Origin of the sequence: Sorangium sp. So ce375 (assembly GCF_051473855.1) — a bacterium.
GTDB lineage: Bacteria > Myxococcota_A > Polyangia > Polyangiales > Polyangiaceae > Sorangium.
This window is the reverse complement of sequence record NZ_CP150335.1, coordinates 10,154,409-10,385,000: the sequence shown is the minus strand read 5'-3', so window position 1 is coordinate 10,385,000 and position 230,592 is coordinate 10,154,409. Positions and strand designations below refer to the sequence as shown.

Here is a 230,592-nt window from a genome sequence, read left to right as displayed (position 1 = left end):
GAGGAGCGGGCTCCGCTAGGTTCCGATTGGACGCACCCACAAGTTTCCGGTGGTGATATCGAGAAGGTCACACCCGATCCCATACCGAACTCGGAAGTTAAGCTTCTTGGAGCCGATGGTACTGCCAGGGCAACCTGGTGGGAGAGTAGGACGCCGCCGGGATTTTCTTCGAACCTGCGCACGGTGAGAGCCGTGCGCAGGTTTTTTTTTGTCCATCGTGGTTCCGGCCTCGAGCGCGTTGTGGCGTCTTCGCCGCGTCGAGGCCGCCGCGGGGGACGTCGGCTGCCGCGGGAAGCGCGTGCGGCGCTGGCCGGCGCCGGTGACGGCGCTCGTCGGAGATCTTCGCTGCCGGCCCCCGACGAGGGTGCTCGTCGGGCAGCGCAGCGAGGGCTGAACTCGCCTGGGACGTTGTGTCTCCGGCGCGCTGCGCACGCCGGAGGCAGAACGTCGATCGGGCTCAAACAACAGCCCTCGCCTCGCTGCCCGACGAGCACCCTCCCCGGGGGCCTACGGTTCGGGACGACGGCTTCGTTGGGGCAGCGTCGGTAGGCGCCGCCTGTGGGGCGAGCTCGTGGGGGCCGCCGTCGGTCGGTAGGCGCCGCCTGTGGGGCGAGCTCGTGGGGGCCGCCGTCGGATTGCGGCTGCTGGGGCAGGGGCGCGAGATCGACGCAGGCGGCGGGGAGTTGCCGTCAGCGCGTAGGGACGAGCACGGCCCTGTACCGTCAGGAGAACGACGGTCAGTGGGGGTGCCCGGCAGGTCGCCTCGGGCCGTAGCTGCGCAGAAGGATGAGCCCCGCGAGGACGAACAGGGCGGCGATCTGGAGCGCGGCCGGGATCTGCTGCAGCCACTCCTCCTCATCGATCCCGAGCGTGGCAAGGAAGAGGCCGAGCAGGCCGCCCAGGGCTTCGCCAGATCGGCTCACAAACGTCGCAGGGCCGCTGGCGACCGCCTCGTGCGAGAGCGCGTGCAAGAGCAGGCCCGCCACAGCGGAGAGCAACCAGGGCTCGATCGCCTCGAGGCGCTCCACGTCGACGAGCCGCGTCGCGAAGGCGCCAACCACCGTGGCGAGCGCAATGCCCGCGAGCGCAACGCTCATGGCGCGCTTGCCGCCAGTTTCGGCCCTCACCTCGAGGACCTGAATGGCCACCACCATGGCGAGCGGCACGGTGTGCGCGGCGATCGCGAGCACGACAGGGAGCGAGAGCTGCCCGACGCGCGAGAGCGACGCGACCGCCGCGCCCTCGCCGAACTGATGCGCGAGCACCGCGGCATACCCCATCGCGAGCGCCGTGGTCGGCGTCTGGTGAGCTCCAGCCTCCCCGAGCAGGACGCGCTCCAGCACCGCCGGCGCCAGGAAGCCACCCGCCGCCGCGAAGAGCGCGAGCCAGCCGATCTCGCCGAGCGCCTCAGGGAGCAGGTGAAGCAGCGCGATCGACGCCGCTCCGACGAGGGCGAACGTCCGCAACGCAGACATCGCGCCCGCGCTCCGGTGACGGAAGACCGCCGCAATTCCGCCCAGCATGACGGCCAACGCAAGGAGCGAGACGCCGAACGCCAGCGACACAGGCGCCCTCCTAGCACGGATTCGGAACGAACCGGTGATGAGCCGAACGCTCTGTGGGGGGCGCTACGAACGCCGGGGGTTGTGCCGTTCCGTGCGGAGGATCAGGTCGCCGACGAGGGCCGTCCAGCCGGTCTGGTGCGAGGCGCCGAGCCCAGCGCCGGTGTCGCCGTGGAAGTACTCGAAGAAAAACAGGCGATCTCGGAATCTAGGATCGCGCTGGAAGAGAGGGTGTTCGCCGTACACAGGGCGGCGCCCGTCGCGGTCGCGCTCGAAGATCGCGATCAGCCGGCGCGCGATCTCGTGCGCTCCGTCGCGGAGGGTGCGAGGGCCGTGGCCGCCGAGCGGAGGGATCGTGAGCACGTCGCCGAAGCCGTGGTCGAGCCGGAGGAGCGAGCGATAGAGCAAGTAACCGAGCGGGAACCAGATCGGGCCGCGCCAGTTGGAGTTGCCGCCCTTCATGCGCGTGATCGACTCGCCCGGCTCGTAGCCGACCGTGTACTGCGCGTCGCAGGGCGTGAGCCCGAGCGAGACGGGCGCGGCCGCGTGCTCCTTGGAGAGCGAGCGCGGGCCGAACGGCGAGAGGAACTTTTCCTCATCGAACAAGTGCGCGAGCACCCGCTCCAGGCGCCCCGGCGTCACCGCGGAGAGCACCTGGCGGCCGTCTGGACGCACGGTGATCGCCTCGGCCAGCGCGGGGTTCTTGCGGAGGAACCACTCGGTCCGGCGCCGGAAGTTCGCGAGCTTGCCGTAGATCTCCGGGGTGATGACGTGCACCGCGCAGAGCGGGATGAGGCCGACGGCCGATCGGATCTTCACGTGCCGCGGCTTTCCTCCGGCGAAGAGGATGTCGAAGTAGAAGCCGTCCTCCTCGGACCACAGCGGCAGCCGGCCGTCCGCCGTGTGATGGAGCGCGTGCGCGATCCGCAAGAAGTGCTCGAAGAACTTGCTGGCCAGATCCTCGTAAGCGGAGTTGTCGAGCGCGAGCTCCAGCGCGATGCGCATGAGGTCGAGGCAGTACATCGCCATCCACGCCGTGGCGTCCGCCTGCTCCAGGCGCATCCCGGGCGCGAGCCGCTCGCTGCGATCGAAGAGAGAGATGTTGTCGAGGCCGAGGAACCCGCCCTCGAAGACGTTGTGCCCCTCGGCGTCGCGCTTGTTGACCCACCAGGCGAAGTTGATGAGGAGCTTGTGGAACACCCGCTCCAGGAACACCCGATCGCCCTCGCCCCGCTGCTTCCGCTCGATCTTGTAGATCTGGTAGGTCGCCCAGGCGTGCACCGGGGGGTTCAGATCCGAGAACTCCCACTCGTAGGCAGGCAGCTGCCCGTTCGGGTGCTGGTACCACTCCTTGACCATCATCTTCAGCTGGGCCTTCGCGAGATCGATGTCGAGCGAGGCCAGCGCGACCGCGTGGAACGCGAGATCCCAGGCCGCGAACCAGGGGTACTCCCACGCGTCGGGCATCGAGAGGACGTCGGCGACGGAGACGTGACGCCAGTGGCTGTTGCGGGCGCTGAGCCGCTCGGGCGGCGGCGCGTGCGCGTCTCCGCGGAGCCATGTGTCGACGTCGTAGTGGTAGAACTGCATCGTCCAGAACAGCCCCGCCGCCGCCTGGCGCTGGATGGCGCGGCGATCGTCGGACAGATCAGGGCCCTGGACGGCGAGATAGTACTCGTCCGCTTCCTTGCGCCGCGTCTCCAGGAGCTCGTCCGCGCCGTCGAAGGGGCACTCCACCGGCTCCGGAGCGAGCCGGAGCAGGATCCGTCGGCTCCCGCCGGCCGGCACATCGAAGCGATGCCAGGTCGCGGCCTTGGTGCCGCGACGCTCGGGGTTCACCCGCGCCTCGTCGCCGTGGACGACCCGGTGATGGAACGCGTCCTTGACGTAGGGTGTCCGCGAAGGGACGCCATAGAGCCGATCGAGGTTCGTCTCGTTGTTGGTGAAGAGCAGCTCCGGGCTGCCTTCGACGTACAGGTGATGCGCGCCGTGCTCGGGGTGCGCCGCGCGCAGCATCACATGACCGGCGTCGGTCTCCATGGCCCGGATCTCCGGGACCGGACCGGGAGGCTCGCTCCAGGACCATGTGTTGCGGAACCAGAGGTGCGGCAGCACGTGGATCGGCGCGGCCTCCGGGCCGCGGTTCACCACGGTGACGACCATCAGGATGTCGCTCGGGCTCCGCTTCGCGTACTCGACGAAGACGTCGAAGTAACGATCCCCCTCGAAGGCGCCGAGATCGGGGAGATCTACCTCGCCCTCCGAGAGGCCGCGGTCGCGCGCGGCGGCGACGAGCGTCTCGTAGGGGAACGGCCGCTGCGGGTACCGGTAGAGATAACGCAGGTAGCTCGAGGTCGGCGTCGCGTCTTCGTAGTAGTAGATCTCCTTGACGTCCTCGCCGTGGTTGCCTTCTGGCCCGGTCAGGCCGAAGGCCCGCTCCTTCAGGATCGGATCCCGCTCGTTCCAGACGGCGACGGCGAGACACAAGATCTGGTGCCGGTCGCAGATGCCGCCGAGCCCGTCCTCGTTCCATCGATAGGCGCGGCTCCGGGCATGATCGTGGGGGAAGTGCGCCCAGGCATCCCCGTCTGCGCTGTAGTCCTCGCGCACCGTCCCCCAGGCCCGCTCCGACAGGTACGGGCCCCAGTGCTTCCAGCGCAGGAGGCGCTCGCGCTCTTCCTCGAGGCGGCGGTGCTCGGCGGTCGGCGCAGCGGGGACGGTCCTCGTCATGCGATCCACGCTAGAGGACGAACACCGAGGCGTCGAGCCCGCGGCCGGCGCGCGGCGGGACGGACGCCGCCGCTACTCGGTGCGCTTGATGATGTGAAACCCGAACGGCGTCTCGACGATCTCGCTCACCTCGCCGACCCTCAAGGCGAAGGCGGCGTCGGAGAAGCCCTTCACCATCATGCCGCGCTCGAACACGCCGAGATCCCCGCCGCGCTCGGCGGCGCCCGGCTCGTCGCTGTACTCGGCGACCACCTCCTCGAAGCTCGCCCCGCCGCGGATCTTGAGCAGCGCTTCCTGCGCTCGCGCGCGCGCCTCGGCGCGCGTGCGGCGGGTGCCCTCGGGCTTGCTCTTCGAGCCCTCGTGCATGACGAGGAGGTGCCGCGCGCCGATCTGCTTGGGCTGACTCGCCACCACCGCGCGCTCCCTCTCGATCGCGGCGTCCTCCTCGGCCGCCCGGATCGGCGCGGAGACCGCGAGGCCGCCGCCGACCCACGACGGCGAGGTGGCCAGCGTCCCGCAGGCGGTCGCGCAGAGGAGCGCGAGGGGAGAGCACGCCGAGAGCGCGTGGACGAGCACGCCGCGGAGGTGAGGGCTACGCATCGGCGCGGAGACTGCCGCGGGAGGAGAGCGCCCGCAACCCTCCCGTCCGCGCGCGCCGCTCAGCGGAGCACCATCACCGGGACGAAGGCCCATCCGCCAGCGGCCACGCTCACCCGGGCGCGCCTTACCTCGCCCCGGACGCCGACGACCACGTCGTGCGTGCCCGCGCGGACGCGGGTCCGCGCGATCGCGACGCGCGCGGGGAGCGTCGACCATCCGCGCGTGTCCGGCGTGTCGAGCGCGGTCAGCGTCGCGCTCGTCAGCAGGCCGACGAGCAGGCCCAGCGGCCCCGAGTCCTCCGCGGCAGCCTCGGTGGCGCCTTGCGCGGCCTCGCCCGCGGCGATGCGGGCGAGGGTCCTCGTGATGGCCGACAGGATGACCGTCCCCTCGCTCTTCTTCCAGGCCGCGCGCACCTGCGCCTCGACGTCGAGCGCCTGATCCATCGGCTGGGAGCGCCCATCCAGCTTCAGCGTGGGGATCGCATAGCCGCCCTTGCCCCGGGCGAGCGTCGGGTAGTTGACCCAGGTCACGAGCCCCTTCGCCGCGAGCTCGCTCGCCCGCGCGCGATCCGTCGGGCTGATGTCGTCGGCCACGAGCGTGAGCGCGAGGCCGATCGGCAGGCGTTGCGGCACCTTCTGCGGGACGCGCCCGAACCCGACGACGACGACGAGCTCGGCCTCGTCGGCCTCGTCGAGCGGCGGCGGCGGCGCCTCGCCCTCGATCAACGCGGCGATGCGGGGCGACCTGGGCTCGCCGCGCGTGAGCGCGCGGAGCGGGCGCCGGAGCGACGGATACGACCCGTGGCGGAGGGCGTCGTCGTAGTGGAGGAGCGCCTCGTCAGGCTGGCCGCTCTTCTCGAAGGCGAGGCCGGCGAGGTAGCTCCCGAGGCCGAGCAGCGCCGTCTCGCCGTCGTGATCGCGCAGGTATCTCTGCATGACCCCGAGGCGGCGAGCCTCGACCCTGGCCCCGCTGAGGTCGCGCTGGGCCAGGTAGTTCATCATGTTGATGGTGTTGATGAGCAGCTTCTCGTAGGCAGGCGCCTTGTACGGGCCCACGTCGTCCGAGAAGAGGTATTTGCCGAGGTCGTGGGCGGCCCCGCGGGACATGTCGAGCAGATCGATCGACTTGTCCGCGGCCCCGAGATCGCGCGCGGACAGCCGGTAGCTGTCCATGCTGAGGAGGATGTTGCCGCGGTCGAGCAAGAGGAGCGCGTTGTCGCCCCGGAGCGCCGGGAGCTCTGCCGCGGTCTCGACCTCGAGCTGCTCGTTCAGCGCGGCCACCGCCTCGGCGGGGGCGCCGCGATCGAGCGCGTGGAGCGCGGTGCGCACGCGGTCCTCGTGTCCGCCGCAGGCGGCCTGCCAGAGGCCGAGGAGCAGCGCGAGAGGAGCCAGGGCCGCACGCTTGCGCCCCGCGAGGCTCGCGTGCCGCCGGCGCATCACTCCTGGATGAGCGCCTTGGTGAAGGCCGCCCTGTTCTGCCAGGCCACCGCGCTCGTGGCGACCTCGATGAGCTGCATGAACATGAAGTACTGGACGCGGCGCTCGTCCTCGGTGCGCTCGTCGGAGGTGAAGACCTTGCCGGTGAGGTAATACTTCGCGCCGAGCTGGCGGTTGTACTCGGCGATGTGGCTCGGATCGAACCCGCCGCCGTGCTGCTTCTCGACCTCCGCGAGCATCTGCTGCTGGCGCTCGACGCTCACCACGGTGACGAGGCTCGCCTTGGCCAGGTACGTCTCGACGTCGGACAGGAGCGCCTGAAGCTGGCTGTCGATGTGCTCGCTCGTCTGGTTCGACAGCGGATAGATGGCGAGCGTGGGCCGCGAGCCGTCGTGCGCCCACGCCTTGGCCACCGGAGAGGCCATCAGCGACGTGAGGTTCTCGTGGAGGAGCTGCTCGATGTCGCGCCTGTCGATTCCCGTGCTCATCGCCGCGTCGTCGAGCCCCTCGACCTGATTGCCGCGCACGTAGGTGGGGCCACAGCCGATGGGAAGAGAGGCGAGCGCGATCGCCGCGAGCAGCGCGGCCGGACGGATGCTGGGCGAAATGGGCATGGACGCTCCGCAGGGGCAGGACGCCCGCATCCTAGCAGGCGAGGTGTGCACGGGAGCCTCGATCAGGCGGAAATCGTGCTCTGCGAGGCGGCGCGCGCGCGGTGCGCGCGGCGAGCGCGGCATGTCAGCAGCGCGGACGTCCTGGCTCGTCTCAGCGCGAGCAGCGCGAGCAGCGCGAGCAGCGCGCGCGCCGACGTGGCCCCGCCGTCGTCGTCGACGAGGGGGCTGTGCGCGCACGAGAGCCAGCGCTCGTCGAGCGGCCGGCGTGAAGGCAAGCGCTCCGCGGCGTCCGACGTCGCGGCCCACCAGGGCGGGTCGTAGTCGCCGATTTCCGCGGCGCGCATCGCCTCGGTGACGAGCCAGTCGCGATGGGCGATCAGCCCTCCGTAGATGGGGTCGGAGCAGCCGGCTGGTCCGCGCGACGTCACGCCGATGATCCGTCCAGCGGCGTCGAGCGCCGGTCCGCCCGAATCGCCGCTGCAGATGCCGCACTCTCCGCGCCACTCGCCCCCGGTGACGCGCTCCTGCGTTCCACACCCGTACCCCACGCACTCGACGCGGAGCCCATCGCGGCGCCTGCGAACGCCGCCGTCTCGCCCTCTGCCCTCCGTGTCGCCGAAGCCCACCGCCGAGTAAACCTCGCTCTCCTCGGGCGGCCGGTCGAGGCGGGGCGCGAGCGGCGTGACCTCGCTTCCTCGGATGGGCGAGGACAGCACGACGAGCGCGATGTCACGCCCGCACACGGCGTTGCCGTCGGGCGGGCTGATCAGCGCGCGGGCGCCGATCCACGGCGCGTCCGCAGCCCACAGGGCCCCGCCGAGCGTGGCGTAGACCTGCGAGGCGTCGACCGGCTCACCGAACGTCGCCGTCCTGCAGGCAATGAGCTTGGGAGCTTCCGCGATGCAGTGCTGCGCCGTGAGCACCAGGTTGGGCGCGATCACGGTGCTCGAGCAGGTCCGCGCGACGCGCCCTCTCCGATCGGTGATGAGGAGCCCCGCGACCGCGCGATCTCCAGCGTCGGGATACCCTCCCTTGATCTCCAGCGCAGCCTCGGCCGCGTCCTCCTCGCGCAGGCCAGGGTCGTCGGCGTCTCCAGCGCAGCCGGCCAGCGCTGCGACGAGGAGGCATCCAGCTCGGGTACACCACGCGGTGCTGTTCCGGCACACGGCCAGCCGCCATTGCACGGCACCTGCCAGCCTGGGCTGTGCACCGCCGCGCTCTGCGAGGTGAGGAGAGGATTGCTTCCGAGGAAGCTCACGCGCGCGCGGAGCAACGCCGCCGCCTGTGGTGAGAGATGCGGTCAGCGCGCCGGTCGGGCTCATGTACAGCGCAGCGCACGACCCCGGCGTCGACGGAGCACAATGCGCTGGGCTGCGAGGTTCGTCGGTGAGGAGGCGTGGTGGGCGCGGGGCCTCGCGCTCCGGGAGGAGCGCTCTCTCGTCGCCGTGGCGAGTCCGTTCGCGACGTCAGCGCGCTGCGGGCGCTCGTTCTCGCCGGCGCACCGGCCGGCGTCGGAGCGTCAGCCGACCACGATGTTCACGATCTTCCCTGCGACGTAGATGAATTTCTTTACCTGCTTGCCCGTCGAGAGGGCGGCGACGCTCTCGAGGCCGAGCGCGGCGGCTCGGGCCTCTTCTTCCGAGGCCGCCTTCGCCAGCATCAGGCGGCCGCGGACCTTGCCGTTCACCTGCACCGGGATCTCCAGGATGTCGTCGACGCAGAAGGCCTCGTCGTACGTGGGCCACGGCTCGTGGCTCAGCGAGCGCTCGTGGCCGGTGAGCCGCCACAGCTCCTCCGCGAGGTGCGGCGCGAACGGCGACACGAGGAGGATCAGCCGGAGCACCGCCTCGCGCGGCGGCGACGGCAGCGAGCTCAGGTGATTCACGAAGACCATCATCGCGGAGATGGCGGTGTTGAACGCCATCGCCTCGATGTCGCCGGTCACCTTCTTGATCGTCCTGTGGAGCTGCCGGGTCGTCGCGTCGTCCATCGCGTCCGAGAGAGGTCGCGTGCACGTCGAGAACACGCGGTCCCGGAACCGGACCACCCCCTGGATCTGCCCTGATTGCCAGGGCTTCACCGCGTCGAGCGGGCCCATGAACATCTCGTACAGGCGCAGCACGTCGGCGCCGTAGGCCCGCACGATGTCGTCGGGGTTGATCACGTTGCCCCGCGACTTCGACATCTTCTCGTTGTCCTCGCCGAGGATCATCCCCTGATGGACGAGCTTCGCGAACGGCTCGGGGTGCTTCACGCGGCCGAGGTCGAAGAGCACCTTGTGCCAGAAGCGCGCGTAGAGGAGGTGCAGCACGCCGTGCTCGGCGCCGCCGACGTAGAGGTCGACGGGCATCCACGCGTCGTACGAGGCCTCCGAGAACGGCTCTGCGTCGTTCTGCGGATCGAGGAAGCGCAGGTAGTACCAGCACGAGCCCGCCCACTGCGGCATCGTGTTCGTCTCGCGCGCGTACCACTTGCCGTCCTTCTGGAAGAAGCGCCAGTCGACGGCGCGCGCCAGCGGGCCCGCGGGGTCGTCGCCAGGGCGGAAGTCGGCGAGCGGCGGCAGCTCGATCGGGAGGCTGGCCTCCTCGACCGCGATCGGCTGATCGTAGCGGATCGTGTGCGCGGCGCCCTGCCTGGGATCGCCGTGCGGATCGGCGAGCTCGACGGGGAAGTAGATGGGGATCGGCTCGCCCCAGTAGCGCTGGCGCGAGAAGACCCAGTCGCGCAGCTTGTAGTTCACCTCGCGCTTGCCTCGCCCGAGCGCCTCGAGGCGCGCGATGACCGCGCGCTTGCACTCCTCCGTCTTGAGCCCGTCGAACTCGCCGCTCCGGACCGCGACGCCCGGGTCGACGTAGGCGGCCTCGAGCTGGTCGTGCAGGGCGCCGTCGGGGCTCACGACCTCGACGATGGGCAGGCCGTAGGCGCGGGCGAAGGAGAAGTCGCGCTCGTCGTGACCCGGCACCGCCATCACGGCGCCGGTGCCGTAGCCGCCGAGCACGTAGTCGGCGACCCAGATCGGCACCTCCGCGCCCGTGATCGGGTGGACGGCGACGAGGCCCGTGTCGACGCCCGTCTTCTCCCTCGCCGCCGCGGCGAGCCGCTCACGATCGCTCTTGCCCGCCGCGGCCGCGACGTACGCGCGCACCGCCTCGCGGCGCTGCTCGGGCGCGCCGCTCTCCGCGCTCGTGAGCCATGTCGTGAGCGGGTGCTCGGGCGCGAGCACGACGTAGGTGACGCCCATCAGCGTGTCGGGGCGGGTCGTGAACACGCTCAGCGGGCCCTTGCCCCATCCCTTGACCTCGAACGTGATGAGCGCGCCCTCCGAGCGGCCGATCCAGGAGCGCTGCATCGCCACCGTCCCTTCGGGCCAGTCGAGGAGGCGGAGATCCTCCACCAGGCGGTCGGCGTAGGCGGTGATGCGGAGCATCCACTGCCGGAGCGGCGTCCGGTAGACCGGGTGCGAGCCGCGCTCGCTCTTGCCGTCGGTCACCTCCTCGTTCGCAAGGACGGTCCCGAGCGCCGGGCACCAGTTGACGCTCACCTCGTCCTGGTACGCGAGGCCCTTCTTGAAGAGCTGGAGGAAGATCCACTGCGTCCAGCGCACGTAGCGCGGATCGGTCGTGGAGAACTCTCGCGACCAGTCGAAGCTGAAGCCCAGCATCTTGAGCTGGCGCTTGAAGGTCGCGATGTTCCGCGCCGTCGTGTCGGCGGGGTGCGTGCCCGTCTCGATGGCGTGCTGCTCCGCCGGCAGGCCGAAGGCGTCCCAGCCCATGACGTGAAGCACGTCGATCCCGCGCATGCGGAAGTAGCGGGACATGATGTCCGTCGCCGTGTACCCCTCGGGGTGGCCGACGTGCAGCCCCGCCCCGGAGGGGTAGGGGAACATGTCGAGCACGTAGCGCTTCTCGCGGGCAGGGTCCGCGCTACGGACGGCGCGGAAGGTCTCGCCTTCCTCCCACGCGCGCTGCCAGCGCGGCTCGACCGCGGCATGATCGTAGCGCGCGGGCTCACGCGGCTCGTTGGGGGAAGGTTCGGTGGAGGCGCGGGGGTCCATCGTCTCGGCGGCCATATCGCGACGTGCCATAGCACTGTGCTGCCGCGGTCGACAGCCGCCCCGCGGCGGCAGAAGCCGGCGCCCTGGCGGCAGCGCCGTCGCCCGTGCGCGGCGCGCCGCGGCCATGTCGAGAGTTCCCGACAAGCGTGGACAGCGCCGCGGTCCGAGCTCTGCCGTCGCAGACGCCCCCGCCCGCGCGGATCGACCGCGCGCGCCGTCTCGCGCTCTGGATACCCGCGCGCGCCGGAGCGTCGCGCGCGCCGCTGGCGATCGCGAGCGCGCCTCGTCCGCGCCGCGGTTGCGGGACGAGCTCGCCGTTCGGAGAGCCGATCCGAGGCGCCCGCCGCTGGCGTCGCTGATCTGCGTCCGCGACGGGCGGCGTGGCCGCGGCGCGGCGCTGCGCGGCCCAGCGCGGCGGCGCCTCGCGGGGCGGGGCGACGCGTCAGAAGGATGGCCGGACGCCGAGACTTGGGGGTAGATTGAGAGCGCTGTTCCGCTTCAGTGTGAGGCGGAGGGGCCGCGTGGGCGGTCCCTCCGAGGCGCGCGGATGACCGACAAACACGTTCCATGGGGAGCCCCCGAGAGTGAGAGGGCGGCGCAGCCAGGCCGGCCGCTCCCGTCTGCGCATGGCTCGGGGATCCCTTTCCGGCCGCTGCCCGTTCCGCCGCTGATGGCGCCCGGGGCCCTGCACCCGCTCTCCGCGCAGTACGCGCTGAGCCCTCATCTTCAGCAGCAGAGCCCGCCCCCGTTCTCGGGGCCGGCGTCGCCGGCGCCTGCGTTCTCGGGGCCGGCGTCGCCGGCGCCTGCGTTCTCGGGGCCGGCGTCGCCGGCGCCTGCGTTCTCGGGGCCGGCGTCGCCGGCGCCTGCGTTCTCGGGGCCGGCGTCGCCGGCGCCTGCGTTCTCGGGGCCAGCTCCCTCCGGTTACACCCAGCCGCCGACGGCGAGCGTCTCCGCGCGCGGAGGGACCCTTCCGCCCGGGATCGTCTCGCAGCAGGACGTGCTGTCGGCCAGCGGCGTCTTTTCTCCGAGCGCGCTCCCGTTCATTTCGGCGCCGCCGCAGTCGGATCCGGTGCCCCCGAGCCAGGCCTTCCAGCCGGCGCCGACCACGGACCGGATGGGCGCGAGCGCGGCGCAGCCTCCTTCTCCGGCAGCGCCGCCAGGGTTTGCGAGCCCCGGCTTCGGCGCTGCTGGTCCCGCCGCGCCGGAGGCCGCGCGCGCGCCGATGCCATCGATGCACGCTGGCCAGCCGCCTCCTCCGGCAGCGCCGTCAGGGGGCGCGAGCCCCGGCTTCGGCGCCGCCAGTCCCGCCGCGCCAGAGGCCGCGCGCGCGCCGATGCCGTCGCTTCACGCCGGTATGTCCGCTCAGGCCGGGCCGCCACCGGCCGCTGCGCCCGCGCCGGCGATGAGCGCAGCGCCCGGCGCGGCCGCGCCCGGCGCGCCCCCGGCGGCCGGCGGGTGGGATGGCGCGGCCATGCCGCAGGTCGAGAGCCCGTGGGCCACCACATCGGCGCGCCTCGAGATGCCGGCGCTCCCGTCGACCTTCGTGCAAGAGCGCCCGGAACCGCAGAAGCCATCCGCCGCCGTCACGCCGCGGCGGCGGGAGGGCGGCAGGACGCTGATCATCGTGCTCAGCGTGATCCTCGCGGTGGCCTTGCTGGCGCTCGTCGGGATCACGCTGTGGCAGAGCATGCGCGGCGGAGGACCGATCGCGATCGACTACAAGGAGCCGCCGCCCACGACCACCGAGACGTCGCCAGAGCCCACCGTGGGCGTGACAGCGGCCCCCAGCGCGCCCGCCGCGCCCCGCCCGGCCGCGCGCCCACGGCCGAGGAGCGACGACATCTACGAAGAGGTCGAGAAGGAAAAGAGCCGGCGCTGAGCCGGAGGGACGGCGCACGGACACGGCGCGCCCAGGCGATTCGTTGGCCCCGCGCCCCGTTCCATGCTGGTGATCGCCCGCGATGGCGACGCCGATCCCGCAGAACCTTGCCCCCTTCTCCCTCGACGAGCTGGCCCGCGCGACCGGCGGGCGCGTGCTGAGGAGCGGGCCGGACGCGCGGGGCATCTCGACCGACAGCCGGACGATCGCGCCCGGAGCGGCGTTCGTCGCGCTCACCGGCGAGAGCTTCGATGGCCACCGGTTCCTCGATGCCGCCGCACAGCGCGGGGCGGCGGCGTTCATCGTGTCCCGGGAGGTGGCTCTGCCGCCCGGAGGAGGCGCGGTGCTCGTGGAGGACGGCCTCGCGGCGCTCGGGGCGCTGGCCAGAGCTCACCGCGAGCGATGGCGGCGGGGCGCCCACCCCGACGGGCCGCGGGCGATCATCGCGATCGGCGGCTCGGCCGGCAAGACGACGACGACGCGGACCATCGCGGCGCTGCTCGCGGGGGTGGGCCGCGGCGAGGTGCACGCGACGGCGGGCAACCTGAACAACGCCATCGGGCTGCCGATGACGCTGCTCGGGCTCGAGGACCGCCATCGCTTCGCCGTCGTCGAGATCGGCACGAACCAGCGCGGAGAAGTCGCGGCCCTCGCGCGGATCGCGAGGCCGGACCTCGCCGTGCTGACGTCGATCGGCGTCGAGCACACCGAGGGGCTCGGCACCCTGGAAGACGTCGCCGCTGAAGAAGGGGATCTGCTCGCCGCCTTGCCGTCCGACGGCGTCGCCTTCGGCAACGGCGACGACGCGAAGGTGGTCGAGCAGCTCGAGCGGTCCGGCGCCGCGCGGCGGATCACCTACGGCTTCGGGGAGCGCGCGCGGATCCGGATCGCGGGGAGGCGGCCGGTCGGGGTGCGCGGCACATCGGTGCGGATCGATCGGGCAGGCGAGGCGCTGGAGCTCGTCGTTCCGCTGCTCGGCGAGGCGGGGGCGCTGGCGGCGGCGGCGGCCGTCGCCGTCGTTGAAGAGGCGGTCGGCGAGCCGCTCTCGACCGAGCGGGCGGCCCGCGCCGCCGTAGGGCTCGCGCCGCCAGGGGACGGGCGGCTGTCCGTCCGCGAGCTGCCGGACGGCACCGTGATCATCGACGACAGCTACAACGCCAACCCGCTGTCGATGCGATCGTCCCTCAGGACGGCCGTCGAGGTGGCCGAGTCGCTCGGGAAGCGGCTCGTGGTGCTGCTCGGCGAGATGCGCGAGCTCGGCGCGCTCGCGGCGGCGGAGCACGACGCGCTCGGCGAGCAGGTCGGCGCCGTGCGCCCCGCCGCGTTGATCGCGGTCGGCGGCGAGGCGGCGCGGATCGCGCGCGCCGCCGAGGCCGCCGGCGTGCGGGCATGGTTCGCCGGGGACGCGGACGCCGCCGCGGCCCGAGCGCTGGAGATCGTCGAGCGCGGCGATCTGGTGCTCGTGAAGGGATCGCGCGGGATCAGGATGGAGCGGATCGTGGAAGCCCTCGCCGCCAGCGCCGCGCGCGGCGCCGGCTCCTCGCCCTCGCCGTGAGCGCGGGGCCGCCGGTCGAGCGCGCTCGGCTCCCGGCGCGCCGCGCCGCGATCACGCGCCGAGCGTAGACCGCGCTTCGGCGACGGACAGGCTGAGCAAGAGCTTCGCCTCCTCGTTGCTGCAGAAGGAGCGCGTGATCATGCGATCGACGTACAGCGTGCCGCGGAGGTGATCGACCTCGTGCTGGAGGATGCGCGCGGGCCAGCCCGACGCTTCCCACCGGACCTCCTTGCCGTCTTCGTCCACGCCGCTCACCTCGACCGAGAGGTCGCGCTCGACCAGCGCCATGTAACCCGGGACGCTCAGGCAACCCTCGAAGAACGTCGCCCGCCCGGTAGCAGCCGCGTCCGGGAGCGGCGGTGCGAGGACCCTCAGCGTCGGGTTGACGATCACCCTGAGCGGGAAGGGCACGCGGCCGCGCTCGGCGCGCTGGCCCGGCGTGAGGCGGGACATGAGCTCCTCGCTGTCTTCGAGCACGATCACCTGCTGGTCGACGCCGATCTGCGGCGCCGCCAGCCCCACGCCGGGCGCCTTGCGCATGACGGAGACCATCGTCGAGACGAGGTGCTTGAGCCGCTTCGTCCCGATCTCCTCGGGCGGGATGGGCGCGGCAGGCTTCCGCAGGACGGCTCTGCCTGCGAGGACGATCGGGGGGAGCTCCATGCCGCCGGGATGAATCGGCGCCCTCGCGAGCGCAAGGGGCGTGAGGCCGGGAGCGCGGTCCATGTGGGGGGCCTCGCGGCGAGGCGCGCATGCGGGTGGATGTCCTCGCGGCGAGGCGCGCGTGAGGGTAGAGGAGCGGCGCCGGGCTCGTTCCGGCGTCGCCATGGCAGCGCCCCCTCCGCTTTCGAAGGCTCGCGTGGACGCCCCGCGCCGGCCGCTCCGCCTCGTCGTCGTGGTCGCGCTCGCGGCGCTGACGATCGCCGCCTTCGCCGCCGTGACGCTGCGGCTGCAGCTCGAGCCGAACGTCGCCTCGCTCCTGCCGGAGCGCGGAGACGCCGCGGCGCTGCGCCGGTACGTGCGCGGGTTCGGGGGCGGCGATCTCGGCGTCGTGATGGTCAAGGGCGACGACCCCGACGAGAACGCCGCCGTGGCCGCGGAGATCGCGCGGGCCCTCGCGGCGCGCCCGACCGTGCAGCGCGCCGCCGATCGGATCGACGTCTCGCGCTCGCTCGATCCGTGGGTCGCCTTCCGGCACGCGGACGCGCGCGTACGAGAGCGGCTCGCGGCCGCGCTGTCGCCCGAGGGGATGCGGGAGCGCCTCGCCGAGACGCGCGCCATGCTGCTCGCGCCGGGCGGCGGCGCCGCGGCCGAGACGATCGCGGCCGACCCGCTGCGGCTCTCGCAGCTCGTCTTCGAGTCCGCGGACGTCGGATCCGGGGTGCGCACGCAGGCCGACGGGGCCTTCGCCACGGACGACGGCAAGGTGCACCTCGTGCTGGTGCAGCCGGCGGGGCAGGCGCTCCGCGGCGCCGACGCGCGGGCGTTCGTCGCAGACGCGAACGCCGTGCTCGTCCCGATCCGCGCCGCGCACCCGCGGCTCACGCTCGGGCTCACCGGCGGGCACGCCATCGCCGCGGCGACCGAGGCGATGCTCACGCGCGACCTCGCCGTCTCGGGGACGCTCTCGATGCTGCTCGCCTCGGTCGTCTTCGCGCTGCTCTTCCGCCGCCTGCGCGCCCTCGCCGCGGTGATGCCGCCGCTCGTGCTCGGGACGCTCTGGACCGCGGGGCTCGCCACGGCGCTGCCGGGCGGGCTCAGCGCGATCGCCGTCGCCTTCATGTCGGTCGTCGTCGGCGTCGGCGTCGACACCGGCGTCCACGTCTACGCCGCGCTGCTCGAGGCGCGGCGCGAGGGGCTCGATCCGGAGGCGGCCGCGCGCGCCGCGACGGCGCGGACCTCCCGCGCGGTGCTCGTCGCCGCCGTCACGGCGGCGGCGGCGTTCGGGGCGCTCGCGCTGTCGGACATCAACGCGCTCCGGCAGCTCGGGCTCCTGTGCGCCGCGGGCGAGGTGCTCACGGCGATCGCCATCGTCCTCGTGACGCCGGCCGTGGGCGCGTGGCTCGAGCGGGGGGCCCCGCCGCCCGAGGCGCCGGCGCGCTGGCCCGACGGCATCTACCGGCTCACCCGTACCCGGGGCCGCGCGCTCGCGCTCGCGGCGCTCGCGGCGCTCCCCATCGCCGCGGTCGCCCTCGGCGCCTCCCCGCCGCTCGCGGCGGCCATCGTCGCGATCAGGCCGGCCGAGCTCGAGCCCCTCAAGGTGCAGCAGGAGATCTTCGACGCGTTCGGCGGGCGGCGAGGGCAGTGGGTGGTGCTCCTCGCGGACGGCGATCAGGAGCGCGCCCGAGCTCGGGCCGACCGGATCGCGGAGCGCCTCGCCTCGATGAAGGCCGACGTGGAGGCCGTCGACGCGCTCACCGCGCTCGCCCCCGCCGCCCCGACGCAGGCCGAGCGGTTCGCCGCGCGCGACGCGCTCGACCTGCCCTCCAAGGCCGACGAGCTCGCGCGCGCGCTCCGCGACACGGGCTTCGCGCCCGAGCGCTTCTCCGCGGTGCTCGACGGGATGCGCGCGCCGCCGCGGCAGGAGGTGGCGCTCTCCGATCTCGAGCGCGGCCCCGCGGCCATCCTGCTCTCGCGCTACCTCGGCGCGGACGGCGGCGAGGCGCTCGTCGCGCTGTACGTGCGGCCTCGCGAGACCGGCTCGGTCGAGCGGATCGAGCGCGCGATCCGCGAGGAGGACCCGAACGCCATGCTCACCGGCTACACCCGGCTCGAGGCGTCGCTCCGCGAGACGCTCGCGCACGACATGCCGAGGATCGGGCTCGTCGCGGGCGCGCTCGTGCTGCTCGCGCTCTCGGCCTCCCTCCGCAGCGCGCGCGACATCGCGCTGGCCGCGCTCGTCGTCGCCTCCGAGATATCCCTCGTCCTCCTGCTGATCCGGGTGCTCGGCATCCCCCTGCACGCGTACGACGCGCTCGTCATCCCGGTGCTGCTCGGGATCACCGTGGACGAGGGCATGTTCCTGCTCCACCGCGCCCGCGGCATCGAGGCGGCGGGCGGCGGCGACGCGGTGATCCGCGAGACGCTGCGCCGCGAGGGGCCGGCGATCGCCGCCACCGCGCTGACCACGGCCGCGGGCTTCTCCGCGCTCGCGTTCTGCGGCTTCGACGGCCTCCGCGATCTGGGCCGGGTCGGCGCGCTCGGCAGCGCGGTAGGCCTCGTCGTCGCGCTCGTCGTGGTACCGGCGGGGCTGCGGCTCTGGCCCCGACCCCACGGACGCGCGTAACATGTCGGCGTTGTCGCCCCGGCGCCTCTTCCTGATCGCTCTCCTCGGGCTCGCGCGTCCCGCTGCGGCGCAGCCGTCTCCTCCGCCCGCCGCGCCGCCGGCCCCCGCCGCGCCGGCGCCGAGGCCTCCGCGCTCGGCCCTGTCTCGCGCCGTCGACACGCTCGTGCGCTCGCTCGACGCCGTGGACGGCCGCGTGCTCGTGGCCGCCGCGCCGCTGGTCTCCGACGCGCCCGCGCCGCGCGGCGCGCAGCTCGTGGCCGCGCTCGCCGCCCACCTCGCCGGCAAGCTCGGCGCCGGCGTCCGGTCGCAGAAGGAGCCGATCCCGCTGCCGCTCGCGCGCGAGGCCGCGCGCGACGACACGGCGCTCGTCCACCTCTCCGTCGAGATCGCGGCGGGGCGGCTGCGCGTCACCGCCGACGTGTACCCGGTGCCGCGCACGGTCTGGGCGCGCATCCGCGATCCGGAGCCGGGGCCCATCGCCCACGCCTACGCCGAGGCGCCGCTCGACGCGGAGATCCGCAGCTTCCTCGCGCCGATCCCGCTCGTCGCCGCCAGGGTCGATCGCGCGAAGAACTTCGAGGGCGACGTGGTCGCGCTCGCGTGCGGCGATCTCGACGCCGACGGGGCGCTCGAGATCCTGAGCGTGAGCCGCCGACGCGTGACGACGCTCCGCATCCGCGGCGGCCGGGTCGTGCCGCTCGCGTCGCGCTCGTGGCCGGACGTCGTCGCCGTCCACCCGTCGCCGCTCCGCGAGCCGCTCGCGTTCGCGACGCTCGTCGAGCGCGCGCGGGACGGCGAGCTCCTGCCGCCTTTCGCCGACGTCGGGCTCACCGATCGCGCGCGCAGCGTCCGCTTCGACGGCGAGCTGCGGGCGCTCGCCGAGCTCCCGGGGCTCTCGATCCCGGACGCGGGCGGCTCGGCCTGCACGACGACGTGGGGCCCGCTCCTCACGGGCCCGCTCGGGCCGTGCGCCCCGGCCGATCCCCCGCCGGCGACCTCGGCGCTCCCCGGCCGGTACGACGCGCTCGCGTCGGCGCAGCTCCTGTCCGCGCGGGGCGAGCCCTTCGCGGTCTGGGCCACGCGCGAGCGCGGCGCGGTCGAGCTCCGGGACAGCGGGGGCCGCCGCAAGGTCGTGGGCAGCGCCGGGGCGCAGCTCGCGGTCGGCGATCTCGATCAGGATGGAGAGCCCGAGCTGCTCGCCAGCCTCGACGTCCTCGATCCGCTCGAGGATGCCGTCGTCGTCTGGTCGTGGCGGCGCCGGGAAGGCGACGCGGCCCGCGCGGCGCCCGAGGAGATCCTGCGCCTGCCCGCGCCGGCGGGGGTGCGCGCCCTCGCGGTCTGTCCGCCCGACGGGGCCGGGCGCGCTCCGTTCGCCGTCGCGACGGCGGACGAGATCTGGGTGGTGCGGTGAGCCGATCGGTCCCGCGCCGCGCCTTCCTCGGCGGCGCTGGCGCGCTGCTCGGCGCGGCCGCCTTGCCGGAGGGCGCCCGCGCGATGGGGCGCACCCCGCTCGGCGGCCGCCTCTCCATGCACCTCCCGTGGCCGACGAGCTCGCTCGACCCGCACGATCTGAACGATCCGGCCGCGGCGCTGTTCGCGTCGGCGATCGCCGACAGCCTCTACGGGCTCGACGCGTCCGGTAACCCGTACCCGACGCTCTCGTCCGCGCTGCCGTCCCGCGAAGGGGATGGCGCCGTCGTGCGCCTGCGCGAGGGGTTGCGCACCGCGCGCCTGCTCAAGCTCGACGGCCGCGACATCGTGAGCTCCGTCGAGCGCGCCCGCGCTCGCGGCGCCGCTGCAGCGCTCGCCGACGTCCCGAGGCCCGAGCGGCACCCGAGGGATCCGCTCGCCGCCGTGTTCCCGCGCGCGGATCCCGCCCGCGTCGCCCGCGCGCTCGCGTCGCCGATGGTCGCGCTCTTGCCGCGCAGCTTCGACCCCGCGGCGCCGGACGGCACAGGCGCGTTCCGGGCCGACGTCGGCCCGGGGCAGATCACGCTGACGCGCAACGACGTCGCCGCGCGCGGCGCCGCCTTCCTCGACACGATCGACGTGATCCGCTCGGAGGACCTGACGACCTCGCTGCGCGCGTTCGAGACCGAGCGCGATGACCTCGGCTGGCTCGGCGCCGGCCTGCACACGAACCGCCGCGGCGCCGTCCGCTTCGATCTGGGCGTCGCCGGATGGATCGTGCTCACGACGGGCGCCGACGCCGGGCTCTTCGGCCAGCCTGGCGTCGCGCAGCGGCTGGTCGACGCGCTGCCGCCCGAGCGCCTCGCGCACCTCGGCCTCGTCGGCCTCCCGAGGGCGCACGGCGATCCCGCGTGGGGAGGGCCTCCGGCGTCGCTGCTCGTGGACGAGTCCGCCGCGCACCTCGTCGAGGTCGCGGAGGCGGTCGCGCCGATCCTCTCCCGGCCTGGGCACGAGGTCACCGCCGAGCCGGTGGCGCGGGCGGAGCTCGGGCGCCGCCGCGCCCGCGGGAAGGCGACGCTCGCGATCGAGCTGGTGCGCTCGCTCGGCCCGGGGCCCCTCGGCGCGCTGCTCGCGCTCGCGACCGCCGACGATCGCAGCCGCGCCCTCGACCTCGCCCGTCACCCGCCCCGCCTCGTGCCCAGCGCCCCCCCGCGCTCGCTCACCGCGACGCTCCGCCTCGGCGTGATCGCCGAGGTCCGGATCGCGGGCGGCGTGCTGCCGGACATCGCGCTCGCCCGCGCCGCCGGCGGCGAGGGCTGGGATCTCGGGGCCACCTTCCGCCGCTCTGCGAGGCGCTGACGGGCGCCCACCTCCCCGGAAGCGAGCCCGACCGACCCCGCGGCAGCTGTTCGGGACGTCCGGGCGGGCCTCGCGGCGATGGGGACCGCTTCGAGCGCTTGCGCGGTGGGGACATTTGGTTACTATCGGCTGGTCACGAACGTCACTGGCACTCGACACGACGCTTCTCTTCTCGGGGATCGCGGATTGATCGCGGACTGGACGACGCAACGTGTGGCGCACCGGGGGCTCCTCCCCAGCGCCGCCCCCCCTCGATCCCCCACGGCTCCATCGGGGCGGCAGGGCACTGTTCGGCACCGAAGCTGACGCATCTCGCAGAGCCGTGAAGTGAATCAGTGTCATGGGTACTCGCCTCTACGTTGGTAATCTCCCCTTCTCCGCCACCAAGGCCTCCGTGCAGGCCGCGTTCGCCCAGAGCGGCGAGGTGACGGATGTCCACATCGTGACCGACCGCGAGAGCGGGCAGTCGCGTGGCTTCGGGTTCGTCACGATGGGCACGCCTGAGCAGGCTCAGCAGGCGATCGAGAACATGAATGGCGCCATGATGGATGGCCGTCCGCTTCGCGTGAACGAGGCGGAGGAGCGGGTCCAGCGCGGCGGTGGTGGCGGCGGCGGCGGTTACGGCGGCGGCGGCGGTGGCGGCTACGGCGGCGGCGGCGGCGGCGGTGGTGGCCGCGGCGGCCGTGGCGGTGGTGGCGGCGGCTACGGCGGCGGCGGCGGTGGCCGCGGTGGCCGTGGTGGTGGTCGCGGCGGCGATCGGTACTGAGCCGAGCTAGGCCGACGTTCCTGCGGCGGCGCCTCTCTCGAGGGGCGCCGCCGTTCTCGTTTGTGCGCCGCCGCTCTGCGGCGACCGTCGCCTCGCGCTCCGAGGCCCCGGTCGATCAGTACTCCGTCGATGCCTCCGCCTCATCGGCCGTCGCGGCGATCTGGCCTGCCTCCGCGGGGCGGAGCACGAGCCTTCCGACGGCCATCGCGATCAGGGCCGAGAGCAGCGACCCGAGCAGGATGGCGAGCTTGGCGACCCCGAGCCTCTGGCCCGTTCCGAACGCGAGCCCCGCGACGAAGATCGCCATCGTGAAGCCGATGCCCGCGACGCAGCCCACGACGAGCACGCCTTGCCACCGGACGCCGCGTGGGAGGTCGGCGAGGCCGAGCTTCGGGCCTCGGCGAGGAACCCTTCCTCGCCGAACCAGGGGTGCACCGGCGTGAGCAGGCCGAGCAGGACCCCCGCGATCGTGGGGTGCACGCCGGCGCTCAGCATGCCGGCCCAAATGACGGCGCCGGGCGCCACGTAGATCGCCGGCGAGCGGACGCCGAAGCGCTGCAGCGCGAGCACGCCCGCGATGCCCAGCGCGACGAGCCCGAAGCCCGCGATCGAGACGCTCGACGAATAGAAGACGGCGATGACCACGATCGCACCGACGTCATCGATGATCGCCAGCGCGAGGAGCAGCACGCGCAGCGCCGCCGGGACGCGCTTGCCGAGCAGCGCCAGCGCGCCGACAGCGAACGCGATGTCCGTCGCCATGGGCACGCCCCACCCGCTGCGCTCTGGCGGGGTCGGGTTCAGCGCGAGGTAGATGAGCGCCGGGAAGAGCATGCCCCCGAGCGCGGCCGCGATGGGCAGCACCGCCCGCTTCAGGACAGAGAGCTCGCCCTGATGGAGCTCGCGCCGGATCTCGAGCCCGACGACGAAGAAGAAGATCGTCATCAGCCCGTCGTTGATCCAGAAATGGAGATCGTGCTCGACCTGGTAGGAGCCGAAGCCGAGGCTCACCGGCGTGTGCCAGAGGCGCTCGTACGAGCCAGCCCAGGGAGAGTTCGCCCACGCGAGGGCCACCGCGGTGACGACGAGCAGGAGGATGCCGCTCGCCGCCTCGATGTGGAGGAACCGCTCGAGGGGCTGGACGATCCAGAGCGCCAGGCGGCGCGCCGGCAACCAGGTCCCGGGCGGAGCGTTGCGGAGGTCCGAGGCGCCCATACGGCGCGCACCGTAGGGCGCCCCACGGCGACCGAGAAGCCGAAATGACCGAAGCTCCGCGCCTCCGGAGCGCGGAGCTTGCTCCTTCGCCTCGCGGGCGTCAGAGAGCGGCACGCTGAACGCCCCTCGCGCTCGGGGCGGGCCGCTCACAGCCGATGCCACATCCCGTCCCCCTGCAGCACAGGCCGTCGCCGCGGGCGATCTCGCTTTACTACTTCGGTATCTTCGCCGTCCTCGGCGTGTACCTGCCGCTGTTCCCGAGCTGGCTGGAGGCGCGGGGGATGCGGGGCCTCGCGATGGGGGCGATCGCGGCGACGCTCCCGGCGATGGGCCTCATCGCGCCGCCGGTGTTCGGCTACATCGCCGACTCGCTCGGCGTGCGGGTGTGGCTGATCCGGGGCGCCTGCGCCGGCGCCTTCGTCGTCTTCGCGCTGCTCGCGCTGTCGTCGGCGCTCGGCGTGTCGCTCGCCTTCGGCGGCCTCTTCGTCGCGGCGCTCGCGTTCTCGTTCTTTCGATCGCCGATGTTCACGATGGCCGACGTCGTCGCGGTGGAGGCGTCCGCGAGCTCCGGGATCGCCTACGGTAGGCTCAGGCTCTGGGGCTCGATCAGCTTCGCGCTGATGGCGATCGCCAGCGGAGCCCTCCTCGATCCGGCGCGGCCGGCCGTGCTTCCGGCCGCGATGGCGGCCTCCCTGCTGGTCGCGTTCGCCCTCTCGTGGGCCCTTCCGGCGCGCGGCGAGACACCCTTCCGGCGATCCGGCCGAAGCGACGACGTCGCCGACGCCGCCTCCGCCGAGCGCTCTCCGGCCGCCGCAGGTTCCGTGCGGCAGCGCGCCCGCGCCCTCCTTCAGAGCCACGATTTCCGCCTGTTCCTCGCGGCGTCGTTCCTGGCCCAGAGCGCCACGTCTTCGTACGACCTCTGCTACACGCTGCACCTGCGCGACATCGGCTTCCCCGAGTCGCTCGTGGGGGTCGCGTGGGCCGTCGGCGTCGCCGGCGAGATCGCGCTCATGGCGTTCTCCGGCCCCCTGCTCAAGCGGTTCGCTCCGCCCACGGTGCTCGCGTTCGCCTTCGCGGGCGCCTCGCTCCGCTGGGCGCTGCTCTCGTACGTGCGCTTCTGGCCCGCGCTGCTGGCCATCCAGCCGCTCCACGCGGTTTCGTTCGGCATGATGTGGGTCGCGTCGCTCGCCTACACGCGGCATCGCTCCCCGCCTCAGATCCTCGCGACAGCGCAGGGGCTCTTCTCGGCCAGCGCGGGCGCCGGATCGGTCGTCGGGATGCTCGTGTGGGGGGAGCTCTACAAGCGCGGCGGTGGCAGCCTCACTTTTGGCGTCGCCTCGATCACGGCGTTGATAGCATTCGTCCTGGCTGTGACCTTCGCGCGATCAACGCGGCGTTCACCGTCAGGGGGCTCAGTTTTCTCTGTCAGCTCCCGGTGCCAGGAGTAACGTTACTTTTTTCCGCCGCACGCGTAGGCGCGCGCGGGCACTACCTGAACGAGGCGAGCATGTGCGGGATCGTCGGATACGTTGGGTCAAAAAAGGCGGCGCCGATCATCGTCGAAGGGCTACGCAAGCTCGAGTACCGGGGCTACGACTCGGCCGGTATTGCCATTCATGACGGCAAGGGCATCGAGATCGTTCGGACGCTCGGCAAGCTGATCAAGCTCAGCGAGGCGCTTGAGAAGCGGACCCTCGACGGCACGACCGGCATCGGCCACACGCGGTGGGCGACGCACGGCCGCCCCAGCGAGGTGAACGCCCACCCGCACTCGGCGGGCCCGGTGGCCGTCGTGCACAACGGCATCATCGAGAACCACGTGGCCGTCCGGCAGCAGCTGGAGAGCCAGGGGGTCAAGTTCCTCTCCGACACGGACACCGAGATCGTCGCTCACCTCGTCCACCGCGAGCTCCAGAAGGGCGCGAAGTCGCTCTTCGAGGCCGTGCGCGGCGCGCTCCGGCAGGTCCACGGCGCCTACGCGATCGCGGTCCTCTCGCGCGATGAGCCCGACGTCATCGTCGCCGCCCGGTACGGCTCGCCGCTCGTCGTCGGCGCCGGTGAGAACGAGATGCTGTGCGGCAGCGACATCCCCGCGCTGCTCGCGCACACCCGCGACATGATCTTCCTCGAGGATGGCGACATCGTCGAGCTGCGGGCGAGCGGCGTCCGCATCGAGACCGTGACCGGGGGCGACAAGGTCGAGCGGCGCGTGAAGCGCATCGACTGGAGCCCCGTCCAGGCGGAGCGCGGCGGCTACAAGCACTTCATGCTGAAGGAGATCCACGAGCAGCCCGACGTCGTCGAGGCCACGCTGCGGGGCAGGATCGATCTCGCCGCCGGCGACGTGCACGCGACCGAGATGGGGGTCACGCCCGAGTTCGCGAAGGAGCTGCGCCGGGTCTACATCGTCGCCTGCGGCACGAGCCACCACGCCGGCATCGCTGGGCGCTACTGGATCGAGCAGCTCGCCAGGGTCCCCACGGTGGTCGAGCTCGCGAGCGAGGTGCGCTACCGCGAGCCGATCTTCTTCCCCGACGATCTCGTGATCGCCATCAGCCAGTCGGGCGAGACCGCCGATACGATCGCGGCGCTCAAGGCGGCGAAGGCGCAGGGCGCCAAGGTGCTGGCGCTCTGCAACGTGCTCGACAGCGCGATCCCGCGCCTGTCCGACGGCGCGCTCTACACGCACGCGGGCCCCGAGATCGGCGTCGCCTCGACCAAGGCCTTCACCACGCAGCTCGCCGCGCTGCTCCTGCTCGCCGTCTATCTCGGCCGCCGCCGCGACTCGCTGTCTCCGGAGCGCGGGCGCGAGATCCTCCAGGCCCTGTGGGAGATCCCGAGCCACATGCGCGAGGTGCTCGGCGACGCCGACTACGTGCACGCCATCGCGAAGCGCCTCGTGCACGCGAAGGACGTCCTCTTCCTCGGGCGCGGCCTCGGCTTCCCCATCGCGCTCGAGGGCGCGCTCAAGCTCAAGGAGATCTCGTACGCCCACGCCGAGGGCTACGCGGCCGGCGAGATGAAGCACGGGCCGATCGCCCTCATCGACGAGGCGCTCCCCGTGATCGTCGTCTGCCCGCGCGACGCGCACTACGACAAGACCTTCTCCAACCTGCAGGAGGTCCGGGCGCGCGAGGGGCAGGTCGTCGCGATCGCCACGAAGGGCGACGAGTCGATCCTCGAGATCGCGCAGCACCACGTCTGGATCCCCAAGGTGCCGGACGAGGTTGGGCCGCTCCTCACCGTGCTCCCGCTCCAGCTCATCGCGTATTACGTCGCCAACCTGAAGGGCAACGACGTCGATCAGCCGCGCAACCTCGCGAAGACGGTCACCGTCGAGTAGCGGCCCTCTCGTGGCGGGGCCGCCCCGGCGCGGCGAGCGGCCCTCCTCTGCGGCGCGCGGCGTCCCTGCGGCGCGCCGCGTCCCTCTGCGGCGCGCCGCGTCCCTCTGCGGCTCGCAGCGCTCCTCTGCGGCGCGGGCGCTCCCGCGCCCCGCCAGCGCGCATGCGCGGGGCCGCGGCTATGCTCCGCGCATGCGCATCCCCGGCAGGACGGAGCGGCGGGTCGTCGCGGCCATCCTCGTGACCGCCCTGATCCCGCTCGTCGCCAGCATCGTCGTCGCCAGGACGGTGATCGCGCGGGTGTCGGCGACGGCCTTCCAGCCCGAGTTTGGCGTCCACCTGGACAGGGCGCTCGGCGTGTATGCCGAGCTGGCCGCCGCCATCAAGCAGGGCATGCGCTCCGAGGCCGACGCGATCGCCGCGGCGGACCCGCTGCGCCAGAGCGCCTTCGCCGGCGACGCGCGGCGCCTCGAGGCCGAGCTCGCGCGCACCATCGCGGCCCACCCCGCGCTGGTCTCCCTCCGCGTCGAGCGCTGCGGCGGCGATCTGGTCGGCGCGCGCGAGCGCGGACGCCCGGTGGACCCGGCGCACGAGAAGACGCTCACGGTCCGGAAGGTGATCGCGCGCGTCTCCGGCCACCCCGCCGAGCCAGGCGATCCCGCGCCCGACGACGACGGCTGCGACGGCGACGCGCGGACCCTCGTCGCGACGTTCGCCGCGCCGAGCGCTCGCTTCGACGAGCTCGACGCGGCGCAGGCGTTCGCGCAGGCGTACCACGCTCTCGAGCGGGAGCACCGGAAGGAGTACCTCGACGAGAGCTACGGCGACGCCTTCGCCGCCCTGCTCGGCGCGACGATCCTCCTCGCGATCCTCGCCGGCGTGCTCGTTGCGCGCCCGGTGGTCGACCGCATCGCGCGGCTCGCGGCGGCGACCCGGCCCGTCGCGGAGGGCGATCTCTCGGTGCGCGTGGGGCTGCAGGGCAACGACGAGGTCGCCGATCTCGGCCGCGCCTTCGATCGCATGCTCGAGGAGCTCGAGGGCAGCCGCGCGCGCATCGAGTTCCTCAAGCGCATGGGCGAGTGGCAGAAGATGGCGCGGCACCTCGCGCACGAGATCAAGAACCCGCTGACCCCGATCCAGCTCGCCGTCGAGGAGTGCCATCGCCGCTATTCGGGCAGCGACCCGGCGTACCAGCGCCTGCTGCAGACGACGCTGGAGGTCGTCGAGGAGGAGGTCGGCACGCTGCGCCGGCTCGTCGGCGAGTTCTCCAATTTCGCGCGGCTCCCGCGGGCAGAGCTCGAGCCGTCGGATCTCGCGGAGTTCCTGCGCGAGCAGGGCGAGCGATTCGCGGTGGTCGAGGAGGCGGGGCGCGAGCACGCCTCGGACGAGGCGCTGCTCGGGCGCGTCGATCTCGAGTTCGACGTGCCGGATGTCCCGATGCCGTCCGCGCTCGATCGCGAGATGCTCCGGCGCGCCCTCGGCAACATCGTGCGCAACGCGGCGCAAGCGCTGCGCGACGCGCAGCGGGCGGCGCACGGCGGAGGAGCCCGAGAGCGCACGGGCGCCGCCGTGTGGGGGAGGGTTCGCGTCTCGGCGCGGAGCGAGGGGCAGAGCCACATCATCGCGATCGATGACGACGGCCCGGGCATCGATCCCGCCGTGCGCGACTCCGTGTTCGATCCGTACGTCACGACGCGGTACGACGGCACGGGGCTCGGCCTGAGCATCGTGAAGAAGATCGTGGTCGATCACGGCGGCACCATCGACGTGCTCGAGTCCCCGCTCGGAGGCGCGCGCTTCGTCATCCGTCTGCCGCGCGCAGGCACGCCGGCGGCGCGCGCCGCGCTCGGGGCCGCGGCCATCGCCGACGCCGATCGCGAGCCTGCGCCCGATGCCGCTGGCCCGCGGCCAGCCGCCCGCGGCGGGCCGGCCGCGCGCGGGGCGGGGTAGGGCTGCGCCGATCCGGGCGCGGCGAGCGGATCCCGCAGCGCAAGAGCTTCGCTGGCGAAACGACGAGCCCTGCCCCGGGAGCGCGCTCCGGGCTGCTGGCGAGGGGCCTCGGTGCTGAAAGCGCACCTCCGGACCGGTCGGTCGTCAGGAGATGCTTGACCAGCCGGCCCCGCTTTGCCATGTTCGCCCGCGGAGAGGTGACCGAGAGGCCGAAGGTGCCTGATTCGAAATCAGGTGTACCTGCAAGGGTACCGCGGGTTCGAATCCCGCTCTCTCCGCTACGCTTGGCTGCTTGCCCCTGTTGAAGCGGGTGGGTCCTGACCGCCCGCTCCCTCGCGTGCGGCGCCGGTCCGGCAGAAGCGGGGCGCGTTGAAGTTGTATCGGGAGAGGTGACCGAGTGGTCGAAGGTGCACGACTGGAAATCGTGTGTACGGCAACGTACCGCGGGTTCGAATCCCGCCCTCTCCGCTGAGCTGAACCGTCGGTCGATTCCTGAGCGTGATGAGCTCCTTCGAGGGAGCCAGCGGGATGTCGGCGGGCGATGAGCGATGAGACCGAGCGGCTGCGCGCTCGACCGCTGTGCCCGTCCGTCGAACCGATGCCGGGGTTTCGGGAGGCGTTGTTTGGCGCCGCGCCCGCGGGCAGCTACGGATGTCTTCGCCGTCGATGCGGCTGAGGACGAGGTTTTGTCCCGGGCGACTTGCCTGCAGCGAGAGCATCGAGGCGAGCGTCCTCTGCCCTCCGAGACCTGGCGAGCTGGATGAGCAGGCAAAAAAGAAATCGCGACGTCACAGCCGAACGTGGCGGACCGAGCCGAACCGAACCGAACCGGAACAGAACGTCGACGAACCCCGCTTGACCAATCCCCGCCGGACGACGACGATGCTCCCCCAGAAGCCTGAGACGCTTGACAGGCGAAGGGCCGCCTTGTAGAAGTGGCGCCCCTTTTTGGCAGGCGCCCTTCCGGAGTTTTTCGCCCAATGAATCCTCAGCCCAAGTCCTTTTCCGCCAAGCCTGCGGAGGCCCACAACGAGCGTACGTGGTGGGTGATCGATGCGGAGGGCAAGCCCCTCGGCCGCCTTGCCAGCCGCATTGCCATGGTGCTCCGTGGCAAGACAAAGCCCACGTTCACGCCGCACGTCGACACCGGCGACTTCGTGATCGTCGTGAACGCCAAGAAGGTCCTTCTGACGGGCCGCAAGCTCCAGCAGAAGAACTACGTGCGGCACAGCGGTGAGCCGGGCGGCTTCCGTTCCGAGTCGTACGGTCACCTGCTCGAGCGCAAGCCGGAGCTCCCCATCCAGAAAGCAGTGAAGGGCATGCTCCCGAAGAATGTGCTCGGGCGTGAGCTCCTCACCAAGCTCAAGGTTTACGCCGGTCCCGACCACCCCCACGCGGCGCAGAAGCCGCAGCCCCTTAGCTACAGCTGAGCAAAGCCATGACGGAAACGAGAACGTACGCCACTGGGAAGCGTAAGACGGCCGTTGCGCGCGTCTTCCTTTCGCCGGGCACCGGCAACATCAAGGTGAATCAGAGGCCCGCCGACGATTACTTCGTCCGCGAGACCTCGCGCATGGTGATGCGTCAGTCGCTCGAGCTGCTCGAGCTGCTCGACCAGTTCGACGTGAACGCGACCGTGGTCGGCGGCGGCCACAGCGCGCAGGCCGAGGCGATGCGGCACGGCATCGCGCGCGCCCTCTGCGAGCTCGATCCGGAGCGCAGGTCGTCGCTCAAGCGCGCGGGCTTCCTCACGCGCGACGCGCGCAAGAAGGAGCGCAAGAAGTACGGCCAGCCCGGCGCCCGCAAGCGCTTCCAGTACTCGAAGCGCTGACACGCCACGGGCTGCCGCCCGTCCAGGCGGACGCCATGGCAAGTTCGTCGAGGACGCGAGGGCTCACCCCTCGGCGTCCTCGGTGCTTTTTGTCTCCCTGACGCCAGCCACGACGGCTTCGAGGAAGGGACAGCGTGTCCTATCGAGCGGACCTCTCGGCCCGCTCGACGTCTTCGCGCGCTCTGATGTCATCGAGCGGAACTCGCGGCCCGCTCGGCGTCTTCGCGTTCGCGCGCTCTGGTGTCATCGAGCGGACCTCGCGGCCCGCTCGGCGTCACATGGCTTCCGGCGGACTCTTGAGATCGGCGCCTTCGATGAGCTCGCCGTCGTCGTCGCCTGCGCCTTCCGGCGGCTTCGCTTCTTGCTCGGTCGGTCCGCTCGGCCCGACATCCGGCGCCGTGGCAACCGTAGCGTCGCTGCCGGTGGCCGCGGGCGGCGGCGAGGGAGGCTCCGCCGCCTCGGGCTTCACCGGTTCGGGCGGCGGCTCGGGCAGCGGGATGGCGTCGAGGCGCTTGTCGAGCGCTTCCTTCGTCGCGGCGAACGCCGCGCGATCGACGCCGGGCATCACGCGCTCGCCATCGAGCTGGAGCGTCTCCGCATCGAAGTACTTGCCGTCCCTCTTTGCGCTGAAGTGAAGGTGCGGTCCTGTCGAGCGGCCCGTCGACCCGACGTAGCCGACGAGCTGGTGGGTACCCACCTTCATGCCGACCTTGATGCCGGGGGCATACCTCGACAGGTGGGCATAGCCGGTGCTGACGCCGTTCGCGTGCGTGACCGTGACGAGGTTGCCGCTGGGACCCGCCGGACCGACCCACTCGACCACGCCGCGATACGCCGAGTACACAGGCGTTCCCATCGGCGCGCCGAAGTCCGTCCCGTTGTGGGGCATCCTCTTCTTCAGCACCGGGTGCATCCGCTGCGGGTTGAACCTCGACGTCACGGGCGCGCCCGGGACCGGCGCGCGCCAGCCGCCGGCGTGCGGCTGCCGGCCGCGCTCATCGAACGTGCCCCGAGCCTCCTGCCCCTTGAAATCGTAGATGCGCACCGGCTTCTCCGCGGGATCCGGCGGCCGGTACTCGAGCGCGACGACCTTCTTGTACCGGGAGAACATCCCGAGCGCCGTCTCTTCGATGGCGATCAGCCGGACCGTGCCCCCCTCCTCGAAGCTCTCCGTCGAGATGCGACCGCTCAGCGCCTCGTCGATCACGTCGAGCACGCCGGGCTCCAGACCCCCCGCCCGGATCGAGTTGGCGAGATCCTTCCCCACGTAGAAGGAGGCGACGACCTCCTCCTCGGCGATCTTCATGTCGAGCGTGGCGCCCGTGAGCCGCCCGGCCGCGTCGTCCCTCGCCTGGTAGATCTCGCTCGCCGAGACCTCGTACTCGAAGGCGCGAACTCGGCGGTTGGAGCGATCCATCGCGACCGTGAACCGGTCTTTGCGGCCGCACTTGTCGAACTTCCGCAGCCCGTCGAAGGCCTTCATGATCCGGTAGATCTGCGCCTTCGGTACGCCCTTCTCGTCGAGGGCCGTGATGAACGACCGGCGCTCCATCACGTCGCTCACCAGGAGCACGGACGGATCCTTCCCGAGCTCGGAGATCCGCCACGGGCCGGGCAGCGGGGTGCGCTGCTTTGTCTTCACCTCGGGCGCTGCAGGAGACCTGGTGGCCTCGTCCGTACCTGCTGCCGAGGTCGCCGGGCTCGCCGCGACAAGCGCGCGCTCGTCGCGCACCGGGACGCCCTGGATCAGCAGAGCGATGAGCGAGGTGAGCGTCGCGAGGCCGAAGATGCCGCCGAAGACCGCGGTCATGCGCGGCGACAGGTGTGGGCCGGCAGGGGGCCGGCCGAGGCCGGGCGGAAGGCGCGGGCCGTCCGTCGAACCCGGGCCCGCGTGGGGGCCGCCGTCCATGAGCGATGGCGTCCGGGGGGGCTGCACGCGCGGATCGCTGCCGCGCGACCAGGGCGCCGATGCGCGCCCGCGCGCAGAAGGAGGAGGGAGCTGCGTCCGCGTCGGCGCCGTCCGCGCGCGCACATCGCTGCTGCGCGACCAGGGGGCGGCCGGAGCTCCCTCGCCCCGGCGATTGCCCGAAAGCGGCGCGGCCAGCGGCGGCGTGGCAGGTCTGCTGGGTGCGTCGAGCGCCTCGTCCGTCACATCCTCGGCTGCGCCGAGGCGCACGATCTCCGCGCGCGGCGGGTCGTGCGGGGTGGCAGCGCCGGGCTCCGCGCGCGGCGGGTCGTGCGGGGTGGCAGCGCCGGGCTCCGCGCGCGGCGGGTCGTGCTGGGCGGCGGCGCCGGGCTCCGGCGCGCTGCCGGCTCCTCCGCTCCGCTCCCCGGCGCGGTCCTCGGCGTCCGGCGCTCCGGATGCCTCGAGCGGGTTCTGGGGTACTGCACTCGGCACGCCGACGTGCGTACCAAGGCATCGACGGGGTTGCAACCGCGGCTGCCTGGCTTCACGCAAGGGTTGCGCGGAAGGCGGATCCCATCGTACGCCGGTCGCGTAAGCTGACAGGCCTCATGGACGACAGGCTGAAGCAGCTTCTGGTTCTCGGCAGGGAGCACTACGAGCGGCGCGAGTACGATCTCGCCGAGCACGCCCTGCGACAGATCCTCGAGAAGACCGACCGCTTCGCTGACGTCTACAACATGCTCGGCGTCATTCTCCACGAACGCGGAGATTTCCTTGCGGCCGAGGCCCACTTCGAGCGCGCGGTGCAGCTCAACGAGCACTACACGGAAGCGCTGCTGAACCTCGCCGTCACCTACAACGACCTCGGCAAGTACGAAGCCGCGCGGCAGGTCTACTCCCGCATCCACCGTGGTGAGGGCCGAGGCGGCGTCCTCGACCCGTTCGCCCGCGGCAAGATCGCCAACATGCACGCCGATCTCGCGCAGGCCTATGCCGACGCGGGGTGCGCGCAGGAAGCGATCGCCGAGCTCACGCGGGCGGTGGAGCTGTGCCCGACGTTCGTGGATCTCCAGCTGCGCCTCGGGACGATGTACCGCGACGCCGGGAATCTGGAGCTCGCTCGCGAGCATTACGCCGCCGCGCGCGACGCGAACCCGAAGTACGCGCCTGCGCGCGTGCTGCTCGGGGTCGCGCTGCTCTCCCTCGGCGCGCCCGATCAGGCGAGCGCCGAGTGGCACGAGGCGCTCGCGATCGATCCCGACAACAGGACGGCGAAGATGTACCTTCGCAATCTGGAGGCGCCGCGGAGCGGGCGCGCCCAGGGTGCCGTATCAGGCGACCCGGCGCCGGCCGCCGCGGCGGGCGGTCCATGGGACGCGCTCGACGACGCGACACCCACGACCGTGAGCGACATCCTGTCCAAGACGACGGCCGATGCAGCGGGTGAGACGGATCGTGCTGCACGGGAAGGCAAACGCTGAACGTTGGCGAAATACTCTCTCCTCCGAGAGGAGGCGCGCCGCGCGTGGCGTGAGCTCCGTGGCAGCGAGCTGTCCGCCGGCCGGACGGCGGTGGCGGTGGCGATCGGCCTGTTCATCGGATCGCAGCCGATCTTCGGCTGCCACACGCCGCTCGTGCTCCTCCTCTGTCTGTGGTTCCGTCTCGATGCGGCGATTGCCTGGGTCGCTGCGAACATCTCCAACCCCTTGTTCGCGCCAGCGCTGCTCACGGCCGAGGTCCAGGTCGGGGCGTACCTTCGCACGGGTCGCTGGCTGCGCCTCCACGAGAAGATGAGCTGGGCGCAAGCGCTGTCCGACTTCCCCGAGTACATGTTCCTCGGCGCCCCGGTGGTCGGGCTCGCGCTCGCCGCCCTCGGCGGCGGCGTGATCTTCGCCGTCGTCGCGCTGAAGCGCCGCCGCGCTCCTTCGCTGCAGAGCAGCAGGATGGAGCCGTATCGGCTCCCGGGGGACGCGCCGCCGTGGGTTCATGCGGTCGAGCGCGTCGCTGGGAGGTACAGCCCGCCTGAGGGCGCCACGCCGGCCCAGCGTACCCGCTTTCACTATGTCCGCTTCAAGCTGCTCGGCGACCCCGTTGCCCGGCTGATCGCCGACATCGCAGGCGACCGCCCCGGCGCGCTCGGTGAGGTCCTCGACATCGGGACCGGAGCTGGCCAGCTGCCGATTCTCCTGCTCGAGCTGGAAAGGGCCGCGCGCGCGCGTGGGTTCGACTGGGACCGAGCCAAGATAGAGGACGCCCGTCGCGCGGCCGGCGGGGGCTCCGGCGCAGCTCTCCCGCGCTCGTCCGATTCGCCCGGTGCGCAGCGCGCAGCCCAAGCCGCCCCTCCGCTGGACGCCGAGTTCTGGTGCGCAGACGCGCGCGAGGCCGAGCTCGGAACTGCAGACACCGTGCTGCTCATCGACCTGCTTCACTACTTCCGCGTGGAGGAGCAGGACGCGATCCTGCGGCGGGCGGCGGCCGCGGTTCGCCCCGGGGGGCGCCTGCTCGTTCGCGAGGCGGACACCGAGCGCGGCTTGAGGAGCTCGATCACGCTCCTCGAGGAGCGCGTCTTCACCGCGCTTCGATTCAACCGGGGCGAGCGTGTGCGCTTCCGTCCTGCTCGAGAGATCGCGGCGCTCCTCGAGCAGCTCGGCTTCGCCTGCGAGATGAGGCCCGCCTGGGGGAAAACGCCCTTCTCGAATGTCCTCATCGTCGGAAGCCGAGCCCAGCGCTGACTCCGAGTCGCCCTTCCCCCAGGAGCTCTCCTCCTCGCCACCGCCACCGCGGTGCCCTCAGCGTCGGCGGTCGTTACCCAGGGTGCCCGATCCAACGTGCGGCCTCTGCTGGGCGCGTTGCCCTGTTGCACGGTCACCACGGATGGTCAGAACCTGTCCAGTACGCTGACGCGTTGGTCTCGCGGCTCCTTTCGGTTCGCGAACCGCGCTATCGGGGGAAGCGATCTCCCGATGGCACAGACCATGCTTGTCCCATGGGGCCAGGCGACGGATCTCCGGTGTCCGTGTCTTGCTCCGATCAACAGCGGCCGATAGATCTCCAAGGGCTCCTCCTGGCCGGGCGTCGGGCTCGCCCACATTGCAAGTTCGCAATATCCGCCTGGGGCGTCCTGTCCAGGTGTCCGTGAAGGTGCGTTGCGCACCGGGCCGGCCGGAGTCCAGTGTGGCTCCGAGGGCGTCCGCGCGGTCGCCGAGGAGGCGCTGGCGGGGCCGAGCGGGTCAGGCGTTCACAGCAACGACGCTCGTGCGCAGCGCCGATCGTGCTCTGCCATGTCGGCAATCCCGACCACCCTCAGGGCTCCACGGAGCGAACACCGCCCGCCCAGATCCCGGTCGGGATGACGGGATTCCTACGCCGCGTCGCGCAAGCGGCGCTCCCTTGCGTTTTTAGAGCCTGCCCCGCTTCACGCCCTGGCGTCCGCTTCAAGGCTGCGTCAGCGCCGCGCGACAGGAGATCCGACGGGCTCTCTGCGACGCGAGACTAGATGTGGTGGTCCTTCGACGCCGCCCTACGAGATATTGGGGTCTCAAGGAGTCGTGACGTCGTCGTCTCTCCCGATCCGACGACGACAAGAGCACGGGCATGGCGGCTCGGTAACCCAGCGTCCTGGGCACCGGCGCGGACGTGTGTGCACAGACGCTGTCGGGGGAGCAGAGCTGCCTGCGTCGAGTCACCGGGCGGATCCGCTCAGCAGCGGTCGGGCGGCAGCTGACGCGCCTTGCGCGCCGATGTCCCCGGCGCGCTACGGAGAGATGATATGGCTTGGCGGGACATCTTGAGGGGCATCGAGCGGCGTGTACGGCTGCGGAGCTTGCTCCGCTCCGATGTGCGACGTCTCCGCGCCTGCCAGGACAGCTCCTGGCTCCCCGCGATTTCCCCTGCTGGGCTTGGAGGAAGGTTGGACGTCGACCTCGGTCGGTTCGGCCTGACCCGCCTGGCGAGCGTCGAGGCTTCCTTCAGCGGGAAAAGTACTTGGTAGCCCGCTTCTCTCCTTTCGACGTGATCTTCTTCTCGACGAGCAGCTTCCGAATCGGGAGGGTCAGCTCCTTCGTGGTGGTGCCCAGATCCTTCGCGATCTGCTCCACGCCCTGGCCGGAGTTGCTCCGGATATGCTCGAGGACCTTCTGGGTCATGGCGGCGAGCTCTTCCTTCGAGCGCTTCTCGCCCTTCTTGCGGGTCGGCTTGGCCGCGCGAGCGGGGCGGCCCGCCGCCTTCTTGACCTCCGCGGGCGGCGGAGGAGCGGCCTTGGCCCGACCCACCTTGCGCGGCGCGGCGGCCGCAGCGACCGGCTGGCCCTCCCCTCGCAAGGCGTCGGCGACGGCCTCGAGAGCCGCTTTGCGGACAAGTCCGCTCAGCTGAGAGACGAATGCATCAACGTGGCTTTTGATCTCGGTTTCGACGTTGCTCATTGGATCTCGCGTCCCATGAATAGCTAGAGTTGTCAACTGCTGAACAGCACCTTGGTTGAAAATAATTCGAGAGGTGTCCCCGTCTCCTCTCAACGCGCGTCAGGAACCCGCGCTCGCCACCTTCCCGTCGGGTCATGGGCCGTCGGGTCATGGGCCGTCGGGTCATGGGGTGCTGGGGCCGACCGGTCGAGCCGGACTCCAGCCACCACGTCTGCCTGGCGGCGTCGCTCCGCGAAGCGAGGCTCCGCCCCAACCCAAGAGGGTGCGATGGACAGCGCCGTGCTCCTCTCTGCACCGCGCTGCAGCTTTCGATGCCGCGCAACGCGCGCCGTGGGCAGCCCCGTAACCGAGGGGAGCCAGCGACATTCCCATGAAGATCTGCTTTCCTGTGCTCCGGACACACGCGCGCCACCGCGCAGCGGCCGAAGCGGGCGCTTGACCGAGGCACCGTGGAGGAGCCCGACCCCCCGGGTGGACCGCTCGCGATGAGGAAAGGTGTCATGGCCGAGGCCGCCGTTCCAGGCGAGCGTCGGTGAGCTGGAGCGGCGGCCTTTCACTTCTGCACTCCGCCCTGCTCTGTCGGCGTAACCGTATGCCCGTGCTCTCGTCTCCCGACCGAGCCGCGCTCCGCGATCGACCGCAACGTGTCGACCGTCGAGCCGCCTTCCCGCCGTGTCGACGCCATGAGGACTACCCCACCCACCTGCCAGGACATCCCCCTGGCTGATCGGCGCGGCGGCCCGACGCGGTTGCGCCCACCCACGTTGCAGCCCGCAGGCCACGTCGCCTCCGGTCTGGCTGCGTCTTTTTGCGGCTGTGCTGGAGCTGCCCAGCTTCCGGCCGAGTCTCCCAAACCGCTCGCCGTGCCCGAGCTCCGACGGCCGCCCCGGCAAGCCGGAAGTCGGCCAGCGGGAAGCCACGAGGCCGCCGCTCCTGCTCAGCCGCTCATCCTGATTCAGGGGGTGACACTCGCGCTGGGCACCAGGGTGACGCTCGCCCGCGTCTCGCTCCCGCGCGAGGGGGCAAAGCTCGCCGCCGCCGCCGAGGGCGACATCGATCCCCGGAGCGGGGCGGCGGTGATGGACGCTGGTGGACAGTTCGTCACTCCTCGGCTGTTCGACGCTCACTCCCACCTCGGGGGCCGCCCGACACCAGGCGCAGCGGCGCACCTGGACGGCTGCGGACGGGAACCAGACACAGGGCCGGTGGCGCCGCGGGCTCAGTTCGCCGATGCCTTCTGGCCCCAGGACCCGGGTATCGAACGGGCAGTCGCTGGTGGTGTTACGACCATACAAGTCCTTTCGGGTTCAGGCAACCTGATTAGATGGTGCGCGGCAACGATGGAGCGCCGGCCGGGCATCTGCCCTCGCAGCTTCCTCCTGGCTTCCTGCCAGGTTCCTCCCAGGTTCCTCCCTGATTCCTGCCAGATGCTCCCCAGACGCTCGCCACCGTGGCGCTCGGCGGGCTGAGAGTGGCTTGCGGGGAGAGCCCGAAGCGCAGCTACGGCGAGGACAAGCGGGCACCGGTGGCCGGTACGGGCAACCTCGCTCTCCAGCGGGCGACCTCTCTCAAGGCCAGGAAGCTCCAGACGGACTGGGCGCGATGGATCGACCGGGAGTCGTGCCGGATTGCGACCGAGGCGAAGACGCCGCCGTCCGCCAGGGCACGAGGCAGGAGCGCTCGACACGCGAGGCCTCTTCCCGCGAAGACCCTACCGTCGGGTCTAGTGCCTGCTCGAGGGCATGTCTCGCGTCGATCCGGGGGCGGCGCGCCATCACCGCAGTCGCATCCGCCGTCTTACTACACGGGCGATCGTGCGACTGGTGACGGCGGTACACCGTGATCGAGTGGCCTCACGTGAGCCGCGCATGCCGCGCGGCTCACGTGATCAGCCTGTGCGCGCGCGCTGCGCGGCTGACGTGAACAAGAGCGCCCGCGCATGCCGCGCGGCTCACGTGATCAGCCTGTGCGCGCATGCCGCGCGGCTCACGTGATCTGCCTGTGCGCGCACGCCGCGCGGCTCACGTGATCAGCCTGTGCGCGCGCGCCGCGCGGCTCACGTGAACAGGCGCGCCCGCGCAGCGTGCGCGGCTCACGTGATCAGCGGGCCCGTGTGTGCGTACCGGTGGCAACACGGCGCGCGCCGGACTCCCGCGCCGCCGCGCGGCGGCGATCGCGGGCAGTCCAGCCGGCGCGTTCGTGTCGCCTTCGCTTCGGCTCGAACATGGCCTCCGCGAACGTCGCGGTCGGGTCGGGCGACCCGCTCGACATCTCGACCTGGGCGTTCCGCCCCGTCGCTTCGAGGCGAGCGGCGCCGGGGCACATGACGGCGCTTTTCTAGATGTAAAGGAGAACCGGCGCGGGACGCGTCGACCGCTCTCCGCCGGAAGAGCCGTGATCGCGGCGCTTGCTGCCGGCGCGCGCGACTTCTAGATCGTTCCGGCCGTGGTCAACCCGAGCGCCAAGCAGGATCCCGAAGCCCTCCTCGCCGCCAAGCTCGCGTCGCTTCCGACGAAGCCGGGCTGCTATCTGTTCATCGACAAGTCCGGCGCCGTCGTCTACGTCGGCAAGGCGAAGAGCCTGCGCTCGCGCGTCCGCAGCTACTTTCAGGAGAGCGGGAGCGACGCCCGGTACTTCATCCCGATACTCCGGAAGATCGTGGCCGATCTGGAGACGGTGGTGACCGCTACCGAGAAGGAAGCGGCCGTACTCGAGAACGAGCTCGTCAAGCAGCACAAGCCGCGGTTCAACGTCAAGCTGCGTGACGACAAGGACTTCCTTTGCCTCAAGCTCGACACCCAGAAGGCGTGGCCGATGCTCGAGACGGTCCGCCGTCCCGCCCCGGACAAGGCGCGCTATTTCGGGCCCTACCACTCGGCGACGAGCGCGCGGCGGACGCTCCACCTCGTCAACAAGCACTTCCAGCTCCGCACCTGCTCCGATGCCGAGATGGCGTCGCGCCGGCGCCCGTGCCTGCAGTACCAGATCAAGCGCTGCCTCGCGCCCTGCGTGATGGATGTGGACCGGGAGCTCTATACGGAGATGGTCCGCTCGGTCGCGCTCTTCCTCGAAGGGCGCCACGACGAGCTCACCGGCGAGCTCACCGCGCGAATGCGGGACGCGTCGCGGGAGCTCGAGTTCGAGCGCGCCGCCATCTACCGCGATCAGCTCCGGGCGGTCGAGGCGGTGCGCGAGGCGCAGCGCGTCGTCTACGTGAAGGACGTCGATCAAGACGTGGTGGGCATCTACCGCGAGGGGACGCTCGTGGAGGTCGAAGTGATCATGGTGCGAAGGGGGCGCGTGACAGACACGCTGTCCTTCTCGCTCCGCAACATGGAGCTGCCGGACGACGAGGTGCTCGGCGGTTTCCTCAACGAGTACTATGGCGTCGCGTCCACCACGATCCCCGATGAGGTCCTCGTGCCGGTGTTGCCAGACGGCGCGGAGGGCGTCGCGGAGTGGCTCGGCGATCGGCGCGGCCGCAAGGTGGCGCTCTTCGTGCCTCAGCGCGGGCCCCGCGTCGATCTGCTCAAGATGGCGAGCGAGAACGCGGCTCACGCGTTCCGCGAGAAGCAGCGGAGCTCCGACGATCTCGAGGCCCGGCTCGAGGAGCTCAGGGAGCGCCTTCGCCTCCCGACGCTCCCACGTCGCATCGAGTGCTGCGACATCTCGCATCTCGGCGGCGGCGACACGGTGGGATCGATCGTGGCGCTCTTCGATGGTCAGCCGGACAAGAAGCGCTACCGCAGCTTCAACGTGAAGAGCGTGGCCGACGGCGACGACTACGCCGCGATGTACGAGGTGCTCTCGCGGCGCTTCCGCCGCGGCAAGGCCGCTCGGTCGGCGAGCTCCGCGTCCGCCGCAGACAGCGAGGCCGCCCTCGGCGCCGGAGGCGCGCCCGAGAGCGACGTGACGGAGGGCGTCGCCGAGGGCGACATGATGGAGAGCGATACGGCGGAGAGCGCTGCACCCGAGATCGATGCGACGGAGGGCGACGCGGCCGAGGAGGACATCGGCTTGACGACAGCGGGCGACGCTCCGGCGGAGACGGAAGAGGAGGAGGTGTCTGCGACCGCGGATCCAGAGATCGCCGGCTCCGGAGACGATGCGACGACGACGAGCGCCGCGGCCGGCGGAGGCGAGTGGGATCTGCCAGATCTGCTCGTGGTCGACGGTGGGCGAGGCCAGCTTCAGGTGGCGCTGTCGGCGGCGCGCGATCTCGGCCTGCACGGGCTCCCGATCGTCGGTCTCGCGAAGGAGCGGGAGACGCAGACAGGCGAGAAGCTCGTCGACCGCGTCTACCTGCCTGGCCAGAAGAACGGTATCCCGCTCCGATCCACGAGCTCCGCCCTCTTCTTCCTGGCGCGCGCGCGCGACGAGGCGCACCGCTTCGCAAACCACGCACGCAAGCGGCTCGGCAAGGCGCGGCGCCTCCGCTCCGAGATCGAGGACATCCCGGGGCTCGGCAGTGCGGTGAGGACGGCGCTCCTCCGGGAGCTCGGTTCCATGGAAGGAGTGCGCCGCGCGACCGACGCTCAGATCCTGGCGGTGACAGGGGTCACCAAGCGCCACCTCTCAGCGCTGCGCAAGGTCATCCCGTCTCCCGATTCCTCGCAGCCCGACGCGCCGGCCGACGACGCTGGCGATCTCTCCAAGGCTCGGGGGCTCACGCGCTGAGCGCGACCGGGCCCGCTCCGCGATGGATCGGTGAAAGATCACGCTGCGACCCGAACAGCGTTCCGGGTTGAGCGCCAAGGCGTTCTCTGCGACGATCCGAAGTCCAGGCGCCCGGCAGCGTTCCGGGCGCACGCGGTCATTTTTCGATCAAGAGCACCACCTGGCACACCGAGCGCTTCTTGCGGACCCGACCTCGTGGGCGGGCCCCGCTCGGCGGGCCCGATTCCCGGCGGGCACTGCCTCGCTACGGGGTTACGCGGCACGTGAGCACCATGGGAGAAGTACGCGCTGGCCACACGCTCGGTCGCTATGAGCTCCTTGTCCCCATTGCGCTCGGGGGCATGGCCTCGGTGTGGGCCGCTCGAACGGGCGGCCAGCTCCCCAGGATCGTCGCCGTCAAGCTGCTGCGCGCCGAGCTGAGCGACGATCCCGACTTCGAGGCGATGTTCCTCGACGAGGCCACCCTGGTCTCGCAGATCCATCACCCGAACGTCGCGGAGACCATCGATGTGGGCGAGGAGGACGGCGTCCTCTATCAGGTGATGGAGCTCATCGACGGCGAGCCGATCAACCTGGTTCTCCGCGAGAGCAAGGCGCGCGGCGGCCTGCCGCTCCCGTTCGCGCTCCGCATCGTGGCCGAGGCGGCCCTCGGACTGCACGCCGCGCACGAGCTGCGCGGCCGCGACGGCAAGCCTGTCGGCCTCGTCCACCGCGACGTCTCGCCGCAAAACATCCTGGTCGGATACGACGGATCGGTGAAGATCCTCGACTTCGGCGTCGCCAAGGCCGCCTCGAACCTGCAGCGAACCCAGGTCGGCCAGCTGAAGGGCAAGTACGCGTACATGTCGCCGGAGCAGGCGGGCAGCGAGCCCATCGATCGGCGCAGCGACGTGTTCACGCTCGGGATCGTCTTCTATCAGCTCGTGACGGGCAAGCACCCCTTCCACGCCGAGAACGATCCTGCGACGGTGCGCCGCATCTGCGACAAGGCGCCGGCCGAGCCGCCGTGGACCCTCGTCCCGTCGCTCCCGGAGGACGTCGGCCGCATCATCATGAGGATGCTCGCGAAGCCGAGGGACGAGCGCTTCGACACGATGGCCGATCTGCGCCGCGCCATCGAGCAGCTGTCGCCCGCGACGCCCATGGCCACCGCCGATGAGCTCGCCGCGCTGATGCAGCAGCTGCTCGGCCCGCGCGGCGAACGGCGGCGTGCCGCGATCCAGGAGGCGATGCAGATCGCGCGCGAGCGCTCGATCGACCCCGACTATCCGCCGCCACGGCAGAGCTCGCCGCGAGCCGCCGCGCCGCCTGGGCGCACGAGCGCCGAGCGCGGCGCGGGCGCGGCCGAGGGCGCTCCGTCGCCCGAGAAGGGCCGCGCGCGGCGCTGGCTCGTCCCTGCGACCCTTGGCCTCGTGGTCCTCGTGGTGCTCGCGGGCGCGCTCCTCCTGCGCTCCTCGCCGCAGAGCGGCCCCCCGCGCCAGCGGGGCTCTCTGCTCGTGCCCAGGGCGGGCTCGATCGAGGAGCCGGTCCTCAGGGCCGCGCGCGCCGCGTCGAAGGCGCCGCGCGGCGGCCTCGACACGACGCGCGCCGGCCCGTAGCGGCGGCGCTCGCCCGCGTTCGCTTGACGGTTCGAGGAACGCTTTTCAAGATGGCCGCCCTCGCATGGATCTTCGCCGCTCGCCGGAGCTCTGGCGGTTCGCCGCGCTTGTGGCGATCTTCGTCACGAGCGGCCTGGTCATCACCTACCTCGTGCTGCCTCCGCCGCTGGACGACGGCCCGAAGCCTCCGCCGGTCCTCCGCGTGGCGCAGGTCCCGGTACCCACGGGCGGCGACGTCGTGGCGAACGCGCTCGACCTCGTGCGCCGCTACGCCACCGGGGAGATCCGGATCGTGCTCCCCGACGGCTCCGCGCGCGCGCTCCGACGCAACGATCTCGGCGTCGAGATCAACCGGGTCCGCCTCGCCGAGTTCGTCCGCGAGGCGCTCCGTCCGGAGAGCGCGCTCCGCCGCGCGCACGAGCGGGCCGGCGAGCGCGACAAGGGCGACGAGGACGCGCCGCTCGACATCCCGATCCCGCTCCTCCTCGACTCCGAGCGGGCGATCAGCAAGCTGCTCGACCTGAAGGTCGAGCTCGACGCGCCCGCGGTCGACGCGTATGTCGACCTCGAGGCGAAGCAGCTCAAGCCCGAGAAGATCGGGTATCGGCTGGACGTCTACGGCACGCTCGCGCGCATCGACGCGGCCCTCCGGGCGGGCCAGGACACCGCGCTGGCCAGCGTCGAGACGATCGCGCCGAAGCTCGTCGCCGAGCAGCTCGGCAACGTCAAGTTCGATCAGGTGCTCGGCTACTTCGAGACGCGCTACGCGACCGGAGGGAGGTCCAAGGAGAGGACGTACAACCTCAGGCTCGCCGCGTCGAAGCTCGACGGCGTGGTCGTCATGCCGGGCGAGATCTTCGACTTCAACGAGACGGTCGGCCCGCGCGACGAGGCGCACGGCTACCGCGTCGCTCCCGTCATCGCCCAGGGAGAGCTCGTCGACGGGCTCGGCGGCGGGACCTGCCAGATCTCGGGCACGCTCCACGGGGCCGCGTTCTTCGCGGGGCTCGAGATCGTCGAGCGCTACCCGCACTCCCGCCCGAGCTACTACATCAAGCTCGGCCTCGACGCGACCGTCGTCTACCCGACGATCAACTACCGCTTCAGGAACCCGTTCGACTTCCCCATCGTGCTCCACGAGACGGTGGCCGGCGGCGTCGTGCGCGCCGAGATCCTCGGGCCCTCGCGCAAGCTCACGGTCACGTACTTCCGTCGCATCGACGGGGTGATCCCGTTCGAGGAGGTGGAGCGCCCGACGCCGAAGCTGCCCGAAGGCACACGGGTGCTCGCCCAGCGCGGCATCCCCGGCTTCAGGACGACGAGCTCGCGGGTCGTCCGCGACGGCGCCTACGCGGTGCGGGAGAAGTGGAGCGACAGCTACCCGCCGACCGCGCAGATCATCCATGTCGGCAGCGGCCCGCGCGATCCCGAGGCCAAGAAGGCCGACGACAATCACCCCGAGTACGTGGCCGACGAGTACCTCGTCGTCACGCAGGGGCCGGACGTCCGAACGCCAGGCGCGACCGGCCCCGAGCCGGGCGGCGGCACCGTCGAGAGCCGCGAGCCCGGGCTCACGGGCGAGCGCGGCTGGACCGATCGCGCGGGGTTCGGCACCTTCCGCGCGAAGGGGGATGAGCGCGCCGAGGGGGAAGGCGGCCGCGCGCGCGGCGAGGACGCACCGCCCGCCGAGGGCACCGCCGTCGCGCAGGCCCCTGGCGCGGCGGCGCCGGAGAGAGATGCTCGCGGCCAGCGGGACCCCGCGGGGGGCGAGGCGAAGGGCGGCAAGGGCAAGAAGCGACGCCAGAACCAGAAGGCGGCGAGCGACGGCGGCTGATCGGGCGGCGCCTTCCGAGGGCGATAGCGGCCGCTCGGCGGCGCTCGCCGAGAGCCGGCCTCGGCGTGCGCCGAACGCCCTCCGCCGGCGCGGCCGTCAGCGAGCGCCGATCGCCCGGCGCACCTCGTGGAGCGTCGGGCTCGCGAGCGCCCGCGCGCGCTGGGCGCCTTCCAAGAGCAGGGCGTCGATGCGGGCCGGGTCGCCCATGAGATCGGCGTACCGGCGCCGCGGCTCCTCGAGCGCGCGGTTCAGCACCTCGAACACGGCCTCTTTCGCCTCGCCCCAGCCGATGCCGCTCTGGTAGCGGCCGCGGAGCGCCTCCGTCTCTTCGGGGGTGGCGAACTCCCGGTAGAGGTGGAAGAGCGGCGAGGTGCTCGGATCCTTCGGCTCGCTCGGCGGCGACGAGTCCGTCTTGTACTTGAAGATCGTCTTGCGCAGCTTCTCCGGCGGCAGGAAGAGCGCGATGATGTTGTCGTAGCTCTTGCTCATCTTGCGGCCGTCGAGGCCCGGGATCACCGCCGTCTCGGCGCTGATGCGCGCCTCGGGCAGGACCAGGGTCGGGCCGTAGATCGCGTTGAACCGCTGCGCGATATCGCGGGCGATCTCGATGTGCTGGACCTGGTCCTTGCCCACCGGCACGACGTTCGTCTTGAACAGGAGGATGTCGGCCGCCATCAGCACCGGATAGCCATAGAGGCCCATGTTGATCCCGGCGTCGAGGTCGTCGCCGTCCTCGGCGCCCGCGGCGCTCGACGCTCCGGCCCGGGACTCCATGTTCTTGGCGACAGCGGCCTTGTAGGCGTGCGCGCGGTTCATGAGCCCCTTCGCCGTGAAGCAGGCGAGGATCCAGCTGAGCTCGAAGATCTCCGGAACGTCGGATTGCCTGTAGAAGACGACCTTCTCGGGATCCAGGCCGAGCGCGAGCCATGTCGCTGCGACCTCGTGGACCAGGCTCCGGAGCTTCTGCGCGTCGTGGATGACGTTGAGCGCGTGATAGTCCGCCACGAAGTAGAGCGCGTTCGACGCGGACCCTGCGAGCGCGAGCGCCGGCTTGATCGCCCCTACGAAGTTGCCGAGGTGCGGCGTTCCTGTGGGCTTGATGCCGGTGAGGACGGTGCTTGCCATCGTTGTCGTGTTCCTCTGGGGGAGCCCATCCCCTTACGCGCTCCGGGCGGGTGATGCTACTGCCGCGCTCCAGAAATTCTGCCGGGTTTCTGGCCGCGCGGGCGCGTTGGCGCGTGTCGGCGGTGTCGGCGCCGCGCGCGCCGTTACCAGCGCTCTTGTAGTCGACGCCGCACGCCGCGCGCCGCGCGCCGCGCGCAGCCCCGGAGCATCCACCCGCGGCGCAGCGTGCCCCGTGCACCGTGGGTGTGGGGTGGGTGTACGGTCGGTGATTTTCATGCCACGGTGGACGGCGGACCGACCCCCGACCCACGTTGGCACCTGCGCCATGTCTGGCCGAACGCCGTCATCTCCCGCACCTTCCCCTGACACCTCGGCTCTGCCGCCCGCTGGCCACGCCCCCACCGGCGCGCGGCCGACCGTCGCGCTCGCCGTCTCCGGCAGCATCGCCGCGTACAAGGCCGCCGAGGTGGCCCGGCTCTTGATCCAGGGCGGCGCGCGCGTGCTCCCGATCATGACGCGCGCGGCGCAGCAGTTCCTCGGGCCGATGACGCTGAGCGGGCTTTGCGGCGAGCCGGTGCGCGACACCATGTGGGACCCGGGCTTCGCGGGCGAGCTGCACGTCGCGCTCGCCGCCGAGGCCGATCTCGTGCTGCTCGCGCCCGCGACCGCCGACGTGCTCGCGCGCCTCGCCGCGGGGCGCGCCGACGATCTCGTGACGGCGCTCGCGCTGTGCGCGAGGGGTCCTGTGCTCGCCGCGCCCGCGATGCACCCCCGCATGTGGGCTCACCCCGCGACGGCGCGGAACGTCGCCACGCTCGAGGCCGACGGGCGCGTGCAGCTCGTCGGCCCGGTCTTCGGCGAGGTCGCCTCGGGCGAGCGCGGCCTCGGGCGCATGGCCGAGCCGGCGGCGATCGCGGCCGCGGCGTTCTCGCGGCTCGCCCCGCGCGACCTCGCGGGGCTCCGCCTCGTCGTCACCGCGGGCCCGACGCTCGAGGACCTCGATCCCGTGCGCTTCCTCGGCAACCGGTCGACGGGAAAGATGGGCTTCGCCGTGGCGGAGCGGGCCGCGGCGCGGGGCGCGCAGGTCACGCTCATCGCCGGCCCCGTGTCGCTCTCCACGCCGGCGGGCGCGCGCCGGGTCGACGTGCGCGGCGCGCTCTCGATGCGCGGCGCGCTCTGGCAGGCGCTCGGCGACGATCTGCGCGCCGCTGACGCGCTGATCATGACGGCCGCCGTGTCCGACTACCGCCCGGCCGAGCAGCACGCGACAAAGCTGAAGCGAACGCCCGATCTCGCGTCGCTCTCGCTCGTGCCGAACCCTGACTTGCTCGCGGAGGTCGGCGCCGCGCGCGCGGGTGGCGAAGGCGGAGCGCCGTCGCCGGTGCTCGTCGGGTTCGCGGTCGAGACGGCCACGGACGAGGGGGTGATCGCGTATGCCCGGCACAAGCTCGCGAGCAAGCGCGTCGACATGATCGTCGCCAACCACGCGGCGGACTCGTTCGGCCGGGACGACAACCGCGCCACCCTCGTGACCCGCGACGCCGCCGACGCGCTCGGCGTGCTGCCCAAGCCGGTGCTCGCGGATCGCATCCTCGACCGGGTCCTGCAGCTGTGTCAGACGAGCCGGGCGAGCGCGCGATGATCCGGGACGAAGACGACGCCGCGGCCCCCGCTGCCGCGCCTCCTCCTGCTGCCGCTGCCTCGGGCGTCCCGGCCTCGCCGCGCGATCCTCGGGCGATCGATCCGCGCGAGCCGCCGCGCTCATCTCGCCGCGAGGCCGCGCTCATCGCGGCGACCGTCACCGTCTGCGTCGCGCTCGCCGTCTCCTTCGCGTTCGCCCCCGCTCGCGCGGGCACGCCTCTCCTGCTCGCGGCGCTCGGCGCGCCCTACGCCGTCCTCACGGCGGTCACCGTGATGTGGCTCCGCCGGCGCGGCGAGCTCCGCGCCGCGCTCCGCCCCCTGTCGGGCGATCTCGCGCGCGGCGCCCTGGTCGCGGCGGGGCTCTACGGCCTCGCCATGGCCGTGCAGCTGTTGCTCGCCCCGCGGGGCTCGCCTCGCGAGGGGTGGGTCCTTCGCCTGTACCTCCACCTCGGCGACCCCGAGGCCGACGCGCGCGTGTTCGTCGGCGCGATCGTCTTCCTCATCGCCGCGCTGGAGGAGATCGTCTGGCGCGGGCTCGTCCTGCGCGCCCTGGAGGGGCCGCTCGACCAGGTCGCCGCGTGGCTGCTGTCGAGCGCGCTGTTCGCCACCGCGCACGCCCCCACGCTCTTCCTGCTCGGCGATCCGGTGGCCGGGCCGAACCCGCTGCTCGTCGTGGCGGGCTTCGGCTGCTCGATCGTGTGGGGTCGCGTGGTGCACCGGACCGGGCGTCTGGCTCCGGCGGTCTTCGCCCACGCGTTCTTCTCGTGGGCGATCGTGAGCTTCCCGATCTGGCGGCCGTGACGGGCTCGCGCCCGGGCCGGGGTCAGCCTTCGAGCTTCGCGAGCTCCTCTTCGGGCACGTCGAAGTCCGCGTAGACGTTCTGCACGTCGTCGTGGTCGTCGAGCGAGTCGACGAGGTTCAGGCAGACCTCGGCGTCGCGGCCTCCGACCTCTTTCTTGGTCTTGGGGACGTAGCCCGCGGAGTTCGACTTCACCGCGATCTTCGCGTCCTCGAGCGCCTTCACGACGGTGTCCATCACGTCGACGCTGGAGAGCACCTGCCACTCCTCTCCCTGGTCGCTGTAGTCGTCGGCGCCTGCGCCCACGGCGGTGTCCATGAGCTGATCCTCGGTCGCCGCGTCCTTCGCGAGGAGGATGATCCCCTTCCGCTCGAAGGCCCACTGCGCGGAGCCGCCGGCGCCGAGCTGCCCGTTGTTCTTCTCGAAGATCTTCCGGATCTCGGCGACGGTGCGGTTCCGGTTGTCGGTCATCGCCTCGCAGAGGAACAGCGTCCCGCCGGGCCCTGTGCCTTCGTAGAGGATCTCCTCGTAGTTCGCGCCCTCGATCTCGCCGGTGCCGCGCTGGATGGCGCGCTTGATCGTGTCGGCGGGCATCGCCTGGCCCTTGGCGTCGTTGATCGCCTTGCGGAGGCGCGGGTTGCCGTTCGGGTCTCCGCCGCCCATGCGCGAGGCGACGGTGATCTCCTTGATGAGCTTGGTGAAGAGCTTGCCGCGCTTCGCGTCGAGCGCGCCCTTCTTGCGCTTGATGGTGGCCCACTTTGAATGGCCGCTCATACCTGTCTGCTCCGTGATGACGGGGCGCTCGCTCGCGGCGCGCGCCCAGGGGGAAGGTTCGGCGCAAGGTGGAGCACCGATCGGTTCGAGCGTAGAAACCGTCAGGGCGCCGGGAGCGCCAAGAGATTGTCGAGCTCTCTTGGCGCTCTCGGCGCCTTTCGGTTCGAACCGTCCGTCGCTCTAGCGGTGCGCCCCGGGGGAGGCAACAACGACGGCGCCCCGGCCGCGCGTATCCCTCCTCACCGGGAGGGCGAGCGCGGCCGGGAGCCCTTGTCGACCTGGGTCTTTGGCTGCCCCCCGGTGGTTCGCTACAGCGCGTAACCGGTCTCGCCGTGCTCCGTGGCGTCGAGGCCCTCGCGCTCGTCGCTCTCGGCCACGCGCAGGCCGATCAGCTTGTCGACAAGCTTGAGCAGCACGAAGGTCACGATCGCGGCGTACAGCCCGACGGCCGCGATGCCGACGAGCTGCGGGACCATCTGCCCCGGGTTGCCGGCGATCACGCCGTCGCGGCCGGCCTCGTTCAGGGCCTTCTCGGCGAAGACGCCGGTGAGGACCGCGCCGAGGAGGCCGCCCACGCCGTGGACGCCGAACGCGTCGAGCGAGTCGTCGTAGCGCAGGCGCTCCTTCGAGACGACCGCCGCATAACACACGACGCCCGCGAGGAGGCCGATGACGACCGCCGCCCAGGGCGCCACGAACCCGGCCGCGGGCGTGATGCCGACGAGCCCGGCCACGATGCCGGACGCCACGCCGAGCGCCGTCGGCTTGCCCCGCTGCGCCCACTCGACGAGGAGCCACGCCGCGCCGCCCGCCGCCGCCGCGAGGTGCGTGTCGAGCAGCGCCAGCGCGGCGAGCCCGCCCGACGTCAGCGCGCTGCCGGCGTTGAAGCCGAACCACCCGAACCACAGGATGCCCGTGCCCGTCAGGGTCATCGTCAGGTTGTGCGGCACGTGCCGCTCGTGCGGATATCCCGTGCGCTTGCCCAGCACGAGCGCACAGATGAGCGCCGAGATGCCCGCCGCGAGGTGAACCACGGTGCCGCCCGCGAAGTCGAGCGCCCCCATCTCGAACAGCCAGCCCTTCTCCGCCCACACCCAGTGCGCCACCGGGTCATAGACGAGCGTCGACCACAGCAGGATGAAGACCAGGTACGCCGAGAACCGCATCCGCTCGGCGAACGCCCCTGCGATGAGCGCGGGCGTGATCACCGCGAACATCATCTGGAAGGCCGCGAACGCGAGGTGCGGCACCGTGCCGCGCTCCGCCGTCGCGATCCCGTGCAGACCGACATAGTCGAACCCGCCGATGAGCCCACCGTGCGAGGTCCCGAACGAGAGCGAGTACCCGATGGCCACCCACTGCACCGAGATCACCGCGAGCGCGGCGAACGAGTGCATGAGCGTCGCGAGCACGTTCTTGCGGCGCACCATGCCGCCGTAGAACAGGGCGAGGCCCGGCGTCATGAAAAGGACGAGGGCTGTTGATGCGAGGAGCCAGGCCGTATCCCCAGTGTCGATCTTCATGGCACCGGGGTAACGTGCCCAATGTTTCAACGACGTTTCGTCGTCGCGGCAGGATGCATTTGACAGGAAGTCAGGAAATTTCTAACGCTCGATCCGGCGGCCCCGGATACCGAATCCAAGCGTTTCGTGATGTCACCTACATCAGGCCGACTGAGGTCCGCGTACCGATAGGACCGGGACTTTCGCGGAGCGCACCACCTTCTGCGCCACGCTGCCGAGCAGCGCTCGCGCGACGGCCCCGCGCCCGTGTGTCCCGATCACGATCATGTCGGCGCCGATCTCTTCCGCGAGGCGGCAGATCTCCTCGTCGGGGACGCCGGCGCGCAGCACGCCCGAGATCTCGACGCCGGACGTATCGCGCCGGCGAGCGAGCACCTGATCGAGGCTCCGTTGCGCCGCATCAGCGATGCGCGCGGCGTCCTCGGCCGAGGGGATCAGGGACGAGCCTTCCGGGAAGCTGTAGACGGGCACGCTGTACACGTGCGCCACGACGAGCTTCGCGGACAGCTTGCGGGCGAGCTCGATCGCCTTGTCGAGGGCGAGCTCGGAGGTCGCGTTGAAGTCATGGGCCAGGAGGAGGGTCTTCATCTTGCTCCGCGGTGCTGGAGGGATCGGGCGGCGCGCCGCCGTCCTTTCGTTCCGGCTTTCGTAGCTCCGGAAGCGGGTCTCCGGTAGGGGGCTCGTCGGAGGCCGCCGGGGCCGGCGGCTGCGGCTTCGACGGCGGCTTCACCCGCTTGAACAGCGCCATCTTCTTCAGCCGGCTGATCTCCTCGAGCTCGCCCCGCTTCACCGCCGCGTTGTGGCGCTCCAGGTCCTTGCCCTTGAGCTCCGCCTCGTCGAGCAGCACGTACTGGACGGTCGCGGCGCGGTCGCCCGGATAGAAATAGGCCTCCTTCCGGTTCGACACGTGCGGTCCCATCTTGCTCGTCGCGCCGACGACGGCGCCGGGCGGGATCGCCTCCACCTGCTGCCGCACCCAGGCGTAGGTCGCCTCCTGATCGGGCGTAAGCTTGCGCGCCACGCGGGAGAAGCCGCCCCTGAACGACGCGTTCTCGACGAGGCCGCCGAACTTCCACGACATCAGCGCGGCCGCCACGACCATGGCGGCGAGCAGCGCGCGGGCGAGTCGCCGCCCGTCGAGCCCGTAGTACGCGGCCGGCGCGGAGCCCTCGACCCGCTTGAGCGCGATCGGCGTCAGCGCGAACGCGATGGGGAAGAGGATCGACGAGTACTGGAAGTGGATCGAGAACACCGCGTCGCGCGAGGCGAGCAGGCAGAACAGGAGCCCGTAGGCGAGCATCCAGCGACCGGGCTTGGCGAGGAAGGGCAGGAAGCAGAGGGGGACGAACAGCTGGAGCAGGAAGAGGATCTTCGGCTCCTCGAGCAGGACCTTGAGGGCGAAGACGGGGTTCGTGAGGAGCGAGACGAGCATGCCGCCGAGCCCGCTCCGGTTCGGCATGAGCTCCTCGTAGTAATAGGCGAACGAATAAGCGTCTTTGCCGGACATGATGATGCCCGCCGACGTCATGAAGAACAGCTTCACGACGACGAAGTAGACGAGGCTCGTCGCGATGGTCACCCGGCCGAGGCGCGTCCTGCCCGGGCGCCGGTCGAAGATGGCGTAGAGCCCGATGAAGCACATCAGCAGGGCGACGTCCTCGCGGCAGAGCAGCAGCACGGCGAGGGTGACCCAGTACAGCCTGTCCCTGCCGGTCTCGTAGAAGTAGAGGAGCCAGACGACGAGCGGCGAGATCAGCGCGAGCGAGTGGAACTCGTACATGTTCGCGCCGTGCAGGGCGGGATAGATGGCCCACACGGCGGCGAGCAGGAGCGCCTTGCCGCGGTGATCGAGCTTGTCGCGCGCGAGCAGGTAGACGGGGACGACGCCGGCGCCGAGCCACGCGGACTGGAGGATGAGGAGGAACTCCGCCCTCGGATAGAGGAGGTAGAGCGGCGAGATCAGGACGAGGATGGGATCGAAGTGCGCGGAGCCGTGGTAACCGGCCCTGAGCCAGGAGCAGCCGAGCGGCCGTCCGTGGATCGACTGGTAGAAGATGTTGTCGTAGTAGCCGAGGTCGGGCGTCCGCGTGTGCAGCGCGTGGTGGTTGGTGATCGCGAGCCGCGAGAAGAAGAAGGCGTAGCCCGCCCACAGCGCGAGCAGCGCGAGCGGCGGGAGCCACCGCGCGGCCGCCGCGAGTGCGCGGCCAGCGGGAGCGCGGGAGCGCGCGCCGTCGAGCTCGGGCGCGTCGTCGAGCCCGGGCGAGCGCCGCCCGCGGCGGCCCCAGGCGTAGACGCCGGCGCCCGTGGCCGCGGCGGCGAGGACGGCGAAGAAGACAGCGGTCTTCGGGCTGTCCTTCTCGATGTTCGGGAGCTTGAGCGCGGCGACGAACGGGAGCGCGAGCAGGGGGATCAGGGCGCGGTTGAGGCGGCCCACCGTGCTCACGAAGTCCCACGAGCGGGTGCGGCGCCGCCGCGCCAGCATCACGAGGAAGTAGGCGAGCCCGACCGCCACGATGGCGGCGGCGGCGCCGCCGGCCATCCAGCGGCGCTCCACCTCGGTCAGCTTGTTCGTGTCGAGCTGCGGGAGCCGGCTCGGGTGGGTGAAGACCCAGGCCGTCACGGCGATGCTCATGCCGTAGAGGATCGGCCACGGCGCCAGGGTCAAGGCGGCCCGCGCGAGCCGCTCGAGGGCGCCGTCGAGCTTGGCGAGCGCGCTGTTCAGCCTGGTGCGATGGTTCTCTAGCATGGGTGAGGCGGGTCCTCGGCTACTTGACCCTACCCCCCGCTGTCAAGGAACGTGGAACATCGCGGAAGGGCGCAGAAGGACGTGGTTCGGCGCGGGGGCGCGGGAAGGGCAGGGCGCCTCGCGCGGCCCGCGGTAGAATGGCGCCATGTCGCACTACCGGGATCATCTCGATGCGGCTCGCGCGCGCATCGAAACCCTCGAAGCCAAGCTGAAGGAGCGGGACGCGGCGCTCGCCGCACGGGACGCGGAGATCGCGGAGATCCGTGCGGAGGTCGAGCGGTTGCGCGGCGGATCGGACGATGATGGGCCGTTCGACGGGCCGCTCGGCCGGGGCGGTGGGCAGCGGGCCCTGCTGGTGGCGCTCGCGGTGTGCAGCTTCGCCACCGCGACGGGCTACGCGATGGTGCGCCCCTCGCACTGCCTGCAGCGCGGCGGGGCGTACCCTGCCTCTGCGGAGGGGATGCCGCGCTCGCACGACTCCTACGACGCCTTGTCGAGCCGGGTCGACGGGGCGCGTGTTCGCGTGGGCAAGGCCGCGGGCGCGGCGCTCGAATACGGCCGTGTCCGGGCGAAGCGCTGCTGGCAGCCGGACGGGCCGAGCGGAGCGGGGAACGTGACCGTGACCTTCGGGCCGAGCGGCGAGGCCCAGGTGGAGCTGGACGGGGCGGCGTTCGCCGGGACCGAGGTGGGCGCGTGCGTGGTCGACGCCTTCCGAGCGGCTGCGGCGCGGGTGCCGGCGTTCGATGGGGAGCCTGTTCGGCTCACCACGCCTATTTCGCTCTAGGTCGTTCCGAGGCGGCCGGCCCGCGGGGAGGGAGCTCGTCGCGCGGGGCACGGACGGGCAGAACTCGCCTGGGGCGTCCTGTGCCCCGTCGTGCTGCGCACGCCGGACACAGGACGTCATCGGGGCTCAAACAACTGCCCGTCCGCACCCCGCGCGACGAGCTCCCTCCCCGCGGGCCTTGGGTGGAGGAAGGGGGGATTCGTGGCGGCGGGGGAGGAACTCGGGCGGCTAGCCGAATCGGGGGGTGGAGGAGGCGGGGGAGGTGGGCGGGGGGGCCAGCTGCCAGCTCACGAAGCCGATGGCGACGACGATGAGGTAGATGACGGCGAAGACCAGGAGGCCGAAGCTGACGCCGTGCTCGGCGGTGAGGCCGAGAGAAGGGAACACGAGGGCGAAGAAGAACTCGCGGACACCCACGCCGGCGATCGAGATCGGCAAGAGACCGAGCAGGTTCGCGATGGCGAGCAGGCAGGTGACGTCGAAGAGCGAGAGCGAGACGCCAAGGGCACGCGCGATCAGGTAGCCCTGCACGAAGTTGACGACGAACGTCGCCACCGTGACCGGGAGCGTGAAGAGGAGCCCGCGCCCGACATGAGCGCGCAGCGCGACGAGGAAGCGGCTCGCCGCGCCGGGGTCCGCGTTCTCCGGTGGATCCTTGGCGATCTTGCGCGAGAAGGCGAGCAGCAGGCGCTCGGCCAGCCCGGGGATGAGCAACACGAGCGGCGCCAGGACCGTGAGCGCGATTCCGCCCCACGTCACCCAGGCCAGGCGGCCGGCGATCACCGCGCTGTAACGGGCGACGCCGACCGCGACGAAGGCGGCGAGCACGTACAGATCACACAGCCTGTCCATCACGACGGTGGCCAGCCCCTCCGCGTACGTCACGCCGAGGTCGTGGCGCAGGTAGCGGATCCGGAGCAGATCGCCGACCCGGCCAGGGGTCAGCATGCCGACGTAGAGCGACGTCGCGTAGGCGCTCCACGCGCGGCGAAGCGGATAAACGATGCCCCGGGCACGGAGCAGCGCGTCCCAGCGGACCACCTTGAGGTGGATGTTGAGGACGTTGAGCACCGCCGCGAGCGCGAGCGGGCCAGCCGATGCCGACACGACCGCGCCGAGCACCGCGTCCCGGTCGTCCATGCGCACGACCACGAGCACGAGCAAGAGCGGGCCAATCAGGCGGACGAAGGCGCGCAGGGCGGTGCGGCGCACGACGGTAAACCCCGGCCGCGCGCTCAGCGCGGCGCCGCGGAGCCGAGGGCCCGGAGAGAGGAGATGCCCCTGGACGCAGGGGTCCCGGACCGATCGACACTGGGCCCGGAGATCACTCGAGCTCCTCGCGGACGGGCGGATCGTCCGCCAGGTGGCGCTGCTGCATCTGGAAGGTGAGGAACTCGCCGATGAAGCCCATCGAGAAGAACTGGATGCCGAGGAGGATCATCAGCACGCCGAGGAGGAGCAGCGGCCGGTCGCCGATCTTGTGCCCGAGCAGCCAGAGGAACGTCAAATACGCGTTGATCGTCACCCCGGTCGCCGCGAAGACCAGGCCGATGAGGCCGAAGAGGTGCATCGGCTTCTTCGAGTAGCGGGTCAGGAACATGACGCTGAGCAGGTCGAAGAACCCGCGCAGGATGCGCTCCAGTCCGTAGCGCGATGAGCCGTACTTGCGGGCGTGGTGGCGCACCGGGATCTCCGTGACGCGGAAGCCCTGCCAGGCGGCGAGCGCCGGGATGTACCGGAAGAGATCGCCGTAGATCGGGATGGTGCGCAGCACCTCGCTACGGTAGGCCTTGAAGCCACAGTTCATGTCGTGGAGCTTCACGCCCGTGACCGAGCGGACGGTCCCGTTGAAGATCCGGGAGAGGATGAGGCGATTCGTGGGGTCGAGCCGGTTGACCTTCCAGCCGACCACGACGTCGAGCCCCTCCTCGACCTTGGCGATGAAGCTCGGCAGATCGGCCGGGTCGTCCTGGAGATCGGCATCCATGGTGACGACCACCGCGCCCCTGGCCTTTCGGAACCCGGCCGTGAGCGCCGTCGCCTTGCCGAAGTTCTTCCGGAGCCGGATCCCCTTCACGACCGGGTTCTCCGCGCGGATCCTGGAGATGACGCTCCAGCTGTCGTCCGTGCTGCCGTCGTCCACGAAGATGAGCTCGTAGGAGAAGCGTCCTTTCAAGGCCTGATCCACCCGCTGCGCGAGCTCGGTCAGGCTCTCCGCCTCGTTCAGCCCCGGGACGACCACCGAGACGTGCGGCGCCGCCGACACGGCCGGCGCGACGGAAGGCGCCATGAGGCTTGGGCGAGGATCAAAGGCAGAGAGCCCGAACGTGACCCGGTCCTCCGGAGCCTCGTGGGGGGCAGGTGTGGGGGGCTGGTCCACAATCACGGCGGCGGAGGATAGCAGAACGTCACGAGAAGGCGCGGTTCCGTCCGAGAAAGCCGCTGCAAGCGCGACGGCAAGAAGGGCAGGACGTGCTGCCGGTCACCGGCATGGAGCAGAAGAAGGCTCTGCCAGGTGCCGGCAGGGGGAGAGGGAAGCGCTGCCGGGTGCCGGCAGGGGGAGAGGGAAGCGCTGCCGGGTGCCGGCAGGGGGAGAGGGAAGCGCTGCCGGGTGCCGGCAGGGGGAGGGGGAAGCGCTGCCAGGTGCCGGCAGGGGGAGAGGGAAGCGCTGCCAGGTGCCGGCAGGGGGAGAGGGAAGCGCTGCCGGGTGCCGGCAGGGGAGCGAGGCGCGTTTTCAGGCGCTGGATGCGCTCAGGCGGGGGCGCTCTCCGGCACGTCGAGCCGTGGCAGCTGCGGCTCCGCCGTGGCCGTGTCGTCCTGCTCGTCGGCCGGGAGGGCGCGCTGCGGGCTCCGCTGGAGCAGCGCGACGAAGGGCGCGTGGAGCGCCTCGAGGAACTCGCGCTGCTTGCCGCTCGGCGTGTGCTCGAGCAGCCAGCTGATCTCGTCGTGGATGGCGTTGAAGGCGGACGTACACGCGGTCATCGCCTCGCGGATGCGCTTCGAGCGCGCGATCGCCCGCTTCTGGCCGGAGCCCCGGCCGAGCCCCCTGGCGAGCGCCGCGGTCGCTTCCTCGATGCGCTTCAGGTACGCGCCGGCGCCGACCTTTTTCACGTCGGCGGAGCGCGGCGCCTTGCTCGCGATGGCGACCTGGTGCCAGCCGAAGTCGACCTCGGCGTCGTACCCGTACTGGGTCTGCTCGGTGCCGGCCCCCGCGAGCAGCGCGCCGCGCAGCCGGATCGCCGCGTCGCGGTGCGCCGGGTCCCTGCCCTCGGCCGCCGACGCCAGGAACAGGTGCAGCGCGCGCTGGGAAGCGTCCCACTCCGCGTCGAGCTCGGTGAGCGCCGCGGCCGACGCGACCCCGAGCGCCTCGTCGAGCGCCGCGATGCTCCAGAGCGCACGCACCTTCCAGACCACCGGCCTCGGCGCTTCGAAGAGCGACGCCGTCGGGACGCGGCTCGGGACGTCGTACCTGTCGATCGAGACACCCTTCCAGGCGCCCTGATCGAGATCCCGCGCGAACGCGCTGAACGCCTTGTCCGTGACGAAGCTGTATCCGTAGGCTGCCATCGTTCTCTTCTCCGATCCTCCCCCAGGAAACCGTGCATTTTAACGAGGCGCGCGCGCTCTCCCGCAAGCGCTTTCCTCCAGGCGCCAGGTCGGGACCGTGCTCGCCGCGCGCCGGAGGAGCGGGGCGCTCGCTCGCGGCGCGCGCCAAGCGCGGGAGCACACGCCGGTGGAGGAGCGCCCCCGGGAAAGGCGGCCGCTCGCTCGCGGCGATCGGGCGCGGGGCGGCCGGCCAGACGACCGCCGTGCACGAGCGTTCGGGGGCGACCCGGGTGTGGTAATCGAGTCGCGTGTGGAGCCGACGGCGCGACGTGCGTGCCGTCGCGCAGCGGAGGCAAGTGACGTGATGGGCGAGAGCAGCGGCGCGCCGCGCGGCGGACACCCCGACGACGAGCGGCTGTTCGGCCCCGACGCAGTCCCGAAGCTGCGCGTCGCCCTCGAGGAGGTGACCTGGCTCCTCGGCCGCGGTTATCCGCTGCGCACCGCGATCCGGACCGCAGGCGACCACCACCAGCTGGCCGCCCGCCAGCGCCTCGCGCTGCAGCGAGCCGCTTGCTCGGACGCGCAGCGGGCGTCGCGCCTCGCGCGCCGCGCGCCGTCCTCGTCGCTCCGGGGCGCGGAGGCGAACATCGACGGCTTCAACCTGATCATCACCCTGGAGGTGGCCCTCGCGGGCGGCCTGCTCGTGCGCGGCGTCGAGGGGGCGCTCCGCGATCTCGCGGGGCTGCGCGGCAGCTACGCGCCGATCGCGGAGACCGACGCGGCCATCGATCGGATCGGCGACGCGCTGTCCGGCGCCGGCGCGGCGCGCGCGCGCTTCCTCCTCGACGCCGCCGTCCCCAGCTCCGGGCGGCTGCGCGCGAGGATCCTGGAGCGGCTCGGCGGCGCGCCCCTCGCGATCGAGGCGACGCTCGTCCCCGATCCTGATCGCCTGCTCGCGGGGGCGACGGGCGTGATCTCGTCCGACAGCGTCGTCCTCGATCGCTGCGTGTGCTGGGTCAACCTCGCGGAGGAGATCGTGGGCGCGCGCGTGCCGGGGGCACGCGTCGTCGATCTCGTCCCACGTGAAGGAGCCGCCGGCGCGTGAGGGCGCAGGGCGTGAGGGCGCCGAGCGCCCGTCACCGGCAAAGCCCGAGCCGCCGCGTCTGCCAGGCCACCTGCGCCGCGAGCCCCTCGCGCAGGGGCACCTGGGGCACGTAGCGGAGCGCCACCTGCGCCGCCGCCGTGTCCGCCCAGGTGCGCCGGACATCCCCGGGCTGCGGCTCTCCCCGCTCGACGCGCACGGGGCCCGCGAGCTCGCCCAGTAGGCCGAGCGCGTCGTTGAGGCTCACCCGTGAGCCGCCGCCGATGTTGAACACGCCGACCGCGCCGCTCTCCATGGCGTCGACGTTGGCCTGCACCGCGTCGCTCACGTACGTGAAGTCGCGCGTCTGCTCGCCGTCGCCGTACACGCGGACCGGCTCGCCCTTCAGCACGGCGGAGATGAAGCGGTGGAACGCCATGTCGGGGCGCTGCCTGGGGCCGTACACCGTGAAGTACCGGAGCGAGATCGTGGGCAGGCCGAAGTTGCGCCGGTACAGCTCGCAGAGCTGCTCGGCCGCGAGCTTCGTCACCCCGTAGGGCGAGTGAGGGGCGGTCCGGCTGGATTCGTGCATGGGCATATCGCCTGTGTCGCCGGAGGGGTCGCCGTAGACGGAGGACGACGAGGCATAGACGAGCTTGCGCACCTGGCCGTGCGCCCTCGCCGCCTCCAGCAGCCGCTGCGTGGCGAGCACGTTGTCGCGCAGGTAGACCTCGAAGCTCTGGCCCCAGCTCGGGCGCACGCCCGCCTGTGCCGCCTGGTGGAAGACGACCTCCCGGCCCGAGAGCAGCGGGCGGAGATCGTCGGTCGCGAGATCGGCCGTCGAGAGCGAGAAGCGCCGCTCGCCGCGCAGCCGTGCCAGGTTCCCCTCCTTGATGTCGCGGGCGTAGTAGTCGGTGAAGCGGTCCACCCCGAGGACATCGTGTCCGAGCTCGATCAACCGCTCCGCCAGGTGGGAGCCGATGAAGCCGGCCACCCCCGTCACCAGACAACGCATCCGCCTCCCGTCCTGGTCCTGCCGCGCCGCGGCCTCGCGTCCTCGTCTTGCCGCGCCGCGGCCTCCGGCGCCGGGCCTGCCGCGTCGCGGCGCGGCGATGCTAGCACCTCGGGCCGTCCGTCGAGTGGGCAGCAGCCGGCCGCGCGACGCCCGCCGCCCCGCTGAGCTCGTCGAGGGCCGACCGGGGTTGAGGGACTGAGTGGGGACCGACCGAGGTTGGGGACCGTCGTCGAGCGACCACCGACCGACCGAGGTTGGGGACCGATGGGGGACCGATCGATCGCCCAGACGCGCGCCCTCCTGCTTCTTGCAAATACGCCCACCTTTCCGATGTGTATTTCTGAATCTGGTTGCGCCTACCCGCCCGGCAGGCGACGCTGGGCGCGCTCGGGCCCCGCGTTTTTTTCTGTCCGAGGCGCGATCGAGACGGGTCGGAAGGCTAGCTGTTGCTTATGGGAATTGTTGTCGAGCGGCTCACGAAGCGGTTCGGTCCGAACAAGGTGGTCGATGACGTCTCGTTCGAGATCGAGAGCGGCGCGCTCGTCGCGCTGCTCGGGCCGAGCGGAGGTGGCAAGAGCACCGTCCTGCGCATCATCGCCGGGCTCGAGAGCCCCGACTCCGGCGAGGTCATCCTGAACGGCAAGAACGCGACGATCACCCGCGTCCAGGACCGCAACATCGGCTTCGTCTTCCAGAGCTACGCGCTGTTCAGGCACATGAGCGTGCGCGACAACATCGGCTTCGGCCTCACGATCCGGAAGCGCCCCCGGAAGGAGATCGCGGCCACCGTCGACGAGCTCCTCAGCCTCGTGCAGCTCGACGGGCTCGGCGGCAGGTTCCCGCACGAGCTGTCCGGCGGCCAGCGGCAGCGCGTCGCGCTGGCGCGCGCCCTCGCGCCAGGCTCGTCGCTGCTCCTGCTCGACGAGCCGTTCGGAGCGCTCGACGCCAAGGTGCGCCTCGAGCTGCGCGAGTGGATCCGGCGGCTCCACAAGGAGCGAGGGATCACCAGCGTCTTCGTGACCCACGACCAGGAAGAGGCGATGGACCTCGCCGATCGGGTCATCGTGCTGCACAAGGGGCGGGTCGAGCAGATCGGCACGCCCGAGGAGATCTACGATCGGCCGGCGACCGAGTTCGTGGCGAGCTTCGTGGGCTCGATCAACGTGCTCAAGGGCGAGGTACGCGACGGCCAGGCGGCGCTCGGGACCCTCGCGGTGCACGCGCCCCCAGGGACCGGCGACGGCGCGAGCGTGCGCGCCTTCGTGCGGCCCCACGACATCGAGGTCCACACCCGGATCGACTCCTCGAAGACGCCCGCGGCCGACGACGCCAGCGTCGCGCGCGTCGAGCGGCTATCGCGGGTCGGGTGGATGGTCAAGGCAGAGCTCCGCCTCTCCGATGGCCAGCCGCTCTCCGTCGAGCTGACAAAGGACCGCGTCGCCGAGCTCGGCCTGTCCGAGGGGGACAGGGTGCTTGTAAACCTCCGAGACGCCAAGATCTTCGTGCAAGATTACTCCATCTAGTCCGCCGGCCGGCGCTCCCGTCGGGCCAGCGGCCATCACGGGAGGCGCCACGTGGCTTCAATCTTCGACGACATCGCGGCGACGATCGGGCGCACCCCCCTCGTCCGCCTGAGCTCCGCGGGCAAGGGGCTGCGTGCCGAGCTGATCGGCAAGATCGAGAGCCGGAACCCCGGCGGCAGCGTCAAGGATCGCATCGGCCTCGCCATGGTCGAGGACGCCGAGCGGCAGGGCAAGCTGAAGGCCGGCAGCGTCCTCGTCGAGCCGACGAGCGGCAACACGGGCCTCGCGCTGGCGATGATCTCGGCGGCCAAGGGCTACCGGCTGATCCTCACGATGCCCGAGACGATGAGCCCGGAGCGGATCGCGCTGCTCCGGGCGTTCGGGGTCGACGTGCTGCTGACGCCCGGCTCGCTCATGGTGCAGGCCGTCGCGCGGGCGCGTCAGATCGTGGAGGAGACGCCCGGCGCGGTGATGCTCCAGCAGTTCGAGAACCCGGCGAACCCCGCCGCGCACCGCGTGACGACCGCGCGAGAGATCTGGGAGGACACGGACGGGACGGTCGACGTCGTCGTCGCCGGCGTGGGGACCGGCGGGACGATCACCGGCGTGGGCGAGGTGCTCAAGCAGAAGAAGCCGGGCGTGAAGATGATCGCGGTCGAGCCCAAGAACGCCGCCGTGTTGAGCGGCGGCCGCGTGGGGGCGCACCTTATCCAGGGCATCGGCGCGGGCTTCGTCCCGAAGATCCTCCGGCGCGAGATCATCGACGAGGTGGTGCCGGTGTCCGAGGACGAGTCCTTCGACGCCGCGCGCCGGCTCGCGAAGACCGAGGGGATCCTCGTCGGCATCTCCGGCGGCGCGGCGATGGCGGCGGCGCTGTCGATCGCGGCGCGCGACGAGATGCAGGGCAAGAGGATCGTGGTGATCCTCCCCGACGGCGGGGAGCGGTACGTCACGTCGCCGCTCTTCAAGGAGCTCGTCGGCTGCGCTCGCGCGGCGAGCTCCCGCTGAGACGCCAGGGCAGGCAGCCGCACGTCGGATCGCCCTCGCTTCGCGCGGCGCGCTCTCGGTTCGTCCGTCGGGCTGATCGGGAGAGGGAAGCTTGGATGGCTGAGGAGCCGGACACGAAGGGCGCATGGGAAGCGCCGCGAGCGGTATTGAAATGAGGGGCGCCGTGAGCGGCGCGATCACTCGATGCGGACGGCGACGAGGACCTTCATCCACACGCCTTCGGGCGGGATCGTCTCCGTGAGATCGGCCTGGCCCTCCCAGTCGACGTGCACCGTGTAATCGCCGCTCTCGTCGTCCTTGAAGAAGAATGGCCGGATGTCGTCGTGATAGACGCGCTCCAGCGGGACGATGCGCTCTCCAGCAGGCATCGGCGCCTTCTTGGCGACCAGGGTCGACTTGCCGTCGACGACGGCCGAGGCGGAGATGCTCTTGATGAAGGTGAGGTCAGGCACGTTGCTGTCGCGCGCTTCCAGCCGGATGTACATGAGCTCGGCCCGGTCGACGGAGTTCGGATCCTCCGAAACAGAGAGCTCGCTCCACCCGGAGAAGGTCGACTGCGAGGTGGGCTTGACGAGGAACTTGGTCTCCACCTCGTGCTCGCCGACGACCGAGGCACAGGCGCTCGCGCCGAGCGAGAGCGCCAGGGTGAGCGCCGCGCCGCTGCGCGCGGGAAGGCAGAGCGAAGCGAGCCCACGGCGACAAGTCCGGATAAGCATGCTCATTCGTGAAACATAGCATGGCGACGTCCGATCGACGCGCGGGGCGCGGCCGGCTATCGTCGTCCGCCGAGGGCGACGAGATGGCGGCGGAATCAGGCGCGGGTATTGACGGCGGGCAGGGCGCGGCGCCCGCCTCCTTCGAGGCGAGGCTCGAGCTCGCCCAGCGGACGAGCGCACGGCTGCGAGAGGCGATCGGGCACGCCGTGGTCGGGCAGGACGAGGTCATCGAGCAGACGCTCTGGGGGATCCTCGCGGGAGGCCACGTCCTCCTCGAGGGGGCGCCCGGGCTGGGCAAGACGCTCCTCGTCAGGACCATCGCCGGGTGCCTGGATCTCGCGTTCTCGCGCATCCAGTTCACCCCGGACCTCATGCCGAGCGACGTGACCGGCACGAACGTGCTCGTCGCGGCGGCCGACGGATCGCGCCACTTCTCGCTGCACAAGGGGCCGATCTTCGGGCAGGTGATCCTGGCCGACGAGATCAACCGGGCGACGCCGAAGACGCAGAGCGCGCTGCTCGAGGCCATGCAGGAGCACGCGTGCACCATCGCGGGCACGCGGTACGCCATGGAGGAGCCGTTCTTCGTGCTGGCCACCGAGAACCCGATCGAGATGGAGGGGACCTACCCGCTGCCGGAGGCGCAGCTCGATCGGTTCCTGCTCAAGGTGCTCGTGCCGAGCCCCACCGAGGACGAGCTGACCGAGATCCTCGCCCGGACCACGGGCCATGATCGCGGGCCGCCGCCGCGGGTGCTCACCCGCGACGAGGTGCTCTCGCTGCGGTCGCTCTGCCGCGACGTCGCGGTCGCCGAGCCCGTCATGCGGTACGCGTCGCGGCTCACGCGGGCGAGCGATCCTGCCGCCGAGGGGGCGCCCGAGATCGTGCGGAGGTCGCTCCGTTTCGGCGCCGGCGTGCGCGGCGCGCAGTCGCTGGTGCTGGCCGCGAAGGCCGTGGCGCTGCTCCAGGGCAGGGCGCACGTCGCCTTCGCCGACGTGCAGCGGGTCGCGAGGCCGGTGCTCCGCCACCGGATGATCCGGTCCTTCGAGGGCGAGGCGGAGGGCATCACGACGGATCAGGTGATCTCGGCGCTGCTCTCCGCGATCGAGGCGCGGCCCGAGGCCGTGGCGCAGGCGATCCGGCGATGAGGCGCGGCGATGACGTGCAGCAGCGGGCGCTCCGGATCGGGTCGCTGTCGCTGACGAGCGGCGCGAAGGGCCTCGCGGGGGCGGCGTGGCTCGCGGCGCTCTCCTCGGCGGGGCCCGCGTCCGCGCAGGCGCCGCTCCCGTCGACCGCGCCGGAGCTCGTCGTCGACGCGGCGCCCGTGCTCGGGACGAGCGGCGGCATGCCCTGGGGATGGAACCAGATCGTCGTCCGCATCAAGAACAACGGCGGCAGGGCGGCCAGAGGCGAGGTCGAGATCGAGTCGAAGCGCTACTCCGATCAGCGCGTCTTCGTCGCGTCGGCGCCGTACGCCGTCGGGGCGGGCGCGTCGGTCGACGTGCGCGTGCCGGTGAACGTGGCGCCCTTCGGCGACGTGCAGGTGCGGGCGCTCGATGAGCGCGGAGCGCCCGTGTACGCGCAGGCGCTGTCGTCGACCTCGCAGCACGCGGTGATGCTGTTCGACGTCAGCGAGAGATCGCTCCTCCGCGGGGGCCTCCACGACGCGCCGGTCGCGCCGCTGTACATATCGCCCGGCCGCTCGCCCGGGGGATCGCCGAACCCCGTCCTGTGGGTCGGGCAACCGCGCTTCGACAGCGCGACCGGCGACCCGCTGCTGCCCGACAGGGCGGCCCTGTACAGCGGGGCGGACGCCGTGCTCATGCGCACCGACACGCTGTCCAGGCTGAGCGGCGCCGAGCTCGAGGCGCTCGCCGGCTACGTGCTCTCCGGCGGCACGCTGGCGCTGTCCGTCGCGCGCCCCGAGGATCTGCGGCACCCGACGCTCGCGGCGTTCGTCGGCGGTGAGGTCGCGCGGGCGGGCGTCGCGCCGCGCACCCTCGAGGAGATCGTGCCGCCCGGCGTCTCCGGCGGCTTGGGCAAGCAGGGCAACGTGCTCGCGCCCGCGCCGAGCGCGAGCCCCGCGGTGGCCGAGACGCTCTCCGGCTGGTCGGGCGGCAACCTGCGCGGGAGCCCGTACGGCAGCTCGGCGTTCTACGGCCTCGGCGAGGTGCACCTGCTCGCGTTCGACCCGACGCGCTCACCCGCGGCCAGCGACCCGTGGGTGAAGATCCGCGTGGCCGATCTCGCTCGCCGCGCCTACGACCGCCGCTCCACGGTCGCCTTCCGCCCGGGGGAGGAGGCGATGGGCGTCGACCTCGATCCGGTGCGGCGGGAGCTCGATCCGAACGAGAGCTCGCGCTGGGCGATCGGGGTCTCCGCGATGCTGCTCTGCATTTATGCGGTGCTCGCCGGTCCGATCAACTTCGCGCGCGCCGCGCGGCAGGGCAGGCCGCTCCGCGCGCTCCGGCACCTGCCGGTGTATGCCGCGGTCACGTTTGCCGTGATCGTCGGCGTGGGCATGCTCGCGAAGGGCGTGCGCGGCAGGGCGCGCCACCTCACGCTGATCGAGGCGGGTGCAGGCATGACGAAGGGGGCGGCGCGCCGGTTCCGGGGCTTCTTCGTCTCCAGCGCGGAGGAGCTCACGGTCCGCACGACCGACGCGAGCGGGGTCATCAGCACGTCGGTGGTCGCCGAGCTCTCGGAGCGGCGCGACCGGCTGCTCGTGGACCGCGACGGGGCCCGGCTGACGAAGGTCGCGGCGCTCCCCTGGCAGACGGTGATCGTGCGCGAGGACGGGGCCGCGTCGCTCGGGGACGGCATCGCGATCGTCGCCGATCCGAGCGGCGACGTCGTCGTGAGCAACCGGAGCGGCCGCGATCTCCGCGGCGGCATCCTGTGGCTGCCGGAGGGCTCGGCCCGCTACTTCGCCCGCATCGGGGACGGGGAGAGGGTCTCGTCGCGCGCGGGGGTCGATCTCGCGGCGCAGAGCGGGGGACAGGGCTGGCTCTCGCACGTGGGCTTCGGGCGGCGGGTCGGCGGCATCGACGTCCACGACCTCGGCGGGAGCCTGCTCGCTCCGCTCCTCGATCCCGACGCCCCGGGGCTCGGCGCCGCGTGGCTGGCCATCGAGGAGGCCGCCGGCGGATCGGTCGACTGGTTCCCGGCCGGCGTGCCCGTGCTGTTCGGCCAGCTCGACGGCGGCGAGGGGCGCGCGCGCGACTCGGGGCTGCGGATCGAGAGCGACCGCGTGCTCGTGCGGGTCGTGGGCTACGGAGGCCGGCCGTGAGCGCGGCGACCGGCGACGCTCCGCCCTCCGGCGCGCAGCTCGAGCGGCCTCGGCCGACGATCCGCGTCCGGCACCTCTCGCACCGCTTCGGCTCGCTCGACGTGCTGAAGGACGTCACGTTCGACGTGGGCCCTGGCGAGATCTTCGGCTTCATCGGGCCGAACGGCGCGGGCAAGACGACGACGATCCGGGTTATGGCGACCCTGCTCGAGCCCATGGCAGGGCGGGTCGAGATCGACGGGGTCGACGTGACGATCGACCCGGCGGCCGTCCGCCGCAGCATCGGGTACATGCCGGATCACGCCGGCGTCTACGACCGGATCACGGTGCGCGAGTACCTCGAGTTCTTCGCGGACGCCTTCCGGGTGCCGTCGCTCGACGTGGTCGACGCCGTCCTGGAGCTGACCGATCTCGGCAAGATCCAGGACCGGATCGTCGCGACGATGTCGAAGGGGATGAAGCAGCGCCTCCAGCTCGGGAGGATCCTGCTGCACGATCCGAAGGTGCTCATCCTGGACGAGCCGGCGAGCGATCTCGATCCGCGCGCGCGCATCGAGATCCGCGATCTCTTGCTCGAGCTCCGGAGCCTGGGGAAGACGATCTTCCTCTCGTCGCACATCCTCACGGAGCTCTCCGACGTGTGCACGTCGATCGGCATCCTCGAGAAGGGCCGCCTCGTCGTCGCGGGGCCGATCGGCGAGATCGCCGCGCGCCTCGAGGCGCTGCGCGCCGCGCAGGCGCACGGGCACGCGCCGCCGCGTTACGCCGCCGTGCCGGGCGCGTACGCGGCGCAGGCGCACGGGCACGCGCCGCCGCCGCACGGGCTCGAGGCGGCGCCGCCAGCCGGCGCGCCGGGGGATCCGGCCGCCGTCGATCGCCCTCGGGCCGGCGGTCCGGCGCCCGGATTCGGGCCGCACGCGGTCACGCCGGAGCACGCCGCCGGGCCGGCGGCCTATCCTGCGCTCTCGCAGATCTCCCGGCGCAAGGTCAAGGTGCGGGTCCTCGGCGATCCCGAGGCAGCGGCCTTGCTGGTCAGGGGCGGGCCGGGGATCGCCGACGTCGAGATCGTCGCGGGGGCCGTGCACGTCGGTTACGTCGGCACGGACGTGAAGATCGCCGAGATCGTCCAGCACCTCGTGCGCAGCGGCGTCGGCGTGATCGGGGTCGAGCCGGAGCGCAACGAGCTCGAGCGGATCTTCCTGGAGGTCACGCAAGGAGAGGTGCAGTGAGCGTGCAGACTGGCACATCGCCGCCCGCCGGTCCGGCGTCGCAGCGGCTCGTCGATCGGGCGCGGCATCGAGTGGGGCGTCTCCTTGGCGAGCCGAACCCGATCTGGATCCGCGAGCTCAAGCAGGCGGCGCGCCTCGCCCGCACGCCGATCATCCTGCTCGTGCTGGCGGTGCTGACCGCGCTGCTCGTGGCCGCCATCGGCGGCATCGCGGCGAGGGAGATCGCGCCAGCGAAGACGGGCGTGATCCTGTTCCAGGTCTTCTTCTCGCTCGCGTACTTCGTGGTGGCGCTGGTCGGGCCCGCGGTCGCCGCGAACAGCATCGCGTCGGAGCGCGAAGGGCGCACCTGGGAGGCGGTGCTCCTGACGGGCATCCCGCCCGGCGAGATCGCGCGAGGCAAGTTCCTCGCCGCTTACACGGCGATCTCGATGTACGTGGTGATGCTCGCGCCGGTCGGGGCGCTGCCGTTCCTGTTCGGCGGGATCACCGCGATGGAGGTGGTGATCGCCTTCCTGTTCCTCTTCCTGATCGCGCTTCTCAGCGTGGCCTTCGGCCTCGCGATCAGCTCGAAGATGGCGAGCCTGCGCGCGGCGATCCTCGTCACGTTGCTGCTCGCGTTCCCGCTGTCGATCAGCCTGTTCGCGGCGGGGGGCTCGGGGCTCTCGTACGCGGCCCACCTGGCCTGGCCGGAGGTGCCCGAAGGGCCGCCCATCTGGCTCCCGATCGCCTACCAGCGCGCGCCTCTCGGCCTCGATTACGTCCTCTTCCTGGTCGTCCTGCCGGTCGCGGCGGTCGTCATGCCCGCGTTGTTCCTGTACCAGGTGACCGTCGCGAACCTCACGAGCGAGAGCGACGATCGCTCCTCCGGCCTGAAGACGTGGTTCGCGGTCTGCGCGCCGGTGACGACCGTCGCGGTCACGGTGCCGGCGCTCTCGGTGGACCCATCCGACCGCGTGCCCGCGATCGTCGCGGGCATCTGCGTGGCGCTCTCGTTTCTGGTCTTCTGCGTGTTCCTCTTCGCCGGCGAGCCGATCGGCCCGTCGCGCCGTGTCGAGGTGCACTGGGCCCGGAGCCGCGCCAGCCGGCTGCGTCGCTTCTTCGGCCCCGGCGTGATGCGCTCGGCGTACCTGCTCCTCGCGGCGGGGGTCCCCGCCATCGCCGCGCTCTGGGTCGTCGGGCACCGGCTGAGCCTCGGCGTGTCCGTGGCGACGCCGGAGATCCACGCGCAGCAGATCCAGCACGTCGCCGTCTACGCGCTGGCCGTCCACGTGTTCCTCGTCGGGCTCGGCGCGTTCCTTCGCGCGCGGATCGCCTCGCCCCTTGTCGCGCGGGCGCTGCTCCTGACGCTGCTCTTCACGATCGCGGTCGGCCCATGGATCGTCGCCGCCATCGCCGGCCTCGTCGCGGAGCTCGACACGAGCGAGAGCGCCCTCCTCGTCGCGGCCCCCTCGCCGTTCTATGCGTTCGTGATGCTCTCCAAGGCCGAGCAGGGCGATTCGGGGGCCGTCATGGCGGCCGGGTACATGGCTGTCGCCGGCTGGGTCGCCGTCGGGCTCGGCCTGCTCGCCGCGGCGCGCTCGCGCTGCGCCGTCGTCCTCTCGCAGCGCGAGGCCGCGTTCGCCGAGACGGACGCGCTCCTCGCCCGGGAAGACGAGGCAGCGCTCGCGGCCGAACAGGCAGCGCCGCCGCACGCGGTCACGCCGGAGCACGCAGAGCCAGCGAGCGCCGCCGACCCCCGCGCCTGAGCCGAGGTCGCGGTCGCGGCGCGCTCAGAAATCGTACGTGTACCTATCTTTGTGTGGAAATTTGGATCGCGACTGGGGAATGCATCAGGATGCGCCTGCGCGCGGATCTGCCGAAATCTTGAGCGCTCCGTGAGGAGCGTGTGACAAGAGCGCTCGCGCGCTCGAGGTCCGGGAGCGAGAGGGGATCTCGATTCCTCGCGTCGTGTGACGACGGCGGCACCACCTCGACCCGCAGGGGATGGCCTTGCCTTCGCACGAAGACTGCCGATGCGCGGCGCCTGAGCTGAGCGACACCTTGCTGGACGGAACGCCGTACCGGCCCGTGCGCCGGCTCGGGCGAGGGGGGATGGGCGAGGTGATCGAGGCCGCGCACGTGGGCCTCGACAAGCCCGTGGTGGTGAAGCTCTTGCACCGTGACCTGAACCGCGAGCCGCGGCTCGTGGAGCGGATGCGCGTCGAGGCGCAATCGCTGGCGCGGCTCGCGCACCCCAACCTGGTGACCGTCACCGACTTCGGGCGGACGGCCGAGGGGCGGACGTTCCTCGTCATGGAGCGGCTCTACGGCCGGACGATGCGCGAGGAGCTCGCGGCGCGCGGCGCGCTGCCGGCGATGGAGGCGCTCGACCTCGTGGCGCAGACGCTCGCGGGCCTCGCCGCGGCGCACGGCGCGGGCATCGTCCACCGCGACGTGAAGCTGGAGAACCTCTTCGTGTGCGACGCGGACGTGCAGGGGCGGCGCGTTGTGAAGGTGCTCGATTTCGGGATCGCCAAGGTGGTCGCTCCGCGCGGCGATGGGCGCGCGCCGGCGCCGTCGCTCTATCAGACGGAGGAGGGGGTGCTCGTCGGAACGCCGCGCTATCTCTCGCCAGAGCAAGCTTGCGGGCTCGCCGTCGACGCCCGCACCGACGTGTATGCAGCCGGCGTGGTGCTCTACACGTTGCTCGCCGGTCGCGATCCGTTCGAGCACGTGAGGCGTGTGCACGAGCTCGTGCGCGCCCACGCGAGCGAGGTCCCCGTGCCGCCGTCGAGCCACGCGCCGCGGCCGGTGCCGCCGGAGCTCGACCGCGCGGTCATGAGGGCGCTCGAGAAGCACCCGGCGCTCCGTTTCCCGGATGCCGCGGCGTTCGCGGCGGAGCTGTCGCGCATCGCCGCGGGGCTCTCGGGAGGGGCGGACCGTGGGGCCGCCGTGCCGTCGGGGTCGTGCTGGCAGCGCACGGCGCCGCTGACGCTGCCTCCGGTCCGGGCGCCGCTGCTCCCACCGACGTTGAACGCGACCGTGGAGGCGTTCGGCCTCACGGCGCCGGACTCGGCCGCGCAGGCCGCCCCAGGATCCGCGCTTCAGCGCGCCCCGGAGGCGTCCCTGGGCAGGGCGCGGCGCGCGCGGCGGCGGCCGGCGCGCCCCGAGGCCAGCTGGGCGGCCATGGGATTGCTGGTGGTGAGCGTGGTGCTCTTCGGCTTCACCCTGGCGTTGCTGCTGAGCTTCGTGGGCTGACGGGGGCACGACGTCGCCGCCGGGGATGCGAGGAACGTCACCCGGAGCGACGAACCCGCTACCATGCGGGCTGTGGGATGGGAGCGCTGGGCGGGAGGGTTCAGCCTGGGAGGCAGCTCAACCTGGGTGCGGGCAGCAGTGGATGCCGGATGGATGCGAACGATCGAGGTCGTGGCACGCGGGAGGTGCGACAGCGTAGCCTTGGACGACACCCGCAGGTTCCAGTGAAGCAACAAGAAGGTAGCCAGGATCGAATTTGCGAGCCGTCGATCCGAGGAGCCGTGCCTCGCGCGCGCTCTTTGTCAGCGACGTCCGCGGCGGTGGAGCCTTCGGGCATCGGGAGCGGACGCCGTAACGCCCGTGACGGTAGCGGTTCCCGGCGCCCGTGCCCTCCATGGCGGGCGCCCTTGCATCGCTCTGGAGGGGGTGGTGACGCTTGGGTGCGTGGTGGTGACGGCTGGGTGGAGTATCTTCGGGGCTATGCCGTGGCCCTGTCCCCGAGCGAGCTCCGAGGTGCCGTGCGCGTGCCAGCGCACGTTCGACGCTGGCCTCCGGCGCCCCCGTGCTTGTCGGAGCGCTGCCATGGCACCCGCCGCGCCGTCTGCAGTGCGGCGGTCGAGGCAGATCTCCTCGGGACCGCGCCCATGACGACGCGGCGTTTGGCACCGAGGGCTCGATGTGCTGCTTCCCACGAGGGGCAGCAGCGCGCCTTTTGCGCGTGGCGAGAGGGGCAGGCATGACCAACAGGAACGCGAACAAGAGCTCGCCAGGGCAGCCGGCGGGTCAGGGCGCCGCGGGTGACGCCGCGCCGCAGCAACCGACGCTGCCGCAGCAGCCGCCGCGCGGATACGACACGCCGAATTTTGCATCGCAAGAGCACCCCTCGCCGACGCAACAGCGGGCGCTCACGCCGGAGCCGCGCCGCAGGCCTGAAGAGGGGAGCGCCGGCCCCGCCGCGCCGCCTCCGGAGCGGGTGGTGCAGTGGGGCGAGCCCAGGCCGAGGCGCCGCCAAGATCGCGAGGCGGGGCCGAGCGACAAGCAGGTGTATGTCCCCCCGGTCACCCTGCCCCCGAACCGAGAGCACCAGGCGATGGATCTGCAGAAGATCCAGGTGGCGCCGTCGCTCTTGAAGGGCGTCGATGAGCGGAACCGGCCGACGATGCGCAGGATCCCCGTGCAGGGGATGCCGGGCGCTCCGCCGGGGATCCCCGATGGACAGAGCGGCGCGCGCCCCGGCGGCGTCCGCGCGGCCCGCGTCGGCGTGGGCAGCGGCGTCTGGCCGCCCCCGGAAGACGAATCGTCCGGGTCGCGCGGCCCGTCGTCTCGGAAGCAGCGGCCGACCGCAGCGGCCGCTCCCCAGCCCGCCGCCGTTTCTCGAGCCGGGCTTCCGCCGACTGCAGCGCGGCACGACTCCGACGCGGTGACCGCCGCCGCCGCCGCCGCGGTGCTTGCGGCGCGCCGCCGCCGGGCCCCGCTGGCGCTCTTCGCGCTGCTCGTGTTTCTGGGGAGCGCGACGGTCGCGGGCTTCTGGGTGTTATGGCGCGCCGCCAATCCGACGGGCGATCAGGACTCGGCGCTGGCCGAGGGGGGCCGCGTTCCCACGCCCGAGCCCACACGCATCGCGACGTCCACGCCGAGCGCGCAGCCCGAGCACCCGCCTCCGGCGGCGATCGAGCCGCCGCCCACCGCGGAGCGCCCGGTCGTCCCCGACGTCACCGACGTTCCGATGGCGCCGCCGATGGCGCCGCCGGGCTCGCCGCCCGCACACTCCGCGGCCATCGCCGCTTCCCGTCCGTCTCCGGCGCGTCCTGCTGCGCCGGTAAGGCGCCCCCCCAGGCCTCTGACCACGCCGGACGACGTCTACGACTTGTCCGTGAGCCCTCCGAGCCCACCACCGGTCCTGCCATCCGCGCCCTCCGCGTCGCCCACAACGCCCCCGGGGACGACCGCTCCCCCGCGTCCGTTCCCCTGAGGCGCGTCGCCTCTCCGGATTGCAATCCTCCCGGCAGCCATCATGCGAAAGCCATTCTTGAAATACCCGTCTCTACTCCTCCTGAGCGCGGCGGTTCTCCTGGGGCCGAGCGCCGCGCTCGCGGCCGGCGAGGCTCGGCTGATGCCCACCTCGCCGACCGACGCGGTGCCCGCGACCTCGCGCGCGGGCGAGCGCGCCGCGCAGCTCTACCGGGAGGGGAACAGGTTCTACGATGAGGCGCGGTTCGCCGAAGCTGAGGCGCGTTATCAGGCGGCGTGGGATCTCCAGCAGAGCTTTGACGTGGCCGGCAATCTCGGGAACGTCGAGCTGGAGGTGAACCAGCCCCGCGAGGCGGCCGAGCATCTCCTGTACGCGCTCAATACCTTTCCGCTCGGCGAGAAGGCCGAGAAGAAGAGCTTCTTGCAGAAGCGGCTCGCCGTCGCCAAGTCGCAGGTCGGCGCGCTTCGCATCAGCGTGAACGTCGACGACGCCGAGGTGCTCATCGACGGCAAGCTCGTCGGGCGTTCGCCCCTCGACGCCCAGGTGTTCGTCGATCCTGGCAAGCGCACGATCGAGGCGCGCCGCGCCGGCGCCAGGACGTCGACGTCGCTGCTCGTGGCGAGGGGCTCGGACCAGAGCATCGCCCTGAGCCTCGATTCGGGCCCGAACATTCCGCTGGTGGTCGCTGGCGGAGCGGTCGGGCTGCTCGGGCTCGCGTCGGGCGTGACCTTCGCGATCCTCTCCACGGCGAAGGGCGAGTCCGCCGCGACGGAGCCGTTCGGCGCGCGGCGCGCCGACCTGCGCGACGCCCAGACCACGCTCGCGAACGTCTCGTTCTGGAGCTTCCTCGGCGGCGGCGTGGTGCTCGCGGGGACGGCCTTGTACGCGTTCACCACGTCGAGCCGCGCGCCGAGCGCGAAGGCCGGGCTCCCCCGGCTGTACGCCGCGCCCATCGTGGGCGCGGAGGCGAACGGCGTGTTGATCGGCGCGAGCTTCTAGCCTGGAGAGCGCTGCGCGCCTTCTCCCCCGGACTCAGCGTGGCTGGAAATAGCGGCCCACCTGCTCGCGGTACTCTTCGGGGACATCGCTGCGATCGACGCCGCCGACCTCCTCGGGACCCACGGCACCGAGCGCGCCCTCGCCTCGCACGTTGGCGGTGTCTCCGGCGCGCCCTGCTGCTCGGCCCGTCACGATCCCCGGCATCGGCCTGCCGTGGTTGAGCCTCGCGCTGGCGCGTGAGCGCAGCTCACCGCCGGCGATCGCGCCGGTCTGGCCTTCGTGGCTGCCCTGTCCGCCGCCCTCGGAGTGACCTGGCTTCGCGGTCTCCTGTTTGCCGGTGTCGCCCCCCGACGGGCCCTGCTGCCCGCCCTGTCCGCGCCCTTGGCCGCCCGACGCCGGGTGGCCTGATCCGCCCGCGATCGGTACGGGGAGCGGCGCCCCCCCGAGCTGCCCCTCGGCCTCGCCCGCCCCGCGTTGCGCGTCGTCGAGCGCTCGTTGGCGCTTCGACTCCTCGCTGCTCGGGCCCCCCTCCTGCGCCATCCGGCGCAGCTGTTCCTCGAGCTGTCGCTGCCCCTCGGGCGCCTCGATCTGCCGTGCGAGCTCGCGCATCTGCTCCTTCGACATGGGCTCCCCGAGCGCGCCTTCGGGGGACTGCGCCGTCCGCTGCTTCAAGCGGTCGGCGAGCCGCTTGCGCTCCTCGGGGCTCAGCGTCTCGAGCGCCTTCTCGAGGCTCCCGGCGAGCCGCCGCGCGTCGCGGCCGCTCCCGGTCCTGCCGAGCTCGCGGAGCGCGTCGCGCCCCTCGTCGTCGAGCGCGTCGCCGAGCGCCTCCGCCAGCTCTTTCAGCGCGTCGGAGCGCTCGCCGCGCTGATCCAGCAGCTTGCGCTGCTCCTCGAGCGCCTTCGCCACGCCGGGCGCGCCGGCCCTCTTGGCGGCTTCGGCAGCGTCCTCGAGCACCTTCCTGGCCCGCTCGCGATCGCCCTGTTCGAGCTTGTTAGCGATCCGCTCCATCTCCTCGTCGAACGCCACGAGATCGCGATCGCCGAGCGCCTTCGCAGCCTGCTTCAGCTGAGGGTCCTCTCCCAGCTTGCCGATCGCCGCCTCCATCCCGTGACGCTGCTCGCCCTCGCCGAGCGATAGCCGCTCGGCCGTGATGGCGTCGCGGAGCCTGCCGATCTCCGCCTGCGCTTCGCGGCGCTCGACGCCGTTCCTCAGCTTTTCGCGGAGCTTCTTCGCGTCGTCTGCGAGCCTCTTCAGCCGCTCCTGCTGCGCCGCGTCCCGAGCGTCGATCTCGGCCAGCTGGACCACCCGTTCCAGCCCGGCGATCTCGGCGAGGCGCACTTGCTCGGCCCCGGGCGGGGGCGCCGCTGCCGCGGGCGCGGGTGGCAGCGGCAGCCAGCTGAGATAGCCGATGGCCGCTGCCGCGAGGGGCGCTCCGGCGTGCCAGCGCCGCCACAGGGGCGCGCGGACCTGCCGGGCGGTCGCGGCGTCGAGGGCCGCCGCCGCGTGGGCGAAGACCACTTCATGGGCTGAAGATGGGCTGGCCCGGGGCGCGCCGTTCGCCGCGTCGTCGGATGCTGCGAGCTCGACGGCCGTAGAGACCGACTCGGCGGAGCCGAGCTTGCCGTCGAGGAACAACGCGACGTTCGGGTCCGACCACTGGCGCCGGCGCGCCGCCGCCGCGCCAGCCACGGCGCCGAGCAGGCCGCCAGCGGCCATCCAGGGGCGCAGCGCGCCGTGCCGCATGTGCCAGGCGGCCGCCGCGCCCGCCGCGCCGAGCACCATCCCAGCGGCCGTGCCGGTGAGCACCAGATCGAGCGCGAGCCGCCGCCGGACGCGGCGAGCCCACCTAGCGAACGCGGCGCTGAACCTCCGCCGGGGAGACGCATCCACCATGGATCGAGGTGTACCTGCGGGCAGACGCGCCGGCCAGCGCCGCCTCAGGGCGCACCGTCAAGCCTTATTGCGGCAGCCCGTGCCGGACCGCGCGCCCTGTGCGAGCGCCTCGCGCGCTGTCGGGGCGACCTGTCGGGCGGCGTCGGGTGCCTTGGGCCACGGCGTGCCGCCGAGGAGCTGCCCTTGGACATATCGCGCGCCCGCCCCTCACCGGACGAAGCACCATTTCAGGTGGAATGACGCGAACTCGAGGCGCGCCGGGACAATGTCCTGGGCAGCACCGAGCAAGTTCAGGCGACAGTCAGCGAAAGAAAACGTGCATTCGTGCGAGTCCTGCGGCGATGTCCGGAGCGTCGCGGGGCAAGAGCCATAGAAAAGCTCATCGCCGACGTACATTGTCATGTTCACGACAGCAGCGTCGCCGCCCTTGCGCTTGCTGCCGAGCAGCTGGAGATTGAGGTAGTAGAAGCCCCTCCGGTCCTTCGACTGATCCACCAGCTCCAGATTGGTTTCGCCATTGATGCGGGAGCAGTCAACGTCCCAGCTGTTATCGAATCTGGAGACAGGCAGCTTGCCGCTATCGCCCGTGTCAAGCGCCAAGCTCTCCCCGTTCACGTTCATGACCGCCATGCCGTACGCTTCAGGAATTTCCGGGCTAGTAACGCACCCGAACGGCGAAAGCGACAGCACGAGGCCTTGGGCGAGGAGGGGTCGGTGCATGGGAGTTCTCCAGCAGCATGGCGGGCGAGAGTATCGCACGAGGTCGACAACCATGAACGCGCGCAATGTGGTTGATCCACGCGCCGTGCCAGATGTCAACCGGAAACGGAGGCCCCTGTTGGCGCCGTGCCACCGGAAACGGAGGCCCCTGTTGGGCCCGTGCTGGCCTGACCGACGTTGCGGTTGACTGTCGGACTGACCGACGTCGGGCACACGTTTTGTGTAATGCGAGAGCATGAGCCAGCCTCGAGCCGTCGTTGCAGGTGCCATGTTTCTCCTTGCACGGCGTGTGTCGCGGTGAACCCTGTGTCCTGGCTTTGAGCTTTGCTGAATTTGATGGCTTGTTGTGTGGTGTGATGGGTGTGATCCGATGTTGAATTTGCCGTTGTGCAGATGGTTGCACGAGGTCGTGCTGGCTGGCCGCGGGGTTGGGTTGGGCTGTCCGGGGTTGTCCTTCCTCCCTGTCCTGGCCGAGGTCGAGCCGTTCGCTCGTTCGCTGTTCCAGGTTGAGCCGAGCAACAGCCGTGAGCGCCTGAGCCAGCTCAGCCAGGAGCTCAGGTCGAGCTGGACAGAGCTGTCGCAGGTCGAGCTGAGCAGAAGCTGTGAGCAGCTGCGCCAGGAGCTAGGAGCTGTCCCAGGTCGAGCCGAGCCTGAGCCAGCCAGGAGGAGCTAGGAGGGGCTAGGAGGAGCTGCAGCGCGGGCGGTCCAAGCGCGAGCGCGCCGTCACTGCGGCACGGGGAGCGCGTTATATGGCTCGGCGAGCCTGCCGACGACGATATCGCGCAGCGTCCTCGCATAATAGATCGAGCCCGATTGCGTGCTCCAAGCGTGTCCCACGATCGTCCCGCTGCTGTTCGCATAGAGGCGCATGACGCCCCTGCCGACACCGGCGTGCCAGGAGCCGTCCGCGTTGAGCCGGGTGTCGGTCGTCCCGTGGCCCGTGGTGCTCGAGTCGAGCACGGCGAGCGCGTACTGGACTGTCCCCGTCACGAACGGATACGTCGCCGCGCGTAGCACCGGAGCGCTCGCCGCGATGGCGACGTGCCCGCTGGCGGTGCTCCCCGCCGGATACTCGATCGCGATGATGTCGCCGGCTTCGATCGCGCCCACCGTCATGATCTGCTCGAAACCGACCTCCTCGATGATCCTGTCGTGGTACAGCGCGGCGTTCGGGCTTGTGCTGCCGAACCACGTGCGGATGTCGTAGGCGGACAGCTGATAGGCCTGCTTGAGGACGTTCGTGACGAACGAAGCGCACAGGCTGCGGCTCTCATACTCCGTAGCTCCTCCGACGCCGGCCCAATACACGTAGCTCGTGCCGCTGCCGTACTCGTTGTTCACCGGTGCGATGTGGGCCACGAGGGTGTCGGCCCAGTAGAAATGGCTGGCCTCCCCGGCCACCTGGCCCTTTGCCGGGCGCGGCGCGAGCAGGCTCAACCCTGTCAGCACGACGGCCGGGAGCGCGCGAACGACGGCTCTCGAGCTCATGCGCTTCAATGCATTCATGATTTCCTCCCGTGTGGAATCGATGGCCCCGCGTAGGCTGGTCATATCCGTGTCGGCGGCACCGCGGGCATCACCGCGGTGCGTCGACAAAGCGAAGTCGCGCACCAAGCCACAGAACATACGCCGAACGAACGATCTCTACAATCACCGGCGCACGGGCCACGCTCTGTACTGCTCGCTCCTGCTCGATCCTTTTCGAACAGGATTCCCCTCCTTTCCGCAGCATGTCTCCTCCGGGCGACCTCCGTGCACGTCTTCGTAGATCCGCACGTCGACGACCACCGCAGGAGCGGCAGGGTGATGGCGCGGTGATCACGGACGGCATGGCGAGGGCGAAGCCGTCGAGACCGACGCGGCGCCCGACATCGACAGGAGGGCGGCGATGTCGCACGGATCGGTCGAGCCCCCAGGGCGGAAGGAGCGCTCGGCGAGAGATCGAGGCGCCTGCGACGCGCGCCAGGAGAGGAGCGCCCCGCCGGCGCAGGCGCGGACCGCCCGCGTCCCGCGCGGATCGCCGGGGCCAAGTTCCGCCGTTTTGTTGACAGATCCGCACAGTTCGATTGGATGGCGGCGTGCCCTCCGCGAAGCGCCTAACGACCGACCTCCACCCCGTCCTGACGCTCGGCGACGCGCTGGAGCACTATTCCACCTGGCCGAGGCCCACTGTGATCGTCTCCGACGGTGCTTACGGCGTCTCAGGTTTTCCCGGCGATCCCCCGACCCACGACGGGCTCGCCGCGTGGTACGCGCCCCACGTCGCCGCGTGGTCGGAGCGCGCCTTGCCGTCCGCCACGCTCTGGTTCTGGGCGACGGAGATCGGCTGGGCGACCGTGCACCCGCTGCTCGAGCAGCACGGATGGGAGTACCGGACCTGCCACGTCTGGGACAAGGGGATCGCCCACATCGCGGGCAACGCGAACACCCGGACGCTGCGCAAGTTCCCCGTGGTGAGCGAGGTGTGCGTGCAGTACGTGCGCAAGGTCCTCCTGGAGAGCAGCGGCGCGCGGCTGCCTCTCAAGGCCTGGCTGCGGCACGAATGGGAGCGCTCGGGCCTGCCGCTGCGCCAGACGAACGAGGCGTGCGGCGTGAAGAACGCCGCCACGAGGAAATACTTCACCCGCTGCCACCTCTGGTATTACCCCCCTGCCTCGGCCTTCGAGCAGATCGCCGCGTTTGCCAACGCGCACGGCCGCCCCGAGGGGCGACCCTACTTCTCGATCGACGGCAAGCGGCCGCTGACGGGCCACGAGTGGTCCAAACTGCGAGCGAAATTCCATTGCGAGGTCGGGGTCACCAACATCTGGAGCGAGCCCGCGGTCCGCGGCCCCGAACGCTTCAAGGAGGAGAGCCGGGCGGTCCACGGCAACCAGAAGCCCCTCAAGCTGCTCGATCGCATCATCCGCGCATCGTCCGACCCGGGCGATGTGGTCTGGGAGCCGTTCGGGGGGCTCTGCTCGGTCGCGGTGGCGGCCTTCGCCGCGGGCAGGCGCTGTTACAGCGCCGAGATCGCGCCCGTGTACCACGCCGTCGCGTCGCGCCGCCTCGCGAAGTGCGCGCCGCAGCCGCGCGCCGAGATCTCGGCCGCCTGACGGTCGGTATCGGCCCCGCTCGTTCGCATGGTAGCCTGCTCCCCGATGGCGACGCCGAAGATCGTGACCGTGGGAGGGGGGACGGGCCATTACACGCTCCTCACGGGTCTGCGTGACCTGAGCGCCCGGATCACGGCGATCGTGACCATGATGGACTCGGGCGGGAGCTCCGGCAGGCTCCGGGACGAGTATGGCCTCCTGCCTCCGGGCGACTTCACGCGTTGCCTCGTCGCCCTGTCCGAGCACCCGGAGGCGCTGAAGGAGCTGCTCGGCCACCGCTTCCGCTCGGGGAGCCTCGGCGGGCACACCCTGCGCAACCTGATATTCACCGCCGTGCAGGAGATCACCGACTCGCTCCCCCTCACGGTCGAGCGACTGCACGAGATCTTCTCGGTCAAGAACCGCGTTCTCCCGGTCACGATGGATCACGTCGATCTCGTGATGCACCTCGAGAACGACAGGACCATCCGCGGGGAAGCGTCGATTGACAACCTCTCCGACATGCTCGATGCGCCGGTGCTCTCGGTCTATCTGGATCCCGAGGCCGTGGCGTATCCAGCGGCGCTCGACGCGATCGCGGACGCCGATCTCATCATCGTCGGGCCGGGAGACCTCTACACGAGCCTCGTTCCGAACCTCCTGGTCAAGGGCGTGCGCGAGGCCATCGCGGCGAGCCGCGCCCGCGCGCTGTTCGTGTGCAACCTGATGACGAAGCCCAACGAGACGCCCGGCTACACGGTCGAGGACTTCGTGGGCACCATCGCCATGTACCTCGGCGAGGCGCGGCTCGACGCGGTGCTGGTCAACGACGTCTGGCCCTCCGAGAGCCTCCAGGAGTACGCCTCCGCCGGCTCCGAGCCGGTCGTCACCTCGCCGGACAAACCGCTCGCCTCCGACCTCCTCGTCCCCGCCGACCTGCTGTTCGGCGGCAAGCTGATCCGCCACGACCCGCACAAGCTCTCGGCCGCCATCGTCTCGCTCGCCCGCCAGCGATCGTGGTGGTGAGCCCCCGGCAGAGCTCCCGCCGCGCCTGGCCCCGCGCGACGCGCGGCACCCGCCGCGCGCTGCCGGGACGCGGCGCCGCCGGGCCGGCCCAGCCGCCTCGGGCCGGCGCGGCCGGGCACGACGATCAGGCCGTATTCGGTGCGTCGTGCAGATAAAAGGGCGTGTTGACGATCACGACGCCCTTGCCGCCACGGAAGAGAAGGAGCCATTTGAGGATCGATGCCGTGTGGTTGTGGAGCAGGTAATGGTACCAGTGTGACTCGACCACCTCCGGCACGACGACCGCCACTTGCCGGTCCGGGTGGGCGTGCGCGAGGGCGGTCACGAAGCGGAGCAGCGGCCTGAAGAGCCGCCGGTAGCGGGAACGCACCACCGCCAGCCGCGGCGCCGGTACCCCCTTCTCCTTCGCGGGCTCCTCCACGAGAGCGTGCCATTCGCCGCTCAGGTCCTCGACGCGAGGATCGTCGAGGAGCACCTGGAGCGCGTAGACCTCGGGCGAGAGCCGGAGCGCGAAGCGGAGCCCCTTCTGCGCCACGAGATCCCAGCGCCGAACCGGGACGACCACGATCGGCGGCGGAGAGGGGGTGAAGTCGAGCGGCGCGTGGGCTCGAACCTCCTCGTCGATGTGCTTGTAGTGCCGTCGCACATTGCAGAAGATGAGAAAGGCCGCCATCACGAGCAGGGTCGAGATCCACGCACCCTCGGCGAACTTCGAGATGATGATGACGACGAGCGTGGCGGCCGTGGCCGTGGCGCCGGTGGCGTTGACGGCGAGGTGAAGCCGGGAGCGCTTGCCGCGGACCCTGCGCCAGTGCGCGGTCATCCCCGCCTGCGACATCGTGAAGGCGAGGAACGCGCCCACCGCGAAGAGCGGGATGAGGGCGTCGGTGATGCCCTGGAAGACGACGAGCAGGAGGGCCGAGAGCCCGGTGAGGACGCCGATGCCGTAGGAGAAGGCCAGGCGCCTGCCGCGGTGGATGAAGGGCTCGGGCAGGAAGCGATCGATCGCGAGGAGCTGACAGAGGCGGGGGAAGTCGGCAAAGCTGGTGTTGGCGGAGAGCATGAGCACCGCCACCACGGCGGCCAGCGTCACGTAGTAGAACGGGCCGCGCCCCACGACCGCGCCCACCATCTGCGAGATGATGCTCTGATAGCCGCTCTTGCCGGGCTCGGTGGCGGTGATGCCGTACGCCCGCGCGAGGAGCGCGATCCCGGCGAGCAGGACGCCGAGCGAGGCGACGATGTACGAGAGCGTCCGGCGCGCCTGCGCGCTGCTCGGCTTGCGAAAGGCAGGGACGCCGTTGCTCACGGCCTCTACGCCGGTCATCGCGGTGCACCCGCTCGCGAAAGAGTGGCAGAGGAGCCCGAGGCTCGCGGTCCCGAGCGCGACCGGCAGCGAGGGCGGCGCGACCACGGGCGGCGGGTGCCCTCCGTGGAGGATCGTCTTCCCGATCCCGATCGCGATCACAGCGAAGAGACAGCCGAGGAACGCGTACGTCGGCGCCAGGAACACGAGGCCCGCGGTGCGGAGCCCGCGCAGGTTGACCGCGGTGAGCAGGGCCAGGACGGCGAGGCAGAGGCCCAGGGTGTGGGGCAGGAGCGCGGGCACGGCGGAGACGAGCGCGCCCACCCCTGCGGAGATGGCGACCGCGACGTTGAGCACGTAGTCGATCAGCAGCGCCGCCGCCGCGACGAGGCCGGCGCGCGTGCCGAGGTTCTCCTTCGCGACGATGTACGAGCCGCCGCCGCTCGGGTACGCGGCGATCGTCTGGCGGTAGGACACGTAGACGATCGCGAGCAGCCCGATGACCAGGGCGCTGAGCGGCACGATGTAGTGGACGCCGAGCACGCCGAGGGGGAGGAGCACGGTGAGCGCGGCCTCGGGGCCGTACGACGCGGAAGCGAGCGCGTCGAGGCCCAGGACCGGGATCCCGGAGAGCGGACCGATCTGTTCCTTCTCCTCTTCATCCGAAGCGAGCCGCCGGCCGAACAGCACCGTCGTCAGTGACATGGGTTCAGGCGATTCACGCAAGGCGTGTGCCGGGAGTGAGCTCGATCGCGCGCGCGAGCGTCGGGCGGAGGCCCGCGCGCACACGACGATCCAGGCGCTCTGTGTGCGCTTCTCAGCGGTGCTGGTCGAGCACGAGCGGCGCCTCGCTGCGCATGGGCGGAGCCAGCCGCATTCGAGGTTTGCACGGAGAGCCTCTCCGCCGACGCGGGGTGATGTCGCGCGAATCGCTCAAGGTGGGATCATTTGCCACGCCCGGCCAAGTTGCCTCATCGCAGGCGGGCGCCCTCGCCTGCGAGCGCGCCCGCCGCTGGAGCAAGCGGCTCGCCTGCTGCCGGATCGGGCCGCGCGGGCTCACCGTGCTGGGCGTCAGCCGCTGCGGCGCTCCCGCTGGTATGTGCTTCGCATGGAGCCGGGAGTTATCGCCACTTCACGGGCTGATCATCTCAGAATGAGGTAGAGCGTTATGACCATCGGTAATGAACAGTACGCTTCGGGCGGGTACAAGAACGGGATTTACGAGGGCGGCTCGCACGAGCCTGGCGCGCACGAGGCTGGCGCGCAGCCGACGCAGGGCGGCGAGGGCGCGGTGAGCCTCGATATGCTGCTCAAGTTCGCCAAGGACATCCACGCCAAGGTCAAGGACGTGCCGTATATCGTTCCGATCGCGATCGGCGGAGCGGCGTTTGCGATCGGTGTGCTCGCCAGCTCGAAGATCCTGCGCCAGCTCACCGTCCTCGCCGGTGGCTACGCGGTCAAGTACGCGATCCAGAACGTTCCCAGGGAGCCGATCATCGACTTTGCGAAGAAGGTCGTGTCCGACTCGTACCGGGCATCGTCGAGGGCCTGAGCCGGGGACGTGCTGCGGCGCACGCGGGGGCGCTCGCCCGCCTGCAGCCGTGCAAGCTCCGGCGGACGCCGGCCTGACCTGTCCCTACCTCCGACGCGCCGATGGCACACCTGCCTCCGCTTCTGGCATCATGAGGGCGGCGGTGCGCACGCGCCGTCAGCGCGGTCGGGAGGACGCTATGGACATCCTGGAGAGCATCGAAGTCCGCTGGTTCCTGCCTGCAGAGGACGCTCGGGCGGCGCGGCTCGGGTCGTGGTTTTCGCGCGCGTTCTCCGAGCCGCCGCGAAAGGACCGCTACCGGCGCCTCCGTCGCGCCGATCTCGGCATCAAGAAGCGCGGCGGCGGGCCGAAGAGCCTGGAGATCAAGCTCCGGGTCTGCGCCTTCGGCTCCGTCCATCTCTCTCCCACGGTGCTGGGCGAGCTGGAGCGGTGGACCAAGCTCTGTGTCGCGTCGACGGACGCCGATGACGGCGAGTGGATGACCGTCACGAAGGAGCGCCGCGTGAGGGTGTTCGGGGTGGTGGGCGGACGCGCCGTCGAGGTGACGGACGGTGAGCGCCCCGGGGCCGGGTGTGCTGTCGAGCTGACACGCGTCGCCCTGGCGGACGGCGAGGGCGAGGCCGCTCCTGCGGCGTGGTCGCTAGGGCTCGAAGCGTTCGGTCCGCCGACGATCCTCCTAGAAGCGCTCTACGCCGTGGGCCGAGCGGTGTTCGTGGAGATGCCCGATCTCCGCCTCACGTCCGGCGAATCGAAGGGGTATCCGGCGTGGCTCGCCGAGCGGTCGGCGGAGCGGTGAGCGCGCTACCGCAGCTTTCCTCCCGCCCCCGGTCGCCCGCGATGCGCGTCTCGTCTCTCTCTTTCATACGTCGTTGTAGATGTCGTCGTCTGTGGTCGGTCGCCGTGGGCCGCTGCGGCAGAGCGCCTGTGCCATACATCCCATCGACGCGAGGACACCTTCCCCCGAGAGCGTCGCGTGCTGTACTCTCCTGCCTCTCTGAATCCCGTGGAGAGGGCTCGCGTGATGACGGCTGCTTCGACTGCCCTATTCGCTGAATTTTTCGCCAGCTGTCCTGAGCTGCTCTTCGTCGCCTCGGCGGCGGGCGGGCTGCTCCACGAGAACGACGCCCTGCGGGCGGTCATCGGCCCGGCGAGCGAGGGGGGCTCGACGCTCGCAGATCTCGCTCACCCGGAGGATCGCGCGGCGCTGCTCGAGGCGTGGGCGAAGCTCGAGCAGACCGGCGAACCTGTCTCCTTCCGCGTCCGCCTCCGCGACGCGCGCGGGGCGCACCGTCCTCTGTTGTGCAACGCGAAGCGCTCGTCCGATCGCAGCGCCGTCTTCGGGTCGCTCCGGGCGACACCCGAGTTTGCCGGGGAGGAGCTGACGATTGTCCGCGACAAGGCGCGCATCCTGGACAGCCTCGTCAATCACGTGGACAAGCTGGCGTTTTGGGCCCTCGACCGCGATGGGATCTGCTTTTATCACGACGGCAAGGCGCTCCCGAACGCGGGGTTCAAGCCCGGGCAGCTCCTGGGGGTCAACTGGATCGAGCTCTATGGGAAGCAGCCAGGAGCGTCCGTCGTCGAGGTGCCAGACGTCGACCACGACATGCACAGCTGGTTCGACGGGACGGTGCGCCGCTTTCGGACGGACACGAACGGTGTCTATTGGGACAACTGGGTCACTCCGCTCCATGACGAGCGCGGCGAGCACGTGTGCGGCTTGCTCGGGTTGTCGTTCGACATCTCGGAGTCCCGGCGGACGGAGCAGGAGCTCCGCGCCCAGCTGCAGCAGATCGAGGCGCAGCAGAAGGTGATTCGCGATCTCTCCACGCCGATCATCGAGGTATGGGACGGGGTGCTCACGCTCCCCATGGTGGGGACGGTCGACAGCATGCGCACCGCCGACGTGATGGACAGCCTGCTCTCGAAGATCGCGGAGAAACAGGCGCGCTTCGCCATCCTCGACCTGACCGGCGTCGAGGTGGTCGACACAAAGGTCGCGAGCCACCTGATCCAGCTCGTCACCGCGATTCGGCTGCTCGGGGCCGACGGCATCGTCGCAGGCATCAAGCCGAACGTCGCCCAGACGATGGTAGCGCTCGGGCTCGACCTCTCGCAGCTCAACACGCAACGTAACCTGCGCGCGGCGCTCCAGCACGCGATCCGGAGCATGAGCCGCCCGGAGAACGCGCCACGCGACGGCCGCAACGGCGGCGCGACGGCCGGCGGCGGCGCGACGCGCGGCCTGCCGGCGCCGGGCTGACCGCGCCGCGCGTCACGGGGGCTCGCCGCCGCCGCAGAGCAGCGCGGCGAGCTCCGCCGTCTGCTCCGGCGTCGCGAGGTCCCGGGCTGCGACCGTGATCGCGCGGATCTCCTCCGCTCTCCAGCCGCCGTGCCCGCGCTCGCGCTCCGGGGCCGCCGTGATCCGGACGCGCACGAGCTCTCCGGACGCCACGACCGCGAGCTCCACGCCCTCGCCATCCGGCCCGTCGTCGCCGCGGCGGATGGTCACCGCGACCGCGCCGCGCGCCGCGAGCGCCCGCGCGAGCCGGGCCTCCGGCGCCGCCGTCCCGCCGAGCGGGCCCGGCGCGGCGCCGAGCGGGTAGAGCGCCGTGGCGAGCTCCACGGAGGCGACGGCCTCGGAGGCGCGCGTCCCCGCGTCGCGCACGGCTCGCCGCAGCCGCTCCGCGCGATCGCCGTCGCGGTCGAGCGCGGCGCGATCCGCCGGATCGAGCCGCACCACGCAGCGCACCAGCGCGGCGCCCCCGCCGGCGAGCGGCGCCGACTCGAGCCGCGCGCGGCGGAGCATCGCCGCGCCCCGAGCGTCGCCCGACGCCTCGAGCAGGGCCGCCGCGCCGCCGAGCACCGCGTCCGGATCCGGCCGCTCCAGCGAGGCCGGGAGGGCGGCCTCCCGGTAGATCTGGCTCCACCCGCGCCCCACGCCGGGCAGGCGCAGCACCAGCGACAGATCGGCGAGCTCCGTCTCCGGCGTGCGGACCGCGCTCGCGAACGCCTCCTTCACCGCCGCGAGGCGGCTGGGATCCGCCGTGAGCGCCGCGAACTCGGGCGCGTCGACGGCGAGCGAGAGGCGCGACGCGCTCACCTCGCGCGACCCCAGCGTCCACCGCTGGAGCGGGGCGGCGAGCGTGAGCTCGCCGCCGGCGACGAGCGCGGAGAGCCCGCGCTCGCCGCGCGCCTCGAGCAGCGCCGCGACCGCAGCCTTGAGCGCGGTCAGCGCCGGGATCACGCCCCGCCCAGGCGCCCGCGCCGCGCTGTCCGCTGCTCCTCGAGCGCCTCGTCCGCTTCTAGGGCCGCCTCGGCCTCGCGCTGCGCCTCGGCGTCGACGGCGCGTTGCCCCTGCGGGACGCGCACGGGCTTCGCCTCGGTGGCCGCCGCCTCGGCGATCGCGGCCGCCGCGTGCCGCACGTCGTCGTACGGCTTCGCGAGGTCGAAGATCACCTTGGTGTTGCCCTGGCTCAGGTTCGCCAGCGCCTCGAAGCGGCGCAGCTCCATCGCCCCGGGCGAGCGCGCGAGGATGCTCGCCGCCTCCGCGAAGTTCTTCGCGCTCTCCACGTCCGCCTCGCTCTTGATGATCACGTAGCGCCGATCGCGCTCGGCGATCGCGCCCTTCGCGAGCACCTCCTGCATCTGGGGCGGCAGCGCGATGTCCTGGAGGCCGATCATCTCGACGTGCAGGCCCCACGCGGCCGCCACCGTCTCGACCTGCGCGCGCACCTTGGCGGCGACCTCCTCGCGGTGCGCGAGCAGCTCGTCGAGCCGCGTCTCGCCGACCACGTCGCGCAGCACGACCTTCGCGCGGTCCTTCATCGCCGTCTCGTAGTTCTCGACGGCCAGCGTGGCCTTCTCCGGATCGACGACGCGGTAGTAGACGACCGCATCGACCATCGTGGTCACGTTGTCGCGGGTGATCACCATCTGCTGGAGCAGATCGCGGTTCTTCATCCGCGTGTCGATGCGGCGGAGCTCCTGGATCCCAGGGAGGAATAGGGTCACCCCGGGGGACACGCGGCCGGTCAGCTTGCCGAGCGTGAAGCGCAGCGCGGCCTCCCACTGGTTGATCTGCCGCAGCCCGGACAGCAGGTACAGCGCGGCGAACAGCCCGAGCACGGTGAGGATCAGGGACATCGCCTGCGACTCTAGCAGAGCGCCCGGCGCTGGCCGCGGTCGCGGCGCTCGCGTCGGCAGGCGTTCGCGGCGTTCACGGCGCCCGCGGGCGCGCAGGCGCGGCTTCGTCCTGGTGTCGTTGTCCGGGCGGTGTACTCTCGCTCCCTCGATGGGAGCCGAGCCGAGCCAGACGTTGCGCGACGGGCGCTACGTGGTCACGCGCGCCCTCGGCGAAGGGGCTCAGGGGCACACGCTCGAGTCGATCGACAAACGGCTCGGCAAGCTCGTCGCGATCAAGCGGTTCCAGATCCGCGGCGCCTCGAGCTGGAAGAGCGTGGAGCTCGCCGAGCGCGAGGCCCGGGTGCTCGCGTCGCTCTCGCACCCGAGCCTGCCGGCCTACCTCGATCATTTCGAGGAGGACGGAGCGCTCTTCCTGGTGATGGAGAAGATCGAGGGCGAGAGCCTGGGCGCGATGCGCCGTCGCCGCGCGACGCTCGGGCAGGACGACATCCTCCGCTTCCTGAGGGACGCCTCGGGCGTGCTCGACTACCTGCACGGCCGGGCGCCGCCGGTCATCCACCGCGACATCAAGCCGAACAACGTGATCCGCCGGCCCGACGGCTCCTTCGCGATCGTCGACTTCGGCGCGGTCCGCGATCGCATGCGCCCCGAGGGCGGGAGCACCGTGGTCGGCACGTTCGGGTACATGGCGCCGGAGCAGTTCCAGGGCCGCGCGCTGCCCGCGTCGGACGTCTATGCCGTCGGCGCGACCGCGCTCTGCCTGCTCACCGGCGAGGAGCCGGAGAACCTGCCGCACCGAGGGCTCGCGATCGACGTGCCCGCGGCCCTCGGAGGCCGTGGAGATCCGCGCCTCGTCCGGGCGCTCTCCGCGATGCTGGAGCCCGACCCGGACCGCCGCGCGGCGCGCATCGCGCCGCTCCTCGCGGGGCTCGAAGCGGGCGGCGCGCGCCCGGAGACGCCGCGCGCCGGCGAGCCGGTGGAGGGCTCCGCCGAGCGCGGCTCGCGCAAGGAGGAGAAGCGCGCGCGCAAGGACGAGCGGCGCGCGCGCAAGGACGCACGGCGCGCGCGCAAAGACGAGCGACGCGCGCGCCGGCACGAGGGGCGCCCGTCGCTCGATCGCGGGCTGGTGGGCCCGCCGCTCCTGGTCGCGCTGTTCGGCCTCACCGTCGCGCGCATCGCCGTCGGCCTCGCGCTCGGGGTGATCGTCCCGACGGTGCTGACGCTGCTGTCGCTGGTGTTCGGCCGCGTGCTGCGCGAGAAGGCCGCGCCCAACGTGCGCAGGGCCGGGCGGGTCGCCGATCTCGCGCTGCGCCGCGCCACCCGCGTCGTCCGCGGGCGCCCGGCGCCCGACGCCGCTGCCGAGCGCGGCGAAGGCGCGGCGGCGCGCGTGCGCTTCGAGGAGCAGGACGCCCCCGGTCGATCGCGCATCCACGACGACGACGACGCGCTGGACGAGGAGCTCGACGAGCTGGACGTCGACGAGCGGGGCCGGACGCACTCAGCCTCGCGGCCTCCTCGAACGGGCGAGCGCTGAGCGCCGCGCGCGCTCGCGCCGCGGACCCGGCGGTCAGATGCGACCGCGCGCGGCGTCGAGCTTCAGGCGGAAGACCTCGACGATCGCCTCGGCGAAGATCCGGCGGCTCATCTTCGAGCGGCCCGCGCGGCGGTCGACGAACACGATCGGCACCTCGACCACGCGGAGCCCTTTGCGCAGCGCGCGGTAGGTGGTCTCGATCTGGAAGGCGTAGCCGTTCGAGCGCACGCTGCCGAGATCGAGCGAGAGGAGCGCGCTCCGCGTGAACGCCTTGTAGCCGGTCGTGAGGTCGCGGACGCCGACGCCCAGGATGGTCCGCGCATAGAGGGAGCCGCCCTTCGACAGCGCGTGCCGCCCGAGCCCCCAGCCCTCCACGCCGCCTCCCGGCATGTTGCGCGAGCCGAGGACGACGTCGGCGCCCCGGGCGATCGCGTCGAGGAACGCCGGCAGGTGGCGCGGGTCGTGCGAGAGGTCGGCGTCCATCTCGAACGCGACGTCGTAGCCGCCGTCCAGCGCGCGCTGGAAGCCCTCCAGGTAGGCGGTGCCGAGCCCGCGCTTCGCCGCGCGGTGGAGCACGCGGACGCGCCCGTCGCGCGCGGCGAGCTCGTCGCCGAGGGCCCCTGTCCCGTCGGGCGACGCGTCGTCGACGACGAGCACGTGCGCGTCCGGGGCCGTCGCGAGGACGGAGCTCACGAACTCTGCGAGGTTGTCTCGCTCGTTGTACGTCGGCGTGATGATGAGGGTTCGGGGGGCCATCCTGGCTCGGCGCCGCGCGAGCGGGCGCTCGCACGCGTGATCGCGCGCGCCGCGCAGCGCCCCGTGTTCGCGGGCGTCCGCTCGCGCTCAGGTCTCCGCTGCGTCGGCCAGCACCGGCGCTCCGGGCCGGACGATCTACCAAACCGACGGCGCAGGCGGAAGGTTCCGCGGGGTCGGCCGCCGGCGCCTTGTGGGTTGCCGGAGGCGTGCGCGCCGGGTACTTTCCTTTCCCGACAGGGCGTCCGCTCTGCATCGGGCCGATAGGCTGGCGCAGCCTCGGTCAACTCACGGGGCGCGCCCCGCGCATCACGGGCGCGGCTCCGAACATGAACAGCGCGGCACCGACGGAGACAATCATGGCAGGCGAGCACGTCCTCACCCTCACCAACGAGAATTTCGAGTCCGAGGTCCTCAACTCCCCCATCCCCGTGCTCGTGGACTTCACGGCTACCTGGTGCGGGCCCTGCAAGCAGCTCGCGCCGATCGTCGCAAAGATCGCCGCCGAGTCCCAGGGCACGCTGAAGGTCGGCTCGCTCGACATCGACGCGGCGCCCAAGCTCGCCCAGAAATACAACGTCCGCGCCGTTCCGACCTGCATCCTGTTCCGGGGCGGCGAGAAGGCGGGCTCGTACACAGGCGTCGCGAGCAAGGAGAAGCTCCTCAAGGAGCTCGGCGTCTGATCCGCGGCCGCGCGTGACCCGGACGCCGGCGCGACAGAGCCCGGGCGCGCCGGCGCTCCCCTTCCCACAGACCGAACACACCCCAAATACCGACCGAAGCCCTCCCGGCGACGCGCCTCTCCGGCCAGCCGGCCGCGGCGCCGCTGCCGGCGTCGTGCGGGCAGGCAGGGGGCCGGCGCTCCACATCGCCGGCGCCCTGCGGCTGAGGCTTTGCTTGACCGTCGCGCGCGAGGTGACTACGAATCGCGCCGGCCACTTTCCCAGGAGTTCGTGATGGCGACGAAGATCGCAATTAACGGTTTTGGACGCATCGGACGCTGCATTGTCCGCGCGCTCTACGAGCGCGGCGTGAAGGATATCGAACTGGTCGCCATCAACGACCTGACGGATCCGAAGACCCTCGCCCACCTCTTCCAGTACGACTCGATCCACCGCGAGTTCAAGGCGGCGAAGGTCGGCGCCGGCGACAAGCACATCAGCATCGGCGACCAGAAGATCGAGGTCCTCGCGCTGAAGGATCCGGCCGAGCTGCCGTGGAAGAGCCTCGGCGTCGACATCGTCCTCGAGTGCACGGGCCTCTTCACGGACAAGGCGAAGGCCGCCGGCCACATCAACGCGGGCGCCAAGCGCGTGATCATCAGCGCGCCGGCCAAGGGCCACGACCTCACGGTCGTGATGGGCGTGAACGACGAGCTCTACGACGCGCAGAAGCACACGGTCATCTCGTGCGGCTCCTGCACGACGAACTGCCTCGCCCCCATCGCCAAGGTGATGCTCGACAACTTCGGCATCGTCCGCGGCCTGATGACGACGGTCCACTCGTACACGAACGACCAGCACCTGCTCGACATCCCGCACCGCAAGGGCGATCTGCGCCGCGCGCGCGCCGCCGCGGTCAACATGATCCCCTCGAGCACCGGCGCCGCGAAGGCGCTCTCCGAGGTCATCCCGGCGCTCAAGGGCAAGTTCGACGGGCTCGCGGTCCGCGTCCCCACGGTCGACGTCTCGCTCGTGGACCTCACCCTCGAGACCGAGAAGCCGATCACGAAGGAGAGCATCCACGCCGCGATGAAGCAGGCCGCCGAGCAGGGGCCGATGAAGGATGTCCTCGACTACACCGATCGGGAGCTCGTCTCGGGCGACTTCATCGGCTCGCCCGCGTCCAGCACGTTCGACGCGACCATGACGTCGGTCCTCGGCGATCGCTTCGCGAAGATCTTCTCGTGGTACGACAACGAGTGGGGCTTCTCGAACCGCATGATCGACCTCGCGCAGCTCGTGGCGAGGAAGGGCGCGTAGTGCCGTGAAGCTCACCGGAATCCGCTCCGTCGAGGACCTCGCCGCGGCCGGCGACGCCGCCGGCCTCAGCGGCAAGCGCGTCTTCATCCGCGTCGACTTCAACGTCCCGCTCGACAAGAAGACGGGCAAGATCACGGACGACTCGCGCATCCGCGAGGCGATCCCGACGATCAAGCTCGTCATGGAGGCGGGCGCGAAGGTGATCCTCGCGTCGCACCTCGGCCGCCCGAAGCCGGGCAAGACCGAGGGGCTCTCGCTGGAGCCGTGCGGGGGGCGGCTCAGTGAGCTCACGGGCTACGAGGTCCACCTGCCGGACGACTGTGTCGGCGACTCGCCCAAGAAGGTCATCTACGACCTCCGGGCGGGCCAGATCTGCCTGCTCGAGAACCTCCGGTTCCACGAGGAGGAGGAGAAGGACGACGAGGGCTTCGCGCGCCAGCTCGCGGAGCTCTGCGACGTCTACGTCGACGACGCCTTCGGCGCCGTGCACCGCGCCCACGCGTCGGTGCACGCGCTGCCGCGCCTCATGCGCGAGCGCGCCGCCGGCCTCCTCCTCCAGAAGGAGCTGAAGGCGCTGACCCGCCTCGTCGATCGCCCGGAGAAGCCGTACGTCGCCGTCCTCGGCGGCGCCAAGGTCTCCGACAAGATCGACGTCGTCGAGGCGCTGCTCAACGTGGTCGACACCCTGTGCATCGGCGGCGCGATGGCGAACACCTTCCTCGCCGCGCAGGGCAAGAACGTGCAGAAGAGCCGGATCGAGGAGGACAAGCTCCCGCTGGCGCGCACCATCATGAGCAAGGCGCGCGATCGGGGCATCCAGCTCCTCCTGCCCGTCGACGCCGTCGTCGCCTCGAGCATCGACGCGACGCAGGGCGAGGCCGCGTCGGTCGACGCGATCCCCGAGGGCACGATGGCGCTCGACATCGGCCCCCGCTCGATCGAGCTGTTCGGCAAGGCGATCGAGAAGGCGAAGACGGTGTTCTGGAACGGCCCCATGGGCCTCTTCGAGACGCCGGCCTTCTCCAAGGGCACGTTCGATGTCGCGCGCATCATGAGCGGCGCCTCCGGCTTCACGGTGGTCGGCGGCGGCGACAGCGCGGCGGCGGTCAAGCAGGCCGGCGAGCAGATCGCCAAGGGCTTCGATCACATCTCGACCGGCGGCGGCGCTTCGCTCGAGCTCATCGAGGGCAAGCGTCTCCCGGGCGTCGAGGCGCTCCGGTTGGCCGAGGTGAGCGAGTGAAGCCCGTGAACGATGGGGGTACGTCCGGGGAGGCGGGCGCCGCCCCGCGGGCGGCCTCGCGTCGTCCGCTCATCGCCGGCAACTGGAAGATGAACGCCGGGGGGCAGGACGCCTGTCCTCTCTCGGCGGCCGTCGCCAAGGCGACGCGCGAGCTCACCCGGGCCGAGGTGGTGGTCGCTCCGCCGTTCACGGCGATCGCCGCCGTGGCCCACGAGCTCGCGGAGGCGAAGAGCGAGGTCGGCATCGCCGCGCAGAACATGAGCGCCGAGGTCTCCGGGGCGTTCACCGGCGAGGTCTCCTCGGGCATGCTCAAGGACGCGGGGGCGACCTGGGTGATCCTCGGGCACAGCGAGCGGCGGCAGCTGTTCGCCGAGACCGACGAGTCGGTCGCCCGGAAGGTCGCCTCGGCGATGGCCGCCGAGCTGCGCCCCATCGTCTGCGTCGGCGAGACGCTCGAGCAGCGCGAGGCGGGCGAGACGCTCGCCGTCGTCGAGCGTCAGATCCGCGCCGTCCTCGACGAGCTCGCGAAGCAGCCCGGCTTCGGCGTCATCGCCTACGAGCCGGTCTGGGCGATCGGGACGGGCAAGGTCGCGCGCGCCGAGGACGCCCAGGAGGTCCACGCGTTCATCCGCGGCCTGCTCGCGAAGGCCTCGGAGGACCTCGCCGGCGTCACGCGCATCCTCTACGGCGGCAGCGTCAAGGCGGACAACGCCGAGGGGCTGCTCGCCCAAGACGATATCGACGGCGCGCTGGTCGGCGGGGCTTCGCTCGACGCCGCCGGCTTCGCCAAGATCGTCGAGGCCGCGCACCGACTGGCGGAGCGCGCGGAACAGGGGTAGATCGCAGGCCGCTCCCGTCTCACCACGGGAGCGGCGGCCTGCCCTCTCGCCCCCTGGGCCCCTCGCGCGGGCCAGACTCACCCAGCAGAAAGACGCCGATGCTTCACACGTTCCTCAACATCGTGCACGTGTTCGTCTGCTTGTTCCTGATCCTCGTCGTGCTCCTCCAGCAGGGCCGCGGGGGCGGGATGGGCTCGGCCATGGGCGGCGCGACGGCACAGGTGTTCGGCGGCCGTGGCGCGGGCAACTTCATGACCCGGCTCACGGCCATCTGCGCCGCCGTCTTCATGGCGACGAGCGTGTCGCTCGCCTACCTCTCCTCGGCGGGCGACCGCGAGCTGCGCGAATTCGAGAAATCCCAGGAGAAATAGGCTCGCGTGCTACGGCCCGCCCCCGCGCCGGGGAGGGAAGCGGGCGGGGCGCTCGACGCAGGGTCGTCCGTGGAAGGGGCATCGGCCGTCGCCGTCCCCCTCGCGCGCGACCTCGCCCTCGTTGCCCTCGCCAAGGCGGCTGTTTCCGCGATCGTCCTCGCGTTCGGCTTCCGGGCGGTGAGCGACGACGACTTCGCGCGCGTGGTCCTCGCGCAGGCGTGGGCCCACGCGCCCCGGCTCGACCCGACCGGGACGAGCTGGCTCCCTGTCCCTTTCTGGCTCAACGGCGCGCTCTTCCGCGTTCTTGGGCGCGCTTTCGCGCCGACCCTCGAGGTCGCCCGCGCCATCGCCTTCGCCCTCGGCCTCGCTTCGGCCGCGCTCGTCCACCTCTCCGCCCGCTGGATCACGGGCGACCGCCGCGCCGCGCTCGCCGGCGCGCTGCTCGCCGCCGCCTTCCCCTGGAGCGCCTGCCTCGGCGTGGCGACGGTCCCCGAGCTGCCGACCGCGGCCCTCTCGCTGTTCGCGGTGGCGTCGATCGTCACGCCGCCAGCCGGGCCTGCGCCCCCGGCCGGACGCGCCCTCCTCGGCGCGTCTGCGCTCGTGCTCGCGACGCTCTCCCGTTACGAGCCCTGGTCCGTCGCCGTCGCCTTTGCGGCGATGGCGCTGCTCGCTGCTGCTCGCCTCGGCCAGCCACGCGACGCGCAGGCGAAGCTCGCGCTCGCCGCGCTCGGCGCGCTCGCCGGGCCCGCCGCGTGGATCGCGTGGAACCGCGTTGCCCACGGCGACGCGCTGTACTTTCTGGCGCGCGTCGCCTCCTACCGCAACGCGATCGGCCCGGGCGGCGACGGCACCCTGCTGCGGCTCTTCGCGTACCCTGCCGCGATGGTCCGCGAGGAGCCGGAGCTGTTCCTGTGGCCCGTCGCCCTCGCCCTCATCGCCTGGCGCGCCCGCCGCGGCGCTGCGGCGGGGACAACCCGCCCGCTCCCGCCGCTCCTTCACGCGGTCCGCCCGTACCTGCTCCCCGGCGCCGTCGCCACGTTCCAGATCGCGGCGCTCTCGCTCGCCCTCGTGCGCGACGGCGCGCCCACGCACCACCCCGAGCGAGCGACCCTCCTCGCGCTGCTCCTGCTCGCGCTCGCCGTCGGGGATCTCTCGGCGCGCGCCTTCCGGGGCGCCTCGACCGGCGCGCGGCGCGCCCTCGGCGGCGCGCTGCTGGCGGTGCTCGCCCTCGGCGTCGTCTTCCGGCCCCACCTGCGCCGCGAGCACTTCAATCCGCGGGCGGACGAGGTCGCCATCGGCCGCGCCGCCGCGGAGCTCACGCCTCCCTCGGCGACGCTCCTCCTCGAGGTCGTCGACTATGGCCACCTTGCGGCGCTCGCCGCCCTGGGGCGCCCCGAGGGGGTGCACCCGGATCGCTCGATCGATCCCCGTGATCCGCCTGTTCGCTCGAGCTTCGAGGACCCTGCCTCGCTCGCGCGCCGCGTCGCCGGTCTGGGCGCCGCCTACCTCGTCGGGCGCGTCAGACCGTCCGTCATCGATTTCGCCGGCCCGCCGCTCGCGACGCGCGGCGCCTGGGGGATCTGGGCGGCGCCTCCCGCGGGCGGCGCGCCAGGGGCCCTGCCGGAGGGCGGCTCCAGGGGCCCCGCGCGCCCCGCGGACATGGCGCCATGAGCGAGCCCGCCAAGCCCTTCTTCGCGCACGCGTCCGCGTGCATCGACGAGCCCTGCACCATCGGCGAGGGGACGAGGGTATGGCACTTCTGCCATATCTCGGCGGGCGCGCGGATCGGCCGCGCCTGTGTCCTCGGGCAGAACGTCTTCGTCGCGGGCACCGCCGTCATCGGAGACGGCGTTCGGATCCAGAACAACGTGTCTCTCTATGACGGCACCCTGATCGAGGACGACGTGTTCCTCGGCCCGTCCGCGGTCCTCACCAACGTCGTCAACCCGCGTGCTCCGATCGACCGCCGCGCGTTCCTCGATACGACGCGCGTTCGTCGCGGCGCGACCGTGGGCGCCAATGCCACCATCGTCTGCGGCGTCACGGTAGGGCGCCACGCGTTCGTCGGCGCCGGCGCCGTCGTCACGCGCGACGTGCCCGACTATGCGCTCGTCACCGGCGTGCCGGCCCGGCGTACCGGCTGGATGAGCCGCCACGGTCACAAGCTCGTCCCCTCGCGCGACGGCCTCATGCGCTGCCCCGAGAGCGGCTATCGCTACGAGCGCCGCGGCGACGTCGTCCGCTGTCTCGACCTCGACGAGGACGCGCCGCTCGCCGCGCCCCGCGCCGCGGCGACGCGCCATTACCGCGATCGTCCCGCAGCGGAGGACACCGAACGATGACCCCGCCTGTCCCCTTCTTCGACCGGGCCCGCGGCGATCTCGCCATGCAGGACGAGCTCTCCGCCGTGTTCCAGTCGGTCCTCCGGAGCGGCCACTACATCCTTGGTCCGGAGGTCGAGGCCTTCGAGTCGGAGTGCGCCGCGTATCTCGGCGTCCGGCACGCGATCGGCGTCTCTTCCGGCACGGACGCGCTGCTCGTCGCGCTGATGGCGCTCGGCATCGGCGCGGGCGATGAGGTCGTGTGCCCCGCGTACACGTTCTTCGCGACCGCGGGCGCCATCCATCGCGTCGGCGCCACACCGGTGTTCGCGGACGTGCTCCCCGGCTCGCTCAACCTCGATCCCGCCTCCGCGGCGCGCGCCCTGACGGAGCGCACCCGGGCGATCCTCGCCGTCCACCTCTTCGGCGGCTGCGCGCCCATGGACGAGCTCCTCGCGCTCGCGGGCGGTCGCGGCCTGCCGGTCATCGAGGACGCGGCCCAGGCCTTCGGCGCCGAGCGCGGCGGCCGTCGCGCGGGCGGGCTCGGGCGCATGGGGTGCTTCTCGTTCTTCCCGACCAAGAACCTCGGCGGCTTCGGCGATGGCGGTCTCGTGACGACCGACGACGACGAGCTCGCGGAGCGCGCCCGGTCGCTCAGGGCGCAGGGCGCTCGGAGGAAGCACCACCACACGCGCGTCGGAGGCAATTTCCGGCTCGACGCGCTCCAGGCGGCGCTCCTCCGGCGCAAGCTCCCGCGGCTCGGCGCGCTCCTCGAGCGGCGACGCGAGCACGCCGCGCAGTACGCCGCGCTGCTCGGCGGTGCGGGCCTGCCCCTATCGTTGCCTGACACCGGCGCCGCCGGGCACAGCGTCAATCAGTACGTCATTCGCCTCGACGACGCGTCGCTGCGCGACGCATTGCGGAGCTCTCTCGCCGAGCAGGGCATCGGCACGGAGGTCTACTATCCAGCGCCGCTCCACCTCCAGCCCTGCTTTGCGTCGCTCGGCCCGCCGGCCGGCGCTCTCCCCGTCGCGGAGTCTGCCGCGCGCGAGACGCTCGCGCTCCCCATCTTCCCTGAGCTCACGAGCGAGGAGATCGCCCGCGTGGCGCGCGCCCTCTGCGCCTTCCTGTCCGGGGCCTCGTGAAGGCGGGCGCGTCACCCGTCGACGGGTGATTCGGATCTCGCCGATGTCGGGTCGCTCGAGCGCGGCATCGCCGCGCGCCGGGCCGCCCGCGGCGCTGAGGGCGGCGCGGGCAAACCGGGAATCTCGTTCGGCGCTGGGGCGCCGGGGCGGTCCCGGCCACAGGGCCGGGCCGCGCAACCCTGCCTGTGCTAGACGTGCGCGCCATGAGCGTCGAGGTTGGCATCGTCGGACTGCCCAACGTGGGCAAGAGCACCCTGTTCAACGCGCTGACGGCCGCCAAGGCCGAGGCGCAGAATTACCCCTTCTGCACGATCGAGCCCAACGTCGGCGCCGTCCCCGTCCCTGACGACCGCCTCACGACGCTCGCGAAGTACATCAAGACCGAGAAGATCATCCCCGCCATGGTGCAGGTGGTCGACATCGCCGGGCTCGTGCGCGGCGCGAGCACGGGCGAGGGGCTCGGGAACAAATTCCTGAGTCATATCCGCGAGGTGGACGCCATCCTCCACGTGGTCCGCTGCTTCACGCTCGCGGACGTCGTGCACGTCGACGGCGGGGTCGACCCGCTCCGCGACATCGACACGATCGAGACGGAGCTGATGCTGGCCGACCTCGGCTCGCTCGAGGGGATGCTGGAGCGCACGCGGAAGCAGGCCAAGGGCGACAAGGAGCTCCTCCCGAAGATCGCGCTCATGGAGAAGTGCCTCGAGGCGCTCCAGGCCGGCAAGCCCGTCCGTGGGCTCTCCTTCGACGACGATCAGCGGAAGGTCGTGAAGACGTTCGGCCTCATCACGGCGAAGAAGGTCCTCTACGTGGCCAACGTCGACGAGTCCGACGTCTCCGGTACGGGCCCGCTCGCTACGAAGGTGCGCGAGCGCGCCGCCTCCGAGGGCAGCGGCGTCGTGCCGGTCTGCAGCAAGCTCGAGGCGGAGCTGAACGAGCTCGCGCCCGACGAGCGCAAGGAGATGCTCGAGAGCCTCGGCATGAAGGAGCCGGCGCTCTCGACGCTGGCGCGCGAGGCCTACCGGCTCCTCGGACTCCAGAGCTACTACACGGCCGGTCCCAAGGAGATCCGCGCCTGGACGATCCCGGTCGGGTGCACGGCGCCGCAGGCCGCGGGGGTCATCCACACCGATTTCGAGAAGGGCTTCATCCGGGCGGAGGTCTACAAGGTGGACGACCTCGTCGAGCACAGGACCGAGGCCGCCATCCGCGCCGCCGGCAAGCTGCGCGTCGAGGGCAAGACGTACATCTTCCAGGACGCCGACGTCGCGCACTTCCTCTTCAACGTCTGACCGTCCGTCCATCGAGCGCGCCCGGTGCTGTCGCCCTTCTAGAGCGCGCTCGGTGCGCCCCTGCTGCGCGGGCGGCGCGGCACCGCCGTTGCTCCCCGGCGTTCGCGCAGGCGCGGTGTGCTGGCCACGATCGCCGGCGCTCCGCGGACCTCGCGTTCCTCGGACGGAGGCAAGGCGGTGCCCAGGGCAAGCTTCGGCGCGTTGGTTGTGCTGGTTCTCCTGTCCTCGACGGGGAGCGTCGCGGCGGGCTGCGTCGCGGCTGCCACCGACGTCCCGCCCGAGGAGGCGGGCCCCGGCGGCAGCGCGACGCGGGCGCCTGGCTCGCCTGCGTCGTGCGATCTGCCGCGCGGGTTCTCGGAGGGCGCGCCGCCCCGCTTCCCTGGGGTGAATGAGCCGGCCATCGGCCACAGGCCGTCCGCGGTGCCCGGGGACGACGCCCTCGGCCGCTTCGTGCGATCGACCGTCGCGTTCTGCGGGCCCGACGAGAGACTGTACTTCCTCCACTACCGCTTTTACCTCACTGGCCCGTTCTCGGGCCGCTGGCTGCGCCCGCCGCTCCTCCAGCCGCTCTGACCGCGCCTCCCTGCCCAGCTCGCCTGGCGGCCGGAGCCGCCGTCGCTCTTCGGCCCATGGCCGGGGCGCCGCGTCCGGTTTTTTGACCCCCTGGATCCGCTCGGCTACCTCCTTCGCCCCCACGGGACGAAAGGACGATCATTTGGGCGCACTCAAAGGATCCATCTCATTCTCGAAGTTCTATGTTCGCGGCGAGCTCACCGAGGGGTTCCGCGACAAGTTCGTCGAGCGAATCCGGCTCCGCGCGTTCCGGCCGCTCACGGTCGAGGAGGACGCGGAGCAGCGCGCCGGGTGGTGCTCCATCGAGAACCCGCTCGACTGTGAGCTCGATCACGGCAAGATCTTCTTCAACTCGTACATCAACCTCGGCCTCAGGACCGATCGCTGGCAGGTGCCCTCGGCGCTCTTCAAGGCGCATTTCGCCGAGGCAGAGCGGGAGCACCTCGCGAAGCGAGGGCGCGAAAAGCTCGGGCGGCGCGAGAAGGAGGAGCTCCGGGCGGTCGTGTCGAAGAAGCTCCGCGCGCAGCTCATGCCGGTGATGAAGGTCGTGGATCTCTCCTGGAACCTGGAGGCCGGCGTCGTGCGGTTCTGGAACCAGTCGCCGCGCGCGCACGAGGGTCTCTCGGAGCTCTTCGAGGAGACGTTCGAGCTCGATCTCGTGCCCGAGAGCCCCTATACGGCCGCCCGCGAGCTCGGCTTGACGGGCGAGCAGCAGGCCGCGTTCGAGCTGCTCAAGCCCACGGTCTTCCACGCCGAATCGACCCTTGGAGGTGCCCTGTGAGCCTCGCGGAGCTGATCGAGCAGCGCCGGTTCGTCGGCCGGGAATTCCTTGTCTGGCTCTGGTTCGAGAGCGAGCTCTTCGAGGGCCGCTTCTCCCTGAACGCCCTCGGCGTCTGCGAGCTCTGGCTCGAGGGGCAGATCACGCTCGTGCAGGAGAAGGAGCAGAGCCGGCTCAAGGGCGCGGCGCCGAGCAGCGCCCCCGAGGCCCACGAGGCGCTGCGCCAGGGCAAGCTCCCTTCGCACGCGCGCGTCCGCGTCACCCGCGGAGAGCTCGAGTACGCGTTCCTGTTCAACGCCGACGCGTTCGCGCTCTCGGGCGTGAAGATCCCGAGCGTCGTCAAGGACGCCGCGGACGAGCAGTTCTACGAGCGCATGTACCTCATCGAGGAGCTCGAGACGCTCTTCTCCGCGCTCTACGGCGAGTTCCTCGCGCTTCGCCTCGGGGCCGCCTGGGAGTCCGGGGTAGCGCCGTTCATCCGCGCCTGGGTCCGGGGCGAGCCGGTCGACACGGCCGCGTATCAGAAGCTCCGGGGCAAGCTCGCGCCCGTTCGCGGCGCGGCGAGGTCGAGGACGACCCCGCCGCCGGCGACGGCGCCCGAGCGCGCGGCGCGCGTGGTCGCCTGATCTCGCCGACGGCGGTGCGCCGGCCTCGCCGCGCGGGGCCGGCGCGCTCGCGCCGCTTACTTCCCCTTCACCTTGCCTTGGATCTGCTTCGCCAACGCGAGGTGCTCCTGGAGCTGCGGCAGCGTCGAGGCGGCGAAGCGCTTCACGTCGGCGTCCTTCGCCTCCTTCGAGGACTTCTCGAATTCCTCGATGTCGCGCTGGTGGTCATCGACCATCGCGCTCATGTAGTCCCGGTCGAACTCGGCTCCTGTCTTCTTGGACAGCTTGTCGACGTCCTCGCGGTGTTTCTGCGCGAGCTCCTGCGGCACGAGCGCGTCCTTGCGGTGCGCGAGCTCCCCGAGCCGCTTGTTGATCGCCGAGTGATCGTCGACCATCCGCTGCGCGAAGCGCTTCACTTCCGGGCTCGCGGTGCGCTGCTGCGCGAGCTGCCCGAGCCGCACCTCCAGGAGCCCGTCCTGACCAGCCTTCTCGATGAACTCCCGATCTGACTCGCTGAGCTTGGTTTGGCTGACCTGGGCCTGCTGCCCTGTCGCGCCTTTCCCCTCTGCAAAAGCAGAGGCCGGCACGGACGCTGCCGCCATCATGATGGTGAATAGAACAGGTTTGAGCATCTCAGTTCCCTCCTTGTCACGGCCGCCTCCCGGCGGCCGTGCCGAGCGCTCCATCGCCCCGGGACGGTCGGACTCCACTGCTCGGCGCACCCGGGTCGAGCCGCCTGCCGTATGTCGTGAGTCGCTGGGGCTCTGGCAAGGGGCAGCGAACATGGGACGGTCCGCTGAGCGTCCACATCCGGCGCGCAGCGCGTGTGGCGCAGCGCCGGCTCGATTTCCCCCTTCGGCTCGGGCGACAGCGCAGCGGAGCTCATGGGCGCTCATGAGCAACCGCTCGGACGCCGAGGGGCGAACGCGGCGGACGCCGCGCCCGGCGTGGCGCGGCAGGCCGCGCCCGATGAAAGGGCGATCGGCCCCCGAGAACTGGGCCCCGGCCGATCGCTCCATCTACGCTTGGCGCCTGTGGTCGGCGAGTTCTTCAAGCGCCTAACGAACGGCGTCGTGTTTCTCCTCGCCGCCCTGACCTTCTTCCTCGTGCCCATCGGCAGGAAGACGGCCGCGCAGCACGTCGTCGCGATCGTCTCGACGCCGCCCGCCAGGGAGGCTGCCTCGGCCTTCGCGCACATCGCCCGACGCATCGCCACCGAGGCGCGCACCGAGCTGGACAAGCTCCGCAATCCGCCGCCAGCGCCGCGCGGGCCGAAGCCGCCGACCGCGAAGGTGAGGCCGCCTCCCTAGCCGTCTCCCTCGCCGGTGCGTGGGCCCGCGCCGAGCGGCGCGCGCAAGGGGCTCAGCCCTTGCGCGGATCCTGCACGTTCGGGTGCTCGTTGTAGAAAGCGTCGAGGCTCTCGCGGGAGATCTCCGCCTCGATCTCGCCGTCTTTCAAGATCTTCGCCTGGCAGCCGAGGCGGCTCGTCGATCGCACATCGAAGGCCTTGTCGAGGATGTCCTCCTCGTCCTCCTCGGCCTCGCTGAGGAGCTCGCGCCCCTTCGTGACGTAGACGTGGCAGGTGGAGCACGCGCAGACGCCGCCGCACGCGTCGCCCTCGGGGGCGCCTACGGACTTCGACGCCTGGAGGACGGTCGAGCCCACCGGGGCCTCGACCTCCCATGCGCGGCCGTGAGCTCGAAATCGGACCTTGGCCATCAGCTTCTCCTCGCCTCGACGCCGGTGCTCGCCGGGTCAGCGCCGCCCGCCTCGACCGGCGCGTGGCTCGCGTCGCCCCCGCCGTGCTCGGCCAGGTGCGCGTCCACGCCCTTCGCCGCGGCGACCTTCGCCTCGACGTCCCCGACCTGCTTGCCCGCGATCGCCCTGGCCACGGCGCGGTCCATCCGCCGCCCTGCCCACGCGTGCGTCGCCTCGTCGAGCGCCTCCGTGCGCGCCAGGATGAGCCCCGGCTTGTCCCCGTGGATCGCCGCGTCGAGGCCCCTCAGCGCGGCCTCGATCGCCTCGCGCTCGCCTGGATCGAGCAGATCGGCGTCCGCAGAGAGCGCCTTGCGCGTCGCCATCGCCACGCGCTCGCCCTCGACCCGCGCCTCGACCAGCCGCCGCTTGAGCAAGTCCTCCTCGCCGTGGTCCAGCGCCGCGAGGAGCATGTTCTCCACCTCTTCGTCGGTCAGCCCGTAGCTCGGCTTGACCTCGACCTTCTGCTCGACCCCCGTCGTCAGCTCGCGCGCGGTCACGCCGAGCAGCCCGTCGGCGTCCACGCGGAACGTCACCTCGAGCCGCGCCATGCCCGCGGGCATCGGCGGGATCCCCTTCAGCACGAAGCGCGCGAGCGAGCGGCAGTCGGCGGCGAGCTCCCGCTCGCCCTGAACGATGTGCAGATCGAACCCGGTCTGGTTGTCCGCGTAGGTCGTGAAGGTCTGTCGCGCCCCCGCCGGGATCGTCGTGTTCCTCGGCAGGATCTTCTCGGCGACGCCGCCCATCGTCTCGATGCCGAGCGACAGCGGCAGCACGTCGAGCAGGAGCACCTCGTCCGCGCGCTCCATCGAGCCCGCCAGGATGTCGGCCTGGATGGCCGCGCCCAGCGCGACGACCTCCTCCGGATCGATGTCCTTGAGCGGCTCCTTGCCGAAGAGGCTCGCCACGTAGTCGCGGACGTGGGGCACGCGCGTCGCGCCGCCCACGAGGATCACGCCGTCGAGGTCCGCGGCCTGGACGCCCGCGTCCCGGAGCGCGCGGCGGCACGCGGCGCCCGTGCGCTCCAGGAGCGGCGTGATCAGCGCGTTCAGCTCGTCGCGGGTCACGGTGACAAGCTTCGACGTCGGGTCGTCACCCGTCTCCTCGCCCGCCTGCACGGGCAGCTCGATCTCGACCTGCGTCGCGTCGGTCAGCGCGTGCTTGATGCTGCGGGCGGTGTCGAGCGCGAGCCGCACCACCTCGGGCGTGCGCCGCGTCGCGCGCATCTCCTGGAGCAGCCGCTCTGCGAGCGCCCTGTCCATGTCGTCGCCCCCGAGCGAGCTGTCGCCCCCGGTGGACTTCACCTGGAAGACCCCGTTGTCGAGCAGGAGGACGGTGACGTCGAACGTCCCGCCGCCGAGATCGTACACGGCGAACAGGCCGTTTTGCTGCTTGTCGAGCCCGTACGCGAGCGCCGCGGCGGTCGGCTCGTTGATCAGGCGCAGCACCTCCAGGCCCGCCAGCCGGCCGGCGTCCTTTGTCGCCTGCCGCTGCGCGTCGTCGAAGTACGCCGGCACCGTGATCACCGCGCCGCCCACGGACCGGAGCTCGCGCTCCGCCGAGGTGCGGAGCTCTCTCAAGATCTCCGCCGACACCTCGACGGGCGTCACGACCGTATCGCGCACCTTGAAGCGCACGCTCTTCGCGTCGTCGGGGCCCTTCGGCTCCACGAACTCGTACGGCCCGAGCCGCCGCGTCTCGGGATCGTTGGCGCCGCGGCCCATGAAGCGCTTCACGCTGACGATGGTCTCGCGGGGGTAGCTCTGCGCGAGCCGCCGCGCGCTGTCGCCCACGACCGCGTGGCCGCGCTCGTCGTAGTGCACGACCGACGGCACGAGCCGCTCTCCATTGCAGTCGTCGATGACCACCGGGCGGCCGTCGCGCACGCGGGCGACGAGCGAGTTCGTCGTCCCGAGATCGATGCCGATCGGGCTGGGCCTTGCCTTGGGGTCGAAAATTTCGAGGAGGGTCATTTCAAATCTGCGAGTTCTTCTTCGATTGCGCTCACTTCATCGAGGAACCGCCGGATGTAGCGGAGCTCGCTGAGCAAGGCGAGCACGCCCTTCAGCTGTTCCCGGTCGTCCCCTGCGGCGGCGAAGGCGCCCTGGATCGCGGTGAGGGTCGCCTGCTCGCGCGCGCGCATCGCCTCGCCGAGCCGCGCGATCCGCGCGGGATCGCGCCCCTTCGCCGCCTCGGCGAGCTCCTCGCGCGACTCCATCATCTCCATGAGCAGGGCGGGGGAGGCCTTCTTCTCGTCCTCCTCGCCCCGCGTGAGCCCGGCGCGCTGGAGCAGCGCCTCGGCCCGGCGGATCGGATCCCTGAGGACGCGCAGGGCGTCGTTCGCCTCGATCGCGCGGCCGAGCGCGAGCCGGCGCTCGGCCGCGGGGGCGCCCGCGTAGCGATCGGGGTGGAGCGCGCGCGAGAGATCGCGGTGGCGCTGCTCCAGCGTGCGCAGGTCGAGGTCGAACCGAGGCTCGACGCCCAGGGTATCGAAGGGATCGGTCATGGCGTGCTCTGGGAGAGGCGCCTCGGCGGCGGGCGCTCCCTGCGGCGGCTCAGGCCACCGTGAACGAGTGCCCGCAGCCGCAGCGCGTCGCCTCGTGCGGGTTCTTGAACTTGAAGCCCTGGTACATGAGCGTCTTCTCCCAGTCGAGCACCGAGCCGCCCAGGTAAAGGATGCTCTTCTTGTCGCAGAAGACGCGCACGGTCGCCTTGTCCTGCTCGGCGAACTCGAGGACGAGGTCGCCGGACCGGGGTGGTTTGTCGTCGAACTCGATGACGTAGGAGAACCCGGAGCAGCCGCCGCCGCGGATCCCGACCCGGATGGCGCCCTCGGGCGTGCCGCGCTTGGCGAGCTGCGCCCGGATGGCCTGGACCGCGGCGTCGCTGACCGAGAGCGTCCGCTTCGGCTTGGCTTCCGCCTCCCCCGCCGCCCCGTTGCCGGGCGCGGCGTCCGCCGTCGCGGCGGGCGGCGCGATGTCCGCCGCCTTTGTCGTGGTCGTCTCCTCGCTGCTCTGCATACGTCGTTCCCTCTCCGGTGCCGTTGGGCGGCCTCGCCCCGAAGCCCCGGCGCTGTTACTCCGCGCTCGCCGGCGCGGCGGCCGCGGCGACCGAAGGCGCCGCGCTGGCGAGCTCCTTCTTCGCCTGCTGCTTGGCCCTGAAGTCGGCGATGGCGCTCTTGATCGCGTCCTCGGCGAGGACCGAGCAATGGATCTTCACGGGGGGCAGGTGGAGCTCCTCGGCGATCATGCTGTTCTTGATCGTCTCGGCCTCGTCGATCGTCTTGCCCTTCAGCCACTCGGTGGCGAGCGACGACGACGCGATGGCGGACCCGCAGCCGAACGTCTTGAACTTCGCGTCCTCGATGACGCCGCCCTCGCCGACCTTGATCTGCAAGCGCATGACGTCGCCGCAGGCCGGAGCGCCGACGAGCCCGGTGCCGACGCGCTCGTCATTCTTGTCGAGCGTGCCGACGTTGTGGGGGTTCTCGTAGTGCTCGATGACCTTATTGCTGTATGCCATGGCTCTCTCCTCGACCGTTTCCTTTCGTCTCGAAACCTTGCTCTGGCGGGCCTGCGCCGTTTGCGCCGCGCTTCAGTGGGCCGCCCACTGAACCGAGTTCAGGTCGATCCCCTCTTTGTGCATCTCGTAGAGCGGCGACATGTCGCGCAGCTTGTTCACCTTCCGGATCACGAGGTCAGCCACGTAGTCGACCTCCTCCTCGGTGGTGAAGCGCCCGAGCCCGAACCGGATGGACGAGTGGGCGAGGTCGTCGCCGATGCCCATCGCGTGGAGGACGTACGAGGGCTCCAGGCTGGCGCTCGTGCACGCCGAGCCGCTGGAGACCGCCACGTCCTTGATCGCCATCATCATGGCTTCGCCCTCGACGAAGCTGAACGACACGTTGAGGTTGCCCGGCAGGCGCCGATCGGGCGAGCCGTTCAGCTGGATGGCGTCGAGCTCCTTCCAGAGCCGGTTCCTGAGCCGCTCGCGCAGCGCAAGGATGCGCGCCGACTCCGCCGCGCCTTCCTCCATGAGGATCTCGGCGGCCTTGGCGAACCCGACGATGCCGGGCACGTTGAGCGTGCCGGACCGCATGCCGAACTCGTGGCCGCCGCCGTCCATTTGCGCGGTGATGCGGACGCGCGGCTTCGACCTGCGCACGTACAGGAAGCCGATGCCCTTCGGACCGTAGATCTTGTGGGCCGTCACCGACGCGAGGTCGACGCCCATCTGCTCGACGTTGAACGGGACCTTCCCGACGCCCTGCACCGCGTCGGTGTGGAAGAGGACGCCCTTCGATTTCGTGAGCTTGCCGATCTCGGCGATGGGCTGGACGGTGCCGACCTCGTTGTTGGCCAGCATGATCGAGACGAGGATCGTCTTGTCGGTCATCGCCTTGGCGACGTCGTCCGGATCGACCATCCCGTACTTGTCGACCTTGAGGTAGGTGACCTCGTAGCCCTGCTTCTCGAGCCGCTTGCAGGTGTCGAGCACGGCCTTGTGCTCGATGACGCTCGTGATGATGTGGTTGCCCTTGTCCTTGTAGAACTCGGCGACCCCCTTGATGGCGATGTTGTCGCTCTCGGTCGCGCCGGAGGTGAAGACGATCTCCTTCGGGTTCGAGGCGCCGATGAACTTGGCGAGCGTCTCGCGGGCGTGGCCGACCGCCTCCTCGGCCGTCCAGCCGAAGACGTGGCTCCGGCTCGCGGCGTTGCCGAATTTGCCGTTGAAATACGGCAGCATGGCGTCGAGGACACGCTGATCGACCGGCGTCGTCGCGTGGTAGTCCATGTAGATCGGAAGCTGGATAGCCATGATGTTCTCGCTCAGCGGTGATTCGATCCATGGCGGCAATGCCCATTGCCGCGGATCCCGGCGACGAGCTCGGGCTCAGCCGTGCTCTTGTCGTGGAGGTTACAGTTCGTGCAGGCGGCGACGAGCTCTGCTGGGTCGCACGTCTCGCAGGTGTCGAGGTAGGCGAGGCTCGCCACGAGCTCGTGCTCGAGGGTCTTGAGGTGCGCGACCTGATCCCGCACCTCTTCGAGCTTCTGCTGGTAAACGTGGCGGATCTGCGCCATCGCACCGGGGGCCGACGGGGACGACTCCCAGGTCGAGACGATCTGCTGGATCTGGCTCAGCGACAGGCCGAGGTCGTGGAGCTTGCCGATCCACCGGACGCGGGTCAGGGCGGCGTGATCGTAGAGCCGGTAGCGCCCCTTGGAGCGGGCGTGCGGCGTGAGAAGCCCCACCTCTTCGTAGTGGTGGATCGCCCGCACCGTCTTCCCGGTGGCCTTGGCGATGTCCCCTACCTGAAGGAGGCGCTCCTCCTCTTCGCCGCCGCCGAGATCTCCCTCCATGTCGTCCGTTCGGGACGTGCTGGACGCAACGGGTCCGGCAATGCTTTGCTCGTGGGCTACGGGAAGGTGGAGCCGGGTGGTCATCGGGCCATCGCGGTCGAAGCCGTGCTCGTTGAAACCATGACCCTTACGTATGCGTGAGGGTTGGGGACCTTGTAGGTCGGAGCGCCAAGACTGTCAACCGGGTCGTACGGCGGCCTGCGTGAAACAGCGGAAGGAGGCGGAATCGGGGACCGCTTGAGATGCAGGAGGGGCAACCGGGCTCAACCTGGGTCGGGTCGCCCGCAACGGGGCTCAACCTGGGTCGGGTCGCCCGCCGGTCCAACGTGGTTCGGGTCGCCCGCACAACCTGGGTCGGGTCGCCCGCAACGGGGCTCAACCTGGGTCGGGTCGCCTGCCGGTCCAACGTGGGTCGGGTCGCCCGATCGCCGCTGCCGCTCGCCCCGTTCACAGAGCGACGCAAGGCGCGGGAGCATCACGTCAGCTTCGCGGCGGCCTGGGGAATGGCGGTCGGCACGCGGACGGCTTTCCGCTTGAGCGCTGGAGCCTCGACGAAGCGCCAGGAGAGCGCCGCGACCACGATCGCGAGCGCTGCTGCGCCGAAGAGGTAGCGCAGCTGGCCGGTGAGCCCGTGGTGAACGAACACGTTCACGATGAGCATGTGATAGATGTAGACGCCGTACGAGATGTCGTTGCCGCGGAGCAGTCGCTCGCTCAGCGTGCGCCTGGAGAAGGCAAACGAGAGCGTCCAGCCGGCGAGCGCGAGGTCTGCGACGAGGGCGGGCGCATAGCCCGCCTCCCGCGCGGGGCGCCCGAACGCCGCGTCGGCCGCGAGCATCAGCCCGATGTACCCGGCCGTCCAGAAGAGCACCCTCCCCTCGAACAGCCGGCGCAGGCGCTCGAAATTCCGGTGCAAGAGGACGCCGAAGAGGAACATGTAGAAATAAGGCAACGGGGAGAAGAGGAGCAGCTTGAGCAAGGGGCGCGGTGCGTGCGCTGCTGAGGCGGAGGCGGCGTGCGCGATCGTGTACGACGCGGCAGCGATGCCGAGGAGCAGGAGGTCGCCCGCGGCGCGCCGCATGCGCCGCAGCGGCACGTAGACGAGCGGCAGGAGCACGTAGAACCCGAGCTCGACGGGGATGGTCCAGAGGCTGCCGTTCAGCACCCCGACGCCGAAGCTCCTGAGCTGGCTTGGATGATAGGACTGCCCGACGCTGAGCTGCGCGACCACCCAGGCGAGGAACGCGGGCGTCGCCACGAAGCCCGTATCGAGCGCTCCGAGCGCCGCAAGCAGCGCGAGCGATACGGCGAAGCTCACCCAGAGCGCTGGATAGATGCGGAGGAACCGGTTGCGCGCATAGGCGTGGAGGCTCGACGACCGCTCGTACGATCTCGAGATCAAGAAGCCGCTGATGACGAAGAAAATGGGGACGCCCGGGAAGAGCTGGCCGACCTTGGACAGCGCTTCGCCGGCGCCTCCGAGCGTGATGCCGAGGTGGTGCTTGGCGTGGAAGTAGACGACCTGGAGGGCGGCCAGCAGCCGTAGAAGGTCGAAGTTGTTGATCGTGTCGCGGTGAGGCGCACTCGGCTCCGCGCGACGGGCGGGGGCGCTTGCCTCCGGGCTGTCCACCATCATGACCTCATCGTGCCGGCGCTCGCGCGGCCGGCCGGCTCTCGTCCTGGTGAGGCGCGCTGCTCACGAGAGCATGCGCGCTGGCACCGAGAGCGGAGCGCCTTGGGACTGCGACGGTCGGTCCTCAGGCTGGGCCAGCGTCGCCTCGGGGACGATCTCCGCGAGGCAGCGGCGGATCTCCCTATCGTCGGCGTTGCGCATCGCGTGGGTCAGCTGCGCGAGCCCGCGCTCCAGCCGCTCGCGCGCCATCGGCTGGATCCGGCCGACGAACACCTTCGGGTGCGGCGTCTCGTCGTACGCCTCGCTGTCGAGCAGCAGCTCCTCCATGAGCTTCTCCCCCTGCCGGAGCCCCGTGAACTCGATCTTGATGTCCTCCGGTCTGGGGCACGATAGCTCGATCATGAGCCGCGCGAGATCGACGATCTTGACCGGCTTGCCCATGTCGAGGACGAAGATCTCTCGCTTCGCGCCGAGCGCTCCCGCCTGGAGGACGAGCTGTGTCGCCTCGGGGATCGTCATGAAGTAGCGCTGCACCTCGGGGTGGGTGACGGTGACGGGGCCGCCGTTCCGGATCTGCTCCCGGAAGAGCGGGACCACGCTGCCGTTGCTGCCGAGCACGTTGCCGAAGCGGACGGCGACATAGCGGGTGCTGCTCGTCTCCGCGCGCGCCTGGATGACCATCTCGGCGACGCGCTTCGTGCAACCCATCACCGACGTGGGGTTGACCGCCTTGTCGGTCGAGATGAGCACGAACGTCTCGGCGCCGAACTCATGCGCGGCGTCGGCGACCGTGAGGGTGCCGAACACGTTGTTCTTGATCGCCGCCGCGCTGTTCACCTCCATCATCAGCACGTGCTTGTGCGCCGCCGCGTGGAACACGACCGCCGGCCGGTGGCGGCGGAAGACCCACGCGACCCGATCACGATCGGTGATGTCGCAGACGATCGGGACGAACGATGCGCCGGGAAAGGCCTGGCGCAGCTCGCGCTCCAGGTAAAAGAGCCCATTTTCATTGTGATCGAGCAAGATCACCTTGCGCGGGCGGAACCGCAGAGCCTGCCGCACGAGCTCGCTCCCGATGCTGCCGGCGGCGCCGGTGACCAGGATGGGGCGCCCCTCGATGAGCCCCTCGACCTGCTTCACGTCGAGCTTCACCGGGTCGCGGCGGAGCAGATCCTCAATGGCGATCTCGCGGACCTGAGAGAAGTTGTTGTCCTGGATATGCTCCGCGACCCCAGGGATCGTCTTCGTCTGCACCTGCAGGCGCCGACAGACGCTCACGATCTCTTTCACCCGCGTGCCGGGCGCGCTCGGGATCGCCAGCACCACCAGCTTGACGTCGAAATCTGCGACAGCCTTTCGCAGCGTGTCCTCGTCCGCGGGGCCGAGCACGCGCACGTGCCGTACGCGCTCCCCCCGCTTCAGCGGGTCATCGTCGACGAAGCCGCAGACGTTCCACTTGCCGTCAGGCATCCGCTGCAAGCTGCGGAGGAGGCTCTCCCCAGCGTCTCCTGCTCCGACGATCAGGATCTGCGTCGCGTGCGTGCTGCGCTTGCCGCGCTTGAGCTCGCGCAGCGTCCTGATACCGAACCGGAGCCCGCCAGCGAGGAAGACCGACAGAAGTAGCTCTCCAGCGTACACCGACCGGGGGAGATGCGCGCGGGGCAGCACGAACTCGACGAGGAGCATGAACGCCGCTGTCCCGAGCGCCGTCGTGCGCAGAAGGCTCCAGAGGTCAGGCAGCCCGGCGTACCGCCACAGACCGTGGAAGAGCCCAAACCCATAGAACATGACGGCCCGGCAGACGAGGAGCGCCGCGAGCGCATAGGGCCAGTTGCTGCGAAACGGCTCGTGGATGCCTGTCAGCACGCCGTCGAAGCGGAGAAGCAAGGCGCCGCCGAACGCGATCGCCCAAAGGACGAGGTGGGTCAGCACGACGACGGTGCGCCGTACCAGGACCAGATGCCAAGTGCTCTTCATCATATGCTACACGGATTCCCATCGCCCCGCTGGACGGTCAGGAGCAGCGGCGACGGCCGCGGAGCGCGATTCTTCTCGAAGACGACCGCTCGCGCAAGGTTTGCTCCGCGTGGTCAGCCCTTGCGCGCTTGCCGCGTGCGCTGCGTGCTGGCTTGACCTAATCTCGCCCCGTGCCATCGGTCGGTCTCCCTTCTTCCACGCCGCTGTCGACCCTGCTTCGCTCGCTTTTCTACCTGCACCCTGTCGGGCTCGCCGCCCGGCCCGTCAGCGCAGTCTCGGGACCCCCAGCCCGTTGGTTGCTGGCTCGGGTCGGAAAATTCAGGGCAGCTCCGCTGAGGCCGTTTCGTCATGTCGCAGCGCCGGCGCTGGTCGCGCACCTCGAGCGAACTGGCGCCGAGGCCCGAGCGAGGCTCGCGCGGTTGCAAGGTGAGCCCGGCCTCGGCGCCTACGAGCGCTGCTATGGACGGGGCTCCTTGTGGGGCGGCACGCCAACGGCAGAAGGCGCTGGGTCGACTCTTGATGCTGAATCGGGAACGGCCCTACTTCCCTTTCCCGCCGCGGTGCGCGCGCGCACGCTGGCTCTCATGGCATGGATGGGCGCCCGCTCGGTGGGTCCGGCGCTCACGCTGGCCGCGCGCGCCGTGGCGCTGCAGATCGAGTGGCGTATGCCGGGCAACCACCTGCTCGAGGACGGCATCGGCCTCGCGTGCGCTGGGGTGGTCGCGGAGGGCCGCGAAGCAGAGATGTGGTACCGCCTCGGAGCGGCCATCGTCGATCGTCAGCTCAAGGCGCAGATGCTCGCCGATGGCGGGCATTTCGAGCGCTCGGCCACGTACCACGGCTGGATCCTCGTCGCGCTCCTGGAGCTCGCAGCGCTGCACGAGGCCGCCGGAAGACCGTTCCCCGACGCGTGGGGGCGCGCGGTCCAGCGGGGGCTCGCGTTCCTCGCGCGAATCACCGCGCCGGACGACAGCTTGCCGCTGTTCAACGACGCGGCGCTCGACGCCTGCCCCGCGCCGAGCGAGATCGCCTCGCTCGGCGCCGCGCTGGGCATGGCGGAGCCGGCGCACCCGGCCCGGGACGGCCTCGACGTGGTTGCGCCGACGGGCTGGGTCGTCGCGCGGCTGGGTGTGGGCGTGGTGATGGCGGACTGCGGCGAGGTCGGAGCCGAGTACGTTGCCGGTCACGCGCACGCCGATTCGCTCACCTTCGAGCTCTGGGCAGGCGGTCAGCGGCTCGTCGTCGACCCCGGAGTGCCCACCTATGGGGCCGGCGCCGAGCGGAGCTGGTCGCGGTCCACGGCGGCTCACAACACGGTTGCGGTCGACGGCGCGGACTCCTCGGAGATGTGGGGCGGGTTCGGCGTCGGGCGGCGGGCACGCGCGGTGATCCTCGACGCCGAGGATCGGGGAGAGGCGCTCTCCTGGGCGGCCCAGCACGACGGCTATGCGCACCTCCCCGGACGGGTGATCCACCGGCGCCGCTGGACGCTGCGGAGAGGGGAGCTCACGATCGAGGACAACGTGCTCGGGGAGGGCGAGCACACGGTGTCGATCGGGCTGCGCTTCGACGCTGCGGCGTTCGCGTCGCTCGCGCCCAGCGTGACGAGCGAGCTAGGGCCCGTGGCGACGCAGAGCTCCTTCTGGTACGCCCGCCACGGCGAGCGCAGGCCGGCTGTCACCGCCACGGCGAGCTGCCGCGCCCGGCTCCCGTTTCGGCACGTCTTCCGCCTGCGCTTCGCCTGAGCGGCGCAGGGCAGAGGCCGGTGCGCGGCCCGCAGCCCGGAGCGGGCTACTTCTTCGCCGTGATCATCAACGTCATGCCGAAGCGGTCGCCCGTGCGCTTGATCAGCTCGCGGGGATACGCCTTCCAGAGCGCGTCGTAAGGCCACTTCGAGTACTTGGCCGAAGGGCGCATGAGGAGCAGATCGCCCGTGCCGAGCAGGGTCTTGACGTCGACGCTCGAGAACATCGCGCAGAGCTCCCGCGCCTCGTCGACCGAGTAGAGCTTCGTCCCCGGGCTCTCCAGATGGTGGTACGCGGCCCAGCGCGGGCTCTTCCAGGGGCGCAGCTTCCCGGCACAGTGCACGCCCCACAGGAGCAGCGCCATCCAGGACTGCGAGTGATAGATCATGATGCGCGCCTCGCCGCCCGGCTTGAGGACGCGGTGCACCTCACGGAACGCGCGCGGCGTATCCGGTGTGACGTGCAGCACACCCCATGAGTACACGATATCGAACGTGGCGTCGGGGAACGGCAGGTTCTCGGCGTCGGACTGGATCACCTTCGCGCTGCGCCCCTCCAGCGAGATCCGCTCGCTCGTGAGGTCCACGCAGGCTTGCGTCAGGTCGACGCCGGTCGCGTCGGCGCCGTTTCGTACCCAGTTGATGAAATCGGTGCCGGCGCCCACGCCGACCTCGAGCACCTTCTTGCCGCGCGCCTCCTCGAACTTGGCAAAGGGCTTGATATACGGCTCGACCTCGTAGCGCTCACGCTCGAGCTGATCGAAGAAACCCCTGCGATCGGCCTTGTCGATGCCACGCGTGCCGCACGGCTCGTTGGTCCAGTGGCTTCGGATCTCGTCTTTGCCGTAAGCCTCGCCCTTCGTCTCGATATTCTCCACGGCGCACCTTTCTCGAGCCTTTTGCCGGGCGCGGCCGTGGCTCGATTCTCCGTCGGCTATTGCCTTGTTCCGTTTGCCTGTCAAGCGCCCGCTCTTGTACCGCCGCTGTCCGAAGAAAGAACCGTGATCAGCCGTGTGACGGACTGCTCCAGGGAGAACCTGGAACGTACCCGTTCCACGCCACGTCGCCCCATCTCGGATGCGATTGTAGGGTTAGCCCTGAGTCGATCCATCGCCTCGACCAGCCGACCGACCGAGCGCGGCGGTACGAGGATGCCTGTCTCACCGTCGAGCACGATCTCCGGGATCGCGCCCACAGGCGTGGAGATGACGGGCAGACCGCACGCCATCGCCTCCACCACGACGTTCGGGAAACCCTCGGCGTGGGTCGGCAGCACGAGGGCGTCGGCGCGGAGGAGCTCCGTGCTGCGCTCGTTTCCAATCACCCAGCCGAGCCACCGGATCGGCGCAGGCAGGGCGCCCTGGGCAGTGAGCTCACGCAGGCGCTCGCCATACTCGCCGTCGCCGACGATGGTCACCTCGAACGGCGGTCCACCTCGCGCCTCGAGCTGGCGCGTCGCCTCGACGAGCTCCGGCAGCCCCTTGTCGGCGTTCGCCCAGCCGAGGAACAGGAAGCGGAAGGGGCGCGCGCTCGAGGCTGGCGTGCGTGCCTCGGCGATGGGCGCCCATGCATCGGTGTCCACCGGATTGGGCCACACGTTGAGCTTGCCGTCGGGGACGCCGAAGCGCGCGTAGACGTCGCGCCAGCGCTCCGACTGCACGAGGAAGCCGTCGAGCGCGCGTCCCGCGGCGCGCACCGCGAGGCGCGCGGCCGCGCTCCCCTCCAGCCACCGCTCGCCGAAGCCTGACCGCGGGCTCAGATACACCCGCGCCCCCCGCTGCTTCGCGAGCAGCAGCAGCGCCGTCTTCTCGTAGAAGCTGACCCCGTGGATGCAGAAGGCCAGCGCCACGTCCGGCGTCCAGCCGTCCATCACGCGCAGCGCGCGCGCCATACGGGCGGCGCCGCTCTGCAGCCGCTCGCGCACGTTGGGGGGCGGGTGGGCGCGCATCGTGGTGTCCACGAAGCGCACCTCGAACAGCTCGGAGAGCCGGCTCGATGCCACGACGCGGGCCGCCGAGAGCGCGCCCCCCGCCTGGCTGAACGCGGCGCTCGGATCGGGCATGATCGCGAGCAGGCGCCGGCGGCTCATCGGCGAGCCCCATCGCGCGAGCGGCGCGCGACCGCGCTGCGCGGCCATGCGCACGCCGCCAGGATCACGCGGAGGGCTCCTCGGACAGCGCCCTGGGCTCCGAGGAGGTGTCCACGTGCTCCGGGGGGATGCCCGCCTCGTTCGAGGCGCGATCGCCGTCGGCGCTCGCCGCGCCGGGCATGGCGAGATCGACCCGCTCCATCTCGCCCGACTCGAGCGAGCGCGCGGCGGCGAGCGTCGCGGCCGTCGCGTCGAGCCAGTGCTCGGCGCGGCGGCGCGCTTCCCCGGGATCGCCGCGCCCAAGGCAGGCGTCGAGGAAGAGATCGACGAGCGCGGCGTGGCCCTTGTCGGCGATCCACCCCCGCTGCTCGCGCTTCTTTCCGCCCTTCGTGACCTCGGCGCGCTTGAAATCGTCGATCACGCCCACCGCCCCGCCGGCGAACACCTCGACGCGCTCCTTCGGGAACGAGCGGTCGCCGCTCGCCGTGTAGAGGATCGTCGCGACGGAGCCGTTCGCGTAGCTGAGCGATACGGCGAGGTTCTCGTCGGGGCGCAGGTGGCTGTCTCCGCGGCAGCTGAGCGCCGCGACGCGCGTCGCCGGCCCGCCGACCAGCGTCGCGGCGAGCGAGACGAAGTGACACCCTTCGCCGATCCACCGGCCGCCCCCCTCGACCGCGTCGTGGACCCACGAGCTCCCCGGCACCGCGCCGGCGTTGACCCGGATCACGGCTTGCCGCACCGGCGGCAGCTGGCTGAACTGCTCCACGAGGAAGCGGGTGTGCGGCGCGTGGTCGCGGTTGTAGCCGACGACGAGGTGGACGTTCGAGGCCGCGAGCGCCTCGCGCAGGGCCTGGAGATCGCGGTGGTTGATCGCGGGCGGCTTCTCCACGTAGACGTGCTTGCCGGCGGCGAGAGCGCGGATCGCGAGCGCCGCATGGCTGTCGTGCCGGGTCGCGATCATCACCGCGTCGATGTCGGGGTCGGCCAGGACGCCGTCGACGTCGGTGCGGGCCGCCTTGGCGCCGGAGGCGCGCGCGAGATCCAGCGCCTGGAGCCCGCCGCGCGTCACGATGGCCGCGAGCTCGACCCGGCTGTGCGCGCGGAGGATCGGCAGCATCGTGGAGCGGACGAAGCCGCCCGCGCCGATGACGGCGACGCGCACGCGCTCCGTCGCCTTGCGCGGCGTGGCGATCGCGCGGAGGGCATTCGGGATGCGGTCGGCGAGGCCGCCCGGGCGATCGCCGGCCTTCTGGACGACACCGGCGCGCTTGTCCTCGCGCTCGGGGTAGGTGAACGTGACGCCGATCACCCGCTCCTCGCCCGGGTTCGTGACGAGCTCGTAGGCGCGCGCGGCTTCGCCGATCGCGAAGGCGTGGGTCCTGAGCGGCGCGATCCGCAGCTTCCCCTGCGCCATCAGCCGGAGCGCCTCCTGCATGTTGCGCTGCTCGGTCCAGCGGACGTGGCCGATGGGGTAGTCGACCCCCATCTCCTCGTACGACGGATCGTACCGGCCAGGGCCGTACGAGGTCGACAGCGAGACCGAGAGCTCCTTCTCGTAGTAGAGCTTGCGCGGGATCTCCATCCCGGTGAGGCCGACGAGCGCGACCCGCGCGCGCGGGCGCGCGATCTCGCCCGCGAGCACGAGGGGATCGTTCGACGGTGTGCTCGCGGCGACGATCACCGCGTCGGCGCCCGCGCCGCCCGTCGCGTCGAGGACGATGCGGGAGACCTCGTCCTCCGACCGGTGCAGCGCGAGCGACGCGCCGAGCTCGCGCGCGAGCGCGATCCGCCACGGGGCGATGTCGACGCCGATCACCTCGCACCCGGCGGCCCGGGCGATCTGGACCGTCATGAGCCCGATGAGGCCGAGGCCGATGACGACCACCGTCTCGCCGAGCGTCGGCGCTGCGACGCGCACGCCGTGGAGGGCGATGGCCGCGATCGTCGTGTAGGCGGCGTCCTCATCGCTCACCGCGCTCGGCACCGCCGCGCAGAGGTTCTTCGGGACGCGCACGATCTCGGCATGAGCGGCGTAGCCCGCGCCGCCGCACGCGACGCGCTCGCCGACGCGCACGTGCGGGATCGACGGGTCCGTCTCCAGGACGCGGCCGACCGAGCTGTAACCGAGCGGCGTCGCCGCATCGAGCCGCGCCTGCACCGCGGAGAACGTCGCGAGGACGCCGTCGCGCGCCACCTTGCCGAGCACCTGGCGCACGAGATCGGGCCGCTCTCGTGCCTTGCCGAGCAGCGACTTGCGCGCGAGCTCGACCATGGTCCGCTCTGTCCCGGGGCTCACGGCGCTCGCGGTGGTCTCGACGAGCACGAAGCCCTGCGGCCGCTGAGGCGCGGGGACGTCCGCGAGCTCGAGCTTACCCGTCTTGAAGTTCTGAATTACGTGCAGCATCGTGTTCAGGTGCCTGGGTTGTCGTGATGTCGCCCGCCGCGCGCGTCGACGCGGACAGGGCGGACCGCCGTGTACCATCATCCAGCACCTCGCGGCACCAGACCTCGAGCGAGAGCAAGGCCCAGACGGTGTACGCGACATCGACCGTGCCGCGGCGGTGCGTGTCGAGGATCGCAGCGACGCCAGCGGGATCGAGCAGGCCGCGGCGCCGCACGGCCTCGGGGGACAGCAGATCGTCGACCATGGGGCGGAGCTCGCGCCCGAGCCATGCGCGTATCGGCGCGCCGAACCCGGTCTTCCGGCGCTTCAGGATGGAGGGGGGCAACATCCCGCGCGCGGCCCTGCGCAGCGCGACCTTCATGGTCGTGCCCGAGACCTTCTGCTCGGGGGGCAGCCCGAGCAGGAACGCGCTGAGATCGTTGTCGAGGAACGGGACCCGCGTCTCCACGGACGCCGCCATGGTCGCCTTGTCGACGTAGAGCAGGTTGTGGCTGGGCAGGTACATCGCGAGGTCGAAGGCGAGGCACGCCTCCAGCGGATCGTCCGGCAGCTCGCCGGCGAACGCCTCGCCGAGCGCGTCCCAGCGCGTCGCGGGGGGCGCCACGCCGAGCTGCTGGAGCAGGTCGTCGCTCGTCCAGGTGGCGAGCGACTCCGGCAGCTCCGCGGTGGAGGCCCGCACCCCCGAGAGCACCTTGCGGATCCTGCGCAGCGCCGGGTACCGCGCCTCGCTCGGCCCCCGCAAAAGGCCCGCGCCGCGCCACGCCGCGCTCGCGATGCCGGCGCGCGCGCGCTCGGGCAGGCCGTAGAACGGGGCGAGCGCGCGCGCCGCGACGTGCCGGCGGTAGCCGCCGGCGAGCTCGTCGGCGCCCATGCCCGACAGGAGGACCTTGGAGACCGGCCTCGCGGCCTCGGCGATCATGTAGGCCGTGAGGATCGCCGGGTCGGCGGCGGGGTCGTCCATGTGCCGGAGCAGGCGCGGCAGGAGCTCTGCGGCGTCGGGCGACAGCGTGTGCACATGGAGGAGCAGCCCGAAGTGCCGCGCCACCTCGCGTGCGTAAGGCGCGTCCTCCTCCACCGGATCGCCGGCCCGATCGACCGAGCGGAACTCGATCGTGTGGCACGGGAGCGACGCGCCGAGCTGGCTCGCGACGGCGGCGATCATCGAGGAGTCGAGCCCGCCGCTCAAGAAGAGCCCGACGGGGACGTCGGCGATGAGCTGGCGGCGCACCGCGGCGCGGAGGAGCTCCTCGACCTCCCGGTCGAGCGCCGCGGCGGAGCGGCGCGGCGCGCCGCCCAGGCGGTGCCGGTGGTACCGCCGGGAGGGCAGCGGCGTGCCGCGCCGCACCTCGAGCAGGTGCCCGGGCGGCAATTGCTCGACCCCGCGCCACATCGTCGCCGGCTGGGGCACGTAAGCAAACCGGAAGTACGACCCCAACATCGAGGGATCGATCTCCGGGGTCACCCAGCCGGCGGCTGCGAGCGACTTTGTCTCCGAGGCGAACGCGAGCCCCTCCGGCGTGCGCGTCAGGTAGAGCGGCTTGATCCCGAAGCGGTCCCGGGCGAGGAGCGCGCTTTGCTTCTTCGCGTCCCAGATGGCGAACGCGAACATCCCGTCGAGATCGCGCACGAAGTCCGGCCCGAACTCCTCATAGAGGTGGACGAGCACCTCGGTGTCGCTCTGCGTGTAGTACCGGTGTCCTCGCTGCTCGGTGCGCCGCCGGAGCTCCCGGTAGTTGTAGAGCTCTCCGTTGTAGAGAATCCCTATCTCGCCCGTCTCGTTGAAGACCGGCTGTTCGCCTCCGGCGAGATCGATGATGGCGAGCCGCCGCATGCCGCCGGCGAAGCCTGGAACAACGAGGGAGCCCGCACCGTCGGGGCCACGGTGCCTGATCGAGGCGAGCGGCGCGGCTGTGATTTCTGGGTTGGCCGTGCGCTCCGGATCAGACCAGATAATGCCCGCGATGCCGCACACTCGCGACCCCTTAGCACGGGGCGTTCGCGGCTGCCCAGAATTTTCTGTCTCGTTTCCGCGTAATTCCGCGCAATAGCACGAGTCGCGCACGAGTCGCGCCCGAGTCGAGGTGCGCGGTGGCGCCGCAGCGGCCTCCGCATCATCCCGGCACTCGAATGCGTCGAGCGCGCCGTGCGGCCGGGCCGAGCGGCTGCGCCGACCCCTCCCGTGGTTCCGAATCGCTCCGCTTTGGTGTAAGGTGCCCGCGGTCCAGCGCCGGGAGCGCGCTCGCCCGCCGCCCTCGATATCGTGTCTCGGCCAGCGCGGCGCTCTCCTCTGTCCTCGGAGGCTCGCTGTAGGTTGCGCATCCTCTACGTATCTCAGTACTTCCCTCCCGAGATGGGGGCGCCTCAAGCGCGGGTCTCCGAGCTCTCGCGCGCCTGGGCGAAGGCGGGTCACGATGTGCATGTCCTCACCGGAATGCCCAATTATCCGACTGGCATGCTCCCGGAGGCGTACCGGAGGCGCATCCTCGCCCGGGAGACGCTCGATGCCGTCAGCGTGATCCGCACCTGGATCTACGCGACCCCGAACAAGAAGATCTTGCGACGCTCGGTCGCTTATCTCTCCTATGCCGTCTCGGCGGCGCTGTTCGGGCAGTGGTTCGCGCCGAGCCCCGATGTGGTCATCGCCACGAGCCCTCCTATCCTCGTCGCGCTCGCCGGCCTCGTCATCGCGCGGCTGCGCGGCGCTCCGTTCGTGTTCGAGGTGCGCGATCTCTGGCCGGAGTCGATCGTCGCGGTCGGCGCGCTCCCCGCGGACCACCCCGCGGTCGCGGCCATGCGCAGCCTGGAGGAGCTCCTCTATCGCGAGGCGGACCGGATCGTCGTCGTGACGGAGAGCTTCCGCGAGCGGCTCTCGAGCCGAGGCGTCCCGGAGAGCAAGATTCGCGTGGTCACGAACGGCGTCGACCTCGAGCGCTTCACGCCCCCCGCGGAGCGCGCCGCATCCGCCCGGACCCGCGCGGAGCTCGGCCTCGCGCCGGAGCACGTCGTCTGCTCCTACGTCGGGACGCTGGGGATGGCGCACGGGCTCAGCGCCGTGCTCGACGTGGCTGCGCGGTGCCGCGAGACCGATCCCGCGCTCCGCTTCCTCTTCGTGGGCGAGGGGGCAGAGAGGGCCAAGCTCGAGGCGCGGGCGCGGGAGAGCGGGCTCGATAACGTCGTATTTCTGGGCCAGCAGCCGCGAGAGCGGGTGTCGGAGCTCTATGGCATCAGCGACATCTGCCTCGTCCCCCTGCGCAAGAGCGAGCTCTTCACGACCGTCATCCCCTCGAAGATCTTCGAGATCCTGGGGATGGCGAGGCCGATCGTCCTCTCCGTGGACGGGGAGGCGCGGAGCATCGTCGAGCGCTCGGGAGGAGGGCTGTTCGCCCCGCCCGAGGACGTGGACGCGATGTCAGCGGCGATCCGGCGGCTCGCGCGCGATCCCGCGCTCCGAGAAGAAATGGGGAGCGCGGGCCGGCGCTTCGTCGCGCGCGAGTACGATCGCGAGGCGCTGGCGCGCCGTTACCTCGATGCCCTCGCCGAGCTGGTCGCGGCGCGCCCGGAAGCCCGGGAAGCGCTGTCTGCGTAGGATCGTCAAACCATGTCGAGCACAAGCGTCCTAGTCACCGGGGGAACTGGCTTCATCGGCGCCCATGTCGTGAGCGCGCTCCGGCGCCGCGGCGAGCGCGTCACCGTCCTCGGGCGTCGCGCCGCGGCGGTGGTCGCGACGTCGGGCGAAGGGGGGGCCGCGCACGAGCCCCCGGCCTTCCTGAAGGCGGATCTCGGCGCCGGGGCGGTGGATCTCGCCGGCGGGCCGTACCAGGTCGTCTATCACGTCGCCGGCCTCGCCCACGTCGTGCCCAAGACAGACGCCGAGCGGAAGCGGTTCCACGAGGTCAACGTGAACGGCACGGCGCGGCTGCTCGAGGCCCTGGGCCGAAGCTCTCCGCTGCCCGAGGCGTTCGTGCTGGTGAGCACCGTCGCGGTCTACGGCGCGGAGGAGGGCAGCGCGCTGGGCGAGGACACGCCCCGAAGCGCCGCCGACCCCTACGGCGTGAGCCGTCGGGAGGCGGAGGATCTCGTGCTCGCGTGGGGCCAGAAGAGCGGCGTCCGCGTCGCGATCGCGCGCCTGCCGCTCGTCGCCGGCCCGGGCGCGCCCGGCAACCTGGGCGCGATGGTGCGCGCCATGCGCCGCAAGCGCTACCTCGGGGTCGGCGACGGGACGGCGCGGCGGAGCATGGTCATGGCCCGGGACGTGGCCGAGATCCTGCCGAAGATGGCGGAGACCGGCGGGACCTACAATCTGACCGACGGCCACCACCCGACGTTCGCGGAGATCGAGGCGGCGCTCGCCGGCGCGCTGCGCCAGCCGGTGCCGCTCCGGCTCCCCATGTGGCTCGCCGAGCTCGGGGCGGCGGCCGGCTCCACCCTGGAGCAGGTCCTCGGCCGCTCGATCCCGCTGAACCGCCGCACGCTCGGCAAGATGACCTCGTCGCTCACGTTCGACGATCGCCGCGCGCGGGAGGCGCTCGGGTGGAGCCCGTCGCGGGTCGTCGACTGCGCCGCGGAGCTCGTCGCGTGAAGCTGGCCGCCGTCTTCCTCGTCGCGCTCGCGGTCGGCTGGAGCGCCGTCTGCGCGCTCATCCCATTCCTCAAGCGCACGGGCCTCATGGATGTGCCGAACGCGAGGAGCTCCCACGCCTCGCCGACGCCACGGGGCGGCGGCGCCGGCATCCTCGCGGGCATCGCGGCGGCCGCGCTCGCCGCGAAGCTCTTCGGGCTGCCGGTCCCGCGCGCCGAGCTGTTCGTGGCCGTGGCCCTCATGGCCTATGTCGGCTTCCTCGACGACCGCTCCGGCGGGCTCTCGGTGCGGCTCCGGCTGGCGCTCCAGCTCGTCGCGGCCGGCATCGTGAGCCTGCCGGCAGGGGGGCTCAGCCGCCTGCCGCTGCCGCCGCCGCTCGACGTCGAGACGGGCATCTTCGCGATCCCGCTCGCGCTCGTCTGGCTCGTGGGCGTCCTCAACATTTACAACTTCCTCGACGGCATCGACGGCTTCGCCGGCCTGCAGGGCGTGATCGCGGCGCTCGCGCTCGCGCTCCTCGGCGGCGGCGAGGCGCCGCTCGCCGTGATGGGGCTCGCCGCCGCGGGGGCGTGCGCCGGCTTCCTCGCGCACAACTGGCACCCAGCGAAGGTGTTCATGGGCGACGTCGGCTCGGCCGCGCTGGGGCTCCTCTTCGCGGCGCTCCCGTTCGAGCTCGGCCACGAGGCCCGCGGCCGGGCGGTGTTCGCGGTCGCCCTGGCCCTCTGGTTCTTCCTCGCGGACGGCGCGTTCACGATGATCCGGCGCCAGCTGCGCGGCGAGAAGATCTGGGAGGCCCACCGCTCCCACCTGTACCAGCGCCTCGTGCGGACCGGCCTTACCCACGCCGAGGTGGCGCGCACGGTGGGCGTCGCCGCCGCGCTGGTCGCCGGCGCGGCGTACGTCGCGCACCGCAGCGGCTCCGCGCCTCTCGCGTGGGGCGCCCTGCTGCTCGCCGCCGCCCTCTTCGTCCTCTACGCGAAGTGGACGTCGAGCCGCGAGGTGCGGCTCGAAGAGGCCCTGCGCACCGTGCGCGGCGCGGGCATCGAGGAGTGAGCCGCCCGCTCGTCGGCGCGCCTCGGACACGAGGTGCGCGCCGCGAGCGCCCGTCCCCGAGCGCCCCGCCGCCGAGCGCCGCCTGCTCCGCGCCTATCCGTCGCGCGCCGCCGTCTCGCCCACGCGCGCCGCGGCGCGCGCGCTCGACGCGGGCCTCCGCTGCAGCGGGCGCAGGGCTGCGAGAAGGCCGGAGAGCTGCCGGATGACCGCGGCGAGCAGGACGGTCGCGAGCGCCGCGAGGGCGAACGACAGCGCGATCTTGAGCATCGCCGTGAACTCGCCCCGGAACTGGTTGTAGGTGAACGAGGCGACGCACGCGGCGGTGGTCCGGACGAGCAGCGTGCATCGGCGCTCGTTTGCCATCGTGAGCGGCAGCATGAAGAAGAGCGCGCTCATGAACCCGATCTCGATGAAGGTGCCCAGCACCCCGATGTTCAAGAACCCCTCGGCGGCGGCGCTCATCGCGAACCCGCCGCCTTTGCGTGCATAGCTGGGATCCATCCACCACACATAGCGCTGCGCCAGCCCGAGCGGCCGTTCGCTCCAGAGCGGCTTGGGCACCATGATGAGGAACGCGTTCACCCACGACTCGCCGGGATAGGTGACGATCGGAGGCCGCTCGTTCACGATATCGACGAGGTTGCTGTAGATGACCTCGAGCTCCCCGATCTTGAGCGGGTTGTCCAGGTTCTCGAAGCGCGCCGCCGCCGCCGAAATCTGCGAGTCGAGCCCGCCGCCCTGCTGGAAGCGGGCGCCCTCGATGGCGATGCCGTAAGCGACGACGCCGACCATCCCGAGGGCCAGCCACAGCCGGCGGATCTGGATCCCGTAGGTGTGCAGGGCGAGCGCGACGGAGAGGATGGCCCACACGAGAGGGCCTCGCCGCCCGATGATGGTGTTGACGAGGAAGCTCACGAGGAAGAACCACCCGGCGAACTGCAGCGCCCGCGGCGCGGGCACCTTGGCCTTGCGGCTCGAGGCGAGGCGGAGAAAGCAGTAGACGATGGCGAGCTGGACCAGGTACCAGCCCGACGTCAGGACGCCTTTGCCGTCCTCCGCGAGGAAGGTGTCCGCATAGGTCAGCGAGAACAACCGCCCCAGGCCGATGGTGTAGATCCAGATCCCCACGAGGCCGAGCCCGATCGCGCCGATGCCGATCGTCGCCCAGTCGATGTACAGCATCGCCCTTGGCCTGTGCATCGGGACGAGCCGCTCGACGTCCGGCGCCTCGCGAACGCGGCTCAGCGCGGTGCAGACGATGGCGCACCCGGCGGCGCCCGCATAAGCCACCTCCAGCGCCACCGTGTCGCGGCTCGGCATCATGAACCCGCGGTACGTGAACAGGCTCAGCACGGGTGAGTAGGCGACGGTGAGAAAGTAGGAGGCAGGGACGAACGTCTCCGGATCCATCGGGTGGAAGCGGGGGCCCCCGGCCCGCGCCAGCGACGGGAGGATGAGCAGAAGCACGAGGCCGATCACCCACCCGCGCCCGTAGCCCAGCGCCCCCTCGAGGACCGGACCGAACGCCGCCAGCGTGGCGACGATCATCGTCGCCATGAGGCGCCCGCGGCGCGCGTGCGCCTTGCTCTGGGCAGGGGCCGCCTCGGTCGAGCGCCGCGCTTCGTTGCGGCGGCGGGGCCTCATCGTGGAGAGCAACGGTGTCCCTCAGTTGGGCAGCGGCGGCGGTGGGCGGTCCGCGTCGTCGGACGAGGCCGGCTCCGAGGGTGCCTGATATTCGCCGTAATGCTTGTAGGCGTAATAGTGATAGTAGCCGTACTCCTGCCGGTTCAGATCGACCGCGTTCAACACGACCCCGACGGTCTTGGCGCCGACGTCGAGCATCGAGCGGACGCTGTGGCGCGCCAGATCGTTGTTCGTGGAGAAGGCGCGCACGACGAGCACCGTGCCGTCGACGAGCGTCGACAACACCGCGGCGTCGGTGACCGCGACGATGGGAGGGCTGTCGATGAGCACCCGATCGAAGCGCCCCTTGAGCTTCTGGAGCAGCGCGCGGAAACGGTCGCTGTGCAGGAGCTCCGCCGGGTTCGGCGGGATGTGTCCGGCCGGGATCACGTAGAGGTTGGGCACATCGGTCTTGAGCGCGTCCTCGTCGTCGATCACGGAGTCGTCGAGGAGGGCGCTCGTGACGCCGATATCCGGGCCCTTCTTGAAGATCTGATGGAGCCGGGGCTTGCGGAGATCTCCGTCGATGAGGACGACCTTCTGTCCGGCCTGCGCCATCGCCACGGCGATGCAGCAGCACACCGTGGTCTTGCCCTCGGCGGGCCCGGCGCTCGAGATGAGGAGCACCTTGTAGGGCTGGTCGGGCGACATGAAGAGCAGGTTGGTCCGGATCGCGCGGGACGCCTCGGCGATCCCGCTCGTCGGCTGGTCGTGGACGATGAGCTCGCGCCGCACGGGCTGCGCCGCGACCTTGCCGCGGTGGCGCGGCCTGTGGCGCTTGGCATTCTTTTTATCGCGTTCGTCGAACTCCGGGAGGAGACCCAGGAACGGCAGCCCGAGCTCCCTCTCCACGTCGTCGGGCGTCTTCACCGTGCGATCGAGCATCGCCCGCCCCATGGCGGCGCCGATGCCGAGGAGCAGCCCGGCCAGGACGCCAAGCGCGATGTTGACGGCGACGCGGGGCCGGATCGCCTTGCGCGGCGCGCTCGGCCTGTCGACGACCCGGATGTTGTTCACCCGCATCATCCGCTGGAGATCGCTCTCCGTCGTGCGCTCCAGCACGAGCTGATATAGCTTCTCCGTGTTCTCTTTGGTCCGGCGGAGGCGATCGTACTCGATATTGAGCGAGTTCAGCTCGAACGCTTGCTTCTTCGAGTTGTCGAGCAGCGCCGCGAGGCCGGCCTCCTGGCGCCTCACGATGGCGAGATCGCGATTCACCGCCCCCTGAACATTCTTGATCTCGGCGATCAGCGCGCTTTGGTTCGCGGCGACCCGCTCGGTCGCGGCCCGCACCTCGGGGTGGTTCTCGCCCTTGCCGGAGCCGATGAGCGCGTCGCGCTCGCGGACGTACTCCTCGTGGCGCTCCCGCAGCGTCCGGAGCAGCGGGCTCTCGATGAGCTCGGAGGCGGGGAGCTCGATCGGCTTGCTCGGGTCGACCTTCGACAGCTCCTGGCTGCGCGCCGCGACCTCCTCGCGCTTCGTGCGCACGCTCGTGAGCGCGTCGTTGATCTGCTTCATCTCCTCGCGGAGCATGTTCGTCTGATCCTCGAAATCGACGTCGAGGATGTTCTTGCTGAGCTTGAACTCGTGCAGCGAGGTCTCGCTCGACTCGAGATCGTTCTTCAACCTGTCGAGCTGCGTCCTCAGCCACTCGACCGCCGAGTTCGTGGACGCGAGGGCGTCGTCGAGGTTCTGCTCGACGTAGACGTCCATCAACGTGGACAGGACGCGCTGGGCCCGCGCGGGATCCGCGTCGTTGAAGCGGACGATCGCGAGGCGGCTCTCCTTCACCGGCTCGACCGAGAGCCGCTCGCGCAGGAGGTCGGCGGCCTCTTCGGGGCTCACCGACATGGGGGCCGGGGGCGTCGCGTCCGAGGGGAGGTTCTTCAGGAAATAGGCATCGCTCTGCAGGTTGAGCTTGGTGACCACCAAGAGCACCACCCGCGTCGACTGCATGACCTTGTACTGGGTCTCGTAGTATTCTCGGTTGTTCCAGTACGAGCCAGCGCCCATGTCGACCACGGAGTCGAACCCGCGGCCGAGCGGCCGGGGAGGGTTCGGGTCGAACTGCACGGTCGCCGCGGACTGGTAAATTTTCTTCTGCCCGAGCGTGTAGAACGTGACGCTGAGCGCGACCGCGATCAGCGTGGTCAGCGCCGTGGTCCAGTGCTTGCTTACCGTCCGCCATGCGGTGAGGAGGTCGAGGGTGCGCTCGCTCGGCGCGTCATTCCGGTCGGAGGTCGTGGAAGCTGCTCTGGATTCGTCGGCCATAAGTCGTGCGCTCGACGCGCTTGCGGCGGGGTAGGGCGCCTTTCGGGCGCTAAGGTGCCCCCCGAGCCTCCAAAATTCAAGCGAACGCTGGGTTCAGGGGGCCGATGTAGGTGAGCTTGCGCTTTGTCCTGTGGCTTCCCGCCAGCGGCCGGGTCGCGCAGGTCGCGCGGGCTTCACGATCGGGGACCCAGGGGGCGGCATGTGAAAATGACAGCGCGCCGGGCGCGGTGGCGCGTGGAGCGGGCAGACCGGCGCGGAGAGCTGCCTCTCCACGGCGATGGACTACACTGCCGCCGTGCGTGGGCCGGACGACGGCGCGCTCGGCCTGGGACGTGGCATCGATGGAACCAACGCCTTTCGGGATGAGCGGTCCGGTGGCGAGCGCGCTTTGCGCGGCCGTCGTGCTCGCCGCGAGCCATGCTTCCGCCGACTGGCGCGCTGCCCGACACGATCCGCAGCGCACCGGCGCCACGCCGTCGACAAGCAATATCGTCAAGCCGGCGCCGTACTGGCGCGCCTACCTCGGCGGCTCGCTCACGTCGGGCACGGTGCTCGCTGGCGACGCGGACCAGGATGGGGAGACCGACCTGCTCTTCGTGTCCGGCGGCCGGGTGGTGCTGTCCGGTACGCGAGGGGACGTCCGCTGGCGCACCCCCTCGCAGGGCTTCAAGTCGCTGCACGCGCTCGAGGATCTCGACGGTGACGGGCTGCTCGAGGTGGTCGCGCTGACGGGGGCGGGGGCGGCCGTCGTCGAGGGCCGGAGCGGCGCCGTCGCGTGGATCGAGCACGGGTCGGAGCTCGGGACGCTCAACGCCGCGCGCCTCGCGGACTTCGACGGCGACGGCCGCCTCGACCTCTTCCTCGACGAGTGCGGCTGTTGCTCGGTGCGCACCGACAGTCCAGGCGTGATCTACAGCTTCGCGAGCGGGTTCCGCGACGTGGAGAGGCTACCCACCCTCCCGACGCGCTCGCACTGCGGCGCCTCGAGCGACACGGTGGGGGACTGGGACGGCGATGGGATAGCCGATCTCCTGCTCGCCTCCCACGATCAGATGTTCCTCGTCTCGGGCACGGGGGAGGTCTTCGCCGAGTCGGCGAAGATCGGCGCGTACCTCGGCGCTGCTGTGTGCGAGGCCGTGTCGCTCGGCGGTCTCGAGAGCCCCGGCCAGCACGCGCTCTGCTTCCAGAACCGCGTGTTCGGCGTGCAGGGCGGGCGCCAGGTCACCCTGCTCGCGTACCGGCCGGGCGAGGCGCCCTCCCTGGCGGTCGTCTGGCAAAAGGCGCTCGGTCCCAACGTCGGCGGCGACGCCCGAGCGCCCACGCGGCTCGCGTGGGACCTCGACGGCGACGGCGCGCTCGAGGTGCTGGTGAGCGGGAATGACGGCGCCGCCTGGAACACCTACGTGCTCGACGCCGCGACGGGCGCGGAGCTCGCCGATATCCCCGACGAGATCGCGCAGGGCGCGGTGTCGGGGGACGGCGCGACGCAGTGGATCATCACGTCGCGCGACGAGCGCGTCTCCGCGTTCCGGTACAGCGCGCGCGACGTGCCGCGGGTCCAGCCGCTCTGGTCGCTGGGCGGCGAGCGCGTGCTCACGAGCATGGACTGGTCGCGAGCGCGCAGCACGGGGCTCATCAGCTCGCTCATCATGCCGGATCTCACGGGCGACGGGCGCGGCGAGCTCCTGCTCGAGGCGACGTCGGAGCCGGTCTTGCTCAGGGGATACGAGGTGACCCAGGGGCGCGCCTCGGCGGTCGCGACCTACCCCCTCGAGGCCGGCGTGGGCGTCGCGGGGGTCGAGATGCCGGCCGCGCTGCTGCCCGGGTCGCCGCGGGTCGTGGTCTCGCGCAACGACGGGTTCCTGACGCTGCTCGACGCCTCGCTCTCGCCCACCAACCTGGTGCAAGAGGGGCGCGACACGCTGCCCGGGCTGCGCGTCGGCGGCTACAACACCGGCCCGGGCGCCTTCGTCAGCTTCGGCCGGGCTCCGATCGCGGCGAAGCTCCTGCCGGGCGACGCGGGGGCCGGCGTGGTCGTCGTCGACAGCCGGGGCGACCTCATCCGCATCGCGTCCGAGGGGGCCGGCAACGTCGCGCCGGCCAAGGCGGCCTGGCGTGTGAAGGACGCGTTCGGCGCCTCCATCGCGCCCGCCGAGGGGAGCGCGCCGGCGACGCTCGCGTGCTTCCGGCGGCGGCACCCGCTCACCGATCCGGCGAAGTACGCGATCGCCACGCTGGGGGCGAACGGCGAGCAGCTCGGGGAGGTCCCGCTGGACGCGCCGCCCGCCTGGGACGTCCTCCACGGGGATCTCGACGGAGACGGCGCGAAAGAGCTGATCGCGCTGACGGTCGATCAGAACCTGCGCACGGACGTGCTCGCGCTGGGCGGGAGCGGCGAGATCCGGTGGAAGCACCGCATCGACGCCGCGGCCGGGACGCAGGCCGCCGCGCTCGCCGACTGGAACGGGGACGGCGCGGAGGACGTCGTCCTCGCGATCAACACGCCCCGGGTGCTCTCCGGCCGGGATGGCGCGGTGATCGGCGAGAGCCGCGAGCGGGTCGCCTATTTCATGCCCATCCTCGCGAGCGTTTCCGGCGATCCGAAGCCGGAGATGACGCTGCAAGGGGGGCCGGACCCCGCGCGGACGCTGCCGCACGACCTGGGCTCGGCGCTGTGGAAGGGCACGAAGGACAGCCGTCCCTACCCGCACGGCGCGGTGGTCAGCTGCGGGGGCCGAGCGCGGCTCATCGAGGGGGAGTTCTTGAACCCCGCGCGCCTCACGTTCACCGAGCTCGACGGCGCCGCCGCGGGGCAGTCGAGCTTCACCGTCCTCGCCGGCGAATCCCAGTTCCCCGACGAGCGTGCGGCTGCCCAGGCGGGCGCCGCCATGGGGCAGCTCGGTGACGTCGCCGTCTCGCAGAACCTCACGGGGCGAGCGTCCGCGGGCCCCACCGTCGTGGTGGGCTCGACCAACGGCGTGCTCTACGCCGTCGACGCGTGCTCAGCCCAGGTCGTGTGGGCTTATGCCTTCGGCGAACCGGTCGGCTCACCGAGCCTCGCGGACACCGATGGTGACGGCAACGACGATATCGTCGTGAGCGTCGCCGATGGGTATCTCTACAACCTGAGGCACGAGATCCTGCCAGCGCCCGAGCATGTGTGGGACATCGATCCGAGCCAGGACGAGCCCCGCGAGGACGTCGACGAGATCGACACGACAGACACGCTGCACGCGGCGTGGTCCAAGGTCCCTGGCGCCGTGTCCTACGAGGTCGCGGTGGTCGGCGGCCAGGGCGATTATGTGACCACGCCTTCGTGGCGGGCCGTCGGCGACGTGTCCGAGGCGTCGATCCGCGGGCTGCCGCTCCTCGAAGGCGCGAAGTACTACGTGGGTGTGCGCGCGGTCTCTGCGGCTGGCCTCTCCCCGGACCGCGGCTCGGATGGCGTCATCGTGCGAACGCCTCAAGGCAGTGGCGGCGGCGGCGGAAGCGGTGGCGGCGGCGGAAGCGGCGGCGGCGCAGGCGGCGGCGGCGGAAGCGGCGGCGGCGCAGGCGGCGGCGGCAGTGGTGGTGGCGCCAGCAGCGGCCGTGGTGGCGGTGACGGCGGCCGTGGTGGCGCGGGCGGGTTCGACGAGACGCTCCTCTATGGCCGCGGCTGCGCCTGTTCCGGCGCTCCAGCGCAGCGCGGCGTGCCCCGAGCAGCCGGCCCCAGCACGCTCGCCCTTGCGCTCGCGCTCTTCGCGAGGTCCCGCGGGCGCCGCGGCGTGAGGCGCGCGCGCTCGGGCGACGGGAAGACGCCCCCCGCTGCCGGGTGATCCGCTGGGCAGCGCCGCCCCTCGGGCCGTCTCCGGCGCGCGACGCTAGACGCCCACGCTGCGCCCGAGCGCCAGCGCGAGCGCGAACGCCGAGAGCAGCAGCAAGAGGGCTCCGCGCGCGTACCGCCGCGAGGGCGCGTCGATCACGAAGGCGAGCCGCATCACGCCGACGAGCACCGACGGGCCGAACACGCCGAAATGGCGGACCAGCGGCGCGGGCAGGAGCACAAGCCACGCCGCCATGCACGCGCTGCTCAGCGCGCTCCCGATCGGGAGCGCGCGGCGCGAACGCTCGCCGGAGAAATAGACCGACATGGGGTCCGTGATGAGCGGCGCCATCCCGGAGACCAGCATCGTCGGCGTCATCGCGTCGTGCGCGGCGCCGGACCGGGGCAGCTGCGGGATCGGGACGGCGAACAGCGCGTAGATCGCCGCGCCGACGAGCGCGAGCGCCGCGGCCGCCGGGAGCCAGCCGCGCAGGGCGCGCGCCTGCCGGCTCGCCTCGTCCGGGAGCGCGCTCGCCTCCACGACGGCGCGCGCCGCGAACGACTGCGACGCGATCGAGAGGGCCACGACGAACGACCAGTAGAGCACCTGCTGGCCGACGAGGTGGTCGTCGATGAGCGCCATGTTGGCGCTGAGCGATATCGGGTAAACGACGACCGTGGAGAAGTTCGCGATGGAGTACGGCACCGCGCGCCGGATGGCGATCATCGCGTAGCGCACCGCGCGCCGGATCCGGGTCGGGCGCACGAGGAGCAGCGCCGGCGTGGCGCTGGCGAGCCCGTTGGCGATGCAGACGGCGGCGGGGTGGCCTGCCAGCGCGGCCATCGCGGAGACGCCCGGCGAGAGGACGAGGAGCGGCGCGAGCGACTGCAGGTAGCGCCCCTCGCGCTGCCAGATCGGCCAGATGCTCGGCGAGACGGCCGCGAACAGCGAGCAGGCGCTGAAGATGGCGGTGACCAGCCCCGCCACGCCGCGCAACCCGGCGGTCTGCTCGTACGCGAGCGTGAAGGTGAAGGCGAGCGCGGCGAGGACGGCGAGCGCGCCGCCGGCGAGCGCCCGGCCGCCCCTTGTCGAGAGCGCGCGCGTCCGGCGCGCCAGGGTCGGGGTGAGGCCGGCGGCCACGAGCGAGACGGCGACCATCCCCCGCGACATGTAGTTGGCGAGCTCCGCGACCGCCGCGGGCCCGGCCGAGAGCGCGAGCAGCCACTGGATCCCGAGCGACATGGCGCGCGGCAGCAGGACGGCGAACGCCACCCCCGCGCCGCCTTGCAACAAAGCGCGCAGCGACGGCAGCTTCTTCATGGAACGTTTCGCCTGGGCGTGACGGAGGCGCGCTTGGCCACGAGGGCCGGCAGTGTCCTACGGGGTGAGCGTAGGCGCCAGCGCCTTCGCCTTCTCGTCGAGCAGGCGCCTCCGCAGCTCGGCGTTATCGCCGCCGCGCCGCCCGTTTTGCTGCAGCACGCGCTCGATCGCGTGCGCCGCCTCGACGTGCGCGCCCGCCCTGCTCGCGGCGTCGGCCAGCTTGAGCAGGCGCTCCTCCGTCGGCTCGTCCTGCGCCGCGCGGGCATAGTAGGTCACGGCGGAGGTGAGGTCCTTCCGCGCGGCGAGCAGATCGCCGACCCACGTCGCCGCCGCAGCGCACGCCGCGGGCGCGCCGCACGACGCGGACATCAGGTCGCGGATCGCGGGGGAGAGGTGCTCGGAGGAGGGTATCTGCGCCGCCGCCTGGACCCTCAGGCGATGACAGGCGGCCCGGTTGTCCACCCGCTCGCAGCGCCCCGCGAGCACCTGCTCCGCCTCCTCGGGCCTCTTGCGCAGGAGGAGCAGCCGCGCGCGGAGCTGGACAGCGAAGAACGAGCTCTCCTGACTGCCCTGGATCGCCGCGGCGTGCTCCTCGATCTGCCGCTCGCAGGCGGCGCGGCGCGCTGCGGCGTCCTCCGCGCCGCCGCAGCGGGGCGAGAGCGGATCCTCCAGCATCGAGAGCAGCGTGTCGCCGGCGGCCCAGTGGGCGGCGACGCGGGTCGGGGCGCGCGCTATCGCCTCTTCTGCGCACCGGAGCCGCAGCTCGGTGTCGCCCTGGGGGCTCCACCCGGTCGCCATGCGCTCGAGCATCTCGGCCCCGGCTCGGCCCTCGGGCACGGCCCGCAGCAGGTCGTCCCAGCCCCGGGACCACTGCCGCGCGAGGCCCGCGGCCGCGGCGGTCACGTCGCGGTCATCCTCCACCGCCAGTCGGAGGCTCAGGAGCGCCTGCTCCCTGGCGCCGCGCGACGCGAGCACCTCGGCGAGCAGGAGGTGGGCGCGGCCGTTGCGGTGCGAGCGCTCGAGCGCGCGTTGCAGCCAGGGGAGCGGGCTCATGCTCCGGCCCTGGAGCGCGGCCACCGCGCCCAGCAACGGAAAGTAGGGCTCCGCCGGGTGGCGGAGCATCGCCGCGCGGAGCTCCTCGCGCAGGCGCGGCCAGCCGGCGCCGCTCGCCGCGCCGGCGTCGGTCATCGCGCGCAGCGACCGGCGGTCGTGATCGACATCGCGCCAGCCGAAGCTGCACATCAAGGCGATCATCGCGAGCCCGGACGCCGTGGCGCAGGCGGCCATCTGCCACGCTCGCCGCGGCTCCGCGCCGGGCTCGTCCGAGGGAGCCCTGCGCAGCGGCCGCTCGCGGCGGTGGGCCTCGCCCCAGAGCGAGCCCAGGGTCGCCGCGAGCGCGATCGTGACGCCGGGCACCTCGAGGCCGAGATCGAACAGGTTCTGCGCGAGGAGGACCACGCAGCCGACCCAGGCGCCGATCGACGCGGTGGTCCCGCGCAGCGCGATCTTGCCCGGGCGAAACGCGACGCCGAGCGCGGCGAGCGCCGCCGCCGCCACCGGGATGCCCCACTCCGCCGCCCACTGGATCACGAAGTTCTCGGCGTGCGTGAACACGATGTTGCCCGGCCACTGCCGGTAGGCAGGGAACACCGTCTCGAACGCGCCGCGGCCGACGCCGAGGAGCCAGTGATCCGCGAGCAGCGGGAGCGTCGAGTAGAACAGCGCCAGCTTGTCGAGGTTGTCGTCCGCGAGCTCCGACAGCGTGCGGTTCGTTGTGGCGAGCGCAGCGAGCAGCGCGCCGCCGCCGATGGCGAGGAGCCAGAGCCACCAGGCCGCTGTGCTGAAGCCGCGGCTGCCCGGGCGCTGCTGCCGGGCGCGCCGCCGCCGCGAGATCAGCGCGAAGAGGGCGAGGCCGAGCGGCAGCACGAGCAGCCCTCCGCGAGAAGACGCGATGACACCGACGCCGACGATCGTGGTGAGCCCGATCCCGGTGACCCAGGACGGCAGCAGCGGCCTGCTCGTGAGCAAGAGACCGAGGCCCGCGAGGGCTCCGAGGTTCAGGTACCCGGCGAGGTTGTTCGGGTTGAGCAGCGGCCCGACGTGCCACGCAGCGACGGAGAACCGCGGCTGATACAGGCCGAAGACCTGTGTTGCCCCGAGCAGACCGTGAGCGATCGTCGTGAGCGCGGCGACGAACGCGCTGCCGAAGACGAGCGTGATTCCCAGCCTCGCGCCGAGCCTCGCGCCCACGAAGGCGGCCGTGATGAAGACGCCGGCGTACGTGAGCCATTTGGTGGCCTCGACGAGCGTGGCCCCCGGGTCGAGCGAGATGCTGGCGTACCGCGGCGCCGCCTCGCCGAGCGGCATCAGGGCGCGCGACCAGACGTCGGCGCTCGCCGGCGACAGCCGCTCGAGCCACGAGAGCGGCATGGGCACGGCCTGCAGCAGCGTATAAGCGGTCAGGCCGAGGAGCGTGAGCGTCGGCAGCGCCCGCACATAGCTCTGCCGGTCCGCGCCGAGGGCGCTGGCGCGGAGCGTGAGCGCGGTCGCGATCGCCGTGACCAAAGACACAAGCGCCAGCGTGGGCGTGTGCACCGCGCCGATCGCGAGCACGGACCCTGCGACGATCAGCGCGAGGAGCCACGGGATCACGCGCTCGGCGGTGGGCGCGGCCGCCCCCCCTGGATGGCTCCGCGTCGAGGCGCCTGTCGAGCGCCGCCGCTCGCCTGGCGACCTCGGCTTCAGACGTGTGTAGTCCGGCTCCACGGCGCGTCAGGGTAGTCGATCTGCGTCGCAGCGGGACGGGATTGCTCCTATCCATCCTCCGCGATCCCGGTCTCGGACAGCGCTCGGCCGACGCGCTGTACGCGGACAACGCCGAAGGGTTGAGCTGGAACGGGTAGCTCAGGGCGTCCCTCGAGCGCGCGCCGAACTACGCCTCTGGCGAGCAGCAGGCCAATCACGATCTCCTCTACCTCGACCCCGCAAATCGCTTGTTCCCGCGCGCCTCCGGCGGCGCGATCGTCATTGCCCTGACGGGCTCTCGCGCCGCCGCGACCCTGGTCACCGAGAACCTTTCCCGGGAGCGCGAGCCTCACGCGGATCTCCCGAGGATGCCGCTCGCGCGGCCGTCCCCGTGGTGTAGAGTGCGCCGCGTGCTCACGATCTCGGCACATCCTCTGCTCGACGCCGCCGTCTTCGTCACGACCTTCCCCGCGCCGCTCGGCGAGCTGCCGGGGAGCGACGCGCTCGGCGGCCTCCTGTCCGACAAGGCCTCGGCCCCGTTCCGCTCGGACGACGCCGTGCGATCGGCGGTCCGCGATCTGCTCCGGCACGGCGGGTACAAGCCGACCGGCCGGGGCAAGCCGGCCTCCGAGTACCTCATCCGCGCCGCCGAAGGGGGTTCGCTCGCGGCCATCAACGCGGCCGTGGACGCGTGCAACGCCGTGTCGCTGCACACCGGCCTGCCCATCAGCGTGATCGATCTCGACCGCGCCCGTCCGCCGCTCCGCATCGACGTCGCGCCCGCCGGCGCCCGCTACGTGTTCAACGCCTCGGGGCAGGAGATCGACCTCGAGGGGCTCCTCTGCATCTTCGACGCGGAAGGCCCGTGCGCGAACGCCGTGAAGGACGCGCAGCGGACGAAGACGCACGCGGCGACGACGCGCACGCTCTCTGTCGTCTGGGGCAGCCGCGCGCTGCCGGGCCGCGCGGCGGCAGCGGCCGCCTGGTACAAGGAGCTGCTCGCCGGCATCGGCGCGGCGACCTCGGACGCGCCGATCGTGGCCTGAGCGCGCCGCCGCGCGGGTCATCGCCTCCCACGCGCGCCGCCGCGACGCGCCCTACGGCTACGGCGCAGGAGGGTCGGGCAGCGTGATCACGCTCTCGTCCTTGTCGGTGAGCCACCGCCAGTTGTCGACGAGCCCGGTCGAGTCGAGCTGGTGGTCTCCGGCGTCGTACGCCCCCCACCGGATCTTGATCTCCGAGCTCGGCTCCACGGGCGCCGACGTGACGAGCCAGCTCGTCCCCGCGCGGCTCTCGAACCCCGTGCCGAGCAGCTCCCGGGTCCCCCGGGTGCACGCGTACACCCTGCCGTCGAGATCGCAGGGCGGGCCGCCCGAGCAGGTGCAGACGTCGATGAAGGTGCTGTTGACGCTCATCGCGTTCCTCTGGCTGTCGAAGAGGATGTGGCCATCGATGAGGTTGACCGGCCGCGGCGAGAGGAACGCGACGAAGTAATCGTTGAAGCTGTCGCAGACGACTGGCCAGTCGAACGTGACGTAATTGACGTTGAACGCGAAGCCGTGGACGTTCGACGGGACCCGGAGGGTGATCTCGACGGCGGTCGGGTCGGACGGCTTCGCTTGCACGATATCGTCACAGTTGCGAGGGTCCTTCGGGAAGCCCTCGGGGAACTCGCCTTCGTACTTCTTGTCGAAGCCTTCCGGGCTCTCGAACCCCTCGTCGTTCTGCGTCCGCGCCGTGCCGCTCGAGAGGGCGAGCAGCCGCGAGCCCGCCCTCGGCGGGACGTTGGGCCCGAACGCGGGGAGGATGCCGTGCCCGAGATGGAAGTTGGCGAGCAGCTCCGCTTGCTGCGGCGGCGGCGAGCCGTCGACCATGACCCAGGCCGCGGAGACCACGCCCCACTCGCGGGGCCCGGACGACATCTTGCACAGCTCGACCGCCTTCGCGGCGCTGAGCGGATCCAGGTCGTCGAGCGGGATCCCGTCGTCGCACGGCTCGGGCACGTTGTCGGGGATGCCGTCGCAGTCGTCGTCCACGGGCTCCGGCGCGGCTCCGCCTTCTCCACCGACCGTCGGGAGCTCGAGCGCTCGCGGGTTGATCAGCGCGTTGCAGTCGTTGCAATCGCCATCGGCCTCCGTGAAGCCGTCGCCGTCGGCGTCGTCGTCAAGCGAGCCGCCACAGTCCGCGCCCCCCGCTCCCGCGGACGCGCCGACCGTCGTGTCGGCTGTCGTGTCAGCCGTCGTTTCGGCCGCCGTGGGCGGTGCGCCGCCGGTGCTGGAGGCGCTCGCCGCGCCGCCCTCCCCGACACCAAGGCCGCCTACCGGTCCGATGTTCCCGGTGCAGGCCGTGCCCAGACACCCGGCCGCTGTGATGAGGCTCAAGAAATTCAACCAAGGTTTCATCGGTGCTCCTCGAGGTCGCATGGAACCAGGGAGGTTCGGTCGATCCGGCGATACGGGAGTCGTCGATGATTTTATCAGCAGAAGCGGCCGCAGCAGTCAGCCCATCCCAGCAAAGGCCGGTGCTTTTTTGTGAGTTGAGTTCCCACATCATGGCACCTGTATCCGACCCAGGCGCCATGGTCAGGCGCGCTCCGGGAGCCCACGAAAAGGCGAGCCGTGTCGACAAAACGCAGAGCGCCGGCGCTTCGACAGCGCCGGCGCTCTCGGCCGCTCCGAGGGACCGCCAGGGTCCGACCCGCGCACACGCAGCGGGCGGAGCGTTCTGAACGATCAGGCCTCCGCGCCGACTTCCTTCTTGCCCTTGCGCTTCGGCTCCTTCTTGCTCCCGGAGCCGTTCGCGGCGGCGGGGACAGCGGCGAGCGTCGGGCGCAGCAGATCGTCGGCCAGCTTGGCCGCGCGGTCCGTCTTCTCCCACGTGAACTCGTCGCGCCCGAAGTGGCCGTACGCGGCCGTCTTGCGGTAGATGGGCTTCAGCAGATCGAGCTGCTCGATGATCGCCTTCGGCCGCATGTCGAAGTTCTGCATGATGTACTTCTCGAGCACGTCCTCACCTACGCGGCCCGTGCCGAAGGTGTTCACGTGGACGCCGACCGGCTGCGCGACGCCGATGGCGTAGGCGATCTGCACCTCGCAGCGCGCCGCGAGCTTGGACGCGACGACGTTCTTCGCGACGTAGCGCGCGTAATAGCAGGCGGAGCGGTCGACCTTCGTCGGGTCCTTGCCGCTGAAGGCGCCGCCGCCGTGCCGGCCCATGCCGCCGTAGGTGTCGACGATGATCTTGCGGCCGGTGAGGCCGGCGTCGCCGAAGGGGCCGCCGACAACGAAGCGGCCGGTGGGGTTCACGTAGATCTTCGTGTTCCGATCCATCAGCTTGGCCGGGATGCACTTCTCGATGATCATGCTCCGCACCGCGTCGACGATCGTCTTGTGCTTGACCTCGGGGTTGTGCTGCGTCGACACGACGACGGCGCCGACGCGCACGGGCGTCTGATCTTCGTACTCGATCGTGACCTGGGTCTTGCCGTCGGGGCGCAGCCAGTCGAGCTTCTTGGATTTGCGGAGATCGGCGAGCTTCCGGGCGAGGCGGTGGGCATAGCTGATCGGGGAGGGCATCAGCTCCGACGTCTCGTCGGTCGCATAGCCGAACATCAGCCCCTGGTCGCCGGCCCCCTGCTCCTTGAAGAGGCCCTCGCCCTCGGTGACGCCGCGGGAGATGTCGGGCGACTGCTTCTCGATCGCCGTGAGCACCGCGCATGTCTCGTAGTCGAAGCCCATCGAGGCGTCGGTGTAACCGATGTCCTTGATCGTGTTGCGCACGACGACGGGCATGTCGACCCACGCCGAGGTGGTGATCTCGCCGGCCACGACGGCCATCCCCGTCTTCACCAGGGTCTCGCAGGCGACGCGGGCCGTCGGATCTTTCTCGAGGATCCCGTCGAGAATGGCGTCGGAGATCTGGTCGCACACCTTGTCGGGGTGTCCTTCGGTGACGGACTCGGATGTGAACTGGTAACGGCGCATGAATCGCTCCTTCGGCGGGACTCGAGAACGGACCACTACGCATAGTTCGAGCGCGGGGAACCGTCAACGCGAGCCGCGGCCTTCCACGGACAAAATCGCCGGCCGGACGAGCTGCCTCCGTCATCAGCGTGGCGCGTGGCCGGCGCGGCGGCTGGAGTGGCGCGCGGCCGGAGCGGCGGCTGGAGTCGCGCACGATGTCGACGTTGGGCTCGACGTTGGGCTCGACGTTGGGCTCGACGTTGGGCTCGACGTTGGGCTCGACGTTGGGCTCGACGTTGGGCTCGACGTTGGGCGCGCCGGCTGCTGCCTGGGCAGCACTCGCACGCGGCCAACCCTGCATCCTCGCTTCCCTGCTCCCTCGCACCCTCGCTTCCCTGCTTCCCGGTGCGCCCGCTCCCCCGGCCCCGGGCGAAGGAGCTGCGCTGCCGACGGGGAGCTCGCCGGCAGGCCGCCAGCGAGACCGGACGAGCGCGTGGCGTGGGGTCTCCCGAGCGGGCGCGCTCCCGGAGGCGCGCCCCGAGAGGCTATGATGCCGCGCATGACGTTCGACGAGATCAAGGCGTGCCTCGAGCGCGAAGGCTGGGCCGTGGAGGTCGTATCCAACGACAGCTTGCGCAGCGACTTCCAAGGGGCCGAGCGGCTCTTCCCGCTGTTCGTGCGGCTCTCGCCTCCCTTCGTCGTCTTCGCGGTGATCCCGTTCGTGAGGCTCCCGATGGAGCCCGAAGAGGGCGACGCGATCGTGCGGCGCCTCCTCCAGCTGAACCGCGAGATCAACATGGCCAAGCTCTCGGCCGACGAGGAGGGCGACGTGATCCTCAGCGTCGAGTACCGCCTCGAGGACCTCGATCCGAGCGAAGTGCGCGACGCCGTCGATGTGCTCTCGTTCTATGCGAACAAGCACTATGCCGAGCTCGTGGCGCTCGCAGCGCAATGAGCGGCCCCCGGCCTTGCTTCAAGGCAGGATCTGCTCCTCTCTGGGCTTGATCCCCTCGTGCGCCCTTAGCTCGGTGCGCACGACGCGGACGCGCCGCACGTCGCCCCCGCGGACGACGGTGAGCTCGACGGCGCTCCCGACGGCCCCGCGGAGCCGATCGCGCACCGCTGCCGACGAGAGATCCCGGACATAGACGCCATCAATCATCATGATCTCGTCGCCCGGGATCAGCCCGGCTCGCTCGGCGGCGAGGCCCTGAGGCACGTCGCGCACGTAGAGGGCCTGCGACTCGTTATCTCGCCCAAGGACGGCCCCGATGGATCCCACGCTCGCGGTGCACCCTGCGGCCACGAGCAGGAGCGCCGCGCTCCAGGACCTGCTTTCCACGGCGGTACCATAGCGCCGACGAGCCCCCGCGCGCTGCCATTCCTCCCGCTGGGCATCCCCGGAGCGCGCGGCGGGGCGCGGCAGCCACGTCAGACCGGCTCCAGCGGGCGCGCGCCCTCATCGAGTGCGCAGCGCGCAGCGCGCAGGAGCGAGAGTGTGATTTTACAGGAAGGAAGCGCTCGAGTGTGGCTGTTGCGCACGAACGTGGGGTGCGAAACATCGTTCTCAGTGGAGCTGTCGGAGCGCAATCGACTACGCGGCTGGTGGTGAAGAGGCGCTGGGTACGCCCTGGAAAGCGCGGCGTTGCGCCGGGGCTCCGGCTTGCGGCGATCTGTCACGCCATGGCCATCGAGAGGTCGCAATCCAGTTGGTCCCCGGGGGCGGCTGCCCTAGAGTCCGGGCCGGAGCCGCCGATGACCGACCCGTGCGTTGCTGCCGAGAGCTCGACACCTGCCGCTCAGTCCGGCGGTGTGCCCGGCGGCTGGAAGATGCGCATGGAGGACCCGTTCAATCGCTACTATCGGTACCCGATAGCGCGCTGGATCGTGCGGGCGCTGATGAGGACGCCGGTCACGCCGAACCAGGTGACGCTGGTTCAGCCGCTCTTTGCGGCGCTGGCCGGTTACCTGGTGACGTTCGATGATCCGGGGCACCTCATCGCCGGCGCGCTCGTGTTCGAGCTCCGCTCCATCCTGGACTGCGTGGACGGCGCGCTCGCGCGGGCGAAGAAGATGGTGAGCCCCGCCGGTCACGCCATTGACGGCCTGGCCGACTGGCTCGGTGTGATCTTTCTTTATGCCGGCATCTTCTGGCACTTTCGCCTTCACCCGCCGCCGGAGGGCCCGTGGAGCGCGACCGTGTCCACGAGCGCGATCCTGCTGGTCGCGCTGCTCCAGGGGGCGCTGCGCTCTTTCTCCGCGGACTACTTCAAGCTCAAGTACTGCTCGATCTTCGAGCGGGGCATCGACGAGACGGCGGACGTGCTGCGCCGCAAGGTCCAGGCGCTCGGCCCCTCCTCGTCGTTCTTTGCCCATTTCGATGTCTTCATCGGGCGGATGGGGCACCTCGCCTTCGAGCACGAGTGGTTCGATCCGGAGCGGAGCCAGTCGTCCACCGGCGCGGACCAGGTAAAGCAGCTGATCCGGGAGGAGGCGTCGCCGCTCACGCGCCTCATCGGCGCGCTCTGGGCGATATCGAACGGCGATGCGTTCCTGTCGATGGTGGTGCTGACGCTCCTCGTGGACCAGCTATGGCTGGGTCAGGTCTTCTTCGCGACGGGCGGGGTCGTCTGGATCGTCGCGGCCATCTTCCTGAACGGCTGGTTTCTCCGCGGCGCATCCCGGCGCGCGAAGCTGGCCGTGGCCTGAGCTCGGCTGCGGGCTGCGCCGCCGAGCTCGGTCCGCTCTAGGACACCGAACACGTCGAAGCCCGGAGAATTTTCACAGGGAGCAGCCGTGTTTCCCGTCAAGAGGTGGCTGCGGTGAAAGACCAGGGTCGGCGCGCCTTCACCATCGCGTTGAGGATGGTCAGGAGCTTGCGCATGCAAGCGGTCAAGGCGAGCTTGGCGGGCTTGCCAGCGGCGACCAATCGCTCGTAGAGCGACTGGAGGACCGGGTTGCAGCGCAGGCCCGAGACGCACGCCATGTAGAGCATCGAGCGCACGGGGGTGCGCCCACCGCGGATGCAACGGCGGCGCTCCTTGCCGCCGCTTTCGTCGTTGAACGGCGCAAGACCGGCGAGCGAGGCGATGGTCTTGCGGTCGAGCGTGCCGAGCTCGGGCAGCTCGACCAGCAGCGTCCGCGCCGTGCCCGGGCCGACGCCGGGGACGGTGCGGAGCAACTGGTCCTTCGCGCGCCAGATGTCGCTGCGCTCGATGTGGCCCCGCAGGTCCTCGTCGATGTCCGCGATCTCCTTGGTCAGCCAGTCGATATGGCGGTCGAGGCTAGCGAGCACGCGCTGAGTGCGTCGTGGTCCGAGCAGCGTGGAGCGTCGATTTTTCTCGGCGACGAGCTCTTGCATGAGCTGCCGGCGGCGCGCCAAGAGCTGCTCCAGGGCGAGCGTCGTCTCGTCGGGCATCTCGGTTCGCGATGGCTGCATGGCCGCCGCAAAGTGGGCGATGCACCTGGCGTCGAGCTTGTCGGTCTTGGCCAGCCTCCCGCTCGCCTTGGCGAAGTCGCGCACGTTGCGCGGATTGACCACGGCCACGGGCAGCCGCGCGACGCTGAGCGCGGCGAGCACGGTCATTTCGAAGCCGCCGGTGGCCTCGAGGACGATGAGCGCCGGTCCGATCGACGCCAGTTCCTTCGCCAGCGCCAGCAGACCGTCGTCGTCGTGAGCGCACCGCCACTCGCGCTTGGCCTCGTGCAGCGCGATGTCGAGGTGCTCCTTCGAAACATCGATGCCTACGTACTCTGCCATACTCTGGGACTTTCTTCCGGACGATGACGAAACGATCTCCCCGGCGCGCCCACCCTTGCAACAATGCGAGCTCTGGCTCAGGCAGCCGTTCGGGCTCTGCGAGGAGACCTACACCGCGGCGACCTCAGCTCCCTGACGGTCTTCCAGACCAGGGCGGGGTCGATCTGCCGCGGGGCAGCTTTGTTAACGCTTCGGCGCGCCCCCGACGAGCTTTCCCCCCAAGCTCCCCAAGTTGCCGGTCTCCCCCCGGGCCCCCCTCATCAGCGACGACGACGACGTAGACCAGGCGCTCCCGAGGGTCATACAAGGCGGGGAGGCGGGGAGGAAGAAAGAAAATGAATTTCTCTCTCTTGCCGTCTCTCGCTCCCCGCGTCCCCGCCTCCCTGTGAAATTCCTGCTTTCTCTCGTGGTCTCAACCCGTTTGTCGCCCTAGAGCGCTCGCCAGGCGGCGGGCCTTCTCCACGTCCTCTTCGAAGTCGATCTCGGTCCAGGGCAGGTCGTCGACGCGCTCGATGCCGAACGGAACCTCCTGGAAAGCGCGATCCATCGCGGCCTCGTACTCCTGATCGAGGCGGCCGGCGGAGACCTCCTCCTCCAGGAGGCGCTGCATCGTCCGGCCGCCTTGAGGGCCGACCTTGGCGAAGCCGACGGTCTCGCCGGCGAGGTCCCAGTCCTTGCCGACGCGGCGCGCGATCTTGAGGACGCGGTCGGCGCGGACGCCGACCATCATCTCTTCGCCGCTCTCCTCCGAGCTCGCGTCGACCAAGAGGCAGTTCTCGTGGGGCGAGCCGACGAGGCGCCGCAGCAGCGCGGCGGGGTACAGCACGTCGGCGTCCATCCACAGCCCGCCGTCCGACAGCCGGTCGGCCGCCACGTGGAGCGAGACGATGCTGCCGTTCGTGAAGCGCGGGTTCTTGACGAGCTCGACCTTCATCGAAGGGCGGAGCGACGCGAGCGCCTCCTCGATCATCTCGTGCCGGAAGCCGACGACGATCGTCAGATCGGTGACGCCGCTCTCGGTGAGGTTCACGAGGTGGCGCTCGAGCAGCGTCTTGCCCTCGATCGAGATGAGGCACTTGGGCGCGTCCCGGCCGATGCGCCGGCCGCGGCCCGCGGCGAGCAGGATCGCCCTCATCGGCGCGCCTCGGCGGCGAAGCGGGAGGCGAGCTCCGGCGGGGTCTCCGCGACGCGGCCGATGCCCTTCACGGTGCCGCCCTCGACGAGGGCGAGCACCATGACCGGGCCCGGCTGCACAAGCGCGACGCGCAGCGACGCCTCGAAGGACTCGACGGAGTCGGCGCGGTGCGTGGCGCGGTAGCCGACCGCGCTGGCGACCGACTCGAGCTTGACGTCGCCCGAGATCGTCCGCTGCCCGCCCGTCGAGGCGTGGGATCGGTTGTCGAGGACGACGTGCAGGAGGTTGGCCGGCCGCTCGCTCCCGACGCTGGCGAGGGCGTTCATGCCCATGAGGACGTTGCCGTCGCCGTCGAGCACGAAGATCCGCTTGCGCGGCTGCGCGAGCGCGAGGCCCAGGCCGATCGACAGGCCGAGCCCCATCGAGCCGATCATGTAGAAGTTCGAGGGCCGATCCTGCGTCGTGTAGAGCTCGCGGCCGATCATGCCGTTGCAGCAGACCACGAGGTCGTCCTTGCCGACCGCCGCCGTGAACACCTTCAGCGCTTCGAGCTTGTTCATTCGAGCACCCCCGCGGGCACGATGAGCGCCGCCGGCTGCCTTGTGGAGAGCATGGTGTCCTTCGCCCACCGCACCTGCGGCCCCATCGGCTCGGCGGCGCGGAGGACGCGGTGCGGGATCTTCATGAGATCGAGGATGGGGAGCATGATCTCGCCCATCATGATGTGCTCCGGGGCGTCGTTGCCGCCCTCGCCGCGCCAGGAGATGACGAGCAGCGTGGGCACCTCGTACATCGTGCTGAGCGAGGCCAGCGCGTTCACGGAGACGCCGAGCCCCGAGTTCTGCATCAGGACCATCGGCAGCCTTCCGCCGAGCCAGGCGCCGAAGGCCATCCCGATAGCGCTGTCCTCGCGGGTCGCCGAGATGTAGCGGGCGCTCTTGTCGGCGTCGAGCAGCGAGACCAGGCCCTTCAAGAGCGAGCAGGGCACGCCCGCGAAGAAGTCGAACCCCGCCTCCTTGAGGGCGGCGACGAACTCGGGCGCATACGATTTGCCTGAACCGTGGGACATGGCCTCACTCCTTGATGAGCGCCCAGGCGCGACGGTAGTCCTCGAACGTGTCGATCTCGAGCCACCCCTTGTAAACGTCGATCGCCTGCACGTCCGCGCCGCGGTCGACGAGCTCCTGGAGCAGATCGGGGAAGGTCGCGCTGCGGAGCGACTCGGCCTCGTGGAACTTGCCCGCTGCGCGGGTCTCCTGCAGCTGGTGGTAGCAGTCCGTGAGCAGGCGCGCGCCCTTCGCGGTGAACATGGCCATGCCGACGAACTCGCCGTGCGCCTCGCTCGCCGGGATCGCGCGGCCGACGCGGGCCACCCGGTGCGGCGCCTCGGCGCCCACGAAGCGGTAGCCGGCCTCCTGCGCGTCCTTCAGGGCCACGAGGTCGGGCACGCCGCGCGCGTCCTTGGGCCGCTGGCCCTCGGCGTAGGCGCGGTCGACGACGATCGAGATGTCCGCCGGGCTCTTGAGGAGCTTCTCGAGGTGGCCGCGCTCGAACACGATGTCGCCGTAGAGGAAGAGGAACGGCCCGCTCAGCTCCTTGGAGGCGCGGAAGAGCGAGGAGACCTCGTTCGTCGTCGCGTACTCGTCGTTGTCGTAATAGCGGGCGTTCGGGACCTTGATCGCCTCCTTCTTGTACCCGCGCACGACGGCGACGTCCTTGACGCCGCACGCGTTGAGCACGTCGATCTGCCGCTCGAGGATGCTCTTGCCCTTCAGATCGAGCATCGGCTTCGGCAGCTCCTCCGTGAGCGGCAGGAGCCCCTGGCTCTGGCCCGCGGCGAGGATGACGGCGGTGACGCCCGGGCTGCCGGAGGGCAAGAAGCTCGACTCTTCCTGCTTCATCTTGTCGACGCCCACGAGCTGGTAGACGCGCTCGAGCGGGACGACCTTGTCGTCGACGCTGCCGGTGTACATCTCGCGCTTCAGCGTCTGGAGCGTCTCCGTCATCGCCTTGATGGACGAGCGGATCGCGTGGTTCGCGAAGATGATCAGCTTGAAGCCGGCCTTGTGCAGGGTGTCGACGCTCGTCGTGCGGTAGATCGTCGGCACGCAGACGAGCGGCGTGTTCGGGCGATCCCACGCGCGGGCGAAGGAGAGCACCTCGTCCGGGTCCTTGCTCTTCGAGTGGATGAGGACCATGTCGGCGCCCGCGTCGGCGTAGGCGCGGCCGCGGCGGAGCGCCTCCTCCATCCCCCAGCCGGCGATGAGCGCCTCGGTCCGCGCGATGACCACGAAGTCGCGATCCCGCTGCGTCGCCTTCGCCGCGCGGACCTTGAGCGCGTGCTCCTCGACGTCCGCCAGCTCGCGCTTCACGCCGGCGTAGAAGCTGCAGCGCTTCGGGAAGATGTTGTCTTCCATGCAGATCGCCGCGATGCCCGCCGCCTCGTACTCCTCGACGCAGCGGACGACGTTGACGGCGTTGCCGTAGCCGTTGTCGCAGTCCGCGACGACCGGGAGCGACGTGTTGTTCATCATCTTGGCGGCCTGGAGGTTCTCCGCCATCGTGAGGATGTTCGCGTCCGGCACCGCGTAGCTCGCGGAGATCTCGAAGCCGGAAGCCCAGAGCCCGTCGAACCCTGCCTCTTCACCGATCTTTGCGGAGAGCCCGTTGTGCGCGCCGATGATGACGATCGGCCCGGGGCGGGCCATGAGTTCGCGCAGCTTCCTGGCTTTGGTCACGTCTCCTCCATCCCTCCGCGCGGTGTTGTCAACTCGGCCCGGCGGGAGATCGCGTCCGCGTGCGCCGCGGTGCGCGTCTCCGACGGGCGGCGTCCCGTCGTCACCGCGCGCGGGCAGCTCCGGTGGGCGCCTGGTCTCGCTCTCCTCCCTGGGGAGCCAGGCCTCACAACGGGCCCTGCCTTAACACCGTTCGCCAGTCCCGCCAATGCCAGGGCACGACCAGGGCACGACCGGAGCAGGCGATCGCGGAGGCACTCGTTCGCGCGCCGACGCGTGGGGACGTGCGCGCTGCGGAGGTGCCTGAAGGCGGGAGCGCGCGGTACACGCCGCGCGCCCCCGGCCGCTCAGCCCTCGCGGCCGACGACGCCCCGCAAGCGGACCAGCCCGGGGCCAGCGCGGAGCACCGCCTGGCACGCGAGGCGGAGCCGCGGCGGGGCGCCGAGGCGCTCGAGCAGATCGAGCTCGCCGCGCGCGGGCGGATCGAGGTGCTGCTCGCCCTCGACGACCTCGACGCGGCACGTGGCGCAGCGCGCGTCACGGCACGAGAAGACGACCGGAGCGCGCGCGTCGTCGCAGACATCGATGAGCCTGCCGGCTCCCGCCTCCGCCGTGACGGCGGGGCCGAGCGCGCCGTCCTCGAACACGACCGTGGGCACCGCCGATCCTCCAGCGCATTTTCTCGGGCGTCTCCACGCACTATACGACGAGCGATGACGGATCGCTGGGACGCAATCATCCTCGGCGGAGGGCCGGGTGGGTCGACGCTCGCGGCATCGATGGCGCGGCTCGGTCGGCGGGCCCTCGTGCTCGAGCGGGAGAGGTTCCCTCGCTTTCACATCGGCGAGTCGCTGCTGCCGCGGTCGCGCGAGGTCTTCGAGCGGCTCGGGCTGGACGAGAAGCTGGACGCGCGCTTCCTCCGCAAATACGGCGCCCGGTTCCTGTGCTCGTCGACGGGGCGGACGCGGACGTACAGCTTCGCCGACGCGTTCGATCCGAAGTTCGAGTTCGCCTACCAGGTGCAGCGCGACGCGTTCGATCAGCTGCTGCTCCGCCACGCCGCGGAGCTCGGGGCGGAGGTGCGCGAGTCGTGGGAGGCCGTCGAGGTGGTGTTCGAGGGCGCCCGCGCCGTCGGGGTGCGCGCGCGGCCGCGCGCTCGATCCGGAGGCGCCGAGCCCGAGGGGGCCGCGTCCGCGCGCGCCGACGCGGGCGACGCCGTCGAGCTCCGGGCGCCGGTGATCGTGGACGCGACGGGGCGGGACACGCTGCTCGCGTCGAGGATGCGGCGCAAGGCGCAGCTGGCCGAGCTCGACAAGACCGCGCTGTTCACCCACTACGAGGGCGTGCCCCGCGAGGACGGGATCCACCAGGGCGACATCCAGGTGGTCATCTTCGAGCACGGGTGGTTCTGGTTCATCCCGTTCCGCGGCGAGGTGACGAGCGTCGGCGCGGTGGTGTCGTCGAGCTGGATCCGGGGCCGGCCGAAGGGGGAGCCCCTCGACGAGCTCTTCGATCGAACCGTCGCGCAGAGCGGGTGGGCGCGGGAGCTCCTCGCGGGCGCGCGGCGCGTCAGGCCGGTGGGGGCGCTCGCCGACTTCTCGTACCGGATCGACCAGCTCGCCGGAGATGGCTGGCTCTTCGTGGGCGACGCGGGCGGGTTCCTCGACCCGCTCTTCTCGACGGGCGCGCACCTCGCCATCAAGGGCGCCGATCTGGCGGCCACGGCCATCCACCGCGCGCTCGACGCCGGGGACACCTCGCGCGCCGCGTTCGCGGGCTACGAGGCGGAGATCCGCTACGCGGTCGATCTCTTCCTCGGCGTCGTGCAGGGCTTCTACAAGGGCCAGTTCCGGGAGACCCTGTTCGAGCCGAACCAGCGGCCCACGATGCGCAAGCTCATCACCAGCATGCTCGCGGGCGACGTGTTCCACGAAGGGCGGCGGCCGCAGTGGGCGTCGTTCCTCCGGCAGCACTATCCGCCGGAGGTGCCCGCCTTCGCGTGAAGCGCGGCGAGCGGCCGCGCGCGTGCCCCGGGCGCCCGCTCGCCCGGTGGAACCGCGATCAGCGGCCGCACACCGCGCGGTCCAGGACCGCGTCGCTCATCTGCTTGCAGGCGGCCGCGATCGCGACGCGCGCCTCCGCCCTCGCGTCGCCCTCCAGCGCCTCGTCGTCGGCCTCCGCCCTGGCCTCGAGCACGTCGCGCGCGATCCGGATCGCGGCATCGTGGCTCTTCCTGGTCTCCGCGGGCAGCTTGCTGGCGCAGGCGGTCATCGTGGCCAGGTAGCTGTCGCACGCGTCGACCCCGGTGCTGTCGAGGTCGGCCTTCCCCGCATCGCCGCCTGCCTTGCCGCAGCCGAGGGCGAGGGTGCCCCACAGAAGAAGTGCCAGGTGAGCTCTCGCCATCGTCGCGCGTCCCGGGGCGCCGCAGGAGGCCGGCGCTGGCCGCCTCGCGCGCTGCCCGACGCGGCGCACCCTGCCATGAGCGCGCGCCGCGGGGCAATTTTCGGCGGGTCAGGCGCGACGGCGCGCCTGCCATGAGCGCGCGCCGCGGGGCCAACGCGGCGGGTCAGGCGCGACGGCGCCTGCCATGAGCGCGCGCCGCGGGGCCAACGCGGCGGGTCAGGCGCGGATCAGCAGGATGGCGTGCTCGTGGCGCGGGCGGCGCTGGAAGGCGCGCGCGGTGGGGCGGTGGAAGTGGGGGCGCGGCTGCGACGCGACGGCGCGGACCGCGAAGCGCGCGCCGGACGCGGCGGCCCGGACCACGTCGACGGCGTAGACAGGCGCGCCGGCGACGACGCTGTCGGCGATCAGCAGCACGAGCGGCGCGCCGCTCCGGAGGACGCGCGCGAGCGCGGCGAGCACGGAGCCGAGCTCCTCGCGCCAGCGCGCGCGGCCGGCCTCGGGGCCGAGCGGGTCGAGGTGCCGGCGTGCCCCGATCTCGTCCTGCTCGAAGCGGGCGCTCCGGAGCCGGAGCCAGCGCAGCCTCGCCTCGTGGTGCGCGAGGTAGTCGTACACACCGGGGTAGGGCGGCGACGTGATCGCGAGGTGGACCGAGCCGGTCTCGACGCCGCGGAGCGCGCGCGCGTCGCCCTCCTCGACGAGCGCGGGCGGGCTCGCTTCGAGCTGAGCGGCGACGTCGGCGAGGCGCTGGGCGAGCTCCTCCGCCTTGCGGACGAAGAGCCGCGCCGGATAGCCGGCGGCGATCCGCCGCGGCAGCTCGTGCTCCGAGGTGTCGGACGTGCGGCGGCTGAGCTTCGTGAGGATGGCGGAGAGGACGAGCTCGAGATCCGCGCGGAGCGCGTCGGCGCCGTGGCCCGCGATGCGGTCGAGGCCGATGCGGAGCCCGTCGAGCTCGAGGAGCACGTGCGGCTCGAACAGGGCGACGTCCTCGGGGCCGTACCGGCGGCTCGGGCCGGCGCGCGCCTTGCGGCGCTCATCGGCCACGGCCGCGACCTCGCGGGAGGCGGCGACGAGCCGCTCGCGCTCGCCGGGGGTGCTGCCCTGGACCTTCAGGCGGGCGAGGCGCACGGCCAGGGGGTTCGCGTCGACGCCGATCGCCGCCCGGCCCGCGAGCCGCGCCTCGACGAGGACGGTGCCGCTGCCGCAGAAGGGGTCGAGCACCCGCTCGCCCGGCCTGGAGAGGCCCTCGATCAGCCGGCGGGCCGTGTCCGGGTGCATCCGGGCCGGGTAGCTGTGGAACCCGTGAACGTGCGCGCGCGCCGCTTCCTCCGCCGTGCTCGAGCTGGCGACGTCGAGCGCGTGGGCGAGCATCGCGGCGCCTTCGGGGTCGCCCTCGAGCAGCGTCGCGCCGCCGACGTGGGTCAGGGCGCGGCGCTCCTGCGGCGGGGGCTGGATCGCGCGGGCCTTCTGCCGCGGCGGACCGGGCTTCGGCTTGGGATCAGCGCTTCGCGGGGTCGACATGGGCGGTCCGTTGGGTCAGGGGCTCGGTGAAGGCTTCCTCCTCCGCGGCGAGGGTGTGCGCCACGCTGTCGGCCGCGGCCTCGTCCCGGTCTTCGCCGCGCGCCGCGCCGACGCGCAGCTTCGGCGCGTAGCCGAACTCGCCCGCGGGGCTCACCGCGCCGCGCACGACGTCGTTGACCTCCAGCAGCGCGAGGAGCTCCTCGGCCTGGGGCTCGGCGATGCGGAGGGTCGAGGCGAGCCTGTCGGCGGTGAGCGGGCCGTCGGCCTGGCGGGCGACGTCGGAGGCGACAGAGACCCACGCGGCGTCGAGCGCGGGCGCGATCTCCCGGCTCCGCGACTTGGCCTGCCGGAGAGCCCAGAGGGTGAAGGCGGCGACGGGCACCATGGTCAGGAGCCCGGCGGTGAAGAGCCCGATGCTCGCGCCGAGGACGAGCAACAGCACGGCGAACAGGAACAGCTCGAAGCCGAGCAGCGCGCTCGCCGCGACGCCGGCGGCGCGCCAGACCGAGCGCGCGGAGGCCGCCGCGCGCGCCTTCTGGAGCAGCGGCACCTCGCGGCCGGATCGCTTGACGTGGTCGTCGGCGAGTGGGACGCGCGGGCCGCCGCAGGCGTCGCACTGGAACCGCAGCTCGGGGTGCGCGGAGGCGCCGGCGACGCCGCGGCAGTGCGGGCAGGCCTCGGCGCGCGGGTCCGCGCCGCACTGCGGGCAGCGATCGCTCTCCGGCGCGAACGCCGCGGCGCACACGCGGCAGCGGGCGGCGCCGGGCGACGCGTCGCTCACGGCGCGCTCGCGGCGGGGGCCGAGCGGGCGCCGCTCACGCTGCGCAGCACGGCGTCGAACAGGGCGCGCCCGTCCGCGCAGCCCTGGCCCTGGAAGGGCTCGCTCATCCGTTCGGGGTGGGGCATCAGCCCGAGCACGTTCCGCCGGGGCCCGCCGTAGATGCCGGCGATGTCCATCGCCGATCCGTTGGGGTTCGCGTCGCCGCCGACCAGCCCCTCGCTGTCGCAGTACTGCAGCGCGATGGCGCGCTCGTTGACGAGCTTGCGCAGCGTCTCGGGATCCGCCTGGTACCGCCCTTCGGCGTGGGCGATCGGCAGGCGGAGCACCCGGGGCAGGCCGCCCGTGAACGGCCTTTCCGCGCGCGGGGTCACGAAGACGTCGCGGCGCTCCGTGCGGACCTGGAGCACGTCGCGGAGCGTATGGATCATTTCGGCCCCGGCGCTGGAGCCCGGGAAGATGACCACGGTCGCGTGCATGGCCGTCGACGTACTCCGGTTGTCGGCGCTCGGCCAGGGGTCCTGACGGAGCGCGCTGCTTCACCGGCCTCTTTTGGCGTGCCATGATGGGACATGGCGTCGCGATGGGCGCGGACCGGTCGAACCGACGCGACGGTGCGCGCGGCGTCCGGCTACCTCGTCCTGGCGGCGCTGGCGATCTCGCTGGGCCTGGTGCTGCGCGATGGATGGCCGTGGATCCACCCGAGCCCGTGGCTCGCGCTGCCGCCGCTCATCGCGCTCCTGATGAGCGTCGCGCTCGGCCTCACGCTGGCGGCCGGGGTCGTCGTGACGACGCGCGTCGCCGTGGTCCGGTTCGGCTGGGCCCGGCGCCTGCACGCGGAGCTCCGCCCGGTCGCGCTGGACTTCTCGCCCGGCCAGATCCTGCTCCTCGCGGGCCTCTCGAGCCTCGGGGAGGAGCTGCTCTTCCGAGGGCTCCTGACGCCGCTCCTCGGCGTGTCGCTGAGCGCGCTCCTCTTTGGCCTGATGCACCAGATGCGCGGTCCGAGCCGCTGGGTGTGGATCGGCTGGGCGGTGGGCGTGGGCGCGGGGCTCGGCGCCATCTTCGCGGCGACGGGGTCGCTCGTCGGGCCGATCGTGGCGCACGCTGTCGTGAACGCGGTGAACCTGAGCTACCTGCGCGATCACGATCCGGGTGAGGTGGAGCAGCGGACGATGCTCTGAGCTGGGGCTCGCCCGGAGACGGGCGACCTGGTGGGGAGGGGAGGTTTTGCCGAGATGCACGGCCCCCTGGGAGGGAGCCCGCCGCGCGGCGCGGGGGATGGGCAGAACGGGGTTCGACCCTCGGCGAAGGTGGCCGAAGGGGTGGGACAACGGGGGTCGACCCCCGGCGAAGGTGGCCGAAGGGGGGGACGACGGGGGTTCGACCCCCGGCGAAGGTGGCCGAAGGGGTGGGACGACGGGGTTCGACCCCCGGCGAAGGTGGCCGAAGGGGGGGGACGACGGGGGTTCGACCCCCGGCGAAGGTGGCCGAAGGGGTGGGACAACGGGGTTCGACCCCCGGCGAAGGTGGCCGAAGGGGGGGACGACGGGGTTCGACCCCCGGCGAAGGTGGCCGAAGGGGTGGGACAACGGGGGCGACCGAAGCGGTGCGACGGTCGGAGGTCGGTACGCTGGGATGTGGTCCTGGCGATCCGGACGTGGCACAAGAGCCGCCTCCGCATGCAGCCCCCTTGGAAGCTCCTCGTCGAGGATCTCGGCCGCATCGCACACGCGGAGATCGAGGCCCGCCCGCTGCTCCTCTTCGTAGGCGGGAACAACACCGGCAAGACGTACCTCGCCTCGCTGCTCTGGGGGTTGCTGTCGCTGAGTAGCGATCTGCCCGTCGCGCGGGGAGATGCCTACCAGCGTTACGTCTCCTGGCTCGAGGAGCGCTTCGCGCGGCGCGAGCAGGAGCCGACGTTCGAGATCACGCCCGAGGTTCACGCGGATCTCGTCCAGATCGCCAACGACACGCTGCGGGAACACGGCACCACGCTCGCCGAGCAGACGTTCAACCGGCCTGGTTTCAAGGTCGGCAAGATCGAGCTGCGGGAGGTCTCCCTGCCCAAGGAGAGCTCGTACCGCTGGATCACGCGCCAGAGTCGGAAGCAGCCCTTTGTCATCCTGTCGACAGTTCGTCGCGACCACTTCAAGTGGACCGTTGCTGGCGTCGAAGACCCCGTTGGACGTGCCTTCGCCATCGAGCTCCTGGCGAAAGATCACCTCGCGAACGCGCTCGGAGGCGCTGGGCCAGGATACGCCAACAATCGCCCCAGCCTCCCTCATGAGGGGCCGGTCTTCCTTCCCGCGTCACGGACGGGGTTCATGCTCCTCTACCGCAGCCTCGCGCAGCAGCTCGTTGGGGACGTCCTCATCAAGACGGGGGCTGCTCGCCGGCCCGCGCCCGACCTGACCCGGCCAGCCATCGACTTCATCGACCTGCTCGTCGGTCTTCGACCCGAGGAGGGCGCGTACCCCGAGGAAGCGGCCTTCCTCGAGCGCGCGATGGGAGGGCGGCTCGCGCTCCGATCCGGCGTCGGGCTCAACGAGGTGGTCTACGAGCACACCGAGGGCGAGCCCCCGCTGCCGATGGAGCTCTCCTCGTCCCTCGTTACCGAGCTCGCCCCGGTGGTCGTCACGCTCCGCCACGTCGGCAACTACCGCGTCCTCGTGATCGAGGAGCCCGAAGCGCACCTCCATCCGAGGCTCCAGCGCCGGCTGGCGCAGGTCATCGTCCGCCTCGTCCGGAAGGGGCTCTTCGTCTGGATCACGACGCACAGCGAGAACTTCTGCCAGCAGATCAACAATTTCATGAAGCTCGGCGCGCACCCTCAGCGGGCCGAGATGCAGCGCAAGCACGGCTACGAGGAGATCGACTACCTCGAGCTGGACGACGTCGCGGGCTACCAGTTCGAAGCAGATCCGTCCGGCAGGCGCACCACCGTCACCGAGATGCAGAAGACGGCGTCGGGCCTGGTCATGCCGACCTTCAACCGCGAGCTCGCGGCCCTGACCGACGAGGCGCTGGATTTCGAGCGGCCCGACGGCGAGGAATGAGGCTTCCTGGGACCATCGAGGAACGCCTCAAGGTGATCCGGGGCGGCCGCTGGAAGCTGCTCCACGCGACGGACGTCGCCGAGCTCGAGGACGAAGGCGTTCGCGTGAGCTGCGCGCTCGCCGGCGCCGCTTCATGCATCGAGCTCCGTCTGATGCCGGGTGACGTGCAGCTCCTGCGCGAGAGCGCATGCGCGGACTTCGCGCTGCTGCTGGCTCGTGGAGACGACGCGTTCGAAGCGCACATCATCGAGCTCAAGCGGTCCGTGGGGAAGGACACGTGGGAGCACGTGCAAAAGCAGCTCGAGTGGGCCGCCGTTCGGCTCCTGGCCATCGCGGGCGTCCTCGGCGTCCGGATCCGCGGCGTGGTCGCCTACACGGCGTTCTGCAGCGACAAGCTCGCGCGCGAGAGCTCCACGAACCCCGCCATCATGAAGACTTCCCTCGGTCCATCCGATGCGAGCGAGTCGAACGTCCGTCGCTGGGCGGAAGCGCGGCGCTCCTGGGAGCGCGGGAGCATCTGGATGCAGGAGCTCCGCCGACACATCGAGCACAGGCAAATCCGGACACACGAGGTCGGACCGGCTGCAGCCGGCCACGCCACCGTGACATGTCGACCGCGCTCGGCGCCGGGTGAGGACGACACGAGCTGGCTCTTCGAGCCTGCCGCGGGGTAGCGCGGCGATTCCTCCGCGCCTTGCGCATCCTCGTGCGCGTACGTGGCGGCGCACGTCGAACGAGCGGATCGATCAGCAGCGGTCCAGGCCCCCGCCGGTGCATGCAGGTCGGTGCCCTCACCCGCTCTCCTCTCCCGCCCCCCTCTCAGCGTTTCTTCGCGTCAGGGCGGGGAGGCCTGGGCGGCGCCGGTCTCGGGGGGATCGGCGTCGCACGCGGCGGGCTTTCGTGGCTCTCCGGCTGGGTCGCTGGCGGGGCGGTTCCGCGGGAGAGCTCGCCCGCCTCCATGGCGCTCCGCGCCTCGCGGCCTGGCGAAGACAGCGGCGCGGTCGGCTGGCGGGCCGACGGCTGCGACGGAGGCGTTCGGCCCCCGCTTCGCGGGAGCGTCGGGGGGTCGTTCTCCTCCATGCCCGCGCCGCGCCGGCTCGACGGCGATGCCCTTCGGGCCAGCGAGGGCAGCGTCGGCGGCGCCACGGGGATGGGCTCGAAGTCGAAGTTCAGCTCGAGCGACGGCGGCCCATCGGAGATCGCCGCGGTGTCGGAGCCCTTCCGCGGCGCAGAGGCGGGCCCGCGGCGGAGGCGCTCCTCGGACGACACGCGCGACGACGGCGGCGCGACGTCGTCCAGGATGGACGACGGCCCGCCGAGCGCGGTCGTCGCCATCCGGGGCTCCGGACGGCGCCGCGATGGCGGGATGTGCAGCTCGACGCGGGTGCTCTCGTCCTCGAGACGGGTCGCCTCGAGCAGGTAGGCGGCGATGGATGTCCGGTCCGCCGGCACAGGGCGGTCGCCTGGGACGAACGCGAACCGTCCGACCTTCCAGCTGAGCATGGTGCGGAGCGCGGCGAGCGCCGAGACGCGCGTGCCTCCCACGGTCCCCTCGACGATGCACCCTTCGGCGATGTCCAGCTGAGCCCGCCGCTTCTTGCTGCTCACCTCGAACATGCCAGACCGCCGCTCCATCTCGAGGACGGTGAGGACCGTCGCGATCGACATCTGGCTGAGATCGCCCTCGATCGCTGTCTGATCGACGGAGGTCGGGATCGACATGAGGCTGTCCCGCCGCTGGCGCAGGCGCGACGCCATCTGCACGAGCGCCCCGATCTGCGCGACGACCTCGCCGACCCGGAACGGCTTGGTCATGTAGACGTCGGCGCCCACGTGGAACCCTTCGAGTCGGGCCTCCTGGTCGTCGAGCCCGGAGAGGAACAGGAAGGGCGTGACGGACACCCGCGACGGCTGGGTGCGCACGTTGCGTGCGACCCAGTAGCCGTCGTGATCGGGCAGGCCGATGTCACAGACGATGCACTCGGGCTCCAGGGTGCAGGCGGTCGAGAGCCCGGCCTCTGCGGTGGCGCAGAAGACGACCTCGTAACCTACGTCGCGGATCGCGGTGGCGAGCAGGTCCGCGACATACTCTTCGTCCTCGATCACGAGCACGACCCCGCTCGGCATCTAGCAGACGGTACACGCGCCCTGCGGGGGTGGCCAAGGGTGAATGGCGGAGAGCCAGCCTGATCATCCGCCGGCGCGCCGCCGTCCAGACTTCCCGCGCCAGCGCTCGGCGTGACGCGCGGCGACCGAGCTCGCCGCGGCGTCTCGCGCGAGCTCGGCTCGGCGGGACGTCCTGTGCGCGTTCGCCCGCGGCGTCCGGCCGCGGCGAGGGATTCACGCTATAAGAACGGAAATGGCAACTCTGGTCCGAGAGGCCGACGGTGCGGCGCGGCCCGGCGAGCAGGCTCCCCCGGGGGCTCGCGTCTTCATCGCGATGAGCGGCGGAGTCGACTCGTCCGTCGCGGCGGCGCGCCTCTGCGACGCTGGATACGAGGTCGTCGGCGTGACGCTGCACCTCTGGGACTATCCCGACGACGGCAGCGTCAAGAGCCGCTGCTGCGCGCCCGAGGATCAGCACGACGCTCGCCGGGTCGCCGACCACCTCGGCATCCCGCACTACACGTTCGATCGCCGCGCCCTGTTCCGCGAGCACGTCGTCGATCCCTTCGTCGAGGCGTACCTCGCGGGCGAGACGCCGAGCCCGTGCGTGGCCTGCAACCGCTCGGTCAAGCTCCGGGAGCTGTTCCCGCTGGCGGAGCGGCTCGGCGTCTCCTGGGTCGCGACGGGCCACTACGCGCGGGTCGTCATGGAGGAGGGCGGCGCGCGACTCTACCGTGGCCGCGATCGACACAAGGATCAGAGCTACTTCCTGCACATGCTCCGATCGGACGAGCTGTCGCGGCTCCTCTTCCCGCTCGGCGACTCGACAAAGGACGAGGTGCGCGCCGAGGCGATCGCCCGCGGGCTCCCGGGCGCCGAGAAGGGGGAGAGCCAGGAGCTCTGCTTCATCCCGTCCGGCCGTTATGCGCCCTTCGTGGCCGAGCGCGCCGCGGACAGGCTCCGGCCCGGCCCGATCGTCGATCGGGACGGCCGCGTTGTCGGGTCGCACGGCGGCGTGCACGGCTTCACGGTGGGCCAGCGCAAGGGCATCGGCGTCTCGCTCGGCCGCCCCGCGTTCGTCGTGGGGCTCGACGCCGCGTCCGGCGCGGTGCACCTCGGCGACGAGGGCGATCTGTACGCCGCGGGCGCCGAGATCGCCGACGCTGTGTGGTGCGACGACGCGGTGTTCCCCTTGGAAGCCGAGGTGCGGGTGCGGGCGCGGCACGAGGCGGCGCCCGGCGTCATCGAGCGGCGCCGCGACCCTGCGACGGGGGCGGAGAGCTTCGTCGCGCGGTTCGCGAGCCCGGTGCGGTCCGTCTCCCCCGGGCAGATGGCCGTTGTCTACCGGGGCGATCGCGTCCTCGGCGGAGGCCGCATCAAGGCGGCTCTCCGCTCGGAGGCGGCGTCGTGAGGGCCCGTGCGCTCGCTCCCTTCGCGTGCGCGCTCTCGCTGGGGTGCTCGCTCGGGCAGGGGGAAGGCGAGGTCCGCAGCGACCACCTGCGCGCCGCCGGCTGCTGGGACGACAGCTACGACATGCGCCCGGACTTCTTCGCCGCGGTCCCCTACCGCTCCACCTTGCAGGTCCGGGTGCAGCGGGGGAGCGATCTGCAGGAGATCTCGGACGGGCTCGCGGTGCTGATCGACGACGTCGACCTCATCCGCGGAGACGGGCGCGTGAACAAGCTCGACGTCGACCTGAGCGTCGGGCTCCCGCCGGGCGTCGAGCTGCCGGGCTCGCCTCCGCCGACGCCCAAGCCGGAGGGGCTCGCTCCGCTCGTGCACATGGTGCTTTACCTCCAGCGGTCGTGCCACAACCAGAACACCGTGCTCTACGCCGTCGAGGGGACCATCAAGTTCCAGGCGCTGTTCAGCGGCGACCCCAACGAGACGGATGCGGTCGACAAGTACACCGACGCGACGTTCGACGTCTGGGTCGGCGATCCGCGCGATGCGGGCCTCGGTCACCCGGCGGACGCCATCCCTCGGGAGCTCCTCTCGCAGGTCACCGGGGGGTTCCGCTTCTACTTCGAGCGAGGTCAACCTGGGCAACCGTTCCCCTGAGCTCGTCACGACTCCGTCCCGGGTCTCAGGTGGTGTCCTACCTGTCGGGACAGGGGTCTTCAGCGCCCCGGTGGATTGAAGCTGACCATCTGCCAGCTGTCCTGGCCGAGACGACATGGCAAAGCGCCGCGTACTCGCGGTAAAGTAGTGACCGCTCATGCCCCAACCCCCGCCTCGACCCGCATCGCGAATGGGCGGACCTCCAAGCCCCGGGTCGACCAATGCATCGCCTGACGCGCGCGCGAAGGAGTCCGAGAAGCAGCAGGGGACGTACTTCCTGGGCCGTTACCGCGTGGTCGACGAGATCGGGGTGGGCGGAATGGCGAGCGTTCACCTGGCTCGCATGGATGGCCCGGGCGGCTTTCAAAAGTGGGTCGCGATCAAGCGGATCCACCCTCACCTGGTCGAGGACGATCAGTTCGTCGACATGTTCCTGGATGAGGCGCGCATCGCGGCTGGCATCAACCACGCCAATGTCGCGCAGGTGTTCGACCTCGGGAAGGACGACAACACCTACTGGATCGCCATGGAATACCTCCACGGCGAGCCGCTCCGGGAGGTGATGCGCCGCGCGGAGGAGCGCCGGCTGCGCATCTCGCCCGAGCTCGCTGCGCGCATCTGCTCCGACGCCGCCGAGGGGCTTCACGCCGCTCACGAGCTGCGCGGAAAGAACGGCCAGCTGCTCGGCCTGGTGCACCGCGACGTCACGCCGCACAACCTGTTCCTCACCTACGACGGCTACACAAAGGTCGTGGATTTCGGCATCGCGAAGGTGGCTGACCGGCTGTCGTCCACCCGCGCGGGAACGCTGAAAGGCAAGTTGGCCTACATGTCGCCCGAGCAGGTGCGCGGCAACGAGGTCGATCGCACGACCGATGTTTTCGCGCTCGGGGTCGTCCTCTGGGAGCTCACGACGAACCAGCGCCTCTTCCGGATGGATACGGATCTCGACACGCTCGAGAAGGTGCAGGCGTGCGTCGTCCCGCCGCCGTCCACGATCGTGCCCGACTATCCGATCGAGCTGGAGAGCGTCGTCATGAAGGCGCTCGCCAAGCACAAGCAGGAGCGCTTCCAGACCGCGCGCGAATTCTCGCGAGCCCTGCAGAATTTCCTGATGAGGAGCGGGGTCTTCGTTGGCTCCGAAGAGGTCGCGCAGTTCGTGCAGCAGGTGTTCGTCGATCGCATCCAGAAGCGCGAGGCCCACCTCGCGTGGGCCGCCGAGGTGACGTCCACCATCAACGTCGAGCAGGTGCGCGCGCGCGGCTCGACGACGGCCACGGACAGCGTCGGGCTCCGCAGCCGCGGCCGGGAGCCCGAGCCGCAGCAGCGCCTCACGCCGCCGCAGATCTTCCGGCAGAACGCCGCGCCGGCGAGCGGGATCGCGCCGGTCGGGCGCACGTCGTCGAGGGACGCGGACGACCGGCAGATGGTGGCCGCGTCGCTGATGGACGACGATGAGGATGTCCCGACGACGGTCGCGACGCGCGAGCAAGCCGAGCCGGTGCGATCCTTTCCTCACGGCGAGCGCCCGATGGTGCGCCCGGCCGCCGGCTCGGTGCCCGAGCCCGTCCCAGCGTCGCCTCCTCCCCAGGCCGGCGCCCGGTCCGGCATTCCGACGGTGCGTCCTGGCATGCCGACGGCGCGTCCCGGCTATTCGCCCGCCTACCCGAGCCCTCCGCGCGTGCCCGGCGGCCGGGACCCCGCTCCGCCGCCGCTCTCGTCGGGTCCGTACCCTCCGCACGACTTCGACGCGGGCGAGCTCGCGCCCCTCAAGGGGGGCCTCCTGGACAGCGATCTGGGCAACCCGCTCGCGTCCACGCTCGCGCTCCCGTCGCAGGATCCGCCCCCGGTCCTCCAGGGCACGAGCGAGCCTGCGCGCCACGCGCGGGTGACCAGGACCCCTGCGGTCGCCACGCCGCTGCACGCGCACGCTGCCGTCCCGTACGCGCTGCCGTTCAATGGCCAGGGGCATACCGCGGCTCCTGCGCCCCCTGTCAGCTCGGCGGTGCCGGCGCCGGCGTCGATGACCGTGGGGCAGGCCCAGCTGTTCGCGTCGACGGCGCCGGTGCAGCCTCCACAGTCGCAGATCGAGACCGCGCTCTCCCTGCCGCGCCCGGATCCGGCGGCCATCTGGGCAGCCACGCAGGACGCGGCGTCCAAGGGGAACGGCAGGAACACGCTCGTGCTCATCGCCGTCATCACCCTCACCGTGCTGTGCGTCCTCGGTATCGGCGCGCTGATCTACATGAAGACCAGCGCCGCGCAGCCCTCGCCCGCCAAGGGCGTCGACGCCGTCCCTGCGCCGCCCGCCTCGACGGGCGCGACGACGACGGACCAGTCGAGCTCCTGGGTGCGTGAGGGGTCCGCGGGCGCCTTTCGCGCGCGCGGCCTCGCGCTCCGTGAAGGAGCGCCCGTCGTCCACGCCGACCGGATCCGCCTGCAGCGCCTTACGATGAAGGGATGAAGTCAGTCCACCGCCGCTCGAACGGCGCCAGGGCGCGGCACCGCCCAGGCGAGCGAGCCCAGCTGCGTGTCGAGGCGCTGGCAACCGGCGGCGCGGGCGTCGGCCGGCTCGCGGGCGAGGTCGTCTTCGTCCCTGCGACGGCGCCTGGCGACCTCGTCGAGGTCGAGCTCGACCGGAGCGCACGCCCGGCGAGGGGCACGCTCCTCCGTGTCGTCGAGCCGAGCGCCGACCGCGTCGCTCCGCCGTGCCGCTTCGCGGACGCCTGCGGCGGCTGCGACTGGATGCACGTCCGGATCGAGGCGCAGCAGGCCGCGCACGAGCAGATCGTCCGGCAAGCCATCGCGCGCGCGACGTCGCTCGCCGAGGCCGATCTGCCGCCGATCCGCGTCCATCCAGCCCCCTCGCCGCTCGGTTACCGGTCGCGGGCGAGGCTGTTCGCGCGCGCGGAGCGCGGCGAGGTGCGCGTCGGTTATCGCGCGCCGAGGACGCACGCCGTCGTGGCGATCGATCGCTGCGTGGTGCTTGTCGACGCGATCGCGCCGCTCGCCGGCGAGCTGCCCGGCGTCCTCCGCGGGGCCGAGGGGGAGGGCGATGTCCTGATCTCGCTCGGCGCTTCGAGCCGCCCGGTGGTCGAGATCCTGTGGCGCGGCCAGCTGCCGCCGGCCGCGTGGCAGCGGCTCGACGAGCGCACGGCGCGCGGGGAGTGGGCCGGCGCCCGCGTCACGCTCGACGGCGCGCGCGAGGCCGCGTCGTTCGGCGATCCGCGGCCCGCGATCCTGGGGGCGGACGGCCTGCCGCTGCTCCTCGCGCCGGGCGGCTTCGGGCAGCCGTCCGAGGAGGGGGCGGCCGTCCTCGCCCGCCGTGCCGCCGAGCTCGCTCACCTCGACTCCACCCGGCCGCCGCACGTCCTCGAGCTGTTCGCCGGGAGCGGCACGCTCTCCGTGCTGCTCGCGCGCGGCGCGCCGCGACCCTCTCCGGCCGCCGATCCCCCCGTGGCCGCGTCCTCCGGCCCCTCGGGGCTCGCTTCGTTCACGGCCGTGGAGCTCTCGTCCGGAGCGGTCGCATGCCTGCGGCAGAACCTCGCGGCGCGCGGGCTCGCTGGCAAGGCGATCGAGGCGGACGCCGATCAGCACCCGATCCCGGCGCGCACCGACGTCGTGGTGCTGGATCCGCCGCGCAGCGGGGCTCCCGGCGCGGCGCGCGCGATCGCGGCCTCGAGCGCGCGCGTCGTCGTCTACGTCTCCTGCGACCCGGCCACCCTGGCGCGCGATCTCGGCGGCATCCTCCGCGGCGGCTTCGAGATCACGGACATCGAGGCGGTCGAGCTCTTCCCTCAGACGAGCCATATCGAGTCGATCGTCCGCCTCTCCCGCGCCCGCAGGTCCGCTCGCTGATCGGCGCGGGCGTGCCGGCCGGCGCGCCACGCCCTGCTCCGCGCCGAGCTCGGTCGGAGGGCCGCGAAGCGCCGTCCCCCGGCGGCTTGCGCTAGGCTGCCAGGGATGATTCACCGCCTCGATGATCGCCTCCGCGAGGAGGCGCGGCGCTATCGTCTCGTGTTCGCCTGCCCCGATTGCGCCTCGTTCGATCCGGTGGTCCCCGACCCCGATAAGGCGGGCGCCTTGCCCCCGGGCCGCGAGCCGCGCTGCTCGCTCGGCTATCCGGTCACGCCGCACCTGAGCCCCTCGCTCGACGATCGCGACGAGATCATTTTCTGCAAGGCGTTCGAGCTCCGATGAGCCCTCCTGCTGGACCTCCTCCGCCTCCCAGGCGGGGCCGCTCGCACCCTCCGTCGCTGATCCGCCTCGCCGAGCGGCTGATCCGGGACGAGCGGCTGCTCGCGCGCGGCGACGTCGTGCTCTGCGCCTGCTCCGGAGGCCCCGACTCGACCGCGCTGCTGCACGTCCTTTCGCTGCTCCGGCGGCGGATCGGCCACGAGGTCGTCGCGCACGGCGTCGATCACGGCCTCCGCGCCGCGGCCGCGGCCGAGCTCGCGATCGCCCGCGACCTCTCCGAGCGGCTCGCGGTCCCTTACGCCGAGACCCGCGTGAACGTGGCGCCCGGCGCGAACCTCCAGGCCAGGGCGCGCGCCGCCCGGTTCGCCGCGCTGGCAGCCGCCGCCGCGGCGCACGGCGCCCGCGCGATCGCGACCGGCCACACCGCGGACGACCGGGCCGAGACGGTGCTCCTGCGCCTGTTGCGGGGGGCGGGGCCGCGGGGGCTGGCCGTCCTGCCGCCGCGCGCCCCGCTCTCGCCCGACGTCGCCGGCGAGGGCGGCGCGGGGCCGGGCTCGGCGGCCGGCGTCGAGCTCATCCGCCCGTTGCTCCTGGCGCGCCGCGCCGATGTCCTGGCCCACCTGGGCCGGCATCGGCTGCCGTTCGCCGAAGATCCCAGCAACACGGACCCCCGCTTCACCCGCGTTCGTGTCCGGCGCGAGCTCCTCCCGCTCCTCGAGGACCTGTCGCCGGCGATCGTCGAGCACCTCTGCGCGCTCTCGGACATGCTCGTCGCCGGGCGAGATCGGCCCTCTGGCGGCGATCCAGCCGTCCTCGACGGCAGCGAGCCGCTGTCGATTCCGCTCGGTCGGGCGCAGCGATTCGCGATCGAGCGGGCTCGCAAGCTGGGGCGGCCGCTGCGCGTCCGGGTCCGCGGCGGCGAAGAGATCGCCGTGGGCTTTCCAGAGGAGTCCAGCGTGCTTATCGAGGACGGGTCTGCGCGTCGCGGGACCTGACCGCATGCACCCCACCCGCGGCCCCTGTCGAGTTCCCTTTTTCGCTGTGTCGCCGCGGAGACCCGCGGTCGACGACCGAGCTGACGGGTGGCATGCTGACTGGAACACGCGTACAATTTCAGTACACGCCGGCTCGCCGCGCGAGCTTAGAGGGTCCTCGTGAAGCAATCGCACAAGACGCTGCTGCTCTGGGTTCTGCTGATCATGATGTTCTTGGCGATCTGGCAGTTCTTGAGCCCGGATTCCCGGCCTGCCACACAAGTCGCGTTCAGCGAGTTCATGGGCCTGGTCCAGGTCGAGGCCAAGGACAAGGATCCGCACGTCGAGTCGGTCACGATCAAGGACCGCGAGTACACGTTCTGGGTCAAGGACCCGAAGAGCGGGACGAAGACGAAGAAGGTCACGATCGGGCCTGACAACGCCGACGAGATCACGAAGACGATCGTCGACAACAAGGTCGCCGTCTTCTTCGAGAAGGAAGAGACGTCGCCGTTCTGGCCGGGGGCGATCATGTACCTCCTGCCGACGGTCTTCCTGCTCGTGATGTTCTATCTGTTCATGCGCCAGCTCCAGGCCGGCGGCGGCAAGGCGATGAGCTTCGGCAAGTCGCGCGCCCGGCTGCTCAGCGAGGCGCAGAACAAGGTGACGTTCGCCGACGTCGCGGGCATCGACGAGGCGAAGGACGAGCTCGAGGAGATCATCGCGTTCCTCAAGGACCCGAAGAAGTTCCAGAAGCTCGGCGGCCGCATCCCGAAGGGCGTCCTCATGATGGGCCCCCCCGGGACGGGCAAGACGCTCCTCGCGCGTGCGATCGCCGGTGAGGCGGGCGTGCCGTTCTTCTCGATCTCCGGCTCGGATTTCGTCGAGATGTTCGTCGGCGTCGGCGCGAGCCGGGTGCGCGACCTGTTCGAGCAGGGCAAGAAGCACGCGCCGTGCATCATCTTCATCGATGAGATCGACGCGGTCGGCCGCCACCGCGGCGCGGGCCTCGGCGGCGGTCACGACGAGCGCGAGCAGACGCTGAACCAGCTGCTCGTCGAGATGGACGGCTTCGAGTCGAACGAGGGCGTGATCATCGTCGCCGCGACGAACCGCCCCGACGTCCTCGACCCGGCGATCCTGCGGCCTGGCCGCTTCGATCGGCGCATCGTCGTGAACCGCCCCGACGTGCGCGGCCGCGAGGGCATCCTCCGGGTCCACACGAAGAAGGTCCCGCTCGGTCCGGACGTCGACATGGAGATCCTGGCGCGGGGCACGCCCGGCTTCGTCGGTGCCGACATCGAGAACCTGGTCAACGAGGCGGCCCTCCTGGCGGCGCGTCAGGACAAGGATGTCGTCACGATGGTCGACTTCGAGATGGCCAAGGACAAGGTGCTGATGGGCGCCGAGCGCCGCAGCATGGTCATCAGCGACGAGGAGAAGCGGACCACGGCCTACCACGAGGCCGGGCACGCGCTTGTCGCGAAGCTCCTGGAGAAGCTCTCGGATCCGGTCCACAAGGTGACGATCATCCCGCGCGGCCCGGCGCTCGGCCTCACGCAGCAGCTGCCGAAGGAGGACCGGCTCAGCATGTCGCGCGACTTCGCCAAGGCGCGGCTGTCGGTGCTGATGGGCGGCCGCGTGGCGGAGGAGATCGTGTTCGGTCAGTTCACGACGGGCGCGGGCAACGACATCAAGCAGGCGTCGGGCCTCGCGCGGCGCATGGTGACCGAGTTCGGCATGAGCGACGTGATCGGGCCGATCTCGTACGGAGCGGACGAGGAGAGCGTGTTCCTCGGGCGCGATTTCACGAGCCGGCGCCGCGACTACTCGGAGACGATCGCCAACCAGATCGACGACGAGGTGCGGCGGTTCATCCTCGACGCCCACGCCGAGGCGCGGCAGCTCCTCACGGACAACCGCGAGATCCTCGAGCGGCTCGCCACGGCGCTCCTCGAGCGCGAGACGCTGGACGCCGAGGAGGTCGACGCCATCGTCGGGGGCCGCGAGCTGCCGCAGCGCCAGCGCGTCGTGATCCCGAGCTACAGCGATCGCGATCGCGCCGCCAAGGAGAAGCGCCGCGCGGCCAGCATCTTCGGCACCCCGAAGCCCGCCCCGAGCACCTGATCCCGAAGCGCGCGGGGGTGGCGCCCGACACCTCGGGTGAGCCCCCGCGTACCTGGGTCGCCGCGCGAGACGGCGCGGCGGTCCGAGCCTCCTCGACTCCCTGTCCCGACAGAAAAGCGACGCGCGTGGCCGACGCGCGCCCGGATCGCCTCAGGGGGCGCTCAGCGTTGCCTGCAGGAAGGCCCACTGCTGCAGATCCGCCGGGCGGCCGTCGTCGTGCGCGCGGTTCGCCTTCGTGAAGATCGCCTGGGCGCCGTCGCCGAAGATGAACAAGCCGTAGCCGAGCGCGAGGCGCAGCGGCTCCCACGGCTGGTAGGCGAGCGAGAGGTCGATCTCGTGGCCCAGCGTCCGGCTCTCGTTGTCGCTGGCGGCGCCGACAGGGAGGAGGCGAGCTGTCACCCACCTGCCCTTGGGAGAGGCGAGGCCGACGAACGTGTATCCGGCGGAGACCGTCAGCGGGTCGAAGGGCGTGGCGCGGACGCCTCCGCCTGCCTCGATCACGTTGGACCACGCGTAGAGCCCCATGGGACCGTGGTTGTTCTGCGCGTCGGGCAGGATCGGATCGAAGCGGCGCTGCGCCTCGCCCACATCGAGCGCGCCCTCGTCGCCCGTGGCGTAAGCGCCGCGGGCGCTGAAGGTGAGGTGGGCGGGGAGCGCCGTCTCGAGCTCTGCCCGGGCCGCGGCCGCGAACGCGCCGAGAGAGCGATCGGCCGCGAACGTCGCGACACGGCCGAGCTCGTACGCCCCCTCGAGCGCGTAGCGAAAGCCCCGGCGGTCGCCGGAGACGCGCGCGTCGAGGACGACGGTGTCGCCGGGCGTGAGCCAGCTAGGGCGCGGCTCCCGGGCGACGCGCGCGAGCGCCGTGGCCTCGAGGTGGAGCAGAGGAGCGACCCGCCAGATCGCGTTCAGGCCGTAGAGCTGGGATCCTGTCCCGGCGGCGATGGGCTTGCGCGCCCCTGCCACCTCGGGCGGAGCGCCGCCTGGCGCCGCGAGGAGCACCGCCATCGCCTCGATGTCGACGTTGCCGAGCTGCACCCCTGCGCGCAGCCCATCGAGCGATCGGCCGGTGAGCGTCTCGTCGTCCGCCCCGACAAGGCGGCCATCCCCCCACGCGATCCGCTGCCGGCCCAGCCGGACGAAGGCGCGGCGCCCCGAGCGCGTGCGCAGGTCGATGTACGCCTCGTAGGGCGCTGTGTTCGGGAGGGCTGGCTCGCCCGCCCCGACGAAGATCGCCTCGTCGTTCCCCCAGAGCCGCGTGTCCTGCAGCGTGAGGACGCCCGTGACGGGGCCGCGCTCGACGGCCAGCCCGAGGCGCGCGCGCTGGGCGAAGAACCACTGCGTCTTGACGACGCTGCCGGTGTCGAGGAGCGGCGGCAGCGTGCCTCCGAAGCCCTCGGCGAGCACCGCGTTCGAGCTGTAGATGTCACCGCCCGTGTCGACCGGATACCGGCGGAGCTCTCCGCGCAGCCGCAGCTCCACCGAGGGGCGGAACGTGAACCCGCCGACGGCCACGCCCTCCGACTGCGGAGGCGCCTGGGCCGCCGCCCGCCGGGGCGTGAGCGCGAGCGCGAAGAGCGCCGATCCCAGAGCGATGGAGGCGAACGGCAGGGATCGGATCATCAGCGAGGGGGCCGGAGCGCGGGGTCGTCGGACGGCAGGTGCGCGGCCTGGAACGCGGCGGTCGGGCGGGCCACGCTCCTGGATCGCTCGCGGAGGATAGGCGTCCCGATGCGCGTCGGACAAGTGGGGAAGCGGCTCCGCTCCTCCTCGACAGCGCCGGCGTCCTGCGGGGACAGCCGCCGCGCCCCGCGCCGCGTGGCATGCGCCCTGTCGATGACGTCAGGGATCGAAATCGTCCTCGCCGCGCGAAGGCGGCGGCTTCGGCGGCTTCGGGGCGGCCCCTGCGCCGCTCCCGCGCCGCGGCGGCGCCTTCGCGCCTGCGGCCGGCTGCCTCGGCGGCGGTCGGCTCGCCGCGCCCCGCCGCGCCGGAGCGTCGCCCGAATCGACGGCGAGCACCAGATCGAGCGCGAGCTTCGACGCCCTGCCGGCGTGTCGATCCGCGACCGCGCCCGCCTCCGCGATCACGCGCTCGGCCGCCTCGAGCTCGTGCTTCACCTCGCGACGCTGCGGATCGTCCGCGAGCGCCTCCGCCCACGCGGCCGCCAGCGACGCCCGCTTCTTCTCCAGCTCGGCGGCGCGAGCCGACAGCTCACCGAGGTGCTTCGACGTCGCGAGGGAGCTCTTCAAGGACGCCTCGAACGCCGCGATGGCGTCCCTGTCCGCCGCCTCCAGCGAGCGCCCGCCGCGGGCGCTCACGATCCGCGCTTCTGGAACGAGCTCGACCTGGAGCAGCACGCCCGCCGCGCGGAGCTCGGCGGCGCGCGCGCGCGCCGCTTCGAGCGCCGCCTTGCCGTCCGACTTCGCATCGAGCCTCAGGGCGCGCGAGAGCTCGGCCGTCGCCTCATCGGCGCGCTCCTCGGCCTTCAGCGACTCCTCGCGGAGCGCCCGGGTGGCCTCGAAGAACTCGTCGTAGGGCTGCTTGCCCGTGTGCAGGGCCCGGCCCTGATCGAGCTGCGAGGCCTGCGCCGCGCACGCGGTGAGCAGGGGGGCGTGCGGCGCGACCAGCAGCAGCGCGAGCGTCGCCGCGCGGAGCCGGCTCGCGCGGTCCAGCGTCCTCGTCATCCACATTGGAGGATGACCCCCCAGAGCTCGTAGCTCGCGGCAGGCTTCGAGAGGAACACCACGCCCACGTAACCGGAGCGCGACGACACGCCGAGCACGCCTTGCCCGAAGTTCCCGGCCGGCGGCGAGAGCGCGATCGGATCCCCGATCGGGGAGAAGTCGGCGGCCAGGGTCTGCGCGCGCATGGCGCGGCTCCCCGGAGGGCCTTCGGTCCACACGAGGAGCCAGCGTCCATCGCCGAGCCCCGCGATATCCGGCGCGAACGCGTCCCCCCCGGGACCGCCGGAAGGGAGCGGGATCACCTGGGTCGACGTGGGGATGGTGCCCGGAGCGGCCTGCCCGGCGCGGATCTCCCATCGCCCGTCCGCCGGCCGATCGGCGAAGACGACGGCGAGCGCGCGCTCGTTCCATCCGAGCGACGGCTTGCCGATCGAGCCTCCGGAGCCGGTCACGCGGGTGAGCTCGCCGATGGGCTTGCGCTCGGCGTCGAGCCAGCCCGCCCACACGGCCTTCTCGCGGCGGAACGCGACGGCGTAGCCGCGGGAGCCGGCCGCGAGCGCGCGCGGCGCCTCGAGCGGCTCGTCGCCTTGCACCGGCCAGAGCGTGGAGGGGGCGGCGCCGGGATCGTCCGCCGCCACCAGAGCGCTGCCCGCAAGACCCACGACGAACGACCTCGGGCCCGGGACGCTGACCGGAGAGCGGATGGTCTGCTGCGCTGCTGTGAGGACGGTGAAGCGGTCCTCGACCGGCGAGATGCTCACGATGTCGGCGGCCTCTCGGTTCGAGAACCGCTCGCTCCGCTCCCCGGTCGCGGGATCGATCTCGAGGCCGACGGCTTCCATCGGGCTCTTCGCGTACCCCACCACGAGCTTGCCGCCCTTCGTCGCCGTGACCTCGAAGGGGATGCTCTTCGCGACCATCGGCGCCCATGGCTGGGGCTGACGCGCCACCCAGCAGGGCTTCGGCGGGACGGGGATCGCCGAGCGCGCGACGTCCTGCGCGGCGCCGAGCGCGGTGCGCGCCGTCCCGACCGGCGACCGAGCCGCCGTCGTGACGGAGTGGCGGCCCGCGAAGAAGGAGACGACGCTCATGAGCACCGCCGCCCCGCAGAGGCCGATCAGCGACGAGAGCGGCACGGCCACCGGTGTCGAGAGCCCCTTGCCGTCGCCCCGTCGCGCCGCGAGCGCTGGCGGGCCGTTGCCCGAGCCGCGATCCGAGCGCTGGCCCGCGTCGGCAGCCGGCGAGCTGCGCTGCGGGCTCGGCAGGCCCGGCAGCATGCCCGGCCACGAGCGCATCGCCGGGTGCCCCTGCGACTGCGACTGCGACGCGCTCGCGCCGACGCCGACCGACGGGATCGTCGCGTACTCGCGGCGCCCCATCGGCGCTTCGGCGGCCAGGGGGGAGCGCTTCGTCTCGCTGGGCACGGGCGGGGTGGGGAGCTCCGGGGTCTCGCGGTGCAGCACCGCGGTGGAGGGCTCCGGGGCGTCGTTGCGAGCGCGGCTCGTCGAGGGATCGCGGCCGTCGTCGGCCGGCGTGCCCTCGGCGCTGCGGGGCAGGGGACCGTCGGCGGACGTCGCTGGGCTCGCAGGGCGCGGCGCAGGCGGCGCCATCGCCGTCGTGGCGGCGCTCGCGACAGACGCAGCGTCGGCCGGCGGGGCCGGTGCCGCCAGGGGCAACGTCGGTGTTGCCGCTGCCACCGGGGACGACGGGGAGGGGGGCGCTGCCACCGGGGGCGTGGCGCGGGGAGCGTCCGCAGGAGGGCGCGGCGGCGGCGCCGGGAGCGCTCCGAGACGGACGAGGGCCTTTGCGCCGGCCGCCGCGTGATCCGGCGCGTCAGGCGCCCGCGGACCTGCAGGTCGCTTCGCGGCGACCGCGGGGAACCGGACCGGAACCGGAGGTGGCGGCACGGAGCGCTTCCCCGTGGGCGCAGGGCGCTTCGTGACGCGGCCGGGGCTCGACGGCGCCGGCGGCGTCGCCGAGAGGGGCTTGCCGGCGCCCTGATCTGCGCCGCCCGTCGCGCTTCCGCGCACGTCGTTCTGCGGTGCAGCGCCCGCCGGCGCCTGGTCGCGATCGAGGGGGAGAGGCGGCGGCCGGGGCGGCCTCGCCTCCGCGCGCGACGTCGTCCCGCCCGCGGCCCTCGGCGCAGCGCCCGGCCTGCTGGGCGCCGCCGCGCCCGGCGCGCGCCTCGGCGGCGCTGGCTCGTCGCCCTCGGTTGTCGCGCCGCCACCGCCCGCGGCGCTGCCTGCGTCTCCGGCAGCGCGCTGGCCTGCCGCGGTCTCCTCGTGTTCCTCCGCCCCCGAGGGGAGCTTCGGCGCACGAGGGATCTCGGTCGATCCCTGGTCGCCCGGCGAAGGACCATCGTAGCGGGGCAGCTGCGTGATCGCGCGGGCGACCCCCGCGTCGAACGTTCCGCCCGCTGTTGGCACCACGATCGGCGCGTTCGGTCCGCTGGCCGGCGCGTCTGCCGGCGCCTCGACCCCCGTGAGCGTCCGCATGGGCTCGCGCTTGCGCGGTGGCGGGGGAGGCGGCTGCGGTCGCGTGGTCGATCGGCTCGCGTTCTGTGCCGCGGGCTTCCGCCCGTTGACGGGCCTGTCCGCGGGCGCCAGGCCGGTTTGCTGGCCGCTGCGGGCGGGCGCCGGACCCAGATCCTCGATGAGCTCGATCTCCAGCGCTGCGGCTTCTTCGTGAGCGGCCTCTTCGGCGCTGGCGGCCGGACCCTCGGGCACGGCCGCGCGCGGCTCAGGCCTGCGCCGGAGCTGGGCGGCGTCGGCGAGCTCCGGCAGCTTGGATGCGGGCGCCCAGGCTTCCATGCCCTTGCGCCAGACCAGCGTGGAGCCTGGGATGATCCCGGCAGCCAGCGCGCTGCGCAGCTCGGCGGTGCTCAGGCTCCGCTGGACGCCGCGCTCATCCGTCCATCTCCACGCGTTCAACGTGGGCCCCTCCGCTTGCTGGGAAAGCGCCGGAATTTCAGGACGTGAACCACGACGATCGCGATCGTACCGCGCGCCGTTTGCAAAGAGATCTTCTTTCGTGCGCCCACGCAACCGCACGTCCACTCACGACGAAGATCGCGCTGGTAGCCCATGAGCCCTTCCCGCGCCCTCGTCGCTGCAGTCCGCTCCCTGATGGCCGCCGCTGCGCGCACGCTCAGCCCGCCGGCCTGCGCGGGCTGTGACGCCCCGATCGCGGATGCCGCGGTGTTCTGCGCCGATTGCGCGCGGACATTCGTGCCTTACGCAGAGGGGGCGCCGCGAGGGGAGGCGGGCACGCGCGCTGCGGCGGGGGCGTCTCTCGTCGCGTTCGCTCCGTTCGGAGGGGCCGTCGCGGAGGGAATCCGGCGCTTCAAGTACGGAGATCGCCCGGATCTCGCGCGCCCGCTCGGCCGGTTGCTGCTCTGCGCGGCGCGCGATGCGGGTGTGTGTGTTGACGTCGTGGTCCCGGTGCCGCTGCACCCGCGCCGCCTCGCCGAGCGCGGGTACAATCAGGCGGCCTTGCTGGCTGCGCACGTCGCTGACGGACTCGCGGTCTCGCTGGCCCCGCGGGCCCTCTGCCGTGTCCGTTCCACTGCGCAGCAGGCGCAGCTGTCGCGCGACCGCCGCCTGCAGAACGTGGCAGGTGCGTTTCGTGTGCGCGCGCCGGAGCGCGTCCAGCGGCGGAGGGTCGCGCTCATCGACGACGTGGCCACCACGGGTGCCACGCTCGCGGCGTGTCGAGATGCGCTCCTCGGCGCGGGCTCAGCTTCGGTGACCTACCTCGTCCTCGCGACCGCCGAGAGCGGCGCGGACGAGCTCAGAAGCTCACCTCCGTGAGCGCACCGCACTTGATGACGACGGTCCTGCCCTCGGTGAGCCATCGCGTGCCGTCGCGTGTCGGCTCGCCGAGCCGAACGAAGAAGCGTCCGCAGCGCACCTCGACGGGTCGATCGCTGGGCCCGACCGGCACGCCCGTCACGTAGACGGTCGCATTCCGGGAGAAGCTGGGCTTGAGCAGGCCGTAGCCTTTTCGCGGCGTCGGCAGGGTGGTCGCTGCAGCGTCGACGGATGTCGGCTGTCGAAGGGTTGCCGCCTCGGGGCTTGGCTGTGCTGGAGGTGCAGCTGCTTCGGGGCTCGGCTGTGCTGGAGGGGCCGCTGCCTCGGGGCTCGGCTGTGCTGGAGGTGCAGCTGCTTCGGGGCTCGGCTGTGCTGGAGGTGCCACCGCTTCAGCACGTGGCGGCGGGGGTGCTGTCGGCATCGGCTGCGCCGCCGCCTCGGCCGCGCTCGCCGGGGGCGCGGCCGCCGGCTGCACGGGAGCGGCCGTTTGCTTTGGCGTCACGGCGGTGACGCTCACAGGACTGCCGGTGGTCGTGATCGCCGGTCGAGACGCTCGGCTGCGTGCCGCCCGTCCTGGGAGACTCGTCTCGACGGTGTAGATCCCCAGCGCAAACAGGAGGGTTGCAGTCGCGAGCGCTACTCCGGCGGCGCCGAGCGGCGAGAGCGGTTTCGACCGCGGGGCCTCGGCCGAACCAGGTTGAGGCGAGAGCGACCCGGGTTGGGGCGAGGTCGGCTGGGGACCCTCGTCCGATCCAGGGTGGGGTACGCCCGGCTTCAACCGAGGGCTCTCGTCCGGCGAGAGCGGCTTCGATGGGAGGCCCGCATCCGACCCAGGTTGAGGCACCTCCGACGGGGGGCCCGCATCCAACCCAGGTTGAGGCACCGTCGACCCCGGTTGGGGTACGTCCACGCCCGCCGACCCCGGTTGGGGTACGTCCACGCCCGTCGACCCAGGTTGAGGTACGTCCGACCCAGGTTGAGACGTTTCCGTGTCCGTTGAGAACATCGGTCGGCACTCTAGCGGGATCGCCGCCGAACCAGATTGCCCCCGGTCGGCGACCCACCCGCCGGAAGCGCAGGAACTTCGCCGTCGAAGCCGGCCTGGAAGGCAAGCACGGACGCTGATTGTGTGCTGGAATACATTCGTGTACGTCGTCGCACATCCACTGACGTGGATTCGTGGGAGGTTGCCGCGCGGTCGTCGTGTCCTGGCCGCCGGAGTGCTCGACACCCTCGGGCTCCTGGATCGCTTCCTCTGGCTGCGCGCGAAGCTTCGGCTGCCCGTGCTCTCCGTGTTCACCTACCACCGCATCGCGGACGTCTCGGAGGTGGACGAGCTCGATCCCGGGGTCGCCGAGGTGAGCGCGCGCGAGTTCGAGGAGCAGCTCGCGGTCATCAAGACGCACGGCACCGTGGTGTCGCTGCGGGACGTGCGGCTCCTCGCCAAGGGCCGGAAGCTCCCGCCGAACCCCGTCATGGTGGCGTTCGACGACGGCTACCGTGACAACCACGACGTCGCGTTGCCCCTCCTCGAGCGAGCAGGGGTCACGGCCACGTTCTTCATCGCCACCGAGTACCCCGACAGGGGGCGCCTCTACTGGTGGGATCGCGTCGCGCTCCTCATGCACCGGTGCCGGCGGGCGCGTGTCGAGATCGCCTACCCAGCGACGCTCGTGCTCGAGCCGCTGCGCGATCCCATCGCCGCGGCGACGCTCGTCTGCCAGACCATCAAGCGCACCTCCGGGGTCGACATCGGGCGCCTCTGGGACGAGATCGAGCGCGCCACGGGGGTGTCGATCGACCTGGGCGAGGAGCGCGCGCTCGCGGCCAGGACGATCATGGACTGGAACCACATCGCGGCGCTCCGGCGGGCCGGCATGGACGTGCAGTCGCACTCGCACAGCCATCGTGTCCTCCAGACGCTCTCGCCCGAGGAGGCCACGCGCGATCTCGCGCGCTCCCGCCGCGTGCTCTCCGACGCCCTGAACGAGGCCGTGCACGCGGTCGCGTACCCCGTCGGATACAGCCTGTGCGGCGCCTTCCATCGCGCCGTGAAGGAGGCAGGCTTCGAGATCGGCTTCACCAACAACTCCGGCCTTTGCATGCTCTCGTCCTTCGACCCCCTGAATTTCCCGCGCATCGCGATGGACCGCGGGCAGATCGGCGCCCTCTTCAAGCTCAAGCTGCTCATCGGGCAGCGGCCTGGCCCTCGGCCGAGCCGCTGATCGAGCAGAGACGGCGCGCCGCTCCGCCGCCGCGCAGCCCGAGCGCCTCCGCTCGCTCGACGCCGCGTCGGCCGGCGCGCGTGTGGCCTGGGCTGTGCACGTGCCCTTCGCTGGGCCGGTTCTGCACGCGCGTGGCCTCGATGGGGCCAAGAGAGCTGCTGCGCAGCCTGTTCGACGAAGGGAGGCTCCAGTGAAAGGCACAATCCATGAACGCGGCTTCCGCGCCGCTGTCTCCATGCTCGGCGCGGCCTCGCTGATCTCCGTCGCCCTCGCGTCGGGGTGCGGCGGCGCGTCGCCTGCCGCTTCCGCGAAGGCGCCCGCGCGACCCGCGCAGGCGCCGCCCGACGCGCAGGGAGCGCGGAAGGCGATCGTCGAGCAGCGCGAGCAGCGAGAGGCCCAGCGCGCCTGGTGCGTGTACCTCGGGGAGCTCTACCAGCGGGCCACCGAGCAGGCGAAGGGCTGGCCGAAGTTCGAGCAGTGCACGCAGATGACGACGATGGCCTCGCCGCAGATGCTCCGCGCGACCTCGGAGTGCTCGCTGGCGGCGCTGCGGCGCTTCGAGGGCGATCCCTTCACCGCGGCCTATGCGGAGGAGGTGAGCCGCTGCGGCTCCGAGGCGATGACGGCCACCACCCTCCCGCGAGCCGATCTGGCGCCGTACATGGCCGTCCTCTGCGGCCGCATCGCGGGGTGCGGAGACCTCGACTACGACACCTGCCGGCAGAGCCTGGAGGACGGGCTCGGCCCGCAGCTCGAGCGGGCGATCGGCGCGATGAACAGCCGCGGCCGGCACGCGGTCCGCGCCTGCTTCGGCAAGCTCGCGTGCGGCGGCGATCTCGGCCCCCAGATCTCCGCGTGCCTCGACCCCATCATGGACGATCTTCTCTGGTTGCCAGGGTGATCGGCCGGCGCGCCGCGCCCGGGACGGCAGCGCCGCGCTGCCGTCAGCCGGCGGCGCCCGGCAGGCGGCAGCGCGCGATCAACGGGACGTGATCGGACAGCCCCGCGAAGGCGCCCTTGTGCCCGAACGCGTGCGTGCCCGTGAAGTCCAGCCACTCGAGGCGCTCGGACGAGTAGACGTGGTCGAGGTGCATGCGGAGGTTCATGAAGCCCGCCGTCGGGAAGGCGCGCGCCTCGCTCGCGGAGAGGCAGCGGACCTTGGCGAACGCGTCCACGAAGCCGGTCTCCTCGCGCAGGAAGCGATCGACCGGGGAGCCTGGCAGCGAGTTGAAGTCGCCGACCACCACGAAGTTGTCGCTGCGGCGCTCGCGGCGGACGAAATCGGCGAGCACCCTCGCCTCCTCGAGCTGATTCGGCCCGAACCCCATCCGCGCCTCGCCGGTCCAGAACTCCCGCGAGAACACGCTCGGCAGGCTGAGGTGCGTGTTGAACACATCGAAGCTCTGCCCGCTCTCGTGCTCGAACGACACGTGCGCGCAGATGCGCGTCTGCTTCAGGCTCTTCACCCTCCTCCGATGGGTGATGTCGTGCGGGCGCTCCGCGTTGTGGTGTCCAATGTGGAATGTGTCGCGCGCGATCACCGCGAGCCCGGTCGTGTAGATGTTCGTCCGCGAAGTAAGCCTGTAGGCGTGCGCGGGGAAGTAGTAGGCGACGTAGCGCTCGGGCCGCTCTGCCAGCGCCAGCGCCGCGTGCAGCTCGGTCATCAGGCGCTCGAGCTGGGTCTCCTCCGGATGCCACCGCCGGTTCATCGTCGAGGACCGCAGCGACTGGGTCTCCACCTCCTGGAGGCACACGAGATCGGGCAGCGGGGACAGCCGCGCGAGCGTCGCCGCGATCCGGGTGATGGCAGCGCTGGTCGAGGCGATCCCCCGCGTGCCGTGCCCGAAGTAGCGGACGTTATAGGTGACGATCCTGAGCGGCGTGGCGTCGTCGCCTTGTGTCCCGGCGCCGTGTAGAGCGCCGGGCACCGCGATCCTCGAGGTCCCGTCCGGCACCTGCTCCTCGGGTGTTGGTCCGTTCGAACGAGGTGGGAGGCGCCGCTCGGTCATGTATCCTCTCGCCCATGGGCAAGAACATCATCGTTTCCGAGGATACCATTCGTGACCTGCTGGAAGCGCATGCCTCCCTCTCCGCCTGGTATTATGAGCTCTGGTCGGCGCTGCGGGTCGCGAAGGCCTCGGCGAGCGCCCCCGATGATGCGGCCCGTGCGGCGTTTGTCGAGCGGATGGCCACGAGCTTCCCGGAGGTCGCGTCGATCGCCCGCTCCATCCAGGTGCCGAGGATGTTCGTCCCACCGCCGCCCGCCGTGAGCGTTCCCCCCGTCGCGACGGAGGGTGAGACGGGGGATGAGGCCCCGACAGCGATCGAGCCCGCGCCCGCCCGGCTGCGGGAGCTCCACGGCCAGCCACCGAAGAGCCAGCCAGGCTCGCAACCTGCGGATGAGCCCGCTCCAGCGCCGTCGCAACCTGCGATCGCTCCTCCACCGCTGGTGGTCCCGTCGACCGTGAAATACGATACCTAACGTCGAGTCCCCGCTCGGTCGCACTCGCTAGCTCGCACTCCCAGGGCACGCCTCGCGTGCTCCCCCCAGCGCGCTTCGCGCGCTCCTCCTCGTACAGGCTATCGGCGGGCCGAGCCCCGGGGGGCCTCGCGACGCGCGAGGAGCTGCTCGGCCTCGGCGGCTCCTGTCATGTCGAACCTCGGGTTCAGATCGAGCGCAGCCCGCACGAGCCGCTCGCCTCGCGTCAGGTCCCCCAGGGCGATCCGGATCGCCCCGGCGTGGTAGAGCAAGCGCGCGTCCCTCGTGCCGAGCGCCAGCGCTCTGTCGCTCGCCGCGCGCGCTTCGGCCAGCTTGCCGGCGCGGTACAGCGCCCACGCGTGGGTGTCCTCGGTGTAGATGTCTCCGCGGGTGGCGCGCTCCGCGGTGGCGAGGCGGAGCGCCTCGTCGCGCTCCAGGCCCTTGGTCGCGTAGTACAGCGCGAGGGTCCGGCGGTCCGACCGCTGCCCCGCGTCGACCGCGCTGGCGTAGGCGCGCGCCGCGCCGGCGTGGTCGCCTGCAGCCACCTTGGCGTCGCCGAGCAGCCACGCGATCTCCGCGTCCGGGCTCCGCTGGTGGGCCCGCTCGAGGAGCTCGACGGCGCGGCCCCACGCGCCGCGGGCCAGCGCGACGCGCGCCCGGCCGACGAGCGCCGGCGCATACTCGCCCTGCACGGCGAGCGCGCGCGTGAAGCCCAGGTCCGCGGCCTCGTCGTCGCCCTCGTGCCAGAACATCGCGGCCGCCTGGGTCAGGGTCCAGGCGAGCGCCTCGGGGTCGCCCGGGTCGCCGGCGCCGATCGCGAGGCGCATGATCCGCTTCGCGGTCGCCGCGTCGCCCTGGAGCCACCGGAGGTATGCGGCCCGCGTGTAGGACGGCAGGCCGGGCCGCTGATCGACCATCCGCTGCGCCGCCTGGGCCGCGACCTGAAAGGCGCCGAGATCGAGGGCGGCGTCGCTGAGCGTCCCGAGCGCGAGCGCGTCGCCCTCGTCCCGCGAGAGGACCCGCTCCGCGGCGTCGCGCGCCTCGGCGAACCTGCGCTCGTGGAGCAGCACGAGGCCGAGCAGGTCGAGCGACGCGCGATCGCCTTCGGCCAGCGCGAGCGCGGCCTCCGCGCTCGCCCGAGCGCGTCGGTAGAGCGACGGATCGCCCGAGGCGCGCGCCTTTCTGATCCACGCATAGCCGAGCGCGCTCCACAGATCCGCGCCCCCTGGCGCCTTCGCGAGCCGCCGCGACAGCGCCTCGATCTCGCGATCGACGGCGCTCGCGCCCTCCGGCGCCGCGAGCGCGAGCGCACGCGCCGCGTCGAGGCCCGGCGCCGGCGCCTCGGCGGGGCGCCCGGCCGACGTCGTCGCGGCCGGGACGGCCTCGGAGCGCGAGCGCTCGGTGCAGCCGAGGCTTCCGCTCAGGGCAGCGCAGGCGAAGAGGCAACCCGTTCGTCGCAGCATCGGAGCGCCGACCTCCTCTCGCGCTGGAGCTCCGCCCGGGGCGCGCCGCGGCTCCCCCGCGGGCGTCACGGGCTCGATCCGATCGCGAAAGAGCTTGCCTCGCAAGGCCGCGCCGGCAAGCTCGCCGCTCCAGAGCATCGCTCGATCGACAAGCAGCGCGCAGCGCGGAGGAGATCGCATTGCCTGTCCCGACGGATGGCGGCCGCCTGCCGCGGCTCCGCGCCGCGGCGCTGATCCTGCACCTCTGCGCCGCGTGTGCTCGCCGCGCCTCGCCGGAGGAGGGCGCGACCGCGGCGCCCTCGCCGGAGGCGGGCGCGATCGCGACGCCCTCGCCGGAAGCCGGCGCGTCCGCGGCGTCCTTGCCGGCATGGCCTGCGGACAGCGTGGCCGGCGACGAGATCGCCCCCGTCTATGGGAAGGCCGAGGGGGCGCCGGAGCCGCTCGCGGCCCGGCTGTGCGAGGCGCTCCACGCGCTGCCCGCGCGGCGCAAAACGGCGTGCTGCGGCGGCGCCGCGGGCTTCCATGCCGCCGCCGAGTGTGCGCGCGCGCTGAGCCTCGCGGTGCGCACGAGAGCGGTGACGCTGTCGAACGACGACGTCGGCCGCTGCGTCGAGGCGATGGAACGGTCGGTCGACGGGTGCGACTGGGTCTCTCCGCTCGCGGCCCCGGTTCCGCCGGCGTGCGAGGGGATCGTGCGGGGCGCGCTCGGCGAGGGGGCGCGCTGCCGGTCGTCGCTCGAGTGCGCGGACGGGCTGCGCTGCGACGGCGCCGGCCCCACCGACGCCGGCACCTGCCGCGCCCCGCGCGCCGCGGGGCCCTGCGGCCTCTCGGTCGACGTGCTGGCCGCCGTCACCCGGCAGACGCGCTACGACGAAGCGCACCCCGAGTGCCGCGGCCACTGCGCCGGACGCGCGTGCGCGGACGACGTCCCGCTCGGCGGCCGCTGCGAGGCCGACGCGGCCTGCGGGCGGGGCCGTCGCTGCGTCGACGCGCGCTGCAGCGAGGCGGCGCTCCCTCCCGCTGGCGCAGCCTGCCTCGGCGGGCACTGCGCGCCCGGCGCGCGCTGCGTGGACGGGCGCTGCGCGGCGCCGAAGGCCGAGGGCGAGGCCTGCGCGCGCGACGGAGAGTGCCGCGCCGCGTGCGTTCGAGGGGGGCGCGCGGGCGCCTCGAGCGGCGTGTGCGGGATGCGGTGCGCGGCGCCGTGATAGCGCGGCCGGGCGCGGCGCGGGGCGCGGCTCAGGGGCGGAAGTGGCCCTGGGTCGCGCCCTCCCACGCCGTCGCGAGGTAAGGGAACGCCGGGAGGAACCGCGCGTCGTTCGCGGAGACGCCGTCGCCCGCCGTCGCCCCGAGCGCGCCGGTCAGGAGGAGCGTGAGCAGCGCGTCGGTGACGTCGGTCTGCTCGCGGTCCGCGCCGGGGACCAGCGCGCGCCCGTTCGGGAAGCCCGACGGCATGCCCAGATCGATCCGGAGCACGTCGCCGACGGTCTGCAGGCTGTGTCCTCCGAGGCTCGTGGGCTTCAGGTTGAAGGCGTCGATGAGGTCGGTCCGGCTCTGCTTCAGCGCCTCGGGATCGAAGGTCGCGAGCGGCTGGCCTGCCTGGTAGAGCCCGGCGAACTCGGCGTCGCGCACGAGGATCGGGTTCAGGAAGTAGGCCCCGAAGTTGGCGAGATCGTCGCGCGGGTGCGAGCGGTTGTACTTGTCCTTGTCCTGCAGGCCGATGATCCAGGTGTTGATGAGCGGCAGGCCGACCCGCGAGACCTGGACCCAGGGACCGAGGCCATCTTCCTTGCCGTTCGCGCGCAGGATCCGCACCTTGCGGCGGCTCGCGGACGCCCAGATGCCGAGCGTCTGCTGATCGCTCGGCCTCGGCGTCGGCTCCGAGCCGCCGTTGACCGCGGCGAGCGGGATCTCGAGCGCGAGCGTGTGGACGTTGAAGCCGGCGAGGTTGTCGCGCGGGGTGCACGACGGGTTCGGCGCCGCGAGCAGCGGGCAGAGCCCCGCCAGATCGGACGCGCGGCCGAGATCCGCGTAGAATCCGTCGTCGCGCGGCCCGGCCCAGGCGCGCCCCGCGCCGCCCGCCATCTGCTTGAGGAACTTCGAGGACGTCGCGAAGGCCGGGTAGCCCCCGCCGGTGATCCGGTAGGCGAGCTGGTTCGTCCGCCTCCCGATGTTCGGCGGCGCGACCGGGGCGTCGGCCAGGAGCACGGTCGACGCTCCGCCCTCGATCTTCGTCACGGTGTACGTCTGCTCCGCGCCGGCGAGCTGCGAGAAGAACTCGTTGCCGCCGCTCGGCGCCGGCGTGAGCCCCGCAGGATCCTCGGCCCGGTACGGCTTTGTCGAGAACCGGAACTGATAGGTCAGCGCGTCCTCGAGGCTCGACGGCCCGCGCGCGATGTGCACCTCGTAGAGCACGTCGTCCGAGAAGGCGTGGAAGTTCGGCCCGCTGGCGGGCTCCTCGAGCGGGATGTAGCTCGCGAGGATCACGAGGTCGTCGCCTTGCACCCACGCGTACAGATCGGTGTTGTCGGCGGCCGGATCCCTCGCGATGGCCGGCGCCTCGCGGTGGCTCGACGCCGCGGCGAGGCCGGGTGCGCTGAGCGCGACGGACGCCGTGAACACGGCGACGGCGCGCGACGGTCGGTGGATCATGCGTGCGGGTCCTCCCATCGCTCCTCTGCGGCTCATCGACTGAGCAGGAACACCGAGCCCTGGTCCTGGGCCCTGTGATCGACGAACGCGAAGACGTCGGCGGCCTTCGCCCGGTGCAGCCCCCCGGGCTCGTCGTGGCCAGGGGCGCCGGTGGCCGTCGCCGAGCGCGCCCCGGACGCCACCTCGATCCGCACGACCTCGTCGGCGCCTCGGGCCGGGTCGCGCGTGAGCACGAACAGCGCCGCGTCGTCGCGCGTCAGCGCGATGCCGCACGGATAGCCGACGTGGAGCCCGGTCGCGAACGCGCTCACGAAGCCGTCCTCGATCCTGAAGATGGTCGCCGTCTTGTCTGGGCTCGCGAGGGTGTCGCAGACGAAGACGTCGCCCCGGCCGGCGACCGCGACGCCGCTCGGATCGACGAGCGGCCTCCCCTTGGCGATCGTCGAGACCTCGCCGCCGCGCGCCGGCAGGGCGAACACGCCGGGCTGGCCATCTTCGCGATCGCGCCCCGAGAAGATGATCTGCTCCTCGTTGTCCGCGCCGCGGGCGACCTCGAGGCCGCGCGCGTGCAGCCCCTCGCCGCCGCCGATCGGCGCGACGGCGCCGCCGGGCAGGTCGATCGCGAAGAGGGCGCCGGCGTCGTCGAGCGCCGGGTCGCCCGCGCCCGGGTCGGCCACGAACAGGCGGCCGCCGTCCGCGCTGGTCGCGATCCCGAGCGGCACGACGAGGGGCGGACCGGACGCGATCTCGGTGGAGCCCGCGCTGCCGTGCGCTCCGATCCTGAAGACGCCGGCCCTGCCGTCCTCGCCGAGGCCGGTGAAGTACACGTAGACCCCGCCGGCATCCGGCGTCGCGTCGAACGCGATCGCCGGGACGAGCGGCGAGGCCGTGTAGCGAGCATCGCCGCCCGCGCCGTCCCCGCCGTCCCCGCCGTCCCCGCCTCCCGTACCGCTCGCCGCGGTCGTGCTCGACGCCCCCCCGCCGGAGCCCGCGCTGGTCCGTCCGGGCGGATCCTCCGCGCTGCTGCAGCTCGGGTTGCCCGCGGCGAGCGCGAGCGTCGCGGCAGCGCACAGCACACCGGCGCTTCGCCGGAAGTCCCCTCTGGCTTCCGTCATGCCTGCTCCTCCCGAGGGCGCCGCTCGTGCGCTCGGCTCGCGCGGCGCACGCTGGCGCACGCTTCGCGATCTGCACGGCGATCGCGCGGCGCCGGACGATGCCCGTTCTGCCACGGGCCTCCGGGATCGAGTAGGCCTCGGCCGCGCTGCGCCCGACAAAGCCGCGTGCACCCTGCCTCTCGTGTCCGGGGTCGCCCGCTGGCGTTCAGGCCCATGAGCAGCGGCGCCCTGGAGGACCGGACGGCGTTCCCCCGTCGACCGGCTGACAGGCCCGTTTTATAACGACGTCATGTTCGATGTCGCTCGGTCACTGTACGTACGGGCGTTGGAGGACATCCGTGCGGCGGGTCTCTACAAGGAGGAGCGGATCCTCGCGACGCCGCAGGGGCCGGTGATCCGGACCGAAGGTGGCGCCGGGGTCCTCAACTTCTGCGCGAACAACTACCTTGGCCTGTCGTCGCATCCGGCGGTGATCGCGGCGGCGAAGCAGGCGATCGACACGCACGGCTTCGGCCTCTCCAGCGTCCGCTTCATCTGCGGCACGCAAGACCTCCACCGGCGGCTCGAGTCCCGGATCGCCCGCTTCTTCGGCACGGAGGACGCCATCCTCTACTCGTCGTGCTTCGACGCGAACGGCGGCCTCTTCGAGACGCTCCTCGGCGAGGAGGACGCCGTCATCTCGGACGCGCTGAACCACGCGTCGATCATCGACGGCATCCGCCTCTGCAAGGCCGAGCGGCACCGCTACCCCAACGGGGACATGGCCGCCCTCGAGGACATCCTCCGCTCGACGGCCGGCAAGCGGCTCCGGCTCATCGCCACCGACGGCGTGTTCTCGATGGATGGATACCTGGCGAAGCTCGATACCATCTGCGATCTCGCCGATAAGTACCGCGCGATGGTGATGGTCGACGACTCGCACTCGACCGGGTTCATCGGGCCGACGGGGCGCGGGACCGCGGAGCTCTGCGGGGTCATGCACCGCGTCGACGTGATCACCTCCACCCTGGGCAAGGCGCTGGGCGGGGCGAGCGGCGGCTTCACGACCGGCCGGCAGCCGATCGTCGACCTGCTCCGGCAGCGATCGCGCCCGTACCTGTTCTCCAACACGCTCGCCCCCGCGATCGCCGGCGCCTCGATCGCCGTGTTCGATCTCATCGACGCGGAGCCGTCGCTCCGCACGCGGGTGATGGAGAACGCGCGCCGGTTCCGGCAGGGGATGACCCAGGCCGGCTTCACCATCAAGCCCGGCATCCATCCGATCGTGCCCATCCTGCTGGGCGAGGCGCAGCTCGCGAACGAGATGGCGAAGGCGCTGCTCGCCGAGGGCATCTATGTCATCGGCTTCTCGTACCCCGTCGTGCCGAAGGGCCAGGCCCGCATCCGGGTGCAGCTCTCCGCAGCGCACGAGCCCGAGCACGTCGATCAGGCGATCGACGCCTTCCGGCGGGTCGGACAGCGCCTCGGCGTCGTCGCCTGAGCGCCTCAGTACCGGAGGATCACCTTCGGGTGGCTCGAGATCGCCTCCTGGAAGGCCGCGGCGTCGTAGTCGTCGAAGTCGAACACCGTCCCCTGGCCGTGGTTCAGGATGACCTCGAAGATGAGGTCGTGGATGTTCGGATCGCGCGACTCGAGCAGGTGGCGCGTGATGTGCCACGTCTCGAAGATGCGCCGGCCGATCACGCTGTGGAGGCTGATGCCGTCCACGATGAGGCGGTCGAAGTTCTCGATCACCGCGTCGCCGCTCTTCAGGCCGAAGAGGATCACGTCGCCCCCGCGCCTCGCGGCGTGGATCGCGTTGTTGACGCTGCTGTTCACGCCGCTCATCTCGAGCACGACGTCGACGCCGACGCCGTCCGTGAGCTTCCGTACCCGCTCCGTCAGCTCCGGATCGCTCGCGTGGGGCCGCTCGGGGCTCGTCTGGTGCGGGCGCAGGACCGCGTCCGCGCCGAGGCGACGGGCCATCTCGGCGTTCCGCTCCGCCGGCTCGACGCCGATGATGTAGATCGCCCCCATCGCGCGGGCGATCGCGACGGCGAACAGGCCGATGGTGCCGCAGCCGAAGATGGCCACGCGCTTGCCGCGGAGGTTCACCTTTGTGCACGCGTGCACGGCGTTGCCGAACGGCTCCTGGACGGCGGCGACCTCGGGCCGGATCCTGGAGATGTCCGTGCGCCACAGGTTCTTCGCGGGCAGCTTGACGAGCTCGGCGAAGCAGCCATCCTCGCTGATCCCGATGATCTTGTCGTCGGCGCACACGTGGGTGTCGCCGACGCGGCACTGGTAGCAAGCGCCGCAGGCGATGTGGCTCTCGGTCGACACGATGTCGCCGATCTCCAGCCCGAAGGTCCGGCGAGCGTCGGTCCCGAGGTCGACCACCCGGCCGAGCAGCTCGTGGCCGATCGTGCGCGCGGCCTTCCGATCGCGCTCGAGCGACGAGAGGATCATGTCCTTGAAGGCGCTACGGAACCAGATGCCGCGATCCGAGCCGCAGAAGCCCGTCATGATCGGCTTGATGAGGACGCTCGCGCGGTCGTGGTAGTCCCTGGACTCGTCGATCGCCGGGCGCTCGACCTTGTCCTTGGACAACCCGACGGTGGACTCCCACGGCTGCTTCTCGCGGTTGTACGTCAGCGCCCACATCGCGTCGCTCATGCACCTGGCTCCTGTTCGGGGTTCGAGGCGCACGCAGCTGGCGCACGGGCGCCTCGGCATGTGAAGCGTGGCGCGTGGACGAGCGAGCGCCCATGAAAAATTGCGCTCGGGCTGCTCACGTCTCCGGCGTCTTCGACTCGGCCTCATCGGCCCGCTGTCGCGGCGTCCCGGCGCCCGGGCGCGCCGTCTGTTCCGTCGCCCTGGATCGGATGACTCGCCGCGTCGATCTCGAGGGAACGACGCTCCCCACGCGCAGTAGGGAAGATCGCGCTCTCAGGCGCTGCTCGACGCGGCGTCAGCGCTGCTTGGACTGAGCGCGCGCGGGCGGGGGCGGCGGGGTCGTCTCGGAGACGGGGGGCCGCTCGCGGAGGCACTTGTCGAGGCCGTCCTGAAGGGCCTCGTGGGCGCCGGGGAGCTTCGGGCGGCCCATGACGTTCACGAAGAGGCGATCCTGCGCGATGCCGCCGCCGGGCCCGAAGCTCATCCAGACGAACATCGCTCGTCCCTTGATGTGATCGAAGGGCACGCCCGCGCCGAGCCCGCCGCGCCAGCTGCGCGAGTCGTGGCTGTTGTTGCGGTTGTCGCCCATCACCCACACCTCGTTGGCGGCCACCTTGAAGGGGCCCTGGAGCTCGCCGCAGATGCCGCCCCGGCACATGGAGCCCGGCGTGCAGTCATCGCTCTCCACGCACATCATCCCGTCGGGGTTCTTTTCGAAGAGCGTGAAGTACGACTTGTCCCCGAGGAACTCGACGAACAGCTCCGCTTGCCGGCCCTCGTAGTTGTAGGGGCCGACGTGACAGTGGGGGACGAGCCAGCCGTTGATGACGGGGCGGCCGTTGATCGCCTCCAGCGTGTCGCCGGGGACGGCGATCGTCCGCTTGATGAAGTCCTGCTCCTTGTTCTCGGGGAACTTGAACACCATCACGTCGCCGCGCGACGGGGGCAGGCGAGGGAAGAGGCGCTGGTCGGTCCAGGGGATGAGCGGGCCGTAGGTGAACTTGTTGACGAAGATGTGGTCGCCGACCATGAGGGTCGGGATCATCGAGCCGCTCGGGATCTTGAACGCCTCGACGACGAAGGCGCGCAGGAGGAGCGCGACGGCGACGGCGATGCCGATCGACTCCGCGTACTCGCGCATCTCGCCCTTGCGCCAGCGGCCGAGGTGCTCGCCGACCGCGCGATCGGCGCGGCTGTGGGCGGCGTCGAACTCGGCCGCGTCGAACGTCTCGGCGCTCATCGCGCGCTCGAGGGCCGCGATCGCCTGCGTCACCTGCTCGCGCTCGCCGCTCGTCAGCTCGCGCTCGACGTCGCGCTTGCGGCTGCGCTGGATCCGGTGGGCCTCTTCGAGGAGCGCCGCGGCGTCCTCGAAGCGAGCGCGCGCCTTCGGCGGGATATCCCGGCGGCCACCGACGCCGATCGCCGACGCGAACGGCAGCTCGTGGCGGAACCGCCAGAGGATCATCGCGAAGATCGTGAAGAGCACGATGCCGGCCGGGATCTGCTGCTCGCCGACGAAGACGCGGAGCGGCTGGGTGCTCCCTCCCTGGGCCGGCGGGGTGAGCAGCCATACGTTCACGACCGCGAGCACGAAGGGAACGATGCAGATCCACACGAGGTGGAACAGGAAGCGCAGCGCCCGGCCATCCCTGCCGCCTGGCGGAGGAGAGCTGCCCGTCGAGCGCGGGTCCGCCCCGCCGGTCGCCTTGGCCGCGCTGGCGCGGGGCTCCGAGCTCGAGCTTCCCCTCATCGGGGTCCTGAACTCCGAGCTTGCGGGCCGACTGGCCGCGACCGACGGGACGCTCTGGGGTTGATCATCGGGGCGCGGCGGCAAGAGAGGGCTTATGTATACGCCGCCCCTCGCCGCGGCAAGTGCGCAGGCGCGGCATGCGGCTCGCGGTCCGTCGTCGGCGTCGTCGGCGTCGTCCGCGTCATCCGCGTCGTCCGCGTCGTCGGCGTCGTTGCCCTCGTTCGCCCTCGTCAGGGCGCGTCTCCGACCTCGACGGCGTAGCTCACCAGGGCCGCGCGGTCGTCGCGGGCGTACGTCGTGGGCTGCGTCCGCCCTGCTGCGCTCGTGTTGTCGATGATCAGGTAGTATTGCCCCTGGGGCAGCGGCACCGTTCGCCGCCAGGGGGCGCCGGAGTACACCGGCTCGTCGAGCAGGGCGGCCGCTGCGAGGGGCGCCGGCGCGGGCTGCGTCAGGTACGTCTGGAGCCACTGCTCCCCGCTGCCTCGCGGCAAGAGGATGACGTCCACGCCGGGCGCCCCCTCGACGGCGACCGTGAGCGTCAGGGCCTCTCCGCTGCCCGTGATCTCCAGCGGGCCGATGGTATCGCGCTGCTCCTGGTGCACCTCGGTGCGCTCGTTCGCCAGGAGCAGCTTGCCGTTGTCGCGGCGCTCGTAGGGAGCGTCGGGCCTCCGCCCCTTCTCGATGATGCCGAGCCCGAACTGCACCGCGCCGTCGTCGTCGCGGATGACGGTGAACCCCCGGGCGATCTCGGTCTTCAGGAGCTGGGCGCCGAGCGCGTTCGCGTACGCGCTGCCCTGGGCGAGCGACACGCCGCCGAGCGAGATCGCGGCGGGCTGCTCGATGAGCTTGGTCGTGAAGGCCGCCGCCGTGGTCGAGCGCTGACGGAAGTACACGTACATCGTGTCGCCATCCATCAGGAAGTCGTGGTCGTACTCGACGGCGGCGCTCGCGTCGAAGCTCATGCGCTTCGTCAGGTTCGTCCAGACCACGCCGCTGCCTCCGAACTGGAGGAACAGGTCCCCGTTCGCGAGCTCCTGGGCGACGCACGAGCCGGGGTAGAACCGGCCCGTCACCGGATCCTCGTCGCGGAGGCGCAGCGGCACGCTCCGCTTCCGCATCTCGCTGCAGAGCTGGCTCGTCGCGAACGAGAGGATGGCCCTGCGGAGCGACAGGTTTCCCGGATCGTTCACGACGCCCGGCATCACGCCGAGCGCGCCCTGGCCGCACGCGCCGCACAGCATTCCGAGCAGCGAGAGGCAGAGCGTGAGGCCGAGCGCGCGCAGCGCGGCGGTGCGGGAGAGCATGGGCGCAGCATAGTCGAAACACCGGCGGGTCGAGCGGCGCGCCGCGCGGCGTGAGGCGCGTCGCCTTCGGCCCCGGCGCGCGGGTGGTGAGCGTGAGGCGCGTCGCCTTCGGCCCCGGCGCGCGGGTGGTGATAGGGTCTCCATCATGGCGAACGTCGCAGTCATCGGGGCCGGCGCCTGGGGGACGGCGCTGGCGAAGTTGCTGGCGGACAAGGGCAACCCCACCGCGCTCTGGGCGCACCACGGCGAGCTCGCCGATCGCATCGGCCGCGAGCGCCAGAACGACCGGTACCTGCCGGGCGTGGAGCTGCCCGCGGGCCTGCGGGCCACGGGTGATCTCGAGGACGCGCTGCGCGGCGCGGAGCTCGCCGTCGTGGTCGTCCCGTCGCACGCGCTGCGCGAGGTCGTCCGGGCGGCCGGGCGCCATATCCCGCGGGACGCGCTCGTGTGCAGCGCGACGAAGGGCATCGAGAACGACTCGCTGATGCTGATGAGCGAGGTGCTCGTCGACGAGCTCGGGCGCGACGCCGAGCCGCGGCTCTCCTACCTGTCGGGCCCGAGCTTCGCGCGGGAGGTCGCATCCGGCCAGCCGACCACGGTCGTGGTCGCTGGCAGGAGCGAGCGGGAGACGCACGCGGTGCAGCGCATGTTCGCGACCGATCGGTTCCGGGTCTACTCGTCCGATGACGTCGTGGGCGTGGAGGTGGGCGGCGCCCTCAAGAACGTCATCGCCATCGCGGCCGGCATCTGCGACGGCCTCGGCTTCGGCCACAACGCCCGCGCCGGGCTCATCACGCGCGGCCTCGCGGAGATCGGCCGCGTGGCGGCGGCGAAGGGGGCGAACCCGCTCACCCTCGCGGGGCTCTCCGGGATGGGCGACCTGGTGCTCACGTGCACGGGCGAGCTGTCGCGCAACCGCACCGTCGGGATCGAGATGGGCAGGGGACGGAAGCTCGACGAGGTCCTCGCGGGCCTCGGCCACGTCGCCGAGGGCGTGAAGACGGCGAAGAGCGCGCACGACCTCGCGGACAAGCTGGGCGTGAGCGCGCCGATTACGGTCGAGGTGTACCGGATGCTGTATGAGGAGAAGCCGCCGCAGCAGGCCGTCGTCGACCTCATGACCCGCGCCCTCACGAGGGAGTGAGACGCGGGGCCGGCCCGCGGGAAGGCGCTTTCTCGCGCCGCCCGCGCCTCGCCTCTCGCGAGGGTGTAAAGTGGCGGCGCGATGAATACGCGACCCCTCGTGAGTCTCCTCTCTGCGCTCCTCCTGTCGAGCATCGGCTCGACGGCCGCTGCCCAGTACGGCGCGCCGCCCTACGGCGGTCAGCAGGGCGGCGCGTACGGAGGTCAATACGGCGGCCAGTACGGCGGCGCCTACGGCGGCTACGGGTACGCGCCGCCGCAGAGGAAGAGCGAGCCCAAATCGACGCCGCTCGAGGTCGGCTATCTCTACGCCACTTCCGTGGCGTACGGCGTGGGCACCGGCATCTGGTTCGATGCGGTGGCCGGAATCGACGATCCGGGCGTGCAGTTCATCGCGCCCGCGCTCCTCGGCGTCGCGGCGCCGGTCGGCGTCTACTTCCTCGACTCGCCGCCGATGCCGCGCGGCATGCCGTCCGCGATCGCCACGGGCATGGTGATCGGCGCGGGCGAGGGGCTCGGCATCGCCTCGTACCAGTACGTCAGCGCGCGGAAGGGCAAGGAGTGGGGCTTCCTCGGGCTCGCGACCGCCGAGGTGATCGGCTCCACCGTCGGCGGCGCGGCGGGCTGGGGTTTCTACTATTTCCTCCGTCCCAAGCCGCAGACAAACATGCTCCTCGCCTCGGGCGCGGTGTGGGGCACGCTCATCGGCAGCGCGTTCGGGGCCGCCGCGAGCAACGGCGACTGGAGCCAGTCGAACGACAGCATCTCGCTCGGGGGCCTCATCGGGTTCAACGTCGCGACCGCGGGCGCCGTCGGCCTGTCGATCGCGTGGACGCCGTCGTGGAACCAGCTCGCGTGGATGTGGGGCGGGCTCGGCATCGGCACGGTGGTGTCGTTGCCCATCTACCTCGCGTACATCGGGAGCGATCACGACCCCCGTCGCGGCCTCATCGCTCAGGGCGCGGCGGGCACCCTCGGCCTCGTGGCGGGCGCCTTGTTCCTCGGGAGGCCGGACTCGAGCTCCTCCGTCGCCCTGGACGACCAGGAACATCGTGGCCGTCCCCCGTTCGCGCGCGTGCTCGGCGGCAGCCTCACGCCGTATCGAGGCGGGCTCGGCGCCGTGGTCGTCGGAGAGCTCTGGTAAGCCGCGGTGTGCCGTCCAACACGGCTGCATGAGGCCGCGGCACGCCTGCTATGCTGACCTAGATGCCGACCCTGAAGTATTTCGCCTCCGAGGGCGCGCCACGCCTGTACAGCGTCCACAAGCCGGTCACGACGATCGGCAAGGCGCTCGGAAACGACGTCGCGGTCGCGGGGGCAGGGGTGCTGGACCATCACGCGCAGATCGTGTTCGACGGTCGCGATTTCGTGCTGGAGGAGTGCGAGCGCGACGGGGAGATCGCGATCAACGGCAAGAAGAAGCGGCGTGCGCGCCTCGTGCACGGCGACCGGCTCCAGCTCGGCACGGTCGAGGTAGGCTTCTCGATGTTCGCCGAGGCGCCGACCGTCCAGGAGCGCCTCCCGGCATGCGACGGCGGGGAGGACCGGCCCGCGCCGCCGCAGGGCGCTTCGGAGCTCGCTGGCGTCCGCAAGCTGTTCGCCTTCAGCGAGAAGCTCATCAACCGGCGCAACGTCGACGAGCTCCTCGAGGCGATGCTCGACGACGTCATCGAGCTGACGCACGCCGACAAGGGCTTCCTGCTCCTCCTCGAGGGGGCGGAGGTGGCGGCCGACACGGCGGTCCGCGGCGGCGCTCAGGCCGCGCCGGCCGCGGTCGGCGACCGCAAGCTCGCGGTGCGCGCGTCGCGCAACATCCGCAAGGAGGCCATCACCGACGCGGCCGGGGGGATCTCGGACAGCATCGTGCGTCAGGTCATCGTCTCGGGCCGCCCGGTGATCGTCTCCGACGCGCTCGCCGACACGCAGTTCGGCCGGAGCGACAGCGTCATCGCGATGAAGCTCTCCAGCGTGATGTGCGCGCCGCTCCTGTCGCAGGGCCAGATCATCGGCGCGCTCTACGTCGGCAACGACAAGATCAAGCACCTCTTCGACCGGGCCCAGCTCGATCTGCTCAGCATCTTCGCGTCCCAGGCCTCGCTGATCCTCCAGAACGCGATGCTCCTGAACGCCCTGCGGGCCGACAAGGCCAAGCTGGTCGCCGAGCTGCACGACAAGAAGTTCGGCGAGATCATCGGCGCCTGCCCGTCGATGCTCGAGGTGTTCCGCAAGCTGCAGAAGGTCGCGGCGACCGACATCAGCGTGCTCATCACGGGCGAGACGGGGACCGGGAAGGAGCTCATCGCGCGGGAGCTGCACCGGCGCAGCCCGCGCGAGGGCGGCCCCTTCGTCACCATCAACTGCGGCGCGATCCCCGAGAACCTCATCGAGAGCGAGCTCTTCGGCCACGTGAAGGGCGCCTTCACCGGCGCCATCGCCAGCCGCCCGGGCAAGTTCCAGGTCGCCGACAAGGGCACGCTGTTCCTCGACGAGATCGGCGAGCTCCCGCTGAACCTCCAGGTGAAGCTCCTCCGCGCCCTCCAGGAGCGGGTCGTCTTCCGCGTCGGCGACTCGAAGCCCGAGAAGGTCGACATCCGCATCGTCGCCGCCACGAACCGGAACCTCGAGGAGGAGATCCGCGCCGGCAATTTCCGGGAGGATCTCTACTACCGGCTCAACGTCGTGAACCTGTGGCTCCCACCGCTCCGCGAGCGGGCCGACGACGTGCTCATCATCGCGAAGGTGCTGCTCTCGAAGTACGCCGACGAGCTCGGCAGCCCCGTGCGCGGCTTCAGCCCGGCCGCGCTCGCCGCGATCAAGAAGTACCCCTGGCCGGGCAACATCCGGCAGCTCGAGAACCGCATCAAGAAGGCGCTCGTCCTCTGCGATCAGGCGCTGCTCGCCGTGGAGGATCTCGATCTCGGCCCGGGCGCCGAGACGGCCATCATGCCGCTGGAGAAGGCCAAGGAAGAGTTCCAGCGGCGGTACGTGCTGGAGGCGCTCGAGCGCAACAACGGCAACCGCACGCAGACGGCCCGCGACCTCGGCGTCGACCCGCGCACCATCTTCCGCTACCTCGAGAAGGAGCAGAACCCGATGCCGAGCGGGGCCGGCGGCGTGGCCCGCGATCCGACCGAAGCGTGATGGAATACAACCCCGAAGGGCCCTTCGCAGACCCCTGTCCGACAAAGACCCGCGCCGACCTCGAGTGGGATCGCGTCCTCGAGGCGCTCGCGGAGCGGTGCGCGTCTCGAGGCGGCAAGCGGCTGGCCCGGGCCCTCCCGTTCGCGTCGACGCGCGCCGAGGCCGTCACCGCGCTCGCCGAGGTGCGCGAGGCGGTGGAGCTCGCCCGGGCCGGGGAGCCGGTGCCGGCGCGCGACGTCGCGGAGCTCGAGGACGCGCTCGATCGGGCCCGCATCGGCGCGGCGCTCGCGAACGAGGAGCTGCGCGCCGTGCTCGGGCTGCTCGAGGCCGCGCGGACGTCGCGGCAGTACCTGCAGAACCGGCGTCAGATCGCGCCCGCGCTCTACGCGGCGTGCGCGACCAACCCGGAGCTCGACGCCGTCGCGCGCGAGCTCGCGGCGGCCTTCGATCCGGACGGCACGCTCGCCGATCGCGCGTCGCCTCGCCTGGAGGCGCTGCGCGCGGAGCGGCGCGCGGTGCGCGAGCGGCTCGTCCGGCGCCTCGAGGACCTCATCCAGAAGCACGAGGACATCCTCCAGGACCGCTACTGGACGGAGCGCGACGGGCGCTACGTGCTGCCGGTGCGATCCGACGCGCACGAGCGCTTCCCCGGCATCGTCCACGCGACGAGCGCGAGCGGCGCCACCGTGTTCGTGGAGCCCCGGGTGCTCGTCGAGACGGGCAACCGGATGAAGATGGTCGACGCCGAGGTCGCGCGCGAGGAGCAGGCGATCTACGCGGCGCTCACCGCACGCGTGGCCGAGGACGTCGAGAGCGTCGCGGCCGCCGCCCGCGCGCTGGCCCACGCCGACGTGCGGGCCGCCGCGGCGCGGCTCGCGGAGGACCTCGACCTCACCTTCCCGGACGTCCCGGAGGACGCGTTCGGGGCAGGGCGGGGCGCCTCGGAGGGCGCCGCGAGGCCGACCTCCATCGAGCTCATCGGGGGTCGTCATCCGCTCCTCGCGCTCGACGGCGTGAAGGTGGTCCCGAGCGACCTCGCGATGAGCGCGGGGCGCGCGATGATCGTCTCCGGACCGAACGCCGGCGGCAAGACCGTGGCCCTCAAGACGCTCGGGCTCGCGGCGCTGATGGTCCGCGCGGGCCTGCCGGTCGCGGCCAGGGAGGGCTCGCGCGTCGCGCTCTTCGACGTCGTGCTGACCGACGTCGGCGACGAGCAGAACCTGCACAAGAACCTGTCGACCTTCAGCGCCCACGTGAAGAACCTGGGGCGGATCCTCGGCGAGGCGCGCCCCGGCGCCCTCGTCCTGCTCGACGAGCTCGCCGGCGGCACCGACCCGCGCGAGGGCGAGGCGCTCGCCGCGGCCGTGCTCGACTCGCTGTGCGCGCGCGGGGGCACCGTCGTCTGCACCACGCACTACGAGGGCCTCAAGGCGCTCGCGCTCGGCGATCAGCGCTTCGAGAACGCCTCGGTCGGCTTCGATCTCGCCACCATGAGCCCGACCTTCCGGCTCGTCGTCGGCGTGCCCGGCGCCTCGAGCGCGCTCGCGGTCGCGCGGCGGTTCGGCATTCCGGGCGCCGTGCTCGAGCGGGCGGAGCGCTTCCTCACGAAGGAGGCGGTCACCTTCGAGCAGATGGTCGAGAAGCTCGCCGCCGAGCGCCGCGCGCTCGAGCTCGCGCGCGAGGACGCCGAGCGGGAGGCGGCCACCTCCCGCGCCAAGCGCCGGGAGCTCGAGGCAGAGATCGCGCGGCTCCGGGACAAGGAGCGCGGCGTGATCACCCGGGAGGGCGAGGCGCTGCTCGCCGGCCTGCGGCGCGCGCGCGAGGACCTCAAGGCGGCGCAGGCGCGCCTGCGCGGCAAGCCCACCGAGGAGGACGTGCGCGCCGCCGCTCGCGCCATGGACGCGGTGGGGCAGAAGACGTCGATCGGCGGCGAGCTCGAGCTGCGCCCGAAGGACGAGCCCCAGGCGCGGCCGGCGATCGATCCGGCCGCCATCCGCGTCGGCGCCCGCGTCTACGTGCCTCGCTTGCGGGCCGAGGCCGAGGTGGTGGAGGTCCTCTCGGGCGGCCAGCTGCGGGTCACCGCCGGCGCGCTCAAGCTCACGACCTCGATCGCCGAGCTGCGCGGCACCGGCGCGCCGCCAGCCGCCGCGGCGCCGCCGCAGCGCCGCGTCGATCTCGACGCCGCCGCCGACCCCGACGTCCCGATCCAGACGGCGGACAACACCGTGGATCTCCGCGGCCTGCGCGCGCACGAGGCGGTCGCCATGGCCGAGCAGTTCCTCGACCGCTCGCTCGGCGCGGGCCGCAAGGTCACGTTCCTCGTCCACGGGCACGGCACGGGCGCCCTGCGCGATGCCGTCCGCGAGGCGCTGCGCGGCAGCCCTTACGTGGCGCGCCTCCGCCCGGGCGGCCCGAGCGAGGGCGGCGACGGCGTGACGGTCGCCTGGCTGAAGTGGTGAGCGATCGCGCGCCCTGAGGAAGGGCGCGCCGCAGCGCTCAGCGATCCCGGTCGACGCGGCCGAGGTTCTCGGCGATCCGGTCGAGCACGCCGTTCACGAAGGCGCCGCTCTCCTCGCTGCCGTAGCGCTTGGCGAGCTCGACCGCCTCGTCGAGGATGACCGCGCGCGGCACCTCCGGGCGGCTCATCAGCTCCCACGCGCCGAGCCGGAGCACGTTCCGATCGACGCGCGCCATGCGCTCGATGCGCCAGTTCGTGCTCGCCTTCCGGATCGCCTCGTCCACGGCCGCGAGATCCTCGGCGACGCCGAGCACCACCTCGTCCGCGTAGGCGCGTCCCTCCGGATCGCCCGGCGTCTCGCGCCAGAAGGCCGCGACGACGCGGGGCGCCGAGCTCCCGCCAGCTTCCACCGCGAACAGCATCTGCAAGGCCGCTTCGCGGCCGGTAGAGCGCGCACCCATCTCTCAAAACCTTCGTCTACAGGCCAGCGGTGTCCAGCGCGGCGCCAAGCGCGAGCATCTCGATCGCGCTGACGGCGGCCTCCCACCCCTTATTGCCATGCTTCGTGCCCGCCCGCTCGATCGCCTGCTCGATCGAGTCGGTTGTGAGCACCCCGAACGTGACCGGCACCCCGGTCTGGAGCGACACGGTCGCGATCCCCTTCGTGACCTCGGCCGCCACATAGTCGAAATGCGGCGTCGAGCCCCGGATCACGGCGCCCAGGGTGATGATCGCGTCGACGCTCTTCTTGTGCGCGAGCCGCCCCACGACGGTGGGCATCTCCCACGCGCCCGGGACGCGCACGATCGACGTCCGCTCGAGCGCGCCGCCGTGCCGCGCGATGGCGTCGAGCGCGCCCTCGACCAGGCGGTCGACGATGAAGTGGTTGAAGCGGCTCGCCACGAGCGCGAAGCGCGCCCCCGGCGGGACCACCAGGTTCCCTTCGATCACCCTCGCCTGTGCCTGCCCGACCGCCTGCTCTGCCATCCGCCGTTCCTCTCTCCTGCCGCGTGGGGTCCGCGATCGCGGCGACCGCGATCCTGCCCGCGCGTCCTTTTACCAGCGTACGAGCGCGCCCGTCTGTCAGGCTTCGCCCTTCATCGAGACGAGCGGCACCCGCTCGATCACGGTGAGCCCGTACCCGGTGATCCCTGCGATCTTCGGCTGGCTGTTCGTGAGGAGCCGGATCTGGTGCACCCCGAGGTCCGCCAGGACCTGCGCGCCGAGGCCGAACTCCCGCAGCGTCCACGGCTGCTGCGTCTTCACGACGGGGAGCGCCTCGTCGGAGCCCGGGCCCTTCAGCAGCTCCAGCTCGCGGCCCAGGTCCCCTCGCGACGGGATGTAGACGACCACCCCGACGCCGGCGCTCTCGATCGCGAGGAGCGCCTCACGCAGGTTCGACCCGCCGTCGAAGGGCGTCGAGCTGAAGAGGTCCGCGATGGTCGACCCGGAGTGCACGCGGCACAGGATGGGGTCCGGCGTCGCGATCGCGCCCTTGGTCAGCGCGAGGAACTGGCGCTGCTCGTTGAGCACCTCGTAGACGTACACGCTCCACTCCGTGCCCGTCAGGTCGAGCCGCAGCGTCCGCTCGCCCACGCAGCGGACCAGCCGCTCGGTCTGGAGCCGGTACTGGATGAGGTCCGCCACCGTCACGATCAGCAGGCCGTGCTTCGCGGCGAACACCTCGAGATCCCGCATGCGGGCCATGCTGCCGTCGTCGTTCATGATCTCGCAGATCACGCCCGCCGGCCGGAGCCCGGCGAGGCGCGCGAGATCCACGGACCCCTCGGTCTGCCCCGTCCGCACGAGCACGCCCCCGCGGCGCGCCTTCAGGGGAAAGACGTGCCCCGGCGTGACGAGATCCTCGGGGGTGGCGTCGCCCGCGATGGCGACCCGGATCGTGTGCGCCCGATCCGCGGCGCTGATCCCCGTCGTCACCCCGGTGCGCGCCTCGATGCTCACGGTGAAGGCGGTGCCGAGCGGCGGCCCGCTCCGCCCTGGCGCGGACATCATCGGCAGCTCGAGGCGCGCGACCTGCTCCTCGTCGAGGGCGAGGCAGATGAGGCCGCGCCCGTGCATCGCCATGAAGTTGATCGCCTCGGGGGTCACGGCCTCCGCCGCCATGCAGAGATCCCCCTCGTTCTCGCGATCCTCGTCGTCGACGAGGATCACCATCTTGCCCGCGCGGATGTGATCGAGCGCGGTGTTCACCCGGTCGAGGACCGCTTTGTCGATGGTCAGCCGATGAGGCATCGGGCCCCCGGAGGTCATGTCCTGGTCGAGCTTGCCGCTCGAGGCCGACAGAGCCTCACCAGAATCCCCCCGCGCGCAGCTTTGCGAGGAGTCGTTCGTCGTGATCCGCATGCTCTCCCGTATTTCCGCGCTCTTCGCCGCGCTCGGCGGAGACATCGCCGCCGCGCGCGCCTTGGCTCGAGAGGCGCTGCACGCTGGCGAGCGATGCGACCTCGAGCGCTCGCGCCACGTAGCGCGCGAGCACGTCGACTTCAAGGTTGACGGCCGCGCCGGGGCGGAGCTCACCGAGGAGAGTCCGGCCGATGGTGTGCGGCACCAGCATCACGTCGAACCAGATGTCGGCGGCGCCCGGCGCGGACACGGCGTTGAGCGTGAGGCTCGCGCCGTCGATGGCGATCGAGCCCTTGGGAGCGAGGTACGCCGCGAGCTCGGGCGGGGCGCTCACCCGGAGGCGGATCGCGTCGCCGGCGCGGGACTGCTCGACGACGCGGCCCAGCCCGTCGACGTGGCCCAGCACCACGTGCCCGCCCATCCGCGCGCCGAGCGGCGTCGCGCGCTCGAGGTGGACGCGCGCGCCGACCGGCAGCGCTCCGAGCGTTGTGCGGTCGAGGGTCTCGGCCGACATGTCGCACTCGAACCCGCCGGGCGCGATGCGATCGACGGTGAGGCAAGCGCCGTTCACGCTCACGGACTCGCCGAGCGTCAGCGGCCCGAGGCCCGCCTCGACGAGCGCGCGGGCCACGGCGCCGCCGCTCCGGCGGCGGAGGACCCCGATCGTCTCGACAAGCCCGGTGAACATCGCCGAAGCCCCTCTGTCTAGCCCTTCGAGGTGCGGTGCCCCTGGCTCGTCAGGAGCTTGTCGATGAGCCCCTTCGAGTAGCCCGACAGCTCGGTGAAGACGACCCCCATCCCCTGCGGATCGTCGTGCACGCGCACGACCTCGCCGACGCCCTCGACCGTCTCGATGTCGTCCATGATCACGGTGAACCGCAGGTTCACCTTCGTCCCGACGGCGAGCGGCGTCTTCGACCGCACGAACACGCCGGTGCGCGAGATGTTCGTCACGTACTCGTTGATGAACGCGTCGTAGGACTCGAACTCCTTGTTGATGGTGACGCGCTCTTCCCTGCGTCCCGTCTTCGCGTCGCTGCTCTCCGGAGAACCCTGATCGTCCACCATGACGCCTTACCTGCCTTGCAGATCGAACTGCTCGAGGTGGTACTCCTTTCGGGGCACGAGATCGATCCGGCGCTGGAACAGCCGCTCCGCCTCTTGCACGGCGATGCGCTCGTCGTTCTTCAGGAGGTCGATCACGGCCGGGTGCGCATTGACCACGACCGAGTAGCCGGGCAGGTTCATCCGCTCGCGCCGTATCTGCCGCAGGATCTCGTAGGCGACGGTCTGCTTGGATTGCAGCTGCCCCGTCCCGTCGCAGTAGAAGCACGGCTCGAGGATCGTCCGCCCGAGGCTCTCGCGCGTCCGCTTCCGCGTCATCTCGATGAGGCCCAGATCGGAGATCCGGTTCAGCGTGGTCTTCGCCTTGTCCCTGGAGAGCAGCTCCTCGAGGCGGCGCCGCACCTTCTCCCGGTTCTGGGCGCGCTCCATGTCGATGAGGTCGAGGATGATCAGCCCGCCGATGTTGCGGAACCGGAGCTGATAGGCGATCTCCTCGACCGCCTCCAGGTTCGTGGTCAGGATCGTCTCCTCGAGATCCTTCGACCCCTTGCCGACGAAGCGCCCGGTGTTCACGTCGATCGCGGTGAGCGCCTCGGCCTGGTCGATGATCAGGTGCCCGCCCGAGGGCAGCGGGACCTTCCGCGACAGCGCGCGCTGGATCTCGTCCTCGATCCCGTACGCGTCGAAGATCGGCTCCGTCCCCTCGTAGAGCTCCACCGCGTCGGCGCGCTCGGGCATGAACATCTCGACGAAGCGCCGCAGCCGGATGTACTCCTCGCGGTCGTCGATCACGATCTTCTCGATGTCGTCGGTGAAGAGATCGCGAGCGGTCTTCAGCACGAGGTCGAGCTCGGTGTAGAGCACCGCCGGCGCCCGCACGCCGCTCTCCCGCTTCTTCGCCACCTCGCCCCAGAGGCGCACGAGGTAGCCGACGTCGGCCTTGAGCTGCTTCTTCGTGAGGCCCTCGGCGAGCGTGCGTACGATGAGGCCGCCCTGCGGAGGCTTCATCGCCTCGATGGCGTCGCGCAGCCTGGAGCGCTCCTTCTCCGAGCCGATGCGCTTGGAGATCCCGATGTGATCGACCGTCGGCAGGTACACGACATAGCGGCCGGGCAGCGAGATGTGGCTCGTGACCCGGGCGCCCTTCGTCCCGATCGGCTCCTTCGAGACCTGGACGATGACCTCCTGCCCTTCGCGGACGACCTCGCGGATCGGCGTCGACTTCGAGATGCGCGGCGGCTCGTTCTGCCAGTTGCGCGAGCTCTGCTGGCCCCGCGCGGCGCTCTTGCCCTTGCCCTCCCGCGGCTGCTCGCGCCCGCGCTCTCGCGTTCGCTGCTCGCGCCCGCGTTGCTCGCGATCGCGCCCCTCGCGTCCGCCCTGCTGTCCTCTGCCGCCACGTTCGCGCCCGTCTCGGCCCTCGCGCCCTTCGCGCGGCGCCTCGCGCCCGTCTCGGCCCTCGCGCCCCTCGCGCGGCGCTTCGCGTCCCTCTCGGCCCTCGCGCCCCTCACGCGGCGCTTCGCGCGCTTGGCGCCCCTCACGCGGCGCTTCGCGTCCCTCTCGGCCCTCGCGCCCCTCACGCGGCGCTTCGCGCCCCTCTCGGCCCTCGCGCCCCTCACGCGGCGCTTCGCGCCCCTCGCGCCCCTCGCGTGCTTCCGCGGGGGCCGCCTCCGCGAGCGCGGCGCCGCCCTCGAGGTCGATGCGCCGGTCGCGCGTCCGTCCCGAGCGGCGCACGCGCGCCTCCCGACGTCCGCGCGCGCGCCCGCTGCGCGCCCGCGCTGCCGGCGGCACGTCATCACCCGAGGATGCTGTCGCGCCCGCGCCTTCCGGGACAGGCGGCGCGCTCGCTTCCTGGCCTGCCGCCGGCCACTCACCGGCAGCGCCGTGCGCGGCGGGCTCGTCCGACGCGCTCGCCTCCTGCGCCTCCGCCTCGTCGCTGTCCGCCGTGTTCAGCGTCTCCGGACGCTCTTCGGCCGCGCTCCACGCGTCCGCGGTGTCTTCCGGCGGCGGGGAGGCAGGCTCGATCTCGTAGGCGGGCGCGTCGAGATCGTCGTCGTCGTCAGCGCTCGCCTCGTCGGGGCCGGACTCCTCGGCGCTCGCCTCGTCGGCGTCGCTGTCCCCGCCCGGCGCGACCAGCTCCTCGTCGTCGTCGTCCGCGCCGTCGTGCTCGTGCCCGCCGTCGATCTCGGGCTCCGAGTCGTCGGCCTCGTCGAGCGTCATCATCGTCCCCACGCCGGCGAACGCCTGTCCGGAGGGGCTTCCGAGCACGTCGAGCGCCGTGGGCAGCTCGATCGGCACATCGCTCGCTTCGTCGAGCGAGCCGTCGGCCTCGACCGGGCCTCCGGTCTCGAACCCTTCTTCCGCGCCGAAGTCCGCTCCTTCCCGGTGCTCGTGGCGTTCGGCTGTCAGGTCGGGGCTCTCGGGCGCGGCTCCGGCGCCGGATAGCTCAGGCGCCTCGCTTGCGTTGGGCCCAGGCGCCTCGCTGCCGCGCGCGGCGCGGCCTCGCGAGGAGGCGCGCTCCTCCTCCGCAGTCCGGCGGTGCCCAGCCAGGTATGCCTCGAAATCGTCGGGCCGGATGAGATCCTCGACGTGCAGGAAGGCTGCTCGCTCGAGCCCCACGTCGATGAACGCGGCCTGCATCCCGGGCAAAACGCGGCTGACCTTGCCGAGGTAGATGTTTCCGAGCGTCCCCTTGGAGCTCTCCCGCTCGAGATGCAGCTCAGCGATGATCCCATTTTCGATCAGCGCGACGCGTGTCTCGCGGATGTCCACATTGATGACGAGAAGGTTCTTTCCCATGTCGGATGCCGCACATCGGCGGCGCCGCCAAGCGTTACCACGGGTTGCCCGGCCCATGAAGGCGCAACCCGGAGTACGCTGCGCGATTGGGGGCGCGGGGCCGGAGTTCGCCGAGGCAGGCCGGCCGCCAGCACGTGAGCTACCTCGCGCATCCGCCGCTCTGCCCCGAGCGAGACGCCCGGGGGCGCTGCTGGCGCGTCCGAGGGACCGGGGGCGCTGCTGGCGGGGTCCGAGGACCGGCGGCGCTGCTGGCGGGTCCGAGGACCGGCGGCGCTGCTGGCGGGTCCGAGGACCGGGGGCGCTGCTGGCGGGGTCCGAGGACCGGGGGCGCTGCTGGTGGGGTCCGAGGACCGGCGGCGCTGCTGGCGGGGTCCGAGGACCGGCGGCGCCTGCCGCTGGGCCCAGCCCTGGCCGGGAGCGCCGGGCCGAGGCCTCCGCGCGGCGGATCGGGGGCGCGCGAGCTGGGGTGACGTCCGCCCGGCGGCGACCAGCCGGCCCTCGCTCGACGTCCGGCTGCCTTGTTCCCTCGGCGCATCGACCGCGCTGGCACCCCGCGGGCGTCCTGCTCCCGCGGGCCACCGGTGTCGTGCCTCGCGCTGTCCTCTGTCGACCTACGCCGCGGTGCCGAGCAGCGACGGCCGACGCGGGCCGGCCGTCGCGGCTGGCACAAAAAGGCCGAAGGGGGCGGCCATCGGGCGCCCCCTTCGGAGATGAGCTGCTGTTGTCAGAGGCTCACGGGGAACACACCGGCTCTCCGGCGGCATCGCAGCTGTCGGCGCACTCCTCGCAAACAGCGCATGTGATGAAGGCGTCGTAGGCCTCGACCGCGGCCTCGTTGTCCGTGCGGCAGGTCTCGATGCACGTGGCCGGGTCTTCCTGCTGGGCGCACTCAGCGATACACACCACAAGGGCCTTGCACTCGTCACTGGCCACGCAGGCCTGGCGGACCTCTTTGCACGGCCCGTCGATCGCGCACTTGTAGCAGCCCGTATTCGTGTCGCGGCCGCACGTGTCCGTCGTCTCATCACAGGTCGGGGTACCCGTCGAGGAAGAGCTCGTGGCGCTCGCGCCTCCTCCGCCGCCGGCGCCTCCTTCGCCGCCTGCGCCGCCGCCGTTGCCGCCGTCGCCGCCGTTGCCGCCGCTGGCGCCGGAGCTGCTGCTCCCGCTGCTGCTCGTGGTGGTGGTGCTGTTGCTCGACGACGGGTTGCCGTCGTCACCGCAGGCCACGAGGGCGCAGCCGGAAATCAAAAACGCAGCGAATACCCAAGATTTCATGCTCAATACCTCCACAGAACCCAACCGACCGTTCATTCGTGTACTCGGCGCCCCCCCAACGCTCGGCATGCCTGCCAAACCACCCGTTTTCCTGCGACCGGCTCCGGGTGCACCTGTGCAGATCGTCGGTCAGAGAGAAGCATCGCGCGTGGAGAGCAAAGAAAAACAGCCACGCAAGCTGTTTCTACACGCTCAGGATCGGCCGTGCAATGGCGTCGCTCGCTCCAGCACCGACCCGCCGAGGCGCTCTAAGCGGTTTGCTGGCTGATCCGTCGCTGAGCGCGGCTCTCTGCGCCTCCAAGCTGTCGCAAAATTCTGCTAAAGTGGGATGTTCCCGTGCTCCTCCGGTGGGCCCTTGTCGCGCCTGGCGCGCGGGATGTCGAGAGGGCCCGGGCCAGTCGAGTGCGGAGCACGCGCGGGGAGATCACCTCGTCGATGAAGCCGAGCTCGGCCGCCTTGTAGGGGTTGGCGAATTTCGCCTTGTGATCCTCGACGAAGCGTGCGCGGGCGTCGGTCGGGACGGCCGCGCGCTGGATCTCCCGCGGTGCACGATGCCCACCGCGCCTTCCGGGGCCATGACCGCGATCTCGGCCGTTGGGAAGGCGAGGTTGTAATCGGCCCGGAGGTGCTTGGAGGCCATGACGTCGTAAGCGCCGCGTAAGTTTTGCGGGCGCTCTCGGGCACCGTCGCCCCGGCGAGCGCATAGAGGAGCTTCGCTCCATGAGCGATGATCCCGCCATGTTCCTGATCGAGCCCCCGGGAGGAGGCCGGGCACGTCGACCGACGTGACGAGCGGGATAGTGAAGCAGTCCCAGAAGCGGACAAAGCGTGTCCGCCTCGATGTCGAGGCAGCCGGCGGGCACCTGGGCTGGCCCGCGACCAACCCGATGGGCGCCCCCGATCCGGGCAAACCCGACCACGATGTTCTGCGCAAAGCGCTCGTGGATCTCGAGGAGACGGCCGTCGTCGAGCACGGCGCGCACGGCTGCTTGAGGTCGTACAGCTTCGACGGCGCGGCGGGGACCCCCTGGGCGCCCTACCATGCCCCCTGGGGCATCGAAACCCCGCCGCGCGCGACGGCGCGACGCCCTCTCACGGCGACGACCCCAGCAGCTGGTACGACACGGGGCGAGCCCAACGGAAGCGTGTGGAACGTGCGAAACGTGCGCAATGCGAAAACGCGCGAGGCGCGAGGCGCGAGGCGCGAGGGACCTGCGACGCAAAATGACCGCCCTCGACCAGCAGCGCCGCCCTACTCTCTTGCGCGGGCGAGGGGACACCACGTACCCTGGGCGGCGCTCAGTCGTCGATGGTAAATGCAGGAATTCCCGACACGTAGACCATCTGAAGACCGGGACGCAGGGGCTGTCATCGCCGCTGCGGACCCGCCGCGCCGCGACTTCGAACGGGGCAGCTCGGGCCGGTGTGGCAGCAGAGCGGTCGCCTTCCACGGCAACTGACGTGCGGCGCCTCGTGAGAAGCGCACGGAACCGCGTCACCAGCAGCCCTGGATCGTCCGCGGGAGCGCTCCGCGCTCCTGGCTTGAGGCGCCTTACGCTCGACGATCCCAGCGTGGCCTTCCGCCTCGCGTCGCGGGGTGAGATCGTTTCGGACGAGAGGTCGCTCGAGTGAAGCTCGCTCAGACTCGCGAGGCTCGTGCCCTGGCCGTCGCCGCCGTGGCGCGAGGGCTCATCGAGCCCAACGCCCTTTGGGACATGGCTTGCCGATGGACCCTCGGCGGCGCGTCGACGCCCCAGGAGCTCTTCGAGGGGATCCTCACGCCGGAGCAGCTGGCCGCGCTGCCGGAGCTGCTCGCGCAGGAGGGCCGCAGCCCGCCCGTCGCGCGCGCCCTCTCGCCGGAGAGCGAGGACCAGGACGCGCTGCGCTTCGACACGCAGCGGGAGATCGACCTGCCAGGAGAGGACGTCGTGGCCGATTTCCCGACGCTCGCGACCTCCGCCACGCGCGCCGTGAGCGCCGGCGGCAGCCGGTACGAGGTGGGCGAGGCGCTCGGGGCCGGGGGCGCAGGGAAGGTGGTGAAGGCGCGCGACCGGGAGATCGGCCGCGTGGTCGCGCTGAAGACCTTGAAGCCGGGGGCCGAGGCGGACTCCGCGGTGGGCAACCGCTTCCTGACCGAGGCGCGGATCACCGCGCAGCTCGAGCACCCGAACATCATCCCGGTCTACGACCTGGGCACGCTGCCCAACGGTCAGCCCTACTACTCCATGCGGGTCGTCAAGCGGCAGAGCCTGCAGAACGTGCTGACGAACCCCGAGCTCCGCAGGCAATGGCCGCTCGTCCGGCTCATCGGCGCGTTCGTGCAGATCTCCAGGGCGCTGGCCTACGCGCACCGGCGAGGCGTCGCCCACCGCGACATCAAGCCGGAGAACGTGCTGCTCGGCGACTACGGCGAGGTGTACCTGGGCGACTGGGGCAACGCGAAGCTGCTCTCGAGGGCTGAGGTGAGCGAGCCGATCTCCGTCGACCCGGGCGGGCAGGACTTCGGGCGCAAGCGGCACGAGGCGATCGCGAGCGCGCTCTCGGGCACGCCTGGCTACATCGCGCCCGAGCAGATCCGAGGGGACCAGGCGCGGATCGATCACCGCGCGGACATCTTCGCGCTCGGCGTGGTGCTCTACGAGATCCTCACGGGCGAGCACCCGTTCGACGCGCCGACGGTCCTCGCCGTGATCCTCGCGACGCAGACGCGCGACCCGAGGCCGCCGCGCTCGATCGCGCCGAGCTGTCCGCTGCTGCTCGAGGACCTCTGCCTCGCGATGCTCGCGAAGGATCCTGAACAGCGGCCGCCGACCGCCGACCGCGTCGCCGCGGAGGCGGAGGCGTTCCTCGAGGGCGCCAAGGAGCGGATGCGCCGTCGTGAGGAGGCCATCAAGCTCTGCGAGCTCGCCAAGGCCCCGCTCGAGCGTGACCGGCGGCTCGACAGCGAGCGCGAGCGGCTCGTCGAGGAGGCGCGGCGGCTGCTGAAGGACGTGAAGGAGTACGAGGCGATCGAGCGCAAGCGGGCGGGCTGGCAGCTCGAGGACAGGGCCGCCGGGGTCGAGCGCGAGCAGGCGCGCGCCGCGGCGGAGGCGATCGACCTCTATACGAAGGCGCTGGCGTACGATCCGGACCTGGTCGAGGCGCGCGCCGGGCTCGCGGATCTGTACTGGTCGCGCGCGGTGCGGGCGGATCAGGAGCACCAGCACGCGGCGCGCATCTACCACGAGGCGCTCGTGGCGGAGTTCGACGTGGGCCGCTACGCCGCGCTGCTCACCGCCGACGCGGTCCTCTCGTTCGACTCGTCGCCGCCGGGCGCGAGCGTCGTCGCGTACCGTTACGTCGAGAAGGATCGCATCCTGGTGGCGAGCGACGAGCGCGCGCTCGGCCGCACGCCGCTCCGCGAGGTGCACCTCAAGCCGGGCAGCTACCTCTTCATCCTGAAGCGCGCCGGCTGCCGGGACGTGCGTTACCCGCTGCTGCTCAAGCGGGGCACCCACCACCGCGTCGAGGTGAACCTCTACACCGACGCGGAGATCGGCGAGGGGTTCGTGTACATCCCGGGGGGGACCTTCATCGCTGGCGGCGACGCGCATGCCTACGATCCGCTCCGCCGCGCCGAGCTCCACGTCCCCGACGTCGCGATCGCGAAGTTCCCCGTCACCTTCCGCGAGTATTGCGAGTTCTTGAACGAGCTCGAGACGCGCGATCTCGATCTCGCCCTCAAGCGCGCGCCGCACGGGACGCGGGGCTCCGAGGGCTATGTCGCGCGGCCCGCCAGCAGCGGCGGCTGGGAGCCGTTGCCCAGCGTGGTCGAGGGCGACGCGCAGAAGCGGTTCCCGGCGGAGGAAGGGCACCTCTGGAACCTGCCCGTCATCCTCATCGACTGGTTCGACGCCGTGGCCTACTGCCGTTTCCGTAGCGAGCGCGACGGGATCGAGGTCCGGCTCCCCACCGAGCTGGAGTGGGAGAAGGCGGCTCGCGGGACCGACGGCCGGTTCTACCCGTGGGGAGATCACTTCGACCCGACGTTCTGTCTGATGCGCTCGTCGCGGCCTTTCCTGTCGCAGCCCGAGCCGGTCGGGACCTTTCCTGTCGACACCTCGCCCTACGGCGTGCGCGACATGGCGGGCGGCGTGCGCGAGTGGGTCGCCGACGTGAACGGCGAGAGATCGTGGGCGGAGACGTCGGGTGAGATCGAGTCGACCCCCGACGCGGGCGGAGACGCGCCGCGGTGGCGCATCGCCCGCTCCGGGAGCTGGGCCGCGGACTCGCAGCAGTGCAGGAGCGCGTCGCGCACCCGCTTCTTCGGGATCGCGCGGGCGCTGAACCTGTCGTTCCGGATCGCGAAGCCGCTCTCGCGGGGCCCCGGTCGCTGAGCGGGCGGCTCAGCGATCAGGCCGCGTCGGCGGGTCGACGTACTCGACCTCGACGCCGCGGTGCGTGCGGAGGACGGTGCGCCCCGGCTGGCGATCGACGATGTACTCGGGGCCGATCGGCACCTTGCCCATCCCGCCGGGCGTATCCACGATCAGCTTCGGCAGCGCGATGCCGGTGAGCCGGCCTTGGAGCTGCTCCATGAGGGCGACGCCGGTCGCGAGCGGCGTGCGCAGGTGCGACGTGCCACGCACGGGGTCCATCTGGAGCAGGTAATAGGGCCGCACCCGCCAGCGCACGAGACCCCGGAAGAGCGAGGCCAGCGTCGTCGCGTCGTCGTTGATGCCGCGCAGCAGCACGGTCTGGTTCATGACGGGGAAGCCGTGGTCCGCGAGGCGCTTGCAGGCGCGCTCGGCGGCGGGCGTGAGCTCCTTCGGGTGGTTGAAGTGCGTCATCACCCAGAGCGGGTGGTACGGCTTGAGCGCGCGCACGAGCTCTGCGGTGATCCGCTGCGGCAGCGTGACCGGCACGCGCGTCGCGAGCCGGATCGTCTCCACGCTCGGGATCTGCCGCAGCCGAGCGATGAGCCGCACGACGCGGTCCGTCGAGACGGCCAGGGGATCGCCCCCGCTCACGATGACGTCGCGCACCTCCGGGTGCGCCTCGAGGTACGCCATCGCCGGCGCGAGGCGATCGAGCGCCACCGCGCCGCCGCCGTCGCCGACCATGCGCGAGCGGGTGCAGAAGCGGCAGTAGACGGCGCAGCGATCGGTCGCGAGCAGCAGCGCGCGATCCGGGTACCGCTGCACGAGGTGGGGGGCGACCTCGTGCGCGACCTCGCCGAGGGGATCGGCCAGATCGCCGGGCACCTCGGTGGCCTCGTCCGCGAGCGGCACGCACTGCCGGCGGATCGGGCACGCCGGATCGTGTTTGTCGCAGAGGCTCAGGTAATAGGGGGTAACGCGGATGGGCAGCCCGGCCTTTTCAGCGCGCCTCGCGCCAGCGAGCTCCTCCGTCGTGAGCGACAGCGCCCGGTGGAGCTCGTCGGCGCTCGAGAGCGCGTGGCGCAGCTGCCAGGTCCAGTCGCTCTTCCGCGCCTTCGCGCCGGCTGGTCGCGCTCCCTGCTGCTCGCTCGCGGCGAGCGGCCCTGGGCGCTCCGGCAGCGCGATGGCGCGGGCGCTCGCGCCTTCCTCGCCCAAGCTGGGTCGCCGGGCGAGCCGCGCGGCGGCGACGAGCTCGCTACTTGCCGGCATTGCTCGACGGTGCCGCGGCGTCGCCGGCCTGCTCCGGCTGCGGCGTGCGGGGCTTCGCGGGATCAGGCTGCGCCGCGCTTCCGGGCTGCACGAGCTGCTCCGGGAGCTTGACCGAGGAGAGCGCCGCCTCGTTGATCTCGACGGGGAACTTCTTCCGCAGCTCGTCCTCGAGAGCGCGCTCTTGGTCCTGCATCTTCTGCTGGAGGAGCGCGACCCGGATCGAGCGCTCGGCCTCCGCGAGCTCGCGCCGGTGCCCGCCGGTGAGCCCGCTCAGGCGGACGACGAAGAACCGTCCGTCGGCCTCGACGAGCTGCTCGCCGACGGCGCCCACGCTGCCGATGCGGAAGGCGGCCTCGCGGACCGGCTCCGGGACGCGGGGGTGGGCGCCGCGCTGATCTCCGGGCGGGCCGACGATGCCGAGCTCTCCCGCGAGGTCGAGCGGCGGGGCCGCGCTCTTGTCCTTCGGCGCCGTGAGCGAGTGCTTGAGGAAGAGCTCACCCCACGCGCTGTTGCTCCCGGCCTTCTGCGCCTCCTTCAGGACCTTCTCCCCGAGCGCTTTGTCGCCGACCACGATGGCGGCGACGCGCCTCCGCTCGGGCTCGATGAACTTGTCGGCGTTCGCCTCGTAGTACGCGCGCACCTCGGACGCGGGGATGTCGGCCGGCGCGGGCAGGCCCCTTCGCGCCTGGGCGATCATCGCCTCGCGGAGGATCTGCCGGATCGCGTCCTCGACCGCGGAGTCCTTCTCGAGGCCCCGGCGCCGCGCTTCCAGCGCGAGCAGCTCCGCGTCGATGATCTCGCTGAGCAGCTCGCGGCGCCGCTCCTTTGTCTGGTACCGGAGCCGATCGAACTGATCCATTCGCTCCAGCGTCCTGCCGAAGTCGCCCAGGGTGATCACCCTGTCCCCGACCTTCGCGAGCACGCGCGCCGACTGGTCGGCCGTCAGACCGAACACCGGACTCCCCGCGTCCGAGGGGACCTGGAGCGCGGGCTCGTCGCAGCTCGCGACGAGCGCGACGATCGAGACGATCGAGATGGCGAGCAGGGGTCGGCGCACCGGAGCTCGGGTCATTGCTGGCTCGGGGTCTAGCACGGTTTCATCGTGGCTCGAGGTCGCGGCGCCCCGCTCCGGCCGGCACATCGGCCGACGTCACGGCTCGCCGCTCGCGCGGAGCGCTCGAACGCGCGCTCAATCGACGATCGTGCCGATCTCTTCGCCCCTGCAGACGCGGAGGATGTTGCCGCGGGTCATGAGCTTGAACACCCGGATGGGCATCTTGTTCTCGCGGCAGAGCGTGACCGCCGTCGAGTCCATGACCCCGATCCTGTCGGCGAGGAAGCGGTCGTAGCTCAGGTGCGCGAACATCTGCGCGCCCTCGTGGCGCACGGGATCGCGGTCGTAGATGCCCTCGACCTTGGTCGCCTTGAACAGCGCCTGCGCCTGGATCTCCATGGCCCGCAGCGCCGCCGCCGTGTCGGTCGAGAAGAACGGGTTGCCCGTGCCCGCGGCGAAGATGACGATGCTGCCCTTCTCCAGGTGCCGCATCGCCCTGCGGCGGATGTACGGCTCGGCGACCTGCCGGATCTCGATCGCGGTCATCACGCGCGTCGGCACGCCGGTCTTCTCGAGCGCGTCCTGCAGGGCGAGCGCGTTGATGACGGTCGCGAGCATGCCCATGTAGTCGCTCTGGGAGCGGTCCATCCCCGCGCTCGCGCCCTTCAGCCCGCGGAAGATGTTGCCGCCGCCCACGACGACCCCGATCTGCACCCCCATCCGCTGGAGCTCGGCGACCTCGCCGGCCACGTGGTGGAGCGTCTCGGGGCGAATGCCGAAGCCCCCTTCCTCGCCGCAGAGCGCCTCGCCGCTCAGCTTGAGCACGATGCGGCGGTACTTCAGCCCGGGGGCCGGACGAGGGGGAGGGGGAAGGAGAGAGTCCTGGTCAGCGCCCACGGGGGCACCTCGTAGTCGGGACCTGCGTGGAGGGCAACGAGCAACGTGAGCCATCGAGCGGGCGAAGCAGCAGCGGGCGCGCCGCACGATCACGATGGCGAGCGCACGAGGCACGAGGAAGCACGAGGAAAGACCGCCGAGCGGCATGTACCTTGCGCTTGCCGGAGCAGGGCGCTACTCTCGGCCCCCCTATGGCGCGTGTGACTGTGGAAGACTGCCTCGAGCGCGAGGAAAACCGTTTCGCTCTCGTCGTGCTCGCGGCCAACCGGACGCGGCAGCTCATGAAGGGCGCGGACGCTCTCGTGAAGACGAAGAACAAGCCTGCCGTGACCAGCCTCCGAGAGATCGCGGCGGGCAAGGTGCACTTCCACCGGAGCTCCCACGAGGTCGTGTCCGAGTGGCTCCAGCAGATGAACGCTGGCGGCCAGCGCTGATGGCGCATCGGAAGAGCGCGCCTCCGGTGATGCGCGCCTCCGTCGGGGCCTCGTTCCGCAGCTCGCTCCCGTCACCGTGACAGCGCTGCGCTTGATCTGTTGCTTCGCATGAGCGGGATGGGCACTGGGCGGCCGGCGCGCGCTTCGGGCTCCGGCCAGCGCCGCGATCCGGAGCTCGAAGCGGGTACGGCGGCTCATTACGAAGATCCGGCGTATTACTCGAAGACGTATGCGCGCCGTAAGGACGACGTCCGCTACTACGTCGACCTCGCCGTCGCGTCGGCGGGGCCGGTGCTCGAGTACGGCTGCGGTAACGGGCGGATCACGCTGCCTCTCGCGAGGGCGGGGGTCCAGACCACCGGTGTGGACCTGTCCGCGCCGATGCTCGCCGATCTGCGCGAGCAGCTCGGACGGGAGCCGCGCGGTGTCTCCTCCCTCGTGAGCCTCCGGCGGGGCGACATGCGGGCGCTGCGGCTCCGGCGCCGCTTTCCCCTCGTGATCTGCCCGTTCAACGCCTTCTTGCACCTGTACACCCGCGCGGACGTCGAGCGGTTCCTCGCGCGGGCGCGCGAGCATCTGACGCCCAGGGGCGAGCTCGTCTTCGACGTTTCCATGCCCGAGCCGGCAGAGCTCGCGCGCGATCCGGATCGCGCCTACGCCACGCCGCGGTTCCGGTACCCCGCGAAGGATGGCCCTGGCGAGTTTGTCCGGTACACGGAGCGCTTCGACTACGACAAGGTCAGGCAGATCCTCTTCGTTTCCATGGAGTTCTCGCCCGTCGACGGTGGCGAGCGCTGGATGACTCCGCTCGCCCATCGTCAGTTCTACCCGCAGGAGCTCGAAGCCTTGCTCCACTACAACGGCTTCGAGATCACGGAGCTCCGCGGCGATTTTTCCGCGGAGCCCCCTGACAACCAGACGAGCATGCTGGTCTATCACTGCCGGCCACGCCGCTCTGCTCGGCTCGGCCGCCCTGGACATTAGGACGGCTGCGGAGCGCGCGGCGCCGGCACGAACGCCCTGAGGCTGCCAGCACCTGGTGCGGCCACGCCTCATGAGGGCGTCCGGTCGGCATCGCGCCATGCGCGACGGGGCCGCGTATCGGCGCGTGTCCCCCTGGCCCTGCCGCGTCGAGCGCGCGCCAGATGCCTCGGTCGTCCGGAGCGTCAGACCCCGATGTAGAGCCGGTGGGCGAAGTTGCGCTCGAGTTTGGCGCGCAGCACCTTCTCCGCCGCCGTCTCGATGTCGTACTCGACGCGCTTGAACTCGAAGCGCTTGGTGTCGCTGTCGTAGACCGTGTAGCTCGCGCGGTTGTCGTAGTCCCGCGGCTGTCCCACGGACCCGACGCTCACGATGTACTTGCGACCCTGCTCGAGCTGGAAGTCCACCGCGGGGAGCTCCTCGACGCTGTTCGGCGTGAGCGCGAACACCTTGCAGAGGTGGGAGTGGCCGATCAGCGTGATGTGACCGAGCTCGTTCCACATGGGGAGGCACTCGCGCGCCTGCTCGGGGGCGAAGATGTACTCGAACTCTTCGAGCCGGACGGGCGAGCCATGACAGAGGTCGACGTTGATGTCCGTCAACTTCTCCTGGTACGTCAGGCTCCGGAGCCAGGCCGCGTTCTCGGAGGACAGCATCGCAGCGTGGGTGTCGAGCGCCTGCCGGGCAGCCTCGTAGTAGTACGAGTAGTCCATCCGGCCCGCGACGGCCGCGTCGTGGTTGCCGAGGATGGTCTTCTTGGCCACCTTGCGGACGAGATCGGCGCACTCGTTCGGCGAACCGCCGTAGCCGACCGTATCTCCGAGGCAATAGTAAACGTCGATACGTTCGTGGCGGTAGGACTCGAGCACAGCGCTGAGCGCCTCGTAGTTGGCGTGCGTATCGCTGAAAATCCCGAGTCTCATTTCGACGCGAGGGCGGAGCTTAGCACGAAGGCCTCGACTTCCGTTAGGAATTCAAACCCGGTTCCACGGATGGGCCGGCGCTGAGCGTTGTTTGTTCGTCCGGTTCGTTCGGTTTGTCCGGCCCGTCGGAATTGTGCCCTAGGCTCCGTCGGAGCCGTCGGTTCCATCAGCTTCATCAGCTCCGTCAGGTCCGTCGGTTCCGTCAGATGTAACAGCTTTGTCGGCTCCGGCTGCTCGTGCTTCCGCTGGATCCGGGAGCTTGCAGAGGAGGGGCGAGGGCCCGCCCCATTCCTTGCGGAGCTTGCCGACGTGCTCCCAGCACGACCACGTTGACGAGCGGCCACCCGCACCGGAGAAGAATAGCGTGGAGCCCATGAATACCAAACAGAACGGTGCAGGCACCTCTCCGATTTCTGCGGAGCGGCCGGCCGAGTCTGCGCTGTCCGCTACCGCTGTCGAAGCTGCCGCACCCCCGCCGTCCACCGTGGAGGATCTCGCCGAGGGGTGCGTACGGTTTGTGGAGCGCGCCCTCGGCGTACGGCTTGACTATCGGCCGGAGACCTTACCCGTGCTCGACCACTACCTCGAGCAGGCGCGCAGGGCGACCTCGGAGCGGGCCGAAACCTTGCCGGTGGTCGCGCACATGGCTGGCGCTTACTTCGGCGAGGTGATCCGGCGCCGGCACGCGTCGTGGTGGCGCATGGATGGCGAAGATCCGACCTACTGGCAGGTGCAGTTCGGATCGGTCTACCTCGCGTTCAGCCCGGTCCTCTTCGTGCGCGACGCGCTCACGCGCGGACATCGGGCCGATGCCGCGCTGGACCTGGCGGAGGACTCGCTGAGCGGCGATCCGGCGGCGCTGGAGCTGGAAGAGGACGATCGTGAGGCGGTCGCGGCCAGGCTCGCGGAGCTGCCGTCGGTCTCGGAAGACGAATACTACGCCCCGTCGACGCGGCTCGAGGTGATCGACATCGCCGTGGACGCGATCCGTTCGCGTCGGCTCGCCGCGGGCGAGGACACCGACGCCGCGCTCGGACCCGGCGACTACGAGCGCGGCGGCGGCTGACGCGGGTATCGCCGCGTGCGGGCCGCTGACGCTCGCTCGGCGGCACCGCGTGGGACGTGCTCCGCCAGCGGCGACCGGTGGTATCGTCGCTGACGTGCTGTGGGTCCTCTTCGGGCTGTTGTTCCTCATCTCCTGGGCGGCGTACTTCACGTTCGACCTGCCCTCCGCGATCCCGATCGCCACGAGCGTCGTCATCGCGCTCTCCGCGATCGCGCTCTTCGTGTACCGCCGCCTCAACGCGCGCCGCGCCGCGTCCGCGCTCGAGCGGGCCATCGTCCAGCAAGGGGCGCAGCAGGCGCTCAACGCGCGGCCCGAGCGCCGCGCCGAGATCCAGGAGCTCCAGCGGCAGGTCCAGGGCGGCATCAGCGCCCTGAAGAGCTCGAAGCTCGGCAAGGGGAAGGAGCACGGGAGCGCCGCGCTCTACTCGCTCCCCTGGTACGTCATCATCGGCCCGCCCGGGGCGGGGAAGACGACCGCGCTGAAGCACTCCGGCCTCGTCTTCCCGTACGCACACCCGAGCAACGGCGGCGGCGTCCGCGGCGTCGGCGGGACGCGGAACTGCGACTGGTGGTTCACCAACGAGGCGATCCTGCTCGACACCGCGGGGCGCTACACGACGGAGCAAGACGACCACGAGGAGTGGATCGCGTTCCTCCAGATGCTCCTCAAGCACCGCGCTCGCCGTCCGCTCAACGGCATCCTCGTCGCCGTGAGCGTGGCGGATCTCATCGACGCGAACGAGCAGCACATCGAGCTGATGGGAAAGAAGCTCCGCGCGCGCATCGACGAGGTGATGACGCAGCTCCACATGGTGCTGCCGGTGTACCTCCTGTTCACGAAGTGCGATCTCATCGCGGGCTTCTCGGAGTTCTTCGGCGACATGCGCAAGAGCGACCGCGCGCAGGCGTGGGGAGCGACGCTCAAGCTGAGCGCCGACAAGGCCGACCCGGGGAGGCTCTTCGACGCCGAGTTCGACGCCCTGGCAAAGCAGATCCACGGCCGCTCGCTGAAGCGGCTCGTGATGGAGCGCAGCCGTGAGGTGCGCGAGCGCGTCTACCAGTTCCCGCTCGAGTTCTCGGGCATCCGGCGGAACCTCTCCGATCTGGTCTCGACCGTCTTCATGGTCAACGCGTTCCAGGGGACGCCCATCTTTCGCGGCTTCTACTTCACGAGCGGCACGCAGGAGGGCAGGCCGCTCGACCGCGTGCTCCAGCGCATGGGCCAGGCGATGGGGATCCGCACGCACGAGGCCGCGGCGCAGCAGAACGTGGAGTCGAAGAGCTACTTCCTCCACGACGTGTTCATGAACGTCGTCTTCCCGGACGGGGACATCGCCGCGCGGAGCGCGAGCGAGATCCGACGTCAGCGCATCGTTCGCGGCGCGATCAGCGCGGCCGCCGCGACGCTCGGGGTCATCCTCGCGATCCCCAGCGTGGTGTCGTTCTCCAACAACCGCAAGTTCCTGAGCGACGTCGAGGCGGACGCGCGCGCCGTCAGCGCGCTCCGATGGGAGGACACGCGACCCCTCTCGGAGAAGCTCGCCGCGCTGCGGCCTGCGCTGGACCGGCTGCAGGAGATCGACAAGGCGCGCGAGGAGGGCCCGCCGGCCGGGATGGGGTGGACGATGTTTCAGGGCGAGACGGTGTACCCGCCGCTCGTGCACGCCTACGTCGCGAGCCTCCAGAACGGCTTCGTGATCCCGTGCAAGCAGCGGCTCGAGGATCGCCTCAAGCTCGCGAAGGGAGATCACTATCTCCGCGAGCGGAACGACCTCAAGCTGTACCTGATGCTGAGCGACGTCGAGCACCTCGACGTCGCGTGGGCGAAGGACAGGTTCACCTCGCTCTGGGCCGAGGTGCTCCGGCCGACCTCGAACATCAACGAGACCGAGCTGAAGAAGCAGCTCGAACGGCACGTCGAGTACTACTTGTCGCTCATCAAGGAGAAGAGGGTCACGCCCATCGCGCGCAAGGAGGATCTGGTCGCGAGCGTGCGCTCGACGCTCCAGGCCGTGCCCCCGCGGAAGCGCTACTACGACTTCTTCGTCAACTCGATCATCGAGGAGAAGTACGACGAGACGGGTGACAACAGCCGCGCCAACCGCAAGTACCCTCCGCTGACGCTCGGCGACATGTTCTCCGACCGCGCCGGCGTGCTGAAGATCATCAGCAGCAAGCTGTACGCGAAGGAGAAGCGCTGGAAGGAAGTGGACGGGCCGTACACCGAGCGGGGGCACTTCGCGGTGCTCGAGAGGCTCGAGAGCGGCGCCGACAGCTTGATGGCTGAGAGGTGGGTCGTGGACCTCGCGCCCGGCGAGGAAGCCTCGATCAACAAGAACCTCGACGGCCTCGCGGCCGACTACGACGCCAGCTACATCGCGCAGTGGAACGACTGGATGGCGGATCTCACCGTGCGGGTCCCGGCCAACCTGAAGGAAGCGAAGGAGACCTACCAGGCGCTCACCCAGGCGGACTACCCGTACCTCCGCATCATCCGCGCTCTCGAGGACAACACGCAGTGGAAGCGCGATCGCAGCGTGATCGAGGACTCGGCCCTGGCCAAGCGGGGGAAGGAGCACCTCGAGAGGAAGATCCAGCAGAAGACGAGGATGCAGATCCCCGTCAACGTGAAGCTCATACGAAACCGGCCGAGCTCGGTCCCGGACGAGTTCAAGCGGACCGTCGAGTTCGGCGTGCCGGCGGCGCCGAGCGGCTCGGCGCCGATCACGGACACGCCCCTGGCGAGGTACCTCTCGTTGCTCAGCTCGCTTCGCGACGAGATCCAGCGCCTCGAGGATCTGAACCCCAACGTCGACGCGCGCCTCATGGCGGACCGGCTGGTCGATGCGATGCGGCAGGCGGACGCCCTCCTCCAGCCCTTCGACGAGCGGGCCAAGACATTGCTCCGGCCGCTCTTGCTGACCCCGATGCAGGTGGTCGCGGCGCGGCTGCCGCCGCTCTCCGCGACGTCTCGCTTTCCCGCGGCGCCTGCTGCAGGTCAGCGCTGAGCTGCCCGGCGCAGATCAGATCTCGATGCGGATCTCGTCGCGGCCCGGCTCCACTGCGCCGGTCGTCGGATCGAGCGTGAGCACCATCTCGATCGCATCCTCATCGTTGTCGCTGTAGTACCGGGGGCGTACCCCCATCGCCGTGAAGCCGAGCTTCCGGTAGAGCCGGATCGCTGCTCGGTTCGAGCGGCGCACCTCGAGCAGGATCAGCCGCACTTGCTGCTGCTGCGCATACTCGAGCGACCGGTTCATCAACGCCGTCGCGAGCCCGCGGCGTTGCGCGGCGGGGCAGGTGGCCACGTTGAGCACGTGCAGCTCGTCCGCCACGTGCCACGCGATGAGGAAGGCGAGCGCGCGCCGGTCCTCGCGCGCGACCCAGCATCGCGTCCACGGGCGGCGCAGCTCCTCTCGCGCGGAGAACTGCGGCACGTCGAAGGCCGCGGACGCGACCGCGTCGATCTCGTCGAGCGCAGCGTCATCCGCGGAGTCGGCCGTCAGCTGGCTCAACGACACCGAGCTCTTCGTTGCATCGCGCTTCACCTCGCCACCTCCGTGGGACAGCCGGAGACGATCTGGACTTGTCCCACCCGTCCGCTCTTGAGCTTCGCGCACGCTTCCCCGAGGAGCTCGACGACCGCGGGAGACTTCCATCGCCAGCCGTTCTCCGGGTCGTAGGCGACCAGCTTGTCGTCCAGGTAGACGTTGGTCTGGCCCTCCTCGGGAGGCGGGTCGACGAGATCGAACTCGCAGGAAATGACGATGCTGGCGATCTTCGAGAGGACGTTCCCCAGCGTGTCGAGGTTGTCCACCTTGAAGTAGAACGGGCTCACGAACTGCGCCGCGCCGCCGGCGAGCGCCATCCGGTCGAGGACATCGCCGTAGAACTCGCTCCCGGGGATGCCGACGACATAGACCTCGATCCCGCTCGCCGCGAGCCGCTCGATCGCGGCGACCGTGTCGTCGCGATCGAGGCACCCTTCGGGGCCCGAGAGGCCCGAGAGCGCGCAGCAGTTCTCCTCGGGGCATTGCTGCTCGATGTTGGCGATGCACTCGTCGGCGTCGCACGTCGCCGAGCCGTTGCAGTTCGGACCGCCGTCGGTCGCGAGCACGACGATCGTCTTGCCAGGGAGCTCGACGAGCCTCGGCGTCAGCGCCGCGAGGGTCGCCGCGGTAGGCGTCCCGCCGAGGGGCTCGACCCGCGTCGCCGAGCGGAACCGCGAGGTCGTCGTGGAGCCTTCCTGTCTCTCCGCGAAGGGGGCGCCCGGCGTGACAGGGAACACCTCGCCACCCGGTCTGCACGGCGCCTCGTCGGTCGCGTCCAGCGGGAATACGGCGGCGCCGACGTTGATCAGCGGACCCAGGTTGCGCACGAGGTCGACCGCGGCCTCATGCACCCGGTCGTACCGGGTCTCGCGCGACGACGCTGGGCTGAGCATGCTGCCCGACGCATCGAGGACGAAGTAGATGTTCGGCGCTTCGGAGATCTCCACCTGGTGGATCCGGTTGCCGCAGAGCCCACCCGCGTCCGCGGCCGGCGGTCCGCTCGGGCCTTCGGTGCCCGGGTCGAACCCCTCCTCCGGCTCTTGCGTCCCCTGACCGTTGCCGCTGCGTGGACGCTGCTTCGGGTCGTCGTCCTCGCATGCGGTCATCGCCGCGCCGCCGAGCGCGAGCGCAGCTCCGACGTAGAAGAGCACGCACCAGGCGCCGGCCCGCTGCTCCACGGCCGTCTTCATGGCGAGCAGCGTACCACGCCCGTTCGCGCCGGCCGCGCCAGCGCGGGTGGCCAGCGCCGCCGCCCGCGCTCAGGGCTCTCGGTAGAACCTGGGTACGCGGCGGGAGATGCTGGTCAGCACCTCCCAGGCGATCGTCCCCGTGAGCCCCGCGATTTCTTCCGCGCTGATCGTGGCGCGCCCGAGCGGCCCGTCCTGTGTTCCGAGGAACACCACCTCGTCCCCCAAGCGCGCTCCCGGCACATCCGTCACGTCGAGCATCGTGAGATCCATCGACACGGTCCCCGCGATCGGCGCGCGTTGACCGCGCACGAGGGCGGCCCCGCGGTTCGACAGCTGGCGGCTCAGGCCGTCGGCGTACCCCATCGGCACCGTGGCCACGACGCTCTCGCGGGAGGCTTGCCAGGTGTGCCCGTAGCCGATCCTGTCGCCCTTCGCGATCGTGCGCAGCGCGACGATCTCGCTGCGCACCCGGATGACGGGCTTGAGGTCGGGCGCCAGCCCTGCGCACGGCGATATTCCGAAGAGCGCGACCCCCGGGCGGACGATGTCGAGCCACGCGTCAGGGAGGCGCAGCATCGCCGCGCTGTTCGAGGCGTGCCGCACCCGCGGCGTGAGGCCGAACCGCTGCGCCCGCTGCTCGATCTCGCCGAAGAGGCGCATCTGTTCGATGGTCACGCCGAGATCGTCGGCGTCCGCGCAGGCGAGGTGGGTCATGAGCCCGTCGAGCCTCACCTCCGGGTGCTCGGCGAGCGCCGCGAACACCGCATCGAGCTCCGAGCTGGCGGCACCTAGCCGCCCCATGCCGGTGTCGACCTTGAGATGGACGCCGACGCGACCGCGCTGCTCGATCCGCACCACGTTCGCGAGGCGCTCGATCTGGCCGGCGTCGTAGACGACGGGCACGAGATCGCGCGCGATGATCTCCTCGAACCCGTCGCGGCGCGGGCCGTAGTAGCCGCCCATGACGAGGATGGGCAGCCGGATGCCGGCGTCTCGCAGCTCGATGGCCTCCTCGAGCAACGCGACGCACAGGCCGGGGATCCCGGCTCGCTCGAGCGTCCGTGCGACGGCGGGCGCTCCATGGCCGTACGCATCGGCCTTGAGCACGCCCCAGATCTGCGGCTTCTTCGCGCCGGTAAGCCCTCGCTCGAGGACCCGGAGGTTGTGCCGCAGGTGCGCGAGGTTCACCTCTGCGCGGGTCGGCCGCACGGCGTCTGCAGGCGCCGCTCGCCGTGGCCGCAGCACCCGCATGGGGCCTGCGCTCGCTCCGAGCCCCTCGAGGGGCGACGCCGTGCCGTTGCGATCAGGAGTCGTGCTGCTGAGCTCTTTGGGCGCGTGCGAAGCGGACATCGTGTACGCCGATAGCTCTACGCTCGATCGCGGGTCAAGATTCCCGGCCATCTTGGTGCGACAAGGTGAGGCATCTTCGCGGAGAGCCGACGACGCCGGTCAGAAGCAGCGACGCATGCACCGCGCGTACTTGCCAGAGCATCCTTTTTCGCAGGCGGCGGATTTGCAGTCGTCCCGGCATTCCTTCCAGCCCGTCTCGCACGACGCGCTGCACTCCGCGCCCGGCGGTGCGGCGTCCTGCGTGGCGTTCGACGCCGAGGGCGCAGCTCCTGGCGACGCGGCGTTGCCAGACGTGCCGCCAGGCGCGTTCGGGTCGGCATCGGCCGCTTTCGCTTCCGCCGGCGCGGCCACGTCGGCGGCTAGGAGTCTGGGCGGCGGAGCGAGCGCGCTCGTCGGCTCCGGCACGGCGGGCGCTCGGCTGCTCGGTGGAGTCCACTCGCCTTCATCGAAATCGCTGGCATGGCTGAGCTGCCTGGCACGCAACGCGGCGTACTCCACGCGGTCGCGCGTCTGGCCGAACGTACAGAACTGAAGCCACTCGTCCCAGCATGCCCGCCGAAGGGTCGGCTTGACGTCGGCCAGCGAGTCGAGCGCCATGCAGTGCTCGAAGCGTACGTCCCCCTCGTAGACCGCGTTGATGCTCGCGCCGCACGCGGTCGCCGAGGCGGCGGCTAGGCAGAGGAGGGTCCTGAACCGCACGTCGTAGAACACCGATAGCAGAAAAGCTCCGCCCCGGTGCCAGGCCCGTCTCCCTGACCGCTGCGGGGCCTGCCGGTCACCTGGTCGAGGTGCTCTCCGGTTGAACTTTGTCCTCTGATGCCGTACGTTGCCGCCCCTTCGCTCCGGCGGCGGCGGCACGACGCCTCCGCGCCGGGCGCCTCAACGGAGCCTGTTCATGTTCCTCATGCTGTCGAAAGGTCCTCGGAAGACCACGCGCTCCAAGTCGAAGCGCTACCGGTCCAAGCTGAAGGCGAAGAACCGCAACCGGCGGAACCGCATCTACCAGCGGGCCTGATCGCTGCACTGCGTGCGAGCGTGGTCTACGACCTCGCTCGCCGAGTCGTTCTTCGATCCGATCTCTGGGGGCCGGCCCTTGAAACCTAGGGGCCGCCCTTCTTCAGCTCGGTCAGCACCAGCTTGGCGACCGCCTTGAGCGTGTCGAACACCCCGACGCCGGTCCGCGCAACCCCCTCGAAGTCAGGGACATTCGTTGGGTTGAGCAGCGATCGGAGCTCCTCGACGGTGCCGATCTCCGGCAGATCCCGCTTGTTGTACTGGATGACGTACGGGATCTTGTCGAGCGAGTATCCCTGCTCGGCCAGGTTCGTGCGGAGGTTCTCCACCGACTCCTGGTTCGCCTCGATGCGGCCGAGCTGTGAGTCCGCCACGAAGACCACGCCGTCGACGCCCTTCAGGATGAGCTTGCGGCTCGCGTCGTAGAAGACCTGCCCCGGCACCGTGTACAGGTGGAACCGCGTCTTGAAGCCGCGGATCTCGCCCAGCGCGAGCGGGAGGAAGTCGAAGAAGAGTGTCCGGTCGGTCTCCGTCGCGAGGGAGATCATCTTCCCCTTCGCGTCCGGGTTGGTGCGCTCATAGATGTACTGCAGGTTCGTCGTCTTGCCGCAGAGACCCGGCCCGTAATAGACGATCTTGCAGTTGATCTCGCGCGCCATGTAATTGATGAAGCTCATCGACCGCGCTCCTAGTCGTTGAAGAGGTTGTCGATGTCCTCGTCGGTGATCTCGGCGAACGGCGAGTCTGCGCCCGGCTCCTGCACCTTCTTGAGCAACGCTTCGAAGATGTGGTTGAGCTCCTCGCTCGCCTTTCGCACCCGGAGCCTCACCAACCCGAGGCTCGACTTTGAGTCGAAGATCACCACGAGGATGACGCGGTTCCCGACCAGCTGGATGTGGATGTTCGCCTTCTCACCCTCGTGGAACTGAGTGGCGAACTCGTTCTCCTTGAGGAGCTTCGCCATCCCGCCCGTGGCGGCGATGTTCCCCGCCGTCAGCGAGGCGAGCGACGTGGTGTCGAGGTTGTCGACCTCTCCGCTCGCGGCGATCAGTTGCCCGTTCTTGTCAACGATGAAGACGACCTTCGCATTGGCGTCCTTGACGAGGCGATCCACCACGCTCTGGATCTGATTGAATTCCTCCTCGTACATCACCATCTGAGGGTTGACCATCGTTCCTCCGCCAGCGCTCTCGCGATGGGGCCCTGGGCATTGCGGGCTCTGTCGCCCTTGTCATCACCGGGCGCCGCACGTGCGGTCCCCGACCATCGTCGTCCAACTGGCTTCCCGTTGTGCGGGCTTGCCTTACCACCGGTACCACGTTCGCGGCGTCACGCTCGCTGCCTTCGGGACTTGCATGGCCGGCTCGCAGCGCGCAGTGCGGCTGCTCCTCGACCGTGCACCCGTACATCTTGGGACGTTTCTATCCGAAGCAGGTGCGGCGGAGCAAGGCGGCCCTTTCTGGAAGTTGGAGGATCGCATGGCCGAACCCCGCCGAGCCTCGCCGGACGTCGACGGGGCCCGCTCTCCCGGCCTCCCAGGGACCCTCGGTTCCGGTCCTATCCCAGGCGCCCGTCCACCCCGGCCGCCCGGAAGGATTGTTTTGTAAGTATATAAAATCATTGTTGTTTTCTCTGAACGCGCTCGGGCGGCGCTGCGCCTCCTCCGGGCGCGCTGCTTGTGGGGCGCTCTGCGCGTCGTCGCTCTGTACCGGGCAGAAGATCGGCAAAAGTCGTGGGATCAGCGCGTGCGGCGCAGCGAGCTCAGGGAGGCTGCGGCCCGATGGATGCGGCCCGGGACGACGTTCTGCCGGCGTGCCCTCGCCGCTTTGTGGGCAGCACCCCCTTGACCTGGGCCGAGGCGGCGCTTCTGCGTCCGTGGCTTGTGCTTGACCGATGGCTTCGGCCACGGGATAGCGCCTCGGATGCGTGACGTGCTCAGCCGGGCCGAGCCCCGTGAGATCGAGCTCAACCCGTGGACGACGAGGGGGCGCTCCCTCTCCGCGCTCACCGTGGGGGCGGTGGCCTTGGCGTGCGCCACGTCGCTCAGCGCGGATGCGCGCGCCGAGCTCGGCGCGGTTCACCCCGAGGTGCTCTCGGCCCACGCGGCAGTCCGCGCGGCGAGAGGTCCCGAGGTCTACGGCGCGCTACGTGAGCTCTGGCGCACGTGGGACCGCGCCGATCCGACGCAGGTCGAGGAGGCGATCGCGTCGATCGCGGAGGGCGGCGCGACCAGCGCGCCCACCCAGGCTTATGCGGAGCTGCTCTCGGCGTACGCGCGCAGGCGTCGAGGTGATCTCGACGGAGCGGTCGCGAAGATCCAAAAGCTCGGGTTCATCGGCCGGTGGGCGACGATCGGCCCGTTCGACAACGAGAACAAGGGTGGCTTCGAGCGTGCGTTCGGGCCCGAGGAAGATCTCGAGCAGCCGATCGTTGCGGGCAGGACGTACGACGGCAAGGCGCGTGCGGTCCGCTGGCGCGTGCCGCCCGAGGCGCCGCAGTACGGGTGGTTCGATTTCGGCGACTTCATTCGCCCGGTCGAGGGCGTCTGCGGCTACGCGACCACGTTCGTCCGCGCGAAGGCCGGGACGCGCGCCCCGCGCCCGATCTCGATCTGGGTCGGGGCAGACGGCGCGTTCAAGCTGTTCTGGAACGGCGCGAAGGTCCTGGCCGATCCGGGGTACCGCGAGCTCGACATCGATCGGTTCGCCGCGCTGGTATCGCTGAAGCCCGGCTACAACCGCCTGACGATCAAGGTCTGCGGAGGCGCGTCGGCGCCCAAGTTCGCGCTGCGCATCGGCAACGAGAAGGGGGCTCCGGATCTCGATCTCGATGTGACGTCCGACATCGGAACGCAGGTCGCGGCGCCTCAGGGGGAAGCCGCCGGCGCGAGGCGCGCGGGCGAGGCGCGGGCGCAGGCCGAAGGGCCGACATCAGCCGCGAGGCTCGCCGCGCGTGCGCCTGCCCTCGAGGGGCCGATGCAGGCGTTCGAGCGCGCGGCGAGCGCCGACCGGCCCTCGCCTGCCGTGCTGGAGGCGTTCGCGCGATACCTCATGCTCACCGGCGGCGACGCCGAGGGCGAGCACAGGGCGCGCGATCTCGCGCGGCGCTCCGCCGAGGCCGAGCCGAGCGTGCGTCGCTACCTGCTCGCGGGCCAGCTCTCGGAGGATAGAAACCAGCAGCGCGCGTGGATCGACCGCGCCGCTGCGCTCGCGGGCGGTCGCGAGGACGTCGACGTCCTGCTCTCGCAGGCTCGGCTCGCGCAGACGAGCCCGAACTGGCGGGAGGCGGCTCCGATCTACGAGCGCATCCTGGCGTCCGATCCAAATCATGTCACAGCCGTCCTCGGGCTCGTCGACCTCTACGTCGAGGCGGGGCTGAAGCGCACCGCGTTCGCCACGCTGGAGCGGGCGCTCTCGCGCCAGCCGAGCAGCGTCTCGCTCCTCCGCGCCTCGGCGGCGCAGCTCCGCGCGCTCGGGCGCGACACGGAGGCCGCCGAGATGGAGGCGCGCTACGCGGCCCTGCGCTTCGACGACTCGAGCTTCCTTCACCAGCAGGTCGACCTCGCGGTGGCGCGGCGCGATCCCGCCGGCGCCGAGCGCTGGATCGAGCGCTTCCTCCGCAGCGAGCCTGACTCTGTCTGGGCCCGCTCCGTCGCGGCGCGCACGTACCGCGCTCTGGGGCAGGGCGACCGCGCCCTCGCCGCCCATCAGCGCGCGCTCGCCATGGCGCCGGAAGACATCGGAACGCTGCGCGCGCTCTCGGATCTCTACGGCGAGGAGGGCAACCGAGAAGCGCAGCTGGAGATGCTGCAGCAGATCCTGGCGATCAGCCCGCAGGCGAAGGATGTGCGCGAGTACCTCGAGCACATCGAGCCGCCGAAGCCTCGCGCCGACGAGGCTTACGCCTGGGCGCCCGACCGCTTCCTTCCGATGCGGGGCAGCGCCGACCGGCAGTATCCCAAGCGCACGCTCCGCAACCTGACGGTCACCACCGTCTTCCCGAACGGCCTGGCCAGCCGGTTCCGGCAGGTCGTCTTCCAGCCGTTGACGGACGAGGCAGCGGCGAGCGCCCGGCAGTACGCGTTCGAGTACCAGGCCGATCGTCAGACCGTGAGCCTGCGGGCAGCGAAGGTCTACAGAGCAGACGGCAAGGTCGATGGGGCGATCGAGAGCGGGGAAGCCGGTGCGAACAACCCGGCGCTCGCGATGTACACGTCTTCGCGCACGTTCTACGTCAGCTTCCCGCGGCTCAACGCAGGCGACGTCGTCGAGCTGCGCTACCGCATCGATGACGTCAGCCCTCGCAACGAGATCGCCGATCACTTCGGCGAGATCGAGTACTTGCAGGGGGATGAGCCGATCGCCAGCAGCGAGTACGTGCTGATCACCCCCAAGACGAGGCAGTTCCACATCTTCGCGTCCGACCTGCCTGGCCTCGTGCGCGAGACCAAGGAGGACGCCGAGCGGCGCATCTTCCGCTTCTCCGCCGCATCGGTCCCGCCGGTGGCGCCCGAGCCGGCGATGCCCGCGTGGTCCGAGATCCTCGCGCACGTTCACGTCTCGACTTTCAAGAGCTGGGACGAGCTCGGCTCCTGGTACTGGGGCCTCGCGCGGGAGCAGTTCGATGTGGACGATGAGGTGCGGAAGCGGGTGCGCGAGATCACGAAGAACCTCGCCGACGATCGGAGCAAGGTCCGCGCGATCTACAAGTACGCGACCGAGACGCGCTACGTGGCGCTCGAGTTCGGCATCGATGGGATTCGCCCGAGGAGGTGCGCCCAGACGCTCGCTCGTGGCTGGGGCGACTGCAAGGACAAGGCGACGCTGATCGTCACGATGCTCCGCGAGATCGGCATCCCAGCGACGATCGTGCTCGTGCGCACCCGCATGCGAGGTGACATCGAGCCGGAGCCCGCGAGCCTTGCGCCGTTCGACCATGCGATCGCGTATGTGCCGTCGCTCGACCTCTACCTCGACGGGACGGCAGAGCACTCGGGCTCGACCGAGCTCCCGATCATGGATCGCGGGGCGGTCGCGCTTCAGATCAACGAGGGCAAGCCGAAGCTCGTTCGCCTCCCAGAGCCTGCTCCGGACGCCTCGGTCGTGCACCGGACCGTCGACATCGCGGTCAGCGCCGACGGCTCAGCTCAGCTCGGGGTCGACATCCAGGTGTCCGGCGCGTCTGCTCCGGAGTGGCGGACCCGCTACATGGCGGAGGGGACGCGACGTGACCGGGCGGCTCGGGACCTCGCCACGGATTTCGGAGCGGTCGAGCTGGCCCCCGGAAAAGCGGGGGTCGAAGTGAACGACCTCGAGGACATCGAGCAGCCGGCGAAGCTGAGGGCTCGCGGAAAAGCTGTCGCGCTCGCTCGGAGGGAGGGCGACAGCCTGTCGATCCCGGCTGTCCCCACGCAGCGCCTCGCGACCGAGTTCGCCGCTCTCTCGGCGCGCACCCGCGACGTGATCATCCCCGCGCTCACCACGCGCCGAGATGAATGGACCATCCGGATCCCCGCCGGGTGGCGCGTCACCAGGGCGCCGATGCCCCAGGACGTGGATACCCCCTTCGGCAAGTTCTCCCTCTCGGTGGAGCCGTCCGCGGGGAAGATCGTCGTCCGCAGCCAGATCTCTCTCTCGAAGTCCCGGATCAAGCCATCCGAGTACATGGCCTTCCGGACGTTCTGCGAGACGGCGGACCGCGCCTTCGGTCAGCGGGTGGTGTTCGGGAAGTGAGCGAGGGCTTGACCCCGCGCAAGCTTCGCGACCGTCCCCCTAGCCGCTGCCTGGGCACTTGACAACCTTCCGCTGGGTCGCCATAAAGCGCCCCCTCTACGCATCCCTGCGGCGCAGAACAGCCCCTCCGGTGGTTCGGAGCGGTGGCCGCCGGGAGCGATAGGCACTCGGATCGAGGGCATCATGCCGAAGATGAAGACCAACCGCGCCGCGGCCAAGCGGTTCAAGGTGACCGGCTCCGGCCGCATTCGCCGCAGCAAGGGCGGGCTCAACCACTGCATGCAGGAGAAGAGCAAGAAGCGTCTGCGTCGTCTCCGCAAGAACGACATGGTCGACTCGGCGATGGAGAAGCGGGTCAAGCTGCTTCTTCCCTACGGCTGACCCTGGATCAGTGAGGTAAATCACCGATGCCGCGTGTAAAAAGAGGCTTCAAGGCCCGCCGCCGCCGTAACCGTGTCCTCAACCAGACCGAGGGCTATTTCCTCGGCCGAAAGAACCGCTTCCGCCAGGCGGTCGAGGTGCTCCGCCACGCCTGGGAGTACGGCTACATCAGCCGTAAGCTCAAGAAGCGGGATTTCCGTCGCCTCTGGATCACCAGGATCAACGCTGCCGCGCGCCTCAACGGCACGACCTACTCTCGCCTCGTCAGCGGGCTCAAGAAGGCAGGCATCGCCCTCGATCGGAAGATCCTCTCGGAGATCGCGATCCACGATCCTGCGTCGTTCGGTGCCGTGGCGAAGCTTGCCTCGCCTTCGGCCGCGAAGTGACGGCTCCGGGGCGGTTTTGAGCCCACCGATTCGGCCCCGTCCGTGCGGACGGTCGAACTGGGCCAATGCCGCCTCGACCCGTTCATCTCACTCGTCAGATTGTTGTAGTATCTCGCACGTTTGACTCACCCCAGCAGCCGAGCGTCCCCTGCAGTTGCGTCACGAACGTAGAGTTCGAACGCATCCTTCGAGCGAGCACGTGCTGAGGCCGCCGCTGACGTTTGTCAGCACCGGCAGTGTGAGGCGATTAGGCACTGATCAAATGAGCAGCGTGCATTCTGTGCGCACTTGCTACGCATCACTGATGGCACCCTGTGATCCTGCTGTCAGGGTAAAACCTGACCCAGCCTGGTCAGCCGGCAGCTGACCGACCGCGCGTTGTCTCTTGTAGGGCTCCGCATCGCCTGCTCAGGCCTGACGAACCGGACGTTTTCGGGGAGCCTCACAACGGGCAGCCCTGTAAGCAAAAATTCCGATGTTCCTGAACAGATTCTTGGAAATGTCAGCTTTCCAGGCGGTCTGTCGCGAAAAATAACCTTCTCCGCCTTCGTCCGTCGGGTGAGGGCTCGACATTGCCATCGGGAGGCCCAGGTTCAGGAAACATCGAAGCTCACTGAGAGAACGGCCTCAGCGGTCAGGCTCGGGCCTTCTACACGCTGGAAAAGACAGCAATTTCCCATTCTCTGTGCTGCGAGGGCGGACCCATCCCGTGGAGGAGGCTGGTGAGCTCGAGGTGTCCCCAAGGAGGACAGGTTGCCGATGTTGTTGCGTTCCCGAAAGCGCACCCAGCCATGCAGTTCGGCTCGGTCGAAGCGAAACGTCTCGCTGGACAGGACCCGGACAGCGTCTTCCGCTCTACATAGCGCACCCAGGCCGAGCTCTCAAACGGGAGAAGCGGGAACGCACGCTAAAAAAGGCACTGTTTTTGCTTCTGGAGCTGGGCTGCTACCGGGGACTGGCTCAGGAGCATCATTCTGCAAGAGCAGACCTGCCTCAGGCGGGAAGAGTTCGACCGGAATCAAAAGAAAGCACCAGCGGTTGCCAGTTTCAACAGGGGCTCCTTCGGTCAGCTCCTCCCCTCTGTCTGGCACGAAATCGTCTCGCCTGCCGTCCAAAGGTGGCGAGACATTTCAATCTCGCAAGGTCAGCCGTTTAGAAGTGAACGCCGACACAAAGACCAAGATGAGCACGTCGACCGCCCGCCGTCCAGAAACTGCGCGGAGAAACGCCAAGTCCTCTGCTGTAGGTGCCTCTGCGCGGCTCGCGGCATCCAAGAGCTCGCAGGGGGCCGAGACCGCATCGGCTCCCCGGCGGGGGGCATCGCAGACCACCGATTCGGAGGTCTTCGAGGTCGAAGAATTCGGGGACAACCAGTCGCCGCGCTCGCACTTTCAAGGAGCTACCACCGTGGAGGGAGCCGCCATGAGGTCGACCAAGAGCAACGCCACTGTAGTGAAGGGCGAGCCGCTCGCTCAGGGTGGGACAGCCACGCCGGAAATCGCAGCGCTCAGCCTTCTGGATGACGACCAGACGGAGGAGACCGTTGTGCGGCCCCGCCCGGCCGAGATCCTTGATGAGGAGCGGGCGCCTGACTTCATCGATCTGGACCTCGGACCGCTCGATCGGCTGCCTCAGCCCGAACGCGCGAGGAACCAGGATCGGGAGCTGAAGGACGTCGAAGACGGGGGCGGCGACTCGATGCTCGCCCGCTACTTCCGCGACATGGCGCTCCACCCTGTCATGGGGCCGGACGAGGAGCTCGACACCGCACGGGCGGTCGAGCGCACGGAAGTGGAGCACTGGGTGGCGCTTCTCTCGTACCTGCCTGCGGCCGAGTACATCCTCACCGCGCTCGAGGAGGATGTCGCCAAGGCAGGTGAGGACGAGGTGAAGGCTCCGCAGATCGCGGAGCTGCAGAAGCTCGTTCGCCTCGCGAAGAAGCAGAAGGGGAAGCTGCTGGCCGAGCAGGAGAAGCCGTGGACCCAGCTCTCCGAGGAGCTCGCGGCCGCTGTCCGTCTGCCCGACTCGGATCGCCTCTGGATGGCGCGTGCGTTCACCATCGCGCGCGATCTCGTGCGCGAGCCCGACTTCGAGGACGACGTGAGCGATCCCGAGGAGACCCGTCCCACGCGGCCGAGGCTCCCGATGTCTGGCTCCTACCGCCGTTACCTCGATCGGGTCGAGCGATCCTTCCAGGCGCAGCACGACGCGAAGAACCGCTTCGTGAAGGCCAACCTGCGGCTCGTCGTGTCGATCGCGAGGCGCTACAACCGTGGGCGCCTGCCGCTCATCGACCTGATCCAGGAAGGCAACATCGGTCTGATGAAGGCGGTAGAGCGCTTCGACCACAGCCGTGGCTACCGCTTCTCGACCTACGCGTCGTGGTGGATCAGGCATGCGATCAGCCGCGCCTTGGCCGACAAGGGCCGCGCGGTCCGCATCCCGGTCCACATGCTCGATACGTACAACCGCGTAGCGCGAGCGACGCAGGCGATCATCGCGCGCACGGGGCATGAGCCGACCATCGAGGAGCTCGAAAAGGAGACGGGGGTTCCGCGCGAGAAGCTCGACAAGGTGAAGGACTTCTACGCGGAGACGCCGTTCTCGCTCGATCGTCCGGTCGGCGACGAGGATGGGCGCAAGTTCATCGACTTCCTGCAGGAGGAGAACGCGCTGTCGCCGTTCGATCACCTGGCGAACAGGAAGTGGAGCGACGAAGTCCGGCGGCTCTTGACCACGCTCACGCCGATCGAGTCGCGGATCATCCGCTGGCGCTTCGGTCTCGACGACGAGGACGAGCTCACGCTCAAGGAGATCGGCGACAAGTACAACCTGTCGCGCGAGCGCATCCGTCAGCTCCAGGAGCAGGCGCTCGGGAAAATCCGCAAGCAGATGCGCGACTACTGAGCGACGAGCTCAGCACGAGTCGATGATGCGGCCGCGCAGCGTCATGCTGCGCGGCCGCGCCACGTTAGCCACCCGAACTGGCCCCTACGAGGCGCGCGTGCAGAAGGTGAACGGGCTCCGGAGCTCAGCGCGGCCACCGCGCGTCGAGACGAGGCTGCCCGCGCTCTCACGGCGTGCGTGCATCCTTCCAGAGCTCGTCGGCGAGCGACTCGACGAAGTCGTCGATGGCCCTTCGTGCGGGATCGATCTTCCCCGGGACGTCGGAGGCGAGCACGGCGAAGGCGATCGGGGAACGACCAGGGGGCGGGAGGATGTAGCCGGAGAGGGCCGCGACCGAGGCGAGCGTTCCCGTCTTGGCGCGGATGGCGCGCTCCTTCGACCACCCGCGGAAGCGGCCGCGCAAGGTCCCATCCACACCGCCGATCGCGAGCTGCGCGACGAAATCTGAGCCGAGCGCCGGATCGAGAAGAGCGGCGCGGAGCAGCCGGACGATGGCCTCTGGCGATACACGAGCGGCGTCGAACAAGCCGGAGCCGTTCTTCAAGACGACGTCTTCCCCGAAGGCGTCGAGCTCCCTGAGGGCCTCGCCGACCACCTCCGCCGCACCCTCCGCTGTGCCGGGGCGCCCACGCTTCTCTGCGGCGAGCGTCTTGAAGATCGTCTCCGCGTAGAAGTTGTCGCTGTCCTTCCCGAGGGCGGACAGGAGCTCGCCGAGAGGTTCCGATCGGTGGGCCACGAGGAGCCGCTTCTGGCGCTCGCCGCCGAGCCGAACGTCGCCAGTGACGTCGACGCCTACTTCCCGCAGCATCTCCTTCAGCGCATACGCCACGACCAGGCGGGGGTCATCGACGCGTCTCGCCAGGCTCACCGCGCGGCCGCCCTCTGGGATGTGCCCACTGAGGTGCGCGACGAGGCGCCCGCCGTTCGGCACGAGCCGGACCCCGAGCTTCTCGGGGGTGCCGCGCCTCGCGGTGGTCACCGCGCCCTCGAGCACCGTGAAGCCTGGGGGATCGATCGCGACGGAGGCAGCCTGCCCTGCCTTCGAAGGACGCACCGTGAAGAGCAAGCTGTTCGCGTTCAGCGAGGCTGCCGCGACCGGGGCGCGGAAGGCCGCCCACTCCTCCGGTTGCTGATCGAAGGCAGGAGGCACATAGCGCGCGTCAAAGTAGCCCTGGTCGATCGCGATCCCCGCGACCTTCCGGACGCCAGCCGCTTGCAGAGCGCGCGCCATCTCCCAAAGATCACGCGTCCTGAGCGAGGGATCGCCCGAACCTCGGAGCACGAGCTCGGCGACGGCTCCGTTCGACGCTTCC

Annotated in this window: 176 protein-coding genes, 2 tRNA genes, 1 rRNA gene and 2 pseudogenes (1 of these 181 cut by a window edge); 89 read left to right on the top strand and 92 right to left on the bottom strand. The window is 71.4% G+C overall.

The features are described from left to right. Positions 1 to 45 precede the first annotated feature (45 nt). Positions 46 to 162: ribosomal RNA gene (rrf, locus tag WME90_RS38830) — 5S ribosomal RNA — on the top strand. Between the two features lie 575 nt (positions 163 to 737). On the opposite strand, the gene WME90_RS38825 is transcribed toward rrf, so the two are convergent. From WME90_RS38825 to leuS, 7 genes are all read right to left on the bottom strand, one after another. Then, on the bottom strand, positions 738 to 1,565 hold the full coding sequence (locus WME90_RS38825; RefSeq protein WP_437277119.1) for a hypothetical protein: 828 nt from the start codon (positions 1,563 to 1,565) through the stop codon (positions 738 to 740). Positions 1,566 to 1,628: 63 nt separating this feature from the next. Next, a complete protein-coding gene (locus tag WME90_RS38820) occupies positions 1,629 to 4,292 on the bottom strand; it encodes an MGH1-like glycoside hydrolase domain-containing protein (protein WP_437277118.1) in 2,664 nt (887 codons plus the stop codon). A 72-nt stretch (positions 4,293 to 4,364) separates the two neighbouring features. Next, the gene (locus WME90_RS38815) at positions 4,365 to 4,892 is read right to left on the bottom strand and encodes a peptidylprolyl isomerase (RefSeq protein WP_437277117.1); all 528 of its coding nucleotides are present in this window, start codon (positions 4,890 to 4,892) and stop codon (positions 4,365 to 4,367) included. Positions 4,893 to 4,951: 59 nt separating this feature from the next. Further along, positions 4,952 to 6,328 (bottom strand): hypothetical protein, encoded by a 1,377-nt coding sequence (locus WME90_RS38810; protein ID WP_437277116.1) that lies wholly within the window; start codon positions 6,326 to 6,328, stop codon positions 4,952 to 4,954. Then, the gene (locus WME90_RS38805; RefSeq protein WP_437277115.1) at positions 6,328 to 6,942 is read right to left on the bottom strand and encodes a penicillin-binding protein activator LpoB; all 615 of its coding nucleotides are present in this window, start codon (positions 6,940 to 6,942) and stop codon (positions 6,328 to 6,330) included. Before WME90_RS38805 ends, WME90_RS38810 begins: the two co-directional genes overlap by 1 nt. A gap of 62 nt (positions 6,943 to 7,004) precedes the next feature. Beyond that, on the bottom strand, positions 7,005 to 8,108 hold the full coding sequence (locus WME90_RS38800; protein WP_437277114.1) for a trypsin-like serine protease: 1,104 nt from the start codon (positions 8,106 to 8,108) through the stop codon (positions 7,005 to 7,007). Between the two features lie 353 nt (positions 8,109 to 8,461). Next, entirely contained in the window at positions 8,462 to 11,026 is a 2,565-nt protein-coding gene (gene leuS, locus WME90_RS38795; RefSeq protein WP_437277113.1) for a leucine--tRNA ligase, read from the bottom strand. 640 nt (positions 11,027 to 11,666) lie between these two features. Between leuS and WME90_RS38790 the strand changes: the two genes are divergently transcribed. Beyond that, positions 11,667 to 12,875 carry a hypothetical protein gene (locus tag WME90_RS38790; protein ID WP_437277112.1) on the top strand — a complete coding sequence of 403 codons (1,209 nt, stop codon included), beginning with the start codon at positions 11,667 to 11,669 and terminating at the stop codon, positions 12,873 to 12,875. Positions 12,876 to 12,957: 82 nt separating this feature from the next. Next, complete coding sequence (locus WME90_RS38785) at positions 12,958 to 14,430, top strand: UDP-N-acetylmuramoyl-tripeptide--D-alanyl-D-alanine ligase (RefSeq protein ID WP_437277111.1); 1,473 nt, start codon at positions 12,958 to 12,960, stop codon at positions 14,428 to 14,430. 51 nt (positions 14,431 to 14,481) lie between these two features. On the opposite strand, the gene WME90_RS38780 is transcribed toward WME90_RS38785, so the two are convergent. Next, on the bottom strand, positions 14,482 to 15,156 hold the full coding sequence (locus WME90_RS38780) for a peptide deformylase (RefSeq protein ID WP_437277110.1): 675 nt from the start codon (positions 15,154 to 15,156) through the stop codon (positions 14,482 to 14,484). A 133-nt stretch (positions 15,157 to 15,289) separates the two neighbouring features. Between WME90_RS38780 and WME90_RS38775 the strand changes: the two genes are divergently transcribed. The 4 genes from WME90_RS38775 to WME90_RS38760 all read left to right on the top strand — a co-directional run bounded on the left by WME90_RS38775 (position 15,290) and on the right by WME90_RS38760 (position 21,251). After that, complete coding sequence (locus tag WME90_RS38775; RefSeq protein WP_437277109.1) at positions 15,290 to 17,716, top strand: MMPL family transporter; 2,427 nt, start codon at positions 15,290 to 15,292, stop codon at positions 17,714 to 17,716. Between the two features lies 1 nt (position 17,717). Next, positions 17,718 to 19,127, top strand: a complete 1,410-nt coding sequence (locus WME90_RS38770) for a hypothetical protein (RefSeq protein ID WP_437277108.1) — start codon at positions 17,718 to 17,720, stop codon at positions 19,125 to 19,127. After that, positions 19,124 to 20,485 (top strand): hypothetical protein, encoded by a 1,362-nt coding sequence (locus WME90_RS38765; protein WP_437277107.1) that lies wholly within the window; start codon positions 19,124 to 19,126, stop codon positions 20,483 to 20,485. The genes WME90_RS38770 and WME90_RS38765 overlap by 4 nt, the downstream gene beginning before the upstream one ends. Before the next feature lie 340 nt (positions 20,486 to 20,825). Beyond that, entirely contained in the window at positions 20,826 to 21,251 is a 426-nt protein-coding gene (locus tag WME90_RS38760) for an RNA recognition motif domain-containing protein (RefSeq protein WP_437277106.1), read from the top strand. Between the two features lie 115 nt (positions 21,252 to 21,366). Here the strand turns inward: WME90_RS38760 and WME90_RS38755 are convergent, their stop codons facing one another. Next, entirely contained in the window at positions 21,367 to 21,588 is a 222-nt protein-coding gene (locus WME90_RS38755; RefSeq protein ID WP_437277105.1) for a Na+/H+ antiporter NhaA, read from the bottom strand. Positions 21,589 to 21,605: 17 nt separating this feature from the next. Further along, positions 21,606 to 22,466 (bottom strand): annotated as a pseudogene (gene nhaA / locus WME90_RS38750) (Na+/H+ antiporter NhaA); the annotation flags it as partial. Between the two features lie 155 nt (positions 22,467 to 22,621). On the opposite strand from nhaA, the gene WME90_RS38745 reads away from it, so the two are divergent. The 7 genes from WME90_RS38745 to rpsI all read left to right on the top strand — a co-directional run bounded on the left by WME90_RS38745 (position 22,622) and on the right by rpsI (position 29,588). Then, positions 22,622 to 23,914, top strand: coding sequence for an MFS transporter (locus WME90_RS38745; protein WP_437277104.1), 1,293 nt, complete (start codon positions 22,622 to 22,624; stop codon positions 23,912 to 23,914). 59 nt (positions 23,915 to 23,973) lie between these two features. Then, positions 23,974 to 25,809 (top strand): glutamine--fructose-6-phosphate transaminase (isomerizing), encoded by a 1,836-nt coding sequence (gene glmS / locus WME90_RS38740; RefSeq protein ID WP_437277103.1) that lies wholly within the window; start codon positions 23,974 to 23,976, stop codon positions 25,807 to 25,809. A gap of 190 nt (positions 25,810 to 25,999) precedes the next feature. Continuing rightward, the gene (locus WME90_RS38735) at positions 26,000 to 27,757 is read left to right on the top strand and encodes a sensor histidine kinase (RefSeq protein WP_437277102.1); all 1,758 of its coding nucleotides are present in this window, start codon (positions 26,000 to 26,002) and stop codon (positions 27,755 to 27,757) included. 191 nt (positions 27,758 to 27,948) lie between these two features. Then, positions 27,949 to 28,035 (top strand) — tRNA-Ser (locus WME90_RS38730). Positions 28,036 to 28,140: 105 nt separating this feature from the next. Then, positions 28,141 to 28,225: transfer RNA gene (locus WME90_RS38725), tRNA-Ser, on the top strand. 512 nt (positions 28,226 to 28,737) lie between these two features. After that, on the top strand, positions 28,738 to 29,187 hold the full coding sequence (rplM, locus tag WME90_RS38720; protein WP_437277101.1) for a 50S ribosomal protein L13: 450 nt from the start codon (positions 28,738 to 28,740) through the stop codon (positions 29,185 to 29,187). A gap of 8 nt (positions 29,188 to 29,195) precedes the next feature. Next, positions 29,196 to 29,588, top strand: a complete 393-nt coding sequence (gene rpsI / locus WME90_RS38715) for a 30S ribosomal protein S9 (protein ID WP_272102704.1) — start codon at positions 29,196 to 29,198, stop codon at positions 29,586 to 29,588. Positions 29,589 to 29,862: 274 nt separating this feature from the next. Here rpsI and WME90_RS38710 read toward each other — a convergent pair whose 3' ends face one another. Beyond that, positions 29,863 to 31,986 carry a peptidoglycan DD-metalloendopeptidase family protein gene (locus WME90_RS38710; protein WP_437277100.1) on the bottom strand — a complete coding sequence of 708 codons (2,124 nt, stop codon included), beginning with the start codon at positions 31,984 to 31,986 and terminating at the stop codon, positions 29,863 to 29,865. Between the two features lie 116 nt (positions 31,987 to 32,102). Here WME90_RS38710 and WME90_RS38705 point away from each other — a divergent pair, with 116 nt between their 5' ends. Next, entirely contained in the window at positions 32,103 to 32,975 is an 873-nt protein-coding gene (locus tag WME90_RS38705; RefSeq protein WP_437277099.1) for a tetratricopeptide repeat protein, read from the top strand. 3 nt (positions 32,976 to 32,978) lie between these two features. After that, the gene (locus WME90_RS38700) at positions 32,979 to 34,226 is read left to right on the top strand and encodes a DUF2062 domain-containing protein (RefSeq protein WP_437277098.1); all 1,248 of its coding nucleotides are present in this window, start codon (positions 32,979 to 32,981) and stop codon (positions 34,224 to 34,226) included. Positions 34,227 to 35,462: 1,236 nt separating this feature from the next. On the opposite strand, the gene WME90_RS38695 is transcribed toward WME90_RS38700, so the two are convergent. After that, entirely contained in the window at positions 35,463 to 35,915 is a 453-nt protein-coding gene (locus tag WME90_RS38695; protein ID WP_437277097.1) for a DNA-binding protein, read from the bottom strand. A gap of 2,445 nt (positions 35,916 to 38,360) precedes the next feature. Between WME90_RS38695 and uvrC the strand changes: the two genes are divergently transcribed. The 3 genes from uvrC (at position 38,361) to WME90_RS38680 (ending at position 44,024) form a co-directional block, all read left to right on the top strand. Continuing rightward, entirely contained in the window at positions 38,361 to 40,592 is a 2,232-nt protein-coding gene (uvrC, locus tag WME90_RS38690) for an excinuclease ABC subunit UvrC (RefSeq protein WP_437277096.1), read from the top strand. Positions 40,593 to 40,864: 272 nt separating this feature from the next. Continuing rightward, positions 40,865 to 42,190 (top strand): serine/threonine-protein kinase, encoded by a 1,326-nt coding sequence (locus tag WME90_RS38685; RefSeq protein WP_437277095.1) that lies wholly within the window; start codon positions 40,865 to 40,867, stop codon positions 42,188 to 42,190. A 64-nt stretch (positions 42,191 to 42,254) separates the two neighbouring features. Continuing rightward, the gene (locus tag WME90_RS38680; protein ID WP_437277094.1) at positions 42,255 to 44,024 is read left to right on the top strand and encodes a VanW family protein; all 1,770 of its coding nucleotides are present in this window, start codon (positions 42,255 to 42,257) and stop codon (positions 44,022 to 44,024) included. Between the two features lie 96 nt (positions 44,025 to 44,120). On the opposite strand, the gene WME90_RS38675 is transcribed toward WME90_RS38680, so the two are convergent. After that, the gene (locus WME90_RS38675; RefSeq protein WP_437277093.1) at positions 44,121 to 45,149 is read right to left on the bottom strand and encodes a tryptophan--tRNA ligase; all 1,029 of its coding nucleotides are present in this window, start codon (positions 45,147 to 45,149) and stop codon (positions 44,121 to 44,123) included. A gap of 325 nt (positions 45,150 to 45,474) precedes the next feature. Here WME90_RS38675 and coaBC point away from each other — a divergent pair, with 325 nt between their 5' ends. Next, positions 45,475 to 46,791 carry a bifunctional phosphopantothenoylcysteine decarboxylase/phosphopantothenate--cysteine ligase CoaBC gene (coaBC, locus tag WME90_RS38670; protein WP_437277092.1) on the top strand — a complete coding sequence of 439 codons (1,317 nt, stop codon included), beginning with the start codon at positions 45,475 to 45,477 and terminating at the stop codon, positions 46,789 to 46,791. Then, a complete protein-coding gene (locus tag WME90_RS38665; protein WP_437277091.1) occupies positions 46,788 to 47,591 on the top strand; it encodes a CPBP family intramembrane glutamic endopeptidase in 804 nt (267 codons plus the stop codon). The genes coaBC and WME90_RS38665 overlap by 4 nt, the downstream gene beginning before the upstream one ends. Positions 47,592 to 47,613: 22 nt before the next feature. On the opposite strand, the gene WME90_RS38660 is transcribed toward WME90_RS38665, so the two are convergent. The 4 genes from WME90_RS38660 to WME90_RS38645 all read right to left on the bottom strand — a co-directional run bounded on the left by WME90_RS38660 (position 47,614) and on the right by WME90_RS38645 (position 52,632). After that, positions 47,614 to 48,363, bottom strand: a complete 750-nt coding sequence (locus WME90_RS38660) for a YebC/PmpR family DNA-binding transcriptional regulator (RefSeq protein ID WP_437277090.1) — start codon at positions 48,361 to 48,363, stop codon at positions 47,614 to 47,616. A gap of 308 nt (positions 48,364 to 48,671) precedes the next feature. Next, on the bottom strand, positions 48,672 to 49,886 hold the full coding sequence (locus WME90_RS38655; RefSeq protein ID WP_437277089.1) for an ammonium transporter: 1,215 nt from the start codon (positions 49,884 to 49,886) through the stop codon (positions 48,672 to 48,674). A gap of 141 nt (positions 49,887 to 50,027) precedes the next feature. Then, on the bottom strand, positions 50,028 to 50,474 hold the full coding sequence (locus WME90_RS38650) for a universal stress protein (RefSeq protein ID WP_437277088.1): 447 nt from the start codon (positions 50,472 to 50,474) through the stop codon (positions 50,028 to 50,030). Continuing rightward, complete coding sequence (locus tag WME90_RS38645) at positions 50,449 to 52,632, bottom strand: DUF2079 domain-containing protein (protein WP_437277087.1); 2,184 nt, start codon at positions 52,630 to 52,632, stop codon at positions 50,449 to 50,451. Before WME90_RS38645 ends, WME90_RS38650 begins: the two co-directional genes overlap by 26 nt. A gap of 145 nt (positions 52,633 to 52,777) precedes the next feature. Here WME90_RS38645 and WME90_RS38640 point away from each other — a divergent pair, with 145 nt between their 5' ends. Then, positions 52,778 to 53,416: a hypothetical protein gene (locus tag WME90_RS38640; protein WP_437277086.1), complete on the top strand. Its 639-nt coding sequence runs from the start codon at positions 52,778 to 52,780 to the stop codon at positions 53,414 to 53,416. A 228-nt stretch (positions 53,417 to 53,644) separates the two neighbouring features. Here the strand turns inward: WME90_RS38640 and WME90_RS38635 are convergent, their stop codons facing one another. The 3 genes from WME90_RS38635 to WME90_RS38625 form a co-directional block, all read right to left on the bottom strand. Beyond that, positions 53,645 to 54,628 (bottom strand): lysylphosphatidylglycerol synthase transmembrane domain-containing protein, encoded by a 984-nt coding sequence (locus WME90_RS38635; protein ID WP_437277085.1) that lies wholly within the window; start codon positions 54,626 to 54,628, stop codon positions 53,645 to 53,647. A gap of 112 nt (positions 54,629 to 54,740) precedes the next feature. Beyond that, the gene (locus WME90_RS38630) at positions 54,741 to 55,706 is read right to left on the bottom strand and encodes a glycosyltransferase family 2 protein (protein WP_437277084.1); all 966 of its coding nucleotides are present in this window, start codon (positions 55,704 to 55,706) and stop codon (positions 54,741 to 54,743) included. Between the two features lie 461 nt (positions 55,707 to 56,167). Further along, a complete protein-coding gene (locus WME90_RS38625; RefSeq protein WP_437277083.1) occupies positions 56,168 to 56,983 on the bottom strand; it encodes a hypothetical protein in 816 nt (271 codons plus the stop codon). Between the two features lie 343 nt (positions 56,984 to 57,326). On the opposite strand from WME90_RS38625, the gene WME90_RS38620 reads away from it, so the two are divergent. Next, positions 57,327 to 58,067 carry a DUF434 domain-containing protein gene (locus WME90_RS38620; protein ID WP_437277082.1) on the top strand — a complete coding sequence of 247 codons (741 nt, stop codon included), beginning with the start codon at positions 57,327 to 57,329 and terminating at the stop codon, positions 58,065 to 58,067. A 31-nt stretch (positions 58,068 to 58,098) separates the two neighbouring features. Here WME90_RS38620 and WME90_RS38615 read toward each other — a convergent pair whose 3' ends face one another. Further along, on the bottom strand, positions 58,099 to 59,058 hold the full coding sequence (locus WME90_RS38615) for an NAD-dependent epimerase/dehydratase family protein (protein WP_437277081.1): 960 nt from the start codon (positions 59,056 to 59,058) through the stop codon (positions 58,099 to 58,101). Between the two features lie 452 nt (positions 59,059 to 59,510). Between WME90_RS38615 and WME90_RS38610 the strand changes: the two genes are divergently transcribed. Together WME90_RS38610 and cysK are read left to right on the top strand one after the other, a co-directional pair. Further along, positions 59,511 to 60,581, top strand: a complete 1,071-nt coding sequence (locus WME90_RS38610; protein WP_437277080.1) for a sulfate/molybdate ABC transporter ATP-binding protein — start codon at positions 59,511 to 59,513, stop codon at positions 60,579 to 60,581. Between the two features lie 51 nt (positions 60,582 to 60,632). Continuing rightward, positions 60,633 to 61,589 carry a cysteine synthase A gene (cysK, locus tag WME90_RS38605; RefSeq protein ID WP_437277079.1) on the top strand — a complete coding sequence of 319 codons (957 nt, stop codon included), beginning with the start codon at positions 60,633 to 60,635 and terminating at the stop codon, positions 61,587 to 61,589. Between the two features lie 176 nt (positions 61,590 to 61,765). On the opposite strand, the gene WME90_RS38600 is transcribed toward cysK, so the two are convergent. Then, positions 61,766 to 62,311: a hypothetical protein gene (locus tag WME90_RS38600; protein ID WP_437277078.1), complete on the bottom strand. Its 546-nt coding sequence runs from the start codon at positions 62,309 to 62,311 to the stop codon at positions 61,766 to 61,768. A 77-nt stretch (positions 62,312 to 62,388) separates the two neighbouring features. On the opposite strand from WME90_RS38600, the gene WME90_RS38595 reads away from it, so the two are divergent. The 7 genes from WME90_RS38595 to WME90_RS38565 all read left to right on the top strand — a co-directional run bounded on the left by WME90_RS38595 (position 62,389) and on the right by WME90_RS38565 (position 73,031). Then, positions 62,389 to 63,453, top strand: coding sequence for an AAA family ATPase (locus WME90_RS38595; protein WP_437283720.1), 1,065 nt, complete (start codon positions 62,389 to 62,391; stop codon positions 63,451 to 63,453). Beyond that, the gene (locus tag WME90_RS38590; protein WP_437277077.1) at positions 63,450 to 65,594 is read left to right on the top strand and encodes a hypothetical protein; all 2,145 of its coding nucleotides are present in this window, start codon (positions 63,450 to 63,452) and stop codon (positions 65,592 to 65,594) included. The genes WME90_RS38595 and WME90_RS38590 overlap by 4 nt, the downstream gene beginning before the upstream one ends. Next, complete coding sequence (locus WME90_RS38585; protein ID WP_437277076.1) at positions 65,591 to 66,823, top strand: ATP-binding cassette domain-containing protein; 1,233 nt, start codon at positions 65,591 to 65,593, stop codon at positions 66,821 to 66,823. Before WME90_RS38590 ends, WME90_RS38585 begins: the two co-directional genes overlap by 4 nt. Next, positions 66,820 to 68,568, top strand: a complete 1,749-nt coding sequence (locus WME90_RS38580; protein WP_437277075.1) for an ABC transporter permease — start codon at positions 66,820 to 66,822, stop codon at positions 68,566 to 68,568. Before WME90_RS38585 ends, WME90_RS38580 begins: the two co-directional genes overlap by 4 nt. A 295-nt stretch (positions 68,569 to 68,863) precedes the next feature. Next, the gene (locus WME90_RS38575) at positions 68,864 to 70,060 is read left to right on the top strand and encodes a serine/threonine-protein kinase (RefSeq protein WP_437277074.1); all 1,197 of its coding nucleotides are present in this window, start codon (positions 68,864 to 68,866) and stop codon (positions 70,058 to 70,060) included. A 736-nt stretch (positions 70,061 to 70,796) separates the two neighbouring features. After that, positions 70,797 to 72,032: a hypothetical protein gene (locus WME90_RS38570; protein ID WP_437277073.1), complete on the top strand. Its 1,236-nt coding sequence runs from the start codon at positions 70,797 to 70,799 to the stop codon at positions 72,030 to 72,032. Between the two features lie 42 nt (positions 72,033 to 72,074). After that, the gene (locus WME90_RS38565; RefSeq protein WP_437277072.1) at positions 72,075 to 73,031 is read left to right on the top strand and encodes a hypothetical protein; all 957 of its coding nucleotides are present in this window, start codon (positions 72,075 to 72,077) and stop codon (positions 73,029 to 73,031) included. Between the two features lie 33 nt (positions 73,032 to 73,064). Here the strand turns inward: WME90_RS38565 and WME90_RS38560 are convergent, their stop codons facing one another. The 3 genes from WME90_RS38560 to WME90_RS38550 all read right to left on the bottom strand — a co-directional run bounded on the left by WME90_RS38560 (position 73,065) and on the right by WME90_RS38550 (position 77,132). Further along, positions 73,065 to 74,924 (bottom strand): hypothetical protein, encoded by a 1,860-nt coding sequence (locus tag WME90_RS38560; RefSeq protein WP_437277071.1) that lies wholly within the window; start codon positions 74,922 to 74,924, stop codon positions 73,065 to 73,067. Positions 74,925 to 75,131: 207 nt separating this feature from the next. Continuing rightward, positions 75,132 to 75,644 carry a hypothetical protein gene (locus WME90_RS38555; protein WP_437277070.1) on the bottom strand — a complete coding sequence of 171 codons (513 nt, stop codon included), beginning with the start codon at positions 75,642 to 75,644 and terminating at the stop codon, positions 75,132 to 75,134. 723 nt (positions 75,645 to 76,367) lie between these two features. Next, a complete protein-coding gene (locus WME90_RS38550) occupies positions 76,368 to 77,132 on the bottom strand; it encodes a hypothetical protein (RefSeq protein ID WP_437277069.1) in 765 nt (254 codons plus the stop codon). Positions 77,133 to 77,980: 848 nt separating this feature from the next. Here WME90_RS38550 and WME90_RS38545 point away from each other — a divergent pair. Both WME90_RS38545 and WME90_RS38540 read left to right on the top strand, forming a co-directional pair. Continuing rightward, positions 77,981 to 78,739, top strand: coding sequence for a DNA methyltransferase (locus tag WME90_RS38545; protein WP_437283719.1), 759 nt, complete (start codon positions 77,981 to 77,983; stop codon positions 78,737 to 78,739). Positions 78,740 to 78,784: 45 nt separating this feature from the next. Beyond that, positions 78,785 to 79,744: a gluconeogenesis factor YvcK family protein gene (locus WME90_RS38540; RefSeq protein ID WP_437277068.1), complete on the top strand. Its 960-nt coding sequence runs from the start codon at positions 78,785 to 78,787 to the stop codon at positions 79,742 to 79,744. Between the two features lie 124 nt (positions 79,745 to 79,868). Here WME90_RS38540 and WME90_RS38535 read toward each other — a convergent pair whose 3' ends face one another. Then, positions 79,869 to 81,755, bottom strand: a complete 1,887-nt coding sequence (locus tag WME90_RS38535; protein WP_437277067.1) for an APC family permease — start codon at positions 81,753 to 81,755, stop codon at positions 79,869 to 79,871. Between the two features lie 463 nt (positions 81,756 to 82,218). Between WME90_RS38535 and WME90_RS38530 the strand changes: the two genes are divergently transcribed. From WME90_RS38530 to WME90_RS38520, 3 genes are all read left to right on the top strand, one after another. Beyond that, positions 82,219 to 82,602: a hypothetical protein gene (locus WME90_RS38530; RefSeq protein WP_437277066.1), complete on the top strand. Its 384-nt coding sequence runs from the start codon at positions 82,219 to 82,221 to the stop codon at positions 82,600 to 82,602. A gap of 178 nt (positions 82,603 to 82,780) precedes the next feature. Further along, positions 82,781 to 83,398, top strand: coding sequence for a hypothetical protein (locus tag WME90_RS38525; protein ID WP_437277065.1), 618 nt, complete (start codon positions 82,781 to 82,783; stop codon positions 83,396 to 83,398). Between the two features lie 225 nt (positions 83,399 to 83,623). Further along, positions 83,624 to 84,865 carry an STAS domain-containing protein gene (locus WME90_RS38520; protein ID WP_437277064.1) on the top strand — a complete coding sequence of 414 codons (1,242 nt, stop codon included), beginning with the start codon at positions 83,624 to 83,626 and terminating at the stop codon, positions 84,863 to 84,865. Positions 84,866 to 84,877: 12 nt separating this feature from the next. Here WME90_RS38520 and WME90_RS38515 read toward each other — a convergent pair whose 3' ends face one another. Together WME90_RS38515 and WME90_RS38510 are read right to left on the bottom strand one after the other, a co-directional pair. Next, positions 84,878 to 85,849, bottom strand: coding sequence for a hypothetical protein (locus tag WME90_RS38515; protein WP_437277063.1), 972 nt, complete (start codon positions 85,847 to 85,849; stop codon positions 84,878 to 84,880). Further along, positions 85,846 to 86,748, bottom strand: a complete 903-nt coding sequence (locus tag WME90_RS38510; protein ID WP_437277062.1) for a slipin family protein — start codon at positions 86,746 to 86,748, stop codon at positions 85,846 to 85,848. Before WME90_RS38510 ends, WME90_RS38515 begins: the two co-directional genes overlap by 4 nt. Before the next feature lie 148 nt (positions 86,749 to 86,896). Between WME90_RS38510 and WME90_RS38505 the strand changes: the two genes are divergently transcribed. Next, on the top strand, positions 86,897 to 88,282 hold the full coding sequence (locus WME90_RS38505) for a serine/threonine protein kinase (RefSeq protein WP_437277061.1): 1,386 nt from the start codon (positions 86,897 to 86,899) through the stop codon (positions 88,280 to 88,282). A 33-nt stretch (positions 88,283 to 88,315) separates the two neighbouring features. Here WME90_RS38505 and WME90_RS38500 read toward each other — a convergent pair whose 3' ends face one another. Continuing rightward, on the bottom strand, positions 88,316 to 89,038 hold the full coding sequence (locus tag WME90_RS38500; RefSeq protein WP_437277060.1) for a polyprenol monophosphomannose synthase: 723 nt from the start codon (positions 89,036 to 89,038) through the stop codon (positions 88,316 to 88,318). Positions 89,039 to 89,394: 356 nt separating this feature from the next. Between WME90_RS38500 and trxA the strand changes: the two genes are divergently transcribed. The 12 genes from trxA (at position 89,395) to WME90_RS38440 (ending at position 100,205) form a co-directional block, all read left to right on the top strand. Further along, positions 89,395 to 89,718, top strand: coding sequence for a thioredoxin (trxA, locus tag WME90_RS38495; protein ID WP_437277059.1), 324 nt, complete (start codon positions 89,395 to 89,397; stop codon positions 89,716 to 89,718). A 273-nt stretch (positions 89,719 to 89,991) separates the two neighbouring features. After that, a complete protein-coding gene (gene gap / locus WME90_RS38490) occupies positions 89,992 to 91,017 on the top strand; it encodes a type I glyceraldehyde-3-phosphate dehydrogenase (RefSeq protein WP_437277058.1) in 1,026 nt (341 codons plus the stop codon). A gap of 4 nt (positions 91,018 to 91,021) precedes the next feature. Then, positions 91,022 to 92,257 carry a phosphoglycerate kinase gene (locus WME90_RS38485; RefSeq protein WP_437277057.1) on the top strand — a complete coding sequence of 412 codons (1,236 nt, stop codon included), beginning with the start codon at positions 91,022 to 91,024 and terminating at the stop codon, positions 92,255 to 92,257. 5 nt (positions 92,258 to 92,262) lie between these two features. Further along, the gene (gene tpiA / locus WME90_RS38480) at positions 92,263 to 93,096 is read left to right on the top strand and encodes a triose-phosphate isomerase (protein ID WP_437283718.1); all 834 of its coding nucleotides are present in this window, start codon (positions 92,263 to 92,265) and stop codon (positions 93,094 to 93,096) included. 98 nt (positions 93,097 to 93,194) lie between these two features. After that, positions 93,195 to 93,467, top strand: a complete 273-nt coding sequence (secG, locus tag WME90_RS38475) for a preprotein translocase subunit SecG (RefSeq protein ID WP_104985237.1) — start codon at positions 93,195 to 93,197, stop codon at positions 93,465 to 93,467. A gap of 6 nt (positions 93,468 to 93,473) precedes the next feature. Next, positions 93,474 to 95,138 carry a hypothetical protein gene (locus tag WME90_RS38470; protein ID WP_437277056.1) on the top strand — a complete coding sequence of 555 codons (1,665 nt, stop codon included), beginning with the start codon at positions 93,474 to 93,476 and terminating at the stop codon, positions 95,136 to 95,138. After that, a complete protein-coding gene (locus tag WME90_RS38465) occupies positions 95,135 to 95,809 on the top strand; it encodes an acyltransferase (protein ID WP_437277055.1) in 675 nt (224 codons plus the stop codon). Before WME90_RS38470 ends, WME90_RS38465 begins: the two co-directional genes overlap by 4 nt. Beyond that, positions 95,806 to 96,933 (top strand): DegT/DnrJ/EryC1/StrS family aminotransferase, encoded by a 1,128-nt coding sequence (locus tag WME90_RS38460; RefSeq protein ID WP_437277054.1) that lies wholly within the window; start codon positions 95,806 to 95,808, stop codon positions 96,931 to 96,933. Before WME90_RS38465 ends, WME90_RS38460 begins: the two co-directional genes overlap by 4 nt. A gap of 203 nt (positions 96,934 to 97,136) precedes the next feature. Beyond that, positions 97,137 to 98,228 (top strand): redox-regulated ATPase YchF, encoded by a 1,092-nt coding sequence (ychF, locus tag WME90_RS38455; protein ID WP_437277053.1) that lies wholly within the window; start codon positions 97,137 to 97,139, stop codon positions 98,226 to 98,228. A gap of 201 nt (positions 98,229 to 98,429) precedes the next feature. Then, a complete protein-coding gene (locus WME90_RS38450) occupies positions 98,430 to 98,801 on the top strand; it encodes a hypothetical protein (protein ID WP_437277052.1) in 372 nt (123 codons plus the stop codon). A gap of 142 nt (positions 98,802 to 98,943) precedes the next feature. Continuing rightward, entirely contained in the window at positions 98,944 to 99,582 is a 639-nt protein-coding gene (locus tag WME90_RS38445; protein WP_437277051.1) for a hypothetical protein, read from the top strand. Continuing rightward, a complete protein-coding gene (locus WME90_RS38440; RefSeq protein ID WP_437277050.1) occupies positions 99,579 to 100,205 on the top strand; it encodes a hypothetical protein in 627 nt (208 codons plus the stop codon). The genes WME90_RS38445 and WME90_RS38440 overlap by 4 nt, the downstream gene beginning before the upstream one ends. A gap of 56 nt (positions 100,206 to 100,261) precedes the next feature. Here the strand turns inward: WME90_RS38440 and WME90_RS38435 are convergent, their stop codons facing one another. Beyond that, on the bottom strand, positions 100,262 to 100,816 hold the full coding sequence (locus WME90_RS38435) for a DUF4142 domain-containing protein (RefSeq protein WP_437277049.1): 555 nt from the start codon (positions 100,814 to 100,816) through the stop codon (positions 100,262 to 100,264). Positions 100,817 to 101,218: 402 nt separating this feature from the next. Between WME90_RS38435 and WME90_RS38430 the strand changes: the two genes are divergently transcribed. After that, positions 101,219 to 101,494, top strand: a complete 276-nt coding sequence (locus WME90_RS38430; protein WP_437283717.1) for a hypothetical protein — start codon at positions 101,219 to 101,221, stop codon at positions 101,492 to 101,494. 52 nt (positions 101,495 to 101,546) lie between these two features. On the opposite strand, the gene WME90_RS38425 is transcribed toward WME90_RS38430, so the two are convergent. The 9 genes from WME90_RS38425 to WME90_RS38385 all read right to left on the bottom strand — a co-directional run bounded on the left by WME90_RS38425 (position 101,547) and on the right by WME90_RS38385 (position 110,915). Further along, complete coding sequence (locus WME90_RS38425) at positions 101,547 to 101,903, bottom strand: 2Fe-2S iron-sulfur cluster-binding protein (protein ID WP_437277048.1); 357 nt, start codon at positions 101,901 to 101,903, stop codon at positions 101,547 to 101,549. Beyond that, entirely contained in the window at positions 101,903 to 103,912 is a 2,010-nt protein-coding gene (gene hscA, locus WME90_RS38420) for a Fe-S protein assembly chaperone HscA (RefSeq protein ID WP_437277047.1), read from the bottom strand. The genes WME90_RS38425 and hscA overlap by 1 nt, the downstream gene beginning before the upstream one ends. Then, the gene (hscB, locus tag WME90_RS38415) at positions 103,909 to 104,445 is read right to left on the bottom strand and encodes a Fe-S protein assembly co-chaperone HscB (protein ID WP_437277046.1); all 537 of its coding nucleotides are present in this window, start codon (positions 104,443 to 104,445) and stop codon (positions 103,909 to 103,911) included. Before hscB ends, hscA begins: the two co-directional genes overlap by 4 nt. 49 nt (positions 104,446 to 104,494) lie before the next feature. After that, complete coding sequence (locus WME90_RS38410; RefSeq protein ID WP_437277045.1) at positions 104,495 to 104,959, bottom strand: HesB/IscA family protein; 465 nt, start codon at positions 104,957 to 104,959, stop codon at positions 104,495 to 104,497. Between the two features lie 55 nt (positions 104,960 to 105,014). Then, positions 105,015 to 105,461 (bottom strand): Fe-S cluster assembly scaffold IscU, encoded by a 447-nt coding sequence (gene iscU, locus WME90_RS38405; RefSeq protein ID WP_437277044.1) that lies wholly within the window; start codon positions 105,459 to 105,461, stop codon positions 105,015 to 105,017. A gap of 72 nt (positions 105,462 to 105,533) precedes the next feature. Further along, positions 105,534 to 106,751, bottom strand: coding sequence for an IscS subfamily cysteine desulfurase (locus WME90_RS38400; RefSeq protein WP_437283716.1), 1,218 nt, complete (start codon positions 106,749 to 106,751; stop codon positions 105,534 to 105,536). 17 nt (positions 106,752 to 106,768) lie between these two features. Then, the gene (locus tag WME90_RS38395; RefSeq protein WP_437277043.1) at positions 106,769 to 107,299 is read right to left on the bottom strand and encodes a MerR family transcriptional regulator; all 531 of its coding nucleotides are present in this window, start codon (positions 107,297 to 107,299) and stop codon (positions 106,769 to 106,771) included. A gap of 475 nt (positions 107,300 to 107,774) precedes the next feature. Beyond that, the gene (locus WME90_RS38390; protein ID WP_437277042.1) at positions 107,775 to 108,935 is read right to left on the bottom strand and encodes an acyltransferase family protein; all 1,161 of its coding nucleotides are present in this window, start codon (positions 108,933 to 108,935) and stop codon (positions 107,775 to 107,777) included. 60 nt (positions 108,936 to 108,995) lie between these two features. Then, positions 108,996 to 110,915 carry a polysaccharide biosynthesis protein gene (locus tag WME90_RS38385; protein ID WP_437277041.1) on the bottom strand — a complete coding sequence of 640 codons (1,920 nt, stop codon included), beginning with the start codon at positions 110,913 to 110,915 and terminating at the stop codon, positions 108,996 to 108,998. Between the two features lie 590 nt (positions 110,916 to 111,505). Here WME90_RS38385 and WME90_RS38380 point away from each other — a divergent pair. Beyond that, on the top strand, positions 111,506 to 112,657 hold the full coding sequence (locus WME90_RS38380) for a heparinase II/III domain-containing protein (RefSeq protein ID WP_437277040.1): 1,152 nt from the start codon (positions 111,506 to 111,508) through the stop codon (positions 112,655 to 112,657). Between the two features lie 46 nt (positions 112,658 to 112,703). Here the strand turns inward: WME90_RS38380 and WME90_RS38375 are convergent, their stop codons facing one another. From WME90_RS38375 to asnB, 4 genes are all read right to left on the bottom strand, one after another. After that, positions 112,704 to 113,534, bottom strand: coding sequence for a class I SAM-dependent methyltransferase (locus WME90_RS38375; protein ID WP_437277039.1), 831 nt, complete (start codon positions 113,532 to 113,534; stop codon positions 112,704 to 112,706). Between the two features lie 80 nt (positions 113,535 to 113,614). After that, entirely contained in the window at positions 113,615 to 114,745 is a 1,131-nt protein-coding gene (locus tag WME90_RS38370) for a glycosyltransferase family 4 protein (RefSeq protein ID WP_437277038.1), read from the bottom strand. A gap of 64 nt (positions 114,746 to 114,809) precedes the next feature. Next, the gene (locus WME90_RS38365) at positions 114,810 to 117,149 is read right to left on the bottom strand and encodes a bi-domain-containing oxidoreductase (RefSeq protein ID WP_437277037.1); all 2,340 of its coding nucleotides are present in this window, start codon (positions 117,147 to 117,149) and stop codon (positions 114,810 to 114,812) included. Continuing rightward, the gene (gene asnB, locus WME90_RS38360) at positions 117,115 to 119,568 is read right to left on the bottom strand and encodes an asparagine synthase (glutamine-hydrolyzing) (protein WP_437277036.1); all 2,454 of its coding nucleotides are present in this window, start codon (positions 119,566 to 119,568) and stop codon (positions 117,115 to 117,117) included. Before asnB ends, WME90_RS38365 begins: the two co-directional genes overlap by 35 nt. Between asnB and WME90_RS38355 the strand changes: the two genes are divergently transcribed. From WME90_RS38355 to WME90_RS38345, 3 genes are read left to right on the top strand one after another with little or no spacing between them, the layout of a single operon-like run. After that, positions 119,461 to 120,735, top strand: coding sequence for a glycosyltransferase family 4 protein (locus tag WME90_RS38355; RefSeq protein WP_437277035.1), 1,275 nt, complete (start codon positions 119,461 to 119,463; stop codon positions 120,733 to 120,735). The two genes, asnB and WME90_RS38355, sit on opposite strands and share 108 nt — an antisense overlap. Positions 120,736 to 120,747: 12 nt before the next feature. Next, entirely contained in the window at positions 120,748 to 121,728 is a 981-nt protein-coding gene (locus WME90_RS38350) for an NAD-dependent epimerase/dehydratase family protein (protein ID WP_437277034.1), read from the top strand. Beyond that, positions 121,725 to 122,780 carry an MraY family glycosyltransferase gene (locus WME90_RS38345; protein ID WP_437277033.1) on the top strand — a complete coding sequence of 352 codons (1,056 nt, stop codon included), beginning with the start codon at positions 121,725 to 121,727 and terminating at the stop codon, positions 122,778 to 122,780. The genes WME90_RS38350 and WME90_RS38345 overlap by 4 nt, the downstream gene beginning before the upstream one ends. A 93-nt stretch (positions 122,781 to 122,873) precedes the next feature. Here WME90_RS38345 and WME90_RS38340 read toward each other — a convergent pair whose 3' ends face one another. Both WME90_RS38340 and WME90_RS38335 read right to left on the bottom strand, forming a co-directional pair. Beyond that, a complete protein-coding gene (locus tag WME90_RS38340; protein ID WP_437277032.1) occupies positions 122,874 to 124,424 on the bottom strand; it encodes a hypothetical protein in 1,551 nt (516 codons plus the stop codon). A 21-nt stretch (positions 124,425 to 124,445) separates the two neighbouring features. Continuing rightward, complete coding sequence (locus WME90_RS38335) at positions 124,446 to 126,734, bottom strand: GumC family protein (RefSeq protein ID WP_437277031.1); 2,289 nt, start codon at positions 126,732 to 126,734, stop codon at positions 124,446 to 124,448. A 341-nt stretch (positions 126,735 to 127,075) separates the two neighbouring features. Between WME90_RS38335 and WME90_RS38330 the strand changes: the two genes are divergently transcribed. Then, positions 127,076 to 130,549 (top strand): FG-GAP-like repeat-containing protein, encoded by a 3,474-nt coding sequence (locus tag WME90_RS38330; RefSeq protein WP_437277030.1) that lies wholly within the window; start codon positions 127,076 to 127,078, stop codon positions 130,547 to 130,549. A gap of 45 nt (positions 130,550 to 130,594) precedes the next feature. On the opposite strand, the gene WME90_RS38325 is transcribed toward WME90_RS38330, so the two are convergent. Both WME90_RS38325 and WME90_RS38320 read right to left on the bottom strand, forming a co-directional pair. Next, positions 130,595 to 131,857 carry a hypothetical protein gene (locus WME90_RS38325; RefSeq protein WP_437277029.1) on the bottom strand — a complete coding sequence of 421 codons (1,263 nt, stop codon included), beginning with the start codon at positions 131,855 to 131,857 and terminating at the stop codon, positions 130,595 to 130,597. Between the two features lie 57 nt (positions 131,858 to 131,914). After that, the gene (locus WME90_RS38320) at positions 131,915 to 134,509 is read right to left on the bottom strand and encodes an O-antigen ligase family protein (RefSeq protein ID WP_437277028.1); all 2,595 of its coding nucleotides are present in this window, start codon (positions 134,507 to 134,509) and stop codon (positions 131,915 to 131,917) included. Positions 134,510 to 135,012: 503 nt separating this feature from the next. On the opposite strand from WME90_RS38320, the gene WME90_RS38315 reads away from it, so the two are divergent. Further along, a complete protein-coding gene (locus tag WME90_RS38315; RefSeq protein WP_437277027.1) occupies positions 135,013 to 135,648 on the top strand; it encodes a phenylalanine--tRNA ligase beta subunit-related protein in 636 nt (211 codons plus the stop codon). Between the two features lie 57 nt (positions 135,649 to 135,705). Here WME90_RS38315 and WME90_RS38310 read toward each other — a convergent pair whose 3' ends face one another. Continuing rightward, the gene (locus tag WME90_RS38310; protein ID WP_437277026.1) at positions 135,706 to 137,004 is read right to left on the bottom strand and encodes a hypothetical protein; all 1,299 of its coding nucleotides are present in this window, start codon (positions 137,002 to 137,004) and stop codon (positions 135,706 to 135,708) included. A 330-nt stretch (positions 137,005 to 137,334) separates the two neighbouring features. Beyond that, positions 137,335 to 138,585 carry a methionine adenosyltransferase gene (gene metK / locus WME90_RS38305; protein WP_437277025.1) on the bottom strand — a complete coding sequence of 417 codons (1,251 nt, stop codon included), beginning with the start codon at positions 138,583 to 138,585 and terminating at the stop codon, positions 137,335 to 137,337. A 538-nt stretch (positions 138,586 to 139,123) separates the two neighbouring features. On the opposite strand from metK, the gene WME90_RS38300 reads away from it, so the two are divergent. After that, a complete protein-coding gene (locus tag WME90_RS38300; RefSeq protein ID WP_437277024.1) occupies positions 139,124 to 139,519 on the top strand; it encodes a YbjN domain-containing protein in 396 nt (131 codons plus the stop codon). 18 nt (positions 139,520 to 139,537) lie between these two features. Here WME90_RS38300 and WME90_RS38295 read toward each other — a convergent pair whose 3' ends face one another. Continuing rightward, on the bottom strand, positions 139,538 to 139,906 hold the full coding sequence (locus tag WME90_RS38295) for a PDZ domain-containing protein (RefSeq protein ID WP_437277023.1): 369 nt from the start codon (positions 139,904 to 139,906) through the stop codon (positions 139,538 to 139,540). Positions 139,907 to 140,319: 413 nt separating this feature from the next. On the opposite strand from WME90_RS38295, the gene WME90_RS38290 reads away from it, so the two are divergent. Then, positions 140,320 to 141,273 carry a CDP-alcohol phosphatidyltransferase family protein gene (locus tag WME90_RS38290; protein WP_437277022.1) on the top strand — a complete coding sequence of 318 codons (954 nt, stop codon included), beginning with the start codon at positions 140,320 to 140,322 and terminating at the stop codon, positions 141,271 to 141,273. A gap of 97 nt (positions 141,274 to 141,370) precedes the next feature. On the opposite strand, the gene WME90_RS38285 is transcribed toward WME90_RS38290, so the two are convergent. From WME90_RS38285 to WME90_RS38260, 6 genes are all read right to left on the bottom strand, one after another. Next, a complete protein-coding gene (locus WME90_RS38285; RefSeq protein ID WP_437277021.1) occupies positions 141,371 to 142,324 on the bottom strand; it encodes an IS110 family transposase in 954 nt (317 codons plus the stop codon). A gap of 412 nt (positions 142,325 to 142,736) precedes the next feature. Then, a complete protein-coding gene (locus WME90_RS38280; RefSeq protein WP_437277020.1) occupies positions 142,737 to 143,459 on the bottom strand; it encodes an NTP transferase domain-containing protein in 723 nt (240 codons plus the stop codon). Next, a complete protein-coding gene (locus tag WME90_RS38275) occupies positions 143,456 to 144,019 on the bottom strand; it encodes a thiamine pyrophosphate-dependent enzyme (RefSeq protein WP_437277019.1) in 564 nt (187 codons plus the stop codon). The genes WME90_RS38280 and WME90_RS38275 overlap by 4 nt, the downstream gene beginning before the upstream one ends. Next, on the bottom strand, positions 144,016 to 144,528 hold the full coding sequence (locus WME90_RS38270) for a thiamine pyrophosphate-binding protein (protein ID WP_437277018.1): 513 nt from the start codon (positions 144,526 to 144,528) through the stop codon (positions 144,016 to 144,018). Before WME90_RS38270 ends, WME90_RS38275 begins: the two co-directional genes overlap by 4 nt. 4 nt (positions 144,529 to 144,532) lie before the next feature. Beyond that, the gene (locus WME90_RS38265; RefSeq protein ID WP_437277017.1) at positions 144,533 to 146,197 is read right to left on the bottom strand and encodes an isocitrate lyase/phosphoenolpyruvate mutase family protein; all 1,665 of its coding nucleotides are present in this window, start codon (positions 146,195 to 146,197) and stop codon (positions 144,533 to 144,535) included. Between the two features lie 344 nt (positions 146,198 to 146,541). Beyond that, positions 146,542 to 146,853: a 2Fe-2S iron-sulfur cluster-binding protein gene (locus WME90_RS38260; RefSeq protein WP_437277016.1), complete on the bottom strand. Its 312-nt coding sequence runs from the start codon at positions 146,851 to 146,853 to the stop codon at positions 146,542 to 146,544. Positions 146,854 to 146,907: 54 nt separating this feature from the next. Here WME90_RS38260 and WME90_RS38255 point away from each other — a divergent pair, with 54 nt between their 5' ends. Further along, on the top strand, positions 146,908 to 148,197 hold the full coding sequence (locus WME90_RS38255; RefSeq protein WP_437277015.1) for an NAD(P)/FAD-dependent oxidoreductase: 1,290 nt from the start codon (positions 146,908 to 146,910) through the stop codon (positions 148,195 to 148,197). Positions 148,198 to 148,255: 58 nt separating this feature from the next. On the opposite strand, the gene WME90_RS38250 is transcribed toward WME90_RS38255, so the two are convergent. The 4 genes from WME90_RS38250 to WME90_RS38235 form a co-directional block, all read right to left on the bottom strand. Beyond that, complete coding sequence (locus WME90_RS38250) at positions 148,256 to 148,597, bottom strand: hypothetical protein (RefSeq protein ID WP_437277014.1); 342 nt, start codon at positions 148,595 to 148,597, stop codon at positions 148,256 to 148,258. Positions 148,598 to 148,813: 216 nt separating this feature from the next. Further along, positions 148,814 to 150,115: a DNA methyltransferase gene (locus tag WME90_RS38245; RefSeq protein ID WP_437277013.1), complete on the bottom strand. Its 1,302-nt coding sequence runs from the start codon at positions 150,113 to 150,115 to the stop codon at positions 148,814 to 148,816. Then, positions 150,093 to 150,896: a zinc ribbon domain-containing protein gene (locus tag WME90_RS38240; protein WP_437277012.1), complete on the bottom strand. Its 804-nt coding sequence runs from the start codon at positions 150,894 to 150,896 to the stop codon at positions 150,093 to 150,095. The genes WME90_RS38245 and WME90_RS38240 overlap by 23 nt, the downstream gene beginning before the upstream one ends. Further along, positions 150,893 to 151,372, bottom strand: coding sequence for a phosphoribosylformylglycinamidine synthase subunit PurQ (locus WME90_RS38235; RefSeq protein WP_437277011.1), 480 nt, complete (start codon positions 151,370 to 151,372; stop codon positions 150,893 to 150,895). The genes WME90_RS38240 and WME90_RS38235 overlap by 4 nt, the downstream gene beginning before the upstream one ends. Positions 151,373 to 151,465: 93 nt before the next feature. Between WME90_RS38235 and WME90_RS38230 the strand changes: the two genes are divergently transcribed. The 3 genes from WME90_RS38230 to WME90_RS38220 all read left to right on the top strand — a co-directional run bounded on the left by WME90_RS38230 (position 151,466) and on the right by WME90_RS38220 (position 154,623). Beyond that, on the top strand, positions 151,466 to 152,074 hold the full coding sequence (locus WME90_RS38230; protein WP_437277010.1) for a CPBP family intramembrane glutamic endopeptidase: 609 nt from the start codon (positions 151,466 to 151,468) through the stop codon (positions 152,072 to 152,074). Between the two features lie 498 nt (positions 152,075 to 152,572). Further along, positions 152,573 to 153,949, top strand: coding sequence for an AAA family ATPase (locus WME90_RS38225; RefSeq protein ID WP_437277009.1), 1,377 nt, complete (start codon positions 152,573 to 152,575; stop codon positions 153,947 to 153,949). After that, positions 153,946 to 154,623 carry a hypothetical protein gene (locus WME90_RS38220; RefSeq protein ID WP_437277008.1) on the top strand — a complete coding sequence of 226 codons (678 nt, stop codon included), beginning with the start codon at positions 153,946 to 153,948 and terminating at the stop codon, positions 154,621 to 154,623. The genes WME90_RS38225 and WME90_RS38220 overlap by 4 nt, the downstream gene beginning before the upstream one ends. Before the next feature lie 145 nt (positions 154,624 to 154,768). On the opposite strand, the gene WME90_RS38215 is transcribed toward WME90_RS38220, so the two are convergent. Next, a complete protein-coding gene (locus tag WME90_RS38215) occupies positions 154,769 to 156,076 on the bottom strand; it encodes a response regulator (RefSeq protein WP_437277007.1) in 1,308 nt (435 codons plus the stop codon). Between the two features lie 232 nt (positions 156,077 to 156,308). On the opposite strand from WME90_RS38215, the gene mnmA reads away from it, so the two are divergent. The 7 genes from mnmA (at position 156,309) to ftsH (ending at position 165,414) form a co-directional block, all read left to right on the top strand. Continuing rightward, positions 156,309 to 157,466, top strand: a complete 1,158-nt coding sequence (gene mnmA / locus WME90_RS38210) for a tRNA 2-thiouridine(34) synthase MnmA (RefSeq protein WP_437277006.1) — start codon at positions 156,309 to 156,311, stop codon at positions 157,464 to 157,466. Then, the gene (locus WME90_RS38205; RefSeq protein ID WP_437277005.1) at positions 157,463 to 158,116 is read left to right on the top strand and encodes a hypothetical protein; all 654 of its coding nucleotides are present in this window, start codon (positions 157,463 to 157,465) and stop codon (positions 158,114 to 158,116) included. Before mnmA ends, WME90_RS38205 begins: the two co-directional genes overlap by 4 nt. Positions 158,117 to 158,306: 190 nt before the next feature. Continuing rightward, positions 158,307 to 160,580: a protein kinase domain-containing protein gene (locus WME90_RS38200; RefSeq protein ID WP_437277004.1), complete on the top strand. Its 2,274-nt coding sequence runs from the start codon at positions 158,307 to 158,309 to the stop codon at positions 160,578 to 160,580. After that, a complete protein-coding gene (locus WME90_RS38195; RefSeq protein ID WP_437277003.1) occupies positions 160,577 to 161,974 on the top strand; it encodes a class I SAM-dependent RNA methyltransferase in 1,398 nt (465 codons plus the stop codon). The genes WME90_RS38200 and WME90_RS38195 overlap by 4 nt, the downstream gene beginning before the upstream one ends. A gap of 105 nt (positions 161,975 to 162,079) precedes the next feature. After that, a complete protein-coding gene (locus tag WME90_RS38190; RefSeq protein ID WP_437277002.1) occupies positions 162,080 to 162,316 on the top strand; it encodes a hypothetical protein in 237 nt (78 codons plus the stop codon). Continuing rightward, complete coding sequence (gene tilS / locus WME90_RS38185; RefSeq protein WP_437277001.1) at positions 162,313 to 163,308, top strand: tRNA lysidine(34) synthetase TilS; 996 nt, start codon at positions 162,313 to 162,315, stop codon at positions 163,306 to 163,308. Before WME90_RS38190 ends, tilS begins: the two co-directional genes overlap by 4 nt. A gap of 159 nt (positions 163,309 to 163,467) precedes the next feature. Beyond that, the gene (gene ftsH, locus WME90_RS38180; protein WP_437277000.1) at positions 163,468 to 165,414 is read left to right on the top strand and encodes an ATP-dependent zinc metalloprotease FtsH; all 1,947 of its coding nucleotides are present in this window, start codon (positions 163,468 to 163,470) and stop codon (positions 165,412 to 165,414) included. Positions 165,415 to 165,564: 150 nt separating this feature from the next. On the opposite strand, the gene WME90_RS38175 is transcribed toward ftsH, so the two are convergent. The 3 genes from WME90_RS38175 to WME90_RS38165 form a co-directional block, all read right to left on the bottom strand. After that, complete coding sequence (locus WME90_RS38175; RefSeq protein WP_437276999.1) at positions 165,565 to 167,034, bottom strand: alginate export family protein; 1,470 nt, start codon at positions 167,032 to 167,034, stop codon at positions 165,565 to 165,567. Between the two features lie 219 nt (positions 167,035 to 167,253). Next, the gene (locus WME90_RS38170; protein ID WP_437276998.1) at positions 167,254 to 168,096 is read right to left on the bottom strand and encodes a hypothetical protein; all 843 of its coding nucleotides are present in this window, start codon (positions 168,094 to 168,096) and stop codon (positions 167,254 to 167,256) included. Then, positions 168,093 to 171,026, bottom strand: a complete 2,934-nt coding sequence (locus tag WME90_RS38165; RefSeq protein WP_437276997.1) for a GYF domain-containing protein — start codon at positions 171,024 to 171,026, stop codon at positions 168,093 to 168,095. Before WME90_RS38165 ends, WME90_RS38170 begins: the two co-directional genes overlap by 4 nt. Positions 171,027 to 171,179: 153 nt before the next feature. On the opposite strand from WME90_RS38165, the gene WME90_RS38160 reads away from it, so the two are divergent. Continuing rightward, entirely contained in the window at positions 171,180 to 171,905 is a 726-nt protein-coding gene (locus WME90_RS38160; RefSeq protein WP_437276996.1) for a ComF family protein, read from the top strand. Here WME90_RS38160 and WME90_RS38155 read toward each other — a convergent pair. Then, positions 171,886 to 172,038 (bottom strand): hypothetical protein, encoded by a 153-nt coding sequence (locus tag WME90_RS38155; protein WP_437276995.1) that lies wholly within the window; start codon positions 172,036 to 172,038, stop codon positions 171,886 to 171,888. The genes WME90_RS38160 and WME90_RS38155 overlap by 20 nt on opposite strands. A gap of 1,087 nt (positions 172,039 to 173,125) precedes the next feature. Between WME90_RS38155 and WME90_RS38150 the strand changes: the two genes are divergently transcribed. Both WME90_RS38150 and WME90_RS38145 read left to right on the top strand, forming a co-directional pair. Beyond that, positions 173,126 to 174,130 (top strand): polysaccharide deacetylase family protein, encoded by a 1,005-nt coding sequence (locus WME90_RS38150; RefSeq protein WP_437276994.1) that lies wholly within the window; start codon positions 173,126 to 173,128, stop codon positions 174,128 to 174,130. A gap of 190 nt (positions 174,131 to 174,320) precedes the next feature. Then, the gene (locus tag WME90_RS38145; protein ID WP_437276993.1) at positions 174,321 to 175,031 is read left to right on the top strand and encodes a hypothetical protein; all 711 of its coding nucleotides are present in this window, start codon (positions 174,321 to 174,323) and stop codon (positions 175,029 to 175,031) included. Positions 175,032 to 175,074: 43 nt separating this feature from the next. On the opposite strand, the gene WME90_RS38140 is transcribed toward WME90_RS38145, so the two are convergent. Beyond that, positions 175,075 to 176,139, bottom strand: a complete 1,065-nt coding sequence (locus tag WME90_RS38140; RefSeq protein ID WP_437276992.1) for an endonuclease/exonuclease/phosphatase family protein — start codon at positions 176,137 to 176,139, stop codon at positions 175,075 to 175,077. 14 nt (positions 176,140 to 176,153) lie between these two features. Between WME90_RS38140 and WME90_RS38135 the strand changes: the two genes are divergently transcribed. Further along, a complete protein-coding gene (locus WME90_RS38135) occupies positions 176,154 to 176,612 on the top strand; it encodes a hypothetical protein (protein WP_437276991.1) in 459 nt (152 codons plus the stop codon). A 98-nt stretch (positions 176,613 to 176,710) separates the two neighbouring features. Here WME90_RS38135 and WME90_RS38130 read toward each other — a convergent pair whose 3' ends face one another. Beyond that, the gene (locus WME90_RS38130) at positions 176,711 to 178,072 is read right to left on the bottom strand and encodes a tetratricopeptide repeat protein (RefSeq protein ID WP_437276990.1); all 1,362 of its coding nucleotides are present in this window, start codon (positions 178,070 to 178,072) and stop codon (positions 176,711 to 176,713) included. A 179-nt stretch (positions 178,073 to 178,251) separates the two neighbouring features. Here WME90_RS38130 and WME90_RS38125 point away from each other — a divergent pair, with 179 nt between their 5' ends. Further along, positions 178,252 to 179,277 (top strand): hypothetical protein, encoded by a 1,026-nt coding sequence (locus WME90_RS38125; RefSeq protein WP_437276989.1) that lies wholly within the window; start codon positions 178,252 to 178,254, stop codon positions 179,275 to 179,277. A 31-nt stretch (positions 179,278 to 179,308) separates the two neighbouring features. Here the strand turns inward: WME90_RS38125 and WME90_RS38120 are convergent, their stop codons facing one another. Beyond that, positions 179,309 to 180,721, bottom strand: coding sequence for a DUF4331 domain-containing protein (locus WME90_RS38120; protein ID WP_437276988.1), 1,413 nt, complete (start codon positions 180,719 to 180,721; stop codon positions 179,309 to 179,311). A gap of 32 nt (positions 180,722 to 180,753) precedes the next feature. Next, the gene (locus WME90_RS38115; protein WP_437276987.1) at positions 180,754 to 181,836 is read right to left on the bottom strand and encodes a hypothetical protein; all 1,083 of its coding nucleotides are present in this window, start codon (positions 181,834 to 181,836) and stop codon (positions 180,754 to 180,756) included. A gap of 289 nt (positions 181,837 to 182,125) precedes the next feature. Here WME90_RS38115 and kbl point away from each other — a divergent pair, with 289 nt between their 5' ends. Beyond that, positions 182,126 to 183,316, top strand: coding sequence for a glycine C-acetyltransferase (kbl, locus tag WME90_RS38110; protein ID WP_437276986.1), 1,191 nt, complete (start codon positions 182,126 to 182,128; stop codon positions 183,314 to 183,316). Between the two features lie 5 nt (positions 183,317 to 183,321). Here the strand turns inward: kbl and WME90_RS38105 are convergent, their stop codons facing one another. The 3 genes from WME90_RS38105 to WME90_RS38095 all read right to left on the bottom strand — a co-directional run bounded on the left by WME90_RS38105 (position 183,322) and on the right by WME90_RS38095 (position 187,545). Then, on the bottom strand, positions 183,322 to 184,491 hold the full coding sequence (locus WME90_RS38105) for a zinc-binding dehydrogenase (RefSeq protein ID WP_437276985.1): 1,170 nt from the start codon (positions 184,489 to 184,491) through the stop codon (positions 183,322 to 183,324). A 295-nt stretch (positions 184,492 to 184,786) separates the two neighbouring features. Beyond that, positions 184,787 to 186,241, bottom strand: a complete 1,455-nt coding sequence (lepB, locus tag WME90_RS38100; protein ID WP_437276984.1) for a signal peptidase I — start codon at positions 186,239 to 186,241, stop codon at positions 184,787 to 184,789. Positions 186,242 to 186,471: 230 nt separating this feature from the next. Beyond that, on the bottom strand, positions 186,472 to 187,545 hold the full coding sequence (locus tag WME90_RS38095; RefSeq protein ID WP_437276983.1) for a hypothetical protein: 1,074 nt from the start codon (positions 187,543 to 187,545) through the stop codon (positions 186,472 to 186,474). Between the two features lie 145 nt (positions 187,546 to 187,690). On the opposite strand from WME90_RS38095, the gene WME90_RS38090 reads away from it, so the two are divergent. The 4 genes from WME90_RS38090 to WME90_RS38075 all read left to right on the top strand — a co-directional run bounded on the left by WME90_RS38090 (position 187,691) and on the right by WME90_RS38075 (position 194,288). Next, positions 187,691 to 188,689 (top strand): NAD(P)H-dependent glycerol-3-phosphate dehydrogenase, encoded by a 999-nt coding sequence (locus tag WME90_RS38090; protein WP_437276982.1) that lies wholly within the window; start codon positions 187,691 to 187,693, stop codon positions 188,687 to 188,689. A 99-nt stretch (positions 188,690 to 188,788) separates the two neighbouring features. Then, complete coding sequence (locus WME90_RS38085; RefSeq protein ID WP_437276981.1) at positions 188,789 to 189,832, top strand: hypothetical protein; 1,044 nt, start codon at positions 188,789 to 188,791, stop codon at positions 189,830 to 189,832. A gap of 62 nt (positions 189,833 to 189,894) precedes the next feature. Beyond that, entirely contained in the window at positions 189,895 to 191,829 is a 1,935-nt protein-coding gene (locus WME90_RS38080) for a sigma 54-interacting transcriptional regulator (RefSeq protein ID WP_437276980.1), read from the top strand. Continuing rightward, positions 191,829 to 194,288 carry an endonuclease MutS2 gene (locus WME90_RS38075; protein WP_437276979.1) on the top strand — a complete coding sequence of 820 codons (2,460 nt, stop codon included), beginning with the start codon at positions 191,829 to 191,831 and terminating at the stop codon, positions 194,286 to 194,288. The genes WME90_RS38080 and WME90_RS38075 overlap by 1 nt, the downstream gene beginning before the upstream one ends. A gap of 37 nt (positions 194,289 to 194,325) precedes the next feature. Here WME90_RS38075 and nusB read toward each other — a convergent pair whose 3' ends face one another. The 9 genes and pseudogenes from nusB to WME90_RS38030 form a co-directional block, all read right to left on the bottom strand. Further along, entirely contained in the window at positions 194,326 to 194,748 is a 423-nt protein-coding gene (gene nusB, locus WME90_RS38070) for a transcription antitermination factor NusB (RefSeq protein WP_437276978.1), read from the bottom strand. Between the two features lie 16 nt (positions 194,749 to 194,764). Then, the gene (gene ribH / locus WME90_RS38065) at positions 194,765 to 195,274 is read right to left on the bottom strand and encodes a 6,7-dimethyl-8-ribityllumazine synthase (RefSeq protein WP_437276977.1); all 510 of its coding nucleotides are present in this window, start codon (positions 195,272 to 195,274) and stop codon (positions 194,765 to 194,767) included. A 96-nt stretch (positions 195,275 to 195,370) separates the two neighbouring features. After that, positions 195,371 to 196,540, bottom strand: a complete 1,170-nt coding sequence (gene ribB, locus WME90_RS38060) for a 3,4-dihydroxy-2-butanone-4-phosphate synthase (protein WP_437276976.1) — start codon at positions 196,538 to 196,540, stop codon at positions 195,371 to 195,373. A gap of 55 nt (positions 196,541 to 196,595) precedes the next feature. Continuing rightward, positions 196,596 to 197,339, bottom strand: coding sequence for a riboflavin synthase (locus WME90_RS38055; protein ID WP_437276975.1), 744 nt, complete (start codon positions 197,337 to 197,339; stop codon positions 196,596 to 196,598). Positions 197,340 to 197,356: 17 nt separating this feature from the next. Continuing rightward, positions 197,357 to 197,719 carry a PilZ domain-containing protein gene (locus WME90_RS38050; RefSeq protein WP_437276974.1) on the bottom strand — a complete coding sequence of 121 codons (363 nt, stop codon included), beginning with the start codon at positions 197,717 to 197,719 and terminating at the stop codon, positions 197,357 to 197,359. Between the two features lie 6 nt (positions 197,720 to 197,725). Beyond that, entirely contained in the window at positions 197,726 to 200,512 is a 2,787-nt protein-coding gene (locus tag WME90_RS38045) for an Rne/Rng family ribonuclease (protein WP_437276973.1), read from the bottom strand. 732 nt (positions 200,513 to 201,244) lie between these two features. Beyond that, positions 201,245 to 201,787: a hypothetical protein gene (locus WME90_RS38040; protein ID WP_437276972.1), complete on the bottom strand. Its 543-nt coding sequence runs from the start codon at positions 201,785 to 201,787 to the stop codon at positions 201,245 to 201,247. Between the two features lie 424 nt (positions 201,788 to 202,211). Next, positions 202,212 to 202,670 carry a carboxyl transferase domain-containing protein gene (locus WME90_RS38035; protein ID WP_437283715.1) on the bottom strand — a complete coding sequence of 153 codons (459 nt, stop codon included), beginning with the start codon at positions 202,668 to 202,670 and terminating at the stop codon, positions 202,212 to 202,214. 64 nt (positions 202,671 to 202,734) lie between these two features. Further along, positions 202,735 to 202,830 (bottom strand): annotated as a pseudogene (locus WME90_RS38030) (hypothetical protein); the annotation flags it as partial. Between the two features lie 672 nt (positions 202,831 to 203,502). On the opposite strand from WME90_RS38030, the gene WME90_RS38025 reads away from it, so the two are divergent. Continuing rightward, complete coding sequence (locus tag WME90_RS38025; protein ID WP_437276971.1) at positions 203,503 to 206,163, top strand: protein kinase domain-containing protein; 2,661 nt, start codon at positions 203,503 to 203,505, stop codon at positions 206,161 to 206,163. Between the two features lie 9 nt (positions 206,164 to 206,172). Here WME90_RS38025 and WME90_RS38020 read toward each other — a convergent pair whose 3' ends face one another. The 3 genes from WME90_RS38020 to pyrH all read right to left on the bottom strand — a co-directional run bounded on the left by WME90_RS38020 (position 206,173) and on the right by pyrH (position 209,365). After that, a complete protein-coding gene (locus WME90_RS38020; protein WP_437276970.1) occupies positions 206,173 to 207,414 on the bottom strand; it encodes a KamA family radical SAM protein in 1,242 nt (413 codons plus the stop codon). Continuing rightward, the gene (locus WME90_RS38015) at positions 207,401 to 208,471 is read right to left on the bottom strand and encodes a peptidylprolyl isomerase (protein WP_437276969.1); all 1,071 of its coding nucleotides are present in this window, start codon (positions 208,469 to 208,471) and stop codon (positions 207,401 to 207,403) included. Before WME90_RS38015 ends, WME90_RS38020 begins: the two co-directional genes overlap by 14 nt. A gap of 132 nt (positions 208,472 to 208,603) precedes the next feature. After that, positions 208,604 to 209,365 (bottom strand): UMP kinase, encoded by a 762-nt coding sequence (pyrH, locus tag WME90_RS38010; RefSeq protein WP_437276968.1) that lies wholly within the window; start codon positions 209,363 to 209,365, stop codon positions 208,604 to 208,606. A 191-nt stretch (positions 209,366 to 209,556) separates the two neighbouring features. Here pyrH and rpoZ point away from each other — a divergent pair, with 191 nt between their 5' ends. After that, positions 209,557 to 209,799 carry a DNA-directed RNA polymerase subunit omega gene (rpoZ, locus tag WME90_RS38005; RefSeq protein WP_436615503.1) on the top strand — a complete coding sequence of 81 codons (243 nt, stop codon included), beginning with the start codon at positions 209,557 to 209,559 and terminating at the stop codon, positions 209,797 to 209,799. A 117-nt stretch (positions 209,800 to 209,916) separates the two neighbouring features. Beyond that, positions 209,917 to 210,783 (top strand): class I SAM-dependent methyltransferase, encoded by an 867-nt coding sequence (locus tag WME90_RS38000; protein ID WP_437276967.1) that lies wholly within the window; start codon positions 209,917 to 209,919, stop codon positions 210,781 to 210,783. 182 nt (positions 210,784 to 210,965) lie between these two features. On the opposite strand, the gene WME90_RS37995 is transcribed toward WME90_RS38000, so the two are convergent. Further along, a complete protein-coding gene (locus WME90_RS37995) occupies positions 210,966 to 211,703 on the bottom strand; it encodes a metallophosphoesterase family protein (protein ID WP_012239864.1) in 738 nt (245 codons plus the stop codon). Between the two features lie 373 nt (positions 211,704 to 212,076). On the opposite strand from WME90_RS37995, the gene WME90_RS37990 reads away from it, so the two are divergent. Both WME90_RS37990 and tssM read left to right on the top strand, forming a co-directional pair. Next, positions 212,077 to 212,769 carry a hypothetical protein gene (locus WME90_RS37990; RefSeq protein ID WP_437283714.1) on the top strand — a complete coding sequence of 231 codons (693 nt, stop codon included), beginning with the start codon at positions 212,077 to 212,079 and terminating at the stop codon, positions 212,767 to 212,769. Positions 212,770 to 212,818: 49 nt separating this feature from the next. Then, on the top strand, positions 212,819 to 215,776 hold the full coding sequence (tssM, locus tag WME90_RS37985; protein WP_437276966.1) for a type VI secretion system membrane subunit TssM: 2,958 nt from the start codon (positions 212,819 to 212,821) through the stop codon (positions 215,774 to 215,776). Between the two features lie 15 nt (positions 215,777 to 215,791). On the opposite strand, the gene rimI is transcribed toward tssM, so the two are convergent. From rimI to WME90_RS37955, 6 genes are all read right to left on the bottom strand, one after another. Beyond that, positions 215,792 to 216,316, bottom strand: coding sequence for a ribosomal protein S18-alanine N-acetyltransferase (gene rimI / locus WME90_RS37980; RefSeq protein WP_437276965.1), 525 nt, complete (start codon positions 216,314 to 216,316; stop codon positions 215,792 to 215,794). Then, the gene (locus tag WME90_RS37975; RefSeq protein WP_437276964.1) at positions 216,313 to 217,509 is read right to left on the bottom strand and encodes a vWA domain-containing protein; all 1,197 of its coding nucleotides are present in this window, start codon (positions 217,507 to 217,509) and stop codon (positions 216,313 to 216,315) included. Before WME90_RS37975 ends, rimI begins: the two co-directional genes overlap by 4 nt. A 69-nt stretch (positions 217,510 to 217,578) precedes the next feature. Beyond that, positions 217,579 to 218,859, bottom strand: a complete 1,281-nt coding sequence (gene alr, locus WME90_RS37970) for an alanine racemase (protein WP_437276963.1) — start codon at positions 218,857 to 218,859, stop codon at positions 217,579 to 217,581. 99 nt (positions 218,860 to 218,958) lie between these two features. Further along, positions 218,959 to 219,570: a hypothetical protein gene (locus WME90_RS37965; RefSeq protein WP_437276962.1), complete on the bottom strand. Its 612-nt coding sequence runs from the start codon at positions 219,568 to 219,570 to the stop codon at positions 218,959 to 218,961. Between the two features lie 389 nt (positions 219,571 to 219,959). Beyond that, the gene (locus WME90_RS37960) at positions 219,960 to 220,550 is read right to left on the bottom strand and encodes a GTP-binding protein (protein ID WP_012239857.1); all 591 of its coding nucleotides are present in this window, start codon (positions 220,548 to 220,550) and stop codon (positions 219,960 to 219,962) included. A gap of 11 nt (positions 220,551 to 220,561) precedes the next feature. Further along, entirely contained in the window at positions 220,562 to 221,044 is a 483-nt protein-coding gene (locus WME90_RS37955) for a roadblock/LC7 domain-containing protein (RefSeq protein WP_437276961.1), read from the bottom strand. Between the two features lie 751 nt (positions 221,045 to 221,795). Between WME90_RS37955 and WME90_RS37950 the strand changes: the two genes are divergently transcribed. From WME90_RS37950 to WME90_RS37935, 4 genes are all read left to right on the top strand, one after another. Next, positions 221,796 to 225,605, top strand: coding sequence for a DUF3857 domain-containing protein (locus WME90_RS37950; protein ID WP_437276960.1), 3,810 nt, complete (start codon positions 221,796 to 221,798; stop codon positions 225,603 to 225,605). Positions 225,606 to 225,788: 183 nt separating this feature from the next. Continuing rightward, a complete protein-coding gene (gene rpmI / locus WME90_RS37945; protein ID WP_012239854.1) occupies positions 225,789 to 225,986 on the top strand; it encodes a 50S ribosomal protein L35 in 198 nt (65 codons plus the stop codon). Positions 225,987 to 226,012: 26 nt separating this feature from the next. After that, on the top strand, positions 226,013 to 226,372 hold the full coding sequence (gene rplT / locus WME90_RS37940) for a 50S ribosomal protein L20 (RefSeq protein ID WP_272102843.1): 360 nt from the start codon (positions 226,013 to 226,015) through the stop codon (positions 226,370 to 226,372). A 1,038-nt stretch (positions 226,373 to 227,410) separates the two neighbouring features. Next, on the top strand, positions 227,411 to 229,279 hold the full coding sequence (locus tag WME90_RS37935; RefSeq protein ID WP_437276959.1) for a sigma-70 family RNA polymerase sigma factor: 1,869 nt from the start codon (positions 227,411 to 227,413) through the stop codon (positions 229,277 to 229,279). A gap of 166 nt (positions 229,280 to 229,445) precedes the next feature. Here WME90_RS37935 and dacB read toward each other — a convergent pair whose 3' ends face one another. Beyond that, a protein-coding gene (gene dacB / locus WME90_RS37930) for a D-alanyl-D-alanine carboxypeptidase/D-alanyl-D-alanine endopeptidase (protein ID WP_437276958.1) crosses the window boundary here: on the bottom strand, positions 229,446 to 230,592 show its 3' portion. The gene runs 428 nt beyond the window's last position; the window shows 1,147 of its 1,575 coding nt (coding positions 429-1,575); its start codon lies off the right edge, out of view; its stop codon occupies positions 229,446 to 229,448.

What these genes read in the sequence shown, in the direction of transcription:
- coaBC (WP_437277092.1), top strand. Translation starts at nt 45,475, where the DNA reads ATGTCTGGCCGAACGCCGTCATCTCCCGCACCTTCCCCTGACACCTCG.
- rpmI (WP_012239854.1), top strand. Translation starts at nt 225,789, where the DNA reads ATGCCGAAGATGAAGACCAACCGCGCCGCGGCCAAGCGGTTCAAGGTG.
- WME90_RS38565 (WP_437277072.1), top strand. Translation starts at nt 72,075, where the DNA reads ATGCGAAAGCCATTCTTGAAATACCCGTCTCTACTCCTCCTGAGCGCG.
- WME90_RS38680 (WP_437277094.1), top strand. Translation starts at nt 42,255, where the DNA reads ATGGATCTTCGCCGCTCGCCGGAGCTCTGGCGGTTCGCCGCGCTTGTG.
- WME90_RS37975 (WP_437276964.1), bottom strand. Translation starts at nt 217,509, where the DNA reads ATGAAGACGGCCGTGGAGCAGCGGGCCGGCGCCTGGTGCGTGCTCTTC.
- WME90_RS38105 (WP_437276985.1), bottom strand. Translation starts at nt 184,491, where the DNA reads ATGAGCGACGCGATGTGGGCGCTGACGTACAACCGCGAGAAGCAGCCG.
- hscA (WP_437277047.1), bottom strand. Translation starts at nt 103,912, where the DNA reads ATGACCCTCCTCGAAATTTTCGACCCCAAGGCAAGGCCCAGCCCGATC.
- WME90_RS37950 (WP_437276960.1), top strand. Translation starts at nt 221,796, where the DNA reads ATGCGTGACGTGCTCAGCCGGGCCGAGCCCCGTGAGATCGAGCTCAAC.
- WME90_RS38525 (WP_437277065.1), top strand. Translation starts at nt 82,781, where the DNA reads ATGGACATCCTGGAGAGCATCGAAGTCCGCTGGTTCCTGCCTGCAGAG.
- WME90_RS38255 (WP_437277015.1), top strand. Translation starts at nt 146,908, where the DNA reads ATGACGGATCGCTGGGACGCAATCATCCTCGGCGGAGGGCCGGGTGGG.
- WME90_RS38055 (WP_437276975.1), bottom strand. Translation starts at nt 197,339, where the DNA reads ATGTTCACCGGGCTTGTCGAGACGATCGGGGTCCTCCGCCGCCGGAGC.
- WME90_RS38365 (WP_437277037.1), bottom strand. Translation starts at nt 117,149, where the DNA reads ATGCTGCACGTAATTCAGAACTTCAAGACGGGTAAGCTCGAGCTCGCG.
- WME90_RS38550 (WP_437277069.1), bottom strand. Translation starts at nt 77,132, where the DNA reads ATGAGCTCGAGAGCCGTCGTTCGCGCGCTCCCGGCCGTCGTGCTGACA.
- WME90_RS38235 (WP_437277011.1), bottom strand. Translation starts at nt 151,372, where the DNA reads ATGCACGCGACCGTGGTCATCTTCCCGGGCTCCAGCGCCGGGGCCGAA.
- WME90_RS38250 (WP_437277014.1), bottom strand. Translation starts at nt 148,597, where the DNA reads ATGGCGAGAGCTCACCTGGCACTTCTTCTGTGGGGCACCCTCGCCCTC.
- WME90_RS38685 (WP_437277095.1), top strand. Translation starts at nt 40,865, where the DNA reads ATGGGAGAAGTACGCGCTGGCCACACGCTCGGTCGCTATGAGCTCCTT.
- WME90_RS38335 (WP_437277031.1), bottom strand. Translation starts at nt 126,734, where the DNA reads ATGGCCGACGAATCCAGAGCAGCTTCCACGACCTCCGACCGGAATGAC.
- WME90_RS38040 (WP_437276972.1), bottom strand. Translation starts at nt 201,787, where the DNA reads ATGAAATCTTGGGTATTCGCTGCGTTTTTGATTTCCGGCTGCGCCCTC.
- gap (WP_437277058.1), top strand. Translation starts at nt 89,992, where the DNA reads ATGGCGACGAAGATCGCAATTAACGGTTTTGGACGCATCGGACGCTGC.
- WME90_RS38735 (WP_437277102.1), top strand. Translation starts at nt 26,000, where the DNA reads ATGCGCATCCCCGGCAGGACGGAGCGGCGGGTCGTCGCGGCCATCCTC.
- WME90_RS38425 (WP_437277048.1), bottom strand. Translation starts at nt 101,903, where the DNA reads ATGGCCAAGGTCCGATTTCGAGCTCACGGCCGCGCATGGGAGGTCGAG.
- WME90_RS38555 (WP_437277070.1), bottom strand. Translation starts at nt 75,644, where the DNA reads ATGCACCGACCCCTCCTCGCCCAAGGCCTCGTGCTGTCGCTTTCGCCG.
- WME90_RS38810 (WP_437277116.1), bottom strand. Translation starts at nt 6,328, where the DNA reads ATGCGCCGGCGGCACGCGAGCCTCGCGGGGCGCAAGCGTGCGGCCCTG.
- WME90_RS38560 (WP_437277071.1), bottom strand. Translation starts at nt 74,924, where the DNA reads ATGGTGGATGCGTCTCCCCGGCGGAGGTTCAGCGCCGCGTTCGCTAGG.
- WME90_RS38630 (WP_437277084.1), bottom strand. Translation starts at nt 55,706, where the DNA reads ATGGCGCCTTCCGTCGCGCCGGCCGTGTCGGCGGCGCCGCACGTCTCG.
- iscU (WP_437277044.1), bottom strand. Translation starts at nt 105,461, where the DNA reads ATGGCATACAGCAATAAGGTCATCGAGCACTACGAGAACCCCCACAAC.
- tilS (WP_437277001.1), top strand. Translation starts at nt 162,313, where the DNA reads ATGAGCCCTCCTGCTGGACCTCCTCCGCCTCCCAGGCGGGGCCGCTCG.
- WME90_RS38410 (WP_437277045.1), bottom strand. Translation starts at nt 104,959, where the DNA reads ATGCAGAGCAGCGAGGAGACGACCACGACAAAGGCGGCGGACATCGCG.
- WME90_RS38520 (WP_437277064.1), top strand. Translation starts at nt 83,624, where the DNA reads ATGACGGCTGCTTCGACTGCCCTATTCGCTGAATTTTTCGCCAGCTGT.
- WME90_RS38215 (WP_437277007.1), bottom strand. Translation starts at nt 156,076, where the DNA reads ATGCCGAGCGGGGTCGTGCTCGTGATCGAGGACGAAGAGTATGTCGCG.
- WME90_RS38370 (WP_437277038.1), bottom strand. Translation starts at nt 114,745, where the DNA reads ATGAGCCGCCGGCGCCTGCTCGCGATCATGCCCGATCCGAGCGCCGCG.
- WME90_RS38620 (WP_437277082.1), top strand. Translation starts at nt 57,327, where the DNA reads ATGGGCGAGAGCAGCGGCGCGCCGCGCGGCGGACACCCCGACGACGAG.
- WME90_RS38390 (WP_437277042.1), bottom strand. Translation starts at nt 108,935, where the DNA reads ATGATGGTGGACAGCCCGGAGGCAAGCGCCCCCGCCCGTCGCGCGGAG.
- WME90_RS38660 (WP_437277090.1), bottom strand. Translation starts at nt 48,363, where the DNA reads ATGAGCGGCCATTCAAAGTGGGCCACCATCAAGCGCAAGAAGGGCGCG.
- WME90_RS38820 (WP_437277118.1), bottom strand. Translation starts at nt 4,292, where the DNA reads ATGACGAGGACCGTCCCCGCTGCGCCGACCGCCGAGCACCGCCGCCTC.
- WME90_RS38230 (WP_437277010.1), top strand. Translation starts at nt 151,466, where the DNA reads ATGGCGTCGCGATGGGCGCGGACCGGTCGAACCGACGCGACGGTGCGC.
- WME90_RS38600 (WP_437277078.1), bottom strand. Translation starts at nt 62,311, where the DNA reads ATGAGCATGCTTATCCGGACTTGTCGCCGTGGGCTCGCTTCGCTCTGC.
- WME90_RS38310 (WP_437277026.1), bottom strand. Translation starts at nt 137,004, where the DNA reads ATGAAACCTTGGTTGAATTTCTTGAGCCTCATCACAGCGGCCGGGTGT.
- WME90_RS38435 (WP_437277049.1), bottom strand. Translation starts at nt 100,816, where the DNA reads ATGCTCAAACCTGTTCTATTCACCATCATGATGGCGGCAGCGTCCGTG.
- metK (WP_437277025.1), bottom strand. Translation starts at nt 138,585, where the DNA reads ATGCGCCGTTACCAGTTCACATCCGAGTCCGTCACCGAAGGACACCCC.
- WME90_RS38675 (WP_437277093.1), bottom strand. Translation starts at nt 45,149, where the DNA reads ATGGCAAGCACCGTCCTCACCGGCATCAAGCCCACAGGAACGCCGCAC.
- WME90_RS37960 (WP_012239857.1), bottom strand. Translation starts at nt 220,550, where the DNA reads ATGAGCTTCATCAATTACATGGCGCGCGAGATCAACTGCAAGATCGTC.
- WME90_RS38245 (WP_437277013.1), bottom strand. Translation starts at nt 150,115, where the DNA reads ATGTCGACCCCGCGAAGCGCTGATCCCAAGCCGAAGCCCGGTCCGCCG.
- WME90_RS38225 (WP_437277009.1), top strand. Translation starts at nt 152,573, where the DNA reads ATGCAGCCCCCTTGGAAGCTCCTCGTCGAGGATCTCGGCCGCATCGCA.
- WME90_RS38330 (WP_437277030.1), top strand. Translation starts at nt 127,076, where the DNA reads ATGGAACCAACGCCTTTCGGGATGAGCGGTCCGGTGGCGAGCGCGCTT.
- alr (WP_437276963.1), bottom strand. Translation starts at nt 218,859, where the DNA reads ATGTCCGCTTCGCACGCGCCCAAAGAGCTCAGCAGCACGACTCCTGAT.
- WME90_RS38020 (WP_437276970.1), bottom strand. Translation starts at nt 207,414, where the DNA reads ATGCCGGCAAGTAGCGAGCTCGTCGCCGCCGCGCGGCTCGCCCGGCGA.
- asnB (WP_437277036.1), bottom strand. Translation starts at nt 119,568, where the DNA reads ATGCACATCGTGACCCGCCTTCGCCCAGGCGCGCGAGAGCTCGGAGAC.
- rpoZ (WP_436615503.1), top strand. Translation starts at nt 209,557, where the DNA reads ATGGCGCGTGTGACTGTGGAAGACTGCCTCGAGCGCGAGGAAAACCGT.
- WME90_RS38510 (WP_437277062.1), bottom strand. Translation starts at nt 86,748, where the DNA reads ATGTCCCTGATCCTCACCGTGCTCGGGCTGTTCGCCGCGCTGTACCTG.
- WME90_RS38535 (WP_437277067.1), bottom strand. Translation starts at nt 81,755, where the DNA reads ATGTCACTGACGACGGTGCTGTTCGGCCGGCGGCTCGCTTCGGATGAA.
- rpsI (WP_272102704.1), top strand. Translation starts at nt 29,196, where the DNA reads ATGACGGAAACGAGAACGTACGCCACTGGGAAGCGTAAGACGGCCGTT.
- WME90_RS38270 (WP_437277018.1), bottom strand. Translation starts at nt 144,528, where the DNA reads ATGTCCCACGGTTCAGGCAAATCGTATGCGCCCGAGTTCGTCGCCGCC.
- lepB (WP_437276984.1), bottom strand. Translation starts at nt 186,241, where the DNA reads ATGAGGGGAAGCTCGAGCTCGGAGCCCCGCGCCAGCGCGGCCAAGGCG.
- WME90_RS38645 (WP_437277087.1), bottom strand. Translation starts at nt 52,632, where the DNA reads ATGCTAGAGAACCATCGCACCAGGCTGAACAGCGCGCTCGCCAAGCTC.
- WME90_RS38350 (WP_437277034.1), top strand. Translation starts at nt 120,748, where the DNA reads ATGTCGAGCACAAGCGTCCTAGTCACCGGGGGAACTGGCTTCATCGGC.
- WME90_RS38195 (WP_437277003.1), top strand. Translation starts at nt 160,577, where the DNA reads ATGAAGTCAGTCCACCGCCGCTCGAACGGCGCCAGGGCGCGGCACCGC.
- WME90_RS38170 (WP_437276998.1), bottom strand. Translation starts at nt 168,096, where the DNA reads ATGACGAGGACGCTGGACCGCGCGAGCCGGCTCCGCGCGGCGACGCTC.
- ychF (WP_437277053.1), top strand. Translation starts at nt 97,137, where the DNA reads ATGAGCGTCGAGGTTGGCATCGTCGGACTGCCCAACGTGGGCAAGAGC.
- WME90_RS38025 (WP_437276971.1), top strand. Translation starts at nt 203,503, where the DNA reads ATGGCTTGCCGATGGACCCTCGGCGGCGCGTCGACGCCCCAGGAGCTC.
- WME90_RS38540 (WP_437277068.1), top strand. Translation starts at nt 78,785, where the DNA reads ATGGCGACGCCGAAGATCGTGACCGTGGGAGGGGGGACGGGCCATTAC.
- WME90_RS38780 (WP_437277110.1), bottom strand. Translation starts at nt 15,156, where the DNA reads ATGGACCGCGCTCCCGGCCTCACGCCCCTTGCGCTCGCGAGGGCGCCG.
- WME90_RS38785 (WP_437277111.1), top strand. Translation starts at nt 12,958, where the DNA reads ATGGCGACGCCGATCCCGCAGAACCTTGCCCCCTTCTCCCTCGACGAG.
- WME90_RS38075 (WP_437276979.1), top strand. Translation starts at nt 191,829, where the DNA reads ATGGAATACAACCCCGAAGGGCCCTTCGCAGACCCCTGTCCGACAAAG.
- WME90_RS38280 (WP_437277020.1), bottom strand. Translation starts at nt 143,459, where the DNA reads ATGAGGGCGATCCTGCTCGCCGCGGGCCGCGGCCGGCGCATCGGCCGG.
- WME90_RS37990 (WP_437283714.1), top strand. Translation starts at nt 212,077, where the DNA reads ATGAATACCAAACAGAACGGTGCAGGCACCTCTCCGATTTCTGCGGAG.
- rplM (WP_437277101.1), top strand. Translation starts at nt 28,738, where the DNA reads ATGAATCCTCAGCCCAAGTCCTTTTCCGCCAAGCCTGCGGAGGCCCAC.
- ribB (WP_437276976.1), bottom strand. Translation starts at nt 196,540, where the DNA reads ATGCCTCATCGGCTGACCATCGACAAAGCGGTCCTCGACCGGGTGAAC.
- WME90_RS38815 (WP_437277117.1), bottom strand. Translation starts at nt 4,892, where the DNA reads ATGCGTAGCCCTCACCTCCGCGGCGTGCTCGTCCACGCGCTCTCGGCG.
- WME90_RS38385 (WP_437277041.1), bottom strand. Translation starts at nt 110,915, where the DNA reads ATGATGAAGAGCACTTGGCATCTGGTCCTGGTACGGCGCACCGTCGTC.
- WME90_RS38760 (WP_437277106.1), top strand. Translation starts at nt 20,826, where the DNA reads ATGGGTACTCGCCTCTACGTTGGTAATCTCCCCTTCTCCGCCACCAAG.
- WME90_RS37955 (WP_437276961.1), bottom strand. Translation starts at nt 221,044, where the DNA reads ATGGTCAACCCTCAGATGGTGATGTACGAGGAGGAATTCAATCAGATC.
- nusB (WP_437276978.1), bottom strand. Translation starts at nt 194,748, where the DNA reads ATGGGTGCGCGCTCTACCGGCCGCGAAGCGGCCTTGCAGATGCTGTTC.
- hscB (WP_437277046.1), bottom strand. Translation starts at nt 104,445, where the DNA reads ATGACCGATCCCTTCGATACCCTGGGCGTCGAGCCTCGGTTCGACCTC.
- WME90_RS38770 (WP_437277108.1), top strand. Translation starts at nt 17,718, where the DNA reads ATGTCGGCGTTGTCGCCCCGGCGCCTCTTCCTGATCGCTCTCCTCGGG.
- WME90_RS38505 (WP_437277061.1), top strand. Translation starts at nt 86,897, where the DNA reads ATGGGAGCCGAGCCGAGCCAGACGTTGCGCGACGGGCGCTACGTGGTC.
- WME90_RS38220 (WP_437277008.1), top strand. Translation starts at nt 153,946, where the DNA reads ATGAGGCTTCCTGGGACCATCGAGGAACGCCTCAAGGTGATCCGGGGC.
- WME90_RS38115 (WP_437276987.1), bottom strand. Translation starts at nt 181,836, where the DNA reads ATGACGGAAGCCAGAGGGGACTTCCGGCGAAGCGCCGGTGTGCTGTGC.
- WME90_RS38595 (WP_437283720.1), top strand. Translation starts at nt 62,389, where the DNA reads ATGGCGGCGGAATCAGGCGCGGGTATTGACGGCGGGCAGGGCGCGGCG.
- WME90_RS38790 (WP_437277112.1), top strand. Translation starts at nt 11,667, where the DNA reads ATGGCGCCCGGGGCCCTGCACCCGCTCTCCGCGCAGTACGCGCTGAGC.
- WME90_RS38655 (WP_437277089.1), bottom strand. Translation starts at nt 49,886, where the DNA reads ATGAAGATCGACACTGGGGATACGGCCTGGCTCCTCGCATCAACAGCC.
- secG (WP_104985237.1), top strand. Translation starts at nt 93,195, where the DNA reads ATGCTTCACACGTTCCTCAACATCGTGCACGTGTTCGTCTGCTTGTTC.
- WME90_RS38705 (WP_437277099.1), top strand. Translation starts at nt 32,103, where the DNA reads ATGGACGACAGGCTGAAGCAGCTTCTGGTTCTCGGCAGGGAGCACTAC.
- WME90_RS38120 (WP_437276988.1), bottom strand. Translation starts at nt 180,721, where the DNA reads ATGATCCACCGACCGTCGCGCGCCGTCGCCGTGTTCACGGCGTCCGTC.
- kbl (WP_437276986.1), top strand. Translation starts at nt 182,126, where the DNA reads ATGTTCGATGTCGCTCGGTCACTGTACGTACGGGCGTTGGAGGACATC.
- WME90_RS38140 (WP_437276992.1), bottom strand. Translation starts at nt 176,139, where the DNA reads ATGACCGAGCGGCGCCTCCCACCTCGTTCGAACGGACCAACACCCGAG.
- ribH (WP_437276977.1), bottom strand. Translation starts at nt 195,274, where the DNA reads ATGGCAGAGCAGGCGGTCGGGCAGGCACAGGCGAGGGTGATCGAAGGG.
- WME90_RS38285 (WP_437277021.1), bottom strand. Translation starts at nt 142,324, where the DNA reads ATGGCAGAGTACGTAGGCATCGATGTTTCGAAGGAGCACCTCGACATC.
- rplT (WP_272102843.1), top strand. Translation starts at nt 226,013, where the DNA reads ATGCCGCGTGTAAAAAGAGGCTTCAAGGCCCGCCGCCGCCGTAACCGT.
- WME90_RS38640 (WP_437277086.1), top strand. Translation starts at nt 52,778, where the DNA reads ATGTCGCACTACCGGGATCATCTCGATGCGGCTCGCGCGCGCATCGAA.
- WME90_RS38590 (WP_437277077.1), top strand. Translation starts at nt 63,450, where the DNA reads ATGAGGCGCGGCGATGACGTGCAGCAGCGGGCGCTCCGGATCGGGTCG.
- WME90_RS38570 (WP_437277073.1), top strand. Translation starts at nt 70,797, where the DNA reads ATGACCAACAGGAACGCGAACAAGAGCTCGCCAGGGCAGCCGGCGGGT.
- WME90_RS38625 (WP_437277083.1), bottom strand. Translation starts at nt 56,983, where the DNA reads ATGGCAGCCTACGGATACAGCTTCGTCACGGACAAGGCGTTCAGCGCG.
- glmS (WP_437277103.1), top strand. Translation starts at nt 23,974, where the DNA reads ATGTGCGGGATCGTCGGATACGTTGGGTCAAAAAAGGCGGCGCCGATC.
- WME90_RS38090 (WP_437276982.1), top strand. Translation starts at nt 187,691, where the DNA reads ATGGCGAACGTCGCAGTCATCGGGGCCGGCGCCTGGGGGACGGCGCTG.
- trxA (WP_437277059.1), top strand. Translation starts at nt 89,395, where the DNA reads ATGGCAGGCGAGCACGTCCTCACCCTCACCAACGAGAATTTCGAGTCC.
- WME90_RS38395 (WP_437277043.1), bottom strand. Translation starts at nt 107,299, where the DNA reads ATGGAGGGAGATCTCGGCGGCGGCGAAGAGGAGGAGCGCCTCCTTCAG.
- WME90_RS38190 (WP_437277002.1), top strand. Translation starts at nt 162,080, where the DNA reads ATGATTCACCGCCTCGATGATCGCCTCCGCGAGGAGGCGCGGCGCTAT.
- WME90_RS38050 (WP_437276974.1), bottom strand. Translation starts at nt 197,719, where the DNA reads ATGGTGGACGATCAGGGTTCTCCGGAGAGCAGCGACGCGAAGACGGGA.
- WME90_RS38615 (WP_437277081.1), bottom strand. Translation starts at nt 59,058, where the DNA reads ATGCGTTGTCTGGTGACGGGGGTGGCCGGCTTCATCGGCTCCCACCTG.
- WME90_RS38175 (WP_437276999.1), bottom strand. Translation starts at nt 167,034, where the DNA reads ATGATCCGATCCCTGCCGTTCGCCTCCATCGCTCTGGGATCGGCGCTC.
- WME90_RS38045 (WP_437276973.1), bottom strand. Translation starts at nt 200,512, where the DNA reads ATGGGAAAGAACCTTCTCGTCATCAATGTGGACATCCGCGAGACACGC.
- leuS (WP_437277113.1), bottom strand. Translation starts at nt 11,026, where the DNA reads ATGGCACGTCGCGATATGGCCGCCGAGACGATGGACCCCCGCGCCTCC.
- WME90_RS38300 (WP_437277024.1), top strand. Translation starts at nt 139,124, where the DNA reads ATGACGTTCGACGAGATCAAGGCGTGCCTCGAGCGCGAAGGCTGGGCC.
- WME90_RS38000 (WP_437276967.1), top strand. Translation starts at nt 209,917, where the DNA reads ATGGGCACTGGGCGGCCGGCGCGCGCTTCGGGCTCCGGCCAGCGCCGC.
- WME90_RS38325 (WP_437277029.1), bottom strand. Translation starts at nt 131,857, where the DNA reads ATGAAGAAGCTGCCGTCGCTGCGCGCTTTGTTGCAAGGCGGCGCGGGG.
- WME90_RS38610 (WP_437277080.1), top strand. Translation starts at nt 59,511, where the DNA reads ATGGGAATTGTTGTCGAGCGGCTCACGAAGCGGTTCGGTCCGAACAAG.
- WME90_RS38530 (WP_437277066.1), top strand. Translation starts at nt 82,219, where the DNA reads ATGACCATCGGTAATGAACAGTACGCTTCGGGCGGGTACAAGAACGGG.
- WME90_RS38200 (WP_437277004.1), top strand. Translation starts at nt 158,307, where the DNA reads ATGGGCGGACCTCCAAGCCCCGGGTCGACCAATGCATCGCCTGACGCG.
- WME90_RS38745 (WP_437277104.1), top strand. Translation starts at nt 22,622, where the DNA reads ATGCCACATCCCGTCCCCCTGCAGCACAGGCCGTCGCCGCGGGCGATC.
- WME90_RS38650 (WP_437277088.1), bottom strand. Translation starts at nt 50,474, where the DNA reads ATGAAGACCCTCCTCCTGGCCCATGACTTCAACGCGACCTCCGAGCTC.
- WME90_RS38095 (WP_437276983.1), bottom strand. Translation starts at nt 187,545, where the DNA reads ATGCTCTCCCGCACCGCCGCGCTGCGCGCGCTCGGCCTCACGCTCTGC.
- WME90_RS38275 (WP_437277019.1), bottom strand. Translation starts at nt 144,019, where the DNA reads ATGAACAAGCTCGAAGCGCTGAAGGTGTTCACGGCGGCGGTCGGCAAG.
- WME90_RS38460 (WP_437277054.1), top strand. Translation starts at nt 95,806, where the DNA reads ATGACCCCGCCTGTCCCCTTCTTCGACCGGGCCCGCGGCGATCTCGCC.
- WME90_RS38290 (WP_437277022.1), top strand. Translation starts at nt 140,320, where the DNA reads ATGACCGACCCGTGCGTTGCTGCCGAGAGCTCGACACCTGCCGCTCAG.
- mnmA (WP_437277006.1), top strand. Translation starts at nt 156,309, where the DNA reads ATGGCAACTCTGGTCCGAGAGGCCGACGGTGCGGCGCGGCCCGGCGAG.
- WME90_RS38695 (WP_437277097.1), bottom strand. Translation starts at nt 35,915, where the DNA reads ATGAGCAACGTCGAAACCGAGATCAAAAGCCACGTTGATGCATTCGTC.
- WME90_RS38160 (WP_437276996.1), top strand. Translation starts at nt 171,180, where the DNA reads ATGAGCCCTTCCCGCGCCCTCGTCGCTGCAGTCCGCTCCCTGATGGCC.
- WME90_RS38340 (WP_437277032.1), bottom strand. Translation starts at nt 124,424, where the DNA reads ATGAGGCCCCGCCGCCGCAACGAAGCGCGGCGCTCGACCGAGGCGGCC.
- WME90_RS38135 (WP_437276991.1), top strand. Translation starts at nt 176,154, where the DNA reads ATGGGCAAGAACATCATCGTTTCCGAGGATACCATTCGTGACCTGCTG.
- WME90_RS38665 (WP_437277091.1), top strand. Translation starts at nt 46,788, where the DNA reads ATGATCCGGGACGAAGACGACGCCGCGGCCCCCGCTGCCGCGCCTCCT.
- WME90_RS38465 (WP_437277055.1), top strand. Translation starts at nt 95,135, where the DNA reads ATGAGCGAGCCCGCCAAGCCCTTCTTCGCGCACGCGTCCGCGTGCATC.
- WME90_RS38130 (WP_437276990.1), bottom strand. Translation starts at nt 178,072, where the DNA reads ATGCTGCGACGAACGGGTTGCCTCTTCGCCTGCGCTGCCCTGAGCGGA.
- WME90_RS38500 (WP_437277060.1), bottom strand. Translation starts at nt 89,038, where the DNA reads ATGGCCCCCCGAACCCTCATCATCACGCCGACGTACAACGAGCGAGAC.
- WME90_RS38805 (WP_437277115.1), bottom strand. Translation starts at nt 6,942, where the DNA reads ATGCCCATTTCGCCCAGCATCCGTCCGGCCGCGCTGCTCGCGGCGATC.
- WME90_RS38080 (WP_437276980.1), top strand. Translation starts at nt 189,895, where the DNA reads ATGCCGACCCTGAAGTATTTCGCCTCCGAGGGCGCGCCACGCCTGTAC.
- WME90_RS37995 (WP_012239864.1), bottom strand. Translation starts at nt 211,703, where the DNA reads ATGAGACTCGGGATTTTCAGCGATACGCACGCCAACTACGAGGCGCTC.
- WME90_RS38380 (WP_437277040.1), top strand. Translation starts at nt 111,506, where the DNA reads ATGGGCGCCCGCTCGGTGGGTCCGGCGCTCACGCTGGCCGCGCGCGCC.